The following is a 226,005-nucleotide window of genomic DNA, read 5'->3' as shown; positions in this document are numbered from 1 at the left end:
GAGCTGCTGGGCATCGTCCGCGTCGGCGCGCACCGACTGGCCAAGGTGCCCGGAAAGCAGTTCGACCAGCGCTTGGCTGACCAGGCTGGATTTGCCCGAGCCGGACACGCCGGTGACGGTGGTGAACACGCCCAGAGGGAATCCGACGTCTACCCCGTCCAGGTTGTTGCGGCTGACGCCCTCCAGCCGCAACCAGCCCGTCGGCGTGCGCGGTACCCGCACAGGCACCGCCGCACGGTCGAACAGGTAGCGCGCGGTCTGCGAGTCGGCGACGCCCGACAGGCCATCCGGCAGCCCGCTGTACAGCACGCGGCCGCCGTGCTCGCCCGCCGCCGGGCCGATATCGACCAGCCAGTCCGCACGGCGGATGACATCGGTCTCGTGCTCGACCACGAACAGCGAGTTGCCCGCGTCCTTCAGCTGCTCCAGCGCCGTCAGCAGCGCCTGGGTGTCGGCCGGATGCAGGCCGGCGGACGGCTCGTCGAGCACGTAGACCACGCCGAACAGGTTGGAGCGGATCTGGGTCGCCAGCCGCAGCCGCTGCAACTCGCCCGGCGACAGGGTCGGCGTGGTGCGCTCAAGCGTCAGATAGCCCAGCCCGAGCCCGACGATGATGCCAATCCGCGCCAGCAGGTCGTGCGCGATGCGTTGGGCCACCACGGCCTGTTCGGGGTGCGCCTTGGCCTGCTGCACGTCGACCGGGGCACCCTCCGCAACCGGCTGCAGCAATCGGGCCAGCTGTTTCAACGGCAGCCGCGACAACTCGCCGATATCCAGACCGGAGAAGGTCACCGACAGCGCCTCGCGCCGCAACCGCTTGCCTTCGCACAGCGGGCAGGTGGTGCTGACCATGTATTGCGCGACGCGCTTCTTGATCATCGCGCTCTGGGTGTGCGCGAAGGTGTGCAGCACATAGCGCTGCGCGCTGGAGAACGTGCCCTTGTAACTGGGGTTGTCGCCGCGTTCGAGCGCCGCTCGTGTCTGTTCCGGGGTCAAGTCGCGGTAGACCGGCACTACCGGCTGCTCGTCGGTGAACAGGATCCAGTCGCGTTGCGCCTGCGGCAGCTCGCGCCAGGGAACATCAATGTCGTAGCCCAGCGTGACCAGGATGTCGCGCTGGTTCTGCCCGTGCCAGGCCGGCGGCCAGGCGGCCACCGCACGTTCGCGGATGCTCAGCGAGTCATCGGGCACCATCGACCGCTCGGTGACCTCGTGCACAGAACCCAGGCCGTGGCATTGCGGGCAGGCGCCCTGCGGCGTGTTGGGCGAGAAGCCATCGGCGTAGATGATCGGCTGCCCCGGCGGGTAGCGGCCGGCGCGTGAATACAACATGCGCAACGCGTTCGACAACGTGGTGACGCTGCCAACTGATGAGCGCGTGCTCGGCGAGCCACGCTGCTGTTGCAGCGCGACCGCCGGCGGCAACCCTTCGATCGAGTCGACCTGCGGTATCCCGGCCTGGTCGATCAACCGGCGCGCGTACGGCGCCACCGAGTCCAGGTAACGACGTTGCGCCTCCGCGTACAGGGTGCCGAACGCCAGCGATGACTTGCCCGAACCGGACACCCCGGTGAAGACCACCAGCGCATCCCGCGGGATGTCGACGTCGACATCCCGCAGGTTGTGCTCACGCGCGCCACGTACCTGGACGAAGCCGCTGCGGTCACGTACGGGATGGCTGGGGGGCGCAGGGATACTCAGTTCGTCCGATTCAACGCTGCGGCGCCCGATACAGGCAGTGCTCGCGCAGGGTCGAGCGCCACAGCCATTTCTCACCCTGCCGCACCGGCTTGCCGGTGTGCAGCGACTGTTCGTCGGCGCTGCCATCGGGGGTCACGTTGTAGTGCAGCACGCCCATGCCCGGCGCGCCCTTCACCGTGATCCCCGCATGCTCGTAAAACGTTTCGCCGCCTTGTTCGGGCACTCGCAGGTACAACAGGAACGTGGCGATGCGCTGGCCACCGAAGTCCCTGCCCTCGGCGCGGTTGATTTCGATCTGCTCGGACGAGAAGTAATCGACATGCGGGCGGTACTCCTCGCCCGGCTGGTAGCGGATCACCGAGCAGGGTTCCAGCGCGTCGAGCTGCCAGTCCGTCATCGTCGCGATGCGGTGTTCGAGCCAGCGCACCACCGAGTCGGCCTGCATCGCGCCGACCGACTGGCCGCGCCCGCTGAAGTACAGCACCTCGGCATCGTCGTTGGCGCTGCTGCTGCGGCGGTACTCGCTGGCCTGCTTCAATGATTGGGCCATCTTGTGAATCAGATGCGCACATTCCTCGCGGGACGCGAAAGCGCGGCTGATGCCGATCTTCGGGCGCTCGGCAAGCCATTCCCATCGGGGCGACTGCGTCTGCAAAGCGGCATCTCCGCCAGCCACGCAGTCCAGCCGGCCGCGGTCGTCGATGCGAAGTGCCGGGTGACCAACCCCGGCAAAATGCGCCTCCAGCACCTGAACCACCGGGTTCGAATGCTGCCCCACCGCTGACCGGCCCGGCACCAACCGCTCCAGCGGCGCGCTGTCGAGGTTGGCCTTCAGGCGACCGTACCATCGCGATGCTTCGGCGCCGAATTCAGCCTCGGGGGCGAGTTCGTCCGCGGCTTCACGTGCATGAGGGAAACCGCCATCGGCGGCGCGGTGCAGCAGCGCTCGGCCAAACGCGCCATCGCGCGTCACTCCGACGCCGAGCACGAAACGCAGGCCCAACGAGTAATACGCGGGCGGGTAGCCGAGGGCGCAAGCCCGGGCGAACGCAACCGTCGCAGTCGTCTCGGTGGCATCGCCAACACCCTGCGACATCAGGTAGCCGGCTTCCCATGCCGCCCGCTGGAAACCGTGATCGGCCAAGCGGCGTTGCAGTTCCAGCGCGCGCCGGGGCGATCGGTCGACGCCTGCACCCTGCAGATGGAGGTCGGCAAGTCGGTCGATCGCCGGCGCGAAACCGGCGCTCGCGGCCTGCCCAAGCCAGTGCGCCGCGTGCACCTGCGCGTCCGGCCGCACCGGCACCTGGGTGAAATAGGCACCAAGGAACCACTGCGCCTGCTGGCCCCGCGGGCCTTGCGCCGCTTGCTTGAGCAGGTCCAGGCCGCGCTCGTGTTCAGCGGCGCCATACGGGTGTTCGCTCAACAGGCGATTGCCCAACTCGATCCGCGCGCCGTCGTCGCCATCGCGCGCGGCCTGTTCCAGAGTTTCGCGGTCGGGAGTCTGCATCTTCATGGGTCTCGTGGATGGTGACAGTCCAGCATCGCACGTGGAAAAAACCTTGTCAGCGCGAGCGCTGGGGCGCCTGCGTCAACCGGCCTACTCCAGCTCGCCCCAGCGCGCGTACGCAGTTTCCAGTTCGACCTGGGTACTGGCGATGGTCGCGTTGTGGGCGTTGATCGCGGTGCTGTTGCGCTGGTAGAACGCGGGCTCGTTCATCTGCGCGGTAAGTCCGGCCAGCCGGGCCTCGAGGCTTTCGATCAGCGCCGGCAACTGTTCCAGTTCGCGCGCATCCTTGTAGCTGAGCTTGCGTTTGGGCGCCGTTGGCGTAGTGACTGCGGCAGCGACCGGCGACACCGGCATCGGGGTCGAGTGGGCCGACGCCGGCGCGGTGAACTCGACCCGTCGCTGGCGCAACCAGTCGCTGTAACCGCCGATGTATTCACCCACGCGGCCGTCGCCTTCCATGACCAGCGTGGACGTCACCACGTTGTCGAGGAAGTCGCGGTCATGGCTGACCAGCAGCAAGGTGCCCGGGTAGTCAGCCAACAGTTCTTCCAGCAACTCCAGGGTCTCTACATCGAGGTCGTTGGTCGGCTCATCCATGACCAGCAGGTTGGACGGCTGGGCGAACAGCTTGGCCAGCAGCAGCCGGTTGCGCTCGCCACCCGACAGCCTGGTGATCGGTGCGCGGGCGCGCTCGGGGGTGAACAGGAAGTCCTGCAGGTAGCCGATGACGTGCTTCTGCTTGCCGCCGACCTCAACGAACTCACGTCCCTCCGAGACGTTTTCCAGCGCGCTCCAGTCCTCTCGCAGGGTGGCGCGGTACTGGTCGAAATACGCAACCTGCAGGTTGCTGCCGGTGCGCACCTCGCCTTCGCGCGGCGGCAGCTCGCCCAGCAATACCTTGAGCAAGGTGGTCTTGCCGCTGCCGTTGGGGCCGATCAGGCCGATCCGGTCGCCGCGGAAGATGGTGGTGGATACGTCGCGCATCAGCGGCTTGCCGCCAAAGTCGAACGAGACGTGCTTGGCCTCCACGACCTTCTTGCCCGAGGACTCGGCCTGGGCCAGGTCCATGCGCACGTTGCCGACGTGGTTGCGGCGTTCCATGCGCTCGTTGCGCATCGCCTTGAGGCGACGAACGCGGCCTTCGTCACGCACGCGCCGGGCCTTGATGCCCTGGCGGATCCAGATTTCCTCTTGCGCCAACATTTTGTCGAAGCGCGCGTTCTCCTGAGCTTCCGCGTTCAACCGCTCCTCGCGTCGGCGCTCGTAGTTGGCCCAGTCCCCCGGCCAGCTGGTGACCTGGCCGCGGTCGATTTCCACGATCCTTGTCGCCAGCGCACGCAGGAAGCGCCGGTCATGGGTCACGAATACCAAAGCGCCCTTCCAGGATGACTTGAGGAACTCCTCCAGCCAGTCGATCGCCTCGATGTCCAGGTGGTTGGTTGGCTCGTCCAGCAGCAGCAGGTCGGGCGCCGACACCAGCGCACGCGCCAGCAGGACCCGACGCTTCATGCCGCCTGACAGGCCGGTGAATGCCGCGTCGCCGTCCAGGCCGAGACGGTCCAGCGTCTCCACTACCCGTTGGTCGGCGCCCCAACCGTTGGCGGTCTCGATTTTGGCCTGCACGTCAGCCAGGGCGTCGCCATCGAATACCTCGGCATGGCTGATGCGGTGGTATTCCGCCAGCCAGGCGCCCAGTTCACCCATCCCTTCGGCGACCACGTCGAACACGCTGCCAGTGGCTTCCTTGGGAACTTCCTGTTCGAGCCGCGCAATCCGGCGGCCGCTCTCACGGCGAATCTCGCCGTCGTCGGGATGGATCGTGCCCGACAGCAGGCGCAGCAAGGTCGACTTGCCGGCACCGTTGCGGCCGATCAGGGCGATGCGCTCGCCGGATTCAATGGACAGCTCGACGTTCTCGAGCAGGAGCGGGCCGCCGACGCTGTAGTCGACGCTATTCAGGGTGATCAATGACATCCGCCCATTCTACTTGGCTGGCGCCGCCGGGAGGACGTTTCCGGCCGGGCAAAGTGCATACTGCAGTGTGCGGCGTCCAACGTCCGCGTCGACCCAACTGCGGCACCCAGGAGAACGGCATGAGCAAGGGCATGGACCAGAAGAAAAGCGAGAAAAAGAAACCGGCCAAGACCATGAAGGAAAAGAAGGCTGAAAAACGCGACAAAAAGGCTGGCAAGGCGTTCGCGCCGACTTGAGCGGCAACGTTGATCCCGGCATTCGCGGGCGCTTCGATGAACCGGGCCTGGCAGGGCCCTCCGACTGGAGGGAGCCTGCCTCGCTCCACGCCTGTTAACCTGCGGTCCGCGCGCTCACGAGCTACATGACAGCATCGAGCACCCGGCCTTGTCGCGGGCCCAGTCAGGCCGTCTGGCCGCGAATGCCTCGCGGCCGGGCTGGTCGTCATACGGGCGACGCATGACCTCCAGCAACTCCTCCACTGCGCCCATGTCGCCGCCCGTCGCGCGGTCAATCGCCTGCTGGGCCAGATAATTGCGCAACACGTAACGCGGGTTGGCAGCGCGCATCCGGGCCTGTCGTTGCAGTGGCTCCAGCGCATCTTCGCCAAGGCGTCGTGCGTAGCGCACCAGCCAATCCTCGAGCGCCGGCATCGCGGCCGCACGCTTGGCGGGGTCGTAGAAAGACTCCGCAAACCGCTCCGGTGAAGGCGCGTCCGGTTTGAAGTCGATCAACTCCCGGAAGAACATCGTCATGTCGACTTCGGCCTCATGCAGGAGCTCCTGCAACGTTTCCATCAATTCCACATCCTGGTCGCGACACTCTGCCAGGCCCAGTTTGCGTGCGGTGTTGTCGCGGCTCGTGGCATTCCAGGTATCGGCATAGGCCTGCAACCCCTCCTGCAACCCCTCCACCCCGTCGAACAACGGCGCCAGCGCGCCGGCTAACCGGCCCAGGTTCCAGTACGCCACGGCCGGTTGCTGGCCGAATCGGTAGCGTTTGCGCTGGGCATCGGTGGTGTTGGGGGTCCAGTCCGGATCGAAGTTGTCGATCCAGCCATACGGGCCGTAGTCGATGGTCAGACCCAGAACCGACATGTTGTCTGTGTTCATCACGCCATGCACGAAGCCGATCCGCATCCAGTGACCGATCATCACCGCAGTGCGCTCGCAGATTTCCGTGAACCAGGCGCCATACAGCGCTTCGCCCTCGCCCTCCAGGTGCGGGAAGTCGCGGCGGATGCAGAAGTCGGCCAGCTGCCGCAACAGATCGATGTCCCCCCGCGAGGCAGGCAACTCGAAGTTCCCGAAGCGCAGCAGCGACGGCGCCATGCGACAGACGATCGCACCCGGTTCGGGCGCGGGGTGTCCGTCGTAGAACATGTCGCGGACCACGGACTCGCCGGTGGCCACCAGGCTCAACGCGCGCGTGGTCGGCACACCCAGGTGGTGCATCGCTTCGCTGCACAGGAACTCCCGTACCGATGAGCGCAGCACCGCGCGACCGTCGGCGTTGCGGGAGTATGGGGTCGGGCCAGCGCCCTTGAGCTGCAGCTCCCAACGCTCACCCGTGGCGGTCACCACCTCGCCCAGGCTGATCGCCCGACCATCGCCCAATTGCCCGGCCCAATGGCCAAACTGATGGCCACCGTAGTTGGACGCAAAAGGCTGCATGCCTGGCAACTGTTCGTTGCCGGCGAAGACCCGCGCAAACCGGGCCGAGGCGACGTCTTGCTCGCTGAAGCCAAGCACTGCGGCCATCTCAGCCGAGTGGGCAAGCAGCCGCGGCGCGAGCACCGGCGTCGGTTCGACCGACGACCACAACGCGTTCTCGACCGACCGTACCCGCGAGCCGGACTCGGGGTCACCGGGCATCTCGCGCAGGAATACGTTGTCAAATTCAAGCTTCAGCATGGGGGCGCTCACCGCATCGGACTCATCGGGCCGGCTCAAGTCCACCACTGCGCTCCAACGCCAGCTGATAGGCCGGACGCGCGCGGATCTGGTCCAGGAAACGTTGCAGGTTGGGCCACACGGTTCCACCGGAACGCGCCGTGGCCAGTTCGATCGGGATGCTCATCTGGATGTCGGCGGCGGTAAAGCGCTCCCCGGCAAACCACGGCTGTTTGGCCAGCTCGGCATCGATGTAGTCCATGTGCAACTTGATCTGCGGGCGCACGAACGCCTTCAGGGTCTTTTCGGCAATGGCGCGCGCGACCGGCTTGGCGAAGAACGGCATCGGTGCCTGCTTCAGCCGTGAGAACACCAGGCTGAGCAGCAACGGCGGCATCGCCGATCCTTCTGCGTAATGCAGCCAATAGCGGTACCGAAGCTGCTCCGGATCATCCGCCGGCCCCGGCGCGGGCGATAGTCGATGGGCCTGGTCGTGCTGTTCGATCAGGTAGTCAATGATCGCGCCGGACTCGGCCACCACCAAGCCATCTTCTTCCAGCACCGGTGACTTGCCCAGTGGGTGGATCTGGCGCAGTTCAGGCGGCGCAAGCAACGTCTGCGGGTCGCGCTGGTAGCGCACCAGCTCATAGCGCAGGCCCAGCTCCTCCAGCAGCCATGGCACGCGTTGTGAACGCGAATTCTCGAGATGATGGACGGTAATCATGATGTCGCTCGGAACGCCAGGAAATACCCCATCGTAAACACACTGGCGGAGACTCGCGGTGACCGCCGTCGCCATGAAAAAGCTGCATGCCCTAGACTGGTCGCATTCACCCGCAAGGAGATGCCCATGGCAAAGCCGAATTATTCGTTTGAGAAGCGACAGCGCGAGATCGCGAAAAAGAAGAAGAAAGAAGAAAAGCTGTCTCGCAAGCAGCCCACCAAAACCGATACGACCGATACGACCGATACCAGCGGCGACGCAGCCGTCACCCCGACCAGCCACACCCCGGTCCAGGGCTGAACCAGCGGGCTGACCGCGTTGCCGGGTCTCCAATATGCGGAAACGGCGTGACCGACTCATAACCGGTCGCTAGCGGTTGATCGCGAAAGTTACACGCGCACTGCCGGTGAGCGCTAAACTAGGCGGTCTACCCGACCGGCCTTGCCGGCGCTGCCGAGAATTGCGATGAGCGCCGAAACGCCCGCTTCCCCCGACACTTCAACCTCAACTTCACCGAACTTCACCGATCTGGGCCTGCCGGACGCGCTGTTGCGCGGGATCGCGGACCTGGGCTACGAGTCACCTTCCCCCATCCAGGCCGCGACCATTCCGCCCCTGATGGCCGGCCGGGACGTGATTGGCCAGGCCCAGACCGGTACCGGCAAGACCGCGGCGTTTGCGCTGCCGATCCTGGCCCGTATCGATCCAAACCAGTTCAAGCCCCAGGCTCTGGTGCTGGCGCCGACACGCGAGCTGGCGATCCAGGTCGCCGAGGCGTTCCAGACCTATTCCGTCCACCTGCGCAAATTCAACGTGCTGCCCATTTACGGTGGCCAGAGTTATTACCCGCAGTTGCAGGCGCTCAAGCGCGGCGTGCAGGTGATCGTGGGCACGCCAGGGCGGGTGATCGACCACCTCGAACGTGGCTCGCTCGACTTGTCCGAACTGCGTTGTCTGGTCCTGGACGAAGCCGATGAAATGCTGCGCATGGGCTTCATCGACGACGTCGAGACGGTCCTGAAGAAGACCCCGGAAACGCGCCAGGTCGCGCTGTTCTCGGCCACGATGCCATCGCAGATCAAGCGCATCGCCCAGACCTACCTGAAAGACCCGGTCGAGATCGCGATCAAGAACAAGACCAGCACCGCCGCCAACATCCGGCAGCGGTACTGGGCCGTCAGCGGTGTCCAGAAGCTCGACGCACTGACCCGGATACTGGAAGCCGAGCCGTTCGACGCCATGATCGTGTTTGCCCGCACCAAGCTGGGTACCGATGAGCTGGCTTCCAAACTTGCCGCACGCGGGATTTCCGCCGCCGCCATCAATGGTGACGTGCAACAGCAGCAGCGCGAACGGACCATCCAGAATCTCAAGGACGGCAAGATCGACGTGCTGGTGGCCACCGACGTCGCCGCGCGTGGCCTGGACGTGGAGCGGATCAGCCACGTGCTGAACTACGACATTCCCTACGACACTGAAAGCTATGTCCACCGCATCGGCCGCACCGGTCGCGCGGGGCGCAAGGGCGAGGCGATCCTGTTCGTCGCCCCGCGCGAGCGCGGCATGCTGCGCTCGATCGAGCGAGCCACCCGGCAACCGATCGAGCAGATGGAATTGCCGACCATCGAGACGGTCAACGAGCAGCGCGTCTCCAAATTTCTCGACCGCATCACCGACACCCTGGCCGACAATGACCTGGGGATGTTCCGCGAGCTGATCGAGCGCTACGAACGTGAGCAGAATGTGCCTGCGGTGGAGATCGCTGCGGCACTGGCCAAGCTGTTCCAGGGTGACCATCCTCTGCTGCTGGCCCCGCCGCCGCCGCGCGCGAAGTACGAGCCGCGCCCGGACCCGCGCGGAGCCAGTCCCCGCGATGTCGGCCATCGGGGCCAGCCGCCGCGCCCGCCGCGTCAGCAACGCACGGATCGCGATGCCGCCCCGCGCAGCTTCGACGAGCGCCACGTGGCGCCGCCGGCTCGTGAGCCCCGCGAACCACGCGACTTCGGCAACCCGCCGGCAGCGGCCAGCCACAGCCCGCGTTCCAGCGCTCCGCTCCCGGATCGCAACCCGCCGGCCAATGCCGCCGAGGCCATGTTCTCCGAGGATGCCGCGCCGCCGCATCGCGACGATTCACGCCCCGAGCCGCGCCCGGAGCCGCGCAACACCGAGCGCCGTCCGCCGGAGCGCAACGCACCACGTACGGAAGACATCGGCATGGAAACCTTCCGCATCGAGGTCGGCCACGATCACGGCGTGCAACCGGGAAATATCGTTGGCGCGATTGCCAATGAAGCCGACCTGGAAAGCCGTTTCATCGGCCGTATCGACATCCGCGACGACTACAGTCTGGTCGACCTGCCCCAGGGCATGCCGCACGAGCTGATGGAGCACCTCAAGCGCGTCTACGTCGCTGGCCAGCCATTGCGTATCCGCCATGCCGACGCTGGCGACACCGGAGGCGGTCGCAGTGGCCCGCGCGCCAACGTCGCCGCGCGCGCCCCGGGCCCGCGCGGACCGCGGCCACCGCATGCCGGAAAGCCGCACGCTGGCAAACCCAGGGACGGAAAGCCTGCCGGCTTCGCACCCCGCAAGCCATTCAAGCCGCGCTGATCGGCACGCCAGCTTCCGACAAGGTCCGCTGACTCTGGAAGCTCCGCTGACGCCCGGTCAGCGGATCAACGAAAGTCAGTGACGTGGCCAGCAATTTCAGTGGGCGAGAGTAGTCATCGGCCGCGTGGTCACGCAGTACCGGGTAGAGACCATCATTGGCGATGGGCGCACCCAATGCGGCCATGTGCACGCGCAACTGATGCTTCTTGCCGGTGACCGGCTCCAACGCGTAGCGCCATGACGTCGCCGACTGTTCGATCACCTCGATACGGCTTTCGCTATTGGGTTCGCCCTCGATTTCCGCCATCCGGAAAAACGGATCACCCGTGGCCAGGCAACTGCGCCTGAGCAACGGGAACGCCGTGTCCGGCAGTGGCGGCGCCAGTGCCTGGTAGCTTTTACTGATCCGGCGCTCCCGAAACAGCGCCTGGTAGGTTCCGCGGGTCCCGGGGTTGGTCGACAGCAGCACCAGACCCGCCGTCGCGCGGTCAATGCGGTGCAGCGGCACCAGATCCCTTATCCCCGTATGGCGCATCAACCGTGCCAGCAAGGTCTCTGTGACGAATCTGCCGGCCGGTGTGACTGGCAGGAAATGGGGCTTGTCAGCGACCAGGATGTGCTCATCGAGATGGACGATGGCCTCCTGGAACGGGATACGCGGCTCATCGACCACTTCCCGGAAGTACTGGACCACCGTTCCCGCGCGATGCGTGGCAGCGGCCATCAACGGTGTCCCGTCAGCATCCAGCACCAGCCCGCGCTGGAAACGCCGCAACCATGCGTCCCGATCAATGGCCGGGAACCTGGCGCACAGCGCGTCCAGTACCGTCGGCCAGGGGCCGGGGATCAATTGCAGGCGGCTGGCTGCCACGCCATCAGTGTTGAATAGTGCCGTCTTCACCCGCTCAGCTTAGCGGGGGACACGAACGGCAGCGGGAGGACCTTCGCGTGGCCTTCACGCGGCGTGCTCCGGCGCCGAACACAACGAGGCGGCATGGCGCGCGCGGATCGACGTGCCGCTGCGCTTCCTACTCGGCGACGGGCGGGGCGACTAGCCGCCGCGCCGCATCAGCGGCGCAACGTCACCCGCACGCTCGTCGAAACGCGAGCTGACCACCGCGATCGCGGTATCGCCCTGCGCCCAGTACCGCGCCATCAGGCCGCCGTCGCGGCGCTGGCCCTCGCGCATGCGTTGGGTGCGCGGGCGCAGATAGACACCGAGCATGCCGCCTTGCCCGTCCTCGTAGACCAGCATCGCCGCGGCGCCTTCGGGCGTCGACAGCATGCGCGCGCCGCGCAATGCGTAGCCTTCGGAGGTGAGGTCGGGCACGCGGCCGGCCTCGCTGAAGTTGCGGGCGAGCCAGCCCTGCAGGCCGCCCATCCGGTCACCCTCGAAATCCATCGGCACCTGTTGGTCGGCGAGCAGGCGGTACGCCGTCACCGCGTCCGCCATCGGCGGGTTGGTCTGGCCATCGCGCGCATCACGCGCCCACCAGCCGCCGGCGCCGCCCAGTCCCAACGCCATGACCAGCACGGCCGCGCGGGCCAGCCCGGTCCAGCGGTTGCGCAGACCGCGTCGGATCCGCGCCGGGTCCAGCCGCGGTTCGGCCGGCAGCGCGGCGGTGTTGCCCCAGGCCGAGCGCAGGGTTTCGACGTCGGACTTCCACCCGCGCATCTTGGCGGCGTCGTCGGGGTTGGCGGCCAACCAGGCTTCCACGGCCGTGCGCCGTCCAGCGGGTAGCTGGCCGTCGACATAGGCGTGCAGTTCGTCGGGGTGCGGGGCGCGGGTGTTCATTTGAGTATCCGCAAGGCAGGGGTGGACGCGCGACCCTCGGACAGCCCCCGCAGCTTGTCCCGCGCGCGCGACAGGCGCGACATCACGGTGCCGATCGGCACCTCCAGCGCATCGGCGACTTCGCGATAACTGAAACCCTCGACGCCGACCAGCAACAGGATCGCGCGCTGCTCGGCCGGCAGTTCGGCGAACGCCGCCAGCGTGTCGCCCCTCGTTGACCCGTTCTGCGGACGGCGAGTGGGGCTCGTCGGCCACGCCCACGACGTCAAGCACGCGCCGCCAGCGCTTGGCGCGCCGCTGCTCGTCGATGAACTGCCGATACAGGATCGAGAACAGCCACGACTGCAACGCGTCCTGCTTGTTGCGCGACGCCCACGCCCGCAGCGCGCGCTCCAGCGTGGCCTGGAACAGATCGTCCGCGGCCGTGGCATCGCGGGTGAGCGCGCGCGCGAACTGGCGTAATCGCGGGATCAGCTCATGCAGGCGGTCTTCGTCCAGTTCATCCATCGGGCGGGCATCCACGGCAGGGGGCTGGCTTACGGAACGCGTGGCGATGGAGGGCGTGTGGAGCGGGCGCGGGTTCATGGGAGTGGGACGCACGGGCGCGCGGCTTATTCCCATGTCGACCTGCGTGGCGCATGCAGGGAATATATCCCCGCCCGGCTCGTCACACCCTTGATCCCGCCAAACGAGCGTGCAATGAACGAGTCCGAACCGTCCCGTCCCCCCCGTCGTTCCACTGTTCGACACACCTGCAGGCACCAAGCGGGACCGGCGCAGGCGGATACTGGCGCTGGCCGGCATCGGCGCCATCGCGATGGGCTCCGCCGGCTGGCTCGGCGGCGACCGCCTGACCGCGCAACGTGTCGTCGGCGCGATGGAGGCCAACGGCCCCGCGCATCCGGGCTTCCGGGCTTCCGCCGCAACCATGCCAAGGGCGTCTGCGTCGCCGGCACGTTCCGCGGCACCGAGCAGGGGCGCGTGCTGTCCACCGCTAAAGCATTCTCGGGCGTGCCGCTGCCAGTGCTGGGGCGGTTCTCGATCGGCGGCCCCAACCCCCACGGCGCCGACAACACCGCGCGCGTGCGCAGCATGGGGTTGCAGTTGGGTGGCCCGGATGAGTCGCAGTGGCGGATGGCGTTGAACAGCTTCCCGTTCTTCGCCGTGGCAACGCCGCAGGCCTTCCACGAACAGACCCTGGCCAAGCGCCCCGACCCCGCGACCGGCAAGCCCGACCCCGCCGCGATGGAAGCGTTCCTCGCGGCCCACCCGCAGGCGCGCGCGTTCCAGCAATGGGCGAAGACCGCGCCATGGTCCGACAGCTGGACCAACACGCAGTACAACAGCGTCAACGCGTTCCGCTTCATCGACGCCGACGGCACCGGGCGGTTCGTCCGATGGTCGATGCGGCCGCGCCTGCCCTTCCAGGCGCTGGACGCCGCCGAGCGCGAACGCGCCGATGCCGACTTCTTCGCCGCCGACCTGCAGGAGCAGCTGGCCCAGGGCCCGGTGCACTGGGACATGGTGGTGACCCTCGCCGCAGCCGGCGACCCGGTCAATGATCCCTCCCAACCCTGGTCCGGCACGCGCGAGCAGGTCGTCGCCGGCACGCTGACCCTGGTGCACGCCGAACCACAGGCCACCGGCGAGTGCCGCGACGTCAACTTCGATCCGCTGATCCTGCCATCGGGCGTCGCCGCATCGGACGACCCGATCCTCGCCGCGCGCTCGGCCGCCTACTCGCAGTCCTTCAACCGCCGCCAGCGCGAGATCGCGCTTGGACGCGGCGACGCCGCCACCGGCCCGGAGCAAGCACGATGAACGCACCCACCCGCTCCAACCCCACCTCGTTCAACCCCACCGCACGCTGGCTGCACTGGCTGATGGTGGCGTTGATCGTGTCGATGCTGTTCATCGGCGTCGGCATGGTCACGTCGATCTCGGCGCGCCCCTGGCTGATCGACCTGCACCGCCCGCTGGGCATCGCGATCCTGCTGCTGGCGGTGCTCCGGCTGCGCAACCGCTTGCGCCACCGGCCGCCCGCACTGCCGTCGACGTTGCCGCACTGGCAGAAGCACGCGGCACACGCCTCGCACTCGCTGCTCTACGGACTGATGCTGGCCATGCCGGTGATCGGCTGGGCGATGCTGTCGGCCGGCGGCTACCCGGTGCAGATGTCGCCGTCGTTCGTGCTGCCGCCGATCCTGCCGCAGGACGTGGTCCTGTACGCCGCCCTGCGTGCCGCGCATGGCTGGCTCGCCTACGTGCTGTTCGCCACCGTGCTACTGCATGTGTCGGCGGCGCTGATGCATGCGTGGGTGTATCGCGATGGGTCTTCCAGGCGATGGCGGGAAAAATCAAGCGCCGCCCGGAACGCGCACGGTGATCCAGGTCGGTGCATGGTCACGGCCTTCGGCTGGAGCCGCGCCTACCGGTCGACGCCGGCGTCTTTCAAATTCTCCGCGAGCGGTTGTACGCCTTACCCACAGAATCGTTGAGCCCGATGTCCGCTCTGGGTCGGAAGCAGTCACGTCACTCAATGCGCGGAGACCGCCGGTTGAGCCGCCACCGGGTGGAACACCGAACTGGTGCCGTAGCGCTGATCCTCCAGACGCCCGAGCCAGATGTAGTCGAGCATCATCGCGAGATAGCCGTCGGGATTCCGGGTGGAGATGCGCTTTTCGTCGCGCGTGGTTTCGTATTCGTAGATGCCATGGTCGGTATCCGGGAAAACCGCGACCGTGATCGGCTTGCCGTGTGCGGCAAGCTCCCGCAAGCGCCGTTGGGTCTCGGCGCTCGGTGCCTCGCTGTCATTCGCCGCAAGAATCCATAGCTGCGGCGTGTCGAGGTTGCGGAGCACCGGCATTGGATCGTAGTGGGCGGGCACGCCGGAGAGCAGGGCCGGTCCCTCCTCGCGCGCCGTCGCCTCCAGCGTATCGAGCAGATAGAAGCTGATGTTCCCGCGCACGTGCTTGAACCAGGGTTCGTTGCCGTATTTGGCGCGGACGGCGGCGAGCTGGTCGTAGCCCTCGCGGAACCCGTTCACGATGATCGCGGCCGTGGCGTCGGCGATTTCCATCGCCTTGGCCACTACGTCCGGCCCGTAACCGCGACTCGTCAGGTCCTGCTCGATCGCCTGGCGATCCTCGTCGAGTGGCGACACCGCTAGGCCGAATCCCACGATCAGGAAATCCACCGGTTCGATCTTCGCGGCCAGTGGCGCGACCCAGCCGCCCTGGCTGCCGGCCTGGTAGCCGACCTTTCCCGCGCGATCGCCGGCCAGTCGCCTGGCCTCGTGCACGGCCGCAATCGCGTCATTGGCGAGAAGCAGGTAGTTCTGCGTGTACGTGCCAGTGGATGCGCCGGTGCCACGCTTGTCGTAGACGAACACACCGATGCCTTCAGCGGGGAACTGCCGCTGCAGCGAATACGAGTCCAGCGCCGAGGAGTGCTCGGACCCGTGGACCAGCACGACGATCGGTACACGCGTGTCGCCTTGCGGCATCACCAGGCGGCCGGCCAGCTGCACGCCCGCGCCGTCGAACACCACGTCGGTCACGTCCAGGGCGATCCGTCGGCCTTCGACACCGGCGAACGTGATTTCGCCCTCGCCGCAATGGAAGGTCACGCGTTTGCCGTCCGCGCGTTCCGTCCAGCCGAGCGTGCTGGTCCAGGCACCGTGGTCACCTTGGGTCAGCGCGCCAGTGGTGCCGTCATTCCTGCGCCAGCGCAGGCGGTTGTCGTCGGTGGTTCCGACATCGACATGGCTGCCGTCCTGCAGTTGATAGATGCCGACCCTGCAGTCGTCCGCCTCCTTCCCGTGTGCCGTGCCGATAGCGGCCAGCGCCAGCAACACGGTGGCAATGGCGGATGCGCGCAGTCCGGATATGCGGGCGAATGCAGCAATGAGCGAGTTGGTCTTCATGGTATCGGCGCCTTCGCGGGCAACTGCGGGATTGATTGTAATACGTAAATATTTACGTAAACTGGAACGCAAGTCAAACGATAATAGCAACGCTGCCAGGCACATCAACGGATGACCAAATGAACGATTTCATCGAGCGACAGGGACCTGCCTTCCTCGCCCACCTGCTGAGGCGGCTGTCGGACGAACTCGTCGCTGGCGCCGATCTCTGGTATCCGGAAGTGGGGGTCAAGGCGGCCCCGCGGACCACCTCCACGTTGCTCGCCCTCGATGAGCATGGCGAACTGAGCGTGACCGAGCTTGCCGGATTGCTGCGGCAGTCACACCCCCTCGTCATTACCTGGATCCGGCAGCTTCAGGCCCAGGGTTTCGTGAAGTCGAAGGTCGATCCGCGGGATGGCCGACGTACGATCCTTGCGTTGACCGCCAAGGGGCGCGGTGAGGTCCGGCGCCTGCGTGAAGCCTTGGCAACAATGGGGAAGGTCTCCCGGGAACTCATGGACAAAGGCACGCCCGGGCTGTTTGACGCCTTGTGGCGAATGGAACAGGCGTGCCGCCACACGCCGTTCGTCGATCAGCTGCGGGAGAAGCAGGAAGGCAAAGCCAAGGGAAGCTCACGGCGCCTTTCCGCTGCAAAGCGCTGACTGCATGGCCAGTCATTCTTCGTTGTTGACTGTCGACTCCACCAACCCACCTTCCTCCAACCGCAACCACCGCCGTCGGTCGTCCTCCATCAACGCGCGGTGCGCGGCCAGGCCCGCCATCTGCCCCGCGGCGAGCGCCATCGGTGCGCTCTGCATTGGCGCGGCCAGGTCGCCCGCGGCGAACACGCCCGCCACGCTGGTCTGCTTCATGCCGCGCCGGTGCCTGGTAGCTCTTACTGATCCGGCGCTCCCGAAACAGCGCCTGGTAGGTGCCGCGGGTCTTGGGATTGGTCGACAGCAGCACCAGGCCAGCCGTCGCGCGGTCAATGCGGTGCAGCGGCACCAGATCCCTTATCCCCGTACGGCGCATCAACCGTGCCAGCAAGGTCTCTGTGACGAATCTGCCGGCCGGTGTGACTGGCAGGAAATGGGGCTTGTCAGCGACCAGGATGTGCTCATCGAGATGGACGATGGCCTCCTGGAACGGGATACGCGGCTCATCGACCACTTCCCGGAAGTACTGGACCACCGTTCCCGCGCGATGCGTGGCAGCGGCCATCAACGGTATCCCGTCAGCATCCAGCACCAGCCCGCGCTGGAAACGCTGCAACCATGCGTCCCGATCAATGGCCGGGAACCTGGCGCACAGCGCGTCCAGTACCGTCGGCCAGGGGCCGGGGATCAATTGCAGGCGACTGGCTGCCACGCCATCAGTGTTGAATAGTGCCGTCTTCACCCGCTCAGCTTAGCTGGGGACACGAACGGCAGCGGGAGGATCTCACGTGGCCTTCACGCGGAGTGCTACGGGTTTCATCTAGATTCAGGGTTGCAGGTGAGCTCTCTCCGCGCACCAAGCGCGGCTCGACAACCGTTGGAGGTACGACCATGTCCAGGAAAATTTCCTTCGCCATTGCCGCAGCCCTCGCAGTTGCGACATCAGGATGCATGCAATCCGATACCGATAATGCGCGCTCCGCCCCGACCAACACACCCGACACCGCCAAGGCACAAGCCGGGGAGAAAGCCGCCACGCCCGGCGAGACATTGGCCTGGCTTATCGCGATCGACCAGTACGAAATCACGGCCGCATCGCAGGCCATTGAAAAGCAGGTCGATAGCGAGGTCGGCGCCTACGCCGATGCGATGCATACCGTGCATCGTCGCAACCTCAGCCAGACACGGGCCTTGGCAGACTCGTCAGGCGTGGATATCACCGATTCGGAGCCCTTGAAAACCTACCGTGGGGAAACCAAAAAAGCGTTGACGCAACTGGGCACGATGGAGGGCGAGCAGTACGCGGCCGCCTACCTTGCGGCCATGGTGGACAGCCACACCGATGCGCTGGCACTGATTGATGAGCATCTGGAAACCATGGCCGAAGGTGCAATCCGGGAACACCTGCAGGCGACGCGCGATATCGTCGCCGAGCATCGCGAACATGCGCAGCAATTGCAGGGCGACGGCTGACGCGGCTGTCCGGACGGTGCCTGCAGCGCCTAGAATGGCGATCCCCTTCGTCAGGCAGTCCATGTCCCCATGGCGCTCAAATCCACCGTCGTAAAGGCCGAGTTGCAGATCAGCGACATGGATCGCAACTACTACGCCACCCACAACCTCACCCTCGCCCAGCATCCGTCCGAGACCGACGAGCGGCTGATGGTGCGGGTGCTCGCCTTTGCGCTGTATGCCGACGAACGGCTGGAGTTTGGACGCGGCCTCAGCGACGAGGACGAGCCGGGTTTGTCGCGGCGCAGCTATACCGGCGAGATCGAGTTGTGGATCGACCTCGGCCATCCCGACGAATCGCGGATCAAGAAAGCCTGCGGACGGGCCCAGCAAGTGGTCGTGGTCAACTATGGCGGACGCGCGTCGGATATCTGGTGGGACAAGGTCGCCAGCTCGCTGACGCGCTTGAAGAACCTCACCGTGATCGACATCCCCGCCGAGGTGGTGGACGCATTGCCGGCAATCGGCGAGCGCGGGATGCGCCTGAACGTGCTGATCCAGGACGGTGAGCTGCAGTTGATGGGCGAGCGCGGCAGCACCTCGCTGCGGCCCACGGTGCGGATGGCGCCGCGCTAAGCCGCGAGCGCGCGACGCGATGGAGCATTACGACGTCCTGGTCATCGGTGGCGGGGCCGCCGGGCTGATGAGCGCGATCACTGCCGGCCGGCGCGGGCGACGGGTGCTGGTGATCGAACACGCCAACCGGGTCGGCAAGAAGATCCTGATGTCCGGCGGCGGCCGCTGCAACTTCACCAATACCGGCACCAGCGCCGACAACTTCCTGTCGGGCAACCCGCATTTCTGCAAGTCCGCCCTCGCCCGCTACACGCCGTGGCATTTCATCGAGATGGTCGAGCACCACGGCATCGCCTTCCATGAGAAGGAACTCGGCCAGCTGTTCTGCGACGTCTCATCCAAGCTGATCGTGAAGATGCTGCTGGACGAATGCGCCGCGGCCGGCGTGCGAGTGGAAACCAGCTGCCATGTCGAGCGTGTGCAACACGGGGCCACCGCCGATCTGGCGACCGGGAGCACGTCGACCGGGAGCCGGTCGACCACGACTCCGTCGACCCAGACTCCGTCGATCGCGCAATCGGGCAGCGGGCCATTCCGGTTGCACACGACCGGCGGAACCTTCTGTGCACCCGCCCTGGTGGTCGCTTGCGGCGGGCTGTCGATCCCGAGCATGGGCGCCAGCGGCTTCGGTTACGAGCTGGCCCGGCAGTTTGGCCACAATGTGCTGCCGACCCGCGCCGGCTTGGTGCCGTTGACCCTCAGCGGCAAACATCAGGAACGCCTGGCCGACCTCAGCGGCGTCGCGCTGCCGGTCACTGCCAGCTGCAATGGGCAGGACTTCAGCAACTTCATGCTGGTCACCCACCGCGGCATCAGTGGACCGTCGATCCTGCAGATCTCGTCCTACTGGCAACCCGGCGACGAGCTGCAACTGGACCTGCTGCCCGGGCGCGACGCACTGGCAACCTTGCAGCAGCTACAGGCCGAGCGCCCGGCGGCCGAGCTCAAGACCGTGCTGGGTGATCTGCTGCCCAAGCGATTCGCCCAGCGGCTGTGCGAGGTCTGGTTGGCACAACTGCAACCGGCGCGACCGATGAAGCAGTTCAACCTGCCGCAGCTGCGCGAGGTCGCATCGATACTGGAGCGATGGCCGCTGGTCGCCAGTGGCACCGAGGGCTACCGGACGGCGGAGGTAACCCTGGGTGGCGTGGACACCGATGGCGTGTCCTCCAGCACGATGCAATCACGGCACGTCCCCGGCCTGTACTTCGTTGGTGAGGTGCTCGACGTCACCGGCTGGCTGGGCGGCTACAACTTCCAATGGGCGTGGGCATCGGGACATGCGGCGGGCAGTGCGGTCTAGCAACCGCACGGCTTTCCGTCGGAGTGCTCCGTCGGCGTGCAGCCACGGCCAGGCCTCAGTCTTCTTCGGCGGCGGCTTCGCGTCCCTGCTGACGGATCAAGGCCTCTTCGCGGGCATCGCGGATCGCCAGTTGCACGCTGTCCAGGTCGGCAGTGGACTCGTCGAATTCAAACTCTCCGGTGAGCTCGCTGTCTGGCCGCAATTTGCCTTTCTCGTACAAGGCCCACATTTCTTCCGCGTAGTGGGTAGACAGCAATTCGGGAGCGATCTTGCCCAGGCAAAGGGTGAGGTTGTTGACGTCGCGCTGCAGCATCTGGCGGGCGGCATTGTTGCCCGAGGCGCTGACCACCTGCGGGAAATCGATCAGCACCGGGCCTTCCGGGCCGACCAGGACGTTGTACTCGGACAAATCCCCGTGGATCAGGTCGATGCACAGCATCTTCACGACCTGGCGGACCAGATACCGGTGGAAGCCGCGCGCCTGGTCCGGTGCCAGCTCGACCTCGCCCAGCCGCGCCGCGGAATGACCGTCGGCATCGGTCACCAGTTCCATCACCAGCACGCCGTTGAAATAGCCTTTCGGATGCGGGACGCGCACCCCGGCGTCGACCAGCCGGTACAGTGCATCGACCTCGGTGTTCTTCCAGGCGGCTTCCTGCTCCTTGCGGCCGAACTTGGTCGCCTTGCCGATCGCGCGCGCCTGCCGGCTGCCGCGGACCTTGCGGCCCTCCTGGTACTGCACACGCTGCTGGAAACTGCGCTGGGCCATGTCCTTGTAGACCTTTGCGCACAGGATCTCGTGGCCCGACCGGACCACGTAGACCGATGCTTCCTTGCCACTCTTGAGCGGGCGCAGCACCTCGTCGATCACACCTTCATCGATCAACGGCTGCAAGCCGGCGGGAGTCTTCATTATTGACGTTCGGCCTTCGGAGGACCAAGCAGTATGGGCGATTTTCCCGCCCGGTTTAACCGCCGTCGCAAACCGACCCCGGTCGTGACCGCACGCCCGGCAGATCGGCTAGGCTCCGGGTTCCACTTTTTCAGTCTCCCCACCCATGCGCCGAATGATTCCCCGCTTCGCCATCCTCATGATGATCGTCGCATTGTTGACTGCGTGCGCTGAGCCCCAGCCGTTCGCTGGTGGCAGCGTGGACGAGTTGCAACGCATCGACCTGAAGACGGGCAGCGGAGAGGTGGCCGCTCCCGGAGACACCGTCGACGTCCACTACACCGGATGGCTGTATGACCAGGACGCTCCCGACCAGCAAGGAAAGCAGTTCGACAGTTCGCGCGAACGCGGCGAGCCGTTCACCTTCCTGCTTGGTGCCGGCCGGGTGATCCGCGGCTGGGACGAAGGCGTGGCCGGGATGCGTGTCGGCGGGCAGCGGGTACTGCTGATCCCGGCGGCCTATGGCTATGGGCGCAAGGGCGCCGGCGGGGCCATCCCGCCCGGCGCATCACTGGTGTTTGAAGTCGAGTTGATGGATGTGCAGAAGCAGCACTGACCGGCAAGCACGATCTCGTCGCCATCCGCTCAGATCGATTGCATGACCTCGGCGGCGATCTCAAACGAGCGCACGCGCGCCGCATGGTCGAAGATATTGGCGGTCAACAGCAACTCATCGGGGCGATGACGGTCAATGAAGGCGGCGATCCCCTCCTTCAACGTCCCGGCATCGCCGACCACCGCGCAGGCCAACGCGCTTTCCACTCCCATCTTTTCCTGCGGACTCCACCACGACTCGATGTCATCGATCGGTGGTGGGACCAGGCCGATGTCGCCGCGGCGAAGCTTCGCGAACGACTGTTGCTGACTGGTGAACAGCCGCCGTGCCTCCGCATCGGTCTCCGCCCCCACGACGTTGAGGGCCAGCATGGCGTGGGGCTTGGACAAGTGCGCCGACGGGGTGAAGTCGCGGTGATACAGCGCCAACGCCTCATCCATTGAACCTGGCGCAAAGTGCGATGCAAAGGCGAATGGCAGTCCCATCGCCGCAGAAAGCCTCGCGCTGAACAGGCTTGAGCCAAGCAGCCACACCGGCACCTCGACCCCGGCGCCTGGCACGGCGCGCACCGGCTGGCCAGGCTTCGCCGGACGGAAGTAGCCCAGCAGTTCGGCGACATCATGTGGAAACGCGTCGGCACCCTCGTGGTAACGGCGCAAGGCACGAACGGTCGCCTGGTCAGTACCGGGGGCACGCCCCAGCCCCAGGTCGATCCGGTCGGGATACAGCGATGCCAGGGTTCCGAATTGTTCGGCCACCTGCAGCGGCGAATGGTTGGGCAGCATGATGCCGCCGGCACCGACGCGGATCGTGGTCGTGCCGCCGGCGACGTAGCCGATCAGTACCGCGGTGGCGGCACTGGCGATGCCCGGCATGTTGTGGTGTTCGGCCAGCCAGTAACGGGTGTAGCCGAAGCGCTCCGCCTGGCGCGCCAGATCCAGCGTGTTGGCGAAGGCCTGGCGGATATCGCTGCCTTCGGTGACGGGCGCGAGATCGAGTAGCGAGTAAGGAGTCATGGACAGGACCGACCGTGGGGGAACTCACCATATGGGGTCTTTCAGAGGATTCCCCATGCACGGAGGCAATCGTTCGGAGATAATAGCCATTCTCATTTGCAACCCTTCTGAGGTGCACCCGTGCGATTGCCGTCCCCCGCGGTCCCGATGTCCATTGCGATCCTGGTTTCCCTGGCCGCCTGCTCGGCAGACAAGTCGTCAACCTCCGTCGCCTCCGTCGATGCGGCGGACAACGAGGCCACCGCCAACGAGCTGGTGGTCTACACCTCGCGCAACGAGCAATTGCTCAAGCCGCTGTTCGACCAGTACACCGAGCAGACCGGCGTCAAGATCACCTACCTGACCGACAAGGCGCCGCCGCTGATGGAGCGCCTGAAGGCCGAAGGCAGCCGCAGCCCGGCCGATGTGTTCATCACCGTGGACGCCGGCAACCTGTGGCAGGCGACCAATCTGGACCTGCTGCAGCCGATCACGTCGGCGCGACTGGAAAAGAACATCCCGTCCAACCTGCGCGATCCGGACAACCGCTGGTTCGGCCTGTCGGTGCGCGCACGCACGATCATCCACAACCCCGCGACCGCGCCGGCCGACACGCTGTCGACGTATGAAGACCTGGCCGATCCGAAGTGGAAGGGCAAGCTGTGCCTGCGCACCAGCAACTCGGTCTACAACCAGAGCCTGGTCGCCACAATGATGGCGAGCCTGGGCGCGGAGAAAACCGAGCAGGTCGTGAAGGGCTGGGTCGCCAACCTCGCCGCGGCGCCGATGGCCAGCGACAACGAAGTGATCGACGCGATTGCTGCCGGGCGCTGCGCGGTGGGCATCAGCAACACTTACTACCTGGGCCGCGCGCTGCGCAAGAACGCCGACCTGCCTGTCACCGTGTTCTGGCCGAACCAGGCCGAGGGCGAGCGCGGCACGCACGTCAATGTGTCCGGCGCCGGCGTCACCAAATACGCCCCGCACCCCGAAGCCGCCATCGCCTTCATCGAATGGCTGTCCGATGGCCAGGCCCAGGCGTTGTTTGCGGGCGAGAACCTGGAGTACCCGGCCAATCCGGCCGTCGCCACCGACCCGCTGATCGCGGCCTGGGGCGACTACCGTCAGGACCTGATCAACGTCTCCGAGGCCGGCGCGATGCAGGCCGAGGCCGTCAAGCTCATGGACCGTGCCGGCTATCGCTGATCCGCTCCAGCGTCGGCACGCTCCCGGGCGCGTCCGCCAGGTGATCGGCTTGCGGGGATGGACCTGGCTCGCGGTCGCGTTGAGCTTGCCGAGCCTGATCCCGCTGGCCGCCACCCTGGCGGCACTGGCGCGGCCCGACGGCGACACCCTGCAGCACCTGTGGCAGTACGTGCTGCCACAGGTGGCCGGCAACACCTTGTGGCTGTTGCTCGGCGTCGGCGTGGGCACGGCGGTGCTGGGCACGGCGCTGGCGGCACTGGTCGCCTTGTGCGAATTTCCCGGCCGGCGGGTGTTCGCCTGGCTGCTGGTACTGCCCCTGGCGGTACCGGGCTACGTGCTCGCCGTGGCCTTCATCGGCCTGTTCGACTACAGCGCGCCGCTGACGACTTTCCTGCGTGAATTCGCCGGGGCGCAACTGCCGGACATCCGCTCGCGCGGTGGCCTGATCGCCGTGATGACGTTGGCACTGTATCCCTACGTCTACCTGGTCGCGCGCGAGGCATTCTCCAGCCAGGGTGCACGCGCGATGGAAGCCGCCCGTGCACTGGGAATGGGACCGTGGCGCGCGTTCTGGCATGCCAGCCTGCCGATGGCGCGGCCGTGGATCGCCGGCGGCACCCTGCTGGTGCTGATGGAGACGCTGGCGGATTTCGGTGCGGTCTCCGCGTTCAACTACGAGACCTTCACCACCGCGATCTACAAGGCGTGGTTTGCGTTGTTCTCCACCGATACCGCGCTGCAGATCGCCGCCGTGCTGTTGATCGTCGTGCTGGTGCTGGTCGGTCTGGAAGCCGCGTCACGCAAGCGTCAATCCTTCGCCCGCGTCGGTCTGGCCGAGGCCACCCGGATTCCGCTGGGCCGCCGCGGTTGGTGGGCGACTGGCGGCTGCGTGGCGGTGCTGTTCGCGGCATTGGTATTGCCGTTGTCGCAACTGGCCTGGGATGGCATGGCCCATCTGGCCGACCTCGACCTGCGTTACCTCGCCAGCCTGCGCAATGCGCTGTCGTTGTCGGCGATGGCCGCCGCGCTGACCACCGCCGCCGCGTTCGTGATCGCACTGGCGGCACGCGAGCAACCTGGACTGCTCACCACCACTATCACCCGCATCACCACCCTCGGTTACGGCTTGCCGGGAGCGTTGTTGGCCATTGGTCTGTACGTGCCGGTCGCGAAATTCTCGACCTGGCTGATGGAAACCCGCGGCTGGGATGTCCCGCTGGAAGGCGGCCTGGTGCTGTTACTGGTCGCCTATGGCATCCGCTTCCTGGCGGTCGCCCACACGCCGGTGGCCGGCGGCCTGCTGCGGATCCGCCCGCAGCTGCTGGAAGCCAGCCGCAGCCTCGGCGTGACCGGCGCCCGCCAACTGCGGCAGGTGCATTGGCCCTTGCTGCGCGGCAGTTTCGCCACCGCCGCCCTGCTGGTATTTGTCGACACGATGAAGGAAATGCCAATCACCCTGATGATGCGACCGTTCGGCTGGGACACCCTGGCCACGCGTGTGTTCGAGCTGACCAACGAAGGCGAGTACGCGCGCGCTGCCCTGCCCTCGTTGGCGATCGCGCTGGCCGGCCTGATCCCGGTGATCGCACTGACCCGACGAGGCCGCCATGCAACTTGATATCGAGGACGCCGCGGTCGGTTACGACGGCCGCATCGTTCTGGAAGGCGCCAGCCTGACCCTGACCGACGGCGAGATCGGCTGCCTGCTCGGCCCGTCGGGTGCTGGCAAGACCACGTTGTTGCGTGCGGTGGCCGGCTTCGAGCCACTGATGCGGGGCCGCATCCGCGCCGATGGTCAACTGCTGGTCGGCGACGGCGTGCGACTACCACCGGAGCAGCGCCAGATCGGCATGGTGTTCCAGGATCACGCCCTGCTGCCGCACCTGAGCGTGCTCGACAACGTGCGGTTCGGGCTGTTCCGCTGGCCCCGTGCCAAGGCGATCACACGCGCCCGCGAGATGCTCGATCTGGTGGGTCTGGCCGACACCGCCAAACGCCAGCCGCACCAATTGTCGGGCGGTCAGCAACAACGTGTTGCCGTCGCCCGCGCCCTCGCCCCGCAACCCCGGCTGGTGTTGCTGGACGAACCGTTTTCCAGTCTCGATCCCGACCTGCGCGAGCGCCTGGCCCTGCAAGTGCGCGAGGCTCTGAAAGCCACCGGTATCGGCGCCCTGCTGGTCACCCACTCGCAGGCCGAGGCGTTCGCGATGGCCGACCGGGTCGGCGTGATCGGCCATGGCCGGCTGCAGCAATGGACCAGCGCCTACGACCTCTACCACCGCCCGGCCAACCGCTTCGTCGCCGGCTTCGTTGGCGAGGGCGTGCTGCTGCCCGCACGGGTGGTCGACGACGGTCATGTGGGCACCGCATTCGGCGTGCTCGCCGCCGACCACCAACTGCTCGACCCGCCCGGCACCGCCGTGGACATGCTGCTGCGCCCCGACGACGTCATCCATGACGACGACGCCCCGTTGCAGGCACGGATCGTGCGCCGCCATTTCCGCGGCGCGGACTTCCTCTACACCCTGCAACTCGACGGCGGCGGCCTGGTGCAGGCACTGGTGCCCTCGCACCACGACCACGCGATCGGCCAGAGCATCGGGATCCGGCTGGATCTGGAACACGTCGTGGTGTTCGAGGAGCCGGGAAACGGCAAAGGCAACGGCCTCCTACAACCGGCGTGAAAACTGTTTCTGTGCGTCGGAACAAGCAAAAATCGAGTTGTTCAGGCCTTCCTTAACCCGGTGACAGCTTGTCCTTCTCCATCGGTGCCAGTCGCAGATGGTGGAAATCGAAACTGAAATCCGTCGCCGGGGAAATCGCTTCCATCCGCGCCTCGCGGATTTTCCCATCGGGATCCAGCGCGAAGCTCAGGAAGGCATCGGCATTCAACCAGCGCTGGTCCCAACGCACCACGAAGGTGTCGTTCTGCCACGGCTCCAGGCTGCCGACCAACGCGGCGGTATGGGTGAAGCGGATCCGCAGTTTGCCGTCGTCATGGCTGATCACCACGTCGCCGTACCAGGGGTCGCGGTAGGTATCGGCATAGTCCGCCAATGGCAACGAGGGTTTGGACCCCGCGTCACGCGCATCCAGGTGGGCTTGCCAGTCCTTGGCGGCCTTGTCCTGCGAGCTGCCCTGGGCGGCGACGTAGGCCGCCGTCCAGTCGGTTTTCGGCGCGCCCAGGTAGGCGTCCAGCGCGCGCATGGTCACCGCCTGGAACGCGCCACCGGCCTCGGCGCTGGTCAACACGATGATGCCCAGCTCCTGTTCGGGGACCATGGTGATGCGCGAGACATACCCCGGCCAGCCTCCGGTGTGCCATGCCAGCTTCTCGCCGCGATAGTCGGACAACGACCAGCCCTCGCCATAGCCCATGAAGTTGGGCGTGGCGGCGGCCAGTTCGGGAACCGAAGGCTCGCGGACCCGGATCGGAGTGAGCACCGACCACATTTCCTGCTGGCGCTTCTCGCTGAACAGCCGGGCAGGCTCCTGGTCGTCCTGGCCGGCGCCATCGGCCGGTGCGATCACACCCTGGTCGAGCTGCACCTGCACCCACTTGGTCAGATCGTGGACGCTGGAGTACAGGCCGCCGGCTCCGGAAACATTGCCCCACGACAGCTTTGGCGCTTCCACCAGCGTCGTGAAGTCCGCCTTCGAGTAGCCCGTGGCGACGTTGTCACCGGGCTTCAAATAGTCACTGTTGAAACGCGTCTCACCCATGCCCAGCGGCTTGAAGATGCGCGCTTGCAGGAAGTCCTTGTAGGTTTGTCCGCTGGCCGCCTCGACCACCAGTTGGGCAACCCCGAACAGGATGTTGTCGTAGGCGTATTGGGAGCGGAAGCTGGCACTCAGCGGCACATCCTTGAGCCGGCGCGCGACCTCCTCGGTGCTGTAATCGGTACCCGGCCAGTACAGCAGGTCGCCGGCCCCCAGACCCAGTCCGCTGCGGTGTGCGAGCAGGTCGCGGATCTGCATCTCGCTGGTCACATACGCGTCGGACATCCGGAACCAGGGCAGGTGGTCGATCACCCGATCGGTCATGTCGAGCTTGCCCTCGTCGGCCAGCATCGACAGCGAGGCGGCGGTGAACGCCTTGGTGTTGGACGCGATCGCGAACATCGTGTGCTCGTCCACCGGCTGCGTGCCATCCAGTTGGCGCATGCCGTAACCGCGCTCCAGCACCACCTTTCCGTCTTTCACGATGGCCACCGCCATCGCCGGCACGTCGAACTGTTGGCGAACGTCCTCGATATACGCGTCGAAGTCCTGCAACTGCGCGGGCAACGCTGCGGTCGAGTTTGTCGCCGCTTGTGCGTACGCGCCAGCAGGCATGGCCATGGCCACGGCAAACATCACCGTAACCGCCAGTCCCCGGCGTGGGTTGGTCTCGATCTGCATGCTGCCCCTGCTCCCGTTCGATGCGAAACGCCGACGATACCGGACCGATGCACTGCCCGGCAGCCTCTGCCGGACACGGCATAATGCGGGCCGGGCATCACACTGCATCCCTCGACACTTTTCACTGCGCACCTTGTCCCCGCGGGAGCACTTCACCGACGTGAGCATGTCCAAACAAACTGCCCTGCCCGGCCTGGCCATCATTGGCGGCGGTCCCGCCGGCCTGATGGCGGCCGAGGTCGCGCGCGCGTCCGGCATCGAGGTCGACCTGTTCGAGGCCAAGGGTTCGGTCGGGCGCAAGTTCCTGATTGCCGGCAAGGGCGGACTCAACCTGACCCACGGAGAGCCGCGCCCGGGCTTTGACGCGCGGTATCGCGAGCGCCGTGGCACGGTGGCCAGTTGGCTGGACGACTTCGACGCCGACGCAGTGCGCAACTGGGCGCGCGAGCTGGATGTGGAGACCTATGTCGGCAGCTCCGGCCGGGTCTTTCCATTGGACCGCAAGGCGGCGCCCTTGCTGCGCGGCTGGGTACGGCGGCTGCGCGAGGACGGCGTGCGCTTCCATGTGCACCACCGCTGGCTGGGATGGACCGAAGACGGCGCGCTGTGTTTCCAGGCCGCGGACGGTGAGCGCCAGATCCGCGCATCGGCGACGCTGCTGGCACTGGGTGGCGGCAGCTGGCCGCAGCTGGGCTCGGATGGTGCTTGGCAACCCTGGCTGCTCGATCGCGGCGTGGATGTCGCGCCGCTGGCACCGGCCAACTGCGGATTCGACATCGACTGGAGCGGACACTTTTCCAGCCGTCATGCGGGCGCGCCGTTGAAGCCGGTCGTCGCCCATTGGCGCGAAGCCGATGGCGAGCACGCGCTGCAGGGCGAATGCGTGGTCACCGAAACGGGGATCGAAGGCAGCCTGGTGTACGCCCTGTCCGCACAACTGCGCGAGGCGATCGCGCGCGACGGCGAGGCCACGCTGACACTCGACCTGGCCCCCGGCCGCACGCTGGAACGGCTGCAGAACGAACTTGGCAAGCCACGCAACGGCCGCAGCGTCAGCGACCACCTGCGCCGTCAGACCAGGCTCGCTGGTGTCAAGGTGGCATTGCTGTACGAGGTATTGGGAAAGGAGCGCATCGGCGACGACGCCTTGCTGGCGCGGACGATCAAACGACTGCCCCTGACCTTGCGCCGTGTGCGGCCCATCGCCGAGGTCATCAGCAGCGCCGGCGGCGTGCGGCTGGAAGCGATGGACGACGCCCTGATGCTCACCCGACTGCCAAGCGTTTTCTGCGCCGGCGAGATGCTGGACTGGGAGGCCCCCACCGGCGGCTACCTGCTGACCGCATGCTTCGCCAGCGGCCGACGCGCCGGTCTGGGCGCCGTCGAGTGGCTACGCCATAAGCAAGCCGGTTCCATGCCCGCAGCCCCCTGCAGGAGCGGCTTCAGCCGCGAACAGGCAGAGACATGAGCGCCTGCACAGCTTGATTCAGGCGCCATCTGCACGTCGGGAGCGAAGCAGATACCTGGCACTCGGGGCTCTCCACGTTCGCGGCTGAAGCCGCCGCTACGACCGAAGGGAGTCCCCGTCCAGACTACCCGCCAGGTCATCCAGGATCGGGCAGTCCGGCCGGTCATCGCCGTGGCAACGGTGGGCCAATTGTTCCAGCGTGCGCTGCATGGCCTGCATCTGCTCGACCTTCTTCGCCAACTCGGCGGCGTGCGCCAGCGCGAGTTGCTTCACCTCGCCACTGGCGCGCGCGCGGTCGTCCCACAGCGCGAGCAGGCTTTCGATCTGCTTGATCGGAAATCCCAGCGAGCGGGAACGATGGATGAAGCGCAAACGGTGCAGCGCGGTTTCGTCGTAGATCCGGTAGCCGGCCTGGGTGCGCGCTGCCGGAGGTGTCAGGCCGATCGCTTCGTAGTGGCGGATCATCTTCGCCGACACGCCACTGAGCGCGGCGGCCTGTCCGATGTTGTGCAGGCCGTCGGCGAGGGCTTCAGCCAGTTCGGGTTTCGGCACCCGCCTACTGCGGTTTTTCGAATCAGTGCTCGCCATCTCGGCCCTGCTCCTTCGTTGCCTCTGCCGACTGCGGCTTCCAGCGTCGAAGCAGCAGGGTATTGCCCACCACGCTGACACTGGAGAATGCCATTGCCGCGCCGGCCACCACCGGGTCGAGCAGGCCCGCCGCCGCCAGCGGAATCCCGACCACGTTGTAGATGAAGGCCCAGAACAGGTTCTGCCGGATCTTCGCACTGGTGCGGCGCGAGACCGCGATCGCGTCGGCGACCAGCCGCGGGTCGGAGCGCATCAGGGTGATCCCGGCCGCGTGCATGGCGACATCGCTGCCACCGCCCATCGCGATGCCGACATCGGCGGCCGACAGCGCCGGGGCGTCGTTGATGCCATCGCCGACCATCGCCACCGGGCCGTGCGAGCGCAGTTCCAGCACCGCCTCGGCCTTGTCGCCGGGCAACACGTTGGCGCGAACGTCATCGATGCCGAGCGCGTCGGCAACGGTCTGGGCCGCGCCCAGGTTGTCGCCGGAGATCATCGCGGTGCGCAGACCAAGCCGATGCAAAGTAGCGATCGCGGCACGTGCCTGCGGCCGCGGCTCATCGCGGAACGCGAGCAGCCCGAGCAGGCGAACTTGTCCGACGTTTCGCTCGGCCAGCCACGACACGCTGTGGCCGTGTGCCGCCAACTCATCGACGCGCACCTGCAAGGCGCCGAGATCCACGCCGGACTCCTGCATCAGCCGGGAACTGCCCAGCAGCAGGTCGCGGCCTTCGACATCGCCCTCCAGCCCGCGCCCGGCCAACGCCCTCACTCCGGTTGCCTGCGGGAAACCGGCCGGCTGCGCGGCCTCGACCACTGCGTTCGCCAGCGGATGCTCGCTGCCCGACTGCAACGCGCCCGCCAGTCGCAGCAGTGCGGCGTGGTCGCCATCGACCGCCATGTGCTCGGCAAGGGTCGGCCGTCCTTCGGTCAGGGTGCCGGTCTTGTCGAAGGCGATCACCTGCAACGAGCGCGCGGTTTCCAGCACTTCGGCGTCCTTGATCAGGATGCCGGCGCGGGCGGCGACGCCGGTACCGGCCATGATCGCAGTCGGCGTGGCCAGGCCAAGCGCGCACGGACAAGCGATCACCAGCACGGCGACCGCATTGAGGATTGCCACGTTCCAGTCGCCGCCCAGCACGCCCCAGCCCAGCAAGGTCAGCACGGCAACGCCGACCACTACGGGCACGAACACCGCGCTGACCTTGTCGACCATGCGCTGGATCGGCGCCTTCTTCGCCTGCGCGTCCTCGACCAGCCGGATGATCCGGGCCAACGCGGTCTCCGCGCCGACCGCGAGCGTGCGCAGCCGCAGCCGGCCCTCGCCGTTCACCGCACCACCGGTTACCCGGTCACCGGGTTGTTTGGCCACCGGCAACGACTCGCCGGTGATCAGCGATTCGTCGGCATGGCTGCGACCTTCGAGGATCTCGGCATCGACCGGGATGCGCTCACCGGGCAACACGCTGACCTCGTCACCGACGACGACCTCGGCGAGCGGCAGTTGCCGCTCCACGCCGTCGCGCAGTACCCGCGCGGTGGCCGGGCGCAGCGCCTGCAACGCACGGATCGCCTCGGTGGTCTGGCGCTTGGCCCGCGCTTCAAGCCACTTGCCCAGCAGGACCAGGGTGATCACCACCGCCGAGGCCTCGAAATACAGATGGCCGGCGCCGTGCCCGGCATCGGCCAACAGATGGAACACACTCAGGCCGTAGCCCGCGCTGGTACCGAGCGCGACCAGCAGGTCCATGTTGCCGGTCCGTGCCTTCAGCGCGCCCCAGCTGGCGCGGTAGAATCGCGCGCCGAGCCAGAACTGCACCGGCGTCGCCAGGGCGAACTGCAGCCATCCCGGCAGCATCCAGTCGCGGCCGAACGGCATCGCCAGCATCGGCAACAGCAACGGCGCCGACAGCACGATCGCGATGATGAGGTGGCGCAACTCGCGCGAGCGACGCGGGTTCGCTGCCGCCGTCCCGCCCGATGCCGAAGTAGCGGTATCGCCTGTCGACTCGTCCTGCGGCAACGTCGCGGCGTAACCGGCCCCGATGACCGCGGCGATCAACGCGGCCGGATCGGTGCCGCCCACCGTACGCACGGTGGCACGCTCGGTCGCCAGGTTGACGTTGGCCTCCAGCACGCCGGGCGCCGCAGCAAGTGCCTTCTCGACGCGGCCGGCGCACGACGCGCAGGTCATGCCTTCGATCGCCAGATCGACCGATTCGCCCGCGACTTCGTAACCGGCGGTGCGTACTGCTTCGACCAGAGTCGTGACCGGAACGTCGTCCCCGGCCCGGATTTCCACGCTTTCGGTGGCCAGATTAACGCTGGCCGCCTGCACGCCCGGCACCTTCGCCAGCGCCTTCTCGACCCGGCCCACGCAGGACGCACATGACATCCCGAGGACGTCGAAGCGCACGGTGCGCGGGTTATTCATATCGATCGCAGGGGGTGACATGCGGACTCCGAAGCTTGGCTTGCGGACTATTCTGCAGCTTCCCACCATGGGAAGGTCAACCTCGCCACTGCCCGCTCGCCAACTCGACCGGCTTGCATCGCATGTAATCGGCCGGGCCGGGCCAAACCAACCCGGTCAGATCACCGGTTTGAAGTCCATGGATTCCCGCCTTCGCGGGAATGACGATGACTCCCTACCCGGCGTGCCCCGGTTCGACCAGCGGCTGCAACGCCGGATCCAGCGCGACCCGCTCATCGAACACGAAGCAATGGCCGTCGTAGCCCGCCCCGCCCACCTGCTCGAAGTAGCCCAGGATGCCGCCATCGAGCTGCAACAGGTTGTCCATGCCGTCGGCGCGCAGCCACAGCGCGGCCTTCTCGCAACGGATACCTCCGGTGCAGAAGCTGACCACGGTGGCGTCGCTCAACCCGTCGCGGTGTGGCTCAAGGGCTTCGGGCAACTGGGTGAAGTTGTCGATCGGCAGCGTTACTGCGCCGGCAAATGTCCCGTAACCCACCTCTTCGCGGTTGCGGGTATCCAGCAACACCAGCCGCTTGCCGGCATCGTCGGTGCCCTGCTCGATCCAGCGCGCGAGGTCTGACGGCGCCACCACCGGCGCGCGGCCGGCCGCCAACGGTGAGGCATTGTCGCGACGGAAGCTGATGATCTCCGCCTTGCGCTTGACCTTCAGCCGCGCAAATGGCTGCGCGTGGCTGTGGCTGGACTTCACGACCATGTCCGCGAAACGCGGATCTTCGCGCAGCTTCGCCAGAAAGACCTGCACCGAGGCCTCCGCGCCGGCCAGGAACAGGTTGATCCCCTCGGGCGCGACCAGCACCGTGCCGCGCAGGTTGCCGTCCTCGGCGCGGGTACGCAGCTCGTCGACCAGGGTGTCGGGCTGGTCAACGGCGGTGAAATGATAGGCAGCGACATTCAGGATCATCCGCCAATTTTAACCGCGACCACGCCGCAAGCGAGCTCCGACTTCTTCTCACCCTGTAAATGTTGCCCTCGCTAACGTGTCCACAGCCCTGCACGTTTGTATCAACGCGCACGACATCGCCAACCCACCGGAGACGACTGAATGAAGATCCAGCTCAATACCGACCACAACATCCAGGGCGATGATGCCCTCGCCGCCCACGTCGAAGGGGTCGTTACCGACGCCTTGGGCCGGTTCAGCACCCAGGTCACGCGGGTCGAAGTCCACCTGAGCGACCTCAATGCAGCCAAGGGCGGCAGCGCCGACAAGCAATGCATGATGGAGGCGCGACTGGAAGGCCGCCAGCCGATGGCCGTCACCCACCAGGCCGATACCATGCGTGCGGCCATCACCGGGGCGACCGGCAAGCTGCAGCGGCTGCTGGCCAGTTCCCTGGGCAAGCTGGCCGCACCGGAGCGCCAAGCCCGCCCCGCTGCCCAACAGGACGCTGGCCAATCGGACGGTGAGGAGTTGGCCGACGCCCCCTATGCCGAGCCGATGTAGGTTTTCTGCAAAACCTATCGACCCGAGCCCGAGGCGTAACCCGGTCATTCCGGGCCGGCGGATATACGCTGGCCCGTCTACACTGGCCCGCCCGAATGCAGGTTCCATCGATGTCTGACCCATCCCAGGACGATGCCCCCCCGTCATCCGAGCGTTTGTCGCGCCGGGTCTCGGAGTTGGCGGCATGTTCACGCGCGCAAGCCGAGCAGTACATTGCCGGGGGTTGGGTCCGGGTGGACGGCGAGGTGGTCGAGTCGCCGCAGTTCATGGTGGCCGGGCAATGCGTGGAAGTGGATCCCGACGCACAACTTGAAGCCGCCGAACCGGCGACGATGCTGCTGCACAAGCCGGCGGGCGTTGCGTTTGAAGACAGCGCCCCATTGATCATCGAGTCCAGCCGTGTCGAGGGTGACCACCGTCGCGGCATCCGCGTATTGCAGCGTCATTTCTCGCACCTGACGCCATCGATGCCGCTGGACAGCGACGCCAGCGGCCTGGTGGTGCTGAGCCAGGATCCACGCGTCCTGCGACGGCTGAAGGAAGACGGCGCGAAGCTCGAGCAGGAGTTCCTGGTCGAGATCAGCGGCCAGGCCGGCCCGTACACCCTGAGCCGCCTGGCGCGTGGGCTGAGCTACCAGGGACGCGTGCTGGGGCCATGCAAGGTCAGCTGGCAGAACGAGATCCGCCTGCGCTTCGCCATCAAGGACGTGCGCCCCGGGCAGCTGCGGGACATGTGCGCGCAGGTCGGCCTTGAGGTGGTGGCGACCCGCCGTTTGCGGATCGGGCGGATCGGCCTGAACAAGATGCCGGTGGGCCAGTGGCGCTACCAGCCGGTCACCGATCGCTTCTGACCGCGGCTCAGTACGCGCCCATGTAATCGCGCTTGCCAATCTCCAGTCCGTTGTGACGCAGCAGCGCGTAAGCCGTGGTCACGTGGAAGAAAAACTGCGGCAGGCCATAGGTCAACAGATAGTCCTGGCCACTGAAGCGACGCTCCTTCGCAGTACCGGGGCGGGTCACTATCTCGCGGGTCTCACTGCCGTCAAAGCGCGCGGCATCAAAACTGTCGACAAAAACGATGGTGCGCTCGAGCAAGGCCCGCAGCTGGTCGATGCTTTGCTCGTTGTCGTCATAGACCGGCACCTCGGCGCCGGCCAACCGCGCGGTGACTCCCTTGGCGAAGTCGCAGGCAATCTGCACCTGGCGCACCAGCGGCAGCATGTCGGGAAACAGGCGTGCCTGCAGCAGCACGGCCGGGTCGATCTTGCGCTGGGACGCGTGGGCTTCGGCCTTCTCCAGGATCGCGGCAAGACTGCCGAGCATCTGCTTGAACACGGGAACGGAGGCTGCGTGCATGGAAATCGTCATCGGAATTCTCTCAAGGGGCAAGTCTTGATGGTAGCCGGTTCACCTCTGCGTTCCACTCATGCACGCCCGGCGTTGGCCGCGACACTCTAGAATCGACGGCCTTGTCGTCTTTCGGTCATCCAATGCCGCGTCGCGTACTGCAGTTGTTCCTGGGGTTGCTCGCCTACGGGGTGTCGATGGTGATGATGCTCCAGTCCGACCTTGGACTGATGCCATGGGACGTGCTGCACCAGGGCATCGCGTTGCAGGGCGACTGGCCGATGGGCCGGGTAACGATTGCGGTCAGCTTCGCGACGTTGTTGATGTGGATCCCCATCCGCCAAATGCCGGGCGTCGGCACCCTGTGCAACGCGGTCGTGATCGGGCTGGTGTTCGACGCCGTCAATGCTCTGATTGGCGACCGGCTGCTCGAAGCCTCGCTTGCATCGCGCACGGCGTTGCTGATCGGCGGCATCGTGCTCAATGGCGCAGCGACGGCCGCCTACCTGGGGGCGCACTTCGGTCCCGGCCCGCGCGACGGGTTGATGACCGGACTGGTACGACGGACCGGCCGATCCGTGCGCCTGGTGCGCACCATCATCGAAGGCAGCGTGCTGGTATCGGGCTTCCTGCTTGGCGGCACGTTTGGCATCGGCACGGTGGCCTACATGGTGGTAATCGGGCCGTTGATCCAGCTGATGCTGCCGTGGTTCGACCCACGTCGGAACGCGACTGCAACGCCGCAGCCCGCCGCCGAGGGGCTATCCGCGCAGCAGGATCGCCGGTAGCGCCACCAGCCCGAGCAACACGATAGTCGCGACAACCGCCAACAGCACCCGGCCAGGCTCTTCGCGCAGCACGTCCTTGAACGTCTGGGCGGTGCCGTCACGCTGGGCAGCTTCATGTTCGGCGCGCGCGTTCGCCTGCCGCTTGGCCTGATACTCCGCCATCAGCCGCTTGGCTCTGGGCAGGTCGTCGTCCTGACTCAGCCATATACCGCCATGCGAGATCCCCCAGCGACTGGGCTGCGTCTCGTAGTACTCGATCCGTGCCTCATCGAGCATCGCCCGCACGTCCTCGATCTCGTCGTCCAGTACCAGGCGCAGATTGAGCAGCAGTTTTGACATGCGGCCATCATACCGCCGGGCGGCGGTGCCGGACGGTTCATTTTACTCCCAGCACGTCCAGCGGGTCGGCAACCGGCTGCTCGGGAAGCGGCTCACCAGGAAGCGGGACGGAGCGTCGGGGCAACCGGCTCCTGTACGCCTCTATCGCCTTTTTTGCATGTTGGTCGAGTATCCCGGCGGGAATCGCCTGCTCGCCAAACACCTCGATTATCTGGGCCAGCAGTGCTTCCGCCGGTTTGCGCCGCGGCTCGACCTGCGCGGCGTCAGTGGCGCGCAATCGGCGCAAGGTCTCTTGCGCTATGTCCAGACCGCTGTCGATGAACAGCTCGCCGGCCTGCTGGTCCGCCGGGTCGCGGCGCAGCACTTCCTGGCAGGCCACCAGCGCCGCCTCTGGCTGCCCGGCCTGGGCCTGGAGCAGCGCAATCTGCTGCCACGGTTGCTTGCGCGCCGGGTCGGCCAAAGCCGCCTGTCGGTAGGCCTGCAATGCCTGTTCAGGCAAGTCGTCGCGGACGGCGGCATCCGCCTCGGCCATGTACTCCGGGTATCCCGCCTTGGGCCCCAGCGAAACCGTTGCACAGCCAGACAGCACGACCAGGAGCGCTGCGGCGGGGAGATATCGCCACCAAGCCGGGAACCGCGCAATCATCGTCGTCATCGTCTCGTACCCTTCGTCGTCCCAGCGTGCGTCGCGCCAGCGTGCCCCCAATCGAAACATAGCAGTTGCACTGATCATTGTTCCCGTTGCGGGGCTACCGGCAGATGCCAGTCGTAGCGGATCGCCATGTAGCGCAGCCCAAAGCACAGCACCGCGGACACGATCATCACCGGTACCAGCGGCAGGTCGAAGAAATCCCCGACGACAATCACGATCGCGCCAATCATTGCGGCAACCGCATACAAATCGGATTGGAATACCACCGGCGTGCGCGCCACCAGCACGTCCCGCAAGATGCCCCCGCCGATGCCACTGAGCATTCCCAACAGCACCGCGCCCACCGGCCCCAGCCCGTGATCCAACGCCTTGATCGTGCCGATCACCGCAAACAGCGCCAGTCCGGCTGCGTCGAACAACCGCACCGGATTGTGCAACCGTTCTATATCGGCATAACGATAGAAAGTGACGACACCCGCCAGGCAACTCACCGCCAGGTAATGCCAGTTCGTCAATGCGACCGGTGGTGTCGCACCAATCATCAGGTCGCGGGTGATGCCGCCCGCGGCTGCCGCTGCGAACGACAGCACCAGTACGCCAAACAGGTCCAGCCGGTTGCGTACCCCGAGGGTCGCACCGCTGATGGCAAACGCGAACGTGCCGATCAGGTCGATCACGGTGATGATGGAATTCAGGTCCAAGGCAGCCCGGGCTCAAATTGAATGGCTGAATAGGATGCCACGCCTCCGGAGCCATGAGCGATACGCGCAGGCCCTGGTGGCTCAGCCGGCATCCGGATCACGTCCGGGGTTGCGGGCGCGCCAAGCCGCAAGAAGGACCTGGTAGTGATCCATTTCGTCGGCGTAGATATCGGACACACAACGCTCGCAGCCACTGTCACAGCAATCCATCGGCAGTGGACGCTCGGGCAGCAACGGCGGCGGGTCGTCGCTTGTGGGCGTCGGGACCGGGTTGGAAGGATTGCCAGGCACGGGTCCAGTATGGACGCTATGGACGCCTGAACCCAATCCGCAATCAGGCCAATGGGAGACCGCTCGGATCCTGCGTCTGTTGAAACGCAATCGGTTCGCCGTTGACCGCACAGCTCACGCCGAAGCGGTCGGTCAACATGCCAACGGTCCTCGCACAGAACGCGGGCGCCAGCGGCATGAAGTGGGGGGATTTGTCTGCCTGCACTGACTCGTCGAACGCGAGCTCAATTGACATGACGCTGTGTAAATGGTAACAGCCTTGGCGTACGGAATGGAAAAGGGGGTGGAAACGGGCGCTCGCGCACGCCCATGAGGAGGCACCCCCATGCCTGAATCCATCACTTTTGGCCCGGAAGCCGGGCCCACTGTCGTCATCAACTCCTCATTGCAGCTCCCCGGCAGCCATATCGGGAGCCGGATCATGCAGCTTGACCTTGGACTCGATCCGCAAACGGATTTCCTGGGGATCACTCGTCAGCCAGCTCCGTCGTATGCCGAGCTCGCCGGTGTCTCCGAGTCGGGCCAGGTAGAGATGGGCAAGGCACAGGGCTTTCTCCGGTCCAGGTTGCTTGCGATCGGATATGGCCGGGACCAGGCCAACGAGGCAGTATCGTTGCTACCTCGGTACTTGGGACGTGGCTCGATCGCGATGAGTCGACCACAGGGCGAAGTGCCTGAAACGCCGATGCGCGGATCCAGGGACGACATGTGGGCCGTTGACCCCGTACTCGGAAATCCGGCCGTGCTCATTCAGGAGTTTGCCGACCATGCTTCCCATGGGGAGGTCGCTATTCCCGGCAAGAACAGCGCTGGCAAGGGTGTCACCACCGTGACTCCGTACCACCAGGAGCCGGAACCTCGACTCTTTCTCATCGAGCGGTACACCATCAGCTTTGTGCTTGGGGATTACGGCATGGGGCGGACAGTCCGCACATTTACGTTGCTGCCCGGAGAGTCGACAACCATTCGGCTGAAGACCTGGCAGTCGACAACCGAGAGTATCAAGCAGTCCTCCAGCATCATCGATTCCCACGAACAGTCGGCGAGAGACCGGTTCTCGTCCAAGGTTCAGAGCGAAACGACGGACAAGAAAACACGTGCCCAGACTGAATCCTGGCAAGTCCAGGCCGAGGCATCGGGATCATGGGGATTCGGGTCGGCGTCAGTCTCGGCCGGGGCATCAGGCGAGTATCAGTCCGGGCGGGAGCAGTTTGCCCGGCAGACAAGCGAAGCCTTGGGCGAGCATGCGAAGGAGGCATCCTCAAAGCGTGAGCTCACGGTGACGTCGAGTGCCGAAACGAAGACAGAGACCGGCATGGAGTCACTGATCGAGCGTGAAATCAACAACGTGAACATGCGTCGGGTCCTGAACTTCGTGTTTCGCGAACTCAATCAGCAGTACACCACGAGGTTGCACCTGACCGATATCCACGTCGGCTACACCAACGGTCTTGACGGCACATGGAGAGAAGTGCCGGTCGCGGGTCTGCGAACACTGCTCAGCGAGGTACTGGTGCCCGGGAAGATCGACGACACCGCAACCAGCATCCTCAAGGTCGCCAGTGTCGTGTTCGATGCGCAGGACGTCCCGGTTCGGGTACTGGAGGCGGTCGATTACGATTCAGCGAACGACACGATCGCGGTCAGTGCGATCCAGCCGGGGCCGATTCCGCCGCCGACAGAGACGCGCTACTACCGGTTCCAGCGAGGCCCCCTGAACCAGGACGATGCGGAGCACCCAGTGGACGGGGTCTTGTTGTCGGAACAGACAATCGTGATGCGGACCGACAGCGTCATCGTCGAAGCCCTGCTTGGTCAGTCCGATGCCCTTGACAGCTTTGCGATGGAAATACAGGAAGCTGCGGCGCGGGCCAAGACGCTTCACAACGAGCGCGAAACGCTACTGCTTGACACCTTGCGGGCGATACCCGACCCGGAAGCGAGAGCAACCATGGCTGCCACGCTTTTCAATCCACCCGATGCGAGCTAGGTGGTGACGACATGCCCGATCCGGTCACGAATCACCCGGCGGTAGTTGTCTCGCAGCGAGCGGCTGCGCCTGGGGCCGTCACCTCGACGAACGCAGTCCTTGGCAGTTCGAGTGCCGCCGCATCGTCATTGACTCCGGCGGCCCCGGCGACACCGGCAGCCATCATCACAGGCAACTCCAGCAAGGCGCAGCAGCAACGACTGGTGAAGCTATACGGGTCGCAAATGTCCAATGTGAAAGTCCTCCCGTATGCGCAGATCAATTGGCACCCGAAGCTGAGGGCGTTCGCATTCGGGGCCTGGACCAACTCCGGCACCGACATTTACATGAAGTTCGTAGGCCCTCGCATTCCGCTTCCGCGCCGATATTCCGAAGGGCTCTTTTATGTCCTTCTGCAGCATGAGGGGCGGCACATCATCCAGTTCCGCAAAACTGGTGGATACCCCGCTTCCTATGAGCAGATGATGCGTTTCGAGATCGAGGCCTACGGCAATTCCGCACTCTGGCTGGCGGGCCTGCTCGTCATCAAATCGGCCCGGTGGCTGGCAAGGGAGATCGGGATCAAGCAGCTCCTCAGCGCGGCGGGAGTCGATCCGGGCATCATCCTGCCGTCGACTGCGGATTATCAGATACGGACCAGCACGTTGACCTCGCAAATGAGCGCGGCCACTCAGACCGTCTCCAGGTTTCTGGCGAAGCTCCAACAGATGGATAACCAGGGGCTCACCGGAAAATCAAGGGAAACAGAGTTGCAAAAGTTCCTGCTCGGCAACGGTGATCTGCCACAACACGCCTGCATCGCAGAGCTATATGGTGCCCCTTGCCCGACGAAGCCGTAGCACGCGCCTCGACCCGTCACCACCCGTGGCTCAATCGCCCTTGGTGTATTTTTCGTGCAAGTCCACCGGTGCGGCCTGCTCCTTGCTGCGCCGCCGGATCCACAGGTTGATCATCTCCACGAACACCGAGAACGCCATCGCGACATAGATGTAACCCTTGGGAATGTGTTGACCAAACCCGTCGGCGACGAGCACCAGGCCGACCATTATCAGGAAGGCCAGCGCCAGTATCTTGACCGTGGGGTGGCGCTCGACGAACTCCCCGATCGGCCGGGCAAACGCCAACATGAAGCCAATCGAGATGACGATGGCGGTCACCATCACCCAGCGCTCGTCGACCATGCCCACCGCCGTGATGATGGAATCCAGCGAGAACACGATGTCGAGCACCATGATCTGCACGATGACCGCACCGAAGGTCGCGGTTGCCGCGCCCATCGCGACCTGCTCGGTCGCGCCCTCCAGCTTCTGATGGATCTCGTGCGTGGCCTTGGCGATCAGGAACAGGCCACCGCCGATCAGGATCATGTCCCGCCACGAGAAAACATGATCGAACAGCGAGAACAGCGGTGCGGTCAGTCCGACGATCCATACGATCGCAAACAGCAACATCAAACGGGTCACGGCCGCCCCCAGGATGCCGATGCGACGCCCCATGGCGCGCTGCTCGACGGGCAGTTTCCCGGCCAGGATCGAGATGAAGATGATGTTGTCGATGCCGAGCACGAGCTCCAGCGCCGTCAGTGTCAGCAGTGCGACCCAGATTTCCGGGTTGGCGAGCAGTTCCATGATGATTTCCGAATGTTCCAGCGAGGTATGACAGACCACGATCGGAAATGCATCAAATGGATGCACCTTCGCCATGGATGGCGAAGGTCTTGCTCACAAACCGCTGGCGGTTTGTTGCTGCACCGGAGCAAAAGCTCGTAATGACGGCGACAGCGATTGGGAGCTACTCCCCTTCGCCGGCGAGGCTATCACGCAAAACCATGAAAAAGCCAGATCCGCATCGCTGCGGACCTGGCCTGGTTTGTTGCATCCGCCTGGCGTTCAGGCATGGCGGACGCTGCGTTGGTCAGTGACCGGAGGAATGATCGATCGCTTCGTTGGACTGGAAGATCGCCGGGTCCGCGTCACCGTTGACGTTCAGGAACCCGATCAGGCCCTTCTCGGTCCGCGACAGCGCGTGGTCGACCAGGATGTAACGGCCCGGATAATCCACCTTGAACTCGACCATCGTCGCCCCGCCCGGCGGCACGATCGTGGTCTGCACGTCGGTCAGCGGCGGGCTGGTGAACGACGCCAGGTTGTAGACCCGGTCGAAGACCTCGCCGATCAGGTGGAAGCTGGAGGTCAGGTTGGGACCGCCGACGCCGAAGAACATGCGCACCGTCTCGCCCACCTCGGCTTCCATGTTGAAGGTCTTGGTCAGCGCGTCCATGCTGCCGTTGAACATCAGGTGCTCGGGTTTTTCATCCAGCAACTTCTCCAGCGAGAACTCCTGCAGGCCGGACGAGCCGTGCTTCTGCGCGGTGTAGAGCTCGCCCTGCATCACGTAGAACTCCTTGTCGACCTCGGGCAAGCCACCTTCAGGCTCGACCAGCACCATGCCGTACATGCCGTTGGAGATGTGCTGGGCAATCATCGGCGTGGCGCAGTGGTAGACAAACAACCCCGGATGCAACGCCTTGAAAGTGAAACTCTTGGTCTGCCCCGGAGCCACCTGGGTTACCGCCGCGCCGCCACCAGGCCCGGTCACGGAGTGGAAGTCGACCGAGTGGATGTTGATGCTGTCCTCGGCGTTCTTCAGGTTGATGGTCACCGTGTCGCCCTGGCGGATACGCAGCATCGGCCCGGGCACGGTGTTGTCGAAGGTCCAGTAGCGATAGCTGCTGCCATCGGACAGCTTGCCTTCCAGTTCGGTGGTCAGCAGATCGTAATTGACATGTTTGGGCGCGCGGTCGCCGACCGGCTCACCGACCTGGTGCGGGTCCTTGGCCACGTCCGTGGCAGTGCTCACCACCTCGGCCACGTCGCCCACGATCAGCTTGCCGAACATGCCCGCCGCCCGGTGCCCCGGAATCGTGCACACGTACTCGAACGTGCCGGCCCTGGTGGCGCGGAACACGATGGTGGTCGCCGAACCCACCCCCACCAGGCTGTCGGACTGGGCGCCGAACTCGGGGACGGCAACGTCATGCATTGCACCGTCGCCATTGATCACGGTGATCGCCACTACCGCGCCTTCGGCCACCTTCAAGTCGGGGTTGATCTGCCCTTTGATTGCACCGCCATCACCAACAAAGACCAACTGGCCGTCATGGATCTGCGTCCTCAGGGTGTAGTTGACATCTGCCACTGGCGTAACCGATTCATGGGCGGCAATCGCCTGGGGTACGAATCCCGCAGCTCCTGCCAGCGCAAACAACAACACAAGCTCTTTCATCGTGGACTTCCTTCCAGTTATAAAAAATCTGCCGCTGCTGGGGTCCAAGATAGGAGGCGCGGGCGACTCGCTCCATGACTTGGGTCAAGCTAAACCAAACGCCGCCGTATGTTTGCTGGAAAACCAGTTCTGGCAAAGGCTGCAGCCCATAGAAAACGCCCCTGTAGGGCGTCGGTAAAATGCGGCGGTGTGGGCTTGCCCGGCGAGGTGGACGACTCAGTCGTGGGTCAGCGGCTGGAAGCCTTCGTGGTCGAACGTCGTCTGATAGTCGTTGACGACCGCGACCAGTTGCGGCATCCCTTCGCTGGAAGCCGGGTCGGTCTTCAACGCCTCGAGCGCGCCCATCATGCGTCCGATCAGGACATGCAATGCCGCATCGGGCTCCGGGCTGAGCTTGCAGTTGGCAAACATGTAGTCGATGTCGTTCTCGACCCCGATCGCCAGCGCGTCGGCGTCTTCCACCTGCAGACGGCCCTGGTGGTAGGCCGGAAGGTTAAGCGCGACGGCATCGTGGATCCGGGTCATCGCTGCCCGCAGCGGCGCATCGGTTTCCCAGCGTTGTCCTTCGGCCAGGACCGGTGCGGCTTGATCGTGGTCGGCATGCTCGGCCGCTTGCTCGTGGGCAGATGTCGCATCCGGCGTGGCGCTGGCAGCAACCTCGTCGGCAGTGACGTGCGCCGACGGATCGACGTCGGCACCGTCGCTGCAACCGGCGCTGCCAAGCATCAGGGAAACGACCGCCACTGCGACGGCAAATTCTCGAATATTCATGATGGGTACTCTTGGATGATTGCCAACACGTTAGCGAGTCTCCCGGCCAATACCCTGATTCATGTCAAGCGCGGACATGTCAAGCGCGCACATGTCAAGTGCGGACATCAACGGTATCCGCGGCGGCCCGGCACGCTGCCGCGGTAAACAGCACGTCGGTGGAAGAGTTCAATGCTGTTTCCGCCGAGTCCTGGACCACCCCGACGATGAAGCCGATCGCAACCACCTGCATCGCGATATCAGTCGATATCCCGAACAATCCGCAGGCCAGCGGAATCAGCAGCAGCGAGCCACCCGGCACGCCGGAGGCACCACACGCGGCAATCGCCGCCACCACGCTGAGCAACAACGCGGTAGGCAGATCCAGGGAAATGCCCAAAGTGTGCACCGCAGCCATCGTCAGCACGGTAATGGTGATGGCCGCGCCGGCCATGTTGATGGTTGCGCCGATCGGGATGGATACCGAATAGGTCTCCTTGTGCAGCCCCAGCTTGCGGCACAGTTCCATGTTGATCGGGATGTTGGCCGCCGAGCTGCGGGTGAAGAACGCGGTGATCCCGCTTTCACGCAGGCAGGTGAACACCAGCGGGTACGGATTGCGCCGGGTGATCGCGAACACGATCAGCGGGTTGGCGACCAGTGCGACGAACAACATGCAACCGATCAACACCAGCAACAGATGCAGATAGTCCAGCAATACCGAAAGCCCGGCCTCGGCAAGCGTCGAAGCCACCAGTCCGAAGATGCCCAGTGGCGCCAGCCGGATCACCAGCCGGACCAGCCAGGTAACCGCATTGGACAGGTCTCCGACCATCTGCCGGGTACTGTCGGCCGCATGGCGCAGCGCAATGCCCAAGCCGACCGCCCACGCCAGGATGCCGATGAAATTGCCGGTCACCAACGCGTTGACCGGATTGTCGACGATCTGCAGCAACAGGGTCTGGAGTACTTCCACGATGCCATCGGGCGGGGTCAAGTCACTCATGCCGACGCCGGACAGTTGCAGCACGGTCGGAAACACGAAGCTTGCCGACACCGCCACCAGCGCAGCAGCCAACGTGCCCACCAGGTACAGCACCAGGATCGGCTTGATGTGGGTGCGCTGGCCATGACGATGGTTGGCGATCGACGCGGCCACCAGTACCAGCACCAACACCGGAGCCACGGCTTTCAGGGCGGAGATGAACACCGAGCCCAACAGACCAACCGAGGCCGCCGCCGAGGGAGACACCAGCGCCAGCAGGGTTCCGGCAACCAGGCCAATGACGATCTGGCTGACCAGACCGAGGGAGAGCAGCGAAGCGAAGAAAGCTCGGAGCCTGGAATCTGGCATAAGTACCTGGTCGGATAAAAGAGGAGTTCATCGCGCGACCGAAGCCTCGCAGTGGATGCGTCCGATAACGGCGCAGATGCCGATTGTCGCCGAGACCGGGACATAGTGCGCGTGTGGCGGATCCATGCCGCCCTGACCCATGTCATTGTCAGTAACCCGCACGGCCCCCAACATGTATACCGACACAGTCGTCACTGACGACCGGACCAATCCAAGGGAGCCAACTCACATGCATGGCGAATACAAGGTGCCCGGCGGCAAGCTGGTGGTAGTCGACCTGGAAACTGCAGACGGGCGTCTGGCGAAGGTCCAGGTCAGCGGCGACTTCTTCCTGGAACCGGACTCTGCGCTGGAGTCGATCAATACCGCGCTATGCGGCTTGCATGCCGACAGCGGCACCGCCGCGATCGCCGGTGCGGTGGAAGCAGCGCTGGGCCCCGACGTCAGTCTGTACGGCATCACCCCGGAAGGCGTCGCCATGGCCGTGACCCGGGCACTCAACGCCGGAGCCCGCCCATGAGTGGCTCGTCCTGGCGCGAATATGACTGGCAGTTGATCCATACCGACGCGCAATCACCCGCCATGCACATGGCACTGGACGAGGTGCTGACCACGGAGGTGTCTGCCGGCCGACGTCCGCCGACCCTGCGGGTGTGGGAATGGGCGAGCCCGGCCGTGGTCATCGGCCGCTTCCAGTCGCTGCGCAACGAGGTTGACGCCGAAGCAGCCGGCCGTCATGGCATTGAGGTGGTCCGCCGGATCAGCGGCGGTGGCGCGATGTTCATCGAGCCGGGCAACACCATCACCTACTCGATCTGCGCGCCGCTGGCGCTGGTGGAGGGGCTGTCATTCCAGCAGTCCTACCAGCTCATGGACGCCTGGGTCATCGAGGCGCTGGGCGAACTCGGCATCCGCGCCAGCTACCAGCCACTCAACGACATCACCTCGCCCGGCGGAAAAATCGCGGGCGCCGCCCAGGCACGGCGCGGCAATGCCGTGCTTCACCACGTCACCATGGCCTACGACATCGATGCCACAAAAATGCTGGAAGTGCTGCGGATCGGCCGCGAGAAGCTGTCCGACAAGGGCACGACGAGCGCGGCCAAGCGGGTCGACCCGCTGCGCAGCCAGACCGGCCTGAGCCGCGAGGCGGTGATCGAGCGAATGGTCCAGACCTTCCAGCGCAGCCATGGATTGCGCCCGGACACCCTGAGCGCCGACGAACTGGACCGCGCCACCGTCCTTGCCAGGGACAAGTTCGCGTCCGCGGACTGGACCGCCGTCGTCCCCTGAGACGCGTGACCCCGCGCGAGGGCGGCGACGGGTATTCACGTCATTGTCCGCGCCGGATGCTAGCGTCGACGACACCCCACACCAGTAAGGGCGCACCGTGAAAAAATGCTTCCAGCGCACCGCTCGCGGGCTGGCTGTCGCGCTTGCCCTGTTTACCCTGGTCGCCTGTTCCACCGGACCCCGGGTGCGGACCGACCTTGACCCGGAAGCCAACTTCGCCGGTTACCAGACGTACGCATTCTACGAACCGCTGGCAATGGAGGCCTCTGGCTACAGCTCCTATCTCTCTGCGCAGATCAAGACCAGCATCCGCCGCGAGATGGAAGCGCGTGGTTATCGCTTCGACCCGGCAGACCCCGACCTGCGGGTGAATTTCCAGGGAGTGATCCGAGAGCGCACGTCGGTATACGACGTCCCCCGCTCTGATGTGCGCTGGTTCTACAGCTACCGCGCGCGTTCCTACGTGGCCATGCCGGTGTGGTACGACGAGACCCGGGTCAACCAGTACACCGAGGGCACGCTGACGGTCGACCTGGTGGACGCCGACCAGAACCGGCTGGTCTGGACCGGCGACGCCATCGGCAGGGTGACGCAGAAAACCGCACCCGACCGCATCATGGCCGCCGACCGTGCGATCAACGCCATCTTCGCCCAGTTCCCGTATTACGCGTCCGGAACCGCCGCTCCAATGCCATCGCCGTGACGGGCGCTGCATCAACGAACCAAGCGTTGGCCATCCACGCGTTGGCTGATTACTTGCCGCCCCCGCTCCGCCAGATCGACAACACCAGCCAGGCACCGGCAATCGCCGCACCGAGAAAACCCAGCAAGCCGAATGCCGGCAGCCCGAGCAAAGTGGGGCCCGCATCCACGGTCAGCGCGATTGACGAGCCGATGATCAATGCCGCCAGCACCACGCCCACGGTCAGCCGGTTGGCGGAATGGTCGATCTGGGTACCGAACCGCTGCAGGTGATCGACATCCAGCCTCAGCTTGAGATTGCCGCCGCGCGCGGTACGCAGCAGGCGGCGAAGATCACGTGGCAGCACCGACAGGATGCCGGCAGTATCGGATAACACCCGCAACCCGTCGCGTGCGACCGCCCCCGGTGCGTAACGCGCCAGCATCGCCCGACGCAGGAAGGGTTCTGCCTCACCGGCCATGTCGAAATCCGGGTCCAGTTTGCGCCCCATCCCTTCCAGGGTGACAAACACCTTGATCATCAACGCCAGGTCGGCCGGCAACACCAACTGGTTGGCGCGCAGCAACGCCGTGACCTCCATCAGCATCGCCACCAGGTCAAGCTGACCCAGCGGTACGCCGTGGTAATGGTCAACAAGCCCGTCAATATCCTGGGCCAACTGGGCCTCATCCACCTGCACTGCGCTGCTCCACTCCAGCAACATGTCGGTCACCCGCTCCGAGTCACGCCGGACCAGCGCATCCAGCAACCCGACCACCTGCGCGCGCCTGGAGTCGGATAACCGCCCAACCATGCCGTAGTCAATCAGCCCAATGCGGTTGCCGGGCAGCACGAACACGTTGCCGGCATGCGGATCGGCATGAAAGAAGCCGTCCTCGAACATCATCTTCAGTACCGCCTGGGCGCCGCGACGGGCGACCAGGCCGCAATCCAGGCCCGCCGCGTCCAACATCGCCAGATCCGAGACTGGAATGCCGTCGACGAAATCCTGCACGTTCATCCGCGGGCCGGTGTAGTCCCAATGCACTCGCGGCACCACGATCTGGTCGTTATCGATGAAGCTGGCCGCAATCCGTTCGGCGTGACGGCACTCGGCGGCCAGGTCCAGCTCGCGAGTCAGCGATGCCTTGAACTGACGGACCATCCCGGTCGGCTGGAACTGGCGCAGCTCCGGGAATCGCGCCTCGATCGCCTGCGCGGCGCGCTGCAGCAAACGCAGGTCGGCCTCGACCGTCGGGCGAATGCCCGGTCGACGTACCTTGACCACCACCTCGGTGCCGTCATGCAGGCGCGCACGATGAACCTGGGCGATCGACGCGGCGGCCAACGGGGCTGGATCGAACTGCAGGAACACCTCTTCCGGCGGCGCACCAAGGTCTTCCAACAGCTGTTTGCGGATCGCCTCCGGCGACGCTGCCGGTGCCTGGCTCTGGAGCTTGCCGAACTCGGCAATCCATTCTGGGGCGAACAGATCCACGCGGGTAGCCAGGATCTGGCCCATCTTGACGAAGCTCGGACCCATTTCCTCCAGCGCTCGCCGCACCCGAACCGGCGCCGGCAGCGCCACCGCGGCCTCGACACGGCCGAGCGGCAGCACCCGGCCCGCACCGGCCAGCAAATTGGCCAGGCCCAACCGGCGAACCATGTCGCCAAAGCCGTAACGGACCAGGATAGAGGCGAGCTCATACACCCGGCCCAGGTCCCGCGTTGCGGTCAATCCTTCCCAAAGCATCGTGGGTCTCCGGTTCGGCAGCGCGCCGTGACGGCGCCAGCCCAGACTACGTGTCGCTCAGACTACGTGGGCCATTACCGCGACGTAGTGACACAGGCTGCCGCCGAGCACGAACATGTGCCAGATCGCATGCGAGTAGCGCAGCGTCGGGCGATGGTAGAAGAACGTGCCGGCGGTGTAGGAAATGCCGCCGGCCAGCAACCAGCCCAGCGTCCAGCCGTCCAGGGCATTCCACATCGGCTTGGCCGCCACCACGACCAGCCAGCCCATGCCGATGTAGATCATCGTGGACAGGCGCTTGAAGCGGCCGGTGAAGAACAGTTTGAACACCACCCCGGCCACGGCCAGCGTCCAGATGGTGGCAAACATCCACCAGCCCCACGGTCCGCGCAGGCCAATCAGGGTGAATGGCGTATAGGTGCCGGCAATCAGCAGGTAGATCGCACAGTGGTCGACGACCTTCAACCGCGACTTGAGCACCGGATGGCGCACCGAGTGGTACAGGGTCGAGGCCAGGTACAGCAGCAGCAACGAAATGCCGAACACGATCGCACCGGCCAGTTGCCAGCGACTGCCGTGCAACGCGGCCAAAGTGATCAGGACCGCTCCACCGGCAAGCGCCGCTGTCGCACCCAGGCCGTGGGTCAGCGCGTTGGCGAGCTCCTCCGACGCACTCGTTTCAACCGGGCCCGGGTCTGGGGAGCGAGGATATCCGGATCGGCCATGGCTGCGCATGACCGCAATGCTAGCGCGATTTTGGCGTCAGGCTTTCTTCAGGAAGCAGGTTTTCAGCACCAGGCCCTTGATCTTGTCGGAGCTGCCTTCGATGTTCTCGGCATCGCCTTCCACCAGTCGGATGTTGCGGATGACGGTGCCCTGCTTGAGCGGGATCGACGAACCCTTCACCTTCAAGTCCTTGATCACCGTGACCGTATCGCCTTGGCTGAGGACATTGCCGTTGGCATCCCTGACCACGACGGCGTCGCCGGCTGCGGCACCCCCGGCAATCGGCCATTCATGGGCGCAATCGGCGCAGACGTAGTTGTCACCATCGGGGTAGGTGTTTTCCAGGCCACATTGGCTGCACGCGGGAATATCGGGCATGAGTCCGTCCAGGAGAGTCGTTGAGCGGGCACCGGATTATAGACCGTCGCGGATGGCCACCAACGGGTGCTGCGCCGCCCTGCCGGCGGTTCCATCGCTGAACCGGAACCCCGACCGACGGCGTGCCATGCACTGTTGCCCCCACCAACGCGTAGCATGTCCCGGTACGTCCTCGTCAACAGCTCCTCTCGCGGCCCGCTCCAATCCCCGGACCGCCCCTCCATGCGCCATCACCCAGCTTCAGCGGTGACGCTTTTCCCGGAGGCTTCCGATGCCCGGCTATACCACTCGCCAGCAGCACCTGCGCCTGGGTGGGCATGACTATCGCATCCGCTCACTCAGCGATCGCCAGCAGTTCTCGGATCCGGATGGCCGCGCCGAAAGGCTTGGCATCTCGTCGGCCCAATGGTGCCTGTTCGGTCAGATCTGGCCCGCGGGCCGATTGCTGGCCAACGCGATGAGCGACTTCGACATCGAAGGCAAACGCATTCTCGAGATCGGCTGTGGACTTGGCCTGGCAAGCCTGGTGCTGCAAAGACGCGACGCGGATGTCGTCGCCAGCGATATCCACCCATTGGCCGAGCCCTTCCTGGCGTACAACTCCGCTCTCAACGCATTGCCCTCGGTCCCGTACCGAAAACTGCGCTGGGCCGTGCCGTTGCCCACCCTGGGCCGGTTCGACCTGATCATCGGCAGCGACGTGCTTTACGAGCGCACCCACGCTGAACTGCTGGCGGCCCTGGTCGGGCGCCACGCCAATGAGCAGGCCGAGGTCCTGATCACCGACCCCGGCCGCGGCAACAGCGCACCATTCACCCGCGCCTTGGCGGTACAGGGCTTCGTGGTGACCGAGACCCGCGGACCGATGAACGACGACGACCTGCCGCCATTCCGTGGTCGCCTGCTGCATTACCACCGCGACGCGGTACCCGCCTTCCACCCGATCCCCACCGCCACGGCGAGCAGGCAATGAGTTCCCCACTGCACACCAACGGTCACTCCGACGACCACGATGACGACCACGATGACGACCACGTGGTCGACCCGACGGTCTCCTGCGACCACTGCGACGCGGTGTGCTGCCGGTTGACGGTCGTGGTCATGCCCGAGGACAACGTGCCGCGTCACCTGGTGGAGCGCACCGAGCGCGGGTTGGAAGTGATGGCGCGCGACGAGGACGGCTGGTGCGTCGCGGTCGACCAGAACCGCATGTGCTGCAGCATCTATGAGCAACGTCCGGCCATCTGCCGCAAGTTCACCATGGGCAGCGGTTATTGCCGCAGCGAACGGAAGGCCTATGCGCGCCGTTATGACCGCGAAATCCCGTTGACCGTCATCGACACAGTCTGATCCGGGAGCCGGTAGCGATGCTCAGTCCTTGACCAGCCCACCGTCGACGACAAGGTTCTGGCCGGTCACGGCGCGCGACCACGGGGATGCGAAAAACAGCACCGCATCGGCGAACTCGGCCGGCGTGGTCACGCTTTGCAGCGGAGTACTGGCCGCGATCAGGTCGAACACTGCCTCGGGCGTCGCGGCGCTGGCATCGGTGGTCCGCAACAGGCCGCCGGACAGCATATTGACGGTGATTCCGGCCGGGCCGAGATCGGCCGCCATCGTGCGCGTCAGCGACAACAACGCGGCCTTGGCAGCGGTGTAATCGTGATACGGCACCACCGGATTCTGGAACAGGTTGGTGCCAATATTGATCACCCGCCCGAAGCCTCGCTCGCGCATGCCGGGGATGGCGGCCTGGATGATGTTGAGCGCGCCACGCACGCTGCCCTCGAACTGCGCCGAGAACTGTTGCCAGTCGATCTGCTCCGCATTCGCGCGGGCATCGCCATTGAACGAGAAATCCGCCAGCGCGTTGTTGACCACGGTGGTGACCGGCCCGCCGAAATGCCCACGCGCCGCCGCGACCATTGCCGCCACCTGCGCGGCATCGGTGACATCGGCCTGCAACGCCAGCGCACGCCCGGTACCGATCTGGCGGCACAGCGTTTCGGCCGCCTCGCGACTGGCGCGGTAATTGACCACCACCTTCGCACCTTCAGCGGCGAACGCGCACGCAATCGCACTGCCAAGCCCCCGGCCTGCACCGGTTACCAGGACGATCTGTTCGGATAATTTCAAGTTCACGACTATTCGCGCTTCAGCAACGACTTGAGGTTGGCAAACGGATTACCGGTTGCCGCTGGCTGCTTATCCTCGGCATCCAGCGCACTGCCGCCGGTGTAATCCACGTAGCGCGAATGCTCGTTGTCGTGGCAATAGACGCACAGCAATTCCCAATTGCTGCCGTCGGGCGGGTTGTAGTCGTGGTCGTGGTTGCGATGGTGCACCGTCAGTTCCGACAGGTTGGTGCGGGTGAACTCCCGCGCGCAGCGGCCGCAAATCCACGGGTACATCTTCAGCGCACGCTCGCGATACCCTTTGCCGCGCTGTTCCGCGTCGCGCCGGGCCTGGGCGACGATGCGGTCCAGTGCCTCGCTGGAAGCGTTGGCTTTGTTGTTCGACATCGGGATCCACATGGGCAATCGGTGCCCCGACTTTAGCGCAAAGACTGCCGTATCGTGCCAGCCATGGCCACGCTGAAATACCTGACCGGCTACAACGAGAACGTTCTGGCGCAAGTGCGCGAGCTGATCGCCCGTGACCGTCTGGGCGGGTGGTTGCATGACAAGTACGGCCAACTGCACGACGTGCGCAACGACAAGGCGCTGTACGAGTACACCGTCGCCATCAAGGAGCGTTACCTGCGCAAGACCGAACCGCTCAACAAAGTCGTGTACGACAACAAGTTGCAGGTAGTGCGACACGCGTTGGGCACCCACACCACGGTGTCGCGGGTGCAGGGGAGCAAGCTCAAGGCCAGCCGTGAGATCCGTGTCGCGACGGTGTTCCGTGACGCGCCCGCGGAGTTCCTCAAGATGATCGTGGTGCACGAGCTGGCGCACCTGAAAGAACGCGACCACAACAAGCCCTTCTACCAGCTATGCACCCACATGGCACCGGACTACCACCAGCTCGAATTCGACCTGCGTTTGTACCTGACCCACCTCGATTGCGTGCGAGTCAAGCCATCGCCGGCCCACGGCGTCTGATAGCGTTCAACGTAGCTGGCTGTCCTTGCTGCCGCGCCGGTTGTATCCGGCGCCCGACTGCTCCTGGTCCAGCGCTTCCTGGCACGTTATGCACAGCCGCACGCCCGGGACCGCCATCCGCCGCGCCTCCGGAATGACGCAATCGCATTCCTCGCAATGGGTCAAGCCCGGCCCCTTTGCCAGCTTGCTGCGCGCCCGCTTGACGGCGTCTTCGACGGTCGCATCGATCTGGTCCTGTACGGCGCCATCGCCAGCCCATCCGGTTGCCATGGGAGCCTCCAAACCGCGGTGCACGAAAGTGTCGCCAATCATATCCCGCTCCGGTGGCGGCCTGCGTGAGCGCGCAGCAAGGCAGGCCGTCATCTCGCTACCCACCACCCACGGGTATGATTCAACGCAACCGAGGCTCTGGGGGGGCGACGTCTTGAATGGCTTACCTGTCACGCATGGTCACCGGCGCCACCGCATTCGCCATGGCGGACGCGCGGGGCATGCAGGCGCTCGATGACAGGCCACGCAAAACGGAAGCGCCTGCTCCTGGCCCGGCGTATATACCCCTTCCGGATACTGGGCATGGGGCTGAGCGGGCTGGCCGTGGCGGCTGTGCTCCATCAGCTGAAGGCATCGCCGGGCGCTTGGGCATTCGTGGCATTCAGCGCGCTGGTGTGGCCGCACCTGGCCTACCGGATGGCCGTGTCCAGCGCCGACCCCGCCCGCGCCGAAACGCGCAACCTGCTGATCGATTCCGCCATCGCCGGAGCACTGGCACCGCTGATGCACTTCAACCTGTTGCCCAGCGTGCTGATCATCACCCTTGCCACGGTCGATAAAATCAGCACCGGGATCCCGGGCCTGTGGATCCGATCGATGCCCGGGTTGCTGCTGGCGCTGGCGGCCACCACCGTGCTCACTGGCGCCGCGTTTACGCCGACCACCACCATGAGCGTGCTTGTCGCCTGCTTGCCGGTGTTGTTGATCCACACCATCGCGGTCAGTTGGGGCAGCAACAAATTGATCCGCAAGATCAGCCAGCAAAACTCCGTGCTGGACCAGATACGCCGCATCGACACGCTCACCGGCCTGTCGCGGCGCGGCGATTGGGAGGAGCAGGCGGAACGGTTGCTGTCCAGCCACCCGGAAACCGACGGGCACGCCTGCATCCTGTTGATCGACATCGACCATTTCAAGCAAGTCAACGACCTGCACGGCCACGGTGCCGGCGACGAGGTCCTGCGCCAGGTGGCCGACCGGCTGCGCAAGACGCTACGCCCCCACGATCGCGTTGGCCGGATCGGGGGCGACGAGTTCGCGGTACTGTTACCGGATACCTCAGAGCACGAAGCCGGCCAGGTTGCCGAGCGTTTTCGCGTTGCCGTCGAAGCCCTGCAGCTGCCCGACTACCCCGACCTGCGGCCGACCATCAGCATCGGCCTGGCCCCCTTCCCCACCGTGGATGCAGACCTGCGTGCGTGGCTCAACTCCGCTGACAACGCGCTGTATCGAGCCAAGAACCAGGGTCGCAACTGCGTAAGTATTTGAGGATGCGGTAATCGGCCCCATATCGACAATTCCCGCCGCCTGGACAACGCCTTCTTGCCTCCATCCATACCTCCCTCCTCCGACACCAGCGCCAGCGATCTGACCAGCAGCTTCCTGGGCGTGTTCCGTTTCAGCGGGCGCGCCCTGGAACTGGTCTGGAGTACCAGCCGCTTGCTGACGGTGATACTGGGCCTGCTGACGCTTGTCGCCGGCCTGTTGCCTGCCGCGGTCGCCTACGTCGGCGCGTTGATCATCGATGCGGTAGTCGCCGCCAGCAGCGCGGTGTCCGCGGGGGAGCCGCTGGTACTGGGGCCTGTGTTCGTGCTGATCGCGGTGGAAGCGGCACTGGTTATGGGCCTGACCGGCACCCAGCGGGGCCTGTCGTTGTCGCAGTCGTTATTGCGTGCGCAACTGGGCCAGCGGGTCAACGTGATGATCCTGGAGAAGGCGCTGACCCTGCAATTGGCGCACTTCGAGGATTCGGAGTTCTACGACAAGCTGACCCGCGCCCGCCGCGAAGCTTCATCGCGGCCGCTGTCGCTGGTCACCCGGACCTTCGGGCTGGTCCAGAACGCCATTTCGCTGGTCAGCTATGGCGTCCTGCTCGCGGCCTTTTCACCGTGGGCCGTCCTGGTCCTGCTGCTGGCAGGTTTACCGGCATTCCTGGCCGAGACGCGGTTCTCCGGCGATGCCTTCAAGCTGTTCCGCTGGCGCTCACCCGAGACCCGGATGCAGATGTACCTGGAGACCGTGCTGGCGCGCGAGGACCACGCCAAGGAGGTCAAACTCTACGGCCTCGGCCCCTTGCTGCTGGATCGCTATCGCAACATCTTCCGCACGCTCTACAGTGCCGACCGGGACCTCGCCATCCGCCGCGACGGCTGGGGGTTCGTGCTCGGCCTGATCGGCACCGCGACGCTGTATTTGGCGTACGGTTGGATCGCGATGACCACGATCGTCGGGCGCATCACCCTGGGCCAGATGACGATGTACCTGATGCTGTTCCGCCAGGGACAGGCGGCGGTGTCGGCGAGCCTGTCGGCCATCGGCGGCATGTACGAGGACAACCTGTACCTGTCGACGCTGTACGAGTATCTGGAGACTCCGGTGCCGGCCAATCGCGGGAGCGCGGAGGCGGGCCCCGACCCCAGCGACGGTATACGCTTCGAGAATGTCGGCTTCACCTATCCCGGCTCCGACACCCCCGCGTTGCAGGACATCAACCTGCATATCCGCCCCGGCGAATCGCTGGCGCTGGTCGGCCAGAACGGATCGGGCAAGACCACCCTGATCAAGCTGCTGACCCGGCTGTACTCACCCGACACCGGGCGCATCCTGCTCGACGGGCGCGACCTGCAGGAGTGGGACGAAGCCACGTTGCTGCAACGCGTCGGGGTGATCTTCCAGGACTTCGCGCGCTACCAGATGCGCGTCGGCGAGAACGTCGGCGCCGGCGACGTCGAGCACTTCGAGAACCGCGAGCGCTGGCAGGAAGCCGCCGACATGGGCATGGCCACGCCTTTCATCGAGACGTTGCCGGCCGGCTTCGATACCCAGCTCGGCAAGTGGTTCCGCGAAGGCCGCGAGCTGTCCGGTGGGCAATGGCAGAAGATCGCCCTGGCCCGCGCCTTCATGCGCTCGCGCGCGGACATCCTGGTGCTGGACGAGCCCACCTCGGCGATGGACGCGGCCGCCGAGGCGACCATCTTCGAGCACTTCCGCAAGCTGACCCACAACCGCATCGCGATCCTGATCTCGCACCGTTTCTCGACCGTGCGCATGGCCGACCAGATCATCGTCATCCAGGACGGCCGCATCATCGAGCGCGGCAACCACGAGCAGCTGATCGCCGCCGACGGCCATTACGCACACCTGTTCTCGCTACAGGCGAAAGGGTATCGCTGACATCCCAGCCTGATCGACACCCCGCTTCTCGGCGCCTACATCAAGTGCCGCAACTCCGGCAGGTACTTCTCGGCCGAGCCGGTATTGACCGCCACTACGCGCTCTCCGCGGGCGATCAAGCCGCGATCCAGCAACTGCGGCAGCGCCGCCAGGCACGCGGCGCCCTCGGGGCCGATCCACTCGGGTGTTTCGTGCCACAGGCGTGCGAACTCGGTGGCGATATCGGCCTCGCTGACGGCGACGGCGGCGCCCTGGCTGGCGCGGATGATCTTCAGCACGCGGAAGTGGCCGACGCCACCGGGGACGTTGAGGCCGACGGCGAGCGTGTGCCCTGCAGCCGGCGCGCTGGTGTCGTCGTCGCCGCGGTCGAACGCCTGCACCAGCGGTGCGGTGGATTCGCTTTGAACGCAGATCATCCGCGGCCGGCGTGCGTCAATCAGGCCCAGCGCCTGCAACTCGTCCCAGGCCTTCCACATGCCGAGCACGCCGGTGCCGCCGCCGGTGGGATAGATCACCGCATCGGGCAGGCTCCAGCGCGTCTCGCCAGCCTTGGGTTCCGCCAGCTCCAGCCCCAGCGATTTCTTGCCCTCGATGCGCCAGCCCGGTTCCTGGAAGGTCGCGGCCGAGAACCAGCCGTCCGGAATGTAACGTTCCTTCAGCAACGCAGCCGATTCGCGGATGGTCGGCCCGGCCAGTTCCAGCCGGATCCGGTCGGGATGGCGCAACGCGGCGGCTGCAACACTGCCGAGGATCGGCAAGGGTGTGTCATCCGGCATCGCCACCACCACCGACAAGCCGCCGGCCAGCGCATAGCGCACCAGTGAATCGCCCGCGTTTCCCTGGGTGGGCACGGCCAGTCGCTGCAGGCCCAGACGTCGAGCCTGCGCGGCGACCATCGCCATGCCGCGGTCCTTGAAGCTCTGGGTCGGATTGGCGCCATGGCCGGCGTGCGCCTTGCCCTCGTCCTTCAGCTGCAGGGCGATGCCGGCGCGACCGGCGAGCGGATGATGGCTGTAGTCGAGCAACGGTGTAGCGCCGCCGCCAAGGGGGACGATGTGGGCGGCATCGCCCGGATCGTTGATGTCCAGAGCCATCAGCGCACCGAAGCGCCACATGTCGCGCCGGTCCGGGCTGTACCAGTCCGCAGCCGGGTGTTCGGCGCGCAGGCGATCGAGGTCCAGCACCATTTCCACCGGACGACCATCGACCGGGTCCAGGTTCATCGGCAGGTCGGCGGAGTACTCCACGCCTGAAACCAGGCCGCGCAGGCAGCGTACGTAGGACATCACGACTCCTCGGCAAAGAAATTCAGGGTAACGCTGCGTACCCATGCAGCACAGCGGCGGCGAGTCGCGCGAAAACAAAGAGGCATTCCTGCGACGCACCGGCCGGGGTAGGATGGGTCGGGGGCCCGCAACAGCGCGGTCGAGGGATTCGAATGGAATCACTGTCCAGACGGTATCGCGGAAGCGTACTGAAGTTGGTGCGGGTAGCCATGCTCGTCCTGGTCACGTATCTGCTCGCGGGAGTGACGGTCGCCGGATCCGCCGACACGCGCGACCGCTCGCCCATCCCGGCGCAGCCTTCGACAACGACCATCGTGGTCGGCGGCGACCGCGAGTACCCGCCATTCCAGTTCCTCGATGACGAGGGCGAGGCGCGGGGGTTCGATGTCGAATTGATCCGTGCAGTGCTCGAACCCCAGGGATTGGCGGTGCGCTTCGAGCTGGGCGAGTGGGACATCGCACTGGAACGTCTCGATCGCGGCGAAGTCGACGTGGTGCCGATGTTCGCATCGCCGGAGCGCGCCAAACGCTTTCTGTTCAGCAAGCCTTACATGCTGCGCTACCACGCCGTGTTCGGCCATCGCGATTCTCCGCTCATCCTGTCGCTGGAGGAGCTGTCCGGACACCGCGTCGCGGTCCAGCACGCCAGTCTTGCCCTGGAAGCACTGAATGCACTCCAGCTCCCCGCAGTGGACATCGTCAAGGTCGATGTTGAAGCGGACGCGCTGGCAGCAGTGAAACGAGGCGAAGCCGACTACGCCCTGGTGCCGACCGGGATCGGACTGTACGCCACCGCAAACGCCGGCATGACCGACATCATCGCGCTCGGCCCACCCCTGCTCGAGCGCAGTTACGTCTTCGCGGTGCGACGGGACCGACCGGAGCTGGTGCCCATCATCGACGCCGGGCTGGACCGGGTGCGTGCCAGCGGGGAGCGGGAACGCCTGTATGAAGCCGCGACCCTGGGCAGACCGGTCACCGCTGACGCCGGCAAGTCGTGGCTGTGGGCGGTACTGGTCCTGTCCGGCCTGTGCCTGGCGCTGCTCATTCCCGCACTGGTCTGGTGGCGATCATCAGGCGGCGTCAAGCCCTCGTCCGGCACCTATTATCACGCCGGCCTGGAGCCCGACCCTGGTCAGCTGATACTGCTGTCAGAGCTTCGCCAAGCCATCGCCAACAAAACGTTGGGTTATGCGCTGCAACCAAAACTCGACCTCGAAACCCGCCGTTGGGTCGGGGTCGAGTTACTCGTGCGCTGGCATCACCCACGGCGTGGCCCGCTGGCGCCGGAAGAATTCATACCGCTGGCCGAGCGCGCCGGCGTCACCAGAGAACTGACCCTGTACCTGGTGGGCTGCGCGCTCAAGCACTGTCGTCAATGGCGCGAACAAGGCCATCCGCTCACGATCGCCGTCAATGTGTCTGCCAACGACCTGGACGACCCGGCACTGGTCTCGGCAATCATCGCCGCCACTGGGGACCTGGGCTCGCAACTGTTACTCGAACTCACGGAAACCGACGTCATGCGGGATCCGGACAAGATCGTCGACGCCATTACCCGGCTGCGCCCATGCGGCATCCGCATCTCGATCGATGATTTCGGCACCGGCTACTCCTCGCTCACCAACCTGCGTTTGCTGGACGCCGACGAACTGAAGATCGACCGTACCTTCGTGCTGCGGTTGCTGCAGTCGACTTCCGACCAGGCGATCGTGCACGCGACGATCCGCCTCGCGCACGATCTGGGCGTGCAGGTTACCGCCGAGGGGGTTGAGGACGAGGCAACCCTGGCCTGGCTGGCGAACGCCGGCTGTGACCGCGCGCAGGGCTTCGCGATCGCCCATCCGATGAGTCCGGAAGCCTTTGCCGCGCTGCTGGAACAAGGCGGCCCAAGCGGGCTACCGGTGCAGCACTGATCGACTGTCCGGCTACGCCTGGTGTGTCCTTCAGTGAGGCGTCTGTTCGGTGACCGCCGACATCCGGTTGTCGACCCCGGTAACGCCCTGCATCGATTTCAACGCCGCCGTCAGCGCGTCGATCTCGGACGCCGAAGCGCGCCCACGCAGCACGACGTGGCCCTCGTTCACCTCGATATTGACCTCACCGGGATGCGCGAGCAACCGCCCGAGCCGGGTGCTGATGCGGCCGTGCAGCTGACCCTCCTCCACCGGCGCATTGGACAATCCGGCCCGTGCCCGAGCCACCACACCGTGCGCACGGTCGATCACTTGCTTGGTCTTGCCCCGCGCGAAATGCTCGGCGTCATGGCCGACCGACACCCCGCGGTCACGCGCCAGGGCGCGTCGCCGCCGTCCTGTCGCCGGGTCCAGGAAGTACATGAGGGCCGCGCCGGCACCCAATGCGGCGGCGAGTCTGGCAAAGGTTTTCATGAATGGCGCTCCGTTGAAACAGGGATTGCCATGCTGGCATCGAGACCGCGAAGCGAGCGCGAAGGCCATGGGTGGGCGGGCACCGCTTCCACGGGGACCTGCACCGCTTCCACGGGGACCTGCACCGTTTCCAGTCGTCATTCCCGCGAAAGCGGGAACCCAGTGCCGTCCCGCAACGTGCGATCAAACAGCGCGACCGTACGGCGCCACGCCTCACGTGCGGCATCCTCGTCGTAGCGTGGCGTAGTGTCGTTGTTGAACCCGTGTTCGGTGCCGGCGGGCTGGTACAACGTGTAGTCCACATCGGCTTTCTTGAGCGCGGCCTCGTAGGCCGGCCAGGTGGCATTGACGCGCTCGTCGTTCGCAGCAAGCACCACCAGCAGCTCGGCTTTGATCGTGCCCACGTCATCAAGCGGCGGCGCACTGCCGTAAAACGGTGCCGCGGCGGCGAGGCTCGGCAGGCGCGTGGCGAGGAAGTTGGCCACGCCGCCGCCGTAGCAGAAACCGACCACCCCTATCCTGCCGTTACCGTCCTCCACCTTGCCAAGCATGTCGGCGGCGGCGAGGAAATCCTGATGGGTCTTGCGCTGGTCAAGCTTGCCAAACAGCGCACGGGCCGCGTCCTCGTCGCCCGGATAGCCACCCAGCGGGAATAACGCATCGGGCGCGAAGGCGATGAAACCTTCCAGTGCGATCCGCCGCGCGATGTCCTCGATGTGCGGATTGAGGCCGCGATTCTCGTGCACCACCAACACCAGCGGCAATGGGCCGCTCGCCTGGGCCGGCTTCACCAGGTAGCCGCGGCCGGTGCCGTAGCCCTCCGGAGAATCGAACTCGATGTACTCCGCCGACAGCCGCGGGTCTTCCGGCTTCACCTGCTGCGCCTGAGCAAACTGCGGGCTCAGCGCCGCCAGCAGCCCGGTCGCAGTCGCTGCCCCGACCGCAAGCCGCGCCGCCCCAGTGAGGAAGCCGCGGCGATCGATCACCCCGTGGACGTACTTGTCAAACAGTCGCAGCACCTCGGGATCGAAGTCGCTGGCCTTTGAGCGGGGTCGGTTTGACATGGAGTTCTCCGGGACTGGCGTATGCCGCAGCCCGAGCATATCGGGCCAATTGTTATCGAATGGAAAAGCCGGCCACCCTCGCCCACGTGTAGTGGATGTCCATGCCCGGCAAGGCGGTGTATTACGGCTCCGCCTACACCTTACATCCGGTCAACGGTCGGTCGTAGGGTGCATTAACAATGCACCGCTTTTCCGCACCCGCAAAGGTTTGCATCAAGCACCCATGCGTTGCAATTGCGATGCAATATTTACCGCTGCCTGCCGCGCCAGTGCCCGGAGCGTGCACCGGCATCCCTCATTCGCCAGGGTCAGCGCGAACCCGGGCCGCCCGGAGAATGCTGGCGAGTCCGACGCCCCATGCTTTCCGCGTTATCCCGGGCACATTCCTGTGGAGCGCGCCGATGAAAACAACGGCCTCGATCCTGGCTGTCCTGCTGCTGGCGTGCGCGCCGCCGGCACACGCGCAGCACTACACCGGCCCGGTGATCGACGTGCACTTGCATGTCGGCGCGGCCGCGCCCGGCGCGCCGAACCCGGCCACCGGCCAGCCGACCACGGCCAACACCGATGCCGAGCGCGAGCAGCTGACACTGGAGCAACTGCGGCAGCACAACGTGGTGCTGGGCCTGGTTAGCGGGCCCGATGGCGCGATGAAAAGCATGCGCGACGCCGGCGGCGAGCGGATCTGGGCGGGTGCGTTCCTCGACGATGGCGGCCACCCGCTGCCACCGCCCGAGGTGCTGCGCGCGGCATTCGCCTCCGGTGAACTGAAGGTGCTCGGCGAAATCGGCGCGCAGTACCACGGGCTGGACCCGAGCGACGAATGGTTCGAACCCTACCTGGCACTGGCCGAGGAGTTCGATATCCCGGTCGGCATCCACACCGGCCTCGCGCCGCCCGGCGCCGCCTACGGGTGCTGCCCGGACTTCAGCATCGGCCTCGGCAACCCCGCGATCCTGGAGCCGATGCTCAAGCGCCATCCGAAGCTGCGCGTGTGGCTGATGCACGCCGGCTGGCCGTATCTTCAGGAGACCAAGGCGATCCTCTACATGTACCCGCAGGTCTACGCCGATGTCGCGGTGATCGACTGGATCATCCCGCGCGCCGAGTTCCACCAGTACCTGCAGGCGCTGGTCACGGCGGGCTTTGGCGACCGGCTGATGTTTGGCTCCGACCAGATGGTCTGGCCCGAAGCGATCGGCCAAGCCTTCGAGGGCGTCGACAGCGCGCCGTTCCTGGATGCGGCGCAGAAGCGCGCGATCTTCCACGACAACGCCGCACGTTTCCTGCGGTTGGAGCGGTAACCAGCCCTCGGGGGGGCCTCGATGTATCCGGCGCCTGCCCCGACACGCTCACCTTTGCACAGCTTGGCGGGCCGGCACACCGATTGCGCCGGCCTGGCGTCCTGTCACATACGTGAAGCATCGCAGTAGCCCAATGCATCAGATCCCTCGGTCCGCCACGGACGACGGCAGCAGACATGAGTAATCTGATGAAACTGATTGGAAAAATTTCCTCCGCCCGACCGCTCCAGGCGGCGCTGGCCATTGCCTTGCTGGGCGCCACGCTCGCATCGCAGGCACAGGCACAGGCTGAACAGTACCGGCAGGGCGAGTGCGGCACCTTCACCATCGCCGCCATCCCCGACACCCAGAACTACATGGACTTCAGCCACCAGAAGTCCCACGGGTTCCCCATCGATGCCGCCGAACTGTACTTCGAGCAGATGCGCTACATCGCCGACAACGCCAGGAGCAACGGCGGCGACATCGTGTTCGCCACCCACCTGGGCGACATCTGGCAAAACCGCGTCGAGCGTATCGACCCGGGGCACGCCGCGCGTGGCTTCAAGGCACTGCCCGACTCGGTGACTGGCGGCAAGCCTGGCCTCTACCCCGAGGACGTGCCGAACCACGAGATCCCGACGGCGGCAAAGGGATTCGAGATCATCGCCGACGCCCTACCGTTCTCGGTGGTCCCGGGCAACCATGACTACGATGCCGTCTGGACCGACCCGGCCCATCCGCCGCAGCCCGAGTCCGACCCCATGGCACCGGAGATCCGCCACTTCGGCGGACTGACCGGCTTCCTGTCGGCCTTCTCCGAACAGTCGAACTTCTTCCGGGACCAGCCCTGGTACATCGCCTCGAATGACGGTGGCGCCGACAGTGCCCAGGTGTTCACTGCAGGCGAATGCAAGTTCCTGCACCTCGGCCTGCAGTACGACGCCCCGGATTCCTCGCTGGCATGGGCGCGCCGCGTGATCAATCAGAACCCCGGCCTGCCGACCATCGTCACTACCCACAAGTACACGGGGCGCGACGGCAGACATGCGGTCGGCGGGACGCTGGACATGAGCCTGATCGACCGGCAGGACAACAACCCGCAGATGGTCTGGGACGAGTTCATCAGCCAGCACGACCAGATCTTCCTGGTGCTCAGCGGCCACATCGGCGGCCAAGGTCACGGCATCGACTACAACGACAATGGCCACGAAGTGCACCAGATGCTGTCCGATTACCAGCCGCGTGCACACGTGGCAAAGACGAAGGACCCGGAAAACCGGTATCCGGACAACACCCAGACAGGCGACGGCTGGCTGCGCCTGCTGACCTTCAACCTCGACAGCCAGCAACCCAGCGTCCACGTGCGGACCTATTCCACGTACTACGGAAAGTTCAGCTCGGAAATCCCCGAATACGCCGCCTGGTACAAGGCCGGTGAGAGGCAAGCCGACACCCCGGATGCCGAGTTCATGGAGCGCGACGACTTCGTGGTCGAGCTGACCGGTTTCCACGAACGATTCGACAACGCACGCCCGTAATGCCGTAGGCCGCGCGCCCGGCACGCGAAATCTCGCGTCTTCCCCACTGCCCGACCGACCCTGGCGGTCGCAGCTTGCCTGCGACCGCCACGGTCAGAACATGGATTTGCCAAAAATGTCCCCCGTCACCGCATCGACCCTTCATCACAACCAGCGCGGCCTGCCGCAACACCGCGTCCTGGCGCTGGCCCTGTCCGCCGCCATCGCCGCCGCGGCGCTCCCGGCCTTCGCCCAGGAAACGCACACCGCCGCCCTCGCCGCTGATGAGGCGGCACCCGAGACCAACATCGAGACCACTCTGGATGTCGCCAACCTGGATGCGGTGGTCGTCTCCGGCTCGCGGCTGCAGGCCAAGTCGGAGATCGAGGCCCGGCGTGAAGCACCGGCGATCGTGGACACGCTGTCCAGCGACGAGATCGGCGCCATGCCCGACCTCACCATCGCCGAGTCCCTGCGACGGATCACCGGCGTGACCACGGTCTACAACGACGACATCGGCCAGTTCGCGTCGATCCGTGGCTCCCACCCCGACTTCGTCCCGGTGACCATCAACGGCCTCACGATCGCGACCACCGGCGACCATGGCGAAGGCACCCGCAAGGTCAACCTGCAGGTGATCCCGTCCAGTGCCGTGCACCAGTTGCAGGCCTACAAGTCGCTGTCCCCCGAGCTCGACGCCGGTGCGGTCGCCGGCCTGATCAACATCGTGCCGACCAGCGCGTTCGACATGGGGCAGCCGCTGTTCAGCTTCAACCTGGGCACCAGCTACTCGACCTACATGGACGTGCCCGACGACAACAGTGGCGGCCGTGATTCCAAGGACTCCCCGTGGGGCCGGTCGGGCCAGTTCTCCTGGGCGCCGACCTTCGCCAACGACACCATCGGCCTGATGGTGACAGGCATCTACGAGCAGCGCCCCCGCACCCAGTCCAACGCCGCGATCCCCAACCGCCTGTACTACAACGATGACGGCACCCTGACCACGCCGGAATCGGAGGACTGGAACGGCTTCGCGGCCCCCGACGGCTTTGCCGCTCACAACTACACGAACATGTTCACCAAGCACGGCGGCACCGCGAAGCTGGACTTCCGTCCGAATGAACGCTTCCAGGCTTCCCTGTTCGGTTACGCGTACTTCTCCGACGAGCAGGAGACCCGCAACACCAACCGCGTCTACAGCCTGAACCAGCACCGTGACCTGACCGAGCACACCGGCACCGCCAACGTCCGCGCGATGGATTCCCAGTGGCGCTTCAACGACTTCAACCGTGACCAGATGGGCATCCAGGGTCACGCCGCGTGGGACTTCCAGGACAAGGGGAACCTCAGCGTGGACCTGAGCCGGACCCGCGCCTGGTACAGCTCGGACCGCCCGTTCGTGGCCTTCCTCTACAACCCGAACACGCGAATCAACTACGACCTGTCCAACCCGGGCCAGATCTTCATTCCGGACGATGGAAATGCGTTCATCGACCCGGCCAACTTCAGCAATGGCAACACCTACCAGGACCGGCGCGAGGCGTGGTCCTACGTCTCGCAGGCCAAGGTCGACTACGGCTTGAACAACGAGGCCTCGGACCGTGGCTGGGGCTTCACCACCGGCCTCGACTACCGGGTCATGGACATGGAGCGCGACAACACCGCCACCTACTATGAGAAGGGGCAGGTGACGATGGACGGGTTGTCCTACTTCCCGGGCTTCAACACGCCCGGCTACAGCTGGCCGGCGATGTGGCTGGCGAAGCCGGAGGCGTTCTGGAACGACGTCATCCCGGGCCTCGCCATCGACGAGGACGAGTCCCTGCAGAGCTCGCTGATCAACGACTACAAGTACCGCGAAAAGATCCTGGCCGCCTACGTGAACGGCGTCTACTCCACCGACAACCTGCGTCTCAGCGGAGGCCTGCGCATGGACCGTTCGGACTTCCAAGCGGAAATGGCGAAGACGGTCGGCGGCGTGGTTCAGCCCGACAAGGCCCGTGCCTCGGGCGACGACACCAAGGTCCTCCCCTACCTCAACGCGATCTGGTCGCTGTCACCCGACTTCCGGATCAAGGCCTCGGCCTCAAAAACCCTGGGCCGGCCCAACCCCGAGATGATCGCGACGGTTGAGAACCTGAACTACGACGACCTCACGATCTCGCGCGGCAACCCGCTGATCAAGCCACGGCAGTCGACCAACCTCGATCTGGGCATGGAGTACTACTTCAACGACGGCCTGAGCATGTTGACGCTGACCGGGTTCTACAAGGACGTCAAGGACGACATCCTCGACGTCTCCTCACAGGAAGTCATCGATGGCGATACCTGGACGGTCTCCGCACCGGTCAATGGTGACGACACCAAGTACAAGGGCCTGGAGCTCGGCATCGTCAACAGCAGCTTCGTGCAGATGCATCCCGCCCTGTCCCCACTGGGCGCCTCGTTCAACCTGATGTTGGTCGATGGCAAGTCGTCCTACATCTACAACGGAACCCCGCAGGAGCTTGACCAGTTGCAGTACCAGTCCGAGATCGCCGGCAACGCCGCGGTGTTCTGGACCTTCGACCGCGGGTCGGAGCTGCGCCTGTCCGTCAACCACCAGGGCGAGTACCTCGAGTCGTTTGCCGCCAACCCCTGGCAGAACATCTGGATCGAACCGTTCACCACCTTCGACCTGAGCGCCAAGTGGGTGGTCAACCCGAACCTGCAGCTTCGCGTTGAGGGGCGAAACATCTTCGGCGAGGAGCGCGGACGCCTGACGGGTCCGAACAATGACCTGTTCCGCGCGAATCTCGAGGTCGGCAGCACCTGGTTCGCGAGCATGAACTACCGGTTCTGACGACGCCGGCAAGCGACCGCCAGGAGACCTGGAGTCCTGGTCTCCTGTGCCGTTGGCTGCGGTCTATATCTTGGCCCGACTGACGGGCCCATCCTTACAAAGCATGTGCTGCTCCTTAGAATCCCTGCGAACAAGCCCTTCATGCCATGGCAACGACCATGGCGGTCTACGCAGGCGTATTGCGCGCCGACCACATGCGAGGACACCCCATGGCCAAGACATCCGGCAGCAGCAGGAAGGTTGTCATCTCCGCCCTGCTCGGCAATGGCGCGATTGCCGTGACCAAATTCATCGCCGCCTCGGTCACGGGCAGCTCCGCGATGCTGAGCGAGGGCGTGCATTCGCTGGTCGATACCTGCAACGAGCTGCTGCTGTTGTACGGCCTCAAACGCGCCGCAAAGCCGGCCGATGAGAGCCACCCGTATGGCTATGGGCGCGAACTGTATTTCTGGAGTTTCATTGTGGCGCTGCTGGTGTTTTCGCTCGGTGGCAGCGTGTCGATCTACCAAGGCATCAGCCACCTGCAGCACCCCGAGCCGATCGTCCGGCCGCTGGTCAACTACCTGGTATTCGGGGCCTCGCTGGTGTTCGAGGGCTACACCTGGTGGGTGGCGGTGAAGGAGTTCCGCGCCACCAAGGGCGACCAGGGCTGGTTCCAGGCGTTCAAGTCCAGCAAGGACGCCAGCACCCTGACCGTGCTGCTGGAGGACAGCGCCGCCCTGATCGGGCTGATGTTCGGTTTGGTGGGCATCACGCTAGCGCTGGTGCTGGACGACCCGGCATTTGACGGTTACGCCTCCATCGGCATCGGCCTGTTGCTGGTCGCCACCGCAACGTTGCTGGCGCGCGAGACCAAAGCGTTGCTGCTGGGCGAATCGGCACACCCGAAGCTGCGCGAGGCAATCATGCGCATCGCCAATGAAGACCCCACAGTGCGTTGCGCCAATGGCGTGTTGAGCACGCAGATGGGGCCGAAGAGCGTGGTCGCCGCACTGAGCGTGGAGTTCGAGGACACCCTCACCACGCCGCAGATCGAGAGCTGCATCAATCGCCTGGAGGCGACCGTGCGCACCGAGCATCCGGAGGTCGTGGCGCTGTTCGTGAAGCCACAGACACCGCAAGCATGGCAAGCGCATTACGACGCGTTGGCGGCTCCGCCGTCGTAAGCGGGGTTTCAGGCTCGCCACCCACAGCCTGCGGTTATGGCTAACACCCGTTTTTCTATTGGCGGACTTTGGCGGCTTGTGCCTAAGCTCGGGTCGTGTCATGGACGGAAGAACCCCGTGCCCGACCAGTATGTGCCGCTGTCGGGGCACAGGTCCGCGCGCCGCTTGAACCGGTTCCATGGCCGACTGTTGGGGGGCATCCGTTGCACGGTCAAGATGATGTGACTGCTTTGGCCGTGGTGGTTTCATGACACGTAACGCTGGGAGCACTTTGCATGAATGATCGCTTGGGTCGGAATATCCCCACTTTGTTGGCTGCGTCGGTGCTGCTTGCACTGGCCGGTATGGCAACCGCGCAAGACCTGGAAAACGCGGACCAGACAAACACCGCCCAGGACACCAAGTCCGAAGCTGCGACAACCGCCAAAGCCTTGGACATGGCCACGGTCATCGTGACAGGCACGCGCATCAGCGATCGCACGCAGGCCGAGTCGCTGGTACCGATCGACGTGATTCCCAGCGACGTCTTGACCCAGTCCGGCGCCATCGACCTGGGCAGCGCGCTCGACCTCGTCGTTCCGTCGCTGAATTTCCCGCTCGCGTCCATGTCCGATACGTTTGCTTTCACGCGGCCCTTTCAGATGCGCGGCCTCAACAGCGACCAGGTGTTGGTGCTGGTGGACGGCAAGCGTTGGCACGCCAGTGCGCTGATGTTGACGCTCGGCCAGGTCGGCCAAGGCTCCCAGGGCGTGAACATCAGCACGATCCCCATTGGTGCCATCGACCACATCGAGGTGCTGCGTGATGGTGCCTCGGCACAGTACGGCTCGGATGCCCTTGCGGGCGTCATCAACATCATTCTGAAAAAGGGCCCGGAAGGCGGCCAAGTGCAAGCCAGCTACGGCAAATACTCGGCAGGCGACGGTGACCGGTCCCGGGTCCAGGCCGACATCGGCTTTGCACTTGGTGCGGATGGATGGTTGCGGCTTTCTGCGGAGGTGGGCGATCAGCAGCCCACCAACCGTGCGGGGCTGGATAACAGGCCAGGCTTTACCGAACTGGGAAAGAAGTTCCAGGTAGGCATCCCGAAATCCGAGAGCTACAACACCTTCCTCAACTGGCGCTATGATTTCACGCCGAGTGTGAGTCTGTATGGTTCCGGGCATTACGGCATGCTCATGGCCGAGCCCATGGCGTTTTACCGTTATGGCGCCAATGCACCGGAACCGAAAGATGACCTGATGCAGTATATCTTCCCGGATGGCGATGGCTTTCAACCGGTGGAACACGGCGAGTCGAGGGACAAGAGTTTCGTCACGGGGCTGCGCGGTTATACCGATAGCGGCTGGAGCTGGGATGTCAGTGCCAACTGGGGCGCCAACCGCGTGTCCTATGGCACTTTCAATACAGTCAACTTCGCCTACTGGAACGACTTTGGCTACAGCCCCACGGATATTCACGACGGCACCCTGACTTCATCACAATCCACGTTTGATGTGGCCATTGCCAAACCGCTGGGGGACAACTGGGATCTTGGCTTTGGTGTGCAGTATCTGCACCAGAGATACGAGATCGTCGAGGGTGACCTTGCCTCATGGTACGTGGGCAATTCCGGGATCACCGGTGCTGCCCAGGGTTTTGCCGGCTGGGGGCCACAGGACGCGAGCGACAACTCGAGGAATTCCATTGCCGAGTACGTGCAATTGGAAGGGAATATTACGGAGCGGCTGAGTACCTCCCTTGCGGTGCGTCATGAAGATTACTCGGATTTCGGGACCAACGTGTCCTACGCGTTATCCGGACGCTACGACTTTGACAACGGATTCGCCCTGCGCGGGACGGTTTCCACCGGGTTCCGCGCCCCGGGCCTGGGACAACAGCATGGCTCGGCAACCACCTCCGTGTCCTATCCAGAAGGCAACTCGCTGGGCCTGCCCGAGGGAATCTACCTGCGTGGACTGGTGCCGGTTAATAACGAATTGGCCGTGCTGCTTGGCAGTGAGCCTCTGAAGGCGGAAACCTCGAAGAGCTTCACCATTGGTGCGGTTTGGAACCCGATCCCTGCACTCACCACAACGGTGGATCTGTACCAGATAGACCTCGATGACCGCATCCTGATGTCGAGTTCGATGTCGCTCGTGGCCGATTCGGTCCAGGACTACCTGGCGGACAACGGTGTTTCCGACCCGCAGTTTGTTGCCCTTGCCTACTTCACCAACGCTGCGCAAATGCGCATCCGAGGTATCGGCATGGTCACCAATTACTTCACGGAACTTGCCAACGGCGGGGAATTCGAGACGACCGTCAACTGGTCGTACCACAAGAACGAGGTGACCGGCGTTCGTCCGAACCCTGCGGTACTCGAAGCGCTGGGTGATGTCGGCTTCAACCGCATCACCCGCAGTCAGACAAAAGGATTGCTCGCCGACCAGATGCCCCGCTCCAAGTTCATCTGGACCAATACCTACAAGAAGGACCACTGGGGAATCACCGGAACCGCCCTGCGCTACGGAGGCGTGACCGAATACAGTTCTACCGACGCTATCAACGACGACATATACCCGGCCAAATGGATCCTCAACACTGCCGTTGATTATTACAGTGATCGTTGGACATTCACCCTGGGCGCCGACAATATCCTCGATACCTACCCACAAAAGGCGCCCGAAGGCAGCGATTTCCACGGCATATTCCCATATCCGAGCAGCTCACCGTTCGGCTCCCAGGGAGCCTTCGTCTACGGGAAGGTCAGTTACCGCTGGTAACCAGCAGCCCTATCAAAGAGGAGTCAGACCCCGCGGGTCAGCAAGCGACGTAAGTCGCGACCTGTGGGTCGTCTGCACGGTTGGGTGGGTCGCGACTTACGTCGCTCCTACAATCAGTCGTCCAGTTCAGGATAATGACGGAAGATGCCGTTCTCGTTGAACGGCAGGCGGCGCGCGGATGCCAGATAGGCGGCGATGTTGGGCCGCTCGGCGACCGAGTCCGCCAATGCCAGCACTTTGGGCAGATCGCCTTGGAGCCGCTTCATCGCCTTGGGAAACGCGTAGCGCAATCCGGCCACCAGCTGGAACAGGGACAGGTCCACGTAGGACAGTCGCGCGCCGACCAGGTACTGCGCGCCGCCGGGGTTGTTAGCCAATACCTGTTCGAAATAGCCCAGGAACTTCGGGATGCGCTGATCGCGGAAGTCGCGCGCACGCTTGGCTGCCTCGGGTTTCTGGTTTTCGTAGTACTCGCCCGCCCCGAGCGGATGATGCACGTCGTGCGCCTCGGCCACGATGTCGGCGACTGTCAGTTCCAGCTGATGCGTCCACAACGAATCCGCCGGGTTGTCGGAGACCAGCCCCAGCGGCGGGCCGAGGAACTGCAGGATGTTGGCGACCTGCGCGATCACCACATCGCCAACCTTGAGGAACGGCGGCGCGAACGGCGGGCGCTCGGCACTGTCGTCATCCAACCCGCGCTGCACCGCTTCCACGCCGCCAGCGGCCTCGTCGTTGCCCACGTCCACGTAGTCGGCGCCCGCCTCTTCCAATGCAAGGCGCACGAACTCGCCGCGTCCCGGTATCTCCGGCCAGTAATACAGTTCGTAGCGCATCGTCTGTCTCCTGTCGGTTCTGTTCGGTTCGAATGCTAGGGCCGGAGCTTGCCGGTGAGCATGTCCCACCACATGCGCCAATCGCCCAGAAAGCTCAACAACGGATACTGGAAGGTGGCCGGCCGGTTGCGCTCGAAGATGAAATGGCCGGCCCACGCGAATGCATACGCCTGCACCAACGCCACCAGCAGCAGCCACCACACTTGGGTGACGAGCGCGGCGACCAGCAGCAACAAGGAGATGCTGGTACCGACGAAGTGCAAACCGCGCGAGACCGGATGGGAATGCTCGCTCAGGTAGAACGGGTAGAACTCCGCGAAGTTGCGGTAACGCGTCGATTTATTCATGAAAAAAGCCTCGGGGCTGCGCCCTGCGCCGGGGAGGCGCCGGCAACGCGTTGTCGAGCAGGCCGTCAAATCACTCGACGCACACTTCCCATCGCGGACGGCCAGTGCCCCAAGGCACCGAGACGATCGCCGCCGGCAGCACCACCCGCAACCGTTGCCGCAATCTCCATCACCACCACCGGATGGATCAGGATCGATGCAAGCCGGGCGGCCCGGTTCTTGACGCTCGCCACCTGGGCGCTCAGCTCAAAACATACCCGGCAAGCACCGACTGCACCTCGTAGATGCTCAGTTTCTTGGTGAAGGTCTTCTGGGTCGAAGTAGTCGCGGATGAGCTTGTAGGCGTGCTCCACCACCTCACCCGGCGCGAGCACCTGTGCGAATTCCTGCTGGATCGCAGCATTGTCGATCTTGGATGCGTTGCCGAGCAGTCCGTCAAAAAGCCCCATGGCTCCTTCTCCTGTTACCTATTGGCGCAGTCGACCTTGCGGAACTTGCGCTCACCGATGATCCACATGAGAACGCCAAACAGCGCGCCCCCGATGGACCAGACAATCGCAGAAATACAGATGAAGTTGACGCTGAGTTTGTCCCGATGCACGACGAACGTCATGACGATGAACATGATCAGTCCATAGGCCAGTACGCCGTTCACCAGCACGAACCGCAACATTCCCTTTTGCCGGGTTTCCTTCCACTTCTCGAGCTGTTCCGGTTTCATGCACCCGCCTTCAACTTTCGAACCGGACCGGCACCGGCCCGCGATGCGTCGAGCGCACAACCACGGTGCCCGCCAGCTTGTCGTGCCAGCCCTGTTTGCGCGGGTCGAACGCCACCCAGAACAGGCCTAGGCCCAGGGGAATCGACGAGACAAAGTACCCGAGGTACCGGATGACGGCCTGGCCCGTGGTCAGGGTCGCACCGGTCTTGGCGTCCACCACCCGGGCGGACACCGCCATCTTGCCGGGGGTGGCCTGCTTGTAGAGCCAGAACAGGATGACCGCCACCGCCGGCAGCACCCAGGAAATCAAGAAGTCCGCCGGGCCGGCGATGAAGGGCGCATCCGGGTCGGTGATGTAGCCCGCGCCATAGATTGCGAACAGAGCCGGCCAAGTGAGAAGCAGGAGGATGATGGTGTCGAGCAGTGAAGCGCCGACCCGGGGCCAGAACCCCACGTATTCAAGGCTGTTGTCCGTCATTGGATTCTCCAAAGGACATTGCAAAAAAATGCGACAACGAGGCCCACGCCTCCGGTCATCAATCCGGTCATTTCTATCCCCTATGTCAACCCGAAAATCCCCGTAGGAAGTAGACCACGTATGTATCTTCGACACCACGTGGGCCCGTACTAAACTAATCTGTAGCTAGATCAGGGGGGGAAGTCGAATGGCACGCCGAAAGTCCAGTCTGCTCGAAGAAATCGCATCACTGCCGTGGTACGTCGGCTGAAACAGCGCGAGCAGGTGGTGACGATCCACCCGCGCGACGGAGCGCAACGCGGGCAATTTTCTTGGCAATTCCCATCGATGTTCCCTGTAGCGAAGCAAGCTCGGCTTGAACGAATCGTTTGCGTCAAACTCGGTCCGCTGGATGGTTGACGCCGTCATTGGTTGGAACATTCGGAATTTCAAACGGGTTGACCCCCACCAGGCAACCAACGTTGTAGCCGTACTGGTCTGGGTTGGAGCGACGCTGATGATGCGTGTAGATGCCGCAATTGGCGCAGAAATAGTGCTTTGCGGTGTGTGTATTGAATTGGTAGAGCTTCAGATGCTCTGCGCCCTTGACGATGCGGATGCCGTTCAAGGGAACCGAAGCGACAACCGCGCCTTTGCGCCGGCAGATGGAACAGTCACAGCGGCGCGGATTGACGATGCCGTCTGGCAGATCGAGCTCTAACTCCACTGAACCACAGTGACAAGTTGCCCGGTGCTTGGGCTGAATCTTGACGCCGCCAACTTCTCTGACCACTGAGAGTCTCCCTTGCGAGGCCTAGCGCTTGGCCGAATTATTAGGCGTCACCGGCATTGCAACCGCACAGCCGGTGACGCATGCATAGCTATTTTGCCAAGCGTGACTCAAGCACGTTCTTCTTCCCCTCCGCTTCGGAGACGACTTCCAGGTTCGCGCCACCGACGAAGACTCCTAGCTTTATGTACTGCCTGATGAAGTAGTTGATGCCGCCGTTAACGTCGAGCGTGAGCGCGTTATCGCTGAACTCGGACTCGGTGGAGAGTACGTGCTGGCCGGGCGCGACCTGTTTGTAGAAATAAACCTTATTCGCGCTTTCACCGAGGTACTCCCCGTCCACATACACGTCCTTTTTCAGGGCTTGGCCGGCGAGGCTGTTCCTATAGATATAGAGTGCCGCCTTATCGGCTGGAGGAGCAGCAAATGTCTTGAGAGCCGCATCTTGCGTTGCAGGAGCCATCGGGACGGATGCGCACCCGGAAGCGACCAGAACTGCAACGACAGAAGCACTAAACAGCATTTTCTTGAGCATGAGAATCCCCTTGTGTGTACATGGAACAACCGTGGTTTGACGCCTACTTCTTATCCGAACTGCGTAGTGGAGGCAAAGGCATGGCAAGCTTTTCCTATGCCTTTGCCGTAACGAAACGGTTGTCGACGCTGAGCGGGTTGGTCCAGATGCGGCGCAGGCGCTCGCGGACTTCGGGCTTGCGCAGATCGGCCAGGTCGATGCGCCCGGCGCTGGTGCTCCCGTCGCCGTGGGCGGAGGTGATCGGCCGCTCGAACATGTAGTCCTGCTGGGCCGTGGCGTGCGGGGCGTCGACGCCGAGCAGGTGGACAGGTCGATCAGGAAGCTGCGAGGTCGATAGCTCGATGAAGGCATCGGCGGCGGCGTTGTCAGAAGATCGGTTATCTGCGTCGTCGGCCACTATGGGTCCCCTGCCCTGCGGTTTTGTGATGCCGTTGGCAGGATACGCGATGGAGCTGCCAGGTCGCAGGCGGATGCTATCCGCTACACCCGCCGCAACAGATGGACGGCAGTTGCCGTACCTGGTCCGAGCTCACCGGATAACCGGCGTGGTTGATCAGCGAGACCAGCTCGACCGAATCGATCGAGGTCGCCACCCTCAGCAGCTGGCCGGTCGGATCAATGTCGACCAGCGCCGAAGGATCCACCTCGCAGATCGACGCGTCAATGGCATCGGTATCCGGCACCGCGCCAACAACGCTGATATGGAATTCCATCTGGATGACCTCGCCTGCGGACATCACATTGCCCGGACACCCCCATTGTCCGCCCCGCAACCGCCCCCGCCCTGACCCCGATCAAGCCAATGCCCCCCCACACCCACGCCCACGCAAGGTGTATTAGCCAAAGGCGTAATACACCGATCCGCAACACCTTTGTTTCAGTCGCCCGCCAGCAACGCCGCATCAAGTTCCGCAGCGCGCTGGAACGCCGGCCGGGCTTTCGCGCGCTCGATGTACTGCTTGATCACCGGGCTCTCCGGCACCAGGCCAAAGCCGGTCGTCCACGACAGCGCGACCCCCCAGAGCACGTCGGCGGCGCTGAAGCGCTCGCCCAGCATCCAGGGGCCGCGCGCAAGCTGCGCTTCCACCACCGCCAACATCGAGTCGTAGTCGCGGTACGGCGACATCATCGTCGCCGCGGCTTCGCGCTTCATTGAGCGATCCACCACCGCAGGCTCGAAGCACGAGGCGTAATACACCATCCAGCGCAGGTAGCTGCCGCGCTCGGGGTCGCCAATGGCCGGTGCCAGTCCCGCCTGCGGGAAGCGCTCCGCCAGGTGCAGGTAGATCGCGACCTGCTCGGTCACCACCGTGTCGCCGTCAACCAGCGTCGGCAATTTGCCAAGCGGATTGAGCGCGAGGAACTCCGGCCGGCGCTGCTCGCCGGCCTGCAGGTTCACCAGTTCGACCCGGTAGTCGACGCCCAGCTCCTCCAGCATCACGCGGATACCGGCGGAACGGGAATGTGGATGGTGGTAGAGGGTCAATGCGGGGGTGCTGGTCATGCCGTTCTCCTGGGTTCAAAGCGCCATGCAGCGCCGGTAGCGGTCATCCACGCGGTTCGCGAACCACGCGGTGGTCAGCTCGCGGGTGATCTTGGGGCTTTGCAGTGTAATGCCGGGGATCATCGCGCGTGGCAGGGGCTTGCCGGCGCGGGCCTCGGCAAGCGCGAACACCCGCTCGAACAGCGCGGCATCCGGCTGGAACGGCCAGTGGCGTCCGGGCAACGACGGCAATCCGGCCAACTGGTGGAATGCCGATGACGTTCCGGACCCGACCTCGCCGATCGACTTCCATATCGCCGACTTCTCCAGCCGCGAGCTGGCGGGACAGGATCTGGACGTGGCCGCACCCGGCTCGTGGGTAGTGGGTCCCTACCAGTTGCAGAGCGCCAAGACCTCGTTCTTCTACCTCAGCGGCACCTCGATGGCGTCACCGCACGTCGCCGGCATCGCCGCGCTGATGCTGCAGAAGAACCCGGCGCTGGATCAGGCGGCGGTTGAGGTGATCATGGAAGCCGCGGCGATCCCGATGCCCGCCGGCTGCGCCGACCTGGCTCAACCGTCCGGCGTGGTGGTCGAAACCTGCTGGGGCGCGGACGCCACCGGCGAGGGCCTGATCACCGCCGACGCCGCGATCGGGCTGACGCCGTAACAGGACCGAAGCAACCGCCCGGCCTGGAGCCGGGCGGCTGCCGTGACCATCGGCACGCACATCGCGTAAGCGCCGCCAGTAATCTCGCTGGGCCTCTTCCAACCCAAGGTCCACGCATGTTCCGCGCCGCCCTCGTGATCGCCGGTCTTCTACTGGCGGGCCCGACCTTCGCCACTACTATCGATATCGCCGCGCCGACACCCCAGGTGCGCCATGCGTTCGACCTGCGGGTGCCGGTCGCGCCGGCACCGCTCCCGGTGGCCGGCACGCCACGGCTGGTGTACGAGTTGCACCTGACCAACTTCGCCCCGGACACACTGGCGCTGACCGGCCTGCAGGTGCTCGCGGGCGACGATGCGCGCCAGATCGCCGAGTTCGACACGGGGCAGCTCGCGCACCGCATCGGTCGACTCTCGCCCGAGGTCGACGATCCACTCCTGTTCGCGCCCGGCGCAAGCGCGGTGATCTACCTCGAGTTGCCGCTCGACGTGGCCGCGCCTCCGCGCGAACTGCTGCATCGCGTGGCGTTCGACGTCGTCGATGCACAGGGGCGCACCCCGGCGCGGATCACCGGCGCGCGCATCGCGCTGGATCGGCAGCCGCCGGCGGTGCTCGGTCCGCCGTTGCGCGGCGGCCCGTGGGTGGCGATCTTCGACGCGTCCTGGCCGCGCGGCCACCGGCGCATGGTCTATGCCGTCGATGGCACGGCGCGGATCCCCGGCCGCTACGCGATCGATTGGGTCCAGCTGGACGCGCAGGGCCGCGAATTTCCACCCGGACACGAGGATGAGGCCGCCGCGCGGCACGGCTACAGCGAGCCGGTGCTGGCGGTGGCTGACGCGGTGGTCGCCGCCGTGCGTGACGGCATCGCCGAAAGCGCCACCATCAGCGGCCGGTCGAAGAACCCGCTGGGCAAGGCCGCCGGCAACTACCTCGCGCTGGACCTGGGCGACGGCCGCCACGTGCTCTACGAGCATCTGCAACCCGGCAGCCTTCGCGTCGCCGTCGGCGACCGCGTCGAGCGCGGCCAGGTGATTGCCGCGCTCGGCTTCACCGGCGACTCGACCGGGCCGCACCTGCACCTGCACGTCGCCGACGCCGCGGCGCCGCTGGGAGCCGAAGGCCTGCCCTACGTGTTCGACCGCTACCGGCTGCTCGGCCGCTACGATTCGATCGAGGCGGTCGGCTCGCAGCCTTGGCCCGATGCCGACGATGCCCCGCCGCAATACCGGCAACGACCGGCACCCCTGAGCGTGGTCGAGTTTCCCTGACCTGCCGGCATCAACGTGCCAAGCAGCGTCGGTAGCGGCCGTCGACCCGGGTGGCGAACCACGCGGTGGTCAGCTCGCGGCTGATCTTCGGACTCTCCAGCGTGATGCCGGGGATCATCGCCCGCGCCAGCGGCTTGCCGGCGCGGGCCTCGGCCAGCGCAAACACCCGCTCGAACAACGCGCTGTCGTTGAAGTCCAACCGGTCGCCGCGCTCCAGCGCGTCGCGGATGGCGTGGTCGTCCATGCCGAGTTGGCCGGCCAGCGCGCGCACCGCGCGCTCGGTCTCGCCCGGCCGGTCCAGTGGCGCGCCCGGTAACAGCAGGTCGCCGTCCAGCGCCAGGGACTGCCCGCTCGCCAGCGCCACCGCGTTCTGGAATGCGGCGTTGCGGCTGGCGTACCAGCCGGCGTTGAAGTCGGCGAAGCGGTGCACCTTGCGCGTGTATGGCGTGGCGTAACCAAGTAAGTGGTCGATGCCGAAATACAGGCCGCCGCGGCGGGTGAAGACTTCGTCGCGGATGCTACCGCCGGTCGGGTACGGGTAGCCGTCAGCGCGCGACTCGGCGAACGGGATCGACACCTGCATCGGGCCGCCCGTCTGCACCGGGTTGTAGCCGTCGAACAACCGCTCGCCCAGCGGCACGCGGCCGGTCAGGTCTTCGTAGAGTTCGCTCAGCTGGCGTTCGGTGCGCGCCGCGCGCAGCCGCTCGTCGTAACTGCGGCCGTCCGACGAGTCCAGTTTGAGCGCGGCCGTGACCATGAACTTCGGTACATGCACCGCCGCGGCACGCCGTTCGATCTCGGCACGCGCGATCGCCGGCAGGTTGGCCACCGGCGGGTCGGCCTGGTAGCCGGATTCCTGCTCGATCACCGCCAACACCGCGCAGATGTTCTCCTCGATCGGCTCGATCTCCTGCGCCGCGAATGCCGTCTGGATGTCGGCCGCCCAGCCGGCACGGTCGTCGACCTTGGCCGGGATCCGTCGGGCGATATCGGCGCGCACCACATCGGCCGCGGGCCCGGTGGGCCGCGGCACGGTCACGCAACCGGCCAGCACCAGCAGCAATCCGAGGGTGGCACCCCAGCGCAGGCGCCTCAAAACACCGACAGCCCGGTCATGTAAGCGAAGCGGTGCAGCGCATAGCCGCCCAGCAACGAGTTGCCCTTCTCGTCCAGTCCCGGGTACCAGACGCACAGGCTCATCACGTGCGGCACCACCGCGACGATGCCGCCACCGACGCCGCTCTTGGCCGGCAGACCGACGTAGAACGCGAAGTCGCCGGCGGCGTCGTAGGTGCCGGCCGTCATCATCAACGAGTTGATCCGGGTGGACAATTGCTCGCTGACCACCCGCGTCCCCGAGATGCCGCAATGACCGCGCCGGGCCAGGTACTGCACGCTGCGCGCCAGATCCACGCAGTTCATCCGCAGCGAGCATTGCAGGAAGTAGAAGTCGAGCACGGCATCGACGTCGTTGACGATGTTGTCGTAGCTGCGGATGAAGTTGGCCGTGGCGATATTGCGGAAACCGCTCTCGCGCTCGGACCTGGCGACCACCTCGTCAGCGCCCACTTCGACGCTGCCCGAGCGTGCCCGCATGAACTCCAGAAGCGCCTGCTCGGGGTGCGCGTAATTGGACAGGATGACGTCGGCCACCACCAGCGCGCCGGCATTCATGAACGGGTTGCGCGGGATGCCCATCTCGTATTCGAGCTGGATCAACGAGTTGAACGGGTCGCCGGACGGCTCCCGGTCCACGCGGTCCCACAGCGCATCGCCGACCGCATCCAGTGCCATGGTCAACGTGTGGACCTTGGAGACGCTCTGGATCGAGAAACGCTCGCGCGCGTCACCGACCTCGTGCACGTTGCCGTCGCGGGTCACCAGCGCCATGCCGAAGCGGTCCAGCGGCACGTTGGCCAGCGCGTCGATGTAATCGGCCTGCTTGCCTTCCCCGAAACGGGCGCGGACCTCCTCATTGATGGTGCCAAGGATGTCCGGCAGGTCGAGCTCACTGAGATCGAACTGGGTCTGGATGGGTTCTGGCATGGTGGTGATTCAACTCCGGTGGCCGACCATGATGACGCCGGCGGGTGGACAGGCCAACCGCCGGCGCAACGGACTCACCGGTTTGCCGTGTTGCGGCTTACCAGATCCTGACGCGATCGGCCGGAGCGATCCACAGCGCGTCGTCCTCGGTGACATCGAACGCGGTGTACCAGGCGTCGATGTTGCGCAGCGGGGCAGCGGCACGAATCTGGCCGGGCGAGTGCGAGTCGCCGACCAGTTGCTGGCGCAGTGCGTCGTCGCGGTATTGGGTGCGCCAGACCTGCGCCCAACCCATGAACAGCCGCTGCTCGCCGGTGAAACCGTCGATCACCGGAGCTTCCTGGCCGTCCAGTGAGCGGCGGTAGGCCTCCAGCGCGATGGTCACCCCGCCCAGGTCGCCGATGTTCTCGCCCATCGACGCCTTGCCGTTGATGTGCAGGCCCGGCAGGGTCGGGAACTCGTAGGCTTCGTACTGGGCGCCAAGCCGGTCGGCCTGGACCTCGAACTTCGCCGCATCATCGGCGGTCCACCAGTCGCGCAGCAGGCCATTGCCATCGGACTTGCGGCCCTGGTCATCAAAGCCGTGAATGATCTCATGGCCGATCACCGCGCCGATGCCGCCGTAGTTCACCGCCGGGTCGGCATCGGGATCGAAGAACGGCGGCTGCAGGATGGCGGCCGGGAACACGATCTCGTTCTTCACCGACGAGTAGTAGGCGTTGACCGTCTGCGGGGTCATGCCCCACTCGCCCTTGTCGACCGGCTTGCCGATGCGCACGCGGTCGTGCTCCCACTCGAACGCAGAGGAGCGTTCGGCATTGCCGAACACATCGTCGTTGGCGACCTGCAATGCGGCGTAGTCGCGCCAGGTGTCGGGGTGGCCGATCTTCAGGCCGAAATTGGCGAGCTTCTTGTGGGCCTCGGCCTTGGTCGCCGGGCTCATCCACGCCAGTTGGTCCAGCCGCGCGCCCATCGCCGCCTTCACGTTGGCGACCAGGTCGTCCATCTTGGCCTTGGCGTCAGCTGGGAAGTACAGCTCGACATAGTCACGCCCGATCGCCTCGCCCATCGCGGATGCGGCGAAGGCAACCGCACGCTTCCAGCGCTCACGCTGCTCGGGCTGGCCGGACAGGAACTTGCTGCGGAACTCGAACTCCGCATCGACAAATGCCTTCGACAGCAGTGGCGCGGCATTGTCGGTGGTCTGGAACGCCTGCCAGGCCTTGAGGGTGTTCAGGTCGGTGTCGGCAAAGATCTGCGCGATCTTCGGGAACGCGGTGTCCTGGCGGATTACGGCACGCGCGGCATAGTCGACGCCGGCCGCCTTGAAGAACGCCCCCCATGGGAAGCCGGGTGCGGCCGCATCGATGTCGGCCAGCATCACCGGGTTGTAGGTCTTGTCGCGGTTGCGGCTCTCGGCGCGGGTCCAGTGCGCCTCGGCGATCTTCGTCTCCATTGCCATGATGGCGTCGGCGTTGGCCTGCGGTTGCTCCCAACCGGCCAGTTCCAGCATCTGCGCGATGTACTCGACGTAGCGCTCACGCTGCGGCGCGAACTTCTCATCCAGGTACATCTGCCGGTCGCCCAGGCCCAGGCCGGATTGGCTTAGGTACAGCGCGTAGGTGTCAGGGCTCTTCTGGTCGTCGGAGACGTAAGCGCCAAAGAAGCTGCCGCCAAAGCCGGCATTGCGCTGGCCCATCAGGGCGGCAATGGCGTCCTTGTCATCGGCGGCGTGGATAGCGTCCAGGTGCGGCTGCAGCGGCGCTGCGCCGAGCGCCTCGATGGCGGTCTGGTCCATGAAGCCGTGGTACAGCGCAGCGACCTTGGCCGCATCGCCGCCGGTCGCCGGGTCACCGAGCGCATAGCCCTCGACCAGCTGGTGCAGGCGCGCTTCCGACAGGTCGCGCAACGCGTAGAACGAACCCCAGCTGGAGCGGTCGGCCGGGATCTCGGTGTTCTGCGCCCAGTTGCCACTGACGTAGCTGAAGAAGTCCGCGCCCGGATCGACGCTGGGATCCATGCCGGCGGTGTCGATACCCCAAGTGCCGAAACGCTTGGCGGCGACGACCGCATCACCGCCGCCGGTGTTGTCGTTGGCCTCGAACAGGGTCTGGATGTCGCAACTGCCATCGACGCAGCGCTCCTGGGCGGCCAGTGGTGCAGACAGGCTCAGCGCGGCCGCAGTCGCGAGGCATAGCAGGGTCTTGTTCAAGGCGATCTCTCTCCGGGATAGACGATGGGCCGTAGCCGACTGGATGTTCTACAGTACCCGGTGCCCGCCGGGCAGTGCCGAACGTTGTAGCCGTCAGCACACACACCCATGGAGAAAACATGCGCACCCACCTGTTGAGTTCGGCCCTGCTCGCCGCTGTTGTCCTGGCCTTGCACGGGCCCGCGCCAGCCCAGGAACCCGTGACGACAGCTGCGCAAGCACCGGCCGAATCATTCAACGCGATGATCGACCGCCAAACGCAAGAGACCATCAACACCGATCCCGAGTTGCGCACAATGCTGGGCATCACCGGCGACGGCGTTGGCGACCTGTCCGATCAACTGGTGGACGTGTCCTTGCCCCGCCGCGCTGAGCTTCACGACAGACTTGCCCAATACCGTGCCGAGATAAAGGCGGTGGAACGCGACACCCTCGTCGGGCAGGAGCGCTTCACCCACGACATGACCATCTGGTTCTACGACCGGCAGTTGGAGTTGATGTCGCCCGACTGGGCGCCGGCCTGGCTGCCGCTGGGAAGCGTGTACGCGGTCGACCAGTTGTTCAGCAGTGCGGTGCAGTTGCCGGACTTCATGGACACCCACCATGTAGTTGTCGACGAGACCGACGCGCGCAACTACATCGCACGACTGGGGGCGATCGCGACCAAGCTCGATCAGATCGGCCAGAACCTCGACATGCAGGCCGGCCAGGGCATGGTGCCGCCGGCGGTCGCGCTGGAAGGTGCGGCTGAGCAGTTCCGCGGACTGCTGGAGCCCGAACCCGAACAGAGCCCGTTCGTGCTGTCTCTGGAACGCAAGCTGGACGCCCTGCCCGAGATGTCACCGGCGTTGCGCCAGACGCTGCTGGATGACGCCACCCGCGCCGTGGCCGAGCGCACCAATCCCGGCTACCGACGTCTGCTCGGCAAGTTGCAAGCGGCGCTGGCCACGGACCCCGGCAACAACGGCATCTGGTCCGTGCCCGGTGGGGACGCGTACTACAACGCCGCGCTGCGCTGGAACACCAGCACCGACCTGGACGCCGACGAGATCCACCGCATCGGCGTGGCCGAGGTCGCCCGCATCGAGCGCGAGATGGATGCGTTGCTGACCTCGCAGGGCTACGCCGACGGCACCGTGGCCGAAAGAATCAAGACCCTGGCTGATGTGCCCGCGCTCAATTACGAAGACTCCGATGCCGGACGCACCGAACTGCTGGCCGACATCGATCGCATCCTGGCAGCCATCGAACCGCAGGTACCCGAGTATTTCAGCCGAGTGCCCACCCAGGCGCTCGAAGTCAAGCGAGTGCCGGAACACGCCGAGCAGAGCGCTCCTGGCGGTTACTACTACCCGCCAGCGCTGGATGGCTCGCGGCCAGGCACCTTCTACATCAACCTGGCCGACATCAACGCCAACACCCGCTGGAATCTACCGACGCTGGTCTACCACGAGGGCTCGCCCGGGCATCACTTCCAGATTTCACTCGGCCAGACCATCGAAGGCCTGCCTTTCCTGCGTCGCAACCTCAACCCCAGCGCCTATACCGAGGGGTGGGCCTTGTACGCGGAGCAACTGGTCGACGAGATGGGCGTCTACGACGACAACCCGATGGGCAACCTCGGCCGCCTGCAGGCCGAGATGTTCCGCGCCGTGCGCCTGGTGGTGGACACAGGCCTGCATCGCAAGCGCTGGAGCATGGAGCAGGCGATGGACTACATGGCCGCCAATACCGGCATGACCCCCAGCGAGGTGCGGATCGAGATCAGCCGCTACCTGGTCCAACCCGGTCAGGCGACGTCCTACAAAATCGGCCATATGAAGCTGGTGCAGATCCGCGAGCGCGCCCGCAAACGCCTGGGTGAGGAATTCGACATCCGCGCCTTCCATGACGTGGTGCTCGGCAATGGCGCCCTGCCGCTGATGGTGCTGGAGAAGGTGGTCGAGGAGTGGGCCGCCTTACCCGCGGAAGGTCTGCAGGTGCACGCCGGCCTCGCTGGCGCTGATGCCGGGGATCTTGCGGATGCGCCGACGACCACACCGTCGCCCTCAAGCTCCATCCCCATGCTCAACGAGGAGTCTTCATGACCACCCTGCTCACCACCCACGATGTCGCCAGGATTGTCGCCACCCACGGCCTGCCGACGATGCTCGGTCGCATGGTCGAGTACATCGAAGCCGACTTCGGCCGCTGGAACGACTTTGACAAGACCGCCCGCACGGCTGCCCACTCCGATGTCGGCGTGATCGAGTTGATGCCGGTCGCCGACGACAAGGAATACAGCTTCAAGTACGTCAACGGACACCCGGGCAACTACCGGCACGGCCTGTCGACGGTGATGGCGTTCGGCGCCCTGGCCGATGTCGACACCGGCATGCCGACCGTGCTCAGCGAGCTGACCCTGACCACCGCGATCCGCACCGCCGCGACCTCGGTGATGGCCGCCAAGCGGCTGGCCCGCAAGAACTCGAAGGTGATGGCGCTGATCGGCAACGGTGCCCAGAGCGAGTTCCAGGCGCTGGCCTTCCACCACTTGCTGGGTATCGAGGAAGTGCGTCTGTTCGATGTCGACCCGGGCGCCATCGACAAGCTCGCCGCCAACCTCGCCAGCGCCGCACCCGGCCTGCGTGTGGTCCGCAGCGCCAGTACCGCCGAGGCCGTGCGCGGCGCCGATATCGTCACCACCGTCACCGCCGACAAGAAGAACGCCACCATCCTGAGCGCGGCGATGATCGAGCCGGGCATGCACGTGAACGCCGTCGGCGGCGACTGCCCGGGCAAGACCGAGCTGGACCCGCAGATCCTGTTGCGCGACGACGCCCGCACCTATGTGGAGTTCGAGCCGCAAAGCCGCATCGAAGGCGAGCTGCAGCACATGACCGAGGACTTCCGCGTCACCGAGTTCTGGCGCGTGGTCGGAGGCGAAGCCGATGGCCGCACCAGCGACGCCGATGTCACCATCTTCGACTCGGTCGGCTTCGCGCTGGAAGATTACGCCTCCTTGCGCCTCATGCGCGATTGCGCCGTCGAGCTGGAGCTGGGCCGCAAGATCGACCTGGTGCCGGTGATGGAAGACCCGAAGGACCTGTTCGGCCATCTGGTGGGAACGGCGCTGGCGCAGGAAGCTAAAGCGGCCTGACAAACCGCCGCAAACCTTGCGGCGTTATTACCTTACGAAACATCAGTCCGCGGACGCGTAGACACGCGCGTCCGCGGATGGCTTTGCCGGGTAATCAGGCAGCCGAAGCTACATGCCCGTTGTTCAACTCTTCCTCGGTCGCTTCCCTCACTTCGACCACATCGACCGCGAAGTGCAACTGCTGGCCGGCGAGCGGGTGATTGCCGTCGACGACCACTTCCTCAGGCTCCACCTTGGTCACGGTCACCAGCAGCGGGCCTTTCTCGGTACGTGCCTCGAACTGCATGCCGGGCTGCACCGACTCCACACCTTCAAACGCACTGCGCGGCACGGTCTGGATCAGCCCCTCGTGGCGCGGACCATACGCCTCTTCGGGCGCGACATCGGCGGTGAGGCTGTCACCGGTCTTCTTGCCGAGCAAGGCCTTTTCCAGGCCCGGGACAATATTGCCGGCACCATGCAAATAGGCCAAAGGCGCATCCGTGGCGGATTTGTCGATCACCTCGCCAGCGTCATTGGTCAGGGTGTAATGAAAAGCGGCAACGCGTCGTTCTTCGATCTCCATGGGAAACCTCTCTTGGGGATAGTCAGGGGGTGTGCCGGTCGATTCACGGCGAGAGTGGGTGCTACCCCACCAGCGTAGAAAAGATGCACCGCAAGTGCAACCCGTCTACCGCGCCCCGGCGACCATCCAGTGAGAAAAACGCGTTTAATCCGTTTGTTATCCGGCCTCGAAGTCACCTGGCACCCGTACCGAGCCCTCCATCAGCACGCGTGCGCTGCGGCTCATTATCGCCTTGGTCACCTGCCACTGCTGTCCGTCCACCTGGACCGCTTCGGCGCCGACCCGCAACGTACCGGACGGATGCCCGAACGTCACCGAACTGCGTGCGCCACCACCCCCGGCGAGATTCACCAGCGTCCCGGAAATGGCGGCCGCGGTACCGATAGCCACCGCCGCGGTGCCCATCATCGCGTGGTGCAACTTGCCCATCGACAGCGCCCGCACGTTGAGGTCGATGTCACCTGCCAAAATCGTCTTGCCGCTGGAAGCGGTGTAGTCCGCAGCCGGCGCAACGAAGGCCACCTTGGGCGTGTGCTGCCGCTGCGCTGCTTCGTCGACGTGCGTGATCAAGCCCATCTTCACCGCACCGTGGGCGCGGATGGTCTCGAACATCGCCAATGCTTTTGCATCGCCGTTGATCGCGTCCTGCAACTCGGTGCCGGTGTAACCAATGGCGTCCGCGTTGACGAAGATCGTCGGGATCCCGGCATTGATCATCGTCACCGTGAGCATGCCGACGCCGGACACATCCAGCTCGTCGACAACGTTGCCGGTGGGAAACATCGCACCTTCGCCATCGGCCGGATCCATGAATTCCACCTGCACTTCCGCCGCCGGGAAGGTCACGCCGTCGAGCTCGAAATCACCGGTCTCCTGCACTTCGCCCGCGGTGATCGGCACATGGGCGACGATGGTCTTGCCGATGTTGGCCTGCCATATCCGCACCATGCAGATGCCGTCAGTCGGAATGCGCGCGGCATCCACCAGCCCATTGCTGATCGCGAACGACCCGACCGCAGCGGTGAGGTTGCCGCAATTACCACTCCAGTCCACGAATGCCTTGTCGATCGCGACCTGGCCAAACAGGTAATCGACGTCGTGTTCCGGCCGCGCGCTGGCGCTGACGATCACCGTTTTGCTGGTGCTGGACGTCGCCCCGCCCATGCCGTCGGTCTGCTTGCCATACGGATCGGGACTGCCGATCACGCGTAGCAACAGCGCATCGCGCGCCGGACCCGGCACGCGCGCGACTTCGGGCAGGTCTTCAAGGCGGAAGAACACGCCCTTGCTGGTGCCACCGCGCATGTAGGTGGCGGGGATTCGTATCTGAGGTGCGTGCGCCATGTCCGCTTCTCCTCAAGCCACTTGGGTAGTGGATGCGAGGAAGTCCTGCGCAAACCGCTGCAGCACGCCACCGGCCTCATAGATCAGCAACTCCTCGTCGCTGTCCAGACGACAGATGACCGGCACTTCCACGCGCTCGCCATCGCGACGGTGAATGACGAGGATCATCTCTGCGCCCGGTGTGGGTTCGCCCGTCACGTCGAAGGTTTCGCTGCCGTCGATGGCCAGCGTATTGCGGTCGGTGCCGGGCTTGAACTGCAGCGGCAATACGCCCATGCCGACCAGATTGGTGCGGTGGATGCGCTCGAAGCCCTCGGCCGCGATCGCTTCCACACCGGCCAGACGCACGCCCTTGGCGGCCCAGTCGCGCGAGCTGCCCTGGCCGTAGTCCGCTCCGGCAATGATGATCAGCGGCTGCTTGCGTTCCATGTAGGTTTCGATCGCTTCCCACATGCGGGTGACCTGGCCTTCCGGCTCGATCCTCGCCAGCGAGCCCTGGCGCACCGAGCCGTCCTCGTTGCGCACCATTTCGTTGAACACCTTCGGGTTGGCGAACGTCGCGCGCTGGGCGGTCAGGTGGTCGCCGCGGTGGGTGGCGTAGGAGTTGTAGTCCTCTTCCGGCACGCCCATTTTCGTCAGGTACTCACCGGCCGCACTGCTCGCCATGATCGCGTTGGACGGCGACAGGTGGTCGGTGGTGATGTTGTCGCCCAGCACCGCCAGCGCGCGCATGCCGGTCATCGTGCGGGCGCCGGCCAGTGCGCCTTCCCAATACGGCGGGCGGCGGATGTAGGTGCTCATCGGACGCCAGTCGTACAACGGATCGACCTTCGGCCCACCCATGCCGCTGCGGGCGAACATCGGATCGTAGACCTGGCGGAACTGCTCGGGCTTGACGCTCGCGGCGACGATGGCGTCGATCTCCGCGTCATCCGGCCACAGGTCCTTCAGCGTGACCGCGTTGCCCTCCTTGTCGATACCCAGCACGTCCTTCTCGATATCGAAACGGATGGTTCCGGCGATGGCGTAGGCGACGACCAGCGGCGGCGAGGCGAGGAACGCCTGCTTGGCATACGGATGGATGCGGCCGTCGAAGTTGCGGTTGCCTGACAACACAGCGGTGGCGTACAGGTCGCGCTCGACCACTTCCTTTTGGATCGCCGGATCCAGTGCGCCGCTCATGCCGTTGCAGGTGGTGCAGGCGAAACCGACAATGCCGAAGCCAAGCTGCTCCAGCTCCGGCAGCAGTTTGGAATCTTCCAGATACAGCTGCACCGCCTTGGAGCCCGGCGCGAGCGATGTTTTCACCCACGGCTTGCGGGTCAATCCGCGCGCGTTGGCGTTGCGCGCCAACAGGCCCGCTGCGACCACGTTGCGCGGGTTGCTGGTGTTGGTGCAGCTGGTGATGGCGGCGATGATCACCGCGCCGTCGGGCAACAGGCCCTCGGCTTCCTGCGCGCGGGCACTGTCCAGATTGCCGGCGATGCCGCGCGCGGCGAGATCGGAGGTCGGCAGACGGGCATGCGGGTTGGACGGCCCGGCCATGGTGCGCACCACGGCGGACAGATCGAACGTGAGCACGCGCTCGTACTGGGCGCTGGTCAGCGCATCCGCCCACAGACCGGTGTGCTTGGCGTAGGTCTCGACCAGCTTGACCTGCTCGTCCGCGCGGCCCGTGAGTTTCAAATAATCGATGGTCTGCTGGTCAATATGGAACATCGCCGCGGTGGCGCCGAACTCCGGCGTCATGTTGGATATGGTCGCGCGGTCGCCCAGGGTCAGCGCCGATGCGCCTTCGCCGTAGAACTCCAGATAGGCACCGACCACGCGCGCCTTGCGCAGGAACTCGGTCAGCGCCAGCACGATGTCGGTAGCGGTGATGCCCGGCTGCGGCTTGCCGCTCAGCTCCACGCCGATGATGTCCGGCAGGCGCATCCACGACGCGCGGCCGAGCATCACGCTCTCGGCCTCCAGCCCGCCGACGCCAATCGCGATCACGCCCAATGCGTTCACATGCGGGGTGTGGCTGTCGGTGCCGACCAGCGTGTCCGGGGAGGCCACACCATCAATGGCCTGGATCACCGGCGACATCCGCTCCAGATTGATCTGATGCATGATCCCGTTGCCCGGCGGGATCACGTCAATGTTCTTGAACGCCTTCTTGGTCCAGTTGATGAAGTGGAAGCGGTCCTCGTTGCGCCGATCCTCGATGGCGCGGTTCTTCGCGAACGCCTGGCGGTCGAAACCGGCGTGTTCCACCGCCAACGAGTGATCGACGATCAACTGCGTCGGCACCACCGGATTGACCAGCGCGGGGTCGCCGCCCTGCTCCGCGATCGCGTCACGCAGGCCCGCCAGATCCACCAGCGCCGTCTGGCCGAGGATGTCGTGACAGACCACCCGGGACGGAAACCACGGAAAGTCCAGGTCGCGCTTGCGCTCGATCAACTGCGACAGCGACGCGTCCAACGTGGCCGGATCGCAGCGCCGCACCAGGTTCTCGGCAAACACGCGCGAGGTATACGGCAGCGTGTCGTACGCACCCGGCTGAAGTGCATCCACGGCGGCGCGCGTATCGAAATAATCCAGGGACGTGCCCGGCAGGGGCTTGCGATGGGCGGTATTCATGGCGGGCAAAAGTAGGCTCCTTGGCGGGCGATCGGTGACGGTTGCAAAACGCCTGATCGGACCCGCCATTGTAATGGTGGCCGTGGGCTTCTTGTTTCAGGGCACTGAAGCGAAAACTCGAATAATGTAATTTTAGCCGAACTTAGGCGCATTTAACGGCTTGTTCACGACATTTGTCGTAATATCCGCATTCCTTCCACCCCTGTAGCCCTGTATTGGGGACGTTCCCCCAAGGTCTTCAGCCGCGCGCCTCAACCGCACTGCGGAAGGAACCCACCGATCGCGATCCATCCAGCCCAAGGAGAACCATGTCCCGCAAACCCGCCCAGACCGCTACCAAACGCAACAACCCGTCGCACCTGTTCGCCTCGAACAAGCGCAAGAACCAGAACTCCAGCATGACCAGCGACACCATCGCCGACGACATCGCGGCCTTCAAGAAAAGCGGCGGCCGCATCGAGGTGCTCGGCACCACCCCGCTGCGCGCCAACATCCCGGCATTCCGCTCCCGCGGCAATGCCCAGCGCAAGCGCCCGGCCGCGGCCAAGCCCGCCGCCGCCAAAAAGGCCAACGGCTGACACGATCGCCGCGCCCACCAGCAGGGCAATAGTGCAATCCGTCTATCGCGCGCCGACGATCATCCAGCGGTCGTGACGGGCGCGCAAACCCAGCGTGACCAGCCGCGCGCCGAGAAAGCCGAAGACAAACGCTGCCATCAGCCAAGCCAGCCCCGCCGCACCCGGCGGCGCTGCCACCATGACGGCAGCGGCCAGCGGCACGAACACCGCCAGGTTGATGACGCCGGCGATGGCCAGGTAACGAAGGTCACCGGCGCCAATGAGAACCCCATCCAGCACCCACACGATGGCACCCAGCGGAACCGAGAGGCCGAGAATAATCAGGGTGGGCGGCAGCAATGACGAGACCTCCTCCGCATTGGTAAAAACGCGGCCCAGCACACCGCTGGTGGCAATCAGCAATACCCCGAGTACCACCCCCGCGAGCACGCCCCACTCCAGGCAGCGACGCAGGATCGCCTTGACGCTGGCGACATCGCCCGCCCCCAGGCTTCGACCCACCAATGCCTGGGCGGCAATCGCCAGCGCATCCAGCGCGAAGGCAAGCGTTGCGAAAATCGTCATCGCGACCTGGAAAGCCGCCAGCTGCGGAGACCCAAGGCCGGTCGCCACGTATACCGCCAGAACCATGGCGATGCGCATGGTGACTGTGCGCAGGAAGAGCCAACCACCCGAGGTCGCACCCAGCATGATCCCGGCGCGCTTGGGCCATACGCTGGCACCCTCACGCCTCGCGTGGCGGCCGATCACCACCAGGTAGACCACCGCCATCCCCCATTGCGCCACCACAGAACCGACGGCAGAGCCCGCAATGCCGTGGTCAAGGCCGTAGATGAACCAGTAATTGAGCACGATATTGGCGGCAAACCCCCCACCCGCCACGATCAACGGTGTGCGCGTGTCCTGCAGTCCGCGCAGCAGCCCGGTGCCGGCAAACACCAGCAGCATCGCCGGGATACCGGCCATCGAGATGCCCAGGTAGGTCGCCGCCGCAGCGTTAACGCCAGCGTCCGCACCGAATGCGGCCACCAAACCGGGCGTTGCTGCCCAACCCGCGCCCGCCAGGACGATGCCAAGGCCCAACGCGAACCACAATCCGTCGATGCCCACCGCCACCGCACGCCGTATGTCGCCGATGCCCAACCATCGGGCCACAGCAGGCGTGGTGCTGTAGGCGAGGAACACCATGAGGCCGATGATGGTTTGCAGAATGACGCTTGCCAGCCCGAGACCGGCCAATGGCACCTCGCCCAGATGCCCCACCATCGCCGAATCCGCCAGCAGGAACATCGGCTCGGCCACCAGCGCGCCAAACGCGGGAACGGCAAGGCGCAGGATCTCGCGATCCATCGGTTGACGGCTAAGGATTCGGATGTGCCACGCCTTGCATTTTGATCGGCCAGTTCGCGCCATCTTGGATTTTTTGGGTCATCTGGGCCAGTGCTACAGTGCCTTGCCTTCTTTAGCCATTGCGAAACGAGCCCCATGACGAAGACCCCCGCACCCTATCCGATCGGCACGCCAGGACAGCCCTGGGGCCCTGCCGAAGTGGCGACCTGGCTGTCTCAGCAGACTCCCAAGCGCAGTTACGAAACGGACGTGCTGAGCGTCATCGAAACCCTGAGGGCACGCTTCGACGTGGTGCAGTACGGCCAGCTTGACTACCACCCCGACAAATTCCCGCTGTTTGCGGTCAAGACCCGCAACTGGCGCGACGACCTCCCCTGCGCGCTGGTCACCGGCGGCGTGCACGGCTACGAAACCAGCGGCGTGCATGGCGCGTTGCAGTTTCTCGACCAACATGCCGCCAGCTATGAGGGCCGCGTCAACCTTGTCGTCGCCCCGTGCGTGAGCCCCTGGGCCTACGAGATGATCCACCGCTGGAACAAGGACGCGGTCGACCCGAACCGCTCGTTCCGCGACGACAGCCCGGCGCAGGAATCGGCCGCGCTCATGGGTCTGGTCGCGCCCTTCCGTGACCGCGTCCTGGTGCATGTCGACCTGCATGAAACCACCGATACCGACGAGTCCGAGTTTCGCCCGGCGCTGGCCGCCCGCGACGGCGTCAGCAGCGAACCGGGCGAGATCCCCGACGGCTTTTACCTGGTCGACGACAGCGAGAACCCGCAGCCCAAGTTCCAGCAGGCCGTGATCGATGCGGTAGCGAAAGTCACCCACATTGCACCGGCGGACAGCAACGGCGAGCTCATAGGCTCGCCCATGGTCGGCCCGGGCGTCATCGCCTACCCACTCAAGCAACTCGGCCTGTGCGCCAGCATCACCAACGCGCCGTACAAGACGACCACCGAGGTCTACCCCGACAGCCCACAGGCTACGGCGGCGCAATGCAACGCCGCGCAGGTGGCGGCGGTTCGTGCGGCGATCGATTTCGCGCTGGCACAGTAATTTTCGCCGAATTTAGGCGAACATAACTTCTTGTTCACAGACGTTTCTGTATGATGCGCCTTCTCTCCCCCTCTTGCCCGTATCGCTGGGCCATGTCGCACGCCTCAGCCGTGCAGGGGAAGGAAGCAAGCCATCGATCCGCGGTGGGCCGTCCACGCCCTTCGCCGAACGTCACGCCGTGGCGCGCCAGGTGCCTGCCACGGCGGACCCGCACAAGGAGTAGCAATGTCCAGCCAGAACGCCGTCAAATCCAATAATCCGTCACACCTGTTCGCTTCCAACAGCAGCAAGAACAAGAACCAGAACCGCAGCATCACCAGCGACCACATCGCCGACCAGCTCGCGGCATTCAAGAAAAGCGGCGGCCGCATCGAAGTCCTGGGCAATACGCCACTTCGAGCCAACGTCACCGCATTTCGGTCCAAGGGCAATTCCCCGGCCAAGACGCGTACCGCCGACAAGGCCGACAACAAGGCCACCGGCTGACTAGCGCCCGCCCTGCACTCCTACCCACTATCCAATCATGAAATCGACCACGATCACTGCCCTCTGGAGTCCGGCGGGTTGACGTAGGCATAGCTGGTGGCCACCGCCGGCCGGGCGTGCTTCGGAGACCTGGTGCTCGCCCAGGGCGGCTGGCAAGACTACGCGTTGTCCGACGGCAGCGGTCTCAACCGGAACAGGCCAGCTCACCTGGCATGTGGGACCTATGACCGGCGTCGAATATCGCTGTAATCGAACAGTGCATTGATCGCGCCGTAGTCCAGCCTCTCCGCATTACCGGAATCAGGCGTGCGATGCAGGAAGTCGGTTGCCAGACGCGCCGTATGGCTCAATGCGGAGATTGAAATAGACGCCCCGGCACTCAGCCGCCGCACCCCCAGCACTTGGAGTTCCCCGGCCGTTGGCAGCCCTGGGACCACCATCAGATTGAGCGGCAAGCCTGCGCCGGCCACTACTTCACCGATCTGGTCGACGGCGACCAGGCCCGGCACGAACAGCCCGTCGGCACCCGCATCCCGATAGCGCTTCGCGCGCAGCAGCGTTTCTTCGACGCGTCGATCTTCGCTGGCGAGACCACGCAAATAGACATCGGTACGCGCGTTGACGAACAGATCGACGCCACGTCCGGCGGCCACGCGCTTGATGCTTTCGATCTTGGCAACGAGCAGATCGGGATCGTCGACACCGTCCTCGATGTTGATACCGACGACGCCGGCATCGATCACCCGGCTGGCATGGTCGGCGACGGTCGCGGGATCGTTGGCGTAGCCGTCCTCGAAGTCGACGCTGAGCGGCACGCCAATCACGCGGGCGATGCTCGCGACCGTGTCGACCAAGCGCTGCATCGGCAGGTGGCTGCCATCGCGGTAGCCGTTCGCCCAGGCCACGCCGGCGCTGGTGGTGGCGATGGCCGTGGCACCGAGGCTCTCGATCAGGCGCGCACTGCCCGCGTCCCAGGCATTGGCCAGCAAGAGCAGGCCGTCGTTGTGCAAGTGACGGAAGGTGGCGGCATGGCGGGCGTGGGACATGACTGGCTCCGGGATCGATGCGGTGTCCATGAGGGTTGCATATCCGATAGAGCATGGCTCGCCGTTTTCGGACATGGTCGCCAGGGGCTGAAGAATCCTCCGGCACGGCCGATAGAACATGCGCACCGGCCCTTCGATCGGTCACGGATGCCCCATGTTCGACAGTTGGTCTCCAGGCAGCTTGCCTGGGACCGCGGGAAACGCGGCGGACTGGCTGTTGCCCATGGTGGAAGCCATGACCGTGCCGGTGGTGGCGGGCGCTACACCCACTGGTACGCGACGCTGACGCTGCGCTCTACCGCGCCAAGGCGCTGGTCCGCAACCCGGCGACTTCCTGAAGGTCGCCGAGGAGAGCGGCCTGATCACCGCGGCGGCCGCCGCCTCGATCACCGCCTGCGCCCGCACCGACACGATGATCAGGTCACCTTCTTGTAGATGGTCATGCCAAGCACGAACAATACAACCGCAATGATCACGGCGGCCCAGAACAGGAACTTGGCGATGCCGAAGGCGCCGCCGGCAACGCCACCGAAGCCCAGCACACCCGCAATGACGCCGATAATCGCAAAAATGATGGCCCACTTGATCATGACATTCGACCTCCAGAATCCATGTTTGAGCGTAGCGACGGCGTCGTCATCCGGGCGTGAGCGCGCAACCGCCGCATGACTAACGGCCGGCGTGCGTGGAAGCGCGGCCACCTAGACTTCAACCCTTCAATGTCGAGCCGACTCTTTGGGGAATGAAGTGATCAAGCGCTGCCTGCTGCCGATGTGCGTGTTGCTGATAGGCCTGGGAATCAACGCCGTCGCCGTGGCCCAGGAGCCGGTCGACCTGGACATGGTGAACCGCATCCGCCAGGAGGCGTTCCACCGTTCGCAGGTGATGGCGACCTTCAGCCACTTGACCGAAACCATCGGCCCGCGGCTCACCAATTCCCCGCAGATGGCCGAGGCCAATGCCTGGACCCGCGAGCAATTCACTCAATGGGGCCTGGCCGACGTCCACGACGAAGCCTTCGATGACTTCGGCCGCGGCTGGGAGTTCAGCAACGCCAGCGTGCAGATGCTCAGCCCGCGCACGCTGCCGCTGCATGCGTTGCCCGAGGCATGGACCCCGGGCACCGACGGCCCGGTCGACGGCGAGGTGGTGGCCGTCACCATCAAGAAGCTGGCCGATCTGGACAAGTACAAGGGAAAGCTGGCGGGCAAGATCCTGCTGCTGGATGAAGCACGCGACTACAAGCGCGGCGACAAGCCCGATTCGAGCCGACACGAGGACGACGATCTGGTCGAGCTGGAGATATTCGCTCTACCCAAGGACAAGGACGAGAAGGATCGCGACGAGCGGATCAAAAAGTACACCGAGCGCGTGGCGCTGAGCAAGGCCAGCAACAAGTTCTTCGTCGACGAAGGCGTGCTGGCCACCCTCAGCATCAGCGTCCGCGACAACGGCATCGTCCGTGCGACCGGCGGTGGCTCCCGCAAGGCCGGCGAATCGGTCGGCGTGCCGGCACTGGTGATGGTGGCCGAGCACTACAACCAGCTCGCGCGCGCGGCCGAGCGCGAGCAGCCGGTCAGGTTGCGGGTCAACGTAGAGGCGCGCTTCACCGACGAGGCCGACCAGCCCGGTTACAACACCATTGCCTCGATCCCGGGCAGCGGCCGCAAGGCCGATGAAATCGTGATGCTGGGTGCGCATATGGACTCGTGGCACACCGGAACCGGCGCGGCCGACAATGCGGCCGGCGTCGCGGTGATGATGGAGGCCATGCGCATCCTCAAAGCCGTCGACGCGAAGCCCAACCGCACCATCCGCGTCGCGTTGTGGAGCGGCGAGGAGCAAGGTCTGGTGGGGTCGCGGGCTTACGTCGCCGAGCATTTCGCCGCCTACCCCGAGCCCACCGACCCCGTGCAGAAAGCCCTGCCGTCGTCGCTGCGCGAGCCGACCGGCCCGCTACGGAAGACACGCGATTACGACCGTTTCTCCGCCTACTTCAACATGGACAATGGCTCGGGTCGCTTCCGCGGCATTTACGCGCAGGAAAACCTGGCGGCGGTGCCGATCTTCCAGGCCTGGCTGGCGCCATTCCACGATGTCGGCGCCACCACCGTGACCACTCGCAATACCGGCAGCACCGACCACGTGTCCTTCGATCACGTCGGCCTGCCCGGCTTCCAGTTCATCCAGGACCATCTGGACTACTTCAGCAATGCCCATCACACCGACCTGGACACCTGGGACCACGTCGAGCCGCAGGACCTGAAACAGGCCGCGGCCATCGTCGCGTCATTCGTTTACCACGCCGCCATGCGCGAGGACCGACTGCCACGCAAGCCACTGCTGGAGAACAACTAGTATCGTTGGGCCCAAGCACTCCGCGAGGGAATCAACCATGTATTTTCGCCTGTTTGTCATTGCCCTGCTGCTGTCTGCATGGACGCCCGCAGATGCGCAGCAGAAAAACCTGCGCGCGTACGGGATCACCATCGGGGTGCTGCAGCCGGGACAATGGAACGCCATCACCGACGTACCGGGCGTCGAGGTCGGCCACAAGACGCTGGTGCGCGGCGACGACGTCCGCACTGGCGTGACCGCGGTCCTGCCGCATGCCGGCAATATCTTCCAGGACAAAGTTCCCGCCGCCGTGTACGTGGGCAACGGATTCGGCAAGTTGGCCGGGACGACACAGATCGAGGAGCTCGGCACCCTCGAGACACCGATCATCCTGACCAATACCCTCAGCGTGCCGGTCGCGGCCGATGCGCTGATCGACCACGTATTTTCCTTCCCCGGCAACGACAACGTGCGCTCGGTCAACCCGGTGGTCGGGGAAACCAACGACGGCTATCTCAACGATATCCGCGGACGCCATGTCAGCAAGCGCGACGTGCTGGACGCGATCGCTTCGGCCGCCAGCGGTCCGGTCGCGCAAGGCAACGTCGGCGCTGGCACCGGCACGGTGACGTTCGGGTTCAAGGGCGGCATCGGCACGTCGTCGCGGAAGCTGCCCGACAACCTCGGTGGCCATACCGTGGGGGTCCTAGCGCAGACCAACTTCGGCGGCGTGTTGAGTGTTGACGGCGTGCAGATCGGCAAGTCGCTGGGCAAGTACTACCTGAGCGACGAGCTCAACGACTCGCCCGACGGCTCCTGCATGATCATCGTCGCCACCGACGCGCCGCTGGACGCGCGCAACCTGGAGCGATTGGCCAAGCGGGCGATGCTCGGTTTGGCCCGGACCGGCGGCATCGCCTCCAATGGCAGCGGCGACTACGTGATCGCGTTCTCGGCCAACGAATCGGTGCGCGTGCCCTACCAATCCGACAGCCCAGTACGCGCGGTCGCCGTCCTGCGCAACGACGCCATGTCGCCGCTGTTCATGGCCGCCATCGAAGCGACCGAGGAAGCCATCCTCAATTCGCTGTTCCACGCCGAGACCATGACCGGCCGCGACGGGCATGAGGTCGGTGCGTTGCCGGTCGACGAGGTGCTACAGATCATGGAGGCGCGCGGGTACCCGCTTTCGCGCTAATCGGTTACCCCCGCCAGACACCGGTGGCTGGGAAGCACAGACCTGCGTGATCGCGAGGTACCTGCAACAGCCGGCAGGCGATCAGCTGGCAAGGATCGATCAATGCGCTCCCGGCTTGTAACTCCCACCGATCGTCCGCGACGCGATGTTGATGCGGTTGAAGCTGTTGATCGCGACCACCAGCATCGTCAGGTCGACCAGTTCGGCCTCTTCGAACTGCTGGCGTGCCCCCTCGTACAGCGCATCGGATACCGCTTCGGGCGAGGCGAGTTTGGTCAACTCCTCGGCCCACGCCAGCGCGATCTGTTCGCGTTCGCTGTACACCTTCGTCTCGCGCCAGGCTGGCAGCATGTACAGGCGTTGCTCGGTCTCGCCGGCGGCCCGGGCGTCCTTGCTGTGCATGTCGAGGCAGTAGGCGCAGCCGTTGATCTGCGACACGCGCATCAACACCAGTTCGATCAACGCGGGCTCGAGCCGCCCGGCGGTTCGGATGCTCTGGTCGAGCGCGATCAGCGGCTGCAAGGCGGCGTAGTGGCGTTGCATCGAAAAACGGGTCATGGAAACACTCCTGCAATGAGCGGCCGGGATTGACCGTTTCAATGCAAGGACGTGGAGCCTCCCGGTTTCGTGACAGCCAGCAGCCGGGCCAGCTTGTCCGGGTGGCGCAGTGCGTGGATCGCGGTGATGCTCGCGCCATCGCACTCGACCCACATCGCCGCGAGCAGCGCGTCACCGTCGCGCAGGAACAGCGCCGGCGCGCCGTTGAGGGTGACCGACTCATAGCGCACGCCGGCACCGCCGAGGTTGCGCGCCAACTGCAGGTACAGTCGGGCGAGCCGGTCGGCGCCATGCAACGGACGCAACGTGGCGCGCGCGACGCCGCCGCCATCGCTGACGTGGACGGCATCCTCGGCAAACAGCGCGCGCAGCGAATCAAGCGTGGGTTCCTCCATCGCGACGATGAAGCGCTGCAGCAACCGTCGCTGCGCGGCCTCGTCGACATTAAAACGCGGGCGTCCCTCGCGCAGGCGCGCCTTGGCGCGGTGTACTCGCTGGCGGCAAGCATCTTCGCTGATCTCCAGGATCCCCGCCGCCTCGGCATGGCTGTAGTCGAACACTTCGCGCAACAGGAACGCCGCGCGCTCGTCCGGACTCAGACGCTCAAGCAGCAGCAGGAACGACAGCGTCAGCGACTCACCGCGTTCGAGCGTGGCATCCGGATGTTCGGTTTCCGGCACCAGTGGCTCGGGCAGCCACGGCCCGATGTAGTGCTCGCGCTCAGCCTTCGCGCGGCGCAGGCGGTCCAGCGCCAGCCGCGTGGTCACGGTGACAAGCCAGGCCTCGGGATCGTCGAGCGTGGCCAGGTCGTGCGCATGCAACCGCAACCAGGCGTCGTGCAGCACGTCCTCGGCATCGGCGGGCGTGCCGAGCATGCGGTAGGCCAGGCCGAAGAGGCGGGAGCGGTGGTGTTCAAACAGGTCGGTAGTGGGGTCCATGGGTTGATTCTCGGTCAACACATGGCCAGGACGCACGAATCGGTGCGCGTGCCCTACCAATCCGACAGCCCACTACGCGCGGTCGCCGTCCTGCGCAACGACGCCATGTCGCCGCTGTTCATGAAGAAGCGCGGATACCCGGTTACTCGACCGCGATAACACCCTTCATGACCGCCGAGTGGCCTGGAAAGCTGCAGAAGAACTCGTACGGTCCGTCGCCCTGCAGCTTGCTCACCGGGAAGCTCACCGAGGTGGTCTCACCACCACCGACCACGTCTGTGTGCGCGATGACGCGCTCATCGCCGGGTTTCAGGTAATCGGCATCCAGGCCGGCGCCCATGCCGTCGGCGGCAACCGCCTGCATGTCGGCGGCGGCAGTGATCACGACGTTATGGCCCATTGCGGCGACCGGCATCTGACCGGTGTGCTTCAGCGTGATCTTGAACTCGCTGCACGAGGCGGGAATGGTGATGGAGCCGACGTCGAACTGCATCGCGTCATTGCCCTCGATCACGGTCGCGCAGTCGCTGACCACGGCGGCAGGCTTGTCGCTGCCCGGCGCAGCCGCGGCCGAGGTCGGCGCTGCGCCGGCAGTCTCGGCCGGTGGCGGCGTGTTGGCCGGCGCGGTTTCCACCGCAGCAGGCGTATTGGCGGTGGTGTCGGCCGTGGTGTCGGTGGTGCTGGGCGCCTTGTCGCCGCAGGCCGCCAGAGCCAGTGCACAGGCGGCTGCCAGGAAGGTGATCCGGGTATTCATGTGGAGGCTCCGTCTGGTGAATTTGCCGCCCATTGTTCGACGCCTACCGTTGTCATGGGGTGAATCCCGACCGGTCCCGTTTCAGGGACGGCGGCCAAGGCCGCGCGATTGACAATGCCCGTGGCGCCTCGGAGCATGCAGCGTGCCCTTCACGGAGCATCACCACCATGTGTCGCGTTCTTGCGCTGTACCTGCTGCTGTTGCCATTACTGATGCCAATTGTGTCCGAAGCCCAGGAAGCCGACGCGGCTTCGGTGTCCACCACCACGGCCACGATGCCACCGCCTCCCGCCTGGCTGGGCGAACTGGATGCGTTGTACGACACCCGCGTCCGGGTGGCGGGCCTGGACGACCGGACGTTTTCGCCGGAGCAATGGTGGGATGTTGCCGGGCCGCTAGCGACGGAAGCGTGGGGCTTCCATACCGAGGAGGTCGGCCGCAGCGCGGAAGACCGACCCCTGCGCCACGTGTCATGGGGCCAAGGCGATACGCGCGTGCTGCTGTGGTCGCAGATGCACGGGGATGAAAGCACCGCGTCTATGGCGCTCGCCGACCTGTTCCGGCTCCTCGCCGAGCATCCGGAGCATCCACTGGTGCAGCGCCTGCACGAGGCCACTACGCTGCATTTCCTGCCGGTCATGAACCCCGATGGCGCTGCGCGCTTCCAACGCCGCAACGCGCAGGGAGTCGACGTCAACCGCGATGCACACGCACTGGTCTCCCCGGAAGCGCGTGTGCTACATGAGTTGCGCGAGCGCGTGCAGCCGCATTTCGGCTTCAACCTGCACGACCAGCGGGTGGGTTACCGCGTCGGCAAGTCCGACCGCGGAACCGCCGTGGCGCTGCTTGCGCCAGCCTTCAACAAAGCGGGTGACGTCAACGCCACCCGCGCGCAAGCCATGCAGGTCGCCGTGGCAATCCGCGCCGTGCTCGAGCCCTACATCGGCGGCCACATTGCCAAGTGGGACGACACCTTCAACCCGCGCGCGTTCGGCGACCTGACCGCCCAGGCCGGCGTGGCCACGGTGCTGATCGAGTCGGGCGGCATCGAGGGTGACCTGCAGAAGCAGCGCCTGCGCAAGTTGAACTTCCTCGCCCTGGTCGGCGCGCTCGACGCGATCGCCACCGGTTCGTACCACGGGCTGTCGCGTGCGCACTACGAGGACCTGCCCGAGAACGGCAAGGTCTGGCCGGACCTGCGGATCGCAGGCGGCACGCTGGCGTTACCCGGGCAACCGCAGGCGAAGGTCGACCTGCTGGTGGACTTCGAGCGCCCACTGCTCGAGCGCGGCGGCACCATCGCCGACGTCGGCGACATGGGCGACGCACGCGCGCGCCGCACGATCGATGCCTCCGGCCTGTACATCGTGCCGTTCGACCCACCCGGCGCCAACGCAGGGCGGGAATCAGGGATGCTCGCCCCGGACATGCCGGCGTACTTCCACCTCAGTCGCGATCCCCAGGGCCACGACGTCGTCTGGACGCTGGCGGGTGATGTGGATCCGGCATCACCGGAGCCCGCCGAGGGGCGTTGACACAGCGCATGCTCGTCCGCCGGGGCGCCCGCGCTTCAGGGACCACACGTCAGCGTGCCGTCGTAGATCCGCTCGGCGCCGTCGGCCCGCTGCACCTTGAGGGCGGCAACATGCTGCGTCGCCTCGTTGCCGGTGGGCCGTGAATCGCCGCGCTGGAGCTCCACCACAAGGCCCTTGCCGGACAGGGTGATGCCATCAGCCAGGTCGTTGAATCCACCCGCCCGGCCGTTGCCCAGCATCTCCACATACCCGTTGTTGTTCAGCACGCCACGGACCATCCCGTCGGGAACCACGTCCGCACGCGCCAGCAACAGCGTCCCGCCGTCGCCATCGGAAAAACTGCAGGCCAGCTCGCCTGGAAGATCAACGCCGTCCAACTGTTTCGTGTCCAACGGCAGCAATGTGATCTGCGATCCGTCGCCCCCAAGCGTCGGCCCTTCCGTGACCGGGGCCACCGGCGCGTCCGCTGTCGGCTGCACGTCCGGGGCGGTTTCGTCTGTGGCATGGTCCGCAACAACGGCGGCGTCATCGCTCGGACTGACAGCGTCGGGAGGACTGCGTTGGTCGCTGCAGGACGCGAGGACGGGCACGCACAGGCATAACAGGAGGAATGCATTTCTCAGGGGCATAAGGCAATTCCGCAAAAAGGAAGACAGGGTCAGCATGCACATCACGCCACAACGCAGGGTGACAAGCGCTCCGGGGGATCATCACCTCTTCATGCGCGCATGAACCACGGCAAGGGCGATGACCATGCACGGCAGCCACAGAATGGCGACGCCGAGCGCCCAGGGGATGGTCGATCCGGGGCGGAAGATCGCGCCGTGCGCGGACATGCAAACCAGCGACCACGTCCACCGGGTTTCGCCGGGCAGGCTGTAGACCTCCTCCAGCACGAACGGGTCGGGGAACCCGGCCGGGCAGGCCAGCGGTGCGGCATGGGCCATCGCGCCCGGCCAGACCACCCACAGGATGAGGACCAGGAACACGGCCGCCACCATCGACGCCGCTGCCGCCATCGCCGCGATCGCTGTCCAGGACGCCCGATCGGAAGGCGCGGGGCGCTTCACAGCGGCCTGCCCTCGGCGTCGTACTGCTGCGCTGCTGTGCCTCGACGCGGATCAGTAATACGGACCCAAAGGCGCGGGCCGGGTCTGCGCCCCTCGTCCGCCTTCGCGTTCACCGCGGGCTTGATTTCCACCGTCCCCAACTGGCCCTCGGCAAACCCGATCCGCGCACGGGCGTCGGCAACCAGCGTCGGCAGCCGATCCAGCGCCCGGAATTCGCCCAGCCGGAACCCGGACGGCGCGCCGGGCCGCGCCCTCACGGGCATGGGCTCACCCAGCCGGCCACTGGCATATCGATAGCGGTCCCAGTTGCCGGGTATGCGCGGGTCCGCGGCAACCAGGGCCAGATGATCCGGCGCAATCGAGATCGAGGCGAGGACGAGGGTGCCGGGCTCGGCTGACAGCCGGGCTGCAACTGCGGCCTCTGCCTCGCGCACCAGGAAGGGCTCGGCCCCCCCGCCGCGTTGGAGCGCCTCGGCGCGGATCTCCGCATGGTCCTGGCCGCCGATGCAGCCGGCCAAGGCCAGCGGCACGGCGAGGACCGCTGCCAGCCTGGCAGCGGTGGTTGCGATCAGTCTGGCCAACGTGACCGTGTGCATGGGCATTCCGCAGCATGGCCGCTCAATGTGACAGCTGCGCTGCAGGCGTTGCGGCCGCCATCGTCGTACAACTGCAAACTTTGGCAGCGAACATGGCCGTTTCCCCACGAGCCGACATGATGGAACTGGACGACGACATCCACGCGCAGATTGAAGCGCTCAGCGCCAACGGCGACGACCTCGCCGAGGCAGGCGACTTCACCTCCGCACTCGAGTGCTACTGGGCCGCGTGGGGGCTGCTGCCCGAGCCACAGCCCCAATGGGAAGCCGCCACCTGGCTCTTGGCCGCCATCGGCGACGCCAACTTCCAGTCGGGCGACTTCGAGGCCGGCCGCGACAACCTGAGCAGCGCCATGCACTGCCCGGACGCCATCGGCAACCCCTTCCTGCACTTGCGCCTTGGCCAGTGCCAACTGGAGCTGGGCGACGAGGAGCGCGCAGCCGACGAACTCGCACGCGCCTACCTGCTCGACCCCGAAATTTTCGAGGACGAGGACCCGATATACGGGGACTTCGTGCGGACACGGCTGCTGGGCAGCTGAAGGACCGCCCAATCAGATGGCCAGCTTTTGAACTGGCGCCATGCAATGTGGTGCCCTCGCCGACTACACCGGCACGACCGCTTAACACTCATCCGGCGATCCTCTTACGGTCCCTTCCCCACGGCCTCCCCATGACTAATCATCCCGAACTGGCCACCGCTCCCCGCGTCGACATCCAGCGCTACATGGGAACCTGGTACGAGCTGGCGCGCCTTCCCATGCGCCACGAGCCCGAAGACGCGACCGACATCTCCGCCACCTACACGCTGCAGGACAACGGCAAGGTGCGGGTGTGCAACCGCATGCGCCGCGACGGCGAGGTCGAGCAGGCCGATGGAGAGGCCACCGCCACCGACGACAGCGGCAGCAGGCTGGAAGTCAGCTTCCTGCCCGACGGCTTGCGCTGGATCCCGTTTACCAAAGGTGACTACTGGATCATAGCGCTCGAGCCCGACTACACCGTCGCACTGGTCGGCAGCCCGGACCGCAAGTACCTGTGGCTGCTCGCACGCGACCCGCAACTCGACGAGGCCGCGCGCAACCGCTACCTGTCGATCGCGCGGGCCCAGGGGTTTGACCTCACCGCGTTGATCCGCACACCACACACGGGCCGAGCCACGGCCTGATGTCGATCCCTGCCCTCGCCGTTCGTCGTATGTCAGAAGGGTCTGCACAGGCCCTCTTTCCACCACCCAACCCACGAGGCATATCGCTATGAAAACCAACCCCATCGTCTGGTTCGAGATCTACGTGCAGGACATGGCCCGCGCGCAGCGGTTCTACGAGGCCGTGCTGCAGGTGAAACTGGCACCGCTGGGCGACCCGAACGACACCGGGATGGAGATGAAGGCCTTCCCGGCGGAGATGGACCGCACGGGCGCGGGCGGCACGCTGGTGAAGATGGACGGCACCCCGTCCGGCGGCAACAGCACGCTGGTCTACTTCGACTCCGAAGACGTCGCCCTGGAGGAAAGCCGCGTCGAGGCTGCCGGCGGCCGCATCCAGCGCAAGAAGATGTCGATTGGCGAGTACGGTTTCATCTCGCTGGTATTTGATACCGAGGGCAACCTTTTCGGGTTGCACTCGATGAAGTAGCAGCAGGCGCTCCTCCTGCAGGAATTGGCGGATCCAGGGCTCCCGGGTCAACCATCCCGCCGCAACATCCGTCCTGCCCGTCCCACCGGCTCGCCATCCTCCAAGGCTGGCTGGCCGTTCACCAACACCAAGTCGAACCCTTCGGCCATCGCGGTCGGATTCACGTAGTCAGCGTGCGCCTGCACCTTGGCCGGATCGAACAGCACCAGGTCGGCCTTCGCTCCCGTGCGAATCACGCCGCGGTCGGTCAAGCCCAGAATCGAAGCCGCGAAGCCGCTAGCCTTGCGCACCGCTTCCTCCAGCGGCACTTGCGACGTGCCGACCACGAAATCCTCGATCCACTTGGCAAACGTGCCGGCGCCGCGCGGGTGGCTGCCACCGGGCGAGCCGTCGGACGCCACCGCCACCATCGGGTCCAGCAGCAGACGGTCCTGCAGCGCACGGTCCATCACGAAATGCGCGGCCTGGCCGCCACGGGGACCGATCTCCATCAGCGCGTCGGCGAACGGCAGGTCGCGCTGCGCGGCCACTTCGGCCAGCGTGTGCCCGGCATGCGGGCCGGTGCCAAACAGCAGCGCCGACGGGCCACCGCGCTTTTCCATGCGTTGTTGGAGGTAGGCGCGTAGCTCGTCGCGACGGGTCTGCAGCACGGTGGCGTAATCGGTCGGCGGCAGCGCCCACTCCGGGAACAGGATGCCGACGCCGGTGTAGCTGGCCTCGTACGGGTAGGCGTCGGCGGTCAGCGGCTGGTCAGGCCCACGCAGACTCTGCAAGAACGCGAGCAGCTCCTCTGCGGCGGGTTCACCCTTGCCGTAGACCATCTTCAGGTGCGAGACGTGGGCGCGCGCGGGACCGGCGGCCGTGACCAGCTCGCGGATGGAATCGCGCACGTCGTCGGCATCCTCGGACCGCATGTGGCTCATCGCCACGCCGTCATGGCGGGCGATCACCGGCCCCAGGCTGGTGAGCTCGCGCATTTCCGCGTAGCGGCCGGGCACGTACTCCAGCCCGGTGGACAGGCCGAAGGCCCCGGCACGCAGGTCATGCTCGAGGATCGCCTGCATCCGCGCCAACTGCGCGTCCGACGGCCGCCGCGTGCCGTCGTCGATGCCGGCGCGGCGGCGCAGCGCTCCATGGCCAGAGAGGGTCGCGATGTTGATGTCCGGTGTGGCGCGGCCCACTGCGTCCATCCATGACGACAGGCTGTCGGCGTTGGTGCCCTTGTCCGGCAGCGACGGACTGCCGCCGTCCTGGCCGAGCACCACGGTGGTCACGCCCATCGCGAGGTACGGCGTGTACGCCTCCTCCAGCGGGTCGCCGTGGGTGTGCAGGTCGATAAAGCCCGGCGCGAGGACGCGGCCGCCGCCTTCGATGACGCGCACACCGCGCAACTCACGGGCGGACAGCGTGCCGATGTGTTCGATGCGGTCGCCGCGGATGAGGACATCGGTGGCGCGACCGGGAGCACCGGTGCCGTCGACCAGGAGAGTGTCGCGGAAGAGCAAGCCGCCTGTCTGTGATGCGGGCTGCGCACCCACCACTGGCGGAACCGCCGCGTAGGCAGCCCCCGCGACCATTGCACCTAGTACCTCGCGCCTGGACCAACCCGGTTGCTGCATCGTCGCGTCTCCGCTGGAGTGAGTACGGGTCACATTAACGGAGCTGGGCGATCGGGTCACACCTTGGCCGCGCAACCTGCCATCACGTCAGTCGACCAAGGATCCGCCGGATACAATGCGGGTGATCGCCAGGACACGCCCATGACTTCATTCCTGACCATTGATGGCAGCCGCATCCATGACATCCCGTCGTTCTATGACGAGATCAACCGCGTCTTCATGACAGGCGTCGACTGGACGCTCGGCCACAGCCTGGATGCACTGAACGACCTGTTGTACGGCGGCTACGGCGCACTCGACGGTAGCGCCCCGGTCACGCTGGTCTGGACGGAGTTCGAGAAGAACCAGCGTGACCTCGGCATCGAGGCAACGCGCGCCTTCCTGCAGGCGAAACTCGATGTACCGGGGCGTTACGACGATGCACGCATCCAGCGCGACCTCGATGCGCTGGAGGCCGGCACGGGCCAGACGTTCTTCGACATCGTGCTGGAGATCATCGCCACGCACCCGAGCATCACCCTGGCACCGCGTTGAAACGGCGCGAGCGGACTAAGGGAACGGTCACCTGCTGGTGATGGCCCTACCCGGCCTGGAACACCGGCTCCAGCATCCGGAATGTGCCGGCATCGGCATCCATCTCCACCTGCCCGCCGACCGGCACGATGAACTGCTCCCGGATGTGCCCGATCATCGCGCCGCGGTAGGCGGGGATGCCGAGCGGCTTGATGTGGTCGTCGAAAATCTGGTCCAGCGTCAGCGAGCCGTAACCCTCGCCGGGGTCGCAGTCGGTGCATTTGCCGAAGATGAAGCCGGCGATCCGGTCCAGCGCGCCCATCAGCTTCAACGTGGTGAGCATGCGGTCGATACGGTACGGCGCCTCCTCCACGTCCTCCAGGAACAGGATCTTGCCGTCGAACTCCGGTAGATACGGCGACCCGGCCAGCGCCACCAGCACCGACAGGTTGCCGCCGACCAGTTCGCCGCGCGCCTTGCCGCCGGTGATGGTGAGCGTGCGGTGCTTGCGTGGCACCAGCTCGTCGCCGGCATCGACCACATTCTTGTAATGCATCAGCTCGCGGTCGAAGAACAGGCGCTTGAACTGGTCGACGTTGAAGGCGTTCCAACTGGCGGCGCCAATCGGCCCGTGGAAGGTGACCAGTCCGGCCTGCGCGAGGATGGCGTTATGCAGCGCGGTGATGTCCGAATAACCGAGCAACACCTTGGGATTGGCGCGGATGGTGTCGTAGTCCAGCAGCGGCAGCAGCCGCGCGGCGCCGGACCCGCCGCGGACGCAAATGATGGCCTTGACCTCGTCGTCGGCGAACATCATGTTGAGGTCGCCGGCGCGCTCGGCGTCGGTGCCCGCCAGATGACCGTACCTCGACGCATAGTGCGCGCCGGTCTTCACCTTGAAGCCCAGCGCCTGCATCACTTCCTGCGCCAGCTGCAGGCTGAGCCGCTCGTCCGTCGCCGAGGACGGGCTGACCAGCGCGACGGTGTCGCCCGGGTTCAGCGCCGCCGGCAGCAATCGCCCGCGTGGTGCCGCGATCGCACTGCCGCCGCTGCCCACCAGTGGGAGGAGCGCCGCCAGCGCCACGCTCTGGATGAAGTCTCGTCTTTGCATGCTGTCACTCGCCGATCAGGATGCGGCCAAGGTTAGCGCACCCAAGTCCGCGCGCTTTGTTCAAAGCAGCACTTCGAGCCCTTTGCGGTCGATGAGATCTGATACGGGTCGGGGTCCGCCACATTGCCTGCGCGGTCCCACGTCAGGTCCCATCCGGAGCTACTCGATCGGCATGAAGGGCGGACGCGCGCAGGTCCGGCACCACAGGAACAACTCACCACCGTCATCCAGAAGGACCGACCCGGTGCCGTACTGCCGGATCGTCCAGGTCGCCATCCGACCGTCCGTCAGCACAACCCGTCCACGAGCGAGGCACGGCGACCATGGAAGCTCGTGCATGTACTGGTCGCGGCTGACCGACTCGCTGCCCTCCAACACCCGCTTGATCCTGCCCTCGTCCAGCACGAATCCCCGACATTCATCCGGGTCCACATCGGGCCTAGCCGCACCGTTCTCAGTAACTTGGAGCGTCTCCACGATCAGACCAGACCCGGTCCGCCCGCCGGCTTGGGTACCCGGCACGGACAAGGCGCATGCCGCGATACCGAGGCTGAGTGCAACAGTCAGGCTACAACGGAGCATCCTCACCATGCCGCGGTCGCCGCCTCGGTCGGGGTTTTGTAGGACACCTTCGGATGCCGATACACCTCATCGGCCGCCACCTTGAGCGTGCGCCGGAGCTCGCCCACCAACCACCGCAGTGCAGCGTTCTGCTCGTCAGTTACCGGGACGTACAGGAACTCGTCCGCGCCCCGGACCTTGCCGAAGTCGGGGTTGCGGTTGTACTCGCCGACCAGCTCAATGCCGATGCTGTCGCGGTTCGACGGAAAACGGTCGGGGAACGCCTTGCCATACTCCATCGTGCTGCGCGTACGTAGCGTCGCGGACTGCAATCGCTTCAACTCCGCCGGTGCGCAGACGTGCCGTTCCAGGCAACGCGAGCGCAGGAGCCCGACGTGGTTGGCGCGCTTGTATAGCGATGCCGTCTGATAGATCTTCCCGTCCTTCTCGATCAGGAAGTGGGCACCAATGTTGCTGTTGCGGTAGCTGTTGAATGTCGACTGTGCGGTCGAGCCGCCGGTCTGGTGGACGACGATGCCGTTCACCACCGGCATGTCGCCGCGCTCCAGCGCCGTGAACCGGCGCGCTTCGACGAGCGCACTGCGGACCACCCCGTCTTTATCGATACGAAACATGCATCCTCCTTGATGGGCAAGGCCGCGATCCTGCGGCGGGAAACAGTTTGCCGCGCGGGAGGGATGGTGGCAAATGCGGACCATCCTTCACGCACGACGACGACCGATGCCCTTGGCTTGTACATCGATCGACCCCGCTTCACTCCCCCAGCAGGCGCGCCACGTCCGCATCCTTCTCCTGCCACAGCCCGTTCATCCATTGCTGGAACCGGACACGGAAGGCGCGGTCGTTGCGGTAGTCGCCTTCCAGCAGTTCATCGGGGATCGGGCGCTCGCGCACGTGCACGTGGATCGCGGGGACGCGGCCGGCCATCAAATCCATCATCGACGGCCGTCCGCCGGGATAGGCGATGGTGACATCGAGAATCGCGTGCAGGCCATCGCCCATCGCATCCAGCACGAACGCCACGCCGCCCGACTTGGGCTTGAGCAGGTGCCGGTACGGCGCGCCCTGCGTCGCATGCTTGGCCGGCGTGAACCGCGTGCCCTCGACGAAGTTCATGATCGCCACCGGGATCTCGCGGAATTTCTCGCAGGCACGGCGGGTGGCTTCGATATCGCGCCCGGCCAGCTCGGGACGCCGCGCGACCTGTTTGGGTGTGTGGCGACCCATGAACGGGAAGTCCAGCGCCCACCACGCCAGCCCCAGCAGCGGCACCCAGAACAGCTGCCGTTTCAGGAAGAAACGCAGCAGCGGGATGCGCCGGTTGAACACCTTCTGCAACACCAGGATGTCCACCCAGCTCTGGTGATTGGCCAGCACGAGGTAGTGGCCATCCTTCTGCAGTGCCACGTCCTGCTGCACATCGACGCGCGTGCCGAAGAAGCGGTCCCATAGCCAGTTGTTCACCCCGATCCAGCTTTCCGCCAAGCCGGTCAGCACCGGGTTGCTGGCCTTGCGCAGGCGTGCGAACGGGAGCAGCGCCTTGACCACCGCCACCAGCAGCAGCGGCGCGACGTGCAACACGGTGCTGGCCGCAAACAGCAGGGAGATCAGCGTCACGCGCAATGGGGGCATGGGGGTGCGAAAGTCTCAACGGGATGCGTATTGTCGCGGAAATCGGACCGGGCTCCCGCAGGGGCTCGACCACGAGAAGTAAAACGGGCATGTTCATGCAGGTTCATCCGGAGTCAGATTGCCACCCCATGACCAAAATCACCTTCCTCGCTGCACTGCTGTTCGCCGCCACATCCCTCGCCCACGCCACCGAGCCGGTTGCTACCGTGCGGGTCACCTTCGACCACGACGGTGTCACGTCAACCTACGTCCACGGCATCGCCGACAAGACGACCGGGCGCAAGGTCACCGCGGGCGACCCGGTGCGGATCGCTTCGATCTCCAAACTGGTGACCGCGATCGGAGTGATGCGGCTGGTCGAGGACGGCACGCTCGACCTCGACGCCGACGTGGGCGATCTGCTCGGCTGGCCGCTGCGCAACCCGGCGTTCCCGGACACACCGATCACGCTGCGCCTGCTGATGTCGCACCGCTCCAGCCTCACCGATGCGGCCGGCTACTGGCAGACGCCGCTGGGCGGGCAACTGCACGACATCCTCGACGATCCCAGCGCGTGGGACACCGCGCATGCGCCGGGCACGTATTTCCGCTACACCAATCTCAACTTCCCGCTGGTGGTGCAGGTGATGGAGCGTGCCACTGGCGAGCGCTTCGACCGCCTGATGGACCGACTGGTGCTGCAACCGCTCGGCATCGAGGGCTGTTTCAACTGGGCCACCTGCAACGACGCGGCCGCCGCGCGCGCGGTGGTGATCTACAACGGCGAGGGCGAGCCGAACAAGGACGATGATCTGAACGGTCACAAGCCCGCTTGCCCGGTGACCCCTGCGCAGGACGGCAGTTGCGACCTGGCACAGTGGCGCGCGGGCGATAACGGTGCGCTGTTCGCGCCGCAGGGCGGACTGCGGATCTCGGCCAACGGGCTGGCGCGGATCGGACGGATGCTGCTGGCCGAAGGCGAGTTGGACGGCGTGCGCCTGCTGACATCGGCCTCGGTGCAGGCACTGGCGACCCCGCAATGGCAATACACGCCCGGCGACGGCATGACCTATGAAGCCGACACTGGCGACGTCGGCGAAGGGTTCTTCTGCCGCTATGGGTTGGCGATGCAGACGCTGGCCACACCGGTGGAGGGCTGCCGCGACGACCCGTTCGGCGACGGCGTGCCGCGTGTCGGCCACTCCGGGTCGGCGTACGGATTGCAGTCGGGCCTGTGGCTCGACCGCGCGGGTGGCACCGGCGTGGTCTGGTTCGTCACCGGCATGCCGGGCGATCGGCTCGGCGGGCAGTCGGCGTTCAGTGCGGTGGAGGAAGCGTTGGCGCAAGGGATGTGAGCCCCCGCGCCTGGCGGGCCTAGAACGGGGTCAGGTCCACTTTCCCGCCGAATACGGCCAGATCGAGAAGTGAACCTGAGGTGGCCCGGCTTTTTCGGACACGTTGATTAAGCACTCAAGGCCTCGTCATCGACCACAGCCGGCACCCGATAGCCGAGCGTCTGATGAAGCCGTTTGCGGTTATAGAAGCCCTCAATGTAGCTGACGATGGCCATTCTTGCCGCATCACGCGTGGCGAAGGCAGGGTCACGTCACCAGGTTCGGATACCTTGAAGCGTACTGGGCTTTCGACAACGCCGTGTTCACTGAAGGCGCGCTTAGTGCGCGGGAAAAACAGCTGATCGCGGTGACCGTTGTTGCCAGGAGCCTGTCGGGCTTGAGTGGCCGACAGGCTCCTGGTCGTTTCAGCCGCCGCTGCTCATGGCATCACCGCCGGTCTTCTTCATTTTCATGGCATCGTGCTTCATGGCGCCCTTCTTCATCGCGCCATCTTTTTCCATCATGCCGTCGGACTTCATGGACGGATGCTTCATGGCGCCGGATTTCATGGCGTCGTGCTTCATCATGCTGTCCTTGGGCATGGCGTCGTGCGACATCGCCGAACCGGAACCGCTGGTCATCGCATCCTGCGCGAAGACCGGGCCGAAAGCGAAGGCGCCGACGGCGACGGCAGTAACCAGGGCGACAAGCGTGCGTGTGTTCATGGGTGCATCCTTGGAGGGAAAAGGGACGGAAGCGATCTGGCCGCTCCCACCCATTCCTTCGCAGGCCATGCGCCGGCGGTTACCTCGAGACAAACCACGACGCACGATGACTGCGATGCGCCACCGATCAATGCCGCGACAGCAGTCGGCCGCCCATCGCCACATTGACCATCACCACGATGGCCACGGCCAGCGCATGGGTCAGTAGATCGGTGGCGGCCGCGTCGAAGGCGTGGCAGATTCCCAGCAGGCTGGCCGAAGCGGCGGCGCTGGCCAATCCCACCATCACCGCGGTGAGCGCCGGCCGCAGCGGACAGGCGCGGCGCAGCAGCCAGACCATCAGCACCGACAACGGGATCGAGAAGCCGATGATGAACAGCAGACAGTCGACCGACTGGTGCAAGGTGGCGATGCTGGTATCCGGTGCCAGCCAGGTGCGCAGACAGCCCAGACCGCTGGCGCCGATCCACAGCAACAGGCCGGGCAACGGCAGCCAGGCCCATGCGCGCGAACGCCCGGGCACGGCCAGCACAAAGGCGGACCAGGCGGCGCAGACGGCGGTGAGCACGGCACCGGCGGCAGCCCAGGCCAGATCAGGCGCACCGGCCCAGCGCTGCAGCATCGGCTGGTCGCCATAGCGCGCCAGCAACCCCACGGCGATCACTGCCACGGCGAGCAGCCAGCCGAGCGTGCGCAGCCACGGCGGCGGCAGACGCCGTACCGGCGTCAGTTCGGCAACGAGCGTATCGATCAGGGCTTCGGGGCGGCGTGGATCGGACGACATGGTTTCTACGGTTCTCCGTGCAGGCGGCCGCGCAAGGCCTTCAGTGCGCGGTGCAGATTCACTTTCAGCGCGCCGGTGTTGCGCCCAGTGAGGATGGCTGCCTCGGCCAGCGTGTGTTCCTTCAAGCCCAGTTGCTCCACCGCTTCACGCTGGCCCGGCGGCAGCTCGGCGATGGCGTCGCGCAGGCGCCGGGCCTGTTGTTCGCGTTCGCCTTCGGCGCTGGCATCATCATGAGCGGCATACTGGTCCAGCGCGAATTCGTCGTGCACTTCGCGCCGGCCACGGCGCCCCTGGCTACGCAATGCATCGATCGCACGACGGCTGGCGATAGCGGCAAGCCAAGCGTCGAAGGAGCGGGTCGGGTCATAGGTGTGGCGCACGCGATGCACGGTCATCAGGGTTTCCTGCACCACGTCGTCGACCGCATCCACCGGGACGCCCTGCCGACGCGCCACGCTGCGGATCAGCGACAACGCACTGGCCAACACACGCTCATACGCGCGCCGATCGCCCGCCTGCGCGGCAGCCATCCACGCTGCCCGCTGGCGCTCGGCCTGCTTGCTGGGGCTGGCGGGTTCGGCTGACACGGTAAAAGGGCGATCCGATGATGAAATCAGACCGTCATCTAGTACCCGTGAACCGGTAGCGGTCAAGGGGGCATGCTCATTCCAAATCACTGCACTCATTTCAGGATTCGCCGCATCCACCGCGATGGTTACCCCCACCTGTGGATGTAACCGCCGGGCCAGAACCGGCGAATACCCCAGCGAATCCTTCATTAGGTGCCCCACGCCATGATCCTGCTGCTGCTCGCCTACCTCGGCGGCGTCCTCACCATTCTCAGCCCGTGCATCCTGCCGGTGCTGCCGTTCGTGTTCGCCCGCGCCGACCGGCCATTTGCGCGCAACGGCCTGCCGATGCTGATCGGCATGGCGCTCACCTTCGCCCTGGTAGCCTCGCTGGCGGCAGTCGGCGGTGGCTGGGCGGTGCACGCGAACCAGTACGGTCGCATCGCGGCGCTGGTGGTGCTGGCGTTCCTCGGCCTTACCCTGCTGTCCACGCGTCTGGCCGAATGGATCACGCGGCCGTTTGTGGCACTGGGCAACCGGCTGTCGCAACACGCCGACTCCAAACAGGATTCGATCTGGAGCGCGGCGGGCCTGGGCATCGCCACCGGCCTGCTGTGGGCGCCGTGCGCGGGGCCGATCCTGGGTCTGCTGCTGACCGGCGCGGCGCTGAACGGCGCCAGCGTAGGCACGACCCTGTTGCTGCTCGTCTACGCCGCCGGTGCGGCCACCTCGCTGGCGTTGGCACTGGCCGTGGGCGGGCGGGTGTTCGCCATGATGAAGCGCTCGCTGGGTGTCGGCGAATGGGTGCGTCGCGGTCTGGGTGTGCTGGTGTTATGCGGCGTGGTCGCGATTGCGCTGGGTGCGGATACCGGCCTGCTCACCCGCATCTCGCTGGCCAGCACCGGCCGCATCGAGCAGACGCTGATTGATGCGGTACGGCCCATGCCTACGGCCTCCGCGTCACCTGCGCCGAAGGCCGGCGAGCCGCTGCCGATCGAAGGCGAGTTCCCCTCGCTGGGCGGCGCCACCGGCTGGCTCAACAGCGCACCGCTGACCCCGCAATCGCTGCGCGGCAAGGTGGTGCTCGTGGATTTCTGGACCTACTCCTGCATCAACTGCCTGCGCACGCTGCCCTACGTCGAGGCCTGGTACGACAAGTACAGGGACCACGGCCTGGTCATCATCGGGGTGCATGCGCCGGAATTCGCCTTCGAGAAGGATCCAGCCAACGTGGGCGCCGCGGTGAAGCGGCTGGGCGTGAAGTATCCGGTGGCGCTGGATAACAACTACGCGATCTGGAAGGGCTTCAATAACCAATACTGGCCTGCCCACTATTTCATCGATGCGCAGGGTCGCATCCGCGCTCACCATTTCGGCGAAGGTGGCTACGCGGAAGGCGAGGACATGATTCGCCGCCTGCTCACCACTGCGGGCTTCAAGAACCTGCCGGGCGGCTACGTGAAACCGGGCGCGAAAGGCGCGGAAGCGGCGTCTTCGGGTGATGCGCAGCGCTCGCCGGAAACCTACGTGGGCTATGCACGCGCGGAGCATTTCGCCAGCGGCCAAGTAGCCCATGACGACGCATTCGACTACCACGCGCCCGCCACGCTGGCCAGCAACCAATGGGCACTCGACGGCCGCTGGACGGTGCATCCGCAGGACGCCACGCTCGAACGTGCCGGCGGCAGCATCAGCTTCCGCTTCCGTGGTCGCGACCTGCACCTGGTACTGGGCCCGACCAGGGACGGCAAGCCGGTGCGCTTCCGCGTCACGCTGGATGGCCATGCGCCGGGCGCCGACCACGGCATGGACACCGATGCCGACGGCAACGGCACGGTGACCTCGCAACGGCTGTACCAACTGGTGCGCCAGGACCACGGTACCGGCGAGCGGGTGTTCAAGATCACCTTCCTCGACCCCGGCGTGAGCGCCTATGCGTTCACCTTCGGCTGACGGTCCCATCCCATCGCGACTCTGCGCCCGCTTCCTTGTGAAGTGCGGCGTCCATACCAACAACGATCGAGGTCGAACATGAAGGTTCTAGTTTTGGGTGCAACAGGCGGGACCGGACGGCTGATCGTCCACGACGCCTTGGAGAAAGGTCATTGGGTCGTGGCGATGGTTCGCTCGAAGGCGAGCGCGCCCGATCTCTTGGGAGCAGACATCATCGAAGGCGATGTTCGGGATCAAAGCGCCCTCATGCGCGCCTTGGACGGCTGCGATGCCGTCGTCAGCTCGCTCGGGACGGGAGTTGGCTTCAGCGAGGTCAGCCTGCTGACCGAAGCGACACACGCGCTGATCCCGGCGATGAACCGCAGCGGTGTGCGTCGTCTGGTCTGCATCTCCGCCTTGGGCGTTGGGGACAGCCGCGGCCACGGCGGCTTCGTATTCGATCGGCTATTCCAGCCCTTATTGCTTCGCCATGCCTACAAAGACAAGGGTCGTCAGGAAGACGCGATTCGCGCCAGCGCACTCGATTGGGTCATCGTCCGGCCGGGCATGCTCACCAACGACCCCGCTCGCGGAAGTCTCAGGGCCACTGCCGGCCTCGCCAGCGTCCACGGCGGGAAGGTAGCGCGCGCCGATGTCGCCCGGTTCGTGGTGGAGCAACTGGCGACCAACACCTGGTTGAAGCAGACACCCGTCCTCCTGTGGTGAGGGTGTTCTCGTAGATCACCTTTTCTCGGAAATCAGCCAGCTTGTCGATCGAGGGGTCATATTGAGGTGACCCCGTTTTTGCGCGATTACGTTCCGGCCCGAACCCGGGTGTTCATCGCCTTTCTCGCAGAGCGCCTCCTCTTTAAAGGCCTGCAATGAGTCAAGACGATCTGCACTGAACGCAATACGTTCAGAAGCCACGAGCGTGGAATCAAAGGCAACACTGTCTCCACTCCCAACGCACACCGCGTTAGGTTGCTGATTAGCGTTCCTCACCACACTCTTGGAAGCCTTGATCATGAAAGCCTTAAGCATCGAGAACTATAGAAACAGCGCACAAAACCATTCAACGCTCGGGATAAAAACCATGGCAATAGGCGCCTACGGTGCTTATTTTGCACTTGCCGTCATTTATTTCTGGTTCGGCGGCATGAAGTTCACCCACTACGAAGCCGTGGGACTGGTTCCGCTGGTGAGCAATAGCCCTCTCCTGGGTTGGGTCTATGGCATCTTCAGTGTCGATACCTTCTCCAGTCTGCTCGGCGTGCTGGAGGTCTCGATCGGTGCTCTGATTGCAGGTCGCTTGCTGACACCAAAGCTTTCATTGATTGGTGGTGTGCTGTCTGCCGGATTGTTCTTCACGACCTTGAGCTTCATGTTCTCGACCCCTGGCGTGATTGAACCCAGCCTCGGTTTTCCAGCCATTTCGGTTGCGCCGGGTCAGTTTCTTCTTAAAGACATCGGGTTGCTTGCCGCTTCGATATTCGTGGCCGGTCATTCTTTGACCGAGCTGGAAAGGCGTTAAACCGATGATTGACCTAGATTTTTCATCCAGTCCCGAGGGCTGTAGCCCGTCTTGCGTCGAAATGCGCGTGCAAGTGCGGATGGACTTTCATAGCCGACTTCGGCGGCGATCAGCGTAATCGACCGTCCTTCACGCAGGAGCTTCTGCGCCAGGCTGATACGCCAACTCAACAGATAATTAGCAGGTGTCTGCCCGACAACAGCCCGAAAATTAGCGGCATAGGCTGCACGCGACATATTCGACTCGCTCGCCAGTTCCGCGATCGACCAGGCACGGTGAGGTGCGTTATGAATCTGTACAAGAGATCGCGCCAGTCGCAAGTCGGCCAATCCAGCCATCATTCCGGTACGTAACTGGTGATGGTCGAGCAGGTGCCGAAACAACAAAATGATCAACAACTCGAACAAGCAATCCAGCGCGGCCTCCCTGCCACAATGCTCACCTGCCGCCTCGCCGAACATCCATTTCAGCGTATCGGCCAACATTGGCAGCTCATCCAGAGGCAGCACCAGACAATCGGGTAACGAAGCCGACAACGGGTTATCTACCCCGCCCGTAAACTCCATTGACGCACACAATAGTTGAGCGCCCTCGGACTCACCGGCAAACAGTTGATGCCGGCCGGGGCGTGGCATAAAAATCAGGCTGGGGCGGGTCAGCAGCAAGTCCTTGTGATCGGGCCCCAGCAAAGTGACGCTACCAGCCTGCAGCAGATGGATATAACCACGCCGTTCAACGCCATCGTAGGACGTCAAGCCGCGCAGTTTGCCATTGTAAATAAGATTTGCGCGCACGCCGAACTGCGACAACAACGTGGACAAGCGATCCATGGGCAATCTCTTGGCGAAATATAGACGCTCAGATCATATAAGAACGTAAGAACGGGGTCAGGTTCACTTTCCCGCCGAACGCAGCCAGGTCGAGAAGTGAACCTGACCCCGTTTTTGAAGTAGCAGCGCGGTAGCTCGACCGCGCTATTCCAGTGGCACCAACTGGTGAGACGGGTCCGCGCACACCACCAACCCGCCCTCGCCCGATGCGGCACCGACCGCCTGCACACGCATGCCGACGACCAACCCCTCCACGTCCACCGGCGCCGCCTTGCACAAACTCCAGCGGGCCGGGAGCTGGACCTGCACAATCCCGCGCCTTTCCGACTCGACCTGCACGACGGCCGATCCGGTGAAACCGCTGGCTGGGTACATCCCAGCGAGCGCTGAAGCGCACCCCTCCACTCCACGACAGAGACCAGAGAAGCATGATGATGAAGAATATCCTTATTGTATCTGCGCACCCCGAACCAACCTCGCTCACCCGGCAGTTGGTCGATGTTACTGTCGAGACGCTTGGCGCCGCCGGACACGAGATCGTGCAATCCGAACTTTACGGCATGAAGTGGAAAGCGGTGTTCGACGCCGACGACTTTCCCGTCCGCACCAATCCCGACCGCCTGTCGTTCATCATGGAGTCGGGCCATGCCTATGCGACCGGCAACCAGACGCCGGATGTTGTTTCCGAACAGGCCAAACTTCTTGCCGCGGACGCGGTCATCCTGCAGTTCCCGCTGTGGTGGTACAGCGTGCCCGCGATCCTGAAGGGCTGGATCGAGCGCGTCTATGCCTTTGGTTTCGCTTATGGCTACGAGAACGGCACCAACGAGTTTCGCTTCGGGGACGGCATCCTGAAGGGCAAGCGCGCGCTGGTAAATGTTCAGGCCGGTGGACCTGTGGCGGACTATGGCCCGCGCGGGATCAACGCACCGATTGAGGAGCTGCTTTTTCCGCTGACCCACGGCGCGCTCTTCTATCCGGGCATGGAGGTGCTGCCCACGCACGCTGTCTACAGCGCCGGCCATGTCTCCACCGCCGAAGAGGTCGAGGCGATCAAGGCGGGCTGGCGCGCGCGACTCGCCGGGCTTTTCACCGACGCGCCAATCCCGTTCCGTGTGCAGAACGGAGGCGATTTTCCCGATCGTCACACCATGGCGGATGACGTCGCGCCGGGCCAGACCGGCATCGTCGCGCATGTCGCCGATAGGGTGGTCGAGACGGTTGACGCATTGCCGTCATAGGTCCACGGCTGCAAGTCGATGGAGGCGATAGTGCCTTCGATGCGCAGCGGCCCATCCGCCTGCTCGGCAACATCCGCAGTGGTGGCGCAGGACGCGGCGGCCAGCGCCACGGCAAGCGCAAGGGTGAACGGAAGCGCGGGTGCGATACGGGTCATGGGCAGTTCTCGCTGCGGTTGAGGTCAGCGGAGATTACGCGTTCCAGAACGGCAGAACGGGGTCAGGTTCACTTTCCCTACGTTGGTCGATGGCGATGCCCGATGCGCAACGGCGGCACGTGCCGGCTGCCGCCACGCGACTGCATCGCCATGCTCATGGACATGGCCCGCCTCCCCCGTCTCGACCTGCCCGGCATCCCGCAACACGTGGTCCAGCGCGGCAACAACCGGCTGCCTTGCTTCCTCGACGATGGTGACCGGCGCCAGTATCTGCACCTGCTGCGGGAATCGCTCGCTGCAACGCACTGCCGGCTGCATGCCTATGTCCTCATGGACAACCATGTCCACCTCCTCGTGACCCCGCAGGAGGCCGGCGACGTGGGTCGCCTCATGCAGCGACTCGGCAGGAGCTACGTCGGCCTGTTCAACGCCCGGCATGGCCGCAGCGGAACCTTGTGGGAGGGGCGGTACAAGGCCTGTCTGGTCGATAGCGAAGACTATGTCCTGCGCTGCCATCGCTACATCGAACTCAACCCCGTGCGCGCACAGCTGACCGACAACCCGGCCGCGTATCGCTGGTCCAGTTGCCCGGCCTATCTCGGCCAGCGCGCAACCTCGGAACTCTGCGAACATCCAGTCTGGCGAGACCTTGGTGACACCGCGACGCAACGCCAGAAGGCGTGGCGCCAAGTGCTGGACGAAGCACTCCCACCCGAAGAACTGGCAGAGATCCGCCTCTACCTCCAGCAGCAGCGGGCGCTGGGCCGCGACGTCTTCAAGGCGATGGTCGAAGCAAAAACCCGGCGCTTCGCCTCCGCGCGGCCGGCTCATCGCCCGCGGCAAGAACCAGACCCGAGGGGTAAGTGAACCTGACCCCGTTTTCCAGAAAACCCCCGATGACGGTGTACACGAGCACCACCCCAAGGGTCAGCGACACGCCCGCCGCGTAATCGGTCATCCAGCTGAACTCGAGCACCGCGCTGAACGCGCTTTCGGCAAGCTTGCCGCCCGCCACCAGGCCCGATGCGGTGTACACGGAAAAGAACACCACCACGATCAGCGCCGAGATGACGCGCAACGCCATTGCCCTGCTGGGGAATCGTTTGGAGAGGAATTGCGGAATGGTCAGGCTGTTGTCGTAGCGCTCGGTCTGCTCGCGCAGGCGCGGTGCGACCACGATCCAGTTCACCAGTGCACCCAAAGTCAGGCCGATACCGATCCAGGCCGATACCAGGCCGCTGACGTACAGCGCGCCGGGCAAACCCAGCAGCAGCCAGCCACTCATGCCGGAGGCTCCGGCAGACAGCGCCGCGACGGCGGGCGACAGCTTGCGTCCGCCGAGGGTGTACTCCTCGGAAGACGAGGTCGAGTTGCGGTACGCGTAGAAGCCGATGCCCAGCATCAACGCGAAGTAAAGGCCCAAACTGATCCACACACCAATCGCCATAAAACCCCACTTTCGACGGCTACGGGCTAACACCCATAACGCGGCAGTCAATCACACCGCGCGCCGCAGAAGCAAATGACACCAGTCCCGGCGCTATTCCATTGACGCCAACCGGTGAGACGGGTCCGCGCACACCACCAACCCGCCCTCACCCGATGCGGCACCGACCGCCTGCACGCGCATGCCGACGACCAACCCCTCCACGTCCACCGGCGTCGCCTTGCACAGGCTCCAGCGGGCCGGGAGCTGGACCTGCACAATCCCGCGCCTTTCCGTCTCGACCTGCACGATGGCATTGCCGTCGTAGGTCCACGGCTGCAGGTCGATGGAGGCGATGGTGCCTTCGATACGCAGCGGCCCATCCGTCTGCTCGGCAACATCGGCAGTGGTGGCGCAGGACGCGGTGGCCAGCGCCACGGCGAGCGCAAGGGTGAACGGAAGCGCGGGTGCGATACGGGTCATGGGCAGTTCTCGGTGCGGTCGAGGTAAGCGGAGATTACGCCTCAGCTGGCTTTCTCGGCGGCGAGTGCCGGGGCGGCAGGGCCTAGCAAGGGCACCCACTCGCGGATCTCGCTGGTGGCTACCACGCCCTGGGTGACGAACGGATCCCTGTCCACGATTGCCCGGAGGGCCGCTTGATCACCCACGCGGAAGATCAGTAAGCCGCCGCGCGCGTCGTCGGGACCCCAAGGTCCTGCAACGACGAGCTTGCCGGCGTCGACAAGGCCGCGCAGGTGCTCAAGGTGTGCGGGACGCGTGGCGTCCTGGAGCGCCACGTCGGGGCTGTAGGAATACATGAGGGCGAAAGTCTTGGCCATGAGGGATTCTCCTGATGGTTGTGCGGAACGCACGGGGGGTGTGGGCATGATCGCTGCCGTGTTGCACTGCAGAACGCGCGGGAACCGATCTGGCGACCGGTCCCCGTGTGGGGCCGGCGAACGGGGTCAGGTTCACTTTCCCGCCGAACGCGGCCAGATCAAGAAGTGAACCTGACCCCGTTTTAGACCCTGCTCCGTTCAATCGCGCCTGAGACGGCGCGCTGCCTCAGCCGCGGCCTGCAGGACGCGCACATACGCCACACGGGCTTTCGGGGCGTTGCCTGCAGCGCTCTCCAGCCCGTCGACAAACGCCTCCATCAGCGCCGGCGCGTTGTACTGGTCGCCCAGCGAGCCCATCGACCTGGCCACGGCATCGCGCAGATGCCAATCCACGTTGACGCCGTTCTCGGCTTCATTGGCGAGGTCGACGACGCGCAGCAGATGCGGCGTCACGAGACCGACGACGGTGGCTCTCATCCCTTCAATCCTGCTTTCGGTAGGACGGAAGACTAACCCGGCGGGCACCGCTACGTGGGCCACACAGGATCGACGAACGGGGTCAGGTTCACTTTCCCGCCGAACGCGGCCAGATCGAGCGGTGAACCTGACCCGGTTTTAAGGCGCAAGCTGAAACGGTGTCGAGTCGCGCCGCCTCCGTTCGTCGCACAGGTAACCCACCCGGAGCCCCACATGCCCGCTGCCTGCCCCCGCCTGTACGCCCACCCGCTTTCCTCCCACTGCCATTGATCCACCGTTTCACCGCCCCTTTGTTTCGGAGACGCAAGATGATCAGCAAAAACACGATTTGTCTTTGGTATGACGGCACCGCGCTCGATGCCGCAACGTTCTACGCCGAAACCTTCCCCGACAGTTCGGTGGACGCCGTCCACCACGCGCCCGGCGACTTTCCGGACGGCAAGCAGGGCGACGTCCTGACCGTCGAGTTCACTGTGATGGGCATCCCCTGCCTCGGACTGAATGGCGGCCCGGCGTTCAAGCACGACGAGGCGTTCTCGTTCCAGGTCTCCACCGACGACCAGGAAGAAACCGACCGCCTGTGGAACGCGATCGTCGGCAACGGCGGCGAGGAAAGTGCCTGCGGCTGGTGCAAGGACAAGTGGGGCCTGTCGTGGCAGATCTCGCCGCGCGTGCTGATCGAAGCGGTCACCGACCCCGATCGCGCGGCGGCCAAACGCGCATTCGACGCCATGATGACGATGCGGAAGATCGATATCGCCACGATCGAAGCGGCACGGCGGGGCTGACTATCCCGTGATGCCCGTGATCACCGCATTGCGCCAGCGCAACCGGGTCGGTGGGGCCAGACCGCGCCAGACGCGGAAAACCATGCTTCTGCGTGTCACCGTGCCAATAGTCAGGGTTGAAGGCGCGGGCAGCCGTGTAATACCGTAATAGTCACGTATATCACCGTCACCGCCCAAAACCACCCAGCGGGCAAGCCAGCCTGCCCGCTCGCAACGCCCGCGCACCGACCATGGAGCTCCTTGTGCCTGACATGAACCAACCCACCCGCGCCCTCGCACTCGCCGCCCTCGTAGCCGCCCTCATGACTGGCTGCGCCGGGATCGCCAGCAAGGAAATCGAAGCCGAACGCATTGCGCTTCACGCCGAGCCCCTGGAGCTGGATGCCGAGGGTCGCCCCGCCGCCAGCATCGCCCCATCGGGTGCAGTGACCATCGGCGATGACACCCTGGCACTGACCGATGCCCAGCGCGCCGAAACCGCCGGCTACCGCGACGCCGTACTCGACCTCGTCGACCTCACCCTCGACGACACCAAATCCCTGACCAACCGCGCGATGGTCACCGCCCTGCTCGGCGTCGTGACCGGCCTTGGCGACCAGGCCGAACGACACATCGAAAGCCAGGCCAGGGAAATCGCCCACACGCCGGAGTTCTGCGGACTGCTCGACGACGTGCGCCAACACCAGGACCGGATGGTGCGGTCGGTTGCGCAACTGCAGCCCTACGCCGACATCAGCGAGCAGGACGTCGACGACTGCGCCGCCGGACACCCATACGACCTGAGCATCTAGGAGGAACCCGACATTGCGAAAGACACTCACAACCCTGGCGCTGTCGCTTGGACTGGCCCTGACCGGCACCGCACACGCGCAAATCGACCTGTCGACGCTGGACAGGGACATGGCCGGCCAGCGGGCGCAGGTGCTGGTACTGGGCAGCGTACACCTGACCCAGATGCCGGAAGAAGACTTCAAGCCGGAATCGCTGGAACCGCTGTTGGCACGGCTGGCCGCCTTCAAGCCGGATGTCGTCACCATCGAGGCGATCTCCGGCGAAAGCTGCGACCTGATGGCGCGCCACCCGACCGTCTACGACCCGGAAGGAATATCGCGCTATTGCAACAGCCCTGATGAAGCCAAGGCCGCGACCGGCCTGGATGTACCGGCAGCCATTGCCGAAGTGAAAAAGACGTTGGCGGATTGGCCCGCGCAACCGACCCCGGCCCAGCGCCGGCATCTGGCCGCATTGTTTCTGGCGGCCAACGACCGGGCCTCGGCATTGACCCAATGGCTGCAGCTGCCGGAGGCCGAACGACGCGCCGGGGATGGACTGGACGAAGCGCTGGTGGCGCGACTGGACAAGGTCATGGCATACAACAGCGAGAGCTACCAGATCGGGGCGCGACTGGCCGCCCGGCTCGGGTTGGAGCGCGTGTTCGCCACCGACGATCACACGGGCGACAGCTACGAGGCGCCTGACGGGGATCTGGAAGCGTTCGGCACGGCGATACAGCAGGCATGGGACGCCGCCGCGGCGCAGATGCGGCCGATTGACACGCACATCGAGGAGCTCAAGAAGCGCGGCGACATGCTGGCGTTGTACCGCTTCATCAACCGCCCCGACAACCTGCAAGTCCATGCCGACAGCGACTTCGGCGCCGCGATGCGCGAGACCTCGCCACAGCACTACGGCCAGCTCTACGTTGCCGGCTGGGAGACCCGCAACCTGCGCATGGTGGCCAACATCCGCGCCGCGTTCATAGAGCACCCGGGCGCCCGCGTGGTGTCGATCGTCGGCGCCTCGCACAAGCCGTGGTTCGACAACCTGCTGGGGCAGATGCAGGGCGTGGATATAGTCGATGCGCAGAAACTGCTGCAGGCTCCAGCCAACTGACAGCAAGCGTTCCGTTTTTGCCGTCGATCCCGTCTGTCGCCGCGCGTCGCCAGCCTGGAGCAGTCGCTCGATGCACTGAAGGCCAGCATCCGCCATGACAATGCCAGGCGGCTGCTCGGCCTCGACGAGGGCTGACCCGCGCGTACAGCCGCCGGCTACTCGGCGAACGCCGGAAACGCCGGCAACTTCGAGACGTCGCGGGGGTCGTGCTGGATGATCACCGTCGCATCCAGGTTCTTGGCGATCTTCCGGAAGCGATCCAGCGACGCGAGCGAATCGGCCCGGTCGGCGTTCCAGCGCGGCACGCCATCGTTGTCGTAGTTCTCGTGGAAGTGGGTCACGTCGCCGGTGAGCAGCACGTAGCCGGTCTTCTCGAGCTTGACCAGCAGCGCGTGGTGACCCGGCGTGTGCCCGGGCAGACTGATCATGACCACCGAGCCATCGCCGAAGACGTCCTCGCGATCGCGCAGCAGGGGCTTCACCTTGCCGCCACCGGAGATCCATGGCACCAGCGGCGCGCGACGCGTCTCGAACTCCTTCGCTTCCATGCCGGGCGGGGGCTGGCCGGCGCTCATCAGTTGCCAGTCGCCCCGGCCCATCAGCAGCGTCGCATCGGGAAACGACGCCAGCTGGCCGGTATGGTCGGTGTGGTGGTGGCTGATGCCGACGAACTCGATCGCATCGACCGGCACGTCGATGCGCGCCAGCAGGTCCACCAGGGGCACCTTCGGGGCCTCGGGTGCACCATCCATGGGGTTACCCGTGTCCCAGAGCAGGTACCGGTCGCCGTGTCGGACCAGGTAACAGCTGTAGGTCAGCTGCAGCTTGAAATCCGGATACGCGTAGGTGTCGGAGAACGAGGCTACGCTGACCGGTTTGGGCTCGTTGCCGCAGTCCAGCCGCGCCAGGCCGACCTCGGCGGCCTGCGCCGACAAGCCGGGCGCCAGCGAAACTGCAACTGCTGCCAACAGCGTCCGCGCGAGTGCTATTGCAATGGGCATGATCTCCTCCTGTTGTTCATGGCGCACTCCGGCCCCTGCTTTCATGGAACCTTGTGCACAGACATACTGCAAGCTCAGATGCTAGACCTGATCGAAGCGGTCACTGACCCCGACCGCGCGGCGGCCAAGCGCGCATTTGACGCCATGATGACGATGCGCAAGATCGATATCGCCACGATTGAGGCGGCACGGCGAGGCTGACCTTGCCCCCCGTGATCACCGCCTTCGAAAGCCCGCCGGACCGCGGCCGCGGCCTGGTTTGAGTAGGAGGAATGTCATGAAAGTATCAGCAACTCCGAGAATCGTTAGCCGTGATGAGTGGGAACAGGCTCGCGCTGAACTACTGGTCCGTGAGAAGGCGCACACTCGCGCCGGCGATGAACTGGCCGCCGCTCGGAGGCGTCTCCCGATGATGCGGATGGAACCGGTCATGGTCGTGGGTCCGGACGGCCCGGTCCATCTGCACGATGTGTTCGAAGGCCGCCGCATGTTGATCGTCTATCACTTCATGTGGAACCCGGGCGCACCTCACCAAGGACAGTGTGAAGGCTGCACGCACAGTCAGACGGCAATGAACTCGGCCGTCCGCTCCTATCTGGCCGAACGCGACGTGAGCTACGCCGTATTCAGCAGTGGCCCGTGGGCCGAGATCGCTGCCTACCGGGATTTCATGGGTTGGACGACGCCGTGGTACTCGACAGCCGACTCCGGAGATGTGCTGGCGACCCGAAACGGGGGTGACCTCCGCTGCTACGTTCGGGACGGCGAAGGGGTGTTCCAAACGTACGAAACGAAGTGGCGGGGGATTGAGGCGATGCTGCCCACTCTCCAACTGCTTGACCTCACTGCCTACGGTCGACAGGAGACGTGGGAGGACTCGCCTGTCGGCTGGCCGCAGCAGGACGAGGCTGGGTCGTGGTGGCGGCGTGACGGCCGGCCAGTTGCTCAGTGGACGCGCACCAGCGCACAGGCCGGGCCCTAACGGGGTAGGCCCTCCGCCTACGCGACTAGACCTGCCCGGCATACCGCAGCTCCCCGCTGTCAATCACACGGACTTTCGGCGTCAAGGCCGAGCGCATCGACTGCGACGCGGTAGATATCGCGAAGACCGTTCCCCGGACTGGCGAGACGGCGCGTCAGCGTTGCCATGTCGTAGCGCCGGTTTCCCTGGCGGAAGGTGCTGCGATTGCTGGTGAAGTAGAGGTACTTCCCACTGGGATCGATCCGCGGCCCGAAATCCCAGCCGGCCGAGTTGGTGGCGGCCCCCAGCGCCCGCGGGCGGGACCACGTACGCGCGCAGCGATAGGTTACGTAGAGGTCGTACCCGCCGGCGCCGGGTTGCCGCCCTTTCGCGGCGAATACGAGGTAGCGCCCGTCGGGATCGACGTAGGCTTCGATCTCCTGGTCCGCGGTATTGATCACCGGGCCAAGGTTCTGCGGTTGCAGGAACCGCTCGCCATCCCAGCGGGCGCGCCACAGGTCGCTCTTGCCGTGGCCACCTTCCCGCTCCGAGCCGAAGTACAGCCAACCATCACGGGTCATGGTGGGAAACCACTCGTTACCGGGGCTGCTCAATTCCGACACGTGGCGGGGCGGGCCCCAGCCGTCTGGAGTACGCCGCATCGCCCAGATTTCGGTGTCGGGACGCGCACGCGTTCCCTTGATGGGCCGGTTGGAGATAAACAGCATCCGGCTGCCGTCGAAATCGATGAATACATCCGCGTCGCTGTAGCGGCCACTGAACGACGCGACCTCCGGCGGCTGCCACCGGCCGTCGCGTTGATGGCTGACCAGCGTGGTCCAGTGGGCGAAGTCGGGCGAGCTGCGCAGGAAGTACGCGGTGCGACCGTCCGCGTCGAAGGTAATGTGGGCGTCGTCGTACTGGGTGGAGAACAGGCCAGAGCCGAACAACTCCCCGTGCGGGGGTGAAGCCAATGCAAGGGCAAGTGCAAGACCGACAAGCATCATGGTGATGCCTCATTGCGGGAAAACCACAAGCTAGCGGGACGGTGGCCGCGGGACTTGCAAAAACGTGCGCATCGCACGGCGCCGCGACGGCGCCAGCCGTTCCCGCGCCGCGGCCGGGGCAAGGCCGAGTTCGCGGCCGAAGGCGGCGTCCATGTGGCTGTGGCTGGCGAATCCGACATCCAGCGCCAACCGGGTCAGGTCCTCGCAGCCCTCGTCCAGTCGATCCAGCACGGCCGCCACCCGCAAGCGCCGCCGGTACCCGCGCATCGTCTGGCCGGTGTACGCCCGGAAACTGCGCATCAAGTGGAAGGGCGAAAGCCCGACGGTCCGGGCGACGACGTCGACACCGACATTGCGGTCCAGGCAGTCGCCAAGCAGCATTCGTGCATCGTCGAGCTGGCGCTGGAAGCGACGCCGTGCTGACGCGTTCCGCACCGGGACGACCGGCAACGGACGCAGGAGCCCGATCAGCTCCAGCGTCAGTTCCTCGCTGCTCATCCGGTCGCCTCCCGGGCACGCGAGCTCCCGCCACAGCGCGAGGTGGGCGAACTGGCTCCGCGGATCCACCGCGAATTCCACCCGTCGCCCCTCAAGCGCGTCCCGGCCGAATACCTCCTCGTCCAGTCCGGGGGCACACGCGATGATGGTGCACCGGTCGCCGCCTTCGACGGGGTGCGAAATGCGATAGGCGTGGCGCGCGCAATGGAACAACGCGGTGGTCGGGTCGGCGTGGTGGCGGCGGTTGCCAGAGTGGTAGGCGAAGGCGCCGCGCCGCACCAGTGCGATGTGCGCGCCCTCATCGCCCCGCTCGGCCCCGCAGCCGCCGCGCGGGGCCGCACAGCGGATATCACGGACCGTGACCGTATCCGTCGCGAACAGCTGCGTGTCGTGGGCCATGACCGGCATTGTGGCATCCGGCATGCGCACACCGGGAGCCCTACAACGTCTTGAGGTACTCGACCAGGTCCTCGCGTTCGTCCGCGGTCAAGCCAAGCGCCAGCGTCTCGTCGTAATGCTCGACCACCTCGACGAGCGTGGCCGCGCTGCCGTCGTGGAAATACGGTGGGTGCTGCCAGAGGCCGCGCAGCGGCGTGGTGCGGTAGGCCTTGTTGGCGGTGCGCGCGGCGTACGCGCCGTCCATGCCGGTCTCCTCCGGCGCGTGCAATAGGCCGGAGATGTTGTCGGTGCGGGTCTTGGCGACGTGGCAGCCCATGCAGTTGCGCGCGAACACCGGGAAGCCGCGCCGCGCGGCAACGCGGTCATAGCTGCCCACCGGCGGCAGCGGTGCCTCAAGGCTGAGCTGGTACGCGCGCAGCGCCGGCAGTTTCGGGGTGACGAGGTCGGGCGTCTGGCGCACGTCGATGCCCAGGCGCGGATCGGAGAAGTTGCCCTGCCCGCCCATCTGGGTCACCGCGACGTAGGCGTTCCAGTACGACACCGTGCCGTCGCCGGTGAAGGTCTCGTTGCGGATGTGGCGCAGCCCGTAGGCCGGCGGCAGCACGATCGGCGTGTTGAGGCCGTCGATGTTGAAGCGGGGGTCGTACTTGCCCGGCCCCCAGCTCATGTACACCGCCCTGTCCTCCGGCGACACCGCCGGCGACAGCGCGATGATGAAGCCCGGGTCGAGGTCGACGTTGGCCCAGCCGTCCATGCGGCGGCCGATGCCGGGCCCGACCGAATCGTCGACGCTGGAATGGCACAGCGCGCAGGTGATGCCGAGCCGGGTGATGCGGCCATCGGCGTCGACGTCGGCCTTGATGCCGAGCACCGCGTCGAGGCTCAACAGCGCCGCAGTGGTGGCCGGATCGCTCAGGTCAGCGGTTTCGAGGATGCCCGGCGGCAGCGCCTCCGAATCGACCTTGAGCCCAACCGCGAGCGCAGTGATTGGATCGATCGTCGCGACCACCTCGTGCATACGCAGGCGGTCGGTCCAGAGCTGCTCGTCGCCGAAGGTGTCGTAGCGGAAGATCTGCTGGCCTTCGGCAATGAGCGCCGGCGTCAGCGCCGGGTTCGCGGGGTGCTCGGCGGCCTGCGCCTGGCCCTCCGATGACAGGCCGCAACCGGCGCTCGCCGCGGCCGCGAGGGTGATGAGCAATCCAGGCAGGGCCGGGTGGATAACGACATTCGACATGACGCCTCTCCGATGGTCGCGAGGGCCGGAACGGCAGTGCGGAACGTCACTGCCCCCGCGTCGCGAGGTGGGGGCTTTGAACGTTACCGGGCGTGTGTCGAAATGCGAGTGGGGTATGTGTAAAGGGCGCCATTCTGTTCGGCCTGCGCGACACGCCCATCATCGCCGGACCGAGCGCTCCACGACGATGCGCTCAGCCAGCCATTCGTTGTTGCCGATCCGCCGCGCCTCGATCCGCACCAAATCCCCGCGCTCAAGGTCCTCGGGGCGGTAGCGGCGACCCTGGTACTCGACCGTGGTGCGGCTGTCGTAACGCAGTCGCGTCGCGTTGCTGTAGCCGCCGCCGTCCAGCCCGATCAATCGCGCCCGCGGGTCGACAAAGGCAACCGGACCGCGCAGGTCCTGGCCGTAGCCGCCGCCATACCCGCCATCGCGGACATTGCGCACGACCTCGATCGAGCGCGCCAGGAGTTCGCGCCCCGACGAGGCGACATCGACCCGGATGACGTCGCCCCGCTCCAGCCCCCCCACCGGGTGCTCGCGCCCCTGGTAGAACAGGCGGGTGCGCTGGTCGTAGCGGACCTCTGTGCGCTCTGAGCGCCGGGTGCGCGGGTCGTCGACGACCAGCACGATGCGGCCGTAGCGTGTGTCGACGCCCTCCACGGTGCCCTGCAGCTGGCTGCCGTACTGCCCGGAGTAGCCCGGGTCGGGCTGTCCGTATCCACCCGGGTAGCTGTCGTAACCGCCGGGGCTCACGCAACCGGCGAGGAGCAGGACGCTGATGGACAGCACGATGGCGATGCCACGGATCACGTGGTTCATGGTGTGCTCCCGGGGAACAGAAACCCGACCGTAAGCGGGGCCGCCTGAACGCGGCCAGATCGCGAAGTTAAACTCACCCGTTTTTGGCGAAGTCAACCTGACCCCGTTTTTGCCATCACCCACGCCGTCAACGGATTCGCCGGATCCGCCAGCAACTTGACCGTCAACGCCAACGCCATCACCACCAGCAGCGGCCGGATCACCTTGCCGCCGACGCGCAGCGCCAGGCGCGCGCCGACCTGCCCGCCAGCGACGCTCGACACCGCCATCAGCAAGCCGATCGCCCACAGCACGTGGCCACCGATCGTCAGCGTGATCAACGCCGCGATGTTGCTGGACAGGTTGAGGAACTTGGTATGCGCGGTGGCGGAGACCAGCCCCATGCCGAACAGCGCGACCAACGCGGTGGCCAGGAACGACCCCGCACCCGGGCCGAAGAAGCCATCGTAAAAACCGATCGCCGTGGCGAGCCCGACCAGCGCGCCGGTGCCGAACCGACTGTGGCGGTCCTCTTCCGAAGCCTTCGGCGCAACGGTGAAGTAGATCACCATCAGGATCAGCAGCACCGGGATCAGCCCGGCCAGAAACGCGGGGTCGATGCGCTGTAGCGTCCACGCGCCCAGCGTCGAGCCGACAAATGCACCGATCGCCGGCTTGGCGAAGCGCTTGAAGTCGATCCGCCCCTTGCGCGCGAATGCATGCACCGCGCTCGCGGTGCCGAAGGTGCTCTGCAGCTTGTTGGTGGCGATCGCCTGGATCGGCGGCACGCCGGCCGCCATCAGCGCCGGGATGGTCAGCAACCCGCCGCCGCCCGCGATCGCGTCGATGACGCCTGCGATGAAGGCAACGCCCATCAGCAGGGCGATGGCCTCGATTCCAAATTCCATGGGGGATCCACTCTGGTGAGCCGACCCCTTTACGCCGAGGTATCGACATCTTCAACGGCGCTCGGCAAGCGCCCTGGGGAGTTTAACCGGGGCGCGCGACCCCCGTCAGCGGGCTCGGAACCCGACAGACGATATCGCCGACTTGGACGCTGTCCACCCCGAACGCACTGCTGTAGTCGGTGGGTGTCACGGTTGAAGCGGGTGGGAAGGCTCGCAACCGATTCCCTATACTCGGGCCACGATCGTGGCAGGGGAAGGTGTGGAGAGGCGTCAGCTCTACTTGCGGGCCAAGGCTATCGTGGCGGCGGCCGACACGCTGCCGGACACTGCCCGCGCGGCGTTCGTCGCCGTGGAGTGCGGCGACGACGAGGCCCTGCGGACGGAGGTCACATGGTTGCAGCGCCCGCTGGACGAGCCGGATGCGCCGGAAGCGTCCGGACGGAATGTGTCGGGGCGGGAGGCGCCCGACCTGAGCGGCGCGCAGGTGGAGGCGGCGGCGGGCAGCGACTACCGCGTGCTGCGGCAGTTGGGGCGCGGCGGCATGGGCGTGGTGTACCTGGCCGAGCGCCGGTTCGGCGACGGGCTGCAGCGTGTCGCGCTCAAGCTGCTGGATGCCGAGGCCTGGCCAGAAGAGGACGCGTCACGGCGCCTGGCCTCGGAAGCGCGCATCCTGGCCGGTCTCTCGCATCCCAACATCGCCGGTCTGCTGGATGCAGGACGGATGCGCGATGGTCAGCCGTTCCTGGCCATGGAGTACGTGGAGGGCGAGCGCATCGACCGCTGGTGCGCAGCGCGCACGCTGTCGCTGCAGGCGCGGATCCGGCTGTTCCTGAAGGTCTGCGCGGCCGTGCAGTACGCGCATCGGCACCTGGTGATCCACCGCGACCTCAAGCCCGCCAATATCCTGGTCGACGCCGACGGCGAGCCCAAGCTGCTGGACTTCGGCATCGCGCGCCTGCTGGGCGATGGCGCCGCCGCGCGCACCGAAACCGGGCAGCATGCGCTGACCCTGGCCTATGCCAGCCCCGAGCAGATCCGCAACCAGACCCTGAGCACCGCGAGCGATGTCTGGCAGCTCGGCGTGGTGCTGTACGAACTGGTCAGCGGCGTACGCCCGTTCCCGCAGTCGGAGTCGCCGCTGACCCTCACGCACGCGATCCTGAGCGGCGAGGTGCCACCGCCGAGCCGGGCCCGCTCCGCGGGAGCCGCCACCGCGCGGCCCGGCGCGGAGCGGCGGCTGAAGATTCCCGCCGACATCGACGCCATCGTGTTGAAGGCGATGCGGGCCGCGCCGGGCGAACGTTACGCAGGTGTTGCCGACCTGGCCATCGACCTCCAGCGCCACCTCGACTCGCGCCCGGTGCTGGCCCGGCGCGGGCAGTGGTGGTATCGCGCGCGGCGTTTCGTCCACCGCTATCGCAGCGGCGTCGCGGTGGCCGTGGTGATCGCCGCGCTCCTGGCCGGCTTCGCGGTCGAGCGCGAAGCGCAGCTGCGGCAGACGCAGCTCGAGCGCGACAAGGCGCAGGCGCTGGCGGACTTCATGCGCGGGCTGTTCGAGGATGCCGACCCCTCCCGCACCCGCGGCAACCGCCTCACCGTGGCCCAGGCGCTGGAGCTGGGCGTGGAGCGCTTGCGAGACGGCGGCGCCCTGGCGCCGGAGGTCAGGGCGGCACTGCTGCTGTCGGTCGGCCGAGGCTACACCGCGCTGGACATGGGAGACCGTGCCATCCCGCTCCTGCGCGAGGCCGATGCGCTGTTGCAGCGGACCGGAGCGCCGCCCATCGAGCGCGGCCGGACCAAGGCCGCGCTCCGGCGGGCATACTCGATGGCGCTGGATACCGCATCGGCAACGGTCGCCGGCCACGAGGCGATCGCTCTGCTGGAGCAGGCGCCGGACGCGGACCCCGACGAGATCCTGCGGGTCCGGATCAACCTGCTGTTCGACCATCTCACCGTGGGCGACCGGCCGCTCGACGGCCTGGTCGCCGAACTGGAGTCGATCGTCGATGGCCTGCAATCGCGGGATGACGCCCAGCCCGAACTGCTCATCCAGGGGCTGGCGGCACTGGCCATGGCGCACACTGCCGCCGGCAGCGATGGCGTCGCCGCCGGGCATGCTGATCGCGCGCTGTCGATCGCGCGGAGGCTTTACGGCGCGGACGATCCCGCCCTCCTCTACTACCGCTTCACCGCCGCCCTGGCGCGGGTGCGCAGCGATCCGGCCGCAGCGGTACAGGCGTACCGCCACCAGATCGCCGACTACGAGCGGATGAACGATGGCCCCACGCCCGGCCTGGGCGCGATGCTGGCCTACCTGGGCTGGACGTTGGAGCGCATGGGCCGGCACCAGGAGTCGGTGGCGGCGCTTCGACGCGCCGAAGCGGTTTCCGGCCGGTTCGCCGGGGTGTCGCCGGACTTCCACCTGCATGTCCTGTCCGGGCTTGCGGCGCAGTATCATCGCCTCGGCCTCGACGACGAGGCGGTGTCGCTGCTGCAGCCGCGGCTTGCCCGGATGGCCGAGCGTGCGCACGCCGGGACGTCGTGGGGTGTCAACAGCCGCATCCGGGGTCTGAATGTGCTGGGCGGGGTGGCGCTGCGTCGAGGCGACGGCGAAGAGGCGGTGCGTCATTTCCTTCTGGCCCTGGAGGCAGCCGAACGCCACCCGGACCTGGCACAGGCGAGTTTGCGCGCGGCCAGCCTCGCGGGCATGTGCTCGGCCGACGGCGAAAAGGGGGAGGCATGCTCCGACACCCGGCCCCCGCATCGTCCTCGCAAGGCCGCTTCCACAGATAAGTGAACCTGACCCCGTTCCCCCGACCCCGTTCCCCCCCCGTTTCCCTAATACGGCGGCGCCCGACGCACCTTCTGCAAACGCGCGGCCTCGGCCCACCACGTCAGATCATCCGCGAAGCGGGCAAAGCTGCGTTCGAGCGACTTGCCGGCCGCTTCCAGAGGTTGGCCCTGGTCGTCCAGGGTCTTTGCAATCGGCCCGGCCTCCACCGTGCTGGAGATCACCACCATGCCCATTTCCGACAGGGTGCCGTGCCAGGCGGCATTCGCGCGCGCACCGCCCAGGCGCCCGGCTGAATAGCTGACGATACCGGCGGGACGCCAGAACCACTCCTCCAGGAAGTGGTCGGTCAGGTTCTTCAGGCCCGGCTGCATACCCCAGTTGTACTCGCCGGTGACGAACACGAAGCCATCGGCACCGCGGATCTTGCCGGCCAGCGCTTCCATTGCCTCCGGTGCCTGGCCCTCCGGATACTCCTTGTACATGCGGTCCAGCATCGGCAGGCCGACCGCCCTGGCATCGATCAACTCCGCGTCGATGCCGCGCGCCTGAAGCGTGCGCACGCAATAGTCGGCCAGACGGATGCCCATGCGGTCGGAACGATAGGAACCGTAGAACACCAGGATGCGTTGGGACATGACCTTGTCTTCGAGGGGAACGGTGTCTGCGCTGGATCATCGCATTTCGGGCGCCACGCCCCAGCGCAGCGCTGCCCAATGCCTGGTCGGGTACGGATTGTGAGGAGTCGGGTCGGCCAGCACATTCCCGCCGGGATCGACCTGACCAACGTGCTGACCGGAGGCGGCGTGGACAGTGCCGGCGACGAGGTTCCCTTCACCAGCTACGGTCGCCTCGCTAATCGAGAAGTGAACCTGACCCCGTTTTAGTGCCGCGTCAGCACCCGCGGCTCGGCCAAGGGCCGGGATGTTGCCGGATCGAAGAACGGGTTGTCACGATGGCGACCGCTCAACTTCGCCCGCAGCACGCCCCACATGATCCGCACGATGCCGAAGGCGGCCCGCACCGGCGTGGCTGCGACCTCGCCACGCGCGGAAGCCGTATTCAAGGCGATGCGCAGCGGCCCGATCGTGGCATCCAGCACGTCGGGCGCCACGTCCATGCAACGGGCCAGCACCCCGACATACGGCAGCTTCGGATCCCGCGCCGTGTTGCCGATGGGCGTGTTGCAGCAGGCCGAATGCCAGCGCAGCAGGCCCTTGGGACTCAACGACAGGCAGGCCACCTGCCCGATGCCCGCAGTGAAGCGCAGTCCGTCGGGTGCCATGGCGACGATGTCGGTGCCACCGTTCGGATCCAGCACCTCTTGCTCGCTGCCGAGCGCGCGGGCGAAGGCCTGGCAATCGCGGCAATAGCAGACGGCGCGGGCGTAGACAGCGCCGGGCTCGATCTCGCCCTGAACCGTGCCGCAGCGGCAATGGAAGGGAATGGCCATGGGGAGTCTCCGTGCGAACCTACCCGGATTCTCAAGCTGCAATCCGCTTGGCACAAGTGAGCACCGGTTCGGTTCATCCCCGGATGTGATCTCTCGGCAGGTTGTTCATCCGTGCAGAACGGGGTCAGGGCACCAAATAACCGCTCACATCCTCCGATTGCCGTTGGCTGTCTATTGCGAGCAGATCCTTCAGGATCGCTGTGTGCCCTGACCCCGCCACCACGAGCACGCGATGGCCCGGAGTCGCGGCTTTCTGCACGTTTGCATACATGCGGAAATTACGGTGCCACCAGCTGGCCGAAGCATCGGCACCGGCGAAGCTGCCACCCGCATCGACGTCGTTGGTACGGATGTACAGGTCCTTGTTCTCACGATCTCGCTCCGCATCATTGCTCAGCTGCAGCAACTGCGGCAGGGACAATGTGGACTGCTCGCGGCCCGAGCGCTCGGACAGCGATTTGTACATCGCATCCATCGACGCCTGCATCTGGGGATCGTTCGCCTTGATGTAGTTGAACATCGGCTCCGCATCCCAGCCGACATTCCCCTCGTCAAAGCACGTGATTTTGTCGACCCTGGCGGCTTTCGCCACCTTGAACCCGATCTGGTAGATCTCGTTGGACTTGAGCGCGAACGTCCCCTTCTTGTATCCGTCAAAGTTCTTGTCGAACCGGGCCTGATCCGACGGGTCGCATTCAACCAGTATGTCGGTGGGCTGAAATGTCGCCAACCGTGTCGCCAGCCCGTCCAGGTAGGCCTGGTTGTCGTTGGTCATCACATCGATGACTCCCGACTTGACCATGTCCCGCCCGGGGTTGGCGAAATGAAACACCCCCATCACCATCACCTTCGCAGGCTCTGGCGCTGGCGAAGACTCGGCGGCGCCAGCCAGCGTGGGCAGTGCGGCAACCAACAAGATCAGCGCCGCGCGTTGCAATCGGTTCGAGGTCATCTGGTACTCCATGGTCTTTGGCCAGCGTTCAACGTTTCAGGCGGCGGAGGGGCTTGCGCTCAAGCTGACCTGTCAGAAGATGTCGAACATCTGCCAGAAGTCCTACCTTTGGCTTGAACGAGAGCAATCAGCGGGGCCGGAACCCCAGAGCGGAGTCAGGTTGAGATGGCCCGGGTTACGGGTGCGGGCACGGTTGGGTGATGAAGCTATAACTCGCAGTTGGGCGATAGCCGGACATCCCAGCGCCCGGCTGCCGCCTGTATCCGGGCGAGCAGCGCCTGTAGCGATCCGCCGTGCGTAAGCGTGAGTTCCTTGGCCATTGCTGGCCGGAGGCGGACAAACTCATGGAACGCGTGGTCGAGATCCGACGGGCCGTCCCCCACGGACTCCCAATGCACGGGACACAGCGAAGGCACGCGAACCTGCTCGGCCACAAACTGGTTGTCCCAGTCCAGGCAGCGGCGCAACGCAGGCTCGGCGTCTGGCGCGGAGCCGGTCAGAAGTAGCGCGCCGTGCGTTTTGAAGTTGCCCGCGTCGCGATAGAGGTATTCGAAGATGGTGTGGTGCGCGAACGTTGTCCCAGTCATGCCTAATCCTCCTGCGAAGACCGCCGAGATTAGGAAACATGGATCGCAGAAGCTGCGACGGAATCGGCCGCCACTACCTCTTGAACACGTGATCGCGATGCCAGCTCAAGTACGTCTGGTGCGGACGCCATTGCGGAGCATCCGGAAGCAGTAGCTTCCGCTCAGGAACAAGCAAACGCTCAAGGTCGTCGGGAACGCCCTGAGGCGACACCATAACGTCATACTCATCGCTGATCGAAACCAGTCCGCGGTCGAAAAGCCAATGGAAGGTTCCCGTCAACGCTAGGCCATTGCGGACTGTATCCGGGCCATCGGCTTCAACAGAGCGGATATGCGCCGCCTGTACCTCAGGACGACCGCCGCCGTTGATCAACCGCAACCCCGTCATCGCGCATCGATTCCCGTAAGCACTGCGGACATGGCGCCTAAACGCGACGTCGCGGAACTTACGGGACACTACTTGCTCTACCATCGGCCGCACGACGTACTCCGGCACCTCGTCGGCGACTCGTAAGAATCCGCCATCCTGCAGTGACTCCCGCTCCCAAGGCTCCACAGAGAACGTGAATCCTGCTCGGACGATAGCAGCGAACTCATGGCCCTGAATCAACCGAACTGAGCGCCCAAACTGCCCTCTGTTGGTCGAGCCATCGGGCTTCACCAAGGACGATTCGTAGTAACGCCCGTTCTCCTTGAATGGAATGGCCTGATCAAACTCCATGTACTGGCTCAGCCGTGCGTAAAAATGATCCGAGCGCATCGGGTCGGCTTCGATGCGGTCCAGCCGGGCAATCGCGAAGTACGCTTGGCGCCCGCCGCTGCTGGACAGACCCGCATTACGACGCGGCTCGTAATAGACCACCCAACCGCCTACGGCTTGCTGAGCCTGCGCCAGATACGTTCTCGGAAAGTGATACCGCTCCTCGATTCGATCGTCGTACGACGAGGTTTCGGATGCGGTGAAAAGGATGTATGGCATTGATCGCCCCCTCGAACGAGGAAGCCAGGCTAGCACCGTCCATCATTGATGGGGGCGATAAGCCGTTGAACTAGGAAAACCAACAGGTCGACTGGGGCCGCTTCACTTATCCTCGCTGCCGAGAGACGCAGCGACCTGATCTCTAGATCTGCGGCGTGGACGCAGTTCAGCAAGATGCAGCCCAAACACGCAAAGTCAGGCCGTCCGGGAAAGGGATGCTGGTGCATACCAACTTCGCACCCCTATGAACCCCAACCCCTAACGCCACGAATTAACCTCACTGTTTACCGGGCGTTCCAGTTGGGAAAGTCTGATTTAAATGCAAATGCTCTCTGATCTATTTTTTCAATTCTAAGGAATATCCGTACGGGATAGTTCTCCGGCAACTCTCGTTATAACGCGCAACTGGTGGACAAAGCATCTTAATGAGCTTACTTCCGTCTGGCTAGATACGAGAGGACGAGCCGGGTGCATTATAGAATTGCGATACTTGAGCGCACGCCCTTTAAATTGTTTCAGCTGACTCTTGCTTGAGAAGAGCCGCTCCCTCAATGGCAGAGTCTCCTGGAAGACTGTCAAAAGCTGGGCAAGCGTCGTACCTGCGGTAGCGCCAACATCCAACCCCTCTCTCTTGAGGCACTCCCAGTGACCCACCACGCTACTTTTGCTATCACCCAACTTATCCAGCCAAACCCACGGATCATGAAACTCCGCATCAATTACACGAGCTAACAGCTCTTCCAACTCAGCAAGTAACGGGTAAAGTAGAGCTCTGAAACTGTGGCGGTTTAGGTCAGAAATAGTAACGATCCCAACAATGACGCCTCCGTCTCCCTGAATGCCGATGATTCTGTGATCGCTCAATCTGGCTAGAAAGTCATCTAGTGCATCCTTGATCGGGCACCACGAGAATTTCATTTCTCGATCATCACTCGAAAGAAGAGTCTTTCCATCCGAAATTTGCCGTGCGCGAGCTACGGGAATGAAACCCATGACGAGACCATCTTCACCAATCACCGGCAGATCATCGTAGCCCTTTGACTCCGCGTCCTCAATAATTTCTCGACTAATGGCTCCCAATGGAATCTGAAGGCACTCGATAATAGGTACGAGAAGTTTACTTAAGTCAATCATAATTAAAAAATCCACTCTGCTAGCACCGTATATCGCGTATGAATCGCCTCGGCTTCTGTAAACACCCCGAAGCCCCAAACTGATTGCCGCCTTTCGAACTCTACCGGAGGCAGCCCGGCGTTGTGGCGGTGCTGCTTGCGGGTATTGGGGCAGAACAGGGCAGAACGGGGTCAGGTTCACTTTCCCGCCGAACGCGGCCAGATCGAGGAAGTGAACCTGACCCCGTTTTTCGACCAGTACCGCCTCTATCGACTCTTCGACTTCAGAAACGCCCTCGCCTTTTCGAACTGCCGAGCGCCATCTCGACGCGTTGCGCGTTGGAGGCAGTCTCCTATCTTGCTCGACTAGCTTGAGGCGCAAGCGGGGTCAGTCCAACCTGACCCCGTTTTGCGGAACCGCGCTCGTTCGAACGATAGTTACGGCTCCATCTGCGGATACCGCTCTGTCAGCACATGTGCAACGCGCTTGCGCATGGCAGAAGACAACGCTGGGCCGAACTTGTCGCTCATCATGAAACTTGAGTTGTGGCAGTTGCTCACCAGCACGTCGGGACGTTGGACCGAGTTCTGGGTGTACCAACCCGGCAGCGCCAAAACCGGGATCACCCGCACCGGCTCCCCGACCCCACTGCCCAGGAACTTCTCCAGCCACTGCGCCTGGCCCCGGGCCTGCTCAATCGGCTTGGTCTCGACGTGGTTCGGGAATTTGAGCTGAGTGCCGTCATAGTCCACGCGCGCAGACTCCCGTCCACCCTTGCCCGGCTTGCGACGGGACTTGGTCTCGATCGCGAACACGGCGCCCTGCCCGATCACGATGTGGTCGATGTTGAATTTGTCCCCCGGGAAGTCGTGGTAGATCAGCCCACCGTCCGCCATCAGCGGCATCAGGCATTGCGCCACCGCCAATTCGGCGGCGCGGCCCTGCAGGTACTTGCGGCGTTCGCGGAGGTGGTGGAGCAAGCCCCAGATACTCCAAGCAAGCATTGCAATGCCCACCAGCGCAAACACGGCGTCGCCCCACCCGAGCCGGATCGCTGCCCAGTCATCGACCACCCGATCCATTCGGACAAGCAGCCACGACGCGAGCATGATCGGGCCGACAAGCAGCACCATCGAAGTTTTCTCATGGAATCCGCCGTCGTGCTTCTCGATGGCGCGAAGCAGCCCTTCACCGGGCAGGTTCAGCACTTTGATGGTCAGCGGTGAGCGCCGTCTGTCACGCCGCTGTACGTATCGCCATGCCAGAAGCACCCCGAGTGCGAGAAGCGTGGGAAGGACAATGGCGCTTATCAGGATCAGATTCGTCACAGGGTCATCCAGACATTGTCAAAAGGTCGGTCGAACAGTCCCATGTGGTTTCCGCTCCCGTTATTGAAGTCGCAGCAACGATCTCGTCAGCGTAGTTTCACCGGGACGAGCAAACCTTCAGTCCGCACACGCAGGACATTGCGAAGAAGCCAACCTGACCCCATGCTTTCCGTGCTTTGGCTAGCTTCCCCGCGACTTCACCCAGGCTACGCAAACTCAGCCAAGAATTTCTCAAAACTTCCCGAAGATCGAGAAAGCGCACTCTGAACCTCAGACATCGCCACCCCCACACGAAAACGCTCTTGCCGTCCGGCCCCGCGATAAGGAACCTTCTCAAGCACTCCAACGCGAAGCAGCTCGGGTGCTACCGAATCGATAAATATTGTTGCAAAGTTGCCCAGTCGGAGCCGGAAGGTCTCTTCGTTCACCTGCGTAGAGCGCATAAATATACGCATAGCGCGCTGCGTGAGTACTAGATGCTCGTCAGGCTCGTTAATTCGCGAGCCTTCACCAGCAAGGTGACCGGCCTGCCTAAACCCATAAACTTCCAACAGCTTTGCGATCTCAGCTGGATCGAAAAGCGTGGCGTCGTCTTGGGCTACTACACATGCAACTTCGCAGTCGGACATCTCGGCGTCCAAGCCCCCATGCTCTCCAAGCTCTATTCGCTCGAAACGACAACGCTCAAAGGAAATATTTCTAAACTGGGCTTGCTCAACACTGGTCGGCGCGAAGTAGCAACCGACAAAAGATACATTTTGCAGACTCCTGCCAACGAACGCAGCGGGGCCGAACATGATCCCTTCAACGAGAACTTCCTCATCGCAAGACAGACCATCGAGGACGCGAATCAACAATCGCCCGACATTTTCGAGTACAAACGACGTCGTAAGCTCACCCGCCGCTAGGCCTAGCAAGGCACCTACTAAATTTTCAGGCTTCTTCCCTGAACGTTCATAGATGAGGTACGCCTCTTCTGCTGTCGTCTCAGGAATGCTTGTTACACGCAGAAATGACCTCAAGTCCTCCTTTGAGCCAGAAACACACAATCGTCCAAGTGCAACGCCGGTAAAGAAATTTCGGAAGTCTTCGTGGTCAAATGCGAGGCCAACACGTTGCCCAACCGAATGGGTCAAGAGCGCATGATGCTTGATTTTCTCTTTAATCTGGCGCGCCACTGCCGGGGGGCGCTTGGTTTCCTCACAATAGAGATCAGCCACAACGTCAACAACGTCATGACGAAGCACATCGATGCTACTGATCCACATCTCTCGCGCGATACTCGCGAGCAGGTCGAGGTGCTCCTCCACGCTGAGCAGCACCACTCCTTCCCGCCCTTCTCGATCGAGCCACTTTTCGTTGACTTCGCGCGAAATAATCGCCAGAACAAACTCGTGAAAATAATCTCCAGGCTCACTTCCCAGCTTTGCAACCAACTCCGTCACGCCATCTAGCTCGAGCGCAACATCGAACAATCGCTTTACTAACACAGCGCGAGTCAATAGTGGATGCTTGTCATTGTCGAACTTGGAAGCAACTTGATCGAATACACCCCCTGGATTAGCGTGCCCCCTCAAGCTGCCGTATGAAACGAACTGCTCTCGACTCCACCTGGCTAACGCAAGCCGGGAGAACTCAACGGAGTCCTCTCTACCGATAGCATCGAAAAGACGGGCCTGAGTTCTAAAGCTCTGATATTCGAAGAACGCCTTGCGTGCGGCCAGCAAAACAGAACCTTCTGAATTGAGTTCATTCACGAGATTCCCGACCGCCGAAACCGCCTCACCCGAAGACTCCTCTACGATCATTTCCTCAAAGCCATCGAACGCAGGGACAACAACCCCCATCCGAACAAGTTCAATGAACCCCTCGAAGAACCAGTAGGAAAACCGATACCGCTGCATGAGGGAACTTACGACGAGCTCATCAAACCGCAGAAAAGCTCGGCCACCCATCGGAACTGGAAGCAAAATCCAATCAACTTCCTTATTTTTGAATTTAAGAGCAACGTCGCGTGCCAATCGTCTAATCGCAGTAGTTTTGCCTTCACCAGCGTCCGAGGTGAGGTACAAAACTGAGGTAGTGCCCGGGGCACGCCGAGAAATCTGCTCGAAACACGCTGAGATAGCATCCTCCACTTTACGACCACTCCCTGACGGGTCTTGATCGATAGCCGGCACCAAGGTTCCCGATGGCACTACGAAACTTTCCACCTCCGGAACCTCCGAAAGGATGCGGTCTGCTAAGAGCGGTAGACGCGCCACGCGCGTAACCAACCAACTTTCCGCCTTCCTTCGGTCACCTTCTTCTTCGACCCAGAGTCCACCATCGATCCTCAGCAATTTTCCGCTAACTACTTCATCACGCAGTTGAACGGCGAACTCCCCCTTAGCGATGTCAATAGCGGTAGGCGACTCTGCAAAACAGGTCAGCACCCGTTTGAAGTCTGCGACTTCCATTGGCTTAGCTCCACTGAATTAATTGATAGCACGGGGATGTAAGGACGCTGAAATACTTCGGGACGCGGGTGCTCGACGCCGTCGTCACATGAAGAAGATTTGTCGCCTTTAGGGCCGCGAGACAGAGCCCCGGCCAAATGTCGTCATCTCGTGAGACTACACACAGATTCGTGTGGCCATAAATATCGGCAGCCGCCAGATCTGCCACCATCATCGTGTCTACGACTTTTTGTTCCTTGCGCTTGAGCACGTCGCGGGGGCGCACAGAGCACGACGTATGGACACAGCCACCATTCTCAAAGAACCCGTTAAGGCTTGCCATAGGACAATTGGGCTCATCTGCGCATTGAAACCATGGGCGTGTCTCGCAGCGAATCCCATCACGAATGGTTTGCTCGCGGTACGTGTTTCCTACCAAAGTCTTCGGATGAACTAATGTCGAAAACACCAACTCTACGTCAGCGAGTACCGCTGCGGAGCCGGCAGGCGGTGCCAGTCGTACAGGGCTGATCGCTCGAATATCTGCGCTCAATCGTTGCCCCAACCTGGTAAGCCGATCGCCTTCATACCACCCTCCGTAAAGGCGTACTCGTGGCCTCGCGGCAGCTAACAAGGAACTCGGCACAAGAGCGAGCAATTTCCGGACAACGTGGTCTACGCCGGTTCTCCGATCCGCATCCGGCACGTTGTCATAATCAACAAGGACTAGCACGCTCTTCCCCCTGAGAATTTGCGAACGGCGAGTTACATATTCCGCCGGTACTCCCCACCCACGTCATACAACGCATGGCTGATCTGCCCCAGGCTATGCGTCTTCACCGCCGCCATTAGAGCAGCAAACACGTTCTGGCGGTCGCGGGCGGCTTTTTGGAGGTAGGCGGGGCCTGGGGTGGTGGTGGGTGTGTCGGGAGGGGCTGAAGCCCCACCTACAGGAGCGGGGGCGGCTGGGGTCAGGGCGTTGCGGAGCTGCTGGAAGTTGGCGACGTTGTCGATCTGCTGGCCCTTCTCTTCCGGGGTCAAGCGGATCAGTTCGATCTCGGTGGTCACTCCGCCGGCGTGCTCCTTCGGCAGGTAGGTGTTGACGCCGACCAGCGGCAGGCTGCCGTCGTGCTTCTTGTGCTCGTAGTACAGGCTCTCTTCCTGGATCTTGCCGCGCTGGTACATGGTGTCCAGCACTTCTCGCAGAAGTTCAGCCCCAGCTCCTTGTTGATGATCATCTGGATGGCGACGGCGCGGCGCACGCTCCCTCTTCGGTCGGCGTGGTGATGGCCTCGTCGTAGGCGTTGGTGTGCAAGACTTTCGCACCGCTCCAACTGTCCTAGGATTTTGTCAAAATGCAAACAGACTGACCGAACGTACCGGAACCGGTCATCTTCCGCCCATCGTCCCATACGACCTCGTCGATCTCGATGTGGTTCTTGTTGCCATCGAGGATCTCGAGAACGTCGAGACCAAGGTGTTGCGCCCACGCTGCAATCGCATCCCTGCTGATGAACTGGTTCAAGACCCGTTCCGGCCTGTCATCGGCAAGCACACCTTCAAAGATGAACCAGTGTGAAGGGAGTTGAAACTCCAGAAACGAGAAGACGATTTTCCCGCCGGGTTTGAGGACCCGTTTTGCTTCCATCAGATACTTGTACGATTCCTCGTGAAGAAGATGGGTAAAGACGGAAAAGAAGCAGACGAAATCCGCATGGTCGGCAGGCTCCGGAATGGACAGACCTGGTGCCTCGTAGAACCGCCAATCCGCGCGGCCACATTTCGCCTCGGCGAACTCGATGAGTTCCGGCACCACATCCATGCCTATGTACTGCCCATCGAGGTAACCAGCCAGCTGAAAGGCGAGTCTGCCGCTGCCGCAACCGACATCGATGACACGATCACCCTTCTTCAGTCCGTGCTGAACAAGAAGAGCGCATTCCAGCTGTCCGACGGCGATGTAATCGCCCCCTACAGCCGCGCTCATTGCCTCGTTGATGTCTTTGGACGCGATGAGCTCGGAGGTTTGCTTTCGGTAGCTTTTCAGAAAATTTGGCAACGACATCGATGTGCTGCCCCATGCTCAAGATTGAACTACTAGAAGGACGGCCAGCTGTTACATATTTCGTCGGTACTCCCCACCCACGTCATACAGCGCATGGCTGATCTGCCCCAGACTATGCGTCTTGACCGCCTGCATCAACGCGGCGAAGACGTTCTGGCGGTCTCGGGCGGTTTTTTGGAGGTAGGCGAGGCCTGGGGTGTTGGTGGGTTCGTCGGGAGGGGCTGAAGCCCCACCTACGGGAGCGGGGGCGGTTGGGGTCAGGGCGTTGCGGAGCTGCTGGAAGTTGGCGACGTTGTCGATCTGCTGGCCCTTCTCTTCGGGGGTCGAGCGGATCAGCTCGATCTCGGTGGTCACTTCGCCGGCGTGCTCCTTCGGCAGGAAGGTGTTGACGCCGACCAGTGGCAGGCTGCCGTCGTGCTTCTTGTGCTCGTAGTACAGGCTCTCTTCCTGGATCTTGCCGCGCTGGTACATGGTGTCCATCGCACCGAGCACGCCGCCGCGCTCGCTGATGGCCTCGAACTCCTTGTAGACGGCTTCCTCGACGATGTCGGTGAGCTTGTCGACGATGAAGCTGCCCTGCCAGGGGTTCTCGTTGAAGTTCAGCCCCAGCTCCTTGTTGATGATCATCTGGATCGCGACGGCGCGGCGCACGGACTCTTCGGTCGGGGTGGTGATGGCCTCGTCGTAGGCGTTGGTGTGCAGGGAGTTGCAGTTGTCGAACAATGCGTACATCGCCTGCAGGGTGGTGCGGATGTCGTTGAACTGGATCTCCTGCGCGTGCAGGGACCGGCCGCTGGTCTGGATGTGGTACTTCATCATCTGGCTGCGGCTGGACGCGCCGTAGCGCTCGCGCATGGCGCGGGCCCAGATGCGGCGGGCGACGCGACCGATGACGGTGTACTCGGGGTCCATGCCGTTGCTGAAGAAGAACGACAGGTTGGGCGCGAAGTCGTCGATCTTCATGCCGCGCGCGAGGTAGTACTCGACGATGGTGAAGCCGTTGCTCAGGGTGAAGGCGAGCTGGCTGATCGGGTTCGCCCCGGCCTCGGCGATGTGGTAGCCGGAGATCGACACCGAGTAGAAGTTGCGCACGCCGTTGTCGACGAAGTACTGCTGGATGTCGCCCATCATGCGCAGCGCGAACTCGGTGCTGAAGATGCAGGTGTTCTGGGCCTGGTCCTCCTTGAGGATGTCGGCCTGCACCGTGCCGCGCACGGTCTTGAGGGTGTAGGTCCTGATGCGCTCGTAGGTCTCCGCGTCGACCACCTGGTCGCCGGTGACGCCGAGCAGGCCGAGGCCGAGGCCGTCGTTGGTTTCTGGCAGCTCGCCGCTGTACGCGGGGCGTCGCTTGCCTTCGAACAGGGCGTCGATCTTTGCCTTCGCGTCGTTCCAGCGCGCATCGTCCTCGCGCAGGTATTTCTCGATCTGCTGGTCGATGGCGCAGTTCATGAACATCGCCAGGATCATCGGCGCGGGGCCGTTGATGGTCATCGACACGCTGGTGGTCGGCGCGCACAGGTCGAAGCCGGAGTACAGCTTCTTCATGTCGTCCAGCGAGGCGATGTTGACGCCGGAGTTGCCGATCTTGCCGAAGATGTCCGGGCGCGGCGCGGGGTCCTCGCCGTACAGGGTGACCGAGTCGAACGCGGTGGACAGGCGCGCGGCCGGCTGGCCGACCGACAGGTAATGGAAGCGGCGGTTGGTGCGCTCCGGCGTGCCCTCGCCAGCGAACATGCGGATCGGGTCCTCGCCGGTGCGGCGGTACGGGTAGACGCCGCCGGTGTAGGGGTACGCGCCGGGCAGGTTTTCCTTCTGCAGGAAGGTCAGCAGCTCGCCCCAGGACTTGTAGGTGGGGGCGGCGATCTTGGGGATCAGCTGGTGGCTGAGCGACTCGCGGTAGTTCTCGACCCGGATCTTCTTGCCGCGGACTTCGTACTCGGTGATCTCGTCGGTGATCGACTTGAGCCGCTCGGGCCAGTGGCGCAGTAGTTTGCGGGAGTCGGTTGAGAGCGAGTGGATGGCGTCGTTGTAGCGCTGGCGGAGGGTGAGCAAGGTGCGGTCGACCGCACCGCCTGCCCCGGCCGCACCGCCTGCCGCGCCCGCACCGTCATCCCCGCGAAGGCGGGGATCCATGGACGTTGGATCTTCACCGGCCGAACGTCCATGGGTTCCCGCCTTCGCGGGAACGACGGTGGAGGGAGAGTTAGCGGGAACGGCGGCGGTGGAGGGGTGGGAGGGTTCGGCTTGGCGGGTTGAAACCCGCCCTACGAGGTCGTCGGCCTGGTAGAGGTCCAGCTGCTTGGGGAGCGCCGGGTCTTCCAGGTCGTGCAGGCTCTGCCAATAGCTCTGCGCGCGGTCGGCGGTCTCGGACTGGGTGTCGATGGTGCTGTTGATCGCCCTGCCCTGTTCGGCAATTTCGGCGAGGTAACGGATGCGTGCGCCGGGGATCAGTACGGTGGCGCGCGGCTCTTTCAGGGTGGTGTCGAGTTCGGGGCGGAAGTCGCAATGGGCTGGCGCGGCGTGGCCGGCGTCCTCACCCAGGTGCAGCTTCTCTCGCATCAGGCGGCACAGGTTGGCGAACATCCAGCTGATGCCGGGGTCGTTGAACTGGCTGGCAATGGTCGGGTAGACGGGGACGTCTTCATCTTTGGTCTGGAAGGCGACGCGGTTGCGCTTCCACTGTTTGCGGATGTCGCGCAGGGCATCTTCGGCGCCGCGCTTGTCGTACTTGTTGAGTACCACCAGCTCGGCGAAGTCGAGCATGTCGATCTTCTCCAACTGGCTGGCGGCACCGAAGTCGCTGGTCATGACGTACATCGGGAAGTCGACCAGGTCGACGATCTCCGAGTCGCTCTGGCCGATGCCGGCGGTCTCCACGATCACCAAGTCGTAGCCGAGGCCCTTCAGGAAGCCGATGCTGTCCTTGAGCACGATGTTGGTCGCCGCGTGCTGGCGGCGGGTCGCCATGGAGCGCATGTACACGCGCTTGGAGCGCAGCGAGTTCATGCGGATGCGGTCGCCCAGCAGCGCGCCACCGGTGCGGCGGCGGGTCGGGTCGACGGAGATCACCGCCAGGCGCATGTCGGGGAAGTGGGCGAGGAAGCGGTTCAGCAGTTCGTCGGTGACGGAGGACTTGCCGGCGCCGCCTGTGCCGGTGATGCCGATGACCGGGGTTCGGCTGCCGGCTAGTTGCCATTGTTTGCGTAGGTGGGTTAGCTCGGTCTCGTCGAACTCGCCTTCTTCGATGGCGCTTAGCATTCTGCCGATTGCGATTTCGTCGGTGATGGAGGGGGCGGGGTCGTCGTTGGTGTGGGGGTGGGGGGTGGCGTCTTGGCGGGTTGAAACCCGCCCTACAGGGTCGGTTGAGGCCGGCCGTGCGGGGTCGGTTGAGGCGTGGCGGGCGGCGTTGCGGGCGTTGTGGGTGCGGCGGACTACGTCTTCGATCATCTCCACGAGGCCCATCTTCATGCCGTCGTTGGGGTGGTAGATGCGTTCGACGCCGTAGGCTTGCAGTTCGCGGATCTCTTCGGGGGTGATGGTGCCGCCACCGCCGGCGAAGATCTTGATATGGCCGGCGCCGCGCTCCTTGAGCATGTCGACCATGTACTTGAGGTACTCGACGTGCCCGCCCTGGTAGGACGACAGCGCGATGGCGTCGGCGTCCTCCTGCAACGCGGCGCGGACGACGTCCTCCACCGAGCGGTTATGGCCCAGATGGACAACCTCCGCGCCCTGGGACTGGATCAGCCGGCGCATGATGTTGATCGCCGCGTCGTGGCCATCGAACAGGCTGGCGGCGGTAACGAACCGCAGCGGCGTGTTGTCGGGACGGGCTTCGGGCAGGCTGGCGGCGGACGTATTCATGCGCTTTCCATCGGAGAATCGTTGACCCCCGATTGTAGCGCCGGCGCGCCAATGAAGCCCGCCGCGGCTATCGGCCCCGTGGCGCTCCAATGGACGCGACAAACCGCCGATTCCATTAGACTGATGCGGCTGCGGCAGGCGTCTTGAAGACCTCCCACGCCCCAGATTTCAGCATTTTCAATAACTTATCAACCAAAGCTGGGACGGTTGCGCTACGCAATACGGCTACCAGCGTGCGGAGTCCGCAATGATTTTCGAAACCCTCGATACTTTCGGCCACGAGCAGGTCGTGTTCTGCCACAACAAGGATGCAGGCCTGAAGGCCATCATCGCCATCCACGACACCACGCTGGGCCCCGCGCTCGGCGGCACCCGCATGTGGCCGTACAAGTCCGAGGCCGAAGCGCTGAACGACGTGCTGCGCCTGAGCCGCGGCATGACGTACAAGAACGCGGTCGCCGGGCTCAACCTGGGCGGCGGCAAGGCAGTCATCATCGGCAATCCGGCCACCGACAAGTCGGAGGTGCTGTTCCGCGCGTTCGGCCAGTTCGTCGAGTCGCTCGGTGGCCGTTACATCACCGCCGAAGACGTCGGTATCGATGTCAACGACATGGAGTTCGTGTTCCGCGAGACCGAGTACGTCACCGGCGTGCACCAGGTCCACGGCGGCTCGGGCGATCCGTCGCCGTTCACCGCCTACGGCACCCTGCAGGGCCTGATGGCGTCGCTGAACAAGCGTTTTGGCGACGAGGAAGTCGGCAAGTACAGCTACGCCGTACAGGGCCTGGGCCACGTCGGCATGGAATACGTCAAGCTGCTCAAGGAGCGCGGCGCGAAGATCTTCGTGACCGACATCAACCAGGGCCTGGTCGACAAAGCCGTGTCCGAGTATGGCGCCGAGGCCGTGGGCCTGGACGAGATCTACGACGTCGCGGCCGATGTGTACGCGCCGTGCGCGCTGGGCGGCACCGTGAACGAGGAGACCGTGCCGCGTTTGAAGGCGAAGGTCATCTGCGGTTCGGCCAACAACCAGTTGGCCACCGATGCGATTGGCGATGACGTGCAGAAGCGCGGCATCCTGTACGCCCCGGATTACGCGGTCAATGCCGGCGGCGTGATGAACGTCTCGCTGGAAATCGACGGCTACAACCGCGAGCGTGCGATGCGCATGATGCGCACCATTTACCACAACCTCGGCCGGATCTTCGAGATCTCCGAGCGCGACGGCATCCCGACCTACAAGGCCGCCGACCGCCTGGCCGAGGAGCGCATCGCCGCCGTCGGCAAGCTGAAGTTGCCAATGGGTCGCGGGACCCCGCGCTTCAAGGGCCGCGTCCGCGGCAGCTGATTACCGGCGGCTGTTTAACCGGCTGTAGTACGCGACAAACACGACGGGGCGGAGTGCCCCGTCGTGCTTTCAAGACAAAACCTATGGAGCTCCAATGCGACCTTTTCCGCTGGGCGACGAGATTGATGCACTGCGCGATGCCGTGCGCCGTTTTGCCGAGGTCGAGATCGCGCCGCGCGCGGCGAAGATCGATGAGGACAATGTATTCCCGCAGGACCTGTGGCCGAAGCTGGGCGAGATGGGACTGCTGGGCCTGACCGTCGACCCGGAGTACGGCGGCAGCGGCATGGGCTACCTGGCGCACCTGGTGGCGATGGAAGAGATATCGCGCGCATCCGGCTCGGTCGGCTTGTCGTACGGCGCCCATTCCAACCTGTGCGTGAACAACCTCTACGCCAACGGCAGCGACGAGCAGCGTGGCAAGTACCTGCCCAGGCTGTGCACCGGCGAATGGAAGGGCGCGCTGGCGATGAGCGAGCCGGGCGCAGGCTCGGACGTGGTCGGCTCGATGTCGTGCCGCGCCGAACTGAAGGGCGACGTCTGGATTGCGAACGGCAACAAGATGTGGATCACCAACGGTCCCGAAGCCGACGTGCTGGTGGTCTACATGCGCACCGCGGGCAAGGAAGCGGGCAGCAAGTGCATGACCGCCTTCATCGTCGAGAAGGGCATGCCGGGTTTCAGCACCGCCCAGAAGCTCGACAAGCTGGGCATGCGCGGCTCCAACACCTGCGAGCTGGTCTTCCGCGACTGCGAAATCCCGGCTGCCAACGTTCTGGGCGAGGTCAACCAGGGCGTCAAGGTCTTGATGAGCGGTCTGAACACCGAGCGATTGGTGCTGACCGGCGGACCGCTGGGACTGATGCAGGCGGCACTCGATATCGCCCTGCCCTATGTGCGCGAGCGCAAGCAGTTTGACGTCGCCATTGGCACCTTCGGAATCATGCAGGCCAAGATCGCCGACATGTACACCTCGCTGCAGTCCAGCCGCGCGTTTGCCTACCAGGTGGCACGCGACTACGACGCCGGCCACCGCAGCCGGGTGGATGCCGCCTCGTGCCTGCTGCACGCCAGCGAGGCCGCGGTGCAGGTCGGCCTGGAAGCCATCCAGACCCTTGGCGGCAATGGCTACATCAACGACTACCCCACCGGCCGTTTCCTGCGTGACGCGAAGTTGTACGCCATCGGTGCGGGTACCAACGAGATCCGGCGGATGCTGATCGGGCGTGAGCTGTTCAACGAGCAGCACTGACCAGCAAGCCACGCCACGCCACGCCACGCAGAAACAACAACGCCGCGGACATCCGCGGCGTTGTTGTTTGAAACGTCGTTGTTTAAAGCGTCAACCGGGTCAGAACCCGACCGACCAGTTGGCAGACGCGCCGGTCCAGGTCCTGCCGAGCTCGTGACGGGCATCCAGGTCGAAGCCGAGTTGGCCGAGCGGCAGGTCAGCGCGCAGGCCGACGCCGAATACGGCCGCTTCCCGAGCCAGCCCGGTGCCACTGATCGGCGCCCAGGCATCGATCCCGGTAAAGCGCGCATCAATCAGGCTGCCGGTCTGCGACAGCAGGCGCTGCCACTCCAGGCGGCTGCTCACCGTCATCACCGATGATCCCACCCGCAACTGCTGTTGCACGCGAGCGCCCACCAGTGCACGGGTCGCCTCGAGGCTGGACCCGGTGGTGCTCAGGCCAAAGCCCGCGGCCCCGTTCTCGCTGAAGGCACCGCGCTCCAGTTGCATGGTTTCGGTGCCGACATACGGGGTCAGCGTGCCGCCAGCGAAGTCAAAGCGATGGCCGGCCTGCAGGCCGAAGCTGGTGTAGCGGTTGTCGTAGTCAGCGCCGACGCCGAAGCGATCCGCCCCCAGGGTGATTTCGCGCTGCGTCCTGCGGTCCATCTGTCCAATGGCGAAACGTCCGAGCACGTAGTTTCCGCCGGTGCTCCAGGCGGTGTAGAGCTGGCCTTCGAACTGACGGTTGTGCTCGCGATCGCGGCGCAGGTCGTGATTGGCGTAGCCATCGGTCTGGCCGAACGCGACGCCGACCGTCCAGTGCGGGCCAAACCGCTGGTCTTGACCGATCAGCCAGCCGTTGGCATCGACCCGGGTATGGGAGTGCGAACGCTCGCCGCCAAGGCGGTCGGCCCAGGCGCCGTTACCGGCACCGCGGCTCAGTGCATCCAGTCGCGATTCCAGCGTGTGGCGGCTGTCTTCCATCGCCATCATCGCGAACGAGGTATCCGCGCCATGCAGCTCCCCCGACAGGCTCGCCAGCGAACGCTCGGCAGCGGCGGCGGTCTGGGTGCGCTGGAGCGCCGCGGCGCCGTGGATGAACCCACTGGCTGCGTCGGCGCCCGTCGGGCCGTCGACCGGCAATGCCCCTGCACCGTTGCCATCGATGACCTGGAAGGCAGTCTCGATCCGCAACGCCGATCCGACCGAGGCCGCAGTCAGGCCCATCGACTGTGCGGCCGCACTGACATCCAGCCGGTCGATGTCCAGCCAGGCGCTGTTGGCGTCGTAACCCAGGGTGGCTTCGAGAAACACGCCACTGCTGGCCGAGACCTGGCCGAACCTCCCGTTCACGCCTTGCGCGGCCTCAAGGAAGGTCTCACGTGCGGAAAATACATAGCCTTCGGTGACGCCGGTGACCAGTACCTCGCCGTCAATGTCGGCGCGCCCTTGCACCTGCAACTGCGAGCCGACCTCCAGCGCAAGCCGGCCGCTGGCGGTCTGGGCGAAATCGCCGTCGATCACGTGCACCGCTCCATCCGGGTTGGCCCCATAGATCGCGGTCGCGCCCTCGTTGCGCAGCGTTCCGTGCACCCCGACTTCGTCCAGCAGCAACAGGCCGTCAATGCGCACCGTGGTGTCGCCAGGCAAGGCGTGCAGCGTGGACAGCGAGCCTGCCTCCACGATGGTCTCGCCGGTGTAGCTGTTTTCACCGGTCAGGTCGAGGTGGCCGGTACCGCTCTTGGTGATGCCGCCCGCGCCGGAAATCGGGTTGGACCAGACCGACATGCCACCATCGAATGCAGCCGTGACTTGGCCCCAGTCCAGCTTGGCCGGCCCCTGCACGGCTTTGCCCGCATCCAGCAGTCCATGCCCGAATACGTTGTCCACGCCGGCAACACCAAGGTCGGTCGCCGTGCCCAGCAAGGTCTGCCGCACCAGGTCATTGTCGAAATAGGGGAATGCCTCCCACACCAGCGCCGCCGCGCCCGATACCTGCGGCGCGGCGAACGATGTCCCGCCGCCGACCCAATAGGTCGGATTACCCGCGGTATCGTCCAGACCGGTGAATACCACGTCGCCCGGTGCCACCAGGCAGTAGTCCATCGCGATACCACAGGCGTTGGAATAGGAGGCGAGTTGAGTCGGTGAAAGGGTGTCCAGCGCGGCCACGGCGAGCCAGCCCCGCTCCAGGCCCGACGCGCCGGCGCCCTGGCTGGGCAAGGAGGCGGTATCGCTCGGATTGGCTCCGGACTCGTTGCCGGTCGCAAACACCACCAGGCCGCCCCAGTCCACCACGAAAGGCGTCATCGCATCGATGAAGGTCCTGGTCACGGCATCGCCATCCCAGTACAGGCCACCCCAGGAGTTGTTGGAGATCTGTACGCCTGCGCTGATCAGGTCTTTGTGGACCTCCCCCAGCCAGGAGCCGTCGGTGACGCGGTTGCCCTGGCCGGACCCGTCGTCCACGGGGGGATCGTCGGCAATGATCCGGGCGGAGACAAACGTCGCCCCGGGGGCAATACCGCCGGGCCAACTGCCAAACGCGCTGCCACCGGCCAGTTGCGCCACGCTGGTGCCGTGACCCAGCACGTCGTCGGTGTCGAGATCGTTCTGATCCTCATCCAGGTACACAAATCCCGGATCGACGACCCGGCCGACCAGGGTCGGGTGGTCGCGGCGGATGCCACTGTCAAGCAGGCCGATGATCACGCCTTCGCCAGTGAAACCGGCATCGTGGGCCGCGACCGCGTTGGTCAATACCAGATGGGCATCGAAGTCCGGCTGCGGGCCTGGCTCCGGCTCCGGATCCGGCGCGGTGGGAGGAGGCGTCGGCTGCGGGCGGATGTTGGACGAACCACCGCCACCGCTACACGCCGCCAATGCGAGCAGACAAGCCCCGCCCACCATTGCTTGCCAGCGCCCACTATCCTTTGGCTTCATTCTGTCTCCTCTCCCCATCTGGTCCCGGTGTCGCCCGGGTGCGTCATAACGGCTGGTTCATAACGGCTGATCAACCCCACCCTTTCTAGCCGATCGCGACACAGGCCACAATGGCGGGCACTGCGCGCACCCGCAACGGCAGCCGCGACTTGCGGTTTGCCGCAATGCAGCACGCGGCGGCATAATCGGAGGGGTTCGGGCAGCTCAAGCCCCCATTTACCGGAGTCCCCCATGAGCGACGTCGTCATCGTTGGTGCCAAGCGCACCGCCATCGGTTCCTTCCTCGGCCAGTTCACCGGCGTGCCGTCACCGGCGCTGGGCTCTGCTGCCATCACCGGTGCCCTCGAGCATGCCAGCCTCGCGGCCGACCAGGTCGACGAGGTCATCATGGGCTGCGTACTGCCCGCTGGGCTGGGCCAGGCACCGGCACGGCAAGCCTCGCTGAATGCTGGTCTGCCCACCTCGGCCGGCTGCACCACCATTAACAAAGTGTGTGGTTCGGGCATGAAAGCGATCATGTTTGGACACGACCTGATCAAGGCCGGCTCGGCGAAGGTCGTTGTGGCCGGCGGCATGGAGTCGATGACCAATGCCCCGCACCTGTTGAACGGCAGCCGCACGGGCGTCCGCTACGGCAGCGCCGAGTTCCTCGACCACATGGCCCACGATGGGTTGACCAACCCGTACGACGGCAAGGCAATGGGCGTGTTCGGCGACATGGCGTGCAACGAGTACCAGTTCGATCGCGCCGCGCTGGACGCGTTTTCCACCGAGAGCGTGAACCGCGCCAAGGCTGCCCAGGCCGAGGGCAGGTTCAAGGACGAGATCGTCCCGGTCACCGTCAAGACCCGCAAGGGCGAGACCGTGGTCGACACCGACGAAGAGCCGGGCAAGATCGACGTGAGCAGGATCCCGGGCTTGCGCCCCGCGTTCGGCAAGGAAGGCGTGTTGACAGCGGCGTCATCGTCGAAAATTTCCGATGGTGCTGCCGCCACCGTGTTGATGTCGGCCGAGGACGCCAGCGCACGCGGCCTGAAACCGCTGGCACGCATCGTCGCCCACGCGACCCATTCCCAGGCGCCGGAGTGGTTCACCACCGCGCCGGTCACGGCGATCAGCAACGTGCTGGAGAAGGCGGGCTGGAAGGTTGAGGACGTCGACCTGTTCGAGATCAACGAGGCGTTCTCCTGCGTCGCGATGGCGCCAATCAAGGATCTGGGGATCCCGCACGAGAAGGTCAACGTGCATGGCGGCGCGGTGGCGTTGGGACACCCGATTGGCGCCAGTGGCGCACGTCTGGTGGTGACACTCATCAATGCACTTCGCTCGCGCGGAGGCACGCGAGGTGTCGCGTCGCTGTGTATCGGCGGCGGCGAGGCGACAGCGATCGCGATCGAACTGCTCTGACTCGTTTCCCCAACGGCACCCAAACGTCAACGTTTCGTTAACGAAAAAGGCACTACGTGGCGCTTGACACGCGTCGCTCGGTTGTCATCATGTTAATGCGCGCACTAGCGCGTTGCCTAACCCTATTAACGACGAGGACTACACCATGACTTTCAACAAGGCGCTGCTCGCTATCGCCATGGGCTTTGCCCTGGCTGCCTGCTCCAACTCCCAGCAGGCTGACGACGCTGCGGCTGAAGCGGCTACTGCTTCGTCCGAGGCTTCCGAGGCTGCTGCCAACGCCGCCGCTACCGGCGACGCGATGGCTGCCGACGCTGCCCAGGCTGCTGCCGACACCGCCGCTTCGGCTGCCGATGCCGCCGCGACCTCGGCTGACGCCGCTGCCGCCGCTACCGACATGACCGGTGCCGATGACGCTGCCGACGCTGCCGAGAACGCTGCCGACGCTGCCGAGCAGGCCCAGGACGCTGCGGAAGAAGCCGCTGCCAGTGGTGATGCCGAGACCAACAACGACGGTCAGTAATCCGTCCTGGTTGTCAGCTGTACCGAAAGCCGCCGGGGTATCCCGGCGGCTTTTTTGATGGCCTTCACATTCCTTTACAGGCAAAGCCTCAATAGTGCGCCCGCCGGCAGAACCGGCGACCCAACGCAGTTTCACTGCCGACAAACCCAGGAGTCCACCATGAACTACAAGATCACCGCCCTTCTTGCTGCCAGCGCGTTTGCCCTTGCCGCCTGCAATTCGCCAAACGCCGACCAGCAAGCCAATGAAGCCGCCGCCCAGGCCGAAATTGCCGGCGACCAGGCTGCCGCTGCTGCGTCGTCAGCCGCGGATTCCGCCGCTGCCGGGATTGATGCTGCCGCTACCAACACCGCCGACGCCATCGACTCGGCTGCTGCCAGCACCGCTGACGCTGTCGACTCGGCCGCAACCAGCGCCGATGCCGCCGCAGATCCGTTGCAGCAGGCGTACGAGGAAGGCAAGGCGAATGCCGCCGGTACGATCGGCGAGGCTGCCGACAGTGTCTCCGCTAAAATGAAGCAGGAGCAGGCGGAAGCCGAGGCCGAGGCGGACGCCGAAATCCAGGACTGATCGCCTCGATCATCCCGTTACTCCAAACCCGGGCCCGCGTCATGCGGACCCGGGTTTTTTCATGTCTGGCTCGAACTGCCATTGGCGAAGTTGCCGGACGGGTATCCTGTAGCCCCTGGACCATCACCGACAGAACGCCGCATGCCCGTACTCAGTTCCGCGCTCGATCCGCGCTCGCAGGATTTCAAGGACAACGTCGCTTACCACCGCGCGCTGGTTGATGAACTGGACAGCCGGTTGCTGCGCGCTGCACACGGCGGCGGCGACAAGGCGCGCGACCGGCACACCGCTCGCGGCAAGTTGCTGGTGAGGGACCGCATCACTGCCCTGCTCGACCCGGGCTCGCCGTTCCTGGAGATCGCCCCATTGGCGGCAGGCGGCATGTACGACGACGCCGCGCCAGCGGCCGGCATGGTTTGCGGTATCGGCCGGGTGCAGGGCCTGGAGGTGGTGGTGGTCGCCAACGATGCCACCGTCAAGGGCGGCACCTACTTCCCGATGACGGTCAAGAAACATCTGCGCGCACAGGAAGTCGCACGCGAGAACCATTTGCCGTGCATTTACCTGGTCGACTCCGGTGGCGCCTTCCTGCCCTTGCAGGACGAGGTGTTTCCGGACAAGGAGCACTTCGGCCGGATCTTCTACAACCAGGCCCGCATGAGCGCGGACAACATCCCCCAGATCGCCGTGGTCATGGGCAGTTGCACCGCCGGCGGCGCGTATGTGCCGGCGATGAGCGACGAGTCGATCATCGTCAAGGAACAGGGCACCATTTTCCTCGGTGGGCCGCCGCTGGTGAAAGCTGCCACCGGTGAGATCGTCGATGCCGAAACCCTCGGTGGCGCCGACGTCCACACGTCGATCTCCGGCGTTGCCGATCACTTCGCCGAGGACGATCGCCACGCGCTGCAGATCGCCCGCGGGATCGTCGGCACGCTCAACCGCAAGAAGGTCGTGCCGGTCGCGGTGCAGCCCGTGTGCGAGCCACTATTCGCCGCCGAGGAGCTGTACGGCATCGTGCCGAAGGACACCCGCCGCCCCTTCGACATCCGTGAGGTAATTGCCCGCGTCGTCGACGGCAGCGAGTTCCAGGAGTTCAAGGCGCGCTACGGCAAGACCCTGGTCACCGGCTTCGCGCACCTGCACGGCTACCCGGTCGGCATCGTGGCCAACAACGGCATCCTGTTCGCCGAGAGCGCGCTCAAGGGCGCGCACTTCATCGAGCTGTGCAACCAGCGCGGAATCCCGCTGGTGTTTCTGCAGAACATCACCGGCTTCATGGTCGGCAAGAAGTACGAGCAGGCCGGCATCGCCAAGGACGGGGCGAAGATGGTCACTGCGGTGGCCTGCTCGCACGTGCCCAAGTTCACCGTGGTGATTGGCGGCAGTTTCGGCGCCGGCAATTACGCGATGTGCGGGCGCGCCTATGGTGGCCGGTTCCTGTGGATGTGGCCGAACGCGCGGATCAGCGTGATGGGCGGCGAACAGGCGGCCTCGGTGCTGGCGACGGTCAAGCGCGACGGCATCGAGGCGCGCGACGGGACTTGGACGACCGATGAGGAAGAGGCGTTCAAGGTACCGCTGCGCGAGCAATACGAGTCGCAAGGCAGCCCGTACTACGCCAGCGCCCGGCTGTGGGACGACGGCATCATCGACCCGGCCGACACCCGTCGCGTGCTTGGACTGGGGCTGTCGGCCGCGTTCAATGCGCCGGCCCAAGGTGAGCCCGGCACCCGCGGAACCCACTTCGGCGTGTTCCGGATGTAGTTCCTGCCGTACTGGCACGAGCGCGGCAACGCTGATCTGTCCACGGCGCCGCAGTGTGATGGGATGCACTGATGAACACGGCTTTCCTGTCGGTCGGCTGAAGGGAATGTGCTTTTCAGGCCGGTTTCACATCAAGGAGGCGTGAAGTCGGTGCTAGATTCGGAGGTCCCTGATTCGATGGACCTTGCAACCGATGGCTATCTGGAAAGAACCCGCCTCCTCAAAATCACCGGCGCCTGCCCCGGCTGCCCCGCCGGCGCCTGTTCAATCGGTACCGACCCCGACCCCGGAAGCGGCCCGGTTCGATGCCCCATCGACCCGTGAAGTGGCTGCACCGGGCCGCAACGAATCATCGATGAAGGAATCGCTGATTGCCGCCGACCTGACCATCGAGGGAAAAATCGAAGGTACCGGGCACGTGCGCATTGCCGGCAAGTTCAACGGCGATGTCAACGTCCAGGGCAACCTGACGATCGAGACCGGCGCCAAGCTGACCGGCGGCGTACGCGCGCAGAAGGTCATCGTTGCCGGCGAGCTGGAAGGCAACATCGAGTCGGCGCAACGGGTCGAGGTGCTGGAGTCGGGTGCGTTGATCGGCGACGTCAAGGCCGGATCGCTGATTGTCGCCGCCGGGTCGCGGATGCGCGGTCAGGTCGAGTTCGGCTGGGGTGACAAGGGCTACGACAAGGCCGAGAACAAATCCCAGAACAACTCGGGCAACAAGCCTGCCAACCAGTCCGGCACCAAGACGGGCCTCGAAAGCCTCGCATGAGCACACCGCGCCCGGGCACTGCGGGCGCGACCCGCACCTGCCCGCATTGCAAGACCACGATCCTGGAAAGCTCCAGCGTGTGTCCGCAATGCCGTGGACACCTGCGGTTTGATGCCGGCCCAGCCGCCGCAGCCGCGGTAACCGCCTTGAAGGTTGAAGGCACCATTCCGGCCCCCGCCGATGGTGCCTGCGAGTACTCGATGGTGCTGTCGATCCGCGACGGCCGCGGCAAGGAGATCAACCGCCAGGTGGTCGGCGTGGGTGCGCTGCACCCGGGCGACGAGCGGACCTTCAGCCTGGTGGTGGAAGCCACCGAAAGCACCGGTAAAAAAACCCGCCGCCCTCATTAGGGCGGCGGGTACCTGCAACACATTCCGGTTAGCACATTCCGGTCAGCGCGCTTTCAAACTGGCGTGCTCAAGCTGGCGTGCTCAAGCTGGCGCGTGGCTTACCGCGCCAATGCCGCGCGGCGATTGCCCCAGAACCCGATGATGATGATCGCCAGCGTGACCAGCTGCGCCAGCACGCCTTGCAGGGTTGGATAGATCCCCAACAGCGCGATCCGCGGAAAGCTGACGACCGACACCGACAGCCAACCGGCCTCCTGCAGCGCGGCAACACCCTTGCCCGCCAGCACCACGGCCAGTACGGCAATCAGTATCGAGCTGACAGAGAAGAAGGTGGAAATCGGCAGCTTCCGGCTGTACCGCAGCATCGCCCAGGCGATACCCGCCAGTACCACCGCGCCGGCGGCACCACCGGCCAGGATGGCATTGCCATTACCCTGACTCCACAGCGCGGCGTAGAACAGCACGGTCTCGAAGACTTCGCGGTACACCACCACGAATGACAGCAGGAACAGGAACCATGCCGACCGTTTCGACAAGGCGTGGGAAAGCTTTTCCTTGATGTAGCGCTGCCATGCACCGGCCTGGCTCTTGCCGTGCATCCAGATGCCGACGAACAGCAGCACCGCCGCGGCAAACAGGGCCGCGAACCCTTCGGTCAGTTCGCGGCTGGCACCGCTGATGCTGACCAGGTAGGTCGCCACCACCCACGTCAGCCCGCCTGCCAGCAACGCGGAGACCCAGCCGGCATGCACGTACGGCATGACCTCGGTGCGGTTGGCCTTGCGCAGGAACGCAATCATCGCAATCAGGACCAGCAACGCCTCCAGGCCCTCTCGCAGCAAGATGGTGAAAGACCCCACGAAGGCCGTCATGTTGCTCGCCATCCCCGGGGCGAGCGCCGCCTCGGCCCTGACGAACAAGCCGTCGACGACCTCGACCTGCGCCTGTATGTCTTCCACGCTCGCCGAGCGGCCGATGCGCGAACGCAACTCGGCCATGGCGGTTTCGATCTCCACCATCAGCGCGCCATCACGCGCCGCCAGCAACGGCTCCACCGGCTCGAACCCATCCAGGTAGGCGGACAGCGCCAGATCGCGCGCCTTGCGCTGATCGCCTGCCGCATACGCCCGGGTACTTTCGAGCAGACGCGAGCGGGCCAGGGCCAACGATCCTTCCGGCTTGGCCTGCACTACTTCAGGATGGCGACGCAGGTAAGCCGTCACCGCCTTGGCATCGTCCTCGCCAATGCTCTGGGCAAGGGCGGCCGGGGTCACCTGGGTCAAGGTTCCCAGATCCGGAAACCGCGCACGCAGCGACTCATCGCCGTTCCACAGACGCTCGCCCGGTGCCGCCAGCTCATCCGGATACGCGTACTGGCCGATATAGAACGACAGCGCCCAGCGGTCTTCCGATGGCAGGTGCGCATAGCTGGCCATGCCGGTGCCTTCCAGGCCCTGTTCGATCACCTGGTAGAGCGCGAACACACTGCGCTCGCGGGCGCGCGACTCATCGGTGAAGTCGATCGCCGGCGGGTCCAGCGCGATCCCTGCCGGGCCATCGCCGGCACCGGTCTTGCCATGACAGCTGGCGCACTGCTGCTGGTAGAGGTCGGCCGCCCGGGCCAGGTCCGGTGCACTGGAGGGCGCCAACGGCATCGGATGGGCCGCCAGTAATTCGCCGCCAAGATTGCGCGCCAGCGAGGCCACTTCCCCGGGGGTGGCCTTGTTCTCAATGGCAAGTTGCAGGGCTTTCGCGCCATCCTTCAGGCGCGCCCGGGTGTCGCTCGGCGGCAGGGCATCCAGGCGCTCGCTTACCGCGTTGGAAAACTCGGTCATCTCCGCGTATTCGGCTTCGCTCACGACCTCTCCGCCTTCCGCGGCGACGGCAACGGCATAGTCCACCGCGATGTAGTCGAGCAGGCGCCACGCGGTCTGCGCGTCCTGGTTCACTGGCTCGTTCACCGGCTGGTTGGCGGACTGGTCGGCAAGCGGGTCGTCTGCGTACACAGGCAGCGTGAATGACAACATCAGCGAAATGGCAAGCAGACGCAGGGCAATGAGCATCGGAATCACGCGGAAAGGGACCCGCGGATTCTACTTCATAATGAGAATTGGTCGCATCCCGGTCGTGGATGATTGGTTGCCGGAGCACGACGGCTATCATTCAACCAGTCCCGCAACCGCCGAGTACCGATGACCAACCCGCTGCTGAACCTGCGCGAGGGCCCCGTCGCCCGACTGCGTATGAACCGTCCCGTGGTCCACAACGCATTCGACGCCATGCTGATCTCGGCGCTGACCGGTGCACTGGAGAGCCTGGGTGGGGACGACAGCGTGCGGGTCGTGGTGCTGGAAGGTGAAGGCGCGTCGTTCTCGGCCGGGGCCGACCTCAACTGGATGCGCGGGATGGCCGACGCCAGCGAGGCCGAGAACCGCGACGACTCGCTCGCGCTGGCACGGCTGATGCGCACCCTCGATGAGATACCAAAGCCGACCATCGCCAAGGTCCACGGCGCGGCGTTTGGCGGCGGTGTCGGACTGGTCGCTTGCTGCGACATCGCGATCGGCGTGCCGGAGGCGAAGTTCGGGCTGACCGAGAGCAAGCTGGGCCTGCTGCCGGCGGTGATTTCGCCGTATGTGATCGAGGCGATCGGTGCGCGCCAGGCGCGGCGCTGGTTTGCCACCGCCGAGATTTTCGATGGCCGCCAAGCCTGCGCGATGGGCTTGCTGCACGACGTGGTCAACGCCACCGCCCTGGACACCGCGGTGCAACGGCAGATCGACTTGCTGTTGAAGGCCGGCCCGGTGGCTTCGGCGCAAGCCAAGTCGCTGGTGCGCCAGGTCGCGTCCCATCGTGATGGCGCGCGCCACGACGCCGACAACGCCAGCCTGATCGCCGGGCTGCGGATATCGGCGGAGGGCCAGGAAGGGCTGGCGGCATTCCTCGACAAACGCAAGCCAGGCTGGTGCCAATGACCGCCCGTGCGTCCGCCACCCTTCCCAGCAACCCCCTTGACGCGAGCCCCCGCATGTTCAACAAGATCCTGATTGCCAACCGCGGCGAGATCGCCTGCCGGGTCATCCGCACCTGCCGTGAACTGGGCATCCGCACCGTCGCGGTGTACTCCACCGCGGACGCCGATGCCCAACACGTGCGCCAGGCCGACGAGGCGTACTGCATCGGTGGGCCCACCCCTGCGGAAAGTTATCTGCGCGGCGACGCCATCATCGATATCGCCACCCGGACCGGCGCGCAGGCGATCCACCCGGGGTACGGTTTCCTGTCGGAAAACGCCGATTTCGCCGAGGCCGTCGAAGGCGCCGGCATGGCGTTCATCGGGCCCAAGGCGGCCTCGATGCGCAAGATGGGCAGCAAGGCCGGCGCCAAGGACCTGATGCAGGCCGCCGGGGTGCCGGTGGTGCCGGGCTATACCGGCCAGGACCAGGCGCCCGCCCACTTGCAGGCCGAGGCGGACCGGATCGGTTACCCGCTGATGATCAAGGCCGCGCACGGCGGCGGCGGCAAGGGCATGCGGATCGTGCGCGAGTCGGACGAATTCCTGTCCAATCTGGAATCCTGCCAGCGCGAGGCGAAGAACGCATTCGGCCGTGACCGGGTGCTGCTGGAACGCTATGTCCAGCAACCGCGTCATATCGAGTTTCAGGTATTTGGCGACGACTTCGGCAATGCAATCCACCTCGGCGAGCGCGAATGCTCGGCCCAGCGGCGTTACCAGAAAGTGCTGGAGGAAGCGCCCTCGCCGTTCCTGACCCCGGCGCTGCGCGAACAGATGGGCGAGGCCGCGGTCATGGCGGCGCGGGCGATCGACTATGTCAATGCGGGCACGGTGGAGTTCATCGTCGGCCAGGATGCCGATGGCAAGCCGGCAGGCTTCTACTTCATGGAGATCAACACCCGCCTGCAGGTCGAGCATCCGGTGACCGAGCTGGTGACCGGACTGGACCTGGTCGCCTGGCAATTGCAGGTCGCCGCCGGTGAACCGCTGCCGCTGGCGCAAGACCAGATTGAACGCCACGGCCATGCGGTCGAAGTACGCCTGTATGCAGAAGACCCGGAGGCCGGCTTCCTGCCCGGCTCCGGCAAGCTGGAGCGTCTGCGGCTACCGGCACCCGGCCCGCATGTCCGGATCGATTCGGGCGTGATCGAAGGCGATGCGGTGACGATTTTCTACGACCCGATGATCGCCAAGCTGATCGTCCATGACGTCGACCGTCCGCGCGCGTTGGCCCGGATGCGCGACGCGTTGGCGCAGTGCGGGATCAGCGGCCCCAAATCCAATATCCCGTTTCTGGAGCGCCTGGTGCGGCACCCGACGGTCGTCGCCGGCACCATCGACACCGGGTACCTGGATCGCCACCTCGAGCAATTCATACCAGCCAACGACGAGATCGATACCGACTTGCTGCTGGCCGCCACGGTAACCAGCCTGCTGGGACAGGAACGAAACGCCGCCCGGTTGGCCGAGAACTCCGGCGACCCGGGTTCACCGTGGGCCATCGCCGATGGCTGGCGCCTGGGTCACGGCAGCCTGCGCAGCCTCGCCTTCGGGTACCGGGAACAACGCATCGAAGTTCGCGCCAGCGGCAGCGATGGCAACTATCGTGTCGATACTGGCGGCGACACCCACCAGGTCACCGGCGCGCGGCTGGCAGGCGGGTCGCTGAGCCTGCGCATCGCCGAGCGCGCGCGGCGCTTCCAGGTGCTCGACCAGGACCGTCATGTCATTGTCCACGACGGCGACCAACGGCTTCGCCTGCAGCCATTGGCGATGTATTGTCATCAGGAAAGCGGTTCAGGCACCGGCGCGGACAACGTCGTTGCACCGATGCCGGGGCGCGTCGTGGTAGTGAAGGTCGCAGCTGGCGAGGTCGTCCAGTCCGGCCAGGAGGTGATGGTGATCGAGGCGATGAAGATGGAGCTCAGCCTGAAGGCACCGCGCGACGGGACCGTTGCCGAGGTCCGCGCGCAGGCCGGCGAGTTTGTCGACGCCGATGCGATCCTCGTCACCCTGGACCCGGTGGAATGAAGCCCGTGGTCCGCATCGTCGAGGTTGGCCCGCGCGATGGCCTGCAGAACGAGAAGGCGATCGTCGCCACCGCGGACAAGATCGAGCTGATCGACCGGCTGTCTGCGACCGGCCTGCAAAGTATCGAGGCCACCAGCTTCGTCAGCCCCAAATGGGTACCGCAACTGGCCGACGCCGCCGAAGTCTATGCCGGTATTGCCCGCAAACCGGGCGTGGACTATCCGGTACTGGTCCCCAACGAGAAAGGCTACGAGCGCGCACTCGCCGCCGGCGTCCGCGAAGTCGCGGTGTTCACTGCGGCCTCGGAAGCTTTCAACCAGAAGAACATCAACGCCTCGATCGCCGAATCGCTGGTCCGTTTCGCCCCCATCCTGCAACGGGCCAGGGCCGACGGCATCAAGGTCCGCGGCTATGTGTCCACGGTACTGGGCTGCCCCTACCAGGGCGACGTGCCGTTGGCCGATGTGGTCCGGGTTGCACGCGAACTGCACGTCATGGGCTGCCATGAAATCTCATTGGGAGACACCATTGGCGTGGGCACGCCGGGCAAGGCGCGCGCGATGCTCAAGGCCGTCGCCGGGGAAGTCCCGATGACGGCACTGGCGGTGCATTTTCACGACACCTACGGCCAGGCGCTGTCCAACATCCTGGCGTGCCTGGAAGAAGGCGTCGCGGTGGTCGACTCGGCGGTCTCCGGCGTGGGTGGTTGTCCTTATGCGCCCGGCGCCAGCGGCAACGTCGCCAGTGAGGACGTGGTCTACATGCTGCATGGTCTGGGCATCCATACCGGCATCAATCTCGAGCTGCTGGCCGAAACCGGGCGCTGGTTGTCCAGCCGCCTGAGGCGGGAGACCAGCAGTAAAGTCGGCAAGGCAATGGCGGTGTAGATTGAAGCGCAAGCCACCCGCACGAAGTCCGTCAGCACCGCTTGGCCCGCTGGATGCATCGGCGGTGTTGATGGCGTTGGACCAGGCCGGCCAGGACACCACCCTGTCCCCCGCGCTGGCGACCGTCCTGCAGCAGGCCCGGGCCGCACTGCAGCAGTCACTGGGCAACGAAGCGTCCGCGCAGCAGCGCTACCGGGCGTTGTTTGACGCCATGCCGGATCCGATCAGCATCATTGCCTGGGACGGCACCGTGCTGGACCTCAACAAGGCCGGGGTCGCCGCATACCAACGCCCCCGGGATGAGATTGTCGGCCAGCCAATCGACCTGTTGAACCCTGACCTGCCGCCCGGCCACATGGGTCCGGTGCACGACGCGCTCGCGCGCGGGCAGAGCTATGTGATTGAAGTCACCAACCGGCGAGCGGACGGCAGCCGGTTTCCGGTCGAAGTCCATTCGGCCAATTTCGAATACGACGGCCAGCGCTGCCTGGTTGCGGTCGCGCGCGATCTCAGCGCCCGCGTCGATGCCGAGGTCCGCTTCCGTGAACTGACCGAGATGGTCGACAAGGGCATCGTGGTGCGCAACGCCGACGGGCACACCACCTACGCCAACGCGGCCGCGATCCGGTTGATGGATGCCGAACAGAGCACGAGCATCGATGAGGTGTTCAAGGACGGTCGCTGGCTGATGGTGGACGAGAGTGGCAAGGCACTGCCCGACAATGCCCTGCCATCGTCCCGCGCCTTGGCCACCGGCAAGCCGGTTGGACCCGAAGTGATCGGCTTCTTCAACCAGCGACGACACGAGCTGATCTGGCTGTCGGTGATCGCGGTGCCTCAGTTTGTCGCCGGTGCGGACAAGCCACACCAGGCGTTGTCCGTATTCCACGACGTCACTGCGCTCAAGCGCGACAGCACGCTGTTCGAGCGCGCACAGGCACTGGCCCACATTGGTGGCTGGCAGTGGGACACCGGACGCAACCATCTGTACCTGACCAACGAGGCACAACGCATCATCGGACGCGATCCGGCCCCGGACACGATGGAAGGCCTGCTGGATTGCCTGGTCGAATCCGACCACCGACGCTTGCGCCAGGCGCTGGACCAGACCATGGAAAGCCGGCAGGGCCTGCAACTTGAACTGCAAGGCAGGCGTGGCGATGGGCATCAGTTCTGGATTCGCGTGATCGGGGAGGCTCAGGTCGCCTCGCCCTTGAGTGCCACCCTGACCGGTACCGTGCAGGACATCACCGAGGACAAACAGGATGAGGAAACCCTGCGTGTAGAAGCACGCACGGACCCGCTGACCGGCCTGTTGAACCGCGATGCACTGCGCATCGAGATTGAAGCGCGCCTGGGTGATTCATGCCAATCGGCGTTGGCGGTTTTATACATCGACCTGGACCGGTTCAAGGTCGTGAACGATGTGCTCGGCCACGCGGCGGGAGACCGGCTGCTCTCGTCTGCCGCACGGCGCATCCAGCGTGCGGTCGGCACGGAAGGACTGATCGCCCGCTTTGGCGGCGACGAGTTCCTGGTGCTGTGCTCGCTTGAGGACGATCCTGCCCGACCGGCACGGTTGGCCGACCGCATCCTGGAGATATTTGCCGATGCGTTCCGCATGGACGGCGAGGAGTTTGCGATCACCGCCAGCATCGGCATCGCCCAGTCGCCGCAGGACGGCGGCCACGCCCAGCAACTGATCAAGAATGCGGACGTGGCGATGTATGCCAGCAAGCGCCGCGGTCGCAACAGCTGGCAGGTATTCAGTCCCGAGCTGGCCGCCGAGCAACAACATCGCCAGCAACTGGAAACCCAGCTACGCCATGCCATCGACAACGACGAGTTCCGCCTCGTCTACCAACCCCAGGTCGATCTGGCCAGCGGCCGGCTGATCGCGGTCGAGGCGCTGATTCGCTGGAACAACGAATTGCTGGGGGAGATCCAGCCGGACCATTTCATCAGCCACGCCGAAACCACCGGCGACATCATCGGAATCGGCAGTTGGGTCATTCGACAGGCGTGCTGGCAACTGGGCCAATGGCGCAGCCGTGGGTTGGAGATCAATCGCGTCGCGGTCAACGTGTCCTATCGCCAGTTCCTGGGCAAGGACCTGGCAACGGCTGTGGAGGCCGTGCTGCTGGAATTCGGCCTGCCGGGCAGCGCACTGGAGCTGGAATTCACCGAGCGGGTGCTGATCGAGGATGAGCCCGACACCCAGCACGCCTTCGCGGCACTGCGCGAGATGGGGGTGACGCTGACGATCGATGATTTCGGCGAAGGCTACAGCGCCCTGAACTACCTGCGCCGGCTGCCGATCCATGGGCTCAAGCTGAGCCAGGTGTTCGTCCAGGGCATCCCCGGGAACGCCTCCGACGTCGCCGTATGCGAGGCGGTCATCGGCATTGCCCGCAGCCTCGGTCTGGAGCTGGTAGCCGAAGGCGTGGAGACTCCGGAGCAACGCGATTTCCTGATCAAACTCGGGGTCAGTGTCGGGCAAGGTTTCCTGTTTGCCGAAGGCTTGTCGCCTGAAGCACTGGAAGACATGTACGCATCGGCGGCGGTGCCAGCGAAATAGTCCGCGGCAGCCATTCGCCGCCCCCGCGCCGCTGGCCTAGAATTACGGCTTTCCTATTCGGGGTTTCCCATGCAGCTCTCCACTACCCTCGCCATCATCACCGGCGGCGTTTCAGGCTTGGGCCTGGCGGTCGCGCAGCACCTGGTCAAGCATGGCGGCAAGGTCGCCCTGTTCGACGTCAACGAGGACAAAGGCGCGGCGGCGGTGGCTGGGCTGGGCGAAACCAGCGCACGGTTCTTCAGCACCGACGTGTCCGACGAAGCCGCGGTGGTGGCCAGTGTCGCGGCGGCCCGGGAGTTCCTTGGCGGCCTCAACGTCACGGTCAACTGCGCCGGCATCCTGGGTGCCGGCCGCGTGCTGGGCAAGGAAGGGCCGATGCCGCTGTCGCGCTTCCAGGCCACGGTGATGGTCAACCTGGTCGGCAGCTTCAACGTCGCCAAGGCCGCCGCCGACCTGATGCAGCACAACGAGGCCGGCACCGATGGCGAGCGCGGCGTGATCATCAACACCGCGTCTGTGGCCGCCTACGAGGGCCAGATCGGCCAGGCCGCCTACTCCGCATCCAAGGGTGGTGTGGTGGGCATGACGCTGCCGATGGCGCGCGAGCTGGCCCGTTTTGGCATCCGGGTGATGACCATCGCCCCGGGCGTGTTCTGGACGCCGATGGTCGACGGCATGCCCGAGTCGGTACAGCAATCGCTGGCGGCGACCATTCCGTTCCCCTCCCGGCTGGGCAAGCCGGAGGAATACGCGGACCTGGTCGCCTACATCCTCGGCAACACCTACCTCAACGGCGAGACCATCCGTCTCGATGGCGCAACGCGCCTGGCACCCAGGTAACTACGGAAGAACCCAATGAAAGCCGCAGACGTCAAGAAAGGAAACGTGGTCGAGTACAGCAACACCATTTACCAGGTGCGCGACATCGAGCGCAGCTCGCCGCAAGGCCGGGGCGGCAACGTCAAGTTCCGTTTCACCATGTACTCGGTGCCCGGCGGCAACAAGTTCGATCTCAGTCTGGGCGGTGACGAGGACCTCAAGGAGGTCGAGTTGAGCCGTCGCCAGGTGACCTACTCCTACAGGGATGGCGATGCATTCGTGTTCCTCGATGACGAGGATTACAGCCCCTACATGCTGGACGCGGCGGTGGTCGGCGATGCGTCGGGCTATATCGTCGATGGCCTTTCGGGGTGCTATGTGCAGATCATCGATGAGCTGCCGGTCGGGCTGCAATTGCCGGCCAGCGTTGCGATCGAGGTTATCGAGACACCGCCCGAACTCAAAGGCGGCACGGCGACCAAGCGACCCAAGCCCGCCAAGCTGTCAACCGGTCTTGAGATCATGGTCCCCGAGTACATCGGCACCGGCGAGCGGGTACTGGTGAGCACAACCAGTGGCGAGTTCGCCGGTCGCGCCGACTGATCGCCTGCGCCGGCTCGCCAAGAATCGTCTGAACAACTGCGTCATCCCCGCGAAGGCGGGGATCCATGGACGTCAGCCTCTGATGGGCAACGTCCCTGGACTCCCGCCTTCGACCGCAGGAAGTCCAGTAGGACGCGGGAGTGACGATCAAAACGAATTGTTCAGACCTTCCCTATGGAAGGTCCAACCCTGAATCGCGCTGGTTCAACACCCGCAACCGCTCGCCGAGCGCATCCACGTTGTCCCGTGTGCGCTCCAGGTTGGCGCGCAGGTCGGGATCCAGCAGCGCTTTGACTTCATTACGCAGCTGGAGGTTGAGCTCGTCAAGACGTGCCTTGCGGCGCCCACTCTCCAGCGCCAGGCGTTGGATCTCGGCGGGCTGCGGCAAGCCATAGCCGTCGCTCGCAGCGAGCAACCCGGCCGGGCGGCTGAGGAACCCGCTGTGCTGCAGGATCTGGCGAAGCCTGGCACCGGCATCGGCAGGTTCGCCACCTGGCGCCGTCTGGCCCGCAGGCAAGGGATCCTCCGCGGCATTCGGCTGCCTGTTCGGCCCGTCGTCGCGTCCGGCCATCATCGCGCCCAGGTAGCGCCGTTTCAGATCTTCCTGGGCCAGCAATACCTGCCGACGCAATGCCGCTTGTTCCAGCAACAACAACGCGGCACTGGCACGCAACCCGGCCTGATCGAACCAGACGCGCCGTTCGCCGGGCGGCAATGCCAACCAGTCTTCGACCTCGCTTTGCGGCAGCCCCAGCTCTTGCCGCGCAACCACGAACATCACCTGGAAACGCTCGCGAAACGAGTCGAAGCGGTAACCCAGCCGGCGCGCCTCGTGCGGGTCGTCCAGCACCGAGGTATCGGCCAGGTCGCGCCGATCCAGCTTCGTCAGCAGGCCGGTCGGCGTAATCGCCGCCAACCCCGCCTGGGCCAGCTGCGGGACGCCGTCATGCAGCAGTTTGAATGTCTCCACCGCACAGTTGTTGCTGACGAAATAATAGCGGCCGTCGTAACTCCAATGCAGTTTTGCGGCGCGCTCCAGCAGGCCCTCGATCTGGCTGCGGTCCAGCGCCAACGGGATCGATTGCAGCGCGCGCAACTGGTCCTTGGTGTACTCCTCCACCACCTGCTCCAGCGGCAGCACGAACAGTCGCGATGGATAGGAGCCGGTCAGTCCACGCCAACTGGACAGTTGCACGTCATTGACGAAGGCGCGGAACGACAGCACCAGGTGATGCTGCAGGTCCAGCCGGCAGCCCGGCCCGCGCGGCCGCCCGGGCGCACAGACCACCAGCCGCAACATGCTGTGGCCCCAGCGACTCATCAACTGCTCGTTGCCCTCGGCCAGCAGGTATTCGACAGCGTAGACGCGTTCCGGGTCGAGCACGTTCAAGACCTGCGGAGTGCCGGAGGCGTCATCACCTGCCGCGCTACCCGCGTTCAGATAGACAAACCCCTGCGGGCACTGCGGGTGCGACGGCGCCCAGCCGAAATGATCCCGGAAGAACCGGTGCAACCCCGGCCGCCGACAGGCATAGGACGGGTCGAGCAGGAAGTACTCCAGATTGACCGCAACGAACTCGCGTGGGCTGGTGAGTTCGTACGGGTCCGGGCTGCGATCGACGAACCGGTTCTCCGATTGGCGCGCACCGAACCACCGGGCCTTGACCTGCCACCCGGCCAGGTCGAGCAAGCGAGGGTCATCGGACAACCCATGGACGCGGTCATGGAAGTGGGCAAGTTCGTGCAATACCGTGGCGATCAGCTCATCGCGCTGGCTGCGGTCGGTGCGAGTGGCATCGCGGCGGCTCGCGCGCCCGGCAGCCGTACCGTCGGTCAATCCATCCAGCAGCCGGCGGTTGAGCAGCAGCTCACGGTGTTCCGCCCGGCCCCAGGCATCGTGAGGCAGCACCTCGTCCCAGCGAACCACGACCTGTTGGTCCATCGAATCCTTAAAGCCCGGAGGCAACCGCGCGAGGGCCTGGTCCAGCAGTTCCTGACTGGCAACGACCTGCGCCGGCTCCAGCCCGCGGGTGTCCAGTTGCAGGCGTAGCGCGGCGTGCGCGGGTGCCCATCCCGATAGCAACAACAGTGCCGCGAAATAAACGCGCGACCGTGCCGCGCGCCAACCCTTCATGTAACGGGACCCACCACCGCCGGGATCACAACGCGAGGATGGCCCGTGCCAGTTCAAGGTCGCTGGCGTCACGCGCCTGCTGCAACTGCCCGCGCAACCGCACGAACGCCGCTTCCAGATGCACGCCACGGATATCACCGTCGGTGGCCACGAAGCTGGCGGCATCGTCGCGCGCAGCGATGACGATCTTGTCGTCGCCGGCTGAACTGCTGGTCGCGGAGGTGCCGCCAACGGCGCCGCTTATCGCTTCGGAGAGCGTGTAGAAGCTGGACGCCGAAGCGATCGAAGAGGCGCTGGCAAGCAGCAGGACACAAAGCAGGCGAGAGTGAATGGTCATCGATTGGGTTCCATTGGGGGTAAGCAAGAGAATGGCGGTTGCAGGTTACCCGCCTGCGGCACGACCGACGTTATCGATTGACAACCTCGGTATTGCGGACGTTCAGCTAGGCGGCTGCGTATCTTCCGAGGATGGTCCCGGATCGAACAACTTGCCCGGATTCATGATGCCTGCCGGGTCCAGCACGCGTTTTATGCCACGCATCACTTCGATTTCCGCCGCCGACCGGGTGCTGTCCAGCCAGGGCTTCTTGACCAGACCGATACCATGCTCGGCAGAAATGCTGCCGCCGTGGCGCTGCAGGCACGCCGCCAGCAGGTCGGTCACCCGCGTGCACTGGGCCACGAAATCATCGGTTGCCATGTCATCTGGCGCGAGTACGTTGATGTGCAGGTTGCCATCGCCGATATGGCCGAACCAGACCACCTCGAAATCCGGGTACTCACGCGCCAGCAGTGCCTGGGTTTCGGCCAGGAACGGCTGCATCGCGGAGAGTCTGACCGAGACGTCGTTCTTGTAGGGCCGGTAGCGCGCCAGGCTCTCGGTAATGCCCTCGCGCAGTCGCCACAATCCGGCGGCCTGGGCATCGCTCTGGCTGATCACGCCATCGCTGACCCAGCCCGCTTCCAGGCAATGCTCGAATGCTCCCAGCGCAGCAGCCTGCCGGGCTTCGTCACCGACGGCGAATTCGGCCAGCACGTAGTACGGGTACGACTCATCAAACGGGTCTTGCGCGCCACCCTCAACGACATGACGCATTGCCACGTCGGTGAAAAACTCGAACGCTTCCAATGGCAGGCGCTCGCGGAAGGCCGCAAATACCTGCATCAATTTCCCGAACGATGGCAGCGCCAGCAACATGACGCTTGACGGCGGCGGCAGGTCGGTCAGCCGCAAGCTCGCCTCGACCACGATGCCCAGGGTGCCCTCGGAGCCGACAAACAGGTGGCGCAGATCGTAGCCACTGGAATTCTTGACCAGCCCGCGGTTGAGCTCCAGCAACTCGCCGCCACCGGTTACCACCTTCAGCCCGGCGATCCACTCGCGGGTGTTGCCATGGCGGACCACCCGGATACCGCCGGCGTTGGTGGCAATGTTGCCGCCGATGGAGCACGAACCGCGTGCGGCGAAATCCACCGGATAGAGCAAGCCATGTTCGCGCGCCGCCTGGTGCACGGCTTCCAGCGCGATGCCCGGCTGCACGGTCAACGTGCGGTCGATGGGGTCGAACTCCAGCACCTTGTTCATCCGTTCCAGGCTGACCACCACCTCGCCATTGACCGCGACCGCGCCGCCCGACAGTCCGGTGCGTCCGCCCGACGGCACGATTCCCACGCCATGCTGGTTGGCCCAGCGCACGACCGCCTGCACCTGTTCGATGTTTGAAGGCAACACGATTGCGAGCGGCGCCGGCGTCCACCGCCGGGTCCAGTCGCGACCGTAGTACTCCAGGTCGTCCGGGTCGGTCTTGACCTGCAAACCGGGAATGGTTGCCAGCAAGGTGTTCAAACGCGGGTCGTTCATCAAATGGTCGCCGCAGCGCGATGGGACTTCAGCCTGCCAGCAGCACCAGCCGCACGTCCAGTGGTGCGACGCAGCAAACCGCCGGGGTTTCTGCGATATTCGGTTCTCTGTTCAATGAGTCCCGTCCGTGACCCCCACCACCTCGTACCCGAAAAACGACATCCGCGTATTGCTGCTGGAAGGCGTCAGCCAGAACGCCATAGAAAAATTCCGCGCCGCCGGCTACGCGCAGATACAGGTCCACGACAAGGCGCTGCCCGATGACGAGCTGAAGCGTCAGATCGCCCAGGCGCACATCATCGGCATCCGCTCGCGCACCCAGTTGACGGCCGAGGTGCTGGGGCAGGCGCGGCGACTGATGGCGATCGGCTGCTTCTGCATCGGTACCAGCCAGGTCGACCTGGATGCGGCCGAAAAACTCGGCATCCCGGTGTTCAACGCGCCCTACTCCAACACCCGCAGCGTGGCCGAGCTGGTCATTGCCGAGGCGATCATGCTGATGCGCGGGATCGCGCAGAAGAGCGCGAGCTGTCATCGCGGTGGTTGGTCCAAGTCGGCCATTGGCAGCCACGAGATCCGCGGCAAGACCATCGGCATCGTCGGCTATGGCCACATTGGCACCCAGGTGGGGGTGATCGCCGAGGCGCTGGGAATGCAGGTGCTGTTCCACGATATCGAACCCAAGTTGACGCTGGGCAACGCACGCGAGGCCGCCAGCCTGGATGACTTGCTGGCGCGCAGCGAGGTGGTGACGCTGCATGTACCGGAGACGCCGACCACCCGCGACCTGATCGGTGCGCAGCAGATCGCACGGATGCGCCCGGGCGCCCATCTGATCAACGCTTCCCGCGGCAAGGTGGTCGATCTCGACGCGCTTGCCGACGCCCTGAAATCCGGCCACATCGGCGGCGCGGCGGTAGACGTATTCCCGGCGGAACCGAGCAGCAACAATGATGTTTTCAGCTCGCCCCTGGTCGGCATCGACAACGCGATCCTCACCCCGCATATCGGCGGCAGCACGTTGGAGGCGCAGGACAATATCGGGCTGGAGGTCGCCTCCAAGCTGATCCGCTACAGCGACAACGGGTCAACCTTGTCGGCGGTCAACTTCCCCGAGGTCACCCTGCCCGAGCACACCGGAAGCCTGCGCTTGCTGCATATCCACCGCAACGTGCCGGGCGTGATGTCGCAGGTCAATGAGATCTTCTCCCAGCGTGGCGTCAACATCGACGGCCAGTTCCTGCGCACCGACGCGGACGTGGGCTACGTGGTGATCGACATCAGCGCCAGCCATGCCCAGGCGACGGAACTCAGGACGCTGCTGTCGGCGATTACCGGCACCCTACGCACGCGAGTGCTGTACTGATCGTTCCAGTGCAGCGGCCATTACCGCGAGCGCTCACCGGCGCTGCAGCCACTTGCCTGCCATGCGCCTGAGCGACGGATCCGTGGACGCTTCGCCTGCAATGCCGGCGATATCGCGCCATTGCAGGTCGAGCGACTCAGCGCTGATGACGTAGTCCTCATCCTCGCCGGCATGGACGATGTAGCGCGCGTCGTAATGCCAATGCCCGGGGACGTCCGCGCGCTCGCCGATCCAGTGACGGTCCAGGTCGAACAACGCGGGGTCGACGCGCAGCCCGGTCAGGCCGGATTCCTCCTCGGCCTCGCGCAGCGCGACCTGTGACAGGTCACGGTCGCCATCGGCGTGGCCTCCCAGCTGCAGCCAACGACCCAGCTTGCGATGGTGGGTCAGCAGCACCCGCGTGCCGGTGCGGTCCACCAGCCAACTCGAGCCGGTGAAGTGGCCCGCCAGCCGGCCGCGTACGAACGGATCGTCGGCGTCGTCCAACAACTGCTGGAACTGCCCGACCACTCCGGTTTCGTCGGGCCAACGCTGGCAGTAACGGTCCAACTCCAGCCGAAGCGTGTCGATGGCCGGGTTGGCAGAAGGATGGGTTTGGGGGGTTGCGTGCATACGCCGGGGTACGTCCTGAGGGCTGGTTACTACCCGATGTTATCGACTGTGATGGGCGCCGCAAGCCGGCTTGCCGGACGTTTCTCCGCTGGGGTAAGGTGGCCCGCGCCCCTTCGCACGTGGTACGCGTCGGTATAGCACTCACGGCAGTCATCGCGATTGTCGACAATCAGCTGGGGATCCGGATGCTCAAGGAACTGTTAGTCACCAAGCCGATTGCACCGGCAGGACACGTCGATGCAGGCGAGCCATTCGAGGGCAGCCTTGAGGGCGAAGTTACACTCAAGCGCACCCTGACTCGCAGCCAGCTGGTACTGCTCGGCGTCGGAGCCGTGATTGGCGCAGGGATTTTCGTGCTGACCGGCCAGGCCGCGGCCGAGTACGCCGGACCTGCGGTGATGCTCAGTTTCATCTTCGCCGGCATCGCCTGCGCATTCGCCGGGCTGTGCTACGCCGAGTTCGCGGCAATGCTGCCGGTCTCGGGCAGCGCCTACTCCTACTCCTACGCCACCCTGGGTGAGGCGGTCGCCTGGTTCATCGGTTGGTGTCTGATACTGGAATACCTGTTTGCCGCGTCCACGGTAGCGGTCGGTTGGTCCGGCTACCTCAACGCGTTCCTGAGCAACTTCAACCTGGCCCTGCCGGCGGCGTTGGCAAGTGCGCCATACACCTTCGATGCCGCCACCCAGAAGTTCATCGGCACCGGCGCGCTGGTCAACCTGCCAGCGGTGCTGATCATCGCCGCCGTCAGCGGTGTGGGCTATGTCGGCATTACCCAGTCGGCATTCGTCAACTCGTTTATCGTCGCGATCAAGGTCACCGTGATCCTGTTGTTCATCGCCTTCGGCATCCAGTTCGTCGACCCGGCAAACTGGCAGCCGTTCATCCCGGAAAACCAGGGTGGCGACACCTATGGCATGCAAGGCGTGATCCGCGCATCGGCCGTGGTGTTCTTCGCCTATATCGGCTTTGATGCGGTATCCACGGCGGCAGGCGAGGCCAAGAACCCGCAGCGCGACATGCCGGTCGGGATTCTCGGCTCGCTGGCGGTTTGTACCGTGCTTTATATCGCGATGGCGGCGGTATTGACCGGCATGGTGGACTTCCGCCTGCTGAACACACCGGAGCCGGTATCCACCGCACTGGACAGCTTCCCGACCCTGGGCTGGTTGCAGACCCTGGTCGAGTTGGCGGCCATCGCCGGGCTGTCATCGGTGATCCTGGTGATGCTGATGGCGCAGCCACGGATCTTCTACTCGATGGCGCAGGACGGCCTGATTCCAAAGTTGTTCGGCAAGGTTCATCCCAAGTACCGCACGCCGTATATCGGCACGGTCATCGTCGGCGTGGTTGCCGCGATCCTGGCCGGCCTGCTGCCGGTTGGCTTCCTCGGCGACATCGTGTCGATGGGCACCTTGCTGGCGTTTGCCACCGTCAGTGCTGGCGTATTGATCCTGCGCTTCACCCAGCCTGATTTGCCACGCCCGTTCCGGGTGCCGATGGCGATCGTGATCTGCCCGCTGGGCGTCGCATCGTGCCTGTACCTGTTCTGGCAGCCGTTCAAGTCGCACTGGCCGTTGCTGCTGGGCTGGATCGTGGTCGGCGCGCTGATCTACGGGCTCTATGGCTATCGCCACAGCAAGCTGCACAACCGGTAGCCTGCCGCAATGAGCGTCCGCAAGATCGGCCCCGTGTTGGCCACCTTCCTGGTGGCCAACAACATGATCGGCTCCGGATTCTTCCTGTTGCCGGCCACCCTCGCCCGCTCCGGTGCGGTTACCGCGATCAGCTGGCTGCTCGCAACCGCGCTGGCGCTGGTACTGGGTGGCGCGTTCGCCCGACTGGCCCGCGATTATCCGAACCTGGAGTCTTCCGACGATTACGTGCGGCCGGCATTGGGCCGCGACGTCAGCTTCCTGGCCACGACGCTCTATTGGGCCTCATCGTGGATCGGCAACAACGCAATCGCCGTGGCCGCGTTTGGCTATCTGGTCACCTTGCTGCCATTCGATGGCAGCAACCCGCAGGTGCAGGTTGCCGGCCAGGTCGGCCTGATCTGGCTGATGTTTGCGCTCAACCTGCTGGGGCCGCGACCGGTGGCGAAGTTCCAGTCGTTCTGCGTGGTGTTCGGGCTGGCGCCGGTAGCCATGGTGTTGATGTTCGGTTGGGGCAGCTTCGACCGCGGTATCTACGACGCCGGCTGGAACGTCACTGGCGAGTCCGACGGCTCGGTGATCTTCAGCTCCCTGGCGCCGATCTTCTGGGCTTTCGTCGGCCTGGAAACGGGCGCCATGGTCGCCGGCGTGGTCCGCAATCCTGACCGGAACGTACCCATCGCCACCCTGGCGGGCATCACCATCGCAGGCGTGATCTACCTGATTTCGTCCGTGCTGGTGATGGGCATCATTCCGGCCGCGGACCTGGCCGCCTCCAGCGCTCCGTTCGCGCTGGTTGCCGCCGAAATATTCGGACCCTGGGCGGCCATTGCGATCGCGGCCGCGGCCGCGCTGAAGGCCACCGGCACCCTGGGTGGCTGGATGATGGTGACCGGTGAATCGGGCGCCCGCGCCGCCGAGCGTGGGTTCCTGCCCGGTATCTTCGCCCGCATGAATCGCCGCGGTGCGGCGGCATGGGGTCTGGTGATCGTCTGCCTGTCGATGACTGCCATCGCGTTCTTCACCCTGTCGCCCACCGTGTCCGGCCAGTTCGAGATCATCATTGGCACCGTGGTGTCGCTGGTGGTCATCGCCTACGCCGCCGCCGGCTTGAGCCTGGTGATGGGCACCAAGGCCCGTCGCTCCAGTAGTGGCGACCGCTTGTTGGGGGTGGGTGCACTGGTCGCTTGCGGGTTGTTGTTGTGGTCGTCGGACCCGGTCATCCTGCTTGGGGCGGCGGTCGTGGCCCTGATCGCCTGGATCGCCTACCGGGTATTTGGACGCAAGGTGCTTCCCGCCGCTTGACGATGGACCCCGATGGCAACGACGACGGCGCGGGCAACGGCGCCGTCGTCGTTTTCGGGGTGTGAAACGGACAACGGCCAGATGCGCTCCGGATTGCTAGAATCGAGGCATGAACACTGCCCTGCCCTACGACCCGCAACAGCTGAAGCATTGCGCCGGCGAGATCATCGTCAACGTGCGCGAACTGGCAGCTGCCGGCTGGACCCCCGCGACCAGCAGCAATTTCTCGCATCGGCTGGACGCCCGGCACGTGGCAATTACCGCCTCTGGCGGCGACAAGGGCCGGCTGACCGAGGCCCAGATCATGGTCGTCGACCTGGAAGGCCGGCCGGTCGCCACCGACCAGCGCCCGTCGGCCGAGACCCTGCTTCACACCCGGCTTTACCAGCGCTCCGCGCAGATCGGTTGCGTCCTGCACACCCATTCGCAGAACCAGACCGTCGCCTCTCGACTGTATGCCGGCATCGGCCACGTACATCTGGAAGGCTACGAGATGCTCAAGGCGTTCACGGGCAACACCACCCACGACACCATGCTGGACTTGCCGGTGCTGCCCAACAGCCAGGACATGCACACCCTCGCCGCCCAGGTCGATGCGCTGCTCGACAGCCGTGGGATGTGGGGCTATCTGATCGATGGTCACGGCCTGTATGCCTGGGGGGCCGACATGGCCGAGGCGCGACGCCACCTGGAGGCGTTCGATTTCCTGCTGGGATGCGAACTGGAGCTGAGGAAACTGCAACGATGAGCCGACTGCGGATATTCAACCACGAGCAACCGGCCACGGCGTTGCTGGCCACCAGCGACCAGGCCGCGATCACCCGTGAGTTGGCGACCATTGGTGTCGCCTTCGAGCAGTGGGAAGCCAGCCAACCGGTCACGCCCGGCGACCCGCCGGAAAAAATCATGCAGGCCTATCGCGCCGACATCGACCGGCTGGTCGCACAACACGGTTTCCAGAGCGTGGACGTGGCCAGCGTGGGGGCCGACAACCCCAAGCGCGCGGAGATCCGGAAAACGTTCCTGGACGAGCATTTCCACAAGGAGGACGAGGTCCGTTTCTTCGTCGCCGGCTCGGGACTGTTCACCCTGCACGTGGGCGAGAAGGTCTATGAGGTCTTGTGCGAACGGGGTGACTTGATCTCGGTGCCCGATGGCACCACCCACTGGTTCGACATGGGCGCAGAGCCGGACTTCATCGCGATCCGCTTCTTCAAGCAGCCCGACGGCTGGGTCGGCCATTTCACCGGCACCGACATCGCCCAGCGCTTTCCGCGCCACGAACCCGGTGAGGCCCGATGAGCACGCCGATGAAAGCCATCCTCACCGACATCGAAGGTACTGCCAGCAGCATCTCGTTCGTCCGCGACGTTCTTTTCCCGTATGCGCGGCGGGCGCTGCCCGGCTTCGTCAAGGCACGAGGCCAGGAACCCGCGGTGCGCAAGTGGCTGGACATGGTCGCCACCGAGATGGGCGGCATGTGCCAGGACGCAATGATCGCCGAGGTGATGCAGGGCTGGATCGACGAGGATCGCAAGCACACCGCGTTGAAAGCGCTGCAGGGAATGATCTGGGCCGAGGGTTACCAGTCGGCCGACTTCACCGCCCATATCTACCCCGATGCCGCCGATGCCCTGCGTCAATGGCACGCCGATGGCATGCCGCTGTATGTGTATTCCTCCGGTAGCGTGCCGGCGCAACGGCTGTTCTTCGGCCACAGCGATGCCGGAGACCTGACCGGCCTGTTCTCGGGCTGGTTCGACACCGAGGTCGGTGGCAAGCGCGAGGCCGACAGCTACCGCGAAATCGCCAGCTCGATCGGCCTGCCCGCATCGGAGATCCTGTTCCTGTCCGACGTGGTCGCCGAGCTGGATGCCGCGCGCGATGCCGGCATGGACACCGTGCTGATCGACCGCATCGAGGACTACCCGCAGCCGCGCACGGCCGCACAGGCCAACGGCCACCGCCGCATGGAATCGTTCAGCGCCGTCTAGCCGACGCTTTAAGCTACTCGGTAGCGGCCTGCAGTTGGTAGCGGGTTTCACCCCGCTGCTCGCCTTGCCACGGGTCAAACACGCGGACTTCGACCCGGTGCTCGCCCGTCGGCAGGTCGGTCGGCAACGCGCCACGCCACAGGTGCCGGCTGGGCTTGGCTTCCGGCGAGCGGTCAAAGCCGCGCAGGGCACTGGCCTCGTCGTCGCGGACGTTCTCGGCCAGCAGGCCCGGATCGGCCTGTTCGACGCGCCGCATCGGCTTCCAGTCACCCTCATCGATCCGGTATTCGACCCGGCTATCGTCCATGCCCATGAACACGTTGGCGTAAACACCCCAGGCCGGGTACGCGCCGCGACGCAGCACTTTCGGCGCGTGAAGGGACATGGCGGCCGTGCGGGCCGGATCATCGGATCCCAGGCGCGCCGGATGCCAGCTCAACGCGTACTCGCCGCCCTGCCCGACCATCAGCCGTGCATAACCGTTGGGCGTGCCATCGGCCATGGTCGCATCGGGAATTCCGGCCGCGTCCTTCGCCCCGGACCAGAACGCGCCGCAGGCGGCACCCAGGTTGTACTCGTGCAGTGGCTGACGACCGTGCCAACCATTGCTGACCCCGTGATCAACGTGCTGTTGCACATGGCCGTGACCGCTGAGCAGCAACACGTTCGGAAAATCCTTCAACAATGCGAACAAACGTTCACGATCGGCCGCACGAAATGTCTCCGTGCCCGGGATCGATGAGGTGTCGAAGAAAGGGATGTGGGCGCCAATAACCAGCAAGCCATTCTTGTCCACGGTCGGCAGATAGGCCTGGAGGAACTCGAACTGATCCTCGCGCAGGCCGCCGATATAGGACGGCTTTTGCCCCGGTTGATAGATCACATCGTCCAGCAGGACGAACGCAGCCCCGCGCTCCTCCCACGCCACCGTGTCAGGGCCGAAAGTCTGACGAAAGCTGAGCAGCGAGTCCTCATCGCGACTCGCATCAAAATCCAGGTCGTGATTACCCGCCGCATGCAGCCACGGCACGCCGAGCGATGCGGTATGGGTGTTGATCGACGGATACAGCGAGAGATCGTCATTGACGATATCGCCCAGGCTCAGGCCCAACTGCGCCGGGGACCGGGCTGGCGCGTCGCCATGGAGCGCATCGCCGCGGATCGAGGCGATGATGTCGCGGGCGTAATAGTCGACATCGGCCAGCGACTTGACCTGCGGATCGGCCAACACCACGACGTCCAGATCGCCCGGGGGCGCCTTTATCGGGTGCAGGGCCACGTCCATCCGCCGGCTGGACTGCCTGGGAACACCCGCGTACTTCAGCGTCGGCGAGCCGTCCGGGAAGTAGTGTTGCCAGAACGCAGGCAGCCCGTCATCCCGCTTGGCGAACACATACTCGGAGGGCTTGATCGCAAATACGGTGTCGCCTGGTCGGATCGGAATCGAGTAGCTGCCATCGGCGGCGCTGTGGACAATGTCACGCCCGTTGGACAACTTGACCCCCGCGACACCGGCTTCACCCGGATCACGTGTGCCGTTGCCATTGCCGTCGAGGAAAGTCTTACCGGAAAACTCGGTAGCAGGTGTCGGTGCGGCATGGCCGGGTATCGCCGCGATGGCGATGGCGGCGGCAACACAAACCGCCGGCAAGCATCGCCGCCATGACGACAGCGATGACGATTGGACGGGCAGCAAGGGCGACTCGGGCATGACGCGGTTTCCGATGGCGTGGTTCGTGAAGCGTAGCAGCGCGGCATGCCCGCTTAGAGGTGCAGGTCGCCCGCCGAGGTCAACATCGCTTCATGCAGGAGCCACATCAGTCGCGCCGTTCATCAGGGTTTGTGGCGGGCGCGCAGAACATCCACGGCGTCGCTTAGCGACAGGCCGCGCGCGCGCAGCAACACCTGCAGATGAAAAATCAGGTCGGCGGCCTCACCGGCCAAAGCGACGTCATCCTGTGTAACAGCCGCCAGTGCGGTTTCCACGCCCTCCTCGCCGACCTTCTGGGCGATCCGACGCAGGCCCGATTCAAACAAGCCCGTGGTGTAACTGGACTCCGGGCGCTCGCACTCCCGCTGCTTGATCAGGTGATCGAGATCGACCAGAAAATCGCCGGGAGCGTTCGGGAAGCAACTGCTCCTGCCCAGATGGCAGGTTGGGCCTTGCGGGTGGATCTGCACCAGCAAGGTGTCAGCATCGCAATCGGTCTGGATCGAGACCACCTCCAGGAAATGCCCGGAGGTCTCGCCTTTCAACCACGCCTTTTGCCGGCTACGACTGAAAAAATTCACCTTGCCGGTGTCATACGTCGCCCGCAACGCGGCGCGATCCATGTAGCCAAGCATTAGCACACGCAGATTGGACGCATCCTGCACTACTACCGGCAACAAGCCGCTGCGCTGGTCCCAGGCCAGGGAGTCGGGATCAACTTCGGTCATGACGAACCTCGATGTTCTGTGATTGCAGGTGCCGCTTCAGCGCGGGAATCCGGACGGCACCGGAATGAAACACGCTCGCGGCCAGCGCGCCGTCCACGTCTGCCTGATGAAACACCGCAGCAAAATGCTCACTCGCCCCAGCGCCACCAGACGCGATCAGCGGCACGCGACAAACCTGGCGAACGGCGCGTAGTTGCTCAATGTCGTACCCCTCGCGCACGCCATCGCTGCCCATGCAGTTGAGAACGATCTCGCCCGCGCCCAGACGCTGTGCCTCGACCACCCAATCCAGCGTGGGCATCGGCAGCGCCTCGGTACGTGCAGCGTCGCCGGTGAACTGGCGCACACGCCACTGGCCATCGGCGTCAAGCAAGCTGTCGATGCCGACCACCACGCATTGCACGCCAAAGGCATCGGCGAGTTCGGTCACCAGCCCAGGCCGCTGCAGTGCCGGGGTGTTGATCGAAATCTTGTCCGCCCCCGCATGCAGCACCGCACGCGCATCCTCGACGCTGCGGATGCCGCCGGCGACACAGAACGGAATGTCGATGACCCGCGCGACACGCTCTACCCACGTGCAATCCACACTGCGTCCTTGTGGGCTGGCGGTGATGTCGTAGAACACCAGTTCGTCCGCGCCCTGGTCACGGTAGTACTGCGCCAGATCGACGATATCGCCCATGTCGACGTGGTCACGAAAACGCACGCCCTTGACCACGCGGCCATCGCGAACATCCAGACAGGCAATGATGCGGCGGCTCAACACCCGCGTTGCTCCGCAAGCGTATCGGCCAGCGCCAGGCGTCCATCCAGCAGCGCTTTGCCAAGGATCGCGCCGGCGCAACCCGCCTCGCGTGCAGCGGCAATGTCGGCGACATCACGGATGCCGCCTGATGCCTGCAACTGCACGCCGGGCGCCAGCGCGTGGATGTGGCGGTACAAGTCCAGGTTGGGGCCACCGAGCATGCCGTCGCGATCGATATCCGTGCACAACAAATGCTGCAGGCCGGCGTCGGCGTAACGCCGCAGCAAAGGCTCCAGTTGCTCGCCGCTGTCCTGTGTCCAACCCGCCGTCGGCAATTGCCAACGGCCGTCGGCGGTCTGGCGTGCATCCAGCGCCACCGTGATCCGCTGGCTGCCGAACCGGTGCAGCCAGTCAATCACCAGTTCTGGCTCGCGTACCGCCAACGAGCCGATCACTACCCGCTCGGCACCCGCAGCAAGGACGGCCTCGACATCGCCCTGGTTGCGTACACCGCCGCCGGTTTGTATCCGCAACCCTGTTTCGAACTTCAGTGTGCGTAACAACGGGAGCAAGGTGTAGCCACCGGCCCTTGCTGCGTCCAGGTCGACCAGGTGCAGCCAGGCCGCACCGGCGTCGGCATAGCGGTCGGCCACGACCTGCGGAAGCCCCGCATAGCGCGTCTCTTGCGCGTAGTCGCCTTGTCGGAGGCGCACCACATGGCCATCGCGAACGTCGATGGCGGGATAGACCAGAAACGCCGAATCACCCGCGTTGGGATCCGGTGTGGCGTTGGCAGACAGGAAGGGGTTTTCGTCGTTCATCACGATGACACCGACAGGAAGTTGGCCAGCAGGCGCGCGCCGACCGCTGCGGATCGCTCGGGGTGGAACTGCATGCCGTGGCGGTTGCCGCTGCGCACCACGGCCGAAAACTCCTGGCCGTTACGGCTGCTCGCCAGGGTGGCGTTGCCAAGCGGCGCGGCATAGCTGTGCACGAAATACACCTGGGCACCGTCATCGATGCCCGCGAGCAGAGGGTCCTCTCGTCGGACCTGAAGGCGATTCCATCCCATGTGCGGTACCCGGGACGCGAGATTGTCCGGGGTCAACTTGGCGATGCGGCCCGGAATCAGCCCCAGGCATTCCACCTCACCTTCTTCGGATGAGTCGTACAGCAACTGCATCCCCAGGCAGATCCCCAGCAGCGGTTGCCGCAGGTCACGCAGCACCTCCACCAGACCCAGCTCTCGCAGTCGCACCATGCCGCCAGCCGCAGCGCCAACGCCGGGCAGGATCACCCGCTCGGCCGATGCGATGTCCTCGGCGCGGGAGGTGACCTGTACCTGTGTGCCCAATCGCTCCAACGCGTAACGTACCGACCCCAGATTGGCGCCACCGGCATCGATCAGTACCACCTTGCTCACAGCAGACCCTTGGTACTGGGCAGCTCGCTGCCTTCGCGCTTGATTGCCTGGCGCAGCGCGCGTGCAACGACCTTGAAACAGGCCTCGACCTTGTGGTGATCGTTGTCGCCACGCACCTGCAGGTTGAGGTTGAGTCCTGCGTTTTCACACAACGAGCGGAAAAAATGCGCCACCAACTCGGTCGGCATATCGCCGATGCGCTCACGCTGGAATTCGCCATCAAAGACCAGCCAGGGACGCCCGGAAAAATCCAGTGCCGCCGTCGCCAGCGTCTCGTCCATCGGCAGGGTGAATCCGTAGCGGCCGATTCCGCGCTTGCTGCCCAAGGCTTCGCGCAATGCCTGGCCGAGCGCCAGCGCGCTGTCCTCGATGGTGTGGTGCTCATCGATATGCAGGTCGCCATCGCAGTGCAGACTCAAAGCAAAGCCCCCGTGCTTGCCGATCTGTTCCAGCATGTGGTCGAAGAATCCCAATCCGGTAGCGATGCTCGGCTCGGCAACGCGATCCAGATCGACCTCGACGCGGATGCGGGTCTCCCGGGTGTTGCGCTCCACGCTCGCCGTGCGCGGCGCATCGGCAAGTACATGCGCAATTGCCGGCCAGTCCCAGTCACCGCCGAATTGCGGGGTGCGCAACTGGAACGCGCGAACACCCAGGGTGCGTGCGAAGCCGTTGTCGGTCTCGCGGTCGCCGACCATCGCCGAGCGCGACCAGTCGATGCTGCGATCCTTCAGATAATGCAGCGCCAGACCAATGCCCGGCTTTCGCGTAGGCGCGTTGTCGGATGGCAGACTGGTGTCGATCAGCACCTCGCGGAAGCTCACGCCCTGGCTCTCCAGCACCTGCATCATCAGCTCGTGCGGGCCGTCGAAATCCGCCTGCGGGAAGGCCGTCGTGCCCAGTCCGTCCTGATTGGTCACCATCACCAACTGGTAGCCGGCATCACGCAGCTTCAGCAGCGCCGGGATCACATCGGGGATGAAGCGCAGCTTGTCGAGACGATCAAGCTGGAAGTCTTCCGGCTCCTCTACCAAGGTGCCATCGCGATCAACGAACAGGATCGGCGTCAACGTGCTCATGCGCCCGTCTCCAGCGAGTTGATCGCGTCGATCACACAGGTGTTCTGTGCGTGGCTGCCGACGGTGATTCGCAAGGCATCCTCCAGTCCTGGCGTCGCGCGCTGGTCGCGCACGACAATGCCGGCCGCAAGCAGTCGCTCAAAGGCGGCTTGGGCATCGTTGAACCGCACCAGCAGGAAATTGGAGCGGGACGGATAGACCCGGCGAACTCCGGTCGCGGCCTGCAGTGCGACAAACAGTCGCTCGCGCTCGCCGATCAGATTCACCACACAGGCGTCGGTCGCCGCGCATGCCGATGACTCCAGCGCGCGACAGGCCAGATCGATGCACGGAGAGGGCAATGGGTACGGTGCCTGACAGCGCTGCAAAACCGTGATTAGTGCGGCATCGGCCATCACGCTGCCAATGCGTGCGCCGGCCAGGGCATGCGCCTTGGACAGGGTCCGCAGCACCGCGATATTGCGTTGACGGGCGAGCAGCGACATCGCCGACGGCGCTTGAGTGAACTCACCGTAGGCTTCATCGACAACCACCAGCGCGCGGCCTTCAAGGGTGCGGGCCAATGTTTCGACGGCATCAAGCGGCAACAGATTGCCGGTCGGATTTCCGGGTGAGCACAGGAACACCAGTTTGACCGCTTGCGTCTGGGCCGCTTGCGCGATCGCCTCGAAATCACAGGTGAAACCGTCCGCACCATCGATCAGCGGTACCTCGACCACCCGGGTGCCATGCAAGCGTGCACACACCGCGTACATGCCGAAGGTCGGTGGCGTGACCAGCACCGTATCGCCGCCCGGCCGACACAAGGCACGCACGAGCAGATCGATGGCCTCGTCGCTGCCCCGACCCACCAGTAGCTGCGATGGGGCACATCCATACCGCTGTGCCAGCGCGGCGCGCAATCGGTTGGGCTGTGGATCGGGATAGCGGCGCAGCGTGTCTCCCCCATCAACCACATTCGGCCACGGCGATTCGTTCGCGTTGAGCCAGATGTCGCCATCCAACGCTGCCGTGCGCGCCGAGGAGTAGCCGGAAAAACCGGCCAGGTCACTGCGGACCAGCACGAGTGGATCGGAAGGCATCGTTACGGTGCTCATGCCACGTCCAACCGTCGCGTCACCGCCAAGCGATGCGCATCCAGGCCTTCGGCGCGGGCCAGCTCCACCGCACACGGGCCGATGGCACGCAGGCCTTGCTGGTCGACCTCCTGCACGGTGATCGCCACCTGGAAGCTGGCGACATTGAGGCCACCGACAAAGCGCGCAGCGCCACTGGTCGGAAGGACGTGGTTGGTTCCACTGCAGTAGTCGCCCAGCGCTTCCGGTGCCCAGTCGCCCAGGAATACCGAACCCGCGGCTTGCACCTGAGGCAACCAGGCGCGTGCATCGCGCAATGCCAGGATCAAGTGCTCCGGTGCGTAGTCATTGCTGATCGAAAATGCCTCGTCCAGCGCCTCCACCTGGATCATGCGTGCGCACTGCAGCGCACGACGGGCGATGTCTGCGCGGGGCAAGTCGACCAGCTGTAGCTCGATCCGGGCGGCGACGCGGCTGATCAAGTCGGCGTCGTCGCTGATCAGGATCACTTGCGAGTCCGGCCCATGCTCGGCCTGCGACAACAGGTCGGCGGCGACAAACACCGGATTGGCACCGGCATCGGCGATCACCAGCACCTCGGACGGGCCGGCCGGCATGTCGATCCCGACGCCGCCCTCCAACCGGGCCACCTGGCGCTTGGCTTCGGTCACGAAGGCATTGCCCGGGCCGAACAACTTGTCACACGCCGGCACGCTGTCGGTGCCCAACGCCATCGCCGCGATCGCCTGCGCGCCGCCGATCTTGAATACCTTGCGCACCCCGCAGCGTGCTGCAGCCACCAATACCGCCGGATCGACGCTGCCATCGGATCGCGGAGGCGTGCACAACACGACGTCCCGACAACCCGCGAGCCGCGCCGGAATGCCGAGCATCAATGCGGTCGATGGCAATGGCGCCGACCCCGCCGGCACATACAAGCCAACCCGTCGGATCGGTCGCAACATCCGTTCGCAGCGCACACCCGGCGCCGTCTCCACGGCGTATGGCGAGGTCATGCCGGCGGCGTGGAACTGTTCGATACGACCGGCGGCCTCGTCGATCGCCGCGCCCAAGGCGGACGATATGGCGGTTTCGGCGGCAGAGAACTCGGCCCCGGTCACGGCAAAATCATCCAGCACCACACCATCGAAGCGTGCCGTCAATGCACGTAGCGCGACATCGCCACGCGTGCGGACATCCTCGATCAGCGCTGAAACCACCTCGGCGATTTCAGCGCCGCTGACCTGCGCCGGCCGCCGCAATGCCTGGTGACGCTCGGCCGGACCCAGCTCGCCCCATCGCAACACGGTCGATTGCACGCGGCCACTGTCCACCGCGCTCATGCCAGCATGCCCTCCACCGGCAATACCATCAGTCCGCAGGCACCGGCCCGCTTGAGCTCCTCCAGCCGCTGCCAGGTCAACGCGCCGTGGCATAACGCCTGCAACGCGAGATGATCGGCGCCATCCACCTGCATCACCGTCGGCGACTCGGCATCGGGCAACAGCGGCAGCAACCCCGGCAGCAACTCCCGCGAGGTCTGGAACAGCAGCAGCTTGCTGTGGCGGATGCGTAGTGCGCCATCCAGCCGGCGCAGCAGCAGCTCGACCAACTCGCCGCGCGCTGCGTCCAACTCGTGGACAGGACCGGCCAGCACGGCCTCGCTTTCAAACAAGGTCACCACCGGCTTGAGCTGGTTCGCCGCAAGGGTTGCGCCGCTGGATACCAGATCGCAGATCGCATCCGCCTGACCCAGCCGCGGCGCGATCTCGACCGAGCCGGACAGCAATGCGACCTGCGCGTCCACGCCTTCGCGCGCCAGCCATTGTCCCAGCAGCGCCGGGTAGCTGGTGGCGATACGCTTGCCGGACAGCTGCGCCGGGGACTGCCATTCCCAGCTTTCCGGGACCGCCAGCGCCAGCCGGCAAGCACCGAAACCCAAAGCGCGCCATTCGCGAAATGCCGAGGCACGACCGGCGCAGATCCGCGCGCCATCCTGCTCGGCCAACACGTTGCGACCAACGATGCCGAGGTCGCACACGCCATCGGCAATCAGGCCGGGGATGTCGTCGTCGCGTACCAGCAGCAGGTCGACCGGCAAGCTCTCGCCGTAGCAAAACAGGCGGTCACGACTCTCGCGCCAGCTCATACCGCATGAGGCGAGCAGCGCTCGCGCGGGTTCGGCGAGGCGGCCGTTCTTCTGGATCGCGATACGCAAGCGATCGCGGGTGGCGGGATTGGGGGGAGTCATCAGGAGTCCAAAAAAGTGATTGCACGTACCCGGCCTGGGCCGCTCTGAGTCGCAGGCGCGGTCCACCGGCAGGCGCGGCCGTGTCAGGCGTGTCGTGTCAGGCGGTGCCGGCCTCGGTACGGCGAATGGCAGTGGCGTACCCGCCTGCGCCGTATTCGATCGTCCGCGCAACGCGGCCAATGGTGGTCACGCTGACCTGGGTGCGTTCGTGGATTTCGCGGTAGGGAATCCTTTGCAACAACAACGGCACCACCAGCCAGCGGTCAGTCATGGCTTCCAGCTCGGCAGGCGTACACAGATCCAACAGAAATGCCCGAACCTCGGCAGGACCGCGCAAGGCGGAAAACGCCGATGCCAGGGGATCCAACTCGTCGGGTGCATCCTCGGTTTCGGCAATGCGGCGCTTCATCTATTTTGTACCAATGTATTAACGTGCTAGTACATTAATGCGATGCACTCTATCCGTCAACCGAAATAGAGCGCTACGATGCGGGTGCGAAGGCGAAGCAGTGTTTCCGCGGGGGCAACGATGAAGTGGAACGGGATGGGGATCGGCTACGGATTGCTGCTCTGGTTGGTATTCGCCGGCCAGGGTGCTCACGCTTTTTCCGCCACGCCCGCCAATGCAGCCCTACCCACCCTCGAGCTGGACGCCCAGGTTTCCCGGCTGGATCTGGCGCCGTACATCGGCTACTACCACGACACTTCCGGTGAAGCAGATCTTGCCCAGGCTCGCAACCTGTTGCGGGACGGTCGTTTCGCACCACTGCCAGGCGGCAGTACGACGTTCGGCTTCCAGCCCGGCGCCTATTGGTTCCATGCCCGGATCAGCAACAACAATCCGCTCGAGCCGCGCTGGTTGCTGGTACAGAAATATCCCCTCAGCGACCACGTCGACGTGTATACGGTGCATGCCGACGGCCGTGTAGACCATCACGCCGGCGGGGACTGGCTGCCGTTCGATGCGCGCAGCATCCGCTACCGGATGCCCAATTCCTGGATCCACATGGCCGACGGCCAGCCGGTCGACCTGCTGGTGCGGGTGAGCAGCCAAAGCTCGATGCAGGTGCCATTGTGGTTGTATACCCCGGCCGCCTTTGCCGAAGCCTCACGCGACGGCCAGTTCGGGATCGGGCTCTATTACGGCATCCTGCTGGCGTTGTTCGTCTACAACCTGGTGCTGTGGCTGCGGCTGCTTGATGCGGGTTACTTCTGGTACCTGCTGCATATCACGGCGTTTGGGTTGGTCCTGTTTACCCTCAACGGACTGGGCTTCGAGTACCTGTGGCCCGACTCGCTCTGGCTGGCCGACAAGTCGGTACCGCTGTCCATCTGCCTGGCACAGATCGGCATGCAGCAATTCGCGCGGCACTTCCTGGAGCTGCGGCAACGTTGGCGGTTCGGCGACTACATCGGTTTGGCGATGATCGGGTTTTTCGTCCTGCTCGGGATTGCCTCGTTGTGGCTGCCCTACCGCATTGCCACCCCGCTGGCGTCGGCCTCGGTGTTCATCAGTATTGGCTGGATTGCCGTTGAGTCGATCGTGGTCATGCGTACTGGCTACAAGCCGGCGCGGTTGTTCCTGCTGGCATGGGCGTTGTTCCTGATAGGCACTGCCATGTTCGCGGCGGTGGCGTTTGACCTGTTGCCGAAGAACTTCATCACCGAATACGGCGTGCAGATCGGATCGGCCAGCGAAATGCTGCTGTTGTCGATCGCGCTGGGCTACCGGTACGCCGTGCTGCGCACCGAAAACGAGCGCATCGTGCGCGAGGCAGGCCAGGAGCTGGAACAGACGGTCAGGCGCCGTACCACCGAGTTGCGCAACGCCTTGAGTCAATTGGGCGATGCGCATGCACGCCTGCGCGAGACCAGCCAGCGCGACGGACTGACCGGGCTGCACACCCGCGCCTATTTCATCGAACGCTTCCAGCACTTGATGCTTCAGTCGCACCGCCAGCGCCAGCCGCTATCGCTGCTGCTGATGGACCTGGACCTGTTCAAGCACATCAACGATAACCATGGCCATCTGGTGGGCGACGAATGCCTGCGTTGGACCGCCCGCACGATCGGGCAGACCCTGCGGGCACACGGCGCACTGCTGGCCCGGTTCGGGGGCGAGGAATTTGTGGTCGGATTGCCCGGGCTGGGCCTGCAGGAAGCGATCATCATCGCCGAAGAGATTCGCCAGAACCTGCGTGACGCCCCATGTTTGAGTGAAGACCGGCGGATCCGCGTGACCGTCAGTATTGGCGTCCACCAGCTGGAGCTCGATGGCAGCACCAACATCTCCCCCGCCCTGAAGCGTGCGGATGAAGCGCTTTACCGGGCCAAGGGCGATGACCGCGATTGCGTGCGCTGGCGCTGAACAACTGTCGTCATCCCACACCAAACCGTCATCCCCAATACACCTTCATCCCCAATACACCTTCATCCCCAATACACCTTCATCCCCAATAAACCGTCATCCCCGCGAAGGCGGGGATCCATGGTTGTCGGGTTAAAACCCGACCTACACGCCCCAAACCCGTCCGCCCCGAACACCAGGCCGCTGGGTTGACCAAACCTTCCCTAGAGCGTGCGCGCCGCCGCCAGCACGTCACCATCGACGACCAGCTGTACTGCGGCTGCCACATCACCGTCCAGCGCCCGATCACGTTCCAGGAACGGAATGCGCGCGCGAATTGCCGCATGCGCTGCTGCCACCGCGTTGCCGGGGCGGAACGCTTCGGCATCGACCAACTGCACGCGCAGCGCCTCAACCTCGGCGATGAAGCTGGCCTGGTCACTGCCATCGTCGCGCGGCCCGCCCTGGACCTTGGTTGCCAGCGCGGCAGCGTCGCCGCGGCGCGCCAACTCGCAGGCGGCGTTGATCATGCCCAGGCGCAGGTCCAGCGCCTGCGCGGCGGTGTACAACTCCAGCCCGAGCACCTTGCCCAGGTCGTCCGCCATCGCCAGCACGTGACGGGCCTCGTTGGCGCCCATCGAGACATGGTCCTCGGCGTTGGCGCTGGTCGGGATCGAGTACACCGACGCCGGCATGGCGCGGCTGGTCAGGTCGTTGACGATCGCCGCGGCGGTGTACTGGACGATCATGAAGCCCGACTCGGTTGCGTCCTCGTTGCCGATCAGGAAGCCCGGCAGGCCGTCGTTGGTGGCCGGGTCGACCAGCTTGTTGAGGCGGCGCTCTGAAATGCTCGCCAACACCGGGATGGACGCCTTCACATAGCTCATCACCAGCGCCAGCGGCATGCCGTGGAAATGGCCGGCGGAAATCACCTGCTGCTCGACGTGCTCGGCCTTCGCATCCGGGAACACGATCGGGTTGTCGGTCAATGCATTGAGTTCGATCTCCAGCACCCGCGCGGCCTGGGCGACCGCATCGCGAACCGCGCCGTGCACCTGCGGGATGCAACGCAAGGAATAGCTGTCCTGCGGCTGGTGCTTTTTGCCGCCGCGGAACGGACGGAACCGGGTGTAGAACTTTTCCCGGCCGTGGCGCTGGTCCAGCGGCACCCAGTCCCAACCGATATCGAAACGCAGTGCCTGCGCGTCGGGCGTGTCCCAGGCGCGCGGCGACCACGGCTTGAACCGCGGCACGAGGTGATACGGAATATCGGCCAAGGTCGAGCCATCCAGCAGCCGGCGCAAATGGGCGGCGACCTCGACCTGTCCCGGATGCGGACGCAAGGCGTGGACTTCCTCGGCGAAGGCGCCAAGGCGGCCCGCAAATGCATCGATCGTCATCGCCGCGGCGAGGTCGGCGGTGTCCAGCAAGTCTTCCAGCTTCGACAGCGCGAGCACGCCGCACGCCAGCATCTGCGCGGTGCCGTTGTTGAGCGCCAGACCCTCCTTGTAGGACAGCGTGACCGGCTCAAGGCCAGCGCGCTCCAGTGCTTCCGCACCCCCGACACGCTCGCCCTGGTAGAACGCCTCACCGCCGCCCAGCAGCACGATGGCCAGATGGGACAACGGCGCCAGGTCGCCCGAAGCACCCACCGAGCCCAGTTGCGGTACCACCGGCACGATTCCGGCATTGAGCATCGACACCAGCGCCTGCAAGGTCTGCACCCGGATACCCGAGTGCCCGCGCATCAACGTGTTGATGCGGATGCACAGCATCGCGCGCACGACTTCCGGCGCGAATGGCTCACCCACACAGACGGCATGGGTGACGATCAGGTTGCGCTGCAGTTCCGCATGCAGCGTCTCGCCGGTCGGCTCCTCGCCGGGCAATGCTTCGCGCACCCGGTGTGCGCCCAACAGGCGGTCGGCGTTGCTGCCGAACCCGGTGGAAACGCCATAGATCGGCTCCTCCCGGCGCACCTGCTCGGCCAGGAAGTCGGCCGCGCGGGCCACCGCTGGCAACTGCTCCGCGGCCAGTTCGACCTGCGCACCATGGGCGACGGCAACCAGTCCGGCACGTGTCAGCGAACGACCATCCAGGCATACCGGCTTCATGGCTTCACCTCCGGTTGCGCCAGTTCGACCCGAAGCGTGCGGGCCAGATCCGTGCGCGCCACCTCGAACTGATCGGCGCGCCGCAGGTCCTTGATCGTCACGGTGTCCTTGGCGATCTCGTCCGCGCCCAACACCACCACGAAGCGGATGCCGGACCGATCCGCGTACTTGAACTGCTTTGCCAGCTTCGACGACTCCATCACCACCTCGGTATTGAGCCCCGCCTGTCGCAACTCATTGGCCACGGCCAGACAATGCGGCAACGAGTCCGCGTCCATCTGGGTCACCAGCACCTGTACCGTGCTGGCCGCACTGTCGACAAGGCCCGCATCGCGCAATTGCCAGAACAGCCGGGTCAGGCCGATCGAGATCCCCACACCCGGCAGTTTCGACTTGCTGTACTGGCTGGCGAGGTTGTCGTAACGCCCGCCCGAGCAGATCGAGCCGATCTGCGGATAATCATCCAGCGTGGTCTCGTACACGGTGCCGGTGTAGTAATCCAGCCCGCGCGCAATCGAGAAGTTCAGCGCGTAATCGGATTCCGGAACGCCCATCGCGCGGACCAGCCCGAGCACCTCGCGCAGCTCCTCACGACCTTCGCGCAGCGAGTCATTGCCCTCGCCCAATGCGTCCAGCTGCGCCAGCGCATCGGCATGGGAAGTCGAGCGCACCTTGACGAAATCCAGGATCGTATCGACCACCTCCGTAGACAGGCCAAAACCCTCGCCCGTCAGCGTCTCGCGCACATGATCCGGACCACGCTTGTCGAGCTTGTCGACCTCGCGCAGCACCCGCGCCTGCAACTCGCCATCGGCCACGCCCTGGGCCTCGAAAAAGCCGCGCATCAACTTGCGGTTGTTGAGCTGGATGGTGAACTTGCCGATTGCCAACGCCGAGAACACCGCGTGGATCACCGCCGGCATCTCCGCGTCGAAGCGCACGCTCAGCGTGTCCTTGCCGATCACGTCGATATCGCACTGGTAGAACTCGCGGAAGCGCCCGCGCTGGGCGCGCTCACCGCGGTAGACCCGCTGCATCTGGTAACGCCGGAACGGGAACGCCAGATCGTGCTCGTGTTCAGCGACATAACGTGCCAATGGCACGGTCAGGTCGAAGCGCAGCGCCATCTCGGGCAAGCTCCCGGCGTTCTTCTCCAACGCGCCGGTCGATTGCACGAAGTACACCTGCCGCTCGGTTTCGCCGCCCGACTTGGTCAGCAGCACCTCCGACAGCTCCATCACCGGCGTCTCCACCGGCAGGAAGCCAAAACGCTCGAAGTTGCGGCGGATCGTGTCCAGCATCCGCTGGAAGGCGATCTGGTCGGGGGGTAACAGCTCCATGACCCCGGGCGGCGTGCGCGGCTTGATCAAGCAAGACTCCTGGTGACGACGGTCGTGAAAAGGTTCGGCTCACAGTTTAGCGGCCCGGCTCTCTTTCCGCCTGCAGCGGTACTTGCCCCTTGCGTACTACCGGCCACAGTCCTACAATTTGCGGCTCTGCAGTCGGGGTGTAGCTCAGCCTGGTAGAGCGCTACGTTCGGGACGTAGAAGTCGCAGGTTCGAATCCTGTCTCCCCGACCAACTGTTTGATCCTAAGCGCCTGAAAAGATTCGTCTTTTCGGGCTCTTTTCTTTGGGGTCAGCACCTCGATCAGGTCGGATCTCGAACTCATCGACCTTCTTACTTTTCAATCACTTGGCGTTGCTGAATCTGGCTTCGTCCCAAGGATGCCGTTTCTATCGTCCCATCTTCGCCCCACGCCTTTGGCATCAACAGGTTGAGTCTCTGACATCTACGCTCAATGCGTAGATGTCTTATGGAACCAGACCCGCAGAGCGTCTACTGGCACCCAACATCATGGCTGCCATGACAGGAGAGCAAGACCTGCGTGCATCAGTCGGCGAAGATCGAAGGGTAACGGCGTTTTAGATCATCCACATCGATCACAATGGCTGTAGGCAGCGGACACGCGCCGAGATCGATCGCGCCATCAAGGTAATCGGCCAGAAACCTTCCCTTGACTGTGATCGTGGTGCCGTTCAAGGCCTCCTGCTTAACCATCAGCGCGTCCGGATTGGCGACGGTTAAGCAATAGCCTTCGTAGGCTTTGGGATCGAATGTGGGATCCTCAGCGTCCCATCGACGTCCAAATTCGGCTTTCAAAGCCTTGGACTGATACAAATTGTGGGCTTCTGGCACGAGCGTCAGAAAGCCCTCTACCGTGACAGTCTGCTCGTGATACCGCTGCGGGTAGGTATTCAGTTCACTGGGCGACACAGTCTCGGGACTAGTGGACGCCAAATGAGCGCAGCCGGCCATCACTAAAACGAAAGCCAAGACCGGAACGCGTATGTTCGTCATGGTCAGTCCTAGGGGTTGTGGAACAACTTCTGCTCGTTGTTTAAGTTGCGCTGAATTTGGTTCTCTTGACCACCACTCATCCCGCCCTGGGGGTAGGAGAACTGGAGTTGCCCGTTGTTGATTTCGTGCCAGCCCACTTGCCCTTGAGAAATCGTGGCGGTCGGCATGCCAGCCTTCAAAGATTGCGTATCGCCGTAGCCGCCGTTGAGTTTTGGCGCGTCCACCATGCCATTGGATCTGTTCGGTCCACCATCGATGTGGCCGTGGATGACACCCATGGCATTCTGCGGGATAGCTGCTGACGCGGTTGCGCCCGTCCCATTACTTGTGCTCTGGATGCCTTGTGCGGGGTGGGCCACCGGCTTGCCGTTTGCGTCAGGCACAAAGAAACCCAGACTTTCCTTCGAGCCGGATTTAACAGTGAACTGGGGCACGGCCGCGTTGCCGGCTGCGCGCAATTCTGGAGACGCCACTACTGTTCGCCCATTCGACTTGACGGGATTGTAGGTGTCGGCCGTGATGTTGCACTGATTGTTGGCGCATGACTTGGCCCGGCCATCTGGATCCGTGAACTTGTAAGGATTGTTGTCCACATAGTAGTAGCGGTTGAAATTTGCACCCGTGTTCGCGTTAGCTTTCACGGGATCCACCGACACGAACCGCGCCGATGCGTCAAACACGAGTGCGCAGAGCGCGATGAACAACAGCGTTGGAACGGTCTTGCGCATCATTGCCCCCTTCGCGCCTTCTCGCGCTGGATGGATTGTAGATAGTTGGCTTCCTGCTCTGGCGTCTTTTGCGACCACCCCAAGGCTTCGGCCTTGGCGAACCACGCCAGGTTCTCCCGGCTCAAGCGTTGGTAGTCAGCGATTTGTGCCGGCGGAATGTCGGCGACATTCGGATACTTGGACGCATAGCGCTGCTGCAGCTGAAGGTAGTAGGCATTGGCCTTCCACACCAAGGCCACCGGGTCCCGGGGGTTCGCCTCCAGCGCAAGTTCGGCCACAGCCATCAGCGCGTCTCCGTCCTTCTTGGCCCCGTAATGCTCCATCAGGGAGCTGGCTATGACGCCTGCTCCCTCGCGCGGCGTCAGTGGACGCAAGTAGAGCCCGTTCTCAATCGCTTGCTCGGAAATCCCCGTTTCGTGCTCGTAGCTGCTGTCGTATTTGAAGCCGCCCGCGGTGGCCTCAACGTTCAACCAGGCCTGCTGCGTGTCGTCGGCAAACTTCACCATGACGTGGTTGGGCGCCGTGGCCAAAGCTACGGGCAGGCCAAATCGCTGCCCCAAGATGACAATCAGGATGGGCATGGACACGCAGTTGCCCTTACGCGTTGCCAGATAAGTCGCCAGCTGCTTGTTCGTCGGGTTCTTGCCCAGCGGGTCGGACAGGTCGTAAGTGAAGGGCCGACCTTGGTTCCAGGCCCCTGGCTCATAGAGTGTCTTGAGCAACGCATCGAGAACTTGGCGCGCTGTGGGGTTGGTGGGCACGTTACCGCGAACGGCGCTTTCCCATTGATCCAGCTGTCGGCGCACGGCGGCCACGTCTGTGCTCGGGTCGATGAGGCGGTCTACCGTCAGCTTCGTGGCAGCATAGTCGACGCGGTTGTCTGGAAGTTGGAACAGAACGCGCAACGGCGCGAGGTCAGCCGCGCACGCGAACGGCGCTACCGACGCCAACAGCACGCCCAACACCCAGCCGGTCCAGCGGTGGAATCGTGTCCCCATGCGTTTTCTGCGTCCCCATTCTGCCTGCGCACCATAGCGCTGACCGGGACTTGCTGCCACAGCCCAGAGGAAGTGAGCAGCTCATTACGAGTGAATGGACCGTCACCCATCGTCCCATTCTCGTCCGACACCGGGACGATTCTCGGCTGAAGCCCCTGCCCTGCAAGGCTTTCCGATGCAAAGTGCAGTAATTCAGCACGTAGAAGTCGCAGGTTCGAATCCTGTCTCCCCGACCAATCAGATCAATGTCTTGGGCCACCCTCGCCGGGTGGCCTTTTTCGTGCGCGGCGAGTTGAGGGCGTGCGCAGTCCATGCAGCCGCCGCGCTTACCAGCTGCCGATGACCTGCTGCGTGGCCAGGCTGGACAGCGCCACGGCGACCCAGACCCCGAACCCCAGGCCTATCGGTCGCCAGCCGGTGGCCGCCATGCGGCGCAGGTTGGCCGACAGGCCGATGGCGGTCAGCGCGATGATGATCAGGAACTCGGCGCCGTCATGGATCGCCGGTTGCCACGCTTCCGGAATCCACCCCATCGTGCGCACGGCCGACGCCACCATGAACCACACGATGAACCAGGGAATCACCTTGCGCAGGTCGAAGTCGCCGCCGCCCTGCTTCTTGTGGCGCCATGCCTCGATCGCCGCCAATACCAGGCACAGTGGAATGATCAGGGTGGCCCGGGTCAATTTGACGATGGTTGCGTAGTCGCCCGCCACCTGGCCGTAGCTATAGCCGGCGGCAACCACCGACGAGGTGTCGTTGATCGCTGTCCCGGCCCACAGGCCAAACCCCTCTGGACTCATCTGCATCCAGTGTCCCAATGCGGGAAACACCAGCACGGCCACCAGGTTGAACAGGAAGATGGTGGAGATGGCGAACGCGGTTTCGTGCTCGTCGGCCTTGATGATCGGCGTCACTGCGGCGATCGCCGAACCACCGCAGATCGCGGTGCCGGCACCGATCAACATCTTCAGCTTTGATGGAATCCCCAGCAGCCGTCCCAGCAGCAACGCCGAAATGAAAGCCGCGATGACGCTGACAACGGTGACGGACAACGACTCCATCCCGGTCTGCGCCACCTGGGTAAGGCTCAAGCCAAGCCCGAGCGCAACAATCGACCATTGCAGGATCTTCTTGCCGGCAAACCTGATGCCGGGCTGGCAGGCGGCCGGCGGTGGCGCACCCAGGTTGCTCACCAGCACGCCCAGGATGATGCCGAATACCGGCCCGCCCACCAGCGGCAGCCATTGGCCCAGGCCAAACGCAATCACGGATATCACCACCGACAGCAACAAGCCCGGCCACAGACCGGTGGCCGGTGGCGGAGCCGCATTGGTGACGATGTTGTCGGAGCTGGCGGCTTGGGTGGTCATGGGTGTCCTGACAGTGGATCCGAATCAAACCGCGTCAGGATAACCAGTAGACCGATATAAGCCTATTTGAAACCACTTGCCGGCCATATCACCTGAACTTATTTCATCGTCGAGCCTTTCCCGGGGTGCTACGCAGCAACCTTGGGCACATCCTCGTGGCGAGTCTGGCCATCGCCGCGGACGACATAGCGCTCGATCGTCAGCGATTCCAGCCCCATCGGTCCGTAGGAATGCAGGCGGGTGGTGGAGATGCCGATCTCGGCACCCAGGCCCAACGCACCGCCATCGTTGAAGCGCGATGACGCATTGACCACCACCGCCGAGCTGCGGATCTCGCGGATGAAGCGATCGCACGCCGCAGCATCGGTGCTGACGATGACCTCGGTATGGTCGGACGTGTGGCGCTGGATGTGGGCAATCGCCTCGTCGATGGAGTCCACCACCCGCACACTCAGGATGGGCGACAGGTACTCGGCGTCGTAATCCTCCGGCGTCGCCGGCACGGCATCCGGGAACAGGGCCCGGGTCCGCTCGCAACCACGGATCTCTGCGCCACGGGCGGCCAACTCGGCCAACGCACCGGGCAGCCATTTTTCGGCGATATCGGCGTGGACCAGCATCGTCTCCAGTGCATTGCAGACGCCGGGGCGCGAGAGCTTGCCGTCGATCGCCAGCTTCACGGCCAGCTCCAGGTCCGCGGCACGATCCACATACAGGTGGCACACGCCCTTGTAGTGCTTGATCACCGGGACCCGGGCGTTCTCGGCCACGAAGCGGATCAGCTTCTCGCCGCCACGTGGAATCGCCAGGTCGATCAGGTCGCTGAGTTGCAGCAGTTCCAGCACGTGCTCGCGGGCCGTGTCCTCGACCAGCGCCACCGCTTCGGCCGGCAGGCCCTGCTGGCGCAGCGCGCGGTGCAGGCAGGCGGCAATTGCGATATTGCTGTCGCGCGCCTCCGAGCCACCACGCAACAGCACTGCGTTGCCGGCGCGCAGGCACAGCGCCGCAGCATCGGCGGTCACGTTGGGACGGGCTTCGTAAATCATTGCGATCAACCCCAGCGGGATGCGCACTTTTTCGACCAGCAGGCCGTTCGGGCGGGTCTCGCTGCGGGTCACCTGGCCAACCGGATCGGGCAGCTGGGCGATCTCGCGGATCGCGGTGACGATGCCGGCGATACGCCCGTCATCCAGGCGCAGGCGGTCCAGCATCGCACCGGTGGTCCCTGCTGCTTCGGCGCGTTGCATATCGGCGAGGTTGGCCTTGAGGATGTCATCGCTGCCGGCCGCAACCGCGTCGGCCATGGCGTCCATCAATGCCACCCGTTGGGCGGAATCGAGGCTGGCAATGACCTGGGAGGCGGCGCGTGCGCGCTCGGCTAGTTTGCGGACGTATCCATTAGTGACTGTTCCACTCATGACGTTACTCCTTGAATTATTCACTGGTTGGTACCGCCGCGGCGGCGCTCAACAGCACCAGGTCGTCGCGGCGGATGACCGAATGGCCGTTATCGAAACCGAGCATCGGCGCGATATCGCGGCTGTGGTGCCCCGCGATGCGCTCCAGGTCGCTGGATTGGTACTGGACCAGCCCGCGCGCGAGGCGACGATGGCCCGTCGCGGGCAGCACGTCGACCATGGCAGAGCGCGAGAAATCGCCTTCAACCGACAACACGCCACCGGGCAGCAACGACGCGCCGTGTTCTGACAGCGCCTTGGCGGCACCCGCATCCACGCGCACCACGCCGCCACTTGGCGGGGTGTGTCGCAGCCACATCTTGCGTGCGAGCAGTCGATCACCATGGGCCGGAATGAACGTGCCATGCAGGCGGTCCTCGCCGAGCGCCGAAATGGTCTGGGCATCGTGGCCACAGAACAATGCCGTCGCGATACCCGCGGAAGCGGTCTTGGTCGCCGCTTCCAGCTTGGTGTACATGCCACCGGTGCCGAGCAGGCCCGCACCACCCTGCGCCATGCGCATGATTTCGGGAGTGATCTCCTCGATCCGCGGCACCGGCCGTGCGCTGGCGTCCTCACCGGGATTGGCGGTGTAGAGCCCGCCGGTATCGGTGGCGATCAGCAGGATGTCGGCGTCGACCAGGGTCGCAATCGCGGCGGCCAGGTTGTCGTTGTCGCCCAGTTTCAGCTCGTCGATGGCAACGGTATCGTTCTCGTTGACGATCGGCAGCGCACCGATGCGCAACAGCTCGTGCAACGTGGCCTGTGCGTTGAGGTAGCGGCGCCGGTTGCGCAAGTCGTCATGGCTGAGCAGTACCTGGGCAACAGGCTGCTCGACCAGCCCTTGCCACAACGCCAGCATCGGGGTCTGCCCGATCGCGGCCAACGCCTGGCGTTGGGTCACGCCCATGCCGTGATTGGCCAGCAAGCCTCGGCCCGCAGCGACCGCACCGGACGAGACCAGAAGCACCTCGCGCCCCTGGTCACGAAAGCGGGCAATCAATCCGGCCAGCGCGGCGGCGTTGCGCTTGCCCAGCCCGCCCTTGCCATCGGTCAGTAGACTACTGCCGACCTTGATCACCGCGCGTCGCCAGGGCGGGAGTGGTTGTTCGGGGAATATGGAAGTCATCGGTTTGGGTGGCTCTCCATTGGAATGTTCGCGAGTGGGCGATGGACCCGGCAAGGCCCTGGCATCAACATTGCCAGGCAGCAAGGCATCGACGAATCAGGCGCTTCCCGCAATCATCCGACCCGTGTGGAACGGGTATTGCCTGCAGTGGGGGAGCAGTCCTGCGAAAGGCAACCCTGCGGCGCCATCGCCCCCGGCCAGCGGGCCGGGAAAGTGCGGATCCGAACATCGGAACGTCAGTAGTGACGCCGGAAAACCGGATCTGCCAAGCGACGGAGCCTAACACTTCAGCCCCGCCAACCCCAGCATGCGGTTCATCGTGTGGTGGGGCCGCGCTCACTACGGCAGTTGTTGCAAACGGTCGCGGAGCGTCTGCAGACGCAACTCTCCGGCCGCACCGGGTGACACGCGAGCGGCAAGGCTGGCTTCGGGATTGCCCGTGGCCCAACGCGCCGGATCGGCCGCCTGCTGGTAGGCATTGCGGAACGGCACGCCTTCGCGGGCCAGATCGATCGCCAGGTCGGTCGCGTACATCGATGGCTCCAATGCCGCGCGCATCGCGTCTGGTTTCCACTCCAGGTTACGCAGCAGGTCAGGCAGCAATTCCAGCGCCCCCAGGCCACGGCCAAACGCATGGAAGATGGCACCCTTGGTGAACTGCAGGTCACGGTGGTAACCCGACGGAAGCGACAGCAGCTGTTCGACCTCGGTTCGCCCAGCCGCAACGCTGGCGTAGCTGGCGCGCATCAACTCGATGACGTCCGGGTTGCGCTTGTTCGGCATGATCGAGCTGCCGGTGGTGTACTGCGCCGGCAGCGTGACGAAGCCGAACTCGGCGCTGGTGAACAGGCTCAGGTCCCAGGCCAGCCGGCGCAGGTCGAGCATCGCCGAACCGAGCGCCTCGATCGCCGCCATCTCGAACTTGCCACGCGACAGTTGGGCATAGGTGGCCGACAGTTGCATCCGGCCGAAACCGAGCGCCTGGGTGGTGTGCTCGCGTGCGAGCGGCAAGTTGACGCCATATCCGGCGGCACTGCCGAGCGGGTTGGCGTCGACCCAGACCAGGGTGTCGCGCGCGCGGATGGCGTCGTCGATAAAACCCTCCGCCCACGCCGACCACCACATGCCCGCCGAAGACACCACGGCGCGTTGCAGGTGGGTATAGCCCGGCAGCGGCAGGCTTGCCTCGACCTCGGCCCGGGCCAATGCGACCTCGGCGCTTTCGCGGCATAGCGCACTCAACCTGAGCAGCCGATCCTTGAGCCACAGACGGGTCGCGACCAGGACCTGGTCGTTGCGGCTACGGCCGGTGTGGATCTTGCGGCCGGCGTCGCCGAGTCTCTCGATCAAGCGCGCCTCGATCGCGGAATGGCCGTCCTCGTAGGTGGCGTCGAGCACGAACCCGCCTCCCTCGAAATCCTTCGCCAGTACATCAAGTTCGCGGATGATCCCGGCCAGTTCATCCGCGTCGAGGATCCCGATCTGCTGCAGCCCTTCGGCATGCGCGACGCTGGCCTGGATATCGAACCCGAAGAACTCGCGGTCGAGGATAACGTCGTCGCCGGCGCAGAACTGCTGGATGCGCGCGTCGACCTTGACGCCGGGTTTTTGCCAGAGGAGGTCGGTCATGATGTCTCTACCGTTGATGGGGGGCCTGTAGGGCGGGTTTCAACCCGCCATTTCATCGATAACGTTGGCGGGTTGAAACCCGCCCTACCCTGGGATTCCGGTCAGCTCGGGCAAGCCGAACGCCCGGTTGAGGTTCTGCAGCGCCTGCGTCGCAGCGCCCTTGAGCAGGTTGTCTTCGGTTGCGACCACCACCAGCCGTCGCCCATCGTCGGACAGGGTAAATCCGCCCACGTCCACATGATGCGCGCCGGCGATCGCGCTGACCCACGGCGCTTCGTCGAGCACGCGCACCAGCGGTTCATCGGCATAGCGCTGGCGGTAGCGCTCGATCACTTCGTCGCGATCGAACGCCTGCGCCAAATGCAGGTTGGCGGTGATCGTGATGCCGCGAAAATGCGGCGCCACGTGCGGCATGAATTCGATCGGATGACCGAGGCGATCCGCCACCTCGCGCTCATGCACGTGGCCGGTCAGCGCGTACGGAATCAGGTTGTCGCGCAGCTTTTCCGGGTCGTTCTTGTCCGACGGCGCGGTGCCGGCACCGGAATACCCGGACACGCCGAAGCATTGCACCGCCCCGTCCAGGACGTCCCGCATCGGCGCGATCGCCAGTTGCATCGCGGTGGCGTAGCAGCCGGGATTACTGATGCGTCGCTGGCCTTCGTAGCTGTCCCGCGTCAGCTCGGGCAAACCGTAGTACCAACGGTTGTCAAAGCGATAGTCCGCTGACAGATCGATGATCACCGGGCCAGCCGCCCCATCGCCGCCAGCCGCCTTGTCGAAAGCTTCGACGCATGACGCGGCCTTGCCATTGGGTAGCGCCAGCACCACGGCGTCAGCACCCAATGTCGGCAGTTGTCCGAAACTCGGCGCACTGAAGCGAAGATCGCCGGTGTAGGTATCGCTATGGTCGGCAACACGCTGACCATCAAGTCCGCGCGAGCACACAAAGGCCAGTTCGAACCGCGGGTGCACGGCGACCAGCCGGATCAGTTCGACGCCGACGTGGCCACGCGCACCGACGATGCCAATCTTGATGGATGGTTCAGTCATGAAAATGCCGTCCATGCAGGGGCCGGATGCTCATGCGGCCTCCAGGGGTTCAAGCAGGGTCGGCGCGCGATCGCGGCAGTGGGCGACGCAGCGGGCGACGTCGTCGAGATCATCAAGTCCGTACCAGAACACCTTCCACTGCTCCTGCTTGTAGTGGCCATCGGCCTCGGCGTAATAGAACGCATTGACCGGGTTGCCGTGGCGTGAGCGCCAGAACAGCCGCGGATTCTGCTCGCGCATCACCAGCCAGACGGCGCGACCGAGACCCTCGCCCTGCGCTTCGTCGAGCACCGCGAACTTGTCGAGGTAGGCGTGGCCATCGACGTCTGTGAGGATGATCGCGGCGCGGTAGTTCTCGCTGACGTAGGCGCGGTGCAGCGCGGTACGCTCGAAATAGTCCGGCGCCAGCCGGCGGCCGAACGCGGATTCGATCAGCGTGCGCAGGCGCGGCAGGTCCAGTGCGTCCCAGGCATCGACCTGCAACACCCGCTCGCCACGCCGGACCAGCGTGCCCGAGCCCTTGTGGGTGAACAATTCCTTCGCGAGCTCCGCCGGCTTGGTGATCGACACCGATGACGACAACGGGAGGCGGTCGAGCAACTGCTTGATCTGCTCGATCTTGACCCGCATGCCGCCGTTGACCCACGGCTGCGCGAGCAGGTGCTCGTACTCGGTCGACAGGTTGATCGAATCGATCACCCGGCCGCGCTCGTCGAGCAGGCCGCCGGTGCCGGTCAGGAACACGATCTTGTACGGCTGCAGTACCTGCACCAGTTCGTTGGCGGCGAAGTCGGCGTTGATGTTGACGATCTGGCCGCCGTCGGTCTCGCCGAGGCTGGCGATCACCGGGATCGAGCCGGCCTGCAGGCTGGCCTGGATCGGCGCCAGGTCGACCCGCTTGACTTCGCCCACCAACCCGTAGGTGTCGCGGTCGAGGTAGTCGGCTTCGAACACACCCGACACGATCGAGGTCGCGCGTGCGTCGCCGCGCTGCAATGCTTCAACCAGTTTGAGGTTCTGACTGTGGAAGACGCGACGCACCACCGCCAACGCCTCCGGCGAGGTGACGCGCAGGCCGTTGACGGTCTGCTTCTCGATGCCGGCGGCGGCCATCGCCTCGTCCAGCTGCGGGCCGGCGCCGTGGACGACGATCGGGGTCAGGCCAACGTCCTGCAGGAACGCCAGCGACGAGGTCAGCGCATCGAGGTCGTCGCGCAGCACCGCGCCGCCAACCTTGACCACCGCGAAGCGCGCCGCATCGAGCTGCGAGAAGCGCTTGAGGTACTGGCTGATCTCCTTCGCGCTGGCCATGCTGGAGAGCAGCCGCACGATGGTCTGGCGGGTCTGGATGTCGTGGGAGGTGGGGGGAATGGTCATGGGATGTTGGCGTCAAGAATGCGCGCGACGGATTCGACGTAGCGTTGCAGTTGCTCCAGCGCCACCCACTCGTCGGCCGTATGCGCCTGGGCGATATCGCCCGGCCCATAGACCATCGCGGTCAGGCCGGCGGCCGAAAACAGCGAGGCCTCGGTCCAGAAATCGACCGCGTTGCCGATCGGCAGGTCGAGCGCCTCGGCAAGGTCGCGCGCTTGCAGGCGCTGGTCCTCGGCCGTCGCAACACCCTCGATAGAAGCCGCGCCCGATGGCAGCGACGGGCCACGGAAGGTTTCCTCGTAACGCTCAACCGCCCCGGCCTCGACCAGGCTGCCGAAACGCGCATGCAGCCCGTCGATCGACATCGACGGCAGCGGCCGGAAGCCGAACCGGACCTCGGCGCTGGGCGCGATCATGTTGGCCTTGATCCCACCCTCGACCCTGCCGATGTTGAAGCGCAACCCGGTCAGGCCACCGAAGCGCTGATGCGACTCCGCCTCGACCAGGTCCAGCGCACGATTGCCCCAACGCATCGTCTGGTGCAACGCGCTGGCGTCCATCGCGTTGGCGCCGGAGGCATGGCCGGCACTGCCGCGGAACCGCATCAGCACCGAGCTGATACCGCGATGGGCCAACACCGCCTCGCAACCGGTGGGCTCGGCCACGACCGCCTCGGTAAAGCCATGTGCGCTGGCGAGGAAGGCCGGGATGCAGCGCGCGTCGTTGGCCTCCTCGTCGGTGCCGAACAGGAAGGCGGCGTCACCCCTGGTCACAGCGGCGGCAGCCAGCAGGCCGGCCGCCGCGCCCTTGATGTCGCAGGCACCCAGACCGATCGCGCGGTCGTCGGTGACACGCAAAACGTGCGGATCTGCGGTCCATGCCGGTGAGTCCGGCACCGTATCCAGGTGGACGTTGAACAGCCTGCGCGGGTTGCCGCGCACCGCCAGCATCGACACCGCGCCGTCGCCGTGATCGGTGACGTCGATGCGGAAATCGGGCAGTTGTGCGCGCAGGTAGTCGAAGATGCCATCGCTGCCGATCCGGCGCGGCGGATTACGGGTGTCGAATGACACCAGAGCTTCGAGGTGGCGGAGGATGTCGGGGAGCAGGCTCACTTCCGATTGACCTCCGCCCACAGCGTGCTGCTCATGCCGAACAGCTTGATGAAGCCCTCGGCCTCGGCGACGCCCCAGTCGGCAGCCTGCGCGTAGGTCGCGCCCTTGGCGTTGAGGATGTGCTTTGAGTCGATCGCGACCGCGTCGACGATGCCACCGTGGGTCTCCAGTACGACCGTGCCGTTGACGGTCGACTGGCTGGAAGCCAGGAACGCCTCCAGGTCGGTCTTCAGCGGGTCATGGAAGAAACCCTCGTAGACCAGTTCGACCCACTTGCGCGCGACCTCGGGCTTGAAGCGGTTCTGCTGCTTGCTCAGCACCGCCTCTTCCAGCGCACGGTGGGCGACCAGCAACGCGGTCAGGCCCGGCGCCTCGAAGATGATCCGGCCCTTCAGGCCGATGGTGGTGTCGCCGGTATACAGACCGCGGCCGACGCCGTATTGCGCGAACAAGGCGTTGAGCCTGGCGAGCATCACGTGCCCGGCGATCTTCTCACCGTCGAGCGTGACCGCCTCGCCGTTCTCGAAGCCGAGCGTCACCCGCAATGGCTGGTTCGGCCACTCGTCGCGCGGCTTGCACCAGCCGGTCGCGCCCTCGCCCGGGGCCTGCCATCGATCGATCTCGCCGCCGGACATGGTCAGACCGAGCAGGTTCTCGTTGATGGTGTAGGCCTGCTGCTTGGCGCGCACGCCAAAGCCGCGCTGCTCCAGATAGGCCTGCTCGTAGGCGCGGACCTGGGTGTGCTGTTTCTGGATCTCGCGGATCGGCGCGACGATCTCGTAATCGCCCAGCGACTTGACCGCCAAATCGAAGCGGACCTGGTCGTTGCCCATGCCGGTGCAGCCGTGCGCGATCACACGCGTGCCCAGCTCGGCGGCGCGCGCCAGCGTGGCCTCGACGATCAGGTAGCGATCCGAGACCAGCAGCGGGTACTGCCCCTGGTAGCCCTCGCCCGCCCATACAAACGGTTTGACAAATCCGTCCCAGATCGCCGGGCCACCATCAACCGTGACGTGGGACGCGACGCCCAGTTCGGCCGCACGTTGCTCGATGAAGGCGCGCTCGTCGTCGTCCACGCCGCCGGTATCGCCGAATACGGTGTGCACGGCGTAACCATGCTCTTGCAGGTACGGCACGCAGAAACTGGTGTCGAGTCCCCCGGAAAACGCGAGGACGATGTTCTTGTCGGTCATGGTTTGTCTCGTGGCGAGGCAGGACGGGTCAAGACCCGCCCTACGGTTGGTTGATGAGGGTGGTCATGATGGATTTTTGGACATGCAGGCGGTTCTCGGCTTCGTTGATGGCGATGCACCGCGGCGAGTCCATCACCGCGTCGGTCGCCTTGACGTTGCGGCGCAACGGCAGGCAGTGGCTGAAGACGGCGCCGTTGGTCAGCGCCATCTTCGCCTCGTCGACGATGAAGTGCTGGTACCGGTCGCGAATGGGTTTTTCCGGCGCCCAGTTACCGAAGTACGGCAGCGCGCCCCAGCTCTTGGCGTAGACCACGTCGGCACCGGCATAGGCGCTTTCGATGTCGTGGCTGACCGCCAGCGAGCCGCCGCTCTCGGCCACGTTGTGTCCGGCCCAGCCCATGTAACGCTCGTCCAGCACGTACTCCGGCGTCGGGCACAGCAGCGTCACGTCCATACCCATCCGGGTGGCGATGGTCAGCGCCGAGTTGGCGACCGCGGTGTTGAGCGGCTTGGGATGGTAGGTCCAGGTCAGCACGAACTTCTTGCCACGCAGAACCTGCCCCGGACTCGATCCGGGGTCGGTCGTGCCGAAATGCTCCTGCAGCGCCATCACGTGCGCCAGCTCCTGACACGGATGGGTGATGGTCTCCATGTTGATCACCGGCACCGGGGAGTACTTCGCGAAACTCCTGAGCACCCGATCCTGGCGGTCCAGCGACCAGTCGACGAATTTCGGAAACGCGCGCACGCCAATCAGGTCCACGTAGCGGCCCAGCACTTGCGCGACCTCGGCGATGTGCTCCTCGGTATCGCCATCCATCACCGTGCCCAGGTCGAACTCGATCGGCCAGGCGTCCTTGCCCGGCTGCAGCACCACCGCATGACCGCCGAGCTGGAATGCACCCAGCTCGAAGCTGGTCCGGGTGCGCATCGAGGGGTTGAAGAACACCAGTGCGATCGACTTGCCCTCCAAAGGCCGGCCGCGCAGCTGACCGCCGGGTTTGCCGGCCTTGAACCCGGCCGCCTGCACAAGCAGCGCATCGAGCTCGGGGCGTGACCAGTCCTGGGTGTTGAGGAAGTGCTTGATGGGCATGACTGAGGGATCCGTGGGAGAGAAAAACAAAAAGCCCAGCTCGGAGGCTGGGCTTTTTCGTGTTACGCCGGATGCGGCGTGCGTGCGAGCGGCTACCCAGCCAGGTCAGTGGGCAACAACGGTCGGCGCGCGCGCGAGGTCATCCCCGCCGCCATGTAGGCAGAAGTCAGGATGTCAGCAGGGGCGCGAAGCTGGTTCATTGATGGAGGGCATGCTGGCACGTGTCGGCCAGCGGAGCAAGCATCCGTCACTGACTGCGCGAGCCTGACACCACCGGAGTCACCCCGATCCGGATCCGCAACCGGTTACCCGGATCATCGGGCAAGCGCGAGCGGTATTTCGAGCCCTTGTACACATAGTCGACGTCGTAGGCGATCGGGCGACGGAATTCGCGCTCGACGGACACCGCCTCGCAATCCGCCGCGGCCATTTCATCCCGCGTCTCCGTCGGCTGCCGGCTGAGCGCATCCTTGACCGCCCCCACCACGCGCGCCAAGCGCGACTCGCCGTCAGCCTCATCCGCTGGGGTCGGCACGCATTGCTCCTCGACGCTGGTAGCGGTCAGGGTCTGGTAGATCGGGGTTACCCGCAGCACCTGGGCATAGGCGAAACGGACGTTCTCGGCCTGGATCACCGTGGTGTCCTGCGCCCACGCCGAACCCATCACCAAGGCACACAGCAGGATCGTCAGTGAAAGGCGCAAACGCTTCATCGTGTCGCTGGACTCGAAGAACACAAGGAGACAAGTGTATTCGCCCATCAGGGCAGCCGGCTGAATCAATGCTGTCGTGCGGCACCTTCCGCGCGGGCCGGTAGCTGCGCAGGCTAGAATGGAGCAACGCCATTGACCTGTCCCCATGAGCCTGCACCTCTACAACAGCCTGAGCCGACGGGTAGAGCCGTTCACGCCGCTCGATTCTGCCCGCCCGACGATGTATGTGTGCGGCCCGACGGTCTACAACTACGTCCACATCGGCAACGCCCGCGGCCCGGTGGTGTTCGGCGTACTGGCCCAGTTGCTGCGTCGGCGCTACGGCGCGTTGGCCTACGCGCGCAACATCACCGACGTAGACGACAAGATCAACGCCGCGGCAAACGCCCAGGGTGTGCCGATCTCGGTCATCACCGATCGGTTCTCGGCCGCCTACCGTGACGACATGGCGGCGCTGGGCGTCGCGCCGCCGGACATCGAGCCCGAAGCAACCGCCCACATCGGCGAGATCATCACGATGATCGGGCAACTGATCGACTCCGGCCATGCCTACGCCGCCGAGGGCCACGTGCTGTTTTCCGTCGCCAGTTTCGACGGCTACGGCAAGCTGTCGCGCCGCCACACCGAGGACATGCTGGCCGGCGCGCGGGTCGAGGTTGCCCCCTACAAACGCGATCCGGGCGACTTCGTGCTGTGGAAGCCCTCCGGCAACGGCGCGGGCCCGGGCCCGGGCGCGGGCGCGGGGTCAGATTCTGAATCAGCGCCGGGCCAGGCGCTGCCCGGCTGGGAGTCGCCATGGAGTTACGGTCGCCCCGGCTGGCACATCGAGTGCTCCGCGATGGCGGCCGCACACCTGGGCGAGACGATCGATATCCATGCCGGCGGCGTCGACCTGCAGTTCCCGCACCATGAAAACGAGATCGCCCAAAGCGAATGCGCCCATGGCGGCAAGCCGTTCGCCCGGTGGTGGCTGCACAACGGGATGCTGAATTTTGGTGGCAGCAAGATGTCCAAGTCACTGGGCAACATCGAGAAGATCCACGACCTGGTTCTCGCCCACCCACCGGAAGCCCTGCGTTACGCGTTGCTGTCGGCGCACTACCGGCAACCGCTGGACTGGTCGGACGGCTTGATCGAGCAAAGCGTGCGGACGCTCGACCGGCTGTATGGGACGCTGCGTGCGCTGGCCGATACCGAGGCGACGGCCACGATCCCGGCGAGTCTGGAGGCCATCCTCGACGACGACCTCAACACCCCGCAGGCGCTGGCCGAACTCGCCCGGATCGCCGGCCAGGCACGCAAGGCGGTAGCGGTCGACGACAGGGCCCGGCTCAAGGGCGAGTTGCTGGGTGCCGGCCTGGCCCTGGGGCTGTTGCAGCAAGACCCCCAAAGCTGGTTCGCCGGTAACGCCGATGACGACGGCGACGATGCGCGTATCCAGGCGTTGGTCGATGAGCGCGGCGCGGCCAAACAGGCCCGGGACTTCGCCCGTGCCGACGCCATCCGCGACCGGCTCGCAGGCGATGGAATACTGCTGGAAGACACCCCGGCGGGCGTACGCTGGCGCCGCGACAACAGTAGCCGCCACCAGGATTGATGCCGTGATTGCCACACCGTTCCCGCTTGAACCCACTACCACCGAGGCTCAAGACGCCATCCGTGACGAGTTCGCATTCTTTGACGACTGGTCGCAACGCTATCAGTACCTGATTGACCTGGGCCGCAAGCTGCCGGACCTGCCAGTGGAGTGGAAGACCGAAGAACACCGCCTGCATGGCTGTCAGTCGTTGGTCTGGATCGTCGCCCAAGGCGATGCCGACAAGCTGGATTTCCACGCCATCAGCGATTCAGCCATCGTCTCCGGCCTGGTCTACCTGGCGCTGCGGGTCTACTCGGGCCGCAGTGCGGCCGAGATCGCAGGGACCGGGGCCAGCTACATCACCGACATCGGCCTGGCCAAGCACCTTTCGCCCACTCGGAGCAATGGCCTGGCCGCGTTGCTTGGCTTCATCCAGGCGCAGGCCACGGCGCAACTTGGCGGCGAGCCGGAGCGTTGACGTGCACAGGTCAGGCTGGCTGCACATGCCATCCACGCTGAAATAAAAAACCCCGCATTGGCGGGGTTTTTCCTTGGATCAATCCAGTGGCTCAGTCGCCCATTTGCTTGCGCAAGTGCTCCCAACGCTCCTGTGCATCAAGCGTCCGCTCGGCGGTAAGCCGGGCATCCATGCGCTCCAACCCGATCTCCTCGCCGGTGTCGGCGCAAAAACCGTACTCGCCCGAGTCGACACGCTTCAACGTACTGTCGATCTTGCTGATCAGCTTGCGATAGCGGTCGCGGGTACGCAGTTCCAGGGAGTTTTCGGTTTCGCGGGTGGCTCGTTCAGCCTCGTCACCGACATCCCGGACTTCGTCCTTCAGGTTTTCGATGGTCTGCTTGGACTCCTCAACCAGGTCTTCCCGCCACTGCAATAGACGCTGACGGAAGTATTCCAGCTGCAAGGGACTCATGTACTCCTCGTCGTCACTGGGCGTATAGCCCTTGGGGACGATCGGACGGCCACTGCCTTTTTCTGTTTTATATGGCACGACTTTGACTTTACCTCGGGGGGTGGGGGTTTGCGACTTGGCCGCAACGGCGACGGCCACCTTGCCCAGCCGTCGCCTGACCGGCACGGCTGAACGGGGTGCCGGCGATTCTGCCGTCTTCTTCGCGACCGGCGCCCTGGATTTTTCTACAGCCACCGTCTTGGCGACTGGCTTCTTCACTGCCGCAACCTTCTTGGCGGCCGGCGTCTTCACCGTCGCGGCTTTCTTGACGACCGGTTTCTTCACCGCCGCAGCCTTCTTGGCGACCAGCTTCTTCACCGTCGCGGTCTTCTTGGCGACTGGTTTCTTCACCGCCGCGGCCTTCTTGGCAGCCGGCTTCTTCACTGCCACAGCCTTCTTGACAACGCCTTTTTTCACCGCCGCGGATTTTTTCACGGCGACTGTTTTGACGGCCTTTTTACTGCTTTTGGCGACCTTCGTCGCGGTTTTTTTCATTGCCACGAGCAACTGTCCTTGATGTTGATTCCCTTGTGACGGGAAAGCGCGCTGTTATACCCTGCTCCGGCACCTGCGGCAACCTCGTCACAAACAAGGTGTTTCAGGTTTACGCGGGGTCTGATGGCAAACTGCCTTCGACCCCGACCGGGTCGGGCACGGATCCGGCCCATCCTACCCTCCATCCGTCGTTCGTGCCCGTATTCGAGAAACCGTGATCGACCGTCTGCTCATCGCCTTGCTGCGAGGCTACAAACGCTGGGTCAGCCCGCTGTTGGGACCGCGTTGCCGGTTTCATCCCACGTGCTCGGAGTACGCGATACAGGCCATCGCCCGGTTTGGCGCCTTCAAGGGCAGCTGGCTTGCATTGAAGCGGATACTACGGTGCCACCCGCTGCATCCGGGCGGCAACGACCCGGTGCCGCCCGCGCGCTGACTCGTCCCCGACAACTCGCCCAAAAGGATCCCCATGACCGCGCCATCAACGCTTATCGTCAATGCCCGTCTCGTCAACGAGGGCCGTGAATTCGAGGGCGACCTGCGCTTCGAGGAGGGACGGATCACCCAGATCGGCAGTGGCCTTTCCGGCCGGACCAACGAGACCATGATCGACGCAAACGGTCGCCGCTTGCTGCCTGGCATGATCGACGACCAGGTCCACTTCCGTGAGCCGGGCCTGGAGTACAAGGCCGACATGGAAATTGAATCCGGCGCCGCGGTTGCCGGTGGACTGACCAGCTTCATGGACATGCCCAACACCAGCCCGCCGACCCTGGATGCAGCAGCACTGGAGAACAAGTACCAGCGTGCGGCCGGCAGGGTACGCGGCAACTATGGCTTCTACATGGGCACCAGCACCACCAACCTGGAGGCCATCCAGCGTCTGGATCCGCTGAGTGCGCCCGGGGTCAAGGTGTTCATGGGCGCGTCCACCGGCAACATGCTGGTGGACGATCCGGTGGTGCTGGACGCGGTATTCCGCGACGTGCCCACACCGATCATCACCCACTGCGAAGATACGCCCATGATCGAGGCCGCCACCGCCGTCTACAAGGCGAAGTACGGCGACGACATCCCGCCCGAGTGCCATCCCGACATCCGCTCACGCGAGGCGTGCATGAAGTCGACCCAGCTGGCGATCTCGCTGGCACGCCGGCATGGCACCCGGTTGCATGTTCTGCACATCTCGACTGCCGATGAACTGGCGCTGTTCGAGGCCGGCCCACTCGTCCGCGCCGACGGCAGTCGCAAGCAGATCACCGCCGAGACCTGCATCCACTTCCTGCGCTTTGACCGCAATGACTATGCCCAGCTCGGCCACCTGATCAAGTGCAACCCGGCGATCAAGGACCCGGCAGACCGCGAGGCACTGGTCCGCGCCCTTGCCGACGATGTCATCGATGTGCTCGCCACCGATCACGCGCCGCACCTGCTGGAAGAGAAGCAACGGCCCTATACCAAGGCGCCCAGTGGCCTGCCGCTGGTCCAGTACGCACTCAATGCGGCGTTGGAACTGGTCCACGAGGGTCACCTGAGCACCGCCCAGGTGGTGCAGAAATTCGCCCATGCGCCGGCGCAGCTGTTCGACGTCAAGGGTCGTGGCTTCCTGCGCGAAGGCTACGCTGCCGACCTGGTCCTGATCGATGACAAGCCGCTCACTGTTCGGCGTGAAGACGTGTTGTCAAAATGCGGCTGGTCGCCGTTCGAGGGCCGCACTTTCCATACCCGGATTGCATCGACCTGGGTCAATGGCGTGCTCGCATGGGACGGCAGCCAGCTGGTGGGCGCCGCCAACGGCCAGCGCCTGGTTTTTGATCGATGAGGGCAATGCCACTGGTGGTTGCGCTGGCGTTTATTGTCGGTGCCGGAAGCACGACAAGGCCAGCCTGCGCCGCCGGTTCATCGCAGGACACCCGGCTGCCAGCAGTGGAAGCGGTGCAGGCCGATCGCCGCGTCGTGTTCCCCGGTTCCGTTCCCCAGGGCTCTCTGGTCATTGGCAAAGTGCCCTCCGGCAGCACCGTCCATTACGCCGGCCGTGACCTGCGGGTCACGTCCTACGGAACGGTTGCATTCGGTATCGCCCGTGACGAGACCGGCCCCGTAATCCTGCAGGTGTCAGGAGCCAATGGTCGGCAGCAATCGGTCAGCATCACCATCACACCGCGTGACTTCCCGACCGAGCGCGTCAACGGTGTGCCCGGCAAGACGGTCACACCTCCGCCCGCAATCGCCAAGCGCATTGCCCGCGAACAGGCCGCCGTCGCCGCGGCGCGGACCCGCGACGACGCACGCACCGGCTTCGCGCAAGAGTTCATCTGGCCGGTTCGCGGGCGGATCAGCGGCCGGTTCGGCAACCAGCGCATCTACAACGGAACGCCCGGCTCGGCCCATTCGGGCATGGACATCGCCGTTGCCAGCGGCACGCCGGTCAAGGCGCCGGCCGCCGGCGTGATTTCGTTCAGCGACGACCTGTACCTGACCGGCGGCACCATCGTGCTGGATCATGGCCACGGCATCAGCTCCAACTTCCTGCATCTGTCGCGCATGGATGTCTCGACCGGCGACATGATCGAGCAGGGCCAGGTCATTGGCGCCGTCGGCGCGACCGGGCGCGCCACCGGGCCACACCTGCACTGGGGGATGAACTGGCTGGACGTGCGGATCGACCCGCTACTGGTTCTCGACCGGGGCAAATGATCGCTGCACTGGTTGTGCAGGCCGTTGCGTGCCAACCAGTTTCGTGTTGCTCACGATGACGTCGTTCGCGCCACATGCAACGACCGGCTGCCGGTCACCCGGTTACGGCCGGCGGACTTGCTCGCGTACAGCGCAGCATCCGCGCGCTCCAGCAGCTGTTCAGCGTTCTCGTCCCCGACAAGCTCGACCACGCCCAGACTGAGGGTGGCGTCGAGCAATTGGCCGTCGATCGACAGCGCCCTTGAACTGACCGCCGACCGCAGGTTCTCGGCAACGCCCACCGCCTCAGCCAAACGGGTGTTGGGCAGCACTACAAGTAATTCGTCACCGCCCCAGCGGCCGAGCAGGTCGTAGGTACGCAAGCGATTGCGGATACGCAGGACGATGACCTTCAGGCAAGTGTCGCCGACACCGTGCCCAAATCCGTCATTGATCTGCTTGAAATTATCGACATCCAGGAACAACACCGACAGGGGAAAGCCATTGCTGCGCGACTCCGAGACGCAAGTCCACAATCGCGTTTCTATCGCCTGGCGCGACATTGCACCGGTCAATGCATCAAACCCCGCCAACTGGCTGGCATGGTCACGATCGCGCCGCAACTGCTGCATGGTATCGCTGAGCCCGATCAGGATGATCAGCCCGGACATCGCAATCGTCATCGGAAACACGTGATCCAACCAGGGCGGCGCTGGCCAAAGGTCGGCCATCGTGCCGACCTCAAACAGCATCAAGGTTGTCATCGGCAATATCGACAGCAACAACACATAGGCCGGCCGATAGCGGCGCAGGCAGCCGACCACGGTGGCAATCCATACCAGCCCAGTCGCCAACAGCAAGGCCAGATTGATGGTCGTGGCGATCCAGCTGGCGGCGTTGGCCAGTGCGGCCAGTGCCAGTGCGCCGAACAACGCGCCGCACAGTGCAAGCAATTGCTGCATCACAGGCTGGCGCACGCGCAGATCCAGATACCTGCCAACGAAGACCAGGCTGGACAAAACCGCAACGACGGCAAACAGCCGCGGAATCCGGGGGTCGTGACCGAGTAACGCGGCCAGGCTTGGGAGCAGGCGGATCTCCCCGCCGGAAGTCGCAAAATAAGCAGCTTGCGCAAGCAGCGTCAACAACAGGTAGGCGTAACTGCGCTCACCAATGCCGATCCACAGCCCCAATGCGAGTACCGCCAACAGCATCAGGCTGCCCAGCAGCGCCGTCCGCCATGCCACGTGGACCAGGTCGGCCTCGTGGACCGCACTCAGCGTATCTATCGAGACCGGCATCGAGACCGTCGCGGGAGCGTGGACCCGCAGGTAGATTGAATCCCCGGCCATCACCCCGTCCGTCAGGGGAAACACCAGCGCCCGGGTCGAGTAACCCAGGTCGGCTTCCGGCCCCACCCGCGCATGGATCGACGGTGTGGTGTGTCCCGGCCGCCAGACCTCGACACGTGTCATGTACGGCGATCGCATCACCAAAAGCGGTGCATCGAACATGCCGGCTGCAGACAATCCGGGAGCGACGCGGTCCACCGTCACCCGCCACCAGCGCGGCGATCGCTCTGACGCATGGATGATGTCGTCGGGAAGGGTGACAAAATCGTCATCCCTCTCGCCGGCGCTGACTTGCATGGCCGTCGGATCGGCGTCCAGCCGGGCGACCGTCACCGATGCCAAACCTGACCGGATGTCGGGATTCAATGTCGGTGCAGCGGCCCCGGAGCCGCCCGAGGCGAGCGACAACAACGCAAACAGACAGGCCATGGCCAGACCCAGCCATGCTGCCCTGCGATAGCGCTGACCCCAGCAAAACCCCATTCCGCCCCCCTAGCCTGCGTATGCTCCGAGCATAACGCCGAATCGACTCAGTGGCGTGCCGCGTTCCAAGCCAGCCACAACGTCGCCCAGGGCGATAGCGGCCGGTCGGGATCAGACGCCTGCAGGCGCGCTTTCGCCAATCCTGCCCACAGGCGCCGGCAACGGCTCGCGGCGAGGTGGTCCGGCCATCGCCTGGCCAGCTCGTTCGCCCATGCCGCCCGCGGGTCGCCAGCACCCGCCAGGGCCAGCATGTCCAGTGGTACGTGGGCATCACCGGGCTGCGCAAAACGGGCGTGCAGCAGGGTTGCCATCACCACCTCCCCATCGCCCTCATTGCCGGCGACGGCAAACAGCGCCGCATCGATGTTGGCGATCGCATTGGCGACCGATGACAACCCGCCGAACGCTTCGTCGATGCTGACGGGCCGGTCGCGGCTATTGGCCAGCGCTGGCAGTTCAGCCGCCAAACCGTCCCATGGCGCCGGGTAGCGCTGCAACACCACGCCCAGCGGATGCCGACGCGCGCCACGGCCCCAGCCAACCAGCTCTTCCTGCCACCAGGACAGTTTGGCAGCGCCTGGCCGCGGGTCGCTGCCGCCCCATGCGGCATCGGTCAGTTCTTGTTGGAGCGTGGCCCAGGCCAGCGCGCACTCGCGTTCGGAACGCGTCACGAAAACCTCAGCGACACTCCATTCGGGCCAGCGAGCTCGCCATTTCCCGATGAAATTGTCCAGTGTCTGGGCCTCGCCTTCGTCGGCGACGGGCCGTTTCGCGTCCGGAGCGCCCTTGATGCTCATGACCTCGATGACCCTGATGTCGATGGGGATGACGTCGACGGCCATGCAGACGCTTCCCACAACTGCTCCGGTGACGCGACCATCACGTCGCCCCGCCAGGCCGCAGGATCATCACCGGGCAGCCGATAGCCCCATAACGCCACCACCGAAGGCATGCCGGCGGCGCGCGCCGCGATGATGTCGCGTTCGTCGTCGCCGACATACACGCAATCGGCCGGGGCAATGCCCATGCGCTGCGCAGCAGTGACCAGCGGCAAGGGATCGGGCTTGCGCGCCGGCAGCGTGTCGCCACCAATCAACACCGCGCAACGGTCCTGCCACCCCAATAACGGAATCAACTGGGCAGCCAGGTACTCGGGCTTGTTGGTGACGATGCCCCAGCTACTGCCCGCCGATTCCAGCTTCGCCAGCATCGCCTCGATTCCCTCGAACGGTTGGCCGTGACGGCCGAGCTGGCGCTGATAGTGATCCAGGAAAGCCGGAATCCATGTCTCGCGCTGCGCCGGGTCGACATCGGGAAACGCGGCGGCGGCCATCGCACGTGCGCCTTTTGATACGTGCGGGCGCAAGCCGTCCATGGGCATCGGCGGCAAACTCCGCTCGACGCGCATCGCGTTGATCGCCGCCAGCATGTCCGGCGCACTGTCAAGCAACGTGCCGTCAAGGTCGAACAGGACGGTCCGGGGAAATTTTGCGGTCATTCGGGTTTGCGTGCGCAGGCCAGGTAGTTGATATCCGTGCGCTTCACCACCCGCGCTGCGTTGCGCCACGGCTCATACATCAAGCCGCTGACATCCTCCAGTTGCAGCCCCGCCTCACGCAACCAGGCGCCCAGCTCGGACGGCTTGATGAAGTCACGGTAGCGGTGGGTGCCCTTGGGCAGCAGACGGGCGACGTATTCGGCCCCGACGATCGCCAACGCAAACGCGGCCGGGGTCCGGTTGAGCGTGGACACGAACAGGCGACCACCCGGTTTGAGCAGGCTCGCACAGGCCTGGATGATCGCGCCCGGGTCGGGTACGTGCTCCAGCATCTCCATGCAGGTCACCGCGTCGAACCGCGCCGGCATTTCAACTGCCAGTGATTCGACCGACTGCACCCGGTAGTCGACCTCCACGCCGCTCTCCAGCCCGTGCAACCGGGCAACCTTGACCAGCTCCGGCGCCAGATCGATCGCCGTCACCCGCGCGCCCTCGCGTGCCAGCGCTTCGCTGAGCAAGCCGCCACCACACCCCACATCCAGCATGTCGGCGCCCGCCAGTGGACGACGCGCAGCGACATAACCCAGGCGAGCCGGATTCAGCGCATGCAGCGCCTTTTGCGGGCCCTGCGGGTCCCACCAGCGGTTGGCCAGCGCACCGAACTTGTCCAGCTCGGTCTGGTGGAAGTTGTCATTGGGCGTGGCGGATGGTGCAGTCATCGGATTCGGTTCCAGGATCGTGGCGGCTCAAGGATGGATCGCGGCGATCCGTTGACGCCATTGTCCTGCATTGGCGATCAGCGCCGCCGCATCAAGCCCGACCAGCTCGCGTTGACGCAGTTTTGGTTTGCCGCCGATCCACACGTCGGTCACCTGATGCCGGCCGGTGGCGTAAACCAGTTGCGAGACCACGTTGAACAGCGGCTGGCTCTCGATCTGACTCATGTCGACGCACACCAGGTCGGCCTGCTTGCCGATCTCGATCGATCCGATCTGCGTATCCAGCCCCATGGCCTTCGCGCTGCCCAGGGTCGCGGCGCGCAACGCACTGGGGGCACTGAAGGCTGCGGCATCGCCGGCCACGGCCTTGGCCATCTGGGCTGCCGTGCGGGTCTCGCCGAACATGTCCAGGTCGTTGTTGCTGGCCGCACCATCGGTGCCGATCGCAATATTGACGCCGGCCTGCTCCAGCTTGCCGATCGGACAAAAGCCGGACGCCAGCTTGAGGTTGGATTCCGGGCAATGCACCACGCTGACGCCGCGCGCGGCACACAGCGCGATCTCCTCGTCGAGCAAGTCGGTCATGTGCACCGCAATCAGGCGGTCATTGACCAGCCCAAGCCGGTCCAGCCGCGCCAGCGGACGCTGACCGTACTTCAGTTGCGACTCGGCGACCTCGTGCGCGGTCTCGTGGCAATGCAGGTGGACCGGGATGTCGAGCTGGTCGGACAGCATCCGGATCCGCTCGAAGCTGGCATCGGAGACGGTGTACGGCGCGTGCGGGACGAATGCCATCGACACCAGTGGGTCATTGCGCCACTGGTCGTGGACCTCCCCGGCACGGTCAAAGTACTCATCGTCACTGGCCGCCCAAGGCGTGGGGAAGTCGATGACCGGCAAGCCGACCCGGGCCCGGAAACCATGTTGCTTGTAGACCGCGGCCTGGACGTCGGGGAAGAAGTAGTTCTCGTTGGCGCAGGTGGTGCCGCCACGCAACATCTCGGCAATGGCCAGGGTCACGCCGTCCGCCACGAACTCCGGGCCGATCACCTCGGCCTCGATCGGCCAGATGTGGTCTTGCAGCCACTCCATCAGGGGCAGGTCGTCGGCAACACCGCGCAACAGCGTCATCGGGTTGTGGGTGTGGGCATTGACCAGGCCCGGCATCAGCACCGCGTCGGGGCGCGAGACGGTTTCCTTCGGGCTGTAACGCGTGCGGGCCTCGGCTGTCGGCAAGACTGCCATGATGACGCCGTCCGTCACCGCGACGGCGTGGTCTTCAAGAACAACGCCGTGCGGCTGGATCGGTACGACCCAACCGGCTTCGATCAACAGGTCGCAGGGCTGGGCCGGGATGTCAGTGTGCATGGGTTCTCTTGTTTACCTGGTCATTTGACGCGGCTGACGTACTCGCCGGAGCGGGTGTCCACCTTGATGATCTCGTCCTGGCCGACAAACAGCGGCACGCGCACGACTGCGCCGGTCTCCAGGGTGGCCGGCTTGCCACCGCCGCCCGAGGTATCGCCGCGCACGCCGGGGTCGGTCTCGGCGATCTTCAGCTCGACGAAGTTCGGCGGGGTCACGAAGATCGGCGTGCCGCTGAGCAGGGTCACGATGCAATCCTCTTCGCCCTTCAACCACTTGGCGGCGTCGCCGACGCCGTTCTTGTCGGCCTGGACCTGCTCGAAGTTGGTCGGGTCCATGAAGTGCCAATGCTCGCCGTCGGCATACAGGAACTGCATGTCGGTATCCATCACGTCGGCGGCCTCGAGCGAGTCGGTCGCCTTCATGGTGACTTCCTGCACGCGGCCGGACTTGATGCTGCGGTACTTCACCCGGGTGAATGCCTGGCCCTTGCCCGGCTTGACGTACTCGGTATCGACGATGACGCACGGGTCATTGTTGACCATGATCTTCATCCCGTTTTTTACGTCGTTCATGCCGTAAGAGGCCATGCTGAAACTCCTGCGCTGTAGATGGCAATGATGGCGCGGCCCGTGCTGTGCCGCGGGCCGCTAGAATATCTGGCTGTCTCCGGTCACGCCGGTCACAAGCGAAACTGGAATCGAATGATACCCGCAGCCCCCATCGCCATGCAGCCAGCCCCTTCGCGACCACCTCGCTGGCAGCAGCTGTGGCGCGACGCGGTGCGCGACCCGCGCGAGCTGCTCGACCTGCTCGGCCTGGATCCCGCCGCAATGGGCATCTCCGACGCCGCCGCGAGCCAGTTCGCGCTGCGCGTGCCGCGTGGGTTCGTCGCCCGTATGCGCCACGGCGACCCGCACGACCCCCTGCTTCGCCAGGTCCTGCCGCTGGATGCGGAAATGCAGCCAAGCCCAGGCTTCAGCCTGGATGCGGTGGGTGACGGGGCGGCCAAGGCCGGCAGCGGGGTGATCCGGAAGTATCGCGGGCGCGCCTTGCTGGTCAGCACCGGCAGCTGCGCCATCAATTGCCGCTATTGCTTCCGGCGCCATTTCCCGTATGCGCAGGAGACCGCCGCGGCCGGTGGCTGGTCCGAGGCGGTCGCGCTGATTCGCGCCGACCCCACGATCGACGAGGTGATCCTGTCGGGTGGCGACCCGCTGTCGCTGTCGAGTGCAAAACTCGCCGAACTCACCACCGCGCTCACCGACATCGCCCATATCAAGCGCCTGCGGATACACACCCGGCTGCCGGTGGTGCTGCCGGAGCGTGTCGACCAGGCGCTACAGGACTGGCTGTGCACCCTGCCCTGGCCGGTCGCGGTGGTTCTTCACGCCAACCACGCAAATGAATTCGATGCCGATGTCGATGCCGCCGTCGCTCGAATGCGCAACACCGGCGCCACGGTACTCAACCAGGCAGTGCTGTTGCGCGGGGTGAACGATTCGGTCGACGCCTTGGCCGCGCTGAGCGAGCGCGGGTTTGCCGCTGGGGTGTTGCCGTATTACCTCCACCAACTGGATCGCGTCCAGGGCGCGGCCCATTTCGAGGTCAGTGACCAGCGGGCCCGTGAACTGCACGCAGCACTGTGCGCCCGGCTCTCGGGTTACCTGGTCCCGCGGCTGGTCCGTGAAACCGCCGGCGACAGCGGCAAAAGACCGTTGTAGACCGCAACCGACGTCTCAACCTGATGCGCATGCATGGACGCTTGGGACAGGTTCTGGCATAAGCTGTCACAAGCTGACCGGATCAAGCCCGTGTTGCGGCACTTCGCCAGGCGCGGGTGCCCAGCCACCAATGGGCACCAAGTCACGCGTCCGGCAGCGCAAGGGGGGCATCATGCTGGTACAAACTGACAACAATGCCGTGGTTGCGGACAGCACTTCCACGGTCGGGGCACCATCCGATTTCAATGCAACGGTCCGCGTGGCTGCGCGGCAATCGTCGATCCATCCGGACCAAGGGGACAACATGCAGGCGGTGAAGAACACGATGCTCAGGCTGCTGATCGTCGACGACAGCGTGGAGGCTGCCGAAGGCATTACCAACGGCTTGCGCAACAGTGGTATTGCCGTGCGCCCCAGCCGTCCTGAACACGAAGCGGATTTCGCCGCCCTGTTGGCCAATCAACCCCACGATCTGGTCCTGGTGGCCAACGATGCGCATATCGTTCCACTGGCCCAGGTGATGGCGCAGGTCGACGCCACCGGCAAGGACCTGCCGGTGGTGGTGTTGCTGGACTCCATTGACGGCGACAGCCTGGTCAATGTCATCGCGACGGGGGCGCGCGCAGTCGCCCTGCGCAACCGCCTGGCACATATCGAGACGGTCGTGCGCCGTGAATGGTCCGACCTGGAAGCGCGCCGCGACCTGCGTCGGCTGGAATCGCAGGTACGCGAAACCGAACGTCGCTGCGATGCCCTGATCGACTCGTCGCGCGACCCCATCGCCTATATCCACGAAGGCATGCACATCCGCGCCAACGATGCCTATCTGGAGACGTTCGGGTTCGACTCGTTCGAGGACATCGAGGGAATGTCGCTGCTGGACATGATTGCTCCACAGCACGTCGACGAGTTCAAACAGCTGCTGAAACGACTGGGCAAGGGCGAGTCGGCACCACCGCGGTATGAGACCGAGGCCTGCGCCAGCGATGGCAGCAGCTTCCCGGCGGTGATGGAGTTCACTCCCGCCAGTTACGAGGGGGAAACCTGCCAGCAAGTCGTATTGCGCCGACAGGAGCTGGATCCGGAACTGGTGCGGGAGATGGAAGCTCTGCGCCATCGCGACAACGCCACCGGCTTGCTCAACCGGGCGACCTTCCTGCGGGAGCTGGAGGACACGGTCGCCGATGCTGCGCGCAACGCGACCAGCCATGGCTTGCTGCTGGTGGAACCTGATCATTTCGCCCACCTGCTGCAAGACATCGGCCTGGATGCGGCCGACGACCTGATCGCCGCCTGCGCCCAGCGCCTGCAGGGCGTACTGAGCGAGAACGACATCGCCGCACGCTTTGGTGAACACCAGTTGGCGGTATTGCGCCGCGGAAGCGATTTCAACGCGACCCTGGCCCTGGCCGAATCGGTGCGCAATGCATTCGCCAACCATGTGCTGGAGACCCGGGAACGATCGCTCAACGCAACCGTCAGTATCGGCGGGGTCCAGATCGGGCAGAAGATCGCCAGTGTCACCGAAGTGCTGGGCAAGGCACACCAGTCCGTGCAATCGAATGTCGGGGTCGGCGGCAACCGGGTCGATATCTTCGACCCCGGTGCGGTCGACCGCGCCGAGCAGGAGCGTATCGAGGCCTGGGTCGAGCGCATCCGCGATGCCATTGATGGTGACAACTTCGTCCTGCATTACCAGCCACT

The 226,005-nt window shown here is 64.9% G+C and carries 209 protein-coding genes, 1 tRNA gene and 8 pseudogenes (2 of these 218 only partly in view); 87 read left to right on the top strand and 131 right to left on the bottom strand.

The features are described from left to right. From uvrA to ACW7G1_RS08065, 5 genes are all read right to left on the bottom strand, one after another. Window positions 1-1,695, bottom strand: partial view of an excinuclease ABC subunit UvrA gene (uvrA, locus tag ACW7G1_RS08085; RefSeq protein ID WP_456979870.1) — the 5' portion only. 834 nt of this gene lie to the left of the window's left edge; 1,695 of the gene's 2,529 nt are visible here — the first part of the coding sequence; its start codon is at window positions 1,693-1,695; the stop codon falls past the left edge of the window. A gap of 16 nt (window positions 1,696-1,711) precedes the next feature. Beyond that, on the bottom strand, window positions 1,712-3,214 hold the full coding sequence (locus ACW7G1_RS08080; protein WP_456979244.1) for a 2OG-Fe(II) oxygenase: 1,503 nt from the start codon (window positions 3,212-3,214) through the stop codon (window positions 1,712-1,714). 84 nt (window positions 3,215-3,298) lie between these two features. Beyond that, entirely contained in the window at window positions 3,299-5,182 is a 1,884-nt protein-coding gene (locus ACW7G1_RS08075; protein ID WP_456979243.1) for an ATP-binding cassette domain-containing protein, read from the bottom strand. Between the two features lie 350 nt (window positions 5,183-5,532). Next, window positions 5,533-7,092, bottom strand: a complete 1,560-nt coding sequence (locus tag ACW7G1_RS08070) for a protein adenylyltransferase SelO (RefSeq protein ID WP_456979242.1) — start codon at window positions 7,090-7,092, stop codon at window positions 5,533-5,535. Window positions 7,093-7,114: 22 nt separating this feature from the next. Continuing rightward, window positions 7,115-7,795, bottom strand: a complete 681-nt coding sequence (locus tag ACW7G1_RS08065; protein WP_456979241.1) for a glutathione S-transferase — start codon at window positions 7,793-7,795, stop codon at window positions 7,115-7,117. A 126-nt stretch (window positions 7,796-7,921) separates the two neighbouring features. Between ACW7G1_RS08065 and ACW7G1_RS08060 the strand changes: the two genes are divergently transcribed. Both ACW7G1_RS08060 and ACW7G1_RS08055 read left to right on the top strand, forming a co-directional pair. Next, window positions 7,922-8,095, top strand: a complete 174-nt coding sequence (locus ACW7G1_RS08060) for a hypothetical protein (RefSeq protein WP_456979240.1) — start codon at window positions 7,922-7,924, stop codon at window positions 8,093-8,095. 165 nt (window positions 8,096-8,260) lie between these two features. Beyond that, a complete protein-coding gene (locus ACW7G1_RS08055; protein WP_456979239.1) occupies window positions 8,261-10,405 on the top strand; it encodes a DEAD/DEAH box helicase in 2,145 nt (714 codons plus the stop codon). On the opposite strand, the gene ACW7G1_RS08050 is transcribed toward ACW7G1_RS08055, so the two are convergent. The 3 genes and pseudogenes from ACW7G1_RS08050 to ACW7G1_RS08040 all read right to left on the bottom strand — a co-directional run bounded on the left by ACW7G1_RS08050 (window position 10,392) and on the right by ACW7G1_RS08040 (window position 12,707). After that, window positions 10,392-11,276: a pseudouridine synthase gene (locus tag ACW7G1_RS08050; RefSeq protein WP_456979238.1), complete on the bottom strand. Its 885-nt coding sequence runs from the start codon at window positions 11,274-11,276 to the stop codon at window positions 10,392-10,394. The two genes, ACW7G1_RS08055 and ACW7G1_RS08050, sit on opposite strands and share 14 nt — an antisense overlap. Window positions 11,277-11,456: 180 nt before the next feature. After that, window positions 11,457-12,200, bottom strand: a complete 744-nt coding sequence (locus ACW7G1_RS08045) for an anti-sigma factor family protein (RefSeq protein ID WP_456979237.1) — start codon at window positions 12,198-12,200, stop codon at window positions 11,457-11,459. Then, window positions 12,197-12,707, bottom strand: a pseudogene (locus tag ACW7G1_RS08040) (RNA polymerase sigma factor). Before ACW7G1_RS08040 ends, ACW7G1_RS08045 begins: the two are co-directional and overlap by 4 nt. Window positions 12,708-12,984: 277 nt before the next feature. Here ACW7G1_RS08040 and ACW7G1_RS08035 point away from each other — a divergent pair. Beyond that, window positions 12,985-14,021 (top strand): annotated as a pseudogene (locus ACW7G1_RS08035) (catalase family peroxidase). Further along, a pseudogene (locus ACW7G1_RS08030) lies at window positions 14,018-14,533 on the top strand (cytochrome b); the annotation flags it as partial. The pseudogenes ACW7G1_RS08035 and ACW7G1_RS08030, both read left to right, overlap by 4 nt. A gap of 203 nt (window positions 14,534-14,736) precedes the next feature. Here ACW7G1_RS08030 and ACW7G1_RS08025 read toward each other — a convergent pair. Beyond that, window positions 14,737-16,230, bottom strand: a complete 1,494-nt coding sequence (locus ACW7G1_RS08025; RefSeq protein ID WP_456979236.1) for an alpha/beta hydrolase family protein — start codon at window positions 16,228-16,230, stop codon at window positions 14,737-14,739. Window positions 16,231-16,244: 14 nt separating this feature from the next. Between ACW7G1_RS08025 and ACW7G1_RS08020 the strand changes: the two genes are divergently transcribed. After that, window positions 16,245-16,769, top strand: a complete 525-nt coding sequence (locus ACW7G1_RS08020; protein WP_456979235.1) for a MarR family winged helix-turn-helix transcriptional regulator — start codon at window positions 16,245-16,247, stop codon at window positions 16,767-16,769. Between the two features lie 12 nt (window positions 16,770-16,781). On the opposite strand, the gene ACW7G1_RS08015 is transcribed toward ACW7G1_RS08020, so the two are convergent. Together ACW7G1_RS08015 and ACW7G1_RS08010 are read right to left on the bottom strand one after the other, a co-directional pair. Further along, window positions 16,782-16,979: a hypothetical protein gene (locus tag ACW7G1_RS08015; protein ID WP_456979911.1), complete on the bottom strand. Its 198-nt coding sequence runs from the start codon at window positions 16,977-16,979 to the stop codon at window positions 16,782-16,784. A gap of 55 nt (window positions 16,980-17,034) precedes the next feature. Next, window positions 17,035-17,328 (bottom strand): annotated as a pseudogene (locus ACW7G1_RS08010) (pseudouridine synthase); the annotation flags it as partial. A 386-nt stretch (window positions 17,329-17,714) separates the two neighbouring features. On the opposite strand from ACW7G1_RS08010, the gene ACW7G1_RS08005 reads away from it, so the two are divergent. From ACW7G1_RS08005 to ACW7G1_RS07995, 3 genes are all read left to right on the top strand, one after another. Then, window positions 17,715-18,236, top strand: a complete 522-nt coding sequence (locus ACW7G1_RS08005) for a DUF4142 domain-containing protein (RefSeq protein WP_456979234.1) — start codon at window positions 17,715-17,717, stop codon at window positions 18,234-18,236. Window positions 18,237-18,305: 69 nt separating this feature from the next. After that, on the top strand, window positions 18,306-18,851 hold the full coding sequence (locus ACW7G1_RS08000) for a YaeQ family protein (protein ID WP_456979233.1): 546 nt from the start codon (window positions 18,306-18,308) through the stop codon (window positions 18,849-18,851). Between the two features lie 19 nt (window positions 18,852-18,870). Further along, the gene (locus ACW7G1_RS07995) at window positions 18,871-20,154 is read left to right on the top strand and encodes an NAD(P)/FAD-dependent oxidoreductase (protein ID WP_456979232.1); all 1,284 of its coding nucleotides are present in this window, start codon (window positions 18,871-18,873) and stop codon (window positions 20,152-20,154) included. A 55-nt stretch (window positions 20,155-20,209) separates the two neighbouring features. Here the strand turns inward: ACW7G1_RS07995 and ACW7G1_RS07990 are convergent, their stop codons facing one another. Next, window positions 20,210-21,067, bottom strand: coding sequence for a PA4780 family RIO1-like protein kinase (locus ACW7G1_RS07990; RefSeq protein ID WP_456979231.1), 858 nt, complete (start codon window positions 21,065-21,067; stop codon window positions 20,210-20,212). A gap of 145 nt (window positions 21,068-21,212) precedes the next feature. Here ACW7G1_RS07990 and ACW7G1_RS07985 point away from each other — a divergent pair, with 145 nt between their 5' ends. Then, window positions 21,213-21,662, top strand: coding sequence for an FKBP-type peptidyl-prolyl cis-trans isomerase (locus ACW7G1_RS07985; RefSeq protein ID WP_456979230.1), 450 nt, complete (start codon window positions 21,213-21,215; stop codon window positions 21,660-21,662). A 29-nt stretch (window positions 21,663-21,691) separates the two neighbouring features. Here the strand turns inward: ACW7G1_RS07985 and ACW7G1_RS07980 are convergent, their stop codons facing one another. Further along, on the bottom strand, window positions 21,692-22,678 hold the full coding sequence (locus ACW7G1_RS07980) for an LLM class flavin-dependent oxidoreductase (protein ID WP_456979229.1): 987 nt from the start codon (window positions 22,676-22,678) through the stop codon (window positions 21,692-21,694). A gap of 147 nt (window positions 22,679-22,825) precedes the next feature. Here ACW7G1_RS07980 and ACW7G1_RS07975 point away from each other — a divergent pair, with 147 nt between their 5' ends. From ACW7G1_RS07975 to ACW7G1_RS07965, 3 genes are read left to right on the top strand one after another with little or no spacing between them, the layout of a single operon-like run. Then, window positions 22,826-23,863, top strand: a complete 1,038-nt coding sequence (locus ACW7G1_RS07975) for an extracellular solute-binding protein (RefSeq protein WP_456979228.1) — start codon at window positions 22,826-22,828, stop codon at window positions 23,861-23,863. Window positions 23,864-23,912: 49 nt separating this feature from the next. Next, the gene (locus ACW7G1_RS07970; RefSeq protein WP_456979227.1) at window positions 23,913-25,481 is read left to right on the top strand and encodes an ABC transporter permease; all 1,569 of its coding nucleotides are present in this window, start codon (window positions 23,913-23,915) and stop codon (window positions 25,479-25,481) included. After that, window positions 25,471-26,547 carry an ABC transporter ATP-binding protein gene (locus ACW7G1_RS07965; RefSeq protein ID WP_456979226.1) on the top strand — a complete coding sequence of 359 codons (1,077 nt, stop codon included), beginning with the start codon at window positions 25,471-25,473 and terminating at the stop codon, window positions 26,545-26,547. The genes ACW7G1_RS07970 and ACW7G1_RS07965 overlap by 11 nt, the downstream gene beginning before the upstream one ends. 52 nt (window positions 26,548-26,599) lie before the next feature. Here ACW7G1_RS07965 and ACW7G1_RS07960 read toward each other — a convergent pair whose 3' ends face one another. Beyond that, the gene (locus tag ACW7G1_RS07960) at window positions 26,600-28,264 is read right to left on the bottom strand and encodes a serine hydrolase (RefSeq protein WP_456979225.1); all 1,665 of its coding nucleotides are present in this window, start codon (window positions 28,262-28,264) and stop codon (window positions 26,600-26,602) included. 166 nt (window positions 28,265-28,430) lie between these two features. On the opposite strand from ACW7G1_RS07960, the gene ACW7G1_RS07955 reads away from it, so the two are divergent. Next, window positions 28,431-29,732: a TIGR03862 family flavoprotein gene (locus ACW7G1_RS07955; protein WP_456979224.1), complete on the top strand. Its 1,302-nt coding sequence runs from the start codon at window positions 28,431-28,433 to the stop codon at window positions 29,730-29,732. Window positions 29,733-29,828: 96 nt separating this feature from the next. On the opposite strand, the gene cueR is transcribed toward ACW7G1_RS07955, so the two are convergent. The 3 genes from cueR to ACW7G1_RS07940 form a co-directional block, all read right to left on the bottom strand. Next, the gene (gene cueR, locus ACW7G1_RS07950; protein ID WP_456979223.1) at window positions 29,829-30,320 is read right to left on the bottom strand and encodes a Cu(I)-responsive transcriptional regulator; all 492 of its coding nucleotides are present in this window, start codon (window positions 30,318-30,320) and stop codon (window positions 29,829-29,831) included. Next, on the bottom strand, window positions 30,307-32,775 hold the full coding sequence (locus ACW7G1_RS07945; protein WP_456979222.1) for a heavy metal translocating P-type ATPase: 2,469 nt from the start codon (window positions 32,773-32,775) through the stop codon (window positions 30,307-30,309). Before ACW7G1_RS07945 ends, cueR begins: the two co-directional genes overlap by 14 nt. Window positions 32,776-32,968: 193 nt before the next feature. Further along, a complete protein-coding gene (locus tag ACW7G1_RS07940; protein WP_456979221.1) occupies window positions 32,969-33,718 on the bottom strand; it encodes a sulfurtransferase in 750 nt (249 codons plus the stop codon). A gap of 141 nt (window positions 33,719-33,859) precedes the next feature. Here ACW7G1_RS07940 and ACW7G1_RS07935 point away from each other — a divergent pair, with 141 nt between their 5' ends. Both ACW7G1_RS07935 and ACW7G1_RS07930 read left to right on the top strand, forming a co-directional pair. Continuing rightward, window positions 33,860-34,261 (top strand): HPF/RaiA family ribosome-associated protein, encoded by a 402-nt coding sequence (locus ACW7G1_RS07935; protein ID WP_456979220.1) that lies wholly within the window; start codon window positions 33,860-33,862, stop codon window positions 34,259-34,261. A 110-nt stretch (window positions 34,262-34,371) separates the two neighbouring features. After that, complete coding sequence (locus ACW7G1_RS07930) at window positions 34,372-35,112, top strand: rRNA pseudouridine synthase (RefSeq protein ID WP_456979219.1); 741 nt, start codon at window positions 34,372-34,374, stop codon at window positions 35,110-35,112. A gap of 7 nt (window positions 35,113-35,119) precedes the next feature. Here ACW7G1_RS07930 and ACW7G1_RS07925 read toward each other — a convergent pair whose 3' ends face one another. Further along, window positions 35,120-35,629, bottom strand: a complete 510-nt coding sequence (locus ACW7G1_RS07925) for a DUF1993 domain-containing protein (RefSeq protein ID WP_456979218.1) — start codon at window positions 35,627-35,629, stop codon at window positions 35,120-35,122. A gap of 122 nt (window positions 35,630-35,751) precedes the next feature. On the opposite strand from ACW7G1_RS07925, the gene yczE reads away from it, so the two are divergent. Beyond that, the gene (yczE, locus tag ACW7G1_RS07920; RefSeq protein ID WP_456979217.1) at window positions 35,752-36,396 is read left to right on the top strand and encodes a membrane protein YczE; all 645 of its coding nucleotides are present in this window, start codon (window positions 35,752-35,754) and stop codon (window positions 36,394-36,396) included. Here the strand turns inward: yczE and ACW7G1_RS07915 are convergent. The 4 genes from ACW7G1_RS07915 to ACW7G1_RS07900 form a co-directional block, all read right to left on the bottom strand. Beyond that, window positions 36,370-36,735 carry a DUF6164 family protein gene (locus ACW7G1_RS07915; RefSeq protein ID WP_456979216.1) on the bottom strand — a complete coding sequence of 122 codons (366 nt, stop codon included), beginning with the start codon at window positions 36,733-36,735 and terminating at the stop codon, window positions 36,370-36,372. The genes yczE and ACW7G1_RS07915 overlap by 27 nt on opposite strands. Before the next feature lie 37 nt (window positions 36,736-36,772). Further along, window positions 36,773-37,450: a hypothetical protein gene (locus tag ACW7G1_RS07910; protein WP_456979215.1), complete on the bottom strand. Its 678-nt coding sequence runs from the start codon at window positions 37,448-37,450 to the stop codon at window positions 36,773-36,775. Between the two features lie 14 nt (window positions 37,451-37,464). Next, window positions 37,465-38,082 (bottom strand): trimeric intracellular cation channel family protein, encoded by a 618-nt coding sequence (locus ACW7G1_RS07905; RefSeq protein ID WP_456979869.1) that lies wholly within the window; start codon window positions 38,080-38,082, stop codon window positions 37,465-37,467. Window positions 38,083-38,169: 87 nt separating this feature from the next. Beyond that, entirely contained in the window at window positions 38,170-38,379 is a 210-nt protein-coding gene (locus ACW7G1_RS07900; RefSeq protein WP_456979214.1) for an oxidoreductase-like domain-containing protein, read from the bottom strand. Window positions 38,380-38,704: 325 nt separating this feature from the next. Between ACW7G1_RS07900 and ACW7G1_RS07895 the strand changes: the two genes are divergently transcribed. Together ACW7G1_RS07895 and ACW7G1_RS07890 are read left to right on the top strand one after the other, a co-directional pair. Further along, on the top strand, window positions 38,705-40,369 hold the full coding sequence (locus tag ACW7G1_RS07895; RefSeq protein WP_456979213.1) for a hypothetical protein: 1,665 nt from the start codon (window positions 38,705-38,707) through the stop codon (window positions 40,367-40,369). Window positions 40,370-40,380: 11 nt separating this feature from the next. Beyond that, window positions 40,381-41,208: a hypothetical protein gene (locus ACW7G1_RS07890; RefSeq protein ID WP_456979212.1), complete on the top strand. Its 828-nt coding sequence runs from the start codon at window positions 40,381-40,383 to the stop codon at window positions 41,206-41,208. Window positions 41,209-41,238: 30 nt separating this feature from the next. On the opposite strand, the gene ACW7G1_RS07885 is transcribed toward ACW7G1_RS07890, so the two are convergent. The 4 genes from ACW7G1_RS07885 to sstT form a co-directional block, all read right to left on the bottom strand. Next, on the bottom strand, window positions 41,239-41,997 hold the full coding sequence (locus ACW7G1_RS07885; protein ID WP_456979211.1) for a TerC family protein: 759 nt from the start codon (window positions 41,995-41,997) through the stop codon (window positions 41,239-41,241). A gap of 286 nt (window positions 41,998-42,283) precedes the next feature. Next, window positions 42,284-43,654, bottom strand: a complete 1,371-nt coding sequence (gene nirK / locus ACW7G1_RS07880) for a copper-containing nitrite reductase (RefSeq protein ID WP_456979210.1) — start codon at window positions 43,652-43,654, stop codon at window positions 42,284-42,286. 216 nt (window positions 43,655-43,870) lie between these two features. Further along, the gene (locus ACW7G1_RS07875; RefSeq protein WP_456979209.1) at window positions 43,871-44,425 is read right to left on the bottom strand and encodes a DnrO protein; all 555 of its coding nucleotides are present in this window, start codon (window positions 44,423-44,425) and stop codon (window positions 43,871-43,873) included. A gap of 94 nt (window positions 44,426-44,519) precedes the next feature. After that, entirely contained in the window at window positions 44,520-45,758 is a 1,239-nt protein-coding gene (gene sstT / locus ACW7G1_RS07870) for a serine/threonine transporter SstT (protein WP_456979208.1), read from the bottom strand. A 229-nt stretch (window positions 45,759-45,987) separates the two neighbouring features. On the opposite strand from sstT, the gene ACW7G1_RS07865 reads away from it, so the two are divergent. The 3 genes from ACW7G1_RS07865 (at window position 45,988) to ACW7G1_RS07855 (ending at window position 47,754) form a co-directional block, all read left to right on the top strand. Then, on the top strand, window positions 45,988-46,278 hold the full coding sequence (locus tag ACW7G1_RS07865; protein WP_456979207.1) for a biotin--protein ligase: 291 nt from the start codon (window positions 45,988-45,990) through the stop codon (window positions 46,276-46,278). After that, the gene (locus ACW7G1_RS07860; protein ID WP_456979206.1) at window positions 46,275-47,051 is read left to right on the top strand and encodes a lipoate--protein ligase family protein; all 777 of its coding nucleotides are present in this window, start codon (window positions 46,275-46,277) and stop codon (window positions 47,049-47,051) included. Before ACW7G1_RS07865 ends, ACW7G1_RS07860 begins: the two co-directional genes overlap by 4 nt. Window positions 47,052-47,148: 97 nt before the next feature. Then, window positions 47,149-47,754 carry a DUF4136 domain-containing protein gene (locus ACW7G1_RS07855; protein WP_456979205.1) on the top strand — a complete coding sequence of 202 codons (606 nt, stop codon included), beginning with the start codon at window positions 47,149-47,151 and terminating at the stop codon, window positions 47,752-47,754. A gap of 49 nt (window positions 47,755-47,803) precedes the next feature. Here ACW7G1_RS07855 and ACW7G1_RS07850 read toward each other — a convergent pair whose 3' ends face one another. The 3 genes from ACW7G1_RS07850 to ACW7G1_RS07840 are packed head-to-tail and all read right to left on the bottom strand — an operon-like array spanning window position 47,804 to window position 50,590. After that, entirely contained in the window at window positions 47,804-49,486 is a 1,683-nt protein-coding gene (locus ACW7G1_RS07850) for an ABC1 kinase family protein (RefSeq protein WP_456979204.1), read from the bottom strand. Window positions 49,487-49,543: 57 nt separating this feature from the next. Then, complete coding sequence (gene trhA, locus ACW7G1_RS07845; protein WP_456979203.1) at window positions 49,544-50,221, bottom strand: PAQR family membrane homeostasis protein TrhA; 678 nt, start codon at window positions 50,219-50,221, stop codon at window positions 49,544-49,546. Window positions 50,222-50,248: 27 nt separating this feature from the next. Continuing rightward, window positions 50,249-50,590 carry a zinc ribbon domain-containing protein YjdM gene (locus tag ACW7G1_RS07840; RefSeq protein ID WP_456979202.1) on the bottom strand — a complete coding sequence of 114 codons (342 nt, stop codon included), beginning with the start codon at window positions 50,588-50,590 and terminating at the stop codon, window positions 50,249-50,251. A gap of 271 nt (window positions 50,591-50,861) precedes the next feature. Here ACW7G1_RS07840 and ACW7G1_RS07835 point away from each other — a divergent pair, with 271 nt between their 5' ends. Then, entirely contained in the window at window positions 50,862-51,563 is a 702-nt protein-coding gene (locus ACW7G1_RS07835) for a class I SAM-dependent methyltransferase (RefSeq protein ID WP_456979201.1), read from the top strand. Continuing rightward, on the top strand, window positions 51,560-51,940 hold the full coding sequence (locus ACW7G1_RS07830) for a YkgJ family cysteine cluster protein (protein ID WP_456979200.1): 381 nt from the start codon (window positions 51,560-51,562) through the stop codon (window positions 51,938-51,940). Before ACW7G1_RS07835 ends, ACW7G1_RS07830 begins: the two co-directional genes overlap by 4 nt. 21 nt (window positions 51,941-51,961) lie before the next feature. Here ACW7G1_RS07830 and ACW7G1_RS07825 read toward each other — a convergent pair whose 3' ends face one another. Both ACW7G1_RS07825 and ACW7G1_RS07820 read right to left on the bottom strand, forming a co-directional pair. After that, complete coding sequence (locus tag ACW7G1_RS07825; protein WP_456979199.1) at window positions 51,962-52,732, bottom strand: 3-oxoacyl-ACP reductase; 771 nt, start codon at window positions 52,730-52,732, stop codon at window positions 51,962-51,964. Window positions 52,733-52,734: 2 nt separating this feature from the next. Beyond that, window positions 52,735-53,112 (bottom strand): YajD family HNH nuclease, encoded by a 378-nt coding sequence (locus ACW7G1_RS07820; RefSeq protein ID WP_456979198.1) that lies wholly within the window; start codon window positions 53,110-53,112, stop codon window positions 52,735-52,737. Between the two features lie 63 nt (window positions 53,113-53,175). On the opposite strand from ACW7G1_RS07820, the gene ACW7G1_RS07815 reads away from it, so the two are divergent. Continuing rightward, window positions 53,176-53,697, top strand: coding sequence for a YgjP-like metallopeptidase domain-containing protein (locus tag ACW7G1_RS07815; RefSeq protein WP_456979197.1), 522 nt, complete (start codon window positions 53,176-53,178; stop codon window positions 53,695-53,697). Between the two features lie 6 nt (window positions 53,698-53,703). Here the strand turns inward: ACW7G1_RS07815 and ACW7G1_RS07810 are convergent, their stop codons facing one another. Then, entirely contained in the window at window positions 53,704-53,967 is a 264-nt protein-coding gene (locus tag ACW7G1_RS07810; protein WP_456979196.1) for a DksA/TraR family C4-type zinc finger protein, read from the bottom strand. A gap of 234 nt (window positions 53,968-54,201) precedes the next feature. On the opposite strand from ACW7G1_RS07810, the gene ACW7G1_RS07805 reads away from it, so the two are divergent. Beyond that, on the top strand, window positions 54,202-55,236 hold the full coding sequence (locus ACW7G1_RS07805) for a diguanylate cyclase (RefSeq protein WP_456979195.1): 1,035 nt from the start codon (window positions 54,202-54,204) through the stop codon (window positions 55,234-55,236). 54 nt (window positions 55,237-55,290) lie between these two features. Beyond that, entirely contained in the window at window positions 55,291-57,141 is a 1,851-nt protein-coding gene (locus ACW7G1_RS07800) for an ABC transporter ATP-binding protein (protein ID WP_456979194.1), read from the top strand. 35 nt (window positions 57,142-57,176) lie between these two features. On the opposite strand, the gene ACW7G1_RS07795 is transcribed toward ACW7G1_RS07800, so the two are convergent. After that, window positions 57,177-58,427, bottom strand: coding sequence for a threonine synthase (locus tag ACW7G1_RS07795; RefSeq protein ID WP_456979193.1), 1,251 nt, complete (start codon window positions 58,425-58,427; stop codon window positions 57,177-57,179). 209 nt (window positions 58,428-58,636) lie between these two features. On the opposite strand from ACW7G1_RS07795, the gene ACW7G1_RS07790 reads away from it, so the two are divergent. After that, entirely contained in the window at window positions 58,637-60,343 is a 1,707-nt protein-coding gene (locus tag ACW7G1_RS07790) for an EAL domain-containing protein (RefSeq protein ID WP_456979192.1), read from the top strand. A gap of 30 nt (window positions 60,344-60,373) precedes the next feature. Here ACW7G1_RS07790 and ACW7G1_RS07785 read toward each other — a convergent pair whose 3' ends face one another. Then, on the bottom strand, window positions 60,374-60,817 hold the full coding sequence (locus ACW7G1_RS07785) for a BON domain-containing protein (protein ID WP_456979191.1): 444 nt from the start codon (window positions 60,815-60,817) through the stop codon (window positions 60,374-60,376). Window positions 60,818-60,954: 137 nt separating this feature from the next. After that, window positions 60,955-61,881 carry a dienelactone hydrolase family protein gene (locus ACW7G1_RS07780; protein WP_456979190.1) on the bottom strand — a complete coding sequence of 309 codons (927 nt, stop codon included), beginning with the start codon at window positions 61,879-61,881 and terminating at the stop codon, window positions 60,955-60,957. Between the two features lie 401 nt (window positions 61,882-62,282). Between ACW7G1_RS07780 and ACW7G1_RS07775 the strand changes: the two genes are divergently transcribed. The 5 genes from ACW7G1_RS07775 to ACW7G1_RS07755 all read left to right on the top strand — a co-directional run bounded on the left by ACW7G1_RS07775 (window position 62,283) and on the right by ACW7G1_RS07755 (window position 71,457). After that, window positions 62,283-63,185 (top strand): amidohydrolase family protein, encoded by a 903-nt coding sequence (locus tag ACW7G1_RS07775; RefSeq protein ID WP_456979189.1) that lies wholly within the window; start codon window positions 62,283-62,285, stop codon window positions 63,183-63,185. A 188-nt stretch (window positions 63,186-63,373) separates the two neighbouring features. Then, entirely contained in the window at window positions 63,374-64,705 is a 1,332-nt protein-coding gene (locus tag ACW7G1_RS07770; protein WP_456979188.1) for a hypothetical protein, read from the top strand. 115 nt (window positions 64,706-64,820) lie between these two features. After that, window positions 64,821-67,526 carry a TonB-dependent receptor gene (locus ACW7G1_RS07765; protein ID WP_456979187.1) on the top strand — a complete coding sequence of 902 codons (2,706 nt, stop codon included), beginning with the start codon at window positions 64,821-64,823 and terminating at the stop codon, window positions 67,524-67,526. 146 nt (window positions 67,527-67,672) lie between these two features. Continuing rightward, window positions 67,673-68,692, top strand: coding sequence for a cation diffusion facilitator family transporter (locus tag ACW7G1_RS07760; protein WP_456979186.1), 1,020 nt, complete (start codon window positions 67,673-67,675; stop codon window positions 68,690-68,692). A gap of 275 nt (window positions 68,693-68,967) precedes the next feature. Next, the gene (locus tag ACW7G1_RS07755; RefSeq protein WP_456979185.1) at window positions 68,968-71,457 is read left to right on the top strand and encodes a TonB-dependent receptor plug domain-containing protein; all 2,490 of its coding nucleotides are present in this window, start codon (window positions 68,968-68,970) and stop codon (window positions 71,455-71,457) included. A 113-nt stretch (window positions 71,458-71,570) separates the two neighbouring features. Here ACW7G1_RS07755 and ACW7G1_RS07750 read toward each other — a convergent pair whose 3' ends face one another. The 11 genes and pseudogenes from ACW7G1_RS07750 to ACW7G1_RS07700 all read right to left on the bottom strand — a co-directional run. After that, on the bottom strand, window positions 71,571-72,293 hold the full coding sequence (locus ACW7G1_RS07750) for a glutathione S-transferase (protein ID WP_456979184.1): 723 nt from the start codon (window positions 72,291-72,293) through the stop codon (window positions 71,571-71,573). Between the two features lie 35 nt (window positions 72,294-72,328). Next, complete coding sequence (locus tag ACW7G1_RS07745) at window positions 72,329-72,640, bottom strand: Mpo1-like protein (protein ID WP_456979183.1); 312 nt, start codon at window positions 72,638-72,640, stop codon at window positions 72,329-72,331. 65 nt (window positions 72,641-72,705) lie between these two features. Further along, window positions 72,706-73,089 (bottom strand): PH domain-containing protein, encoded by a 384-nt coding sequence (locus ACW7G1_RS07740; protein ID WP_456979182.1) that lies wholly within the window; start codon window positions 73,087-73,089, stop codon window positions 72,706-72,708. Between the two features lie 14 nt (window positions 73,090-73,103). Further along, a complete protein-coding gene (locus tag ACW7G1_RS07735) occupies window positions 73,104-73,361 on the bottom strand; it encodes a hypothetical protein (protein ID WP_456979181.1) in 258 nt (85 codons plus the stop codon). Window positions 73,362-73,371: 10 nt separating this feature from the next. After that, window positions 73,372-73,839, bottom strand: a complete 468-nt coding sequence (locus ACW7G1_RS07730; RefSeq protein ID WP_456979180.1) for an RDD family protein — start codon at window positions 73,837-73,839, stop codon at window positions 73,372-73,374. A gap of 373 nt (window positions 73,840-74,212) precedes the next feature. Next, the gene (locus ACW7G1_RS07725; RefSeq protein ID WP_456979179.1) at window positions 74,213-74,611 is read right to left on the bottom strand and encodes a GFA family protein; all 399 of its coding nucleotides are present in this window, start codon (window positions 74,609-74,611) and stop codon (window positions 74,213-74,215) included. Between the two features lie 88 nt (window positions 74,612-74,699). Then, entirely contained in the window at window positions 74,700-75,143 is a 444-nt protein-coding gene (locus ACW7G1_RS07720; RefSeq protein WP_456979178.1) for a DUF2846 domain-containing protein, read from the bottom strand. 94 nt (window positions 75,144-75,237) lie between these two features. Continuing rightward, entirely contained in the window at window positions 75,238-75,540 is a 303-nt protein-coding gene (locus ACW7G1_RS07715; RefSeq protein WP_456979177.1) for a hypothetical protein, read from the bottom strand. 76 nt (window positions 75,541-75,616) lie between these two features. Beyond that, window positions 75,617-75,856 (bottom strand): hypothetical protein, encoded by a 240-nt coding sequence (locus ACW7G1_RS07710; protein ID WP_456979176.1) that lies wholly within the window; start codon window positions 75,854-75,856, stop codon window positions 75,617-75,619. A gap of 164 nt (window positions 75,857-76,020) precedes the next feature. Then, the gene (locus ACW7G1_RS07705) at window positions 76,021-76,647 is read right to left on the bottom strand and encodes a glutathione S-transferase family protein (protein ID WP_456979175.1); all 627 of its coding nucleotides are present in this window, start codon (window positions 76,645-76,647) and stop codon (window positions 76,021-76,023) included. 15 nt (window positions 76,648-76,662) lie between these two features. Next, a pseudogene (locus ACW7G1_RS07700) lies at window positions 76,663-76,830 on the bottom strand (DUF1615 family protein); the annotation flags it as partial. Between ACW7G1_RS07700 and ACW7G1_RS07695 the strand changes: the two are divergent. Further along, window positions 76,757-77,296 carry a S8 family serine peptidase gene (locus ACW7G1_RS07695; RefSeq protein WP_456979174.1) on the top strand — a complete coding sequence of 180 codons (540 nt, stop codon included), beginning with the start codon at window positions 76,757-76,759 and terminating at the stop codon, window positions 77,294-77,296. The pseudogene ACW7G1_RS07700 and the gene ACW7G1_RS07695 overlap by 74 nt on opposite strands. 134 nt (window positions 77,297-77,430) lie before the next feature. Then, window positions 77,431-78,567, top strand: a complete 1,137-nt coding sequence (locus tag ACW7G1_RS07690; RefSeq protein WP_456979173.1) for a peptidoglycan DD-metalloendopeptidase family protein — start codon at window positions 77,431-77,433, stop codon at window positions 78,565-78,567. A 10-nt stretch (window positions 78,568-78,577) separates the two neighbouring features. Here ACW7G1_RS07690 and ACW7G1_RS07685 read toward each other — a convergent pair whose 3' ends face one another. The 3 genes from ACW7G1_RS07685 to ACW7G1_RS07675 form a co-directional block, all read right to left on the bottom strand. Then, window positions 78,578-79,663 carry a DUF1615 domain-containing protein gene (locus ACW7G1_RS07685; protein ID WP_456979172.1) on the bottom strand — a complete coding sequence of 362 codons (1,086 nt, stop codon included), beginning with the start codon at window positions 79,661-79,663 and terminating at the stop codon, window positions 78,578-78,580. Continuing rightward, complete coding sequence (locus ACW7G1_RS07680) at window positions 79,660-80,613, bottom strand: glutaminase (RefSeq protein WP_456979171.1); 954 nt, start codon at window positions 80,611-80,613, stop codon at window positions 79,660-79,662. The genes ACW7G1_RS07685 and ACW7G1_RS07680 overlap by 4 nt, the downstream gene beginning before the upstream one ends. 97 nt (window positions 80,614-80,710) lie before the next feature. Then, a complete protein-coding gene (locus tag ACW7G1_RS07675; RefSeq protein WP_456979170.1) occupies window positions 80,711-82,825 on the bottom strand; it encodes a M13 family metallopeptidase in 2,115 nt (704 codons plus the stop codon). Between the two features lie 119 nt (window positions 82,826-82,944). Between ACW7G1_RS07675 and ACW7G1_RS07670 the strand changes: the two genes are divergently transcribed. After that, window positions 82,945-84,912: a DUF885 domain-containing protein gene (locus ACW7G1_RS07670; protein ID WP_456979169.1), complete on the top strand. Its 1,968-nt coding sequence runs from the start codon at window positions 82,945-82,947 to the stop codon at window positions 84,910-84,912. Next, entirely contained in the window at window positions 84,909-85,964 is a 1,056-nt protein-coding gene (locus ACW7G1_RS07665; protein WP_456979168.1) for an ornithine cyclodeaminase, read from the top strand. The genes ACW7G1_RS07670 and ACW7G1_RS07665 overlap by 4 nt, the downstream gene beginning before the upstream one ends. Window positions 85,965-86,058: 94 nt before the next feature. Here ACW7G1_RS07665 and ACW7G1_RS07660 read toward each other — a convergent pair whose 3' ends face one another. The 3 genes from ACW7G1_RS07660 to acnD all read right to left on the bottom strand — a co-directional run bounded on the left by ACW7G1_RS07660 (window position 86,059) and on the right by acnD (window position 90,501). After that, complete coding sequence (locus ACW7G1_RS07660) at window positions 86,059-86,529, bottom strand: FKBP-type peptidyl-prolyl cis-trans isomerase (protein WP_456979167.1); 471 nt, start codon at window positions 86,527-86,529, stop codon at window positions 86,059-86,061. A gap of 156 nt (window positions 86,530-86,685) precedes the next feature. Continuing rightward, window positions 86,686-87,873 (bottom strand): 2-methylaconitate cis-trans isomerase PrpF, encoded by a 1,188-nt coding sequence (prpF, locus tag ACW7G1_RS07655; protein ID WP_456979166.1) that lies wholly within the window; start codon window positions 87,871-87,873, stop codon window positions 86,686-86,688. 12 nt (window positions 87,874-87,885) lie between these two features. Further along, the gene (gene acnD, locus ACW7G1_RS07650; protein WP_456979165.1) at window positions 87,886-90,501 is read right to left on the bottom strand and encodes a Fe/S-dependent 2-methylisocitrate dehydratase AcnD; all 2,616 of its coding nucleotides are present in this window, start codon (window positions 90,499-90,501) and stop codon (window positions 87,886-87,888) included. 308 nt (window positions 90,502-90,809) lie between these two features. Between acnD and ACW7G1_RS07645 the strand changes: the two genes are divergently transcribed. Beyond that, on the top strand, window positions 90,810-91,079 hold the full coding sequence (locus ACW7G1_RS07645; RefSeq protein WP_456979164.1) for a hypothetical protein: 270 nt from the start codon (window positions 90,810-90,812) through the stop codon (window positions 91,077-91,079). A gap of 42 nt (window positions 91,080-91,121) precedes the next feature. Here the strand turns inward: ACW7G1_RS07645 and ACW7G1_RS07640 are convergent, their stop codons facing one another. After that, window positions 91,122-92,429 (bottom strand): MATE family efflux transporter, encoded by a 1,308-nt coding sequence (locus ACW7G1_RS07640; RefSeq protein ID WP_456979163.1) that lies wholly within the window; start codon window positions 92,427-92,429, stop codon window positions 91,122-91,124. A 135-nt stretch (window positions 92,430-92,564) separates the two neighbouring features. On the opposite strand from ACW7G1_RS07640, the gene ACW7G1_RS07635 reads away from it, so the two are divergent. Together ACW7G1_RS07635 and ACW7G1_RS07630 are read left to right on the top strand one after the other, a co-directional pair. Beyond that, window positions 92,565-93,485, top strand: a complete 921-nt coding sequence (locus ACW7G1_RS07635) for a M14 family metallopeptidase (RefSeq protein ID WP_456979162.1) — start codon at window positions 92,565-92,567, stop codon at window positions 93,483-93,485. 225 nt (window positions 93,486-93,710) lie between these two features. After that, complete coding sequence (locus ACW7G1_RS07630) at window positions 93,711-93,971, top strand: hypothetical protein (protein ID WP_456979161.1); 261 nt, start codon at window positions 93,711-93,713, stop codon at window positions 93,969-93,971. Between the two features lie 221 nt (window positions 93,972-94,192). On the opposite strand, the gene ACW7G1_RS07625 is transcribed toward ACW7G1_RS07630, so the two are convergent. Both ACW7G1_RS07625 and ACW7G1_RS07620 read right to left on the bottom strand, forming a co-directional pair. Further along, entirely contained in the window at window positions 94,193-95,017 is an 825-nt protein-coding gene (locus ACW7G1_RS07625; protein WP_456979160.1) for an isocitrate lyase/PEP mutase family protein, read from the bottom strand. A gap of 416 nt (window positions 95,018-95,433) precedes the next feature. Then, window positions 95,434-95,607, bottom strand: coding sequence for a DUF1328 family protein (locus ACW7G1_RS07620; RefSeq protein ID WP_456979159.1), 174 nt, complete (start codon window positions 95,605-95,607; stop codon window positions 95,434-95,436). Between the two features lie 181 nt (window positions 95,608-95,788). Between ACW7G1_RS07620 and ACW7G1_RS07615 the strand changes: the two genes are divergently transcribed. Together ACW7G1_RS07615 and ACW7G1_RS07610 are read left to right on the top strand one after the other, a co-directional pair. Next, on the top strand, window positions 95,789-97,375 hold the full coding sequence (locus ACW7G1_RS07615; protein WP_456979868.1) for a M20/M25/M40 family metallo-hydrolase: 1,587 nt from the start codon (window positions 95,789-95,791) through the stop codon (window positions 97,373-97,375). Between the two features lie 37 nt (window positions 97,376-97,412). After that, window positions 97,413-98,552, top strand: coding sequence for a DmpA family aminopeptidase (locus ACW7G1_RS07610; RefSeq protein WP_456979158.1), 1,140 nt, complete (start codon window positions 97,413-97,415; stop codon window positions 98,550-98,552). Between the two features lie 99 nt (window positions 98,553-98,651). Here the strand turns inward: ACW7G1_RS07610 and ACW7G1_RS07605 are convergent, their stop codons facing one another. The 3 genes from ACW7G1_RS07605 to azu all read right to left on the bottom strand — a co-directional run bounded on the left by ACW7G1_RS07605 (window position 98,652) and on the right by azu (window position 100,802). After that, window positions 98,652-99,110 (bottom strand): carboxymuconolactone decarboxylase family protein, encoded by a 459-nt coding sequence (locus ACW7G1_RS07605; RefSeq protein ID WP_456979157.1) that lies wholly within the window; start codon window positions 99,108-99,110, stop codon window positions 98,652-98,654. A 38-nt stretch (window positions 99,111-99,148) separates the two neighbouring features. Continuing rightward, window positions 99,149-100,048: an RNA polymerase sigma factor SigJ gene (gene sigJ, locus ACW7G1_RS07600; RefSeq protein ID WP_456979156.1), complete on the bottom strand. Its 900-nt coding sequence runs from the start codon at window positions 100,046-100,048 to the stop codon at window positions 99,149-99,151. A 142-nt stretch (window positions 100,049-100,190) separates the two neighbouring features. Further along, a complete protein-coding gene (azu, locus tag ACW7G1_RS07595; protein ID WP_456979155.1) occupies window positions 100,191-100,802 on the bottom strand; it encodes an azurin in 612 nt (203 codons plus the stop codon). 167 nt (window positions 100,803-100,969) lie between these two features. On the opposite strand from azu, the gene ACW7G1_RS07590 reads away from it, so the two are divergent. Next, complete coding sequence (locus ACW7G1_RS07590) at window positions 100,970-102,337, top strand: M14 family zinc carboxypeptidase (protein WP_456979154.1); 1,368 nt, start codon at window positions 100,970-100,972, stop codon at window positions 102,335-102,337. A gap of 35 nt (window positions 102,338-102,372) precedes the next feature. On the opposite strand, the gene ACW7G1_RS07585 is transcribed toward ACW7G1_RS07590, so the two are convergent. Genes ACW7G1_RS07585 through ACW7G1_RS07575 form a run of 3 tightly spaced genes read right to left on the bottom strand, consistent with a single transcriptional unit; the run spans window position 102,373 to window position 104,003 of the window. Next, window positions 102,373-103,002 (bottom strand): hypothetical protein, encoded by a 630-nt coding sequence (locus ACW7G1_RS07585; protein WP_456979153.1) that lies wholly within the window; start codon window positions 103,000-103,002, stop codon window positions 102,373-102,375. A 45-nt stretch (window positions 103,003-103,047) separates the two neighbouring features. Then, on the bottom strand, window positions 103,048-103,407 hold the full coding sequence (locus tag ACW7G1_RS07580; RefSeq protein ID WP_456979152.1) for a hypothetical protein: 360 nt from the start codon (window positions 103,405-103,407) through the stop codon (window positions 103,048-103,050). After that, window positions 103,404-104,003, bottom strand: a complete 600-nt coding sequence (locus tag ACW7G1_RS07575) for a hypothetical protein (protein WP_456979151.1) — start codon at window positions 104,001-104,003, stop codon at window positions 103,404-103,406. Before ACW7G1_RS07575 ends, ACW7G1_RS07580 begins: the two co-directional genes overlap by 4 nt. A 92-nt stretch (window positions 104,004-104,095) precedes the next feature. Here ACW7G1_RS07575 and ACW7G1_RS07570 point away from each other — a divergent pair, with 92 nt between their 5' ends. The 3 genes from ACW7G1_RS07570 to ACW7G1_RS07560 all read left to right on the top strand — a co-directional run bounded on the left by ACW7G1_RS07570 (window position 104,096) and on the right by ACW7G1_RS07560 (window position 105,640). Further along, on the top strand, window positions 104,096-104,545 hold the full coding sequence (locus ACW7G1_RS07570; RefSeq protein ID WP_456979150.1) for a tetratricopeptide repeat protein: 450 nt from the start codon (window positions 104,096-104,098) through the stop codon (window positions 104,543-104,545). Window positions 104,546-104,676: 131 nt separating this feature from the next. Further along, a complete protein-coding gene (locus ACW7G1_RS07565) occupies window positions 104,677-105,171 on the top strand; it encodes a lipocalin family protein (RefSeq protein ID WP_456979149.1) in 495 nt (164 codons plus the stop codon). A gap of 88 nt (window positions 105,172-105,259) precedes the next feature. Beyond that, a complete protein-coding gene (locus ACW7G1_RS07560) occupies window positions 105,260-105,640 on the top strand; it encodes a VOC family protein (RefSeq protein ID WP_456979148.1) in 381 nt (126 codons plus the stop codon). A 47-nt stretch (window positions 105,641-105,687) separates the two neighbouring features. Here the strand turns inward: ACW7G1_RS07560 and ACW7G1_RS07555 are convergent, their stop codons facing one another. Next, entirely contained in the window at window positions 105,688-107,145 is a 1,458-nt protein-coding gene (locus ACW7G1_RS07555) for an N-acyl-D-amino-acid deacylase family protein (protein ID WP_456979147.1), read from the bottom strand. A gap of 255 nt (window positions 107,146-107,400) precedes the next feature. Between ACW7G1_RS07555 and ACW7G1_RS07550 the strand changes: the two genes are divergently transcribed. Continuing rightward, window positions 107,401-107,793, top strand: coding sequence for a barstar family protein (locus ACW7G1_RS07550; protein ID WP_456979146.1), 393 nt, complete (start codon window positions 107,401-107,403; stop codon window positions 107,791-107,793). Between the two features lie 46 nt (window positions 107,794-107,839). Here the strand turns inward: ACW7G1_RS07550 and ACW7G1_RS07545 are convergent, their stop codons facing one another. The 4 genes from ACW7G1_RS07545 to ACW7G1_RS07530 all read right to left on the bottom strand — a co-directional run bounded on the left by ACW7G1_RS07545 (window position 107,840) and on the right by ACW7G1_RS07530 (window position 111,097). Next, complete coding sequence (locus ACW7G1_RS07545; RefSeq protein ID WP_456979145.1) at window positions 107,840-108,883, bottom strand: S66 peptidase family protein; 1,044 nt, start codon at window positions 108,881-108,883, stop codon at window positions 107,840-107,842. Window positions 108,884-109,042: 159 nt separating this feature from the next. Then, complete coding sequence (locus tag ACW7G1_RS07540) at window positions 109,043-109,360, bottom strand: hypothetical protein (RefSeq protein WP_456979144.1); 318 nt, start codon at window positions 109,358-109,360, stop codon at window positions 109,043-109,045. A 107-nt stretch (window positions 109,361-109,467) separates the two neighbouring features. Then, on the bottom strand, window positions 109,468-110,079 hold the full coding sequence (locus tag ACW7G1_RS07535) for a peptidoglycan recognition protein family protein (RefSeq protein ID WP_456979143.1): 612 nt from the start codon (window positions 110,077-110,079) through the stop codon (window positions 109,468-109,470). A gap of 139 nt (window positions 110,080-110,218) precedes the next feature. Next, window positions 110,219-111,097, bottom strand: coding sequence for an acyltransferase (locus tag ACW7G1_RS07530; protein ID WP_456979142.1), 879 nt, complete (start codon window positions 111,095-111,097; stop codon window positions 110,219-110,221). 128 nt (window positions 111,098-111,225) lie between these two features. Here ACW7G1_RS07530 and ACW7G1_RS07525 point away from each other — a divergent pair, with 128 nt between their 5' ends. Next, window positions 111,226-112,431, top strand: coding sequence for a serine hydrolase domain-containing protein (locus ACW7G1_RS07525; protein ID WP_456979141.1), 1,206 nt, complete (start codon window positions 111,226-111,228; stop codon window positions 112,429-112,431). A 107-nt stretch (window positions 112,432-112,538) separates the two neighbouring features. Here the strand turns inward: ACW7G1_RS07525 and ACW7G1_RS07520 are convergent. The 4 genes and pseudogenes from ACW7G1_RS07520 to ACW7G1_RS07505 all read right to left on the bottom strand — a co-directional run. Next, window positions 112,539-112,670: pseudogene (locus ACW7G1_RS07520) on the bottom strand (IS3-like element ISBce13 family transposase); the annotation flags it as partial. Window positions 112,671-112,835: 165 nt separating this feature from the next. Beyond that, window positions 112,836-113,135: a pentapeptide MXKDX repeat protein gene (locus ACW7G1_RS07515; protein ID WP_456979140.1), complete on the bottom strand. Its 300-nt coding sequence runs from the start codon at window positions 113,133-113,135 to the stop codon at window positions 112,836-112,838. Between the two features lie 127 nt (window positions 113,136-113,262). After that, the gene (locus ACW7G1_RS07510) at window positions 113,263-113,919 is read right to left on the bottom strand and encodes an NrsF family protein (RefSeq protein WP_456979139.1); all 657 of its coding nucleotides are present in this window, start codon (window positions 113,917-113,919) and stop codon (window positions 113,263-113,265) included. Window positions 113,920-113,924: 5 nt separating this feature from the next. Next, window positions 113,925-114,449, bottom strand: coding sequence for an RNA polymerase sigma factor (locus ACW7G1_RS07505; protein WP_456979867.1), 525 nt, complete (start codon window positions 114,447-114,449; stop codon window positions 113,925-113,927). Between the two features lie 264 nt (window positions 114,450-114,713). On the opposite strand from ACW7G1_RS07505, the gene ACW7G1_RS07500 reads away from it, so the two are divergent. From ACW7G1_RS07500 to ACW7G1_RS07490, 3 genes are all read left to right on the top strand, one after another. Beyond that, window positions 114,714-116,441: a cytochrome c biogenesis protein DipZ gene (locus ACW7G1_RS07500; RefSeq protein WP_456979138.1), complete on the top strand. Its 1,728-nt coding sequence runs from the start codon at window positions 114,714-114,716 to the stop codon at window positions 116,439-116,441. 78 nt (window positions 116,442-116,519) lie between these two features. After that, window positions 116,520-117,146: an NAD(P)-dependent oxidoreductase gene (locus tag ACW7G1_RS07495; RefSeq protein ID WP_456979137.1), complete on the top strand. Its 627-nt coding sequence runs from the start codon at window positions 116,520-116,522 to the stop codon at window positions 117,144-117,146. A gap of 298 nt (window positions 117,147-117,444) precedes the next feature. After that, complete coding sequence (locus tag ACW7G1_RS07490; protein WP_456979136.1) at window positions 117,445-117,951, top strand: YkgB family protein; 507 nt, start codon at window positions 117,445-117,447, stop codon at window positions 117,949-117,951. On the opposite strand, the gene ACW7G1_RS07485 is transcribed toward ACW7G1_RS07490, so the two are convergent. After that, complete coding sequence (locus ACW7G1_RS07485) at window positions 117,948-118,781, bottom strand: AraC family transcriptional regulator (RefSeq protein WP_456979135.1); 834 nt, start codon at window positions 118,779-118,781, stop codon at window positions 117,948-117,950. The genes ACW7G1_RS07490 and ACW7G1_RS07485 overlap by 4 nt on opposite strands. A 144-nt stretch (window positions 118,782-118,925) precedes the next feature. Beyond that, the gene (locus ACW7G1_RS07480) at window positions 118,926-119,156 is read right to left on the bottom strand and encodes a hypothetical protein (RefSeq protein WP_456979134.1); all 231 of its coding nucleotides are present in this window, start codon (window positions 119,154-119,156) and stop codon (window positions 118,926-118,928) included. Between the two features lie 56 nt (window positions 119,157-119,212). Between ACW7G1_RS07480 and ACW7G1_RS07475 the strand changes: the two genes are divergently transcribed. Beyond that, a complete protein-coding gene (locus ACW7G1_RS07475) occupies window positions 119,213-120,022 on the top strand; it encodes an NAD(P)H-dependent oxidoreductase (protein ID WP_456979133.1) in 810 nt (269 codons plus the stop codon). A 257-nt stretch (window positions 120,023-120,279) separates the two neighbouring features. Further along, window positions 120,280-121,044, top strand: coding sequence for a transposase (locus tag ACW7G1_RS07470; RefSeq protein ID WP_456979132.1), 765 nt, complete (start codon window positions 120,280-120,282; stop codon window positions 121,042-121,044). On the opposite strand, the gene ACW7G1_RS07465 is transcribed toward ACW7G1_RS07470, so the two are convergent. From ACW7G1_RS07465 to ACW7G1_RS07450, 4 genes are all read right to left on the bottom strand, one after another. After that, the gene (locus tag ACW7G1_RS07465; protein ID WP_456979131.1) at window positions 120,953-121,579 is read right to left on the bottom strand and encodes a sodium:solute symporter family transporter; all 627 of its coding nucleotides are present in this window, start codon (window positions 121,577-121,579) and stop codon (window positions 120,953-120,955) included. The two genes, ACW7G1_RS07470 and ACW7G1_RS07465, sit on opposite strands and share 92 nt — an antisense overlap. Before the next feature lie 138 nt (window positions 121,580-121,717). Continuing rightward, on the bottom strand, window positions 121,718-122,086 hold the full coding sequence (locus ACW7G1_RS07460; protein ID WP_456979130.1) for a hypothetical protein: 369 nt from the start codon (window positions 122,084-122,086) through the stop codon (window positions 121,718-121,720). A 41-nt stretch (window positions 122,087-122,127) separates the two neighbouring features. Next, window positions 122,128-122,442, bottom strand: coding sequence for a YciI family protein (locus ACW7G1_RS07455; RefSeq protein WP_456979129.1), 315 nt, complete (start codon window positions 122,440-122,442; stop codon window positions 122,128-122,130). Window positions 122,443-122,640: 198 nt separating this feature from the next. After that, entirely contained in the window at window positions 122,641-122,919 is a 279-nt protein-coding gene (locus ACW7G1_RS07450; protein WP_456979128.1) for a hypothetical protein, read from the bottom strand. Between the two features lie 308 nt (window positions 122,920-123,227). Here ACW7G1_RS07450 and ACW7G1_RS07445 point away from each other — a divergent pair, with 308 nt between their 5' ends. From ACW7G1_RS07445 to ACW7G1_RS07435, 3 genes are all read left to right on the top strand, one after another. Beyond that, on the top strand, window positions 123,228-123,707 hold the full coding sequence (locus tag ACW7G1_RS07445; protein WP_456979866.1) for a VOC family protein: 480 nt from the start codon (window positions 123,228-123,230) through the stop codon (window positions 123,705-123,707). Between the two features lie 251 nt (window positions 123,708-123,958). Further along, window positions 123,959-124,498, top strand: coding sequence for a hypothetical protein (locus ACW7G1_RS07440; RefSeq protein ID WP_456979127.1), 540 nt, complete (start codon window positions 123,959-123,961; stop codon window positions 124,496-124,498). A 13-nt stretch (window positions 124,499-124,511) separates the two neighbouring features. Beyond that, window positions 124,512-125,600, top strand: a complete 1,089-nt coding sequence (locus ACW7G1_RS07435) for a DUF5694 domain-containing protein (RefSeq protein ID WP_456979126.1) — start codon at window positions 124,512-124,514, stop codon at window positions 125,598-125,600. Window positions 125,601-125,755: 155 nt separating this feature from the next. Here the strand turns inward: ACW7G1_RS07435 and ACW7G1_RS07430 are convergent, their stop codons facing one another. Beyond that, window positions 125,756-126,601 carry an N-acyl homoserine lactonase family protein gene (locus tag ACW7G1_RS07430; protein ID WP_456979125.1) on the bottom strand — a complete coding sequence of 282 codons (846 nt, stop codon included), beginning with the start codon at window positions 126,599-126,601 and terminating at the stop codon, window positions 125,756-125,758. 87 nt (window positions 126,602-126,688) lie between these two features. On the opposite strand from ACW7G1_RS07430, the pseudogene ACW7G1_RS07425 reads away from it, so the two are divergent. Together ACW7G1_RS07425 and ACW7G1_RS07420 are read left to right on the top strand one after the other, a co-directional pair. Further along, a pseudogene (locus ACW7G1_RS07425) lies at window positions 126,689-126,802 on the top strand (VOC family protein); the annotation flags it as partial. A 76-nt stretch (window positions 126,803-126,878) separates the two neighbouring features. Then, window positions 126,879-127,583 (top strand): DUF899 family protein, encoded by a 705-nt coding sequence (locus ACW7G1_RS07420; protein ID WP_456979124.1) that lies wholly within the window; start codon window positions 126,879-126,881, stop codon window positions 127,581-127,583. 59 nt (window positions 127,584-127,642) lie between these two features. Here the strand turns inward: ACW7G1_RS07420 and ACW7G1_RS07415 are convergent, their stop codons facing one another. From ACW7G1_RS07415 to ACW7G1_RS07395, 5 genes are all read right to left on the bottom strand, one after another. After that, window positions 127,643-128,569, bottom strand: coding sequence for a TolB family protein (locus tag ACW7G1_RS07415; RefSeq protein ID WP_456979123.1), 927 nt, complete (start codon window positions 128,567-128,569; stop codon window positions 127,643-127,645). Between the two features lie 30 nt (window positions 128,570-128,599). Beyond that, the gene (locus tag ACW7G1_RS07410) at window positions 128,600-129,466 is read right to left on the bottom strand and encodes a helix-turn-helix domain-containing protein (protein WP_456979122.1); all 867 of its coding nucleotides are present in this window, start codon (window positions 129,464-129,466) and stop codon (window positions 128,600-128,602) included. Window positions 129,467-129,506: 40 nt separating this feature from the next. Further along, window positions 129,507-130,700: a c-type cytochrome gene (locus tag ACW7G1_RS07405; RefSeq protein ID WP_456979121.1), complete on the bottom strand. Its 1,194-nt coding sequence runs from the start codon at window positions 130,698-130,700 to the stop codon at window positions 129,507-129,509. A 159-nt stretch (window positions 130,701-130,859) separates the two neighbouring features. Then, the gene (locus ACW7G1_RS07400; RefSeq protein ID WP_456979120.1) at window positions 130,860-131,522 is read right to left on the bottom strand and encodes a DUF5666 domain-containing protein; all 663 of its coding nucleotides are present in this window, start codon (window positions 131,520-131,522) and stop codon (window positions 130,860-130,862) included. Between the two features lie 92 nt (window positions 131,523-131,614). Beyond that, window positions 131,615-132,409: a TSUP family transporter gene (locus tag ACW7G1_RS07395; RefSeq protein ID WP_456979119.1), complete on the bottom strand. Its 795-nt coding sequence runs from the start codon at window positions 132,407-132,409 to the stop codon at window positions 131,615-131,617. A gap of 280 nt (window positions 132,410-132,689) precedes the next feature. Between ACW7G1_RS07395 and ACW7G1_RS07390 the strand changes: the two genes are divergently transcribed. Beyond that, window positions 132,690-135,206, top strand: coding sequence for a protein kinase domain-containing protein (locus ACW7G1_RS07390; protein ID WP_456979118.1), 2,517 nt, complete (start codon window positions 132,690-132,692; stop codon window positions 135,204-135,206). Between the two features lie 41 nt (window positions 135,207-135,247). On the opposite strand, the gene ACW7G1_RS07385 is transcribed toward ACW7G1_RS07390, so the two are convergent. The 11 genes and pseudogenes from ACW7G1_RS07385 to ACW7G1_RS07335 all read right to left on the bottom strand — a co-directional run bounded on the left by ACW7G1_RS07385 (window position 135,248) and on the right by ACW7G1_RS07335 (window position 149,979). After that, on the bottom strand, window positions 135,248-135,838 hold the full coding sequence (locus ACW7G1_RS07385) for an NADPH-dependent FMN reductase (protein ID WP_456979117.1): 591 nt from the start codon (window positions 135,836-135,838) through the stop codon (window positions 135,248-135,250). Between the two features lie 245 nt (window positions 135,839-136,083). Beyond that, entirely contained in the window at window positions 136,084-136,653 is a 570-nt protein-coding gene (locus ACW7G1_RS07380; protein WP_456979116.1) for a DUF6151 family protein, read from the bottom strand. 124 nt (window positions 136,654-136,777) lie between these two features. Continuing rightward, the gene (locus ACW7G1_RS07375) at window positions 136,778-137,605 is read right to left on the bottom strand and encodes a DUF5694 domain-containing protein (protein ID WP_456979115.1); all 828 of its coding nucleotides are present in this window, start codon (window positions 137,603-137,605) and stop codon (window positions 136,778-136,780) included. Window positions 137,606-137,811: 206 nt separating this feature from the next. Then, window positions 137,812-138,192, bottom strand: coding sequence for a hypothetical protein (locus ACW7G1_RS07370; RefSeq protein ID WP_456979114.1), 381 nt, complete (start codon window positions 138,190-138,192; stop codon window positions 137,812-137,814). A 73-nt stretch (window positions 138,193-138,265) separates the two neighbouring features. Beyond that, entirely contained in the window at window positions 138,266-139,171 is a 906-nt protein-coding gene (locus tag ACW7G1_RS07365) for an HNH endonuclease (protein WP_456979113.1), read from the bottom strand. 351 nt (window positions 139,172-139,522) lie between these two features. Continuing rightward, a complete protein-coding gene (locus tag ACW7G1_RS07360; RefSeq protein ID WP_456979112.1) occupies window positions 139,523-140,320 on the bottom strand; it encodes a hypothetical protein in 798 nt (265 codons plus the stop codon). 401 nt (window positions 140,321-140,721) lie between these two features. Beyond that, a complete protein-coding gene (locus ACW7G1_RS07355; RefSeq protein WP_456979111.1) occupies window positions 140,722-141,492 on the bottom strand; it encodes a nuclease-related domain-containing protein in 771 nt (256 codons plus the stop codon). Between the two features lie 326 nt (window positions 141,493-141,818). Beyond that, the gene (locus ACW7G1_RS07350) at window positions 141,819-144,071 is read right to left on the bottom strand and encodes a hypothetical protein (RefSeq protein WP_456979110.1); all 2,253 of its coding nucleotides are present in this window, start codon (window positions 144,069-144,071) and stop codon (window positions 141,819-141,821) included. A gap of 744 nt (window positions 144,072-144,815) precedes the next feature. Then, window positions 144,816-145,365: pseudogene (locus tag ACW7G1_RS07345) on the bottom strand (methylmalonyl-CoA mutase family protein); the annotation flags it as partial. Window positions 145,366-145,389: 24 nt separating this feature from the next. Continuing rightward, window positions 145,390-146,115 carry a class I SAM-dependent methyltransferase gene (locus ACW7G1_RS07340; protein ID WP_456979109.1) on the bottom strand — a complete coding sequence of 242 codons (726 nt, stop codon included), beginning with the start codon at window positions 146,113-146,115 and terminating at the stop codon, window positions 145,390-145,392. Between the two features lie 51 nt (window positions 146,116-146,166). Further along, a complete protein-coding gene (locus ACW7G1_RS07335; protein WP_456979108.1) occupies window positions 146,167-149,979 on the bottom strand; it encodes a methylmalonyl-CoA mutase family protein in 3,813 nt (1,270 codons plus the stop codon). 247 nt (window positions 149,980-150,226) lie between these two features. On the opposite strand from ACW7G1_RS07335, the gene ACW7G1_RS07330 reads away from it, so the two are divergent. Together ACW7G1_RS07330 and ACW7G1_RS07325 are read left to right on the top strand one after the other, a co-directional pair. Next, window positions 150,227-151,327: a Glu/Leu/Phe/Val dehydrogenase dimerization domain-containing protein gene (locus tag ACW7G1_RS07330; RefSeq protein WP_456979107.1), complete on the top strand. Its 1,101-nt coding sequence runs from the start codon at window positions 150,227-150,229 to the stop codon at window positions 151,325-151,327. A gap of 94 nt (window positions 151,328-151,421) precedes the next feature. Next, complete coding sequence (locus ACW7G1_RS07325) at window positions 151,422-152,579, top strand: isovaleryl-CoA dehydrogenase (RefSeq protein WP_456979106.1); 1,158 nt, start codon at window positions 151,422-151,424, stop codon at window positions 152,577-152,579. Window positions 152,580-152,678: 99 nt separating this feature from the next. On the opposite strand, the gene ACW7G1_RS07320 is transcribed toward ACW7G1_RS07325, so the two are convergent. Next, the gene (locus tag ACW7G1_RS07320) at window positions 152,679-155,501 is read right to left on the bottom strand and encodes a S8 family serine peptidase (protein WP_456979105.1); all 2,823 of its coding nucleotides are present in this window, start codon (window positions 155,499-155,501) and stop codon (window positions 152,679-152,681) included. Window positions 155,502-155,732: 231 nt separating this feature from the next. Between ACW7G1_RS07320 and ACW7G1_RS07315 the strand changes: the two genes are divergently transcribed. The 6 genes from ACW7G1_RS07315 to ACW7G1_RS07290 all read left to right on the top strand — a co-directional run bounded on the left by ACW7G1_RS07315 (window position 155,733) and on the right by ACW7G1_RS07290 (window position 160,890). Further along, a complete protein-coding gene (locus ACW7G1_RS07315; protein ID WP_456979104.1) occupies window positions 155,733-156,908 on the top strand; it encodes a thiolase family protein in 1,176 nt (391 codons plus the stop codon). Window positions 156,909-157,053: 145 nt separating this feature from the next. Continuing rightward, window positions 157,054-157,431 carry a hypothetical protein gene (locus ACW7G1_RS07310; protein ID WP_456979103.1) on the top strand — a complete coding sequence of 126 codons (378 nt, stop codon included), beginning with the start codon at window positions 157,054-157,056 and terminating at the stop codon, window positions 157,429-157,431. Window positions 157,432-157,590: 159 nt separating this feature from the next. Beyond that, entirely contained in the window at window positions 157,591-158,001 is a 411-nt protein-coding gene (locus ACW7G1_RS07305; RefSeq protein ID WP_456979102.1) for a hypothetical protein, read from the top strand. Between the two features lie 141 nt (window positions 158,002-158,142). Beyond that, window positions 158,143-159,768: a carboxyl transferase domain-containing protein gene (locus ACW7G1_RS07300; RefSeq protein ID WP_456979101.1), complete on the top strand. Its 1,626-nt coding sequence runs from the start codon at window positions 158,143-158,145 to the stop codon at window positions 159,766-159,768. 193 nt (window positions 159,769-159,961) lie between these two features. Further along, the gene (locus ACW7G1_RS07295; protein WP_456979100.1) at window positions 159,962-160,540 is read left to right on the top strand and encodes a bactofilin family protein; all 579 of its coding nucleotides are present in this window, start codon (window positions 159,962-159,964) and stop codon (window positions 160,538-160,540) included. Further along, a complete protein-coding gene (locus ACW7G1_RS07290; RefSeq protein WP_456961199.1) occupies window positions 160,537-160,890 on the top strand; it encodes a hypothetical protein in 354 nt (117 codons plus the stop codon). The genes ACW7G1_RS07295 and ACW7G1_RS07290 overlap by 4 nt, the downstream gene beginning before the upstream one ends. A gap of 98 nt (window positions 160,891-160,988) precedes the next feature. Here the strand turns inward: ACW7G1_RS07290 and ACW7G1_RS07285 are convergent, their stop codons facing one another. Next, window positions 160,989-162,953: an FTR1 family protein gene (locus tag ACW7G1_RS07285; protein WP_456979099.1), complete on the bottom strand. Its 1,965-nt coding sequence runs from the start codon at window positions 162,951-162,953 to the stop codon at window positions 160,989-160,991. 129 nt (window positions 162,954-163,082) lie between these two features. On the opposite strand from ACW7G1_RS07285, the gene ACW7G1_RS07280 reads away from it, so the two are divergent. From ACW7G1_RS07280 to efpL, 6 genes are all read left to right on the top strand, one after another. Continuing rightward, window positions 163,083-163,865, top strand: coding sequence for an enoyl-CoA hydratase-related protein (locus ACW7G1_RS07280; protein WP_456979098.1), 783 nt, complete (start codon window positions 163,083-163,085; stop codon window positions 163,863-163,865). A 53-nt stretch (window positions 163,866-163,918) separates the two neighbouring features. Next, window positions 163,919-165,937: an acetyl/propionyl/methylcrotonyl-CoA carboxylase subunit alpha gene (locus ACW7G1_RS07275; RefSeq protein ID WP_456979097.1), complete on the top strand. Its 2,019-nt coding sequence runs from the start codon at window positions 163,919-163,921 to the stop codon at window positions 165,935-165,937. Next, the gene (locus tag ACW7G1_RS07270) at window positions 165,934-166,824 is read left to right on the top strand and encodes a hydroxymethylglutaryl-CoA lyase (protein ID WP_456979096.1); all 891 of its coding nucleotides are present in this window, start codon (window positions 165,934-165,936) and stop codon (window positions 166,822-166,824) included. The genes ACW7G1_RS07275 and ACW7G1_RS07270 overlap by 4 nt, the downstream gene beginning before the upstream one ends. Before the next feature lies 1 nt (window position 166,825). Further along, window positions 166,826-169,402 (top strand): sensor domain-containing protein, encoded by a 2,577-nt coding sequence (locus tag ACW7G1_RS07265; RefSeq protein WP_456979095.1) that lies wholly within the window; start codon window positions 166,826-166,828, stop codon window positions 169,400-169,402. 69 nt (window positions 169,403-169,471) lie between these two features. Next, entirely contained in the window at window positions 169,472-170,242 is a 771-nt protein-coding gene (locus ACW7G1_RS07260) for an SDR family NAD(P)-dependent oxidoreductase (RefSeq protein ID WP_456979094.1), read from the top strand. A gap of 15 nt (window positions 170,243-170,257) precedes the next feature. After that, entirely contained in the window at window positions 170,258-170,824 is a 567-nt protein-coding gene (gene efpL, locus ACW7G1_RS07255; RefSeq protein ID WP_456979093.1) for an elongation factor P-like protein EfpL, read from the top strand. 172 nt (window positions 170,825-170,996) lie between these two features. On the opposite strand, the gene ACW7G1_RS07250 is transcribed toward efpL, so the two are convergent. The 3 genes from ACW7G1_RS07250 to ACW7G1_RS07240 all read right to left on the bottom strand — a co-directional run bounded on the left by ACW7G1_RS07250 (window position 170,997) and on the right by ACW7G1_RS07240 (window position 174,819). Continuing rightward, window positions 170,997-172,958 (bottom strand): DUF7844 domain-containing protein, encoded by a 1,962-nt coding sequence (locus tag ACW7G1_RS07250; RefSeq protein ID WP_456979092.1) that lies wholly within the window; start codon window positions 172,956-172,958, stop codon window positions 170,997-170,999. A 25-nt stretch (window positions 172,959-172,983) separates the two neighbouring features. Beyond that, the gene (locus ACW7G1_RS07245) at window positions 172,984-173,295 is read right to left on the bottom strand and encodes a DUF2388 domain-containing protein (protein WP_456979091.1); all 312 of its coding nucleotides are present in this window, start codon (window positions 173,293-173,295) and stop codon (window positions 172,984-172,986) included. Window positions 173,296-173,397: 102 nt separating this feature from the next. Beyond that, window positions 173,398-174,819, bottom strand: a complete 1,422-nt coding sequence (locus ACW7G1_RS07240; RefSeq protein WP_456979090.1) for an FAD-binding oxidoreductase — start codon at window positions 174,817-174,819, stop codon at window positions 173,398-173,400. 127 nt (window positions 174,820-174,946) lie between these two features. On the opposite strand from ACW7G1_RS07240, the gene serA reads away from it, so the two are divergent. After that, window positions 174,947-176,185 (top strand): phosphoglycerate dehydrogenase, encoded by a 1,239-nt coding sequence (gene serA, locus ACW7G1_RS07235; protein WP_456979089.1) that lies wholly within the window; start codon window positions 174,947-174,949, stop codon window positions 176,183-176,185. A 33-nt stretch (window positions 176,186-176,218) separates the two neighbouring features. Here the strand turns inward: serA and ACW7G1_RS07230 are convergent, their stop codons facing one another. Beyond that, a complete protein-coding gene (locus ACW7G1_RS07230; RefSeq protein WP_456979088.1) occupies window positions 176,219-176,797 on the bottom strand; it encodes an NUDIX hydrolase in 579 nt (192 codons plus the stop codon). Window positions 176,798-176,982: 185 nt separating this feature from the next. On the opposite strand from ACW7G1_RS07230, the gene ACW7G1_RS07225 reads away from it, so the two are divergent. The 5 genes from ACW7G1_RS07225 (at window position 176,983) to mtnC (ending at window position 181,751) form a co-directional block, all read left to right on the top strand. Continuing rightward, a complete protein-coding gene (locus ACW7G1_RS07225; protein WP_456979087.1) occupies window positions 176,983-178,455 on the top strand; it encodes an amino acid permease in 1,473 nt (490 codons plus the stop codon). 9 nt (window positions 178,456-178,464) lie between these two features. Further along, window positions 178,465-179,757, top strand: a complete 1,293-nt coding sequence (locus tag ACW7G1_RS07220; RefSeq protein ID WP_456979086.1) for an amino acid permease — start codon at window positions 178,465-178,467, stop codon at window positions 179,755-179,757. Window positions 179,758-179,866: 109 nt separating this feature from the next. Next, on the top strand, window positions 179,867-180,505 hold the full coding sequence (locus ACW7G1_RS07215; RefSeq protein WP_456979085.1) for a methylthioribulose 1-phosphate dehydratase: 639 nt from the start codon (window positions 179,867-179,869) through the stop codon (window positions 180,503-180,505). Further along, the gene (locus tag ACW7G1_RS07210; protein WP_456979084.1) at window positions 180,502-181,059 is read left to right on the top strand and encodes a 1,2-dihydroxy-3-keto-5-methylthiopentene dioxygenase; all 558 of its coding nucleotides are present in this window, start codon (window positions 180,502-180,504) and stop codon (window positions 181,057-181,059) included. The genes ACW7G1_RS07215 and ACW7G1_RS07210 overlap by 4 nt, the downstream gene beginning before the upstream one ends. Before the next feature lie 8 nt (window positions 181,060-181,067). Next, complete coding sequence (gene mtnC / locus ACW7G1_RS07205) at window positions 181,068-181,751, top strand: acireductone synthase (protein ID WP_456979083.1); 684 nt, start codon at window positions 181,068-181,070, stop codon at window positions 181,749-181,751. 13 nt (window positions 181,752-181,764) lie between these two features. Here mtnC and ACW7G1_RS07200 read toward each other — a convergent pair whose 3' ends face one another. From ACW7G1_RS07200 to ACW7G1_RS07155, 10 genes are all read right to left on the bottom strand, one after another. After that, a complete protein-coding gene (locus ACW7G1_RS07200) occupies window positions 181,765-183,462 on the bottom strand; it encodes a calcineurin-like phosphoesterase C-terminal domain-containing protein (protein ID WP_456979082.1) in 1,698 nt (565 codons plus the stop codon). A gap of 122 nt (window positions 183,463-183,584) precedes the next feature. Then, window positions 183,585-184,190 carry a bifunctional phosphoribosyl-AMP cyclohydrolase/phosphoribosyl-ATP diphosphatase HisIE gene (hisIE, locus tag ACW7G1_RS07195; protein ID WP_456979081.1) on the bottom strand — a complete coding sequence of 202 codons (606 nt, stop codon included), beginning with the start codon at window positions 184,188-184,190 and terminating at the stop codon, window positions 183,585-183,587. Then, a complete protein-coding gene (gene hisF / locus ACW7G1_RS07190) occupies window positions 184,177-184,956 on the bottom strand; it encodes an imidazole glycerol phosphate synthase subunit HisF (RefSeq protein WP_456979080.1) in 780 nt (259 codons plus the stop codon). Before hisF ends, hisIE begins: the two co-directional genes overlap by 14 nt. Beyond that, window positions 184,950-185,756, bottom strand: coding sequence for a 1-(5-phosphoribosyl)-5-[(5-phosphoribosylamino)methylideneamino]imidazole-4-carboxamide isomerase (gene hisA, locus ACW7G1_RS07185; protein ID WP_456979079.1), 807 nt, complete (start codon window positions 185,754-185,756; stop codon window positions 184,950-184,952). The genes hisF and hisA overlap by 7 nt, the downstream gene beginning before the upstream one ends. Beyond that, window positions 185,756-186,358: an imidazole glycerol phosphate synthase subunit HisH gene (hisH, locus tag ACW7G1_RS07180; protein WP_456979078.1), complete on the bottom strand. Its 603-nt coding sequence runs from the start codon at window positions 186,356-186,358 to the stop codon at window positions 185,756-185,758. Before hisH ends, hisA begins: the two co-directional genes overlap by 1 nt. Beyond that, entirely contained in the window at window positions 186,355-187,428 is a 1,074-nt protein-coding gene (gene hisB, locus ACW7G1_RS07175; protein ID WP_456979865.1) for a bifunctional histidinol-phosphatase/imidazoleglycerol-phosphate dehydratase HisB, read from the bottom strand. Before hisB ends, hisH begins: the two co-directional genes overlap by 4 nt. A 5-nt stretch (window positions 187,429-187,433) precedes the next feature. Further along, window positions 187,434-188,519: a histidinol-phosphate transaminase gene (hisC, locus tag ACW7G1_RS07170; RefSeq protein WP_456979077.1), complete on the bottom strand. Its 1,086-nt coding sequence runs from the start codon at window positions 188,517-188,519 to the stop codon at window positions 187,434-187,436. 11 nt (window positions 188,520-188,530) lie between these two features. Further along, window positions 188,531-189,856 (bottom strand): histidinol dehydrogenase, encoded by a 1,326-nt coding sequence (gene hisD / locus ACW7G1_RS07165; RefSeq protein WP_456979076.1) that lies wholly within the window; start codon window positions 189,854-189,856, stop codon window positions 188,531-188,533. Beyond that, window positions 189,853-190,764 (bottom strand): ATP phosphoribosyltransferase, encoded by a 912-nt coding sequence (gene hisG, locus ACW7G1_RS07160; RefSeq protein ID WP_456979075.1) that lies wholly within the window; start codon window positions 190,762-190,764, stop codon window positions 189,853-189,855. Before hisG ends, hisD begins: the two co-directional genes overlap by 4 nt. A 97-nt stretch (window positions 190,765-190,861) precedes the next feature. After that, complete coding sequence (locus tag ACW7G1_RS07155) at window positions 190,862-191,173, bottom strand: YerC/YecD family TrpR-related protein (protein ID WP_456979074.1); 312 nt, start codon at window positions 191,171-191,173, stop codon at window positions 190,862-190,864. Window positions 191,174-191,293: 120 nt separating this feature from the next. Between ACW7G1_RS07155 and ACW7G1_RS07150 the strand changes: the two genes are divergently transcribed. Further along, window positions 191,294-193,132: a sensor domain-containing diguanylate cyclase gene (locus ACW7G1_RS07150; protein ID WP_456979073.1), complete on the top strand. Its 1,839-nt coding sequence runs from the start codon at window positions 191,294-191,296 to the stop codon at window positions 193,130-193,132. 203 nt (window positions 193,133-193,335) lie between these two features. Here the strand turns inward: ACW7G1_RS07150 and ACW7G1_RS07145 are convergent, their stop codons facing one another. After that, window positions 193,336-195,225: an HAL/PAL/TAL family ammonia-lyase gene (locus ACW7G1_RS07145; protein WP_456979072.1), complete on the bottom strand. Its 1,890-nt coding sequence runs from the start codon at window positions 195,223-195,225 to the stop codon at window positions 193,336-193,338. Next, window positions 195,222-196,595 carry a histidine--tRNA ligase gene (gene hisS / locus ACW7G1_RS07140; protein WP_456979071.1) on the bottom strand — a complete coding sequence of 458 codons (1,374 nt, stop codon included), beginning with the start codon at window positions 196,593-196,595 and terminating at the stop codon, window positions 195,222-195,224. The genes ACW7G1_RS07145 and hisS overlap by 4 nt, the downstream gene beginning before the upstream one ends. A gap of 133 nt (window positions 196,596-196,728) precedes the next feature. Here hisS and ACW7G1_RS07135 point away from each other — a divergent pair. Then, a tRNA-Pro gene (locus ACW7G1_RS07135) sits at window positions 196,729-196,805 on the top strand. A gap of 312 nt (window positions 196,806-197,117) precedes the next feature. Here the strand turns inward: ACW7G1_RS07135 and ACW7G1_RS07130 are convergent. From ACW7G1_RS07130 to ACW7G1_RS07070, 13 genes are all read right to left on the bottom strand, one after another. Next, on the bottom strand, window positions 197,118-197,585 hold the full coding sequence (locus tag ACW7G1_RS07130; RefSeq protein WP_456979070.1) for a hypothetical protein: 468 nt from the start codon (window positions 197,583-197,585) through the stop codon (window positions 197,118-197,120). An 8-nt stretch (window positions 197,586-197,593) separates the two neighbouring features. Continuing rightward, complete coding sequence (locus tag ACW7G1_RS07125) at window positions 197,594-198,313, bottom strand: hypothetical protein (protein WP_456979069.1); 720 nt, start codon at window positions 198,311-198,313, stop codon at window positions 197,594-197,596. Next, window positions 198,313-199,311, bottom strand: coding sequence for a transglutaminase family protein (locus ACW7G1_RS07120; RefSeq protein WP_456979068.1), 999 nt, complete (start codon window positions 199,309-199,311; stop codon window positions 198,313-198,315). The genes ACW7G1_RS07125 and ACW7G1_RS07120 overlap by 1 nt, the downstream gene beginning before the upstream one ends. Before the next feature lie 326 nt (window positions 199,312-199,637). Next, complete coding sequence (locus ACW7G1_RS07115) at window positions 199,638-200,684, bottom strand: YeiH family protein (protein ID WP_456979067.1); 1,047 nt, start codon at window positions 200,682-200,684, stop codon at window positions 199,638-199,640. Between the two features lie 128 nt (window positions 200,685-200,812). Continuing rightward, complete coding sequence (locus ACW7G1_RS07110; protein WP_456979066.1) at window positions 200,813-202,102, bottom strand: glutamate-5-semialdehyde dehydrogenase; 1,290 nt, start codon at window positions 202,100-202,102, stop codon at window positions 200,813-200,815. 16 nt (window positions 202,103-202,118) lie between these two features. Next, window positions 202,119-203,270 (bottom strand): glutamate 5-kinase, encoded by a 1,152-nt coding sequence (proB, locus tag ACW7G1_RS07105; RefSeq protein WP_456979065.1) that lies wholly within the window; start codon window positions 203,268-203,270, stop codon window positions 202,119-202,121. 339 nt (window positions 203,271-203,609) lie between these two features. Further along, complete coding sequence (gene argH / locus ACW7G1_RS07100; protein ID WP_456979064.1) at window positions 203,610-204,899, bottom strand: argininosuccinate lyase; 1,290 nt, start codon at window positions 204,897-204,899, stop codon at window positions 203,610-203,612. 84 nt (window positions 204,900-204,983) lie between these two features. Beyond that, window positions 204,984-205,952, bottom strand: a complete 969-nt coding sequence (gene argC / locus ACW7G1_RS07095) for an N-acetyl-gamma-glutamyl-phosphate reductase (protein ID WP_456979063.1) — start codon at window positions 205,950-205,952, stop codon at window positions 204,984-204,986. A gap of 30 nt (window positions 205,953-205,982) precedes the next feature. Further along, on the bottom strand, window positions 205,983-207,329 hold the full coding sequence (locus ACW7G1_RS07090; protein ID WP_456979062.1) for an acetylglutamate kinase: 1,347 nt from the start codon (window positions 207,327-207,329) through the stop codon (window positions 205,983-205,985). After that, window positions 207,326-208,441: an acetylornithine deacetylase gene (locus ACW7G1_RS07085; RefSeq protein WP_456979061.1), complete on the bottom strand. Its 1,116-nt coding sequence runs from the start codon at window positions 208,439-208,441 to the stop codon at window positions 207,326-207,328. The genes ACW7G1_RS07090 and ACW7G1_RS07085 overlap by 4 nt, the downstream gene beginning before the upstream one ends. Beyond that, window positions 208,438-209,634: an argininosuccinate synthase gene (locus ACW7G1_RS07080; RefSeq protein WP_456979060.1), complete on the bottom strand. Its 1,197-nt coding sequence runs from the start codon at window positions 209,632-209,634 to the stop codon at window positions 208,438-208,440. The genes ACW7G1_RS07085 and ACW7G1_RS07080 overlap by 4 nt, the downstream gene beginning before the upstream one ends. A gap of 40 nt (window positions 209,635-209,674) precedes the next feature. Continuing rightward, complete coding sequence (locus ACW7G1_RS07075) at window positions 209,675-210,727, bottom strand: N-acetylornithine carbamoyltransferase (RefSeq protein ID WP_456979059.1); 1,053 nt, start codon at window positions 210,725-210,727, stop codon at window positions 209,675-209,677. 247 nt (window positions 210,728-210,974) lie between these two features. Next, a complete protein-coding gene (locus ACW7G1_RS07070) occupies window positions 210,975-211,391 on the bottom strand; it encodes a hypothetical protein (RefSeq protein WP_456979864.1) in 417 nt (138 codons plus the stop codon). Window positions 211,392-211,584: 193 nt separating this feature from the next. Between ACW7G1_RS07070 and cysS the strand changes: the two genes are divergently transcribed. After that, window positions 211,585-213,036: a cysteine--tRNA ligase gene (gene cysS, locus ACW7G1_RS07065; protein WP_456979058.1), complete on the top strand. Its 1,452-nt coding sequence runs from the start codon at window positions 211,585-211,587 to the stop codon at window positions 213,034-213,036. Between the two features lie 4 nt (window positions 213,037-213,040). After that, window positions 213,041-213,496 (top strand): SufE family protein, encoded by a 456-nt coding sequence (locus ACW7G1_RS07060; protein ID WP_456979057.1) that lies wholly within the window; start codon window positions 213,041-213,043, stop codon window positions 213,494-213,496. 91 nt (window positions 213,497-213,587) lie between these two features. Here ACW7G1_RS07060 and dksA read toward each other — a convergent pair whose 3' ends face one another. After that, a complete protein-coding gene (gene dksA, locus ACW7G1_RS07055; protein WP_456979056.1) occupies window positions 213,588-214,490 on the bottom strand; it encodes an RNA polymerase-binding protein DksA in 903 nt (300 codons plus the stop codon). A gap of 208 nt (window positions 214,491-214,698) precedes the next feature. On the opposite strand from dksA, the gene yidD reads away from it, so the two are divergent. The 3 genes from yidD to ACW7G1_RS07040 all read left to right on the top strand — a co-directional run bounded on the left by yidD (window position 214,699) and on the right by ACW7G1_RS07040 (window position 217,181). Next, window positions 214,699-214,920 carry a membrane protein insertion efficiency factor YidD gene (gene yidD, locus ACW7G1_RS07050; RefSeq protein ID WP_456979055.1) on the top strand — a complete coding sequence of 74 codons (222 nt, stop codon included), beginning with the start codon at window positions 214,699-214,701 and terminating at the stop codon, window positions 214,918-214,920. A 33-nt stretch (window positions 214,921-214,953) separates the two neighbouring features. Further along, a complete protein-coding gene (locus ACW7G1_RS07045; protein ID WP_456979054.1) occupies window positions 214,954-216,306 on the top strand; it encodes a dihydroorotase in 1,353 nt (450 codons plus the stop codon). A gap of 95 nt (window positions 216,307-216,401) precedes the next feature. After that, complete coding sequence (locus tag ACW7G1_RS07040; RefSeq protein ID WP_456979863.1) at window positions 216,402-217,181, top strand: M23 family metallopeptidase; 780 nt, start codon at window positions 216,402-216,404, stop codon at window positions 217,179-217,181. Between the two features lie 50 nt (window positions 217,182-217,231). Here the strand turns inward: ACW7G1_RS07040 and ACW7G1_RS07035 are convergent, their stop codons facing one another. The 6 genes from ACW7G1_RS07035 to efp form a co-directional block, all read right to left on the bottom strand. After that, entirely contained in the window at window positions 217,232-218,941 is a 1,710-nt protein-coding gene (locus ACW7G1_RS07035) for a diguanylate cyclase (RefSeq protein ID WP_456979053.1), read from the bottom strand. A 101-nt stretch (window positions 218,942-219,042) separates the two neighbouring features. Next, window positions 219,043-219,837, bottom strand: a complete 795-nt coding sequence (locus tag ACW7G1_RS07030) for a phytoene/squalene synthase family protein (RefSeq protein WP_456979052.1) — start codon at window positions 219,835-219,837, stop codon at window positions 219,043-219,045. Beyond that, on the bottom strand, window positions 219,789-220,493 hold the full coding sequence (locus ACW7G1_RS07025; protein WP_456979051.1) for a phosphoglycolate phosphatase: 705 nt from the start codon (window positions 220,491-220,493) through the stop codon (window positions 219,789-219,791). The genes ACW7G1_RS07030 and ACW7G1_RS07025 overlap by 49 nt, the downstream gene beginning before the upstream one ends. Then, window positions 220,490-221,212, bottom strand: coding sequence for a bifunctional 2-polyprenyl-6-hydroxyphenol methylase/3-demethylubiquinol 3-O-methyltransferase UbiG (gene ubiG, locus ACW7G1_RS07020; protein ID WP_456979050.1), 723 nt, complete (start codon window positions 221,210-221,212; stop codon window positions 220,490-220,492). The genes ACW7G1_RS07025 and ubiG overlap by 4 nt, the downstream gene beginning before the upstream one ends. Before the next feature lie 27 nt (window positions 221,213-221,239). Then, a complete protein-coding gene (locus tag ACW7G1_RS07015; RefSeq protein WP_456979049.1) occupies window positions 221,240-222,580 on the bottom strand; it encodes a TRZ/ATZ family hydrolase in 1,341 nt (446 codons plus the stop codon). Between the two features lie 20 nt (window positions 222,581-222,600). Further along, complete coding sequence (gene efp / locus ACW7G1_RS07010) at window positions 222,601-223,167, bottom strand: elongation factor P (protein WP_456979048.1); 567 nt, start codon at window positions 223,165-223,167, stop codon at window positions 222,601-222,603. A 114-nt stretch (window positions 223,168-223,281) separates the two neighbouring features. On the opposite strand from efp, the gene epmB reads away from it, so the two are divergent. Both epmB and ACW7G1_RS07000 read left to right on the top strand, forming a co-directional pair. Beyond that, window positions 223,282-224,301: an EF-P beta-lysylation protein EpmB gene (gene epmB, locus ACW7G1_RS07005; RefSeq protein WP_456979047.1), complete on the top strand. Its 1,020-nt coding sequence runs from the start codon at window positions 223,282-223,284 to the stop codon at window positions 224,299-224,301. Between the two features lie 304 nt (window positions 224,302-224,605). Beyond that, window positions 224,606-226,005, top strand: partial view of an EAL domain-containing response regulator gene (locus ACW7G1_RS07000; RefSeq protein ID WP_456979862.1) — the 5' portion only. The gene runs 679 nt beyond the window's last position; only the first 1,400 of its 2,079 coding nucleotides appear in the window; its start codon is at window positions 224,606-224,608; its stop codon lies beyond the right edge, outside the window.

The organism is Lysobacter sp. A378 (assembly GCF_054052125.1).
Note: the sequence above shows the minus strand (reverse complement) of the source record. Positions and strands in the feature narration are given on the sequence as shown.

Bases quoted from the DNA above. Each gene is read 5' to 3' on its own strand.
- ACW7G1_RS07820 (WP_456979198.1), bottom strand. From the start codon at position 53,112: ATGTCGAACAACAAAGCCAACGCTTCCAGCGAGGCACTGGACCGCATC.
- ACW7G1_RS07495 (WP_456979137.1), top strand. From the start codon at position 116,520: ATGAAGGTTCTAGTTTTGGGTGCAACAGGCGGGACCGGACGGCTGATC.
- ACW7G1_RS07985 (WP_456979230.1), top strand. From the start codon at position 21,213: ATGCGCCGAATGATTCCCCGCTTCGCCATCCTCATGATGATCGTCGCA.
- ACW7G1_RS07505 (WP_456979867.1), bottom strand. From the start codon at position 114,449: ATGGCTGCCGCGCAGGCGGGCGATCGGCGCGCGTATGAGCGTGTGTTG.
- ACW7G1_RS07695 (WP_456979174.1), top strand. From the start codon at position 76,757: ATGCCGGGGATCATCGCGCGTGGCAGGGGCTTGCCGGCGCGGGCCTCG.
- ACW7G1_RS07405 (WP_456979121.1), bottom strand. From the start codon at position 130,700: ATGTCGAATGTCGTTATCCACCCGGCCCTGCCTGGATTGCTCATCACC.
- ACW7G1_RS07500 (WP_456979138.1), top strand. From the start codon at position 114,714: ATGATCCTGCTGCTGCTCGCCTACCTCGGCGGCGTCCTCACCATTCTC.
- sstT (WP_456979208.1), bottom strand. From the start codon at position 45,758: ATGCCAGATTCCAGGCTCCGAGCTTTCTTCGCTTCGCTGCTCTCCCTC.
- ACW7G1_RS07865 (WP_456979207.1), top strand. From the start codon at position 45,988: ATGCATGGCGAATACAAGGTGCCCGGCGGCAAGCTGGTGGTAGTCGAC.
- nirK (WP_456979210.1), bottom strand. From the start codon at position 43,654: ATGAAAGAGCTTGTGTTGTTGTTTGCGCTGGCAGGAGCTGCGGGATTC.
- ACW7G1_RS07875 (WP_456979209.1), bottom strand. From the start codon at position 44,425: ATGAATATTCGAGAATTTGCCGTCGCAGTGGCGGTCGTTTCCCTGATG.
- hisC (WP_456979077.1), bottom strand. From the start codon at position 188,519: ATGCCTTCCGATCCACTCGTGCTGGTCCGCAGTGACCTGGCCGGTTTT.
- epmB (WP_456979047.1), top strand. From the start codon at position 223,282: ATGATACCCGCAGCCCCCATCGCCATGCAGCCAGCCCCTTCGCGACCA.
- ACW7G1_RS07295 (WP_456979100.1), top strand. From the start codon at position 159,962: ATGGCTATCTGGAAAGAACCCGCCTCCTCAAAATCACCGGCGCCTGCC.
- ACW7G1_RS07955 (WP_456979224.1), top strand. From the start codon at position 28,431: ATGTCCAAACAAACTGCCCTGCCCGGCCTGGCCATCATTGGCGGCGGT.
- proB (WP_456979065.1), bottom strand. From the start codon at position 203,270: ATGACTTCCATATTCCCCGAACAACCACTCCCGCCCTGGCGACGCGCG.
- ACW7G1_RS07730 (WP_456979180.1), bottom strand. From the start codon at position 73,839: ATGACGGACAACAGCCTTGAATACGTGGGGTTCTGGCCCCGGGTCGGC.
- ACW7G1_RS07550 (WP_456979146.1), top strand. From the start codon at position 107,401: ATGACTTCATTCCTGACCATTGATGGCAGCCGCATCCATGACATCCCG.
- efp (WP_456979048.1), bottom strand. From the start codon at position 223,167: ATGGCCTCTTACGGCATGAACGACGTAAAAAACGGGATGAAGATCATG.
- ACW7G1_RS07365 (WP_456979113.1), bottom strand. From the start codon at position 139,171: ATGCCATACATCCTTTTCACCGCATCCGAAACCTCGTCGTACGACGAT.
- ACW7G1_RS07745 (WP_456979183.1), bottom strand. From the start codon at position 72,640: ATGAATAAATCGACGCGTTACCGCAACTTCGCGGAGTTCTACCCGTTC.
- ACW7G1_RS08060 (WP_456979240.1), top strand. From the start codon at position 7,922: ATGGCAAAGCCGAATTATTCGTTTGAGAAGCGACAGCGCGAGATCGCG.
- ACW7G1_RS07770 (WP_456979188.1), top strand. From the start codon at position 63,374: ATGAAACTGATTGGAAAAATTTCCTCCGCCCGACCGCTCCAGGCGGCG.
- ACW7G1_RS07490 (WP_456979136.1), top strand. From the start codon at position 117,445: ATGAAAGCCTTAAGCATCGAGAACTATAGAAACAGCGCACAAAACCAT.
- ACW7G1_RS07430 (WP_456979125.1), bottom strand. From the start codon at position 126,601: ATGCCCATTGCAATAGCACTCGCGCGGACGCTGTTGGCAGCAGTTGCA.
- ACW7G1_RS07330 (WP_456979107.1), top strand. From the start codon at position 150,227: ATGATTTTCGAAACCCTCGATACTTTCGGCCACGAGCAGGTCGTGTTC.
- ACW7G1_RS07625 (WP_456979160.1), bottom strand. From the start codon at position 95,017: ATGTCCCACGCCCGCCATGCCGCCACCTTCCGTCACTTGCACAACGAC.
- prpF (WP_456979166.1), bottom strand. From the start codon at position 87,873: ATGGCGCACGCACCTCAGATACGAATCCCCGCCACCTACATGCGCGGT.
- ACW7G1_RS07290 (WP_456961199.1), top strand. From the start codon at position 160,537: ATGAGCACACCGCGCCCGGGCACTGCGGGCGCGACCCGCACCTGCCCG.
- ACW7G1_RS07340 (WP_456979109.1), bottom strand. From the start codon at position 146,115: ATGTCGTTGCCAAATTTTCTGAAAAGCTACCGAAAGCAAACCTCCGAG.
- ACW7G1_RS07535 (WP_456979143.1), bottom strand. From the start codon at position 110,079: ATGTTTCGTATCGATAAAGACGGGGTGGTCCGCAGTGCGCTCGTCGAA.
- trhA (WP_456979203.1), bottom strand. From the start codon at position 50,221: ATGCGCAGCCATGGCCGATCCGGATATCCTCGCTCCCCAGACCCGGGC.
- ACW7G1_RS07940 (WP_456979221.1), bottom strand. From the start codon at position 33,718: ATGATCCTGAATGTCGCTGCCTATCATTTCACCGCCGTTGACCAGCCC.
- ACW7G1_RS07585 (WP_456979153.1), bottom strand. From the start codon at position 103,002: ATGCTGACCCTGTCTTCCTTTTTGCGGAATTGCCTTATGCCCCTGAGA.
- ACW7G1_RS07590 (WP_456979154.1), top strand. From the start codon at position 100,970: ATGTGTCGCGTTCTTGCGCTGTACCTGCTGCTGTTGCCATTACTGATG.
- ACW7G1_RS07510 (WP_456979139.1), bottom strand. From the start codon at position 113,919: ATGTCGTCCGATCCACGCCGCCCCGAAGCCCTGATCGATACGCTCGTT.
- ACW7G1_RS07280 (WP_456979098.1), top strand. From the start codon at position 163,083: ATGACCAACCCGCTGCTGAACCTGCGCGAGGGCCCCGTCGCCCGACTG.
- ACW7G1_RS07910 (WP_456979215.1), bottom strand. From the start codon at position 37,450: ATGTTTCGATTGGGGGCACGCTGGCGCGACGCACGCTGGGACGACGAA.
- ACW7G1_RS07220 (WP_456979086.1), top strand. From the start codon at position 178,465: ATGAGCGTCCGCAAGATCGGCCCCGTGTTGGCCACCTTCCTGGTGGCC.
- ACW7G1_RS07790 (WP_456979192.1), top strand. From the start codon at position 58,637: ATGCTCGTCCTGGTCACGTATCTGCTCGCGGGAGTGACGGTCGCCGGA.
- ACW7G1_RS07245 (WP_456979091.1), bottom strand. From the start codon at position 173,295: ATGACCATTCACTCTCGCCTGCTTTGTGTCCTGCTGCTTGCCAGCGCC.
- ACW7G1_RS07990 (WP_456979231.1), bottom strand. From the start codon at position 21,067: ATGAAGACTCCCGCCGGCTTGCAGCCGTTGATCGATGAAGGTGTGATC.
- argC (WP_456979063.1), bottom strand. From the start codon at position 205,952: ATGACTGAACCATCCATCAAGATTGGCATCGTCGGTGCGCGTGGCCAC.
- ACW7G1_RS07645 (WP_456979164.1), top strand. From the start codon at position 90,810: ATGTCCCGCAAACCCGCCCAGACCGCTACCAAACGCAACAACCCGTCG.
- ACW7G1_RS07805 (WP_456979195.1), top strand. From the start codon at position 54,202: ATGACAGGCCACGCAAAACGGAAGCGCCTGCTCCTGGCCCGGCGTATA.
- ACW7G1_RS07150 (WP_456979073.1), top strand. From the start codon at position 191,294: ATGAAGTGGAACGGGATGGGGATCGGCTACGGATTGCTGCTCTGGTTG.
- ACW7G1_RS07815 (WP_456979197.1), top strand. From the start codon at position 53,176: ATGGCCACGCTGAAATACCTGACCGGCTACAACGAGAACGTTCTGGCG.
- hisD (WP_456979076.1), bottom strand. From the start codon at position 189,856: ATGAGCGCGGTGGACAGTGGCCGCGTGCAATCGACCGTGTTGCGATGG.
- ACW7G1_RS07275 (WP_456979097.1), top strand. From the start codon at position 163,919: ATGTTCAACAAGATCCTGATTGCCAACCGCGGCGAGATCGCCTGCCGG.
- ACW7G1_RS07830 (WP_456979200.1), top strand. From the start codon at position 51,560: ATGAGTTCCCCACTGCACACCAACGGTCACTCCGACGACCACGATGAC.
- ACW7G1_RS07620 (WP_456979159.1), bottom strand. From the start codon at position 95,607: ATGATCAAGTGGGCCATCATTTTTGCGATTATCGGCGTCATTGCGGGT.
- ACW7G1_RS07215 (WP_456979085.1), top strand. From the start codon at position 179,867: ATGAACACTGCCCTGCCCTACGACCCGCAACAGCTGAAGCATTGCGCC.
- sigJ (WP_456979156.1), bottom strand. From the start codon at position 100,048: ATGGACCCCACTACCGACCTGTTTGAACACCACCGCTCCCGCCTCTTC.
- ACW7G1_RS07260 (WP_456979094.1), top strand. From the start codon at position 169,472: ATGCAGCTCTCCACTACCCTCGCCATCATCACCGGCGGCGTTTCAGGC.
- ACW7G1_RS07120 (WP_456979068.1), bottom strand. From the start codon at position 199,311: ATGGGGACACGATTCCACCGCTGGACCGGCTGGGTGTTGGGCGTGCTG.
- ACW7G1_RS07475 (WP_456979133.1), top strand. From the start codon at position 119,213: ATGATGAAGAATATCCTTATTGTATCTGCGCACCCCGAACCAACCTCG.
- ACW7G1_RS07840 (WP_456979202.1), bottom strand. From the start codon at position 50,590: ATGCCCGATATTCCCGCGTGCAGCCAATGTGGCCTGGAAAACACCTAC.
- ACW7G1_RS08065 (WP_456979241.1), bottom strand. From the start codon at position 7,795: ATGATTACCGTCCATCATCTCGAGAATTCGCGTTCACAACGCGTGCCA.
- ACW7G1_RS07030 (WP_456979052.1), bottom strand. From the start codon at position 219,837: ATGGCCGTCGACGTCATCCCCATCGACATCAGGGTCATCGAGGTCATG.
- ACW7G1_RS07720 (WP_456979178.1), bottom strand. From the start codon at position 75,143: ATGCTCAAGAAAATGCTGTTTAGTGCTTCTGTCGTTGCAGTTCTGGTC.
- ACW7G1_RS07240 (WP_456979090.1), bottom strand. From the start codon at position 174,819: ATGAACGACCCGCGTTTGAACACCTTGCTGGCAACCATTCCCGGTTTG.
- ACW7G1_RS07890 (WP_456979212.1), top strand. From the start codon at position 40,381: ATGCCCGATCCGGTCACGAATCACCCGGCGGTAGTTGTCTCGCAGCGA.
- ACW7G1_RS07565 (WP_456979149.1), top strand. From the start codon at position 104,677: ATGACTAATCATCCCGAACTGGCCACCGCTCCCCGCGTCGACATCCAG.
- ACW7G1_RS07440 (WP_456979127.1), top strand. From the start codon at position 123,959: ATGAACCAACCCACCCGCGCCCTCGCACTCGCCGCCCTCGTAGCCGCC.
- ACW7G1_RS07785 (WP_456979191.1), bottom strand. From the start codon at position 60,817: ATGAAAACCTTTGCCAGACTCGCCGCCGCATTGGGTGCCGGCGCGGCC.
- ACW7G1_RS07375 (WP_456979115.1), bottom strand. From the start codon at position 137,605: ATGACCTCGAACCGATTGCAACGCGCGGCGCTGATCTTGTTGGTTGCC.
- ACW7G1_RS07035 (WP_456979053.1), bottom strand. From the start codon at position 218,941: ATGGCCTGTCTGTTTGCGTTGTTGTCGCTCGCCTCGGGCGGCTCCGGG.
- argH (WP_456979064.1), bottom strand. From the start codon at position 204,899: ATGACCGACCTCCTCTGGCAAAAACCCGGCGTCAAGGTCGACGCGCGC.
- mtnC (WP_456979083.1), top strand. From the start codon at position 181,068: ATGAAAGCCATCCTCACCGACATCGAAGGTACTGCCAGCAGCATCTCG.
- ACW7G1_RS07315 (WP_456979104.1), top strand. From the start codon at position 155,733: ATGAGCGACGTCGTCATCGTTGGTGCCAAGCGCACCGCCATCGGTTCC.
- ACW7G1_RS07325 (WP_456979106.1), top strand. From the start codon at position 151,422: ATGCGACCTTTTCCGCTGGGCGACGAGATTGATGCACTGCGCGATGCC.
- ACW7G1_RS07130 (WP_456979070.1), bottom strand. From the start codon at position 197,585: ATGACGAACATACGCGTTCCGGTCTTGGCTTTCGTTTTAGTGATGGCC.
- ACW7G1_RS07780 (WP_456979190.1), bottom strand. From the start codon at position 61,881: ATGTCAAACCGACCCCGCTCAAAGGCCAGCGACTTCGATCCCGAGGTG.
- ACW7G1_RS07680 (WP_456979171.1), bottom strand. From the start codon at position 80,613: ATGCCAGAACCCATCCAGACCCAGTTCGATCTCAGTGAGCTCGACCTG.
- ACW7G1_RS07755 (WP_456979185.1), top strand. From the start codon at position 68,968: ATGAATGATCGCTTGGGTCGGAATATCCCCACTTTGTTGGCTGCGTCG.
- ACW7G1_RS07075 (WP_456979059.1), bottom strand. From the start codon at position 210,727: ATGCCCATCAAGCACTTCCTCAACACCCAGGACTGGTCACGCCCCGAG.
- ACW7G1_RS07640 (WP_456979163.1), bottom strand. From the start codon at position 92,429: ATGGATCGCGAGATCCTGCGCCTTGCCGTTCCCGCGTTTGGCGCGCTG.
- ACW7G1_RS07885 (WP_456979211.1), bottom strand. From the start codon at position 41,997: ATGGAACTGCTCGCCAACCCGGAAATCTGGGTCGCACTGCTGACACTG.
- ACW7G1_RS07935 (WP_456979220.1), top strand. From the start codon at position 33,860: ATGAAGATCCAGCTCAATACCGACCACAACATCCAGGGCGATGATGCC.
- ACW7G1_RS07735 (WP_456979181.1), bottom strand. From the start codon at position 73,361: ATGAAACCGGAACAGCTCGAGAAGTGGAAGGAAACCCGGCAAAAGGGA.
- ACW7G1_RS07710 (WP_456979176.1), bottom strand. From the start codon at position 75,856: ATGGAATTCCATATCAGCGTTGTTGGCGCGGTGCCGGATACCGATGCC.
- cysS (WP_456979058.1), top strand. From the start codon at position 211,585: ATGAGCCTGCACCTCTACAACAGCCTGAGCCGACGGGTAGAGCCGTTC.
- ACW7G1_RS07740 (WP_456979182.1), bottom strand. From the start codon at position 73,089: ATGGGGCTTTTTGACGGACTGCTCGGCAACGCATCCAAGATCGACAAT.
- ACW7G1_RS07525 (WP_456979141.1), top strand. From the start codon at position 111,226: ATGACCAAAATCACCTTCCTCGCTGCACTGCTGTTCGCCGCCACATCC.
- ACW7G1_RS07630 (WP_456979161.1), top strand. From the start codon at position 93,711: ATGTCCAGCCAGAACGCCGTCAAATCCAATAATCCGTCACACCTGTTC.
- ACW7G1_RS07480 (WP_456979134.1), bottom strand. From the start codon at position 119,156: ATGTACCCAGCCAGCGGTTTCACCGGATCGGCCGTCGTGCAGGTCGAG.
- ACW7G1_RS07485 (WP_456979135.1), bottom strand. From the start codon at position 118,781: ATGGATCGCTTGTCCACGTTGTTGTCGCAGTTCGGCGTGCGCGCAAAT.
- ACW7G1_RS07145 (WP_456979072.1), bottom strand. From the start codon at position 195,225: ATGAAGCCGGTATGCCTGGATGGTCGTTCGCTGACACGTGCCGGACTG.
- ACW7G1_RS07810 (WP_456979196.1), bottom strand. From the start codon at position 53,967: ATGGCAACCGGATGGGCTGGCGATGGCGCCGTACAGGACCAGATCGAT.
- ACW7G1_RS07335 (WP_456979108.1), bottom strand. From the start codon at position 149,979: ATGAATACGTCCGCCGCCAGCCTGCCCGAAGCCCGTCCCGACAACACG.
- ACW7G1_RS07230 (WP_456979088.1), bottom strand. From the start codon at position 176,797: ATGCACGCAACCCCCCAAACCCATCCTTCTGCCAACCCGGCCATCGAC.
- ACW7G1_RS07925 (WP_456979218.1), bottom strand. From the start codon at position 35,629: ATGACGATTTCCATGCACGCAGCCTCCGTTCCCGTGTTCAAGCAGATG.
- ACW7G1_RS07760 (WP_456979186.1), top strand. From the start codon at position 67,673: ATGGCAACGACCATGGCGGTCTACGCAGGCGTATTGCGCGCCGACCAC.
- ACW7G1_RS07960 (WP_456979225.1), bottom strand. From the start codon at position 28,264: ATGCAGATCGAGACCAACCCACGCCGGGGACTGGCGGTTACGGTGATG.
- ACW7G1_RS07980 (WP_456979229.1), bottom strand. From the start codon at position 22,678: ATGACTCCTTACTCGCTACTCGATCTCGCGCCCGTCACCGAAGGCAGC.
- ACW7G1_RS07110 (WP_456979066.1), bottom strand. From the start codon at position 202,102: ATGAGTGGAACAGTCACTAATGGATACGTCCGCAAACTAGCCGAGCGC.
- ACW7G1_RS07975 (WP_456979228.1), top strand. From the start codon at position 22,826: ATGTCCATTGCGATCCTGGTTTCCCTGGCCGCCTGCTCGGCAGACAAG.
- ACW7G1_RS07635 (WP_456979162.1), top strand. From the start codon at position 92,565: ATGACGAAGACCCCCGCACCCTATCCGATCGGCACGCCAGGACAGCCC.
- ACW7G1_RS07895 (WP_456979213.1), top strand. From the start codon at position 38,705: ATGCCTGAATCCATCACTTTTGGCCCGGAAGCCGGGCCCACTGTCGTC.
- ubiG (WP_456979050.1), bottom strand. From the start codon at position 221,212: ATGACTGCACCATCCGCCACGCCCAATGACAACTTCCACCAGACCGAG.
- ACW7G1_RS07045 (WP_456979054.1), top strand. From the start codon at position 214,954: ATGACCGCGCCATCAACGCTTATCGTCAATGCCCGTCTCGTCAACGAG.
- ACW7G1_RS07070 (WP_456979864.1), bottom strand. From the start codon at position 211,391: ATGGGTTCGGCGTGGGCGCAGGACACCACGGTGATCCAGGCCGAGAAC.
- ACW7G1_RS08045 (WP_456979237.1), bottom strand. From the start codon at position 12,200: ATGAACACCCGCGCCCCGCACCCCGACGAACTGCACGCCTATGTCGAC.
- ACW7G1_RS07250 (WP_456979092.1), bottom strand. From the start codon at position 172,958: ATGAAGGGTTGGCGCGCGGCACGGTCGCGCGTTTATTTCGCGGCACTG.
- ACW7G1_RS07225 (WP_456979087.1), top strand. From the start codon at position 176,983: ATGCTCAAGGAACTGTTAGTCACCAAGCCGATTGCACCGGCAGGACAC.
- ACW7G1_RS08000 (WP_456979233.1), top strand. From the start codon at position 18,306: ATGGCGCTCAAATCCACCGTCGTAAAGGCCGAGTTGCAGATCAGCGAC.
- ACW7G1_RS07945 (WP_456979222.1), bottom strand. From the start codon at position 32,775: ATGTCACCCCCTGCGATCGATATGAATAACCCGCGCACCGTGCGCTTC.
- ACW7G1_RS07835 (WP_456979201.1), top strand. From the start codon at position 50,862: ATGCCCGGCTATACCACTCGCCAGCAGCACCTGCGCCTGGGTGGGCAT.
- ACW7G1_RS07560 (WP_456979148.1), top strand. From the start codon at position 105,260: ATGAAAACCAACCCCATCGTCTGGTTCGAGATCTACGTGCAGGACATG.
- ACW7G1_RS07310 (WP_456979103.1), top strand. From the start codon at position 157,054: ATGACTTTCAACAAGGCGCTGCTCGCTATCGCCATGGGCTTTGCCCTG.
- ACW7G1_RS07665 (WP_456979168.1), top strand. From the start codon at position 84,909: ATGACCACCCTGCTCACCACCCACGATGTCGCCAGGATTGTCGCCACC.
- ACW7G1_RS07125 (WP_456979069.1), bottom strand. From the start codon at position 198,313: ATGCGCAAGACCGTTCCAACGCTGTTGTTCATCGCGCTCTGCGCACTC.
- ACW7G1_RS08020 (WP_456979235.1), top strand. From the start codon at position 16,245: ATGAACGATTTCATCGAGCGACAGGGACCTGCCTTCCTCGCCCACCTG.
- ACW7G1_RS07615 (WP_456979868.1), top strand. From the start codon at position 95,789: ATGTGCGTGTTGCTGATAGGCCTGGGAATCAACGCCGTCGCCGTGGCC.
- ACW7G1_RS07385 (WP_456979117.1), bottom strand. From the start codon at position 135,838: ATGTCCCAACGCATCCTGGTGTTCTACGGTTCCTATCGTTCCGACCGC.
- ACW7G1_RS08055 (WP_456979239.1), top strand. From the start codon at position 8,261: ATGAGCGCCGAAACGCCCGCTTCCCCCGACACTTCAACCTCAACTTCA.
- hisA (WP_456979079.1), bottom strand. From the start codon at position 185,756: ATGAACGACGAAAACCCCTTCCTGTCTGCCAACGCCACACCGGATCCC.
- ACW7G1_RS07285 (WP_456979099.1), bottom strand. From the start codon at position 162,953: ATGCTCATTGCCCTGCGTCTGCTTGCCATTTCGCTGATGTTGTCATTC.
- ACW7G1_RS07410 (WP_456979122.1), bottom strand. From the start codon at position 129,466: ATGGCCCACGACACGCAGCTGTTCGCGACGGATACGGTCACGGTCCGT.
- ACW7G1_RS07395 (WP_456979119.1), bottom strand. From the start codon at position 132,409: ATGGAATTTGGAATCGAGGCCATCGCCCTGCTGATGGGCGTTGCCTTC.
- ACW7G1_RS08025 (WP_456979236.1), bottom strand. From the start codon at position 16,230: ATGTGCCTGGCAGCGTTGCTATTATCGTTTGACTTGCGTTCCAGTTTA.
- ACW7G1_RS07750 (WP_456979184.1), bottom strand. From the start codon at position 72,293: ATGCGCTACGAACTGTATTACTGGCCGGAGATACCGGGACGCGGCGAG.
- ACW7G1_RS07115 (WP_456979067.1), bottom strand. From the start codon at position 200,684: ATGACCACCCAAGCCGCCAGCTCCGACAACATCGTCACCAATGCGGCT.
- ACW7G1_RS07530 (WP_456979142.1), bottom strand. From the start codon at position 111,097: ATGCCCCCATTGCGCGTGACGCTGATCTCCCTGCTGTTTGCGGCCAGC.
- acnD (WP_456979165.1), bottom strand. From the start codon at position 90,501: ATGAATACCGCCCATCGCAAGCCCCTGCCGGGCACGTCCCTGGATTAT.
- ACW7G1_RS07965 (WP_456979226.1), top strand. From the start codon at position 25,471: ATGCAACTTGATATCGAGGACGCCGCGGTCGGTTACGACGGCCGCATC.
- ACW7G1_RS07420 (WP_456979124.1), top strand. From the start codon at position 126,879: ATGAAAGTATCAGCAACTCCGAGAATCGTTAGCCGTGATGAGTGGGAA.
- ACW7G1_RS07400 (WP_456979120.1), bottom strand. From the start codon at position 131,522: ATGAACCACGTGATCCGTGGCATCGCCATCGTGCTGTCCATCAGCGTC.
- hisG (WP_456979075.1), bottom strand. From the start codon at position 190,764: ATGACTCCCCCCAATCCCGCCACCCGCGATCGCTTGCGTATCGCGATC.
- ACW7G1_RS07705 (WP_456979175.1), bottom strand. From the start codon at position 76,647: ATGACCAGCACCCCCGCATTGACCCTCTACCACCATCCACATTCCCGT.
- ACW7G1_RS07300 (WP_456979101.1), top strand. From the start codon at position 158,143: ATGCCCGTACTCAGTTCCGCGCTCGATCCGCGCTCGCAGGATTTCAAG.
- ACW7G1_RS07575 (WP_456979151.1), bottom strand. From the start codon at position 104,003: ATGCACACGGTCACGTTGGCCAGACTGATCGCAACCACCGCTGCCAGG.
- ACW7G1_RS07455 (WP_456979129.1), bottom strand. From the start codon at position 122,442: ATGGCCAAGACTTTCGCCCTCATGTATTCCTACAGCCCCGACGTGGCG.
- ACW7G1_RS07660 (WP_456979167.1), bottom strand. From the start codon at position 86,529: ATGGAGATCGAAGAACGACGCGTTGCCGCTTTTCATTACACCCTGACC.
- ACW7G1_RS07915 (WP_456979216.1), bottom strand. From the start codon at position 36,735: ATGTCAAAACTGCTGCTCAATCTGCGCCTGGTACTGGACGACGAGATC.
- ACW7G1_RS07995 (WP_456979232.1), top strand. From the start codon at position 18,871: ATGGAGCATTACGACGTCCTGGTCATCGGTGGCGGGGCCGCCGGGCTG.
- ACW7G1_RS07380 (WP_456979116.1), bottom strand. From the start codon at position 136,653: ATGGCCATTCCCTTCCATTGCCGCTGCGGCACGGTTCAGGGCGAGATC.
- azu (WP_456979155.1), bottom strand. From the start codon at position 100,802: ATGAATACCCGGATCACCTTCCTGGCAGCCGCCTGTGCACTGGCTCTG.
- ACW7G1_RS07545 (WP_456979145.1), bottom strand. From the start codon at position 108,883: ATGCAAAGACGAGACTTCATCCAGAGCGTGGCGCTGGCGGCGCTCCTC.
- ACW7G1_RS07610 (WP_456979158.1), top strand. From the start codon at position 97,413: ATGTATTTTCGCCTGTTTGTCATTGCCCTGCTGCTGTCTGCATGGACG.
- ACW7G1_RS07860 (WP_456979206.1), top strand. From the start codon at position 46,275: ATGAGTGGCTCGTCCTGGCGCGAATATGACTGGCAGTTGATCCATACC.
- ACW7G1_RS07450 (WP_456979128.1), bottom strand. From the start codon at position 122,919: ATGAGAGCCACCGTCGTCGGTCTCGTGACGCCGCATCTGCTGCGCGTC.
- ACW7G1_RS07320 (WP_456979105.1), bottom strand. From the start codon at position 155,501: ATGAAGCCAAAGGATAGTGGGCGCTGGCAAGCAATGGTGGGCGGGGCT.
- ACW7G1_RS07465 (WP_456979131.1), bottom strand. From the start codon at position 121,579: ATGCTGGGCATCGGCTTCTACGCGTACCGCAACTCGACCTCGTCTTCC.
- cueR (WP_456979223.1), bottom strand. From the start codon at position 30,320: ATGGCGAGCACTGATTCGAAAAACCGCAGTAGGCGGGTGCCGAAACCC.
- ACW7G1_RS07470 (WP_456979132.1), top strand. From the start codon at position 120,280: ATGCGCAACGGCGGCACGTGCCGGCTGCCGCCACGCGACTGCATCGCC.
- ACW7G1_RS07445 (WP_456979866.1), top strand. From the start codon at position 123,228: ATGATCAGCAAAAACACGATTTGTCTTTGGTATGACGGCACCGCGCTC.
- ACW7G1_RS07015 (WP_456979049.1), bottom strand. From the start codon at position 222,580: ATGCACACTGACATCCCGGCCCAGCCCTGCGACCTGTTGATCGAAGCC.
- ACW7G1_RS07930 (WP_456979219.1), top strand. From the start codon at position 34,372: ATGTCTGACCCATCCCAGGACGATGCCCCCCCGTCATCCGAGCGTTTG.
- ACW7G1_RS07200 (WP_456979082.1), bottom strand. From the start codon at position 183,462: ATGCCCGAGTCGCCCTTGCTGCCCGTCCAATCGTCATCGCTGTCGTCA.
- ACW7G1_RS07415 (WP_456979123.1), bottom strand. From the start codon at position 128,569: ATGATGCTTGTCGGTCTTGCACTTGCCCTTGCATTGGCTTCACCCCCG.
- ACW7G1_RS08005 (WP_456979234.1), top strand. From the start codon at position 17,715: ATGCAATCCGATACCGATAATGCGCGCTCCGCCCCGACCAACACACCC.
- yczE (WP_456979217.1), top strand. From the start codon at position 35,752: ATGCCGCGTCGCGTACTGCAGTTGTTCCTGGGGTTGCTCGCCTACGGG.
- ACW7G1_RS07795 (WP_456979193.1), bottom strand. From the start codon at position 58,427: ATGTCCTACGTACGCTGCCTGCGCGGCCTGGTTTCAGGCGTGGAGTAC.
- ACW7G1_RS07090 (WP_456979062.1), bottom strand. From the start codon at position 207,329: ATGACCATTCCCCCCACCTCCCACGACATCCAGACCCGCCAGACCATC.
- ACW7G1_RS08015 (WP_456979911.1), bottom strand. From the start codon at position 16,979: ATGAAGCAGACCAGCGTGGCGGGCGTGTTCGCCGCGGGCGACCTGGCC.
- ACW7G1_RS08075 (WP_456979243.1), bottom strand. From the start codon at position 5,182: ATGTCATTGATCACCCTGAATAGCGTCGACTACAGCGTCGGCGGCCCG.
- ACW7G1_RS07305 (WP_456979102.1), top strand. From the start codon at position 157,591: ATGAACTACAAGATCACCGCCCTTCTTGCTGCCAGCGCGTTTGCCCTT.
- ACW7G1_RS07350 (WP_456979110.1), bottom strand. From the start codon at position 144,071: ATGGAAGTCGCAGACTTCAAACGGGTGCTGACCTGTTTTGCAGAGTCG.
- ACW7G1_RS07775 (WP_456979189.1), top strand. From the start codon at position 62,283: ATGAAAACAACGGCCTCGATCCTGGCTGTCCTGCTGCTGGCGTGCGCG.
- efpL (WP_456979093.1), top strand. From the start codon at position 170,258: ATGAAAGCCGCAGACGTCAAGAAAGGAAACGTGGTCGAGTACAGCAAC.
- ACW7G1_RS07460 (WP_456979130.1), bottom strand. From the start codon at position 122,086: ATGACCCGTATCGCACCCGCGCTTCCGTTCACCCTTGCGCTCGCCGTG.
- ACW7G1_RS07210 (WP_456979084.1), top strand. From the start codon at position 180,502: ATGAGCCGACTGCGGATATTCAACCACGAGCAACCGGCCACGGCGTTG.
- ACW7G1_RS07605 (WP_456979157.1), bottom strand. From the start codon at position 99,110: ATGACCCGTTTTTCGATGCAACGCCACTACGCCGCCTTGCAGCCGCTG.
- ACW7G1_RS07515 (WP_456979140.1), bottom strand. From the start codon at position 113,135: ATGAACACACGCACGCTTGTCGCCCTGGTTACTGCCGTCGCCGTCGGC.
- ACW7G1_RS07370 (WP_456979114.1), bottom strand. From the start codon at position 138,192: ATGACTGGGACAACGTTCGCGCACCACACCATCTTCGAATACCTCTAT.
- hisIE (WP_456979081.1), bottom strand. From the start codon at position 184,190: ATGACCGAAGTTGATCCCGACTCCCTGGCCTGGGACCAGCGCAGCGGC.
- ACW7G1_RS07025 (WP_456979051.1), bottom strand. From the start codon at position 220,493: ATGACCGCAAAATTTCCCCGGACCGTCCTGTTCGACCTTGACGGCACG.
- ACW7G1_RS07080 (WP_456979060.1), bottom strand. From the start codon at position 209,634: ATGACCGACAAGAACATCGTCCTCGCGTTTTCCGGGGGACTCGACACC.
- ACW7G1_RS07765 (WP_456979187.1), top strand. From the start codon at position 64,821: ATGTCCCCCGTCACCGCATCGACCCTTCATCACAACCAGCGCGGCCTG.
- ACW7G1_RS08070 (WP_456979242.1), bottom strand. From the start codon at position 7,092: ATGCTGAAGCTTGAATTTGACAACGTATTCCTGCGCGAGATGCCCGGT.
- ACW7G1_RS07850 (WP_456979204.1), bottom strand. From the start codon at position 49,486: ATGCTTTGGGAAGGATTGACCGCAACGCGGGACCTGGGCCGGGTGTAT.
- ACW7G1_RS07270 (WP_456979096.1), top strand. From the start codon at position 165,934: ATGAAGCCCGTGGTCCGCATCGTCGAGGTTGGCCCGCGCGATGGCCTG.
- ACW7G1_RS08080 (WP_456979244.1), bottom strand. From the start codon at position 3,214: ATGAAGATGCAGACTCCCGACCGCGAAACTCTGGAACAGGCCGCGCGC.
- ACW7G1_RS07670 (WP_456979169.1), top strand. From the start codon at position 82,945: ATGCGCACCCACCTGTTGAGTTCGGCCCTGCTCGCCGCTGTTGTCCTG.
- ACW7G1_RS07155 (WP_456979074.1), bottom strand. From the start codon at position 191,173: ATGAAGCGCCGCATTGCCGAAACCGAGGATGCACCCGACGAGTTGGAT.
- ACW7G1_RS07570 (WP_456979150.1), top strand. From the start codon at position 104,096: ATGGCCGTTTCCCCACGAGCCGACATGATGGAACTGGACGACGACATC.